The organism is Streptomyces sp. AM 4-1-1, from assembly GCF_029167625.1.
In the GTDB taxonomy this organism is placed as follows: domain Bacteria; phylum Actinomycetota; class Actinomycetes; order Streptomycetales; family Streptomycetaceae; genus Streptomyces.
The window spans coordinates 4710913-4939409 of the sequence record NZ_CP119145.1 but is presented as its reverse complement, the minus strand read 5'-3'; the positions used below and the strand labels follow the sequence as shown (position 1 = coordinate 4939409).

The following is a 228497-nucleotide window of genomic DNA, read 5'->3' as shown; positions in this document are numbered from 1 at the left end:
GTGTCGGCCTCGGCGTCGCGCTGCTGCTCGGCGCCGCCAGCGCGCCCACGCTGATGGCGGGACGTCACGAGCGCGCCACCGACCGGCTCGCCGACGGCAAGTACTTCGGCGGGAACGCCGAGCGCTCCGACTCCACCCTGCTCTGGCAGTACACCGGCACCGAGTTCCGCGACCGGAGCATGGAGGGCCGGCTGGTGAAGCCGGACGGCGCGCACCCCGTGCTCCCGCCCGGTGTCTCCGCCATTCCCGCCCCCGGCGAACTGGTCGTCTCCCCCGCTCTGCGCGATCTGCTCGGCTCCTCCGAGGGCGCCCTGCTCAGGGAGCGGCTGAACGGCCGCATCATCGGCACCATCGGGAAGGCCGGGCTGGTCAGCCCGGGTGAGTTCTACTACTACGCGGGCTCCGACACCCTCAGCGTGGAGAAGGACGCCCAGCGCACCGCCGTCTTCGGTTCACCCGGCCCGGCGGAGGACGACCCGATGGACCCGGCGCTGATCGCGCTGATCGCCCTGATCTGCGTGGTCCTGCTCACCCCCATCGCCATCTTCATCAGTACGGCCGTACGGTTCGGCGGCGACCAGCGCGACCGCCGGCTCGCCGCGCTGCGCCTGATCGGCGCGGACGCCCGGTCGGTACGGCGGATCGCCGCCGGGGAGTCGATGTGCGGCTCGGTCCTCGGCGTGGTCATCGGCGCCGGGATCTTCCTCGGACTGCGCCGGCTCTCGGGCTCGGTCGAGCTGCTGGGCCTGAGCGCGTTCCCCGGTGACCTCACACCGGTCCCGGCGCTCGCCGCGCTGATCCTCTGCGCGGTGCCGGTCTGCGCGGTGGCGGTCACCCTGCTGTCCCTGCGCTCGGTGGCCATCGAACCACTCGGGGTCGTCCGCAACGCCGTTGCCCGTAGGCGCAAGCTGTGGTGGCGGGTGCTGTTGCCCGTGGCCGGGGCCGTGGTCCTGCTGACGCAGGGGCGGATGAACGGTCCGGAGGCGTCGGTCCGTCCGGTCGCCATCGTCACGGGCGCCACCCTGCTCCTGTTCGGCCTCGTGACGCTGCTGCCCTGGCTGGTCGAGGCGGTCGTCAGCCGGTTGCGCGGCGGCCCGGTGCCCTGGCAGCTGGCCGTCCGCAGACTCCAGTTGACGAGCAGTGGCGCGGCCCGCGCGATCAGCGGCATCACGGTGGCGGTGGCCGGTGCCATCGCTCTCCAGCTGCTCTTCGGGGCGATGAACGGCGACTTCACCACGATGACGAACCAGGACCCGCACCGGGCCCAGATGAACGCGTCGATCAGGGTCGCCAACGGCACCCTCGCCCAGGAGATGATCGACAAGTTCCGCGCCACCAAGGGCGTCACCGGCGTCATCGGCACGATCGAGAACTCGGTGAGCGCCCCCGGCCCGAAGCCCGTCGAGGAGCGCCCGAACAGCAGGCTGGTCATGGGAACCTGCACCACGCTGCGCGAACTGGCGACACTGGACCGCTGCGAGGACGGAGACACCTTCCTGGTCCGCAGCGGCGACGAGGAGGTCGACCAGGGGATCACCGAGACCGTCCGTCCGGGCCGGCCGCTGGACCTGACCTCGTGGGAGGCGTACGAGAAGCCCGACATGAAGCAGGACCTGTGGACCGTACCGAAGGACATCCGGACGGCGACGGCGCGCACCGATCCCGGTGGTGACCGGCACGAAGGCATCTTCGTCACCCCGTCCGCGCTCGACGTGACGAGGCTCCCCGGCGCGGAGACCACCGCGATGCTCCAGGTGGACCCGTCGGTGCCGGACGCCGAGGAGTACGTGCGCAACACCGCCGCCGCGATCGACCCCGGCATGAACGTGATGACCTTCCGCAACACGGTCCGGGACCGGGACTACGCGAGCATCCAGACCGGTCTCCAGCTCGGCGCGACCCTGACGATGGTCCTGATCGCGGTGTCCATGCTGGTGACGATGCTGGAGCAGCTGCGTGAGCGCCGGAAGCTGCTGGCCGCGCTCGCCGCGTTCGGCACCCGCCGTTCGGCGATCGCCTGGTCGGTGCTGTGGCAGACCACGATCCCGGTGGTGCTGGGTCTCGCCCTGGCGGTCGTCGGCGGTCTCGGGCTGGGCGCGGTGATGGCCCGTCTGGTCGGCGACACGGTCCAGGACTGGTTCGTCTTCCTGCCGCTGACGGCGGTCGGCGGCGGTCTGGTCCTGGCGGTGACGCTCCTCAGCCTGCCGCCGCTGTGGCGCATGATGCGCCCGGACGGTCTGCGTACGGAGTGACGCGGCGTCGCGACGACGCGACGGACGGGAGACGGTGCGTGCGGTTCCGCCGGAGGGGCGCAGCCGCACGCACACCTCTGCCGGGCGGGCTGTCCGGGGCCGTCGGCGCCCGGCCGGGGCGGGACCGGGTCATCCGCCCGTCGGCACCCGTACCGGCAGGGCCGTCATCGCCTCCCGGAGCGCGGCGGCGAACTCCTCGAACTCGCTCTGCCGGGCCGCCGCCGCCCGCATCGCCAGCGCCACCCGCCGCGACGGCGCCGGGTCGGCGAAGTACCCGGTCTCCAGGGCCTCGTTGCGTGCGGTCTCGACCGTCACGGCGGTACGCGGCAGGAGGGTCACCCCGAGGCCGCCGGCGACCAGTTGCACCAGTGTGGAGAGCCCGGCCGCAGTCGTGGTGACCGGCGCGCCCTCCCTACGCCCGGCCTCCCGGCAGATGTCCAGGGCCTGGTCACGCAGGCAGTGCCCCTCGTCGAGCAGCAGCAGCGGCAGATCGCGGAGCGTCGACCGGGGGATGTCGCGGCATCCGCCGAGCCGGTGGCCGCGCTCCATGACCAGGACGAAGTCCTCGTCGAAGAGGGGGAGTTCGGTCACCCCCTGGACCCCGAGCGGCACGGCGAGCAGCAGCAGGTCCAGCCGTCCGGCCGCCAGTCCCTCCAGCAGCGACGAGGTCTGTTCCTCGTGCACCTGGAGGTCGAGCGCCGGGTACCGCTCGTGGACCAGCCGCAGCACGGTGGGCAGCAGATACGGGGCGACCGTCGGGATCACGCCAAGTCTCAGCACCCCGGTGAAGGGCGCCCTGACCGCCTCCGCCTCCTCCATCAGCTCGCCCACGGCGTCCAGCACGGCCCGGGCGCGCACCGCGAGGCGTTCCCCCTCGGGAGACAGCAGTACCTTGCGCGTCGTACGCTCGACGAGCTGAACCCCCAGCGCCTCCTCCAGCGCCGACACGGCCCCGGAGAGCGCGGGCTGGCTCATCCCGATGGCCGAAGCCGCGTCCCTGAAGTGAAGGTATTCGGCCACCGCCGCGAAGGCGCGCAGTTGCGACAGACTCGGCTGCTTGCCCCGGCTGACCTGGTTCATCCGTACCCGCACCCGATTCTCTCCGCCACTGATAGGCACCTCCGATCATCACAACTGATTGTAGCTATTTCCGCGATCAATGCACTCTGTGCCAAGGTGGACAACGTCCAACCCTCAGGAAGTCCCCCCAAAAGGGATTTCCTTGCTTCAAGGAGAGTGCGCGTGCTCACTGTCGGTGACAAGTTCCCCGAGTTCGACCTGACCGCCTGTGTCTCGCTGGAGACGGGCAAGGAGTTCGAGCAGATCAACCACAAGACCTACGAAGGCAAGTGGAAGATCGTCTTCGCGTGGCCCAAGGACTTCACCTTCGTGTGCCCCACCGAGATCGCCGCCTTCGGCAAGCTGAACGACGAGTTCGCCGACCGCGACGCCCAGATCCTCGGCTTCTCCGGTGACTCCGAGTTCGTGCACCACGCCTGGCGCAAGGACCACCCGGACCTGACCGACCTGCCGTTCCCGATGATGGCCGACTCGAAGCACGAGCTCATGCGGGAGCTCGGCATCGAGGGCGCCGACGGCTTCGCCCAGCGCGCCGTCTTCATCGTCGACCAGAACAACGAGATCCAGTTCACCATGGTGACCGCCGGTTCCGTGGGCCGTAACCCCAAGGAGGTCCTGCGGGTCCTCGACGCCCTGCAGACCGACGAGCTGTGCCCCTGCAACTGGACCAAGGGCGAGAACACGCTCGACCCGGTCGCGCTCCTCTCGGGCGAGTGAGCTGACGACGACATGGCACTCGACGAACTGAAGGCCGCCGTACCGGACTTCGCCAAGGACCTGAAGCTGAACCTCGGTTCGGTCATAGGCAACAGCGAACTGCCGCAGCAGCAGCTGTGGGGCACCGTCCTCGCCTGCGCGATCGCCTCGCGCTCGCCGAGGGTGCTCCGCGAGCTGGAGCCGGAGGCCAAGGCCAACCTCTCCGCGGAGGCGTACACCGCCGCGAAGTCGGCCGCCGCCATCATGGCGATGAACAACGTCTTCTACCGCACCCGGCACCTGCTGTCGGACCCGGAGTACGGCACGCTCCGCGCGGGCCTGCGGATGAACGTCATCGGCAAGCCCGGCGTGGAGAAGGTCGACTTCGAGCTGTGGTCACTCGCCGTCTCCGCCATCAACGGCTGCGGCCAGTGCCTCGACTCCCACGAGCAGGTGCTGCGCAAGGCCGGCGTGGACCGTGAGACCATTCAGGAAGCCGTCAAGATCGCCGCGGTGATCCAGGCGGTCGGCGTGACCCTCGACTCCGAGGCCGTCCTCGCCGACTAGTGCCGTGACCGGCAATGTTCGCCCGTCACGGGTCGAGCGAAGCCGAGAGCTCGGGGAAGTGCTGGGCGGCGCGACAGGGCAAAGCCTGCCGGGAGGGGCACTGGTACGCCGCTCCCGGCACCAGCGCCGTCATGCCGCATCCGCGCCGTGTCCGGCGCCAGGACCCGGCAGCGCCCATGAACGAGAAGGACCCCCGGACGACCGACCGTCCGGGGGTCCTTCTTCCTTTCCGTCCACGTGCGCCGCGTCGGCTTCCCTCACGTCTCGGACCGGTCCGGCTTCGTCCGCTCCGTCGGTACGCGCCGCCCGTCACCGGCGCCGACGCCCCCGGAGTCCGTCCCTCCCGTCCGGTCCTCCTCGTCGTCGGCCGTCCCCGGGGTCCCGGGGGCCGTGGTGGGAGCGACCTCGACGGCCGTCGCCCCGTGCGGACCCGGTGCCTGACGCAACGCGTTCTCCTGGCTGTACGCCCGTAGATAGCCGACCACCGTATTGGTCACCGCGACCAGCGGCACCGCGACGACCGCACCCCCGATGCCCGCGATCATGCCGCCCGCCGCCACCGACAGGACGACCGCCAGCGGATGGACCCGCACCGCGCGCCCGAGGATGAACGGCTGCAGCACATGCCCTTCGATCTGCTGCACCGCCAGCACCACCAGAACCACCATCAGCGCGGTGAACGGCCCCTGGGTGACGAGCGCGACGATCACGGCCAGCGCTCCCGAGACCACCGCCCCGACCAGCGGGATGAAGGCGAACAGGAAGATGAACACGGCCAGCGGTACGGCCATCGGCACATCGAGGAAGAAGATCCCGAGCCCGATGAAGATCGCGTCGATCAGCGCCACTATCACCGTCCCCCGCACATAGGCGGTGAGCGTGCGCCAGGCACGCGGTCCGGCCCCCGCGACTCCCGGCCGGGCCTGCGCGGGCACGAGCTTCAGCACCCAGTGCCAGATGCGCTTCCCGTCGTACAGCAGGAAGAGCGTCGAGAACATCGCCAGCAGCATCCCGGTCAGGACCTCGACCATCACGGTGACGCCCTGGAGCCCGGCGGAGGTGATCTCCTCGGTGTTGGTGCCGATGGTGTCGCTGAGGTTCTTGGCGACGTCGTTGATCTGCTGCTCGGTCACATGGAAGGGGCTGTCCAGCAACCAGCGCTTCAACTCGTCGATACCCGCCCGGACCTTGTCCGACAGGGTGTCGAGGTTGTCCATGACCTGCCAGACCACGAACCAGCCGACCAGCCCCATCACGATGAAGCCCAGGATCGCGGTGACGGCGGTGGCGAGCCCGCGCGGCAGCCCGTGCCGTCTCAGTCTGGCGACGGTCGGCTGGAGCAGCGCGGTGACGAGCAGCGCGGCGACGAACGCCAGCACCACCAGCTGTACGGCGCTGATGACCCGCATCAGCACCCAGAGCATTCCCGCCAGGACGAGCAGCCGCCAGGACGCCTCGGCCGCGACCCGCATTCCCCAGGGGATGGCCGCGACCGGATCGGGCCGGGCCGCGACCGCCGGGGCGTACGAGGGCGGCGCCGGCACATGGTCCGCCTCGTCCGGACCGTGATCAGGAGCGGACGTGGAATCCGGACGGGTTCCGGATTCCGGTCCCGGCGCGGGCCTCCCGGAGGAGGAGCCCGCGCCGGGACCGGAACCAGGGCCGGCGGCGGCCGCGGCAGCGGCGGCCGGCGACATGCCCGGGTCGGCGCCCTCGCCCTCGGCCTCCGCTCTGCGCTTCTCCAGGCGCGCACCGATCTCGGTCAGTTCCGCGCCCATCCGGCCGAGCCAGCCCGGCAGTTTCGACATGTTCGTTCCCTCTCCGCCATGCTGTCCCGCGCCACCGTCTACCCCGGATTCCTCGAAGTGACCGTACACGCGCGTGGAGCCCCCCACCGTCCTGGGACGGTGGGGGGCTCCACGGGGTTGAGAACGGGCCGGGTCCGATCCGGTGCGCGCCGGCGGACGGAAGGCCAAGTGCCGTGACCGGCAGGGCTTGCCGGGAGCGGCATCAGTACCAGTGGTTCGCCTGCCAGAAGGACCAGGCTCCACAGGGGCTGTGGTAGCGGTCGTTCATGTAGTTCAGCCCCCACTTGATCTGGGTGGCCGGGTTGGACTGCCAGTCGGCGCCCGCGGACGCCATCTTGGAACCGGGCAGCGCCTGGACGAGACCGTAAGCGCCGGTCGAGGGGTTGCTCGCCAGGTAGTTCCAGCTCGACTCGTTGTTCACGATGTTGCTGAAGCACTGGTACTGGTCGCCGGGGACCATCTGGCGGGCCATCGCCTGGATTTCGGCGACACTGTACGAGCCCTTCGTGGCGAAGCTGACCGCGTCACGCGTCTCGGACCGGCTGGCGCGCTCGGCGTCTTCCTTGGCCTTCTTGGCCTCGCGCTCCTTCTTCAGCTTGTCCTCGGCCGCCTGCTTCTTCGCCTTGGCATCCTTGGCGGCCTGGATACGGGCCGATTCCTCGGCCGACTTCTTCGCCGCCGCGTCCGCGGCGGAAGCCTGGGCATCGGCCTGCTGCGCCAACGAGACCGTCTGCACCTGGGCCTGCTGGCCCGCGGGGATGTCTGCGAGAAGCGTCGTGTCGGCTGCGGTCGCTTCGAAGTTGTTGTTGTCGTCGACAGCGGGAGTGCTGCCCGAGGCAACGCCAACGACGGCGCCAACGGTGGTGACCGCGGTGGCAGATGCCACGGCGAACCCCCGGACCGAGATCCGGCTCACACGGTGTCCTTCCAGCATGCCCGCACAGGTGACCTCGCGGGCTCAATCGTGCCCCTGACGCTGGCCTCCCCACTGCTTGGGTCACGGGAGGCACGGGCCCGGCGGGCGACTCCTTCACGGAGGGCCGCGTGGAACTCGCGGGCGGCATACGGACGGCGATTGTTCAGTTGTCTGATGCGTGGCACCTCTGGAGGTGCGCGTGTGCCGTATGCGGGGCCTGACGGAAGCAAGACTCTGCCGGACATGGACGCCGTGAGGCAATTCTGTGTTGCGTGGGAAAGGTCACACCCCGTTTGGCCCCCCTTCTTTGTGGAAATGCGGGCGCAGCACGATGCCGCCCGGCTAAGCTCTTCGGCTCGCCGGGCGGCATCAACTGTCGTAACCCGTATCAGATCTGGCCTTCCTCCAGCATTTCGGTCACCAGCGCGGCGATCGGCGACCGCTCGGAGCGGGTGAGCGTGACGTGCGCGAAGAGCGGGTGTCCCTTCAGCTTCTCGACGACGGCGACCACTCCGTCGTGTCTGCCGACCCGGAGGTTGTCCCGCTGCGCCACGTCATGCGTGAGCACCACCCGTGAGTTCGCCCCGATCCGGGACAACACGGTCAGCAGGACGTTCCGTTCGAGCGACTGCGCCTCGTCCACAATCACGAACGCGTCGTGCAGCGACCGGCCCCGGATGTGGGTGAGCGGCAGGACCTCCAGCATCCCGCGCCCCAGCACCTCCTCGATCACCTCGCGTCCGGCGACCGCCGAGAGCGTGTCGAAGACGGCCTGCGCCCAGGGGCTCATCTTCTCGGCCTCGCTGCCGGGGAGATAGCCGAGCTCCTGTCCGCCGACCGCGTACAGCGGCCGGAAGACCATCACCTTCTCGTGCTGTCTGCGCTCCAGGACGGCGTCGAGCCCCGCGCAGAGCGCGAGCGCCGACTTGCCGGTGCCCGCCCGGCCTCCCAGCGAGACGATGCCGACGTCCTGGTCGAGGAGCAGATCGAGCGCGATGCGCTGCTCCGCGCTGCGGCCGTGGATTCCGAACGCCTCCCGGTCGCCGCGCACCAGCCGCACATTGCCCTCGGCGGTGACCCGGCCGAGCGCCTTGCCGCGCTCGGACTGGAGCACCAGCCCGGTGTGCACGGGCAGCTCGGCCGCCTCGGGGACGTACAGCGTCTCCTCGGTGAACAGCAGATCCACCTGTTCGGCGGAGAGCGGCAGCTCCGACATGCCGGTCCAGCCGGAGTCGGTGACGGCGAGCTCGGCCCGGTACTCCTCGGCGAGCAGACCGACCGATGACGCCTTGATGCGCAGCGGGAGGTCCTTGGAGACGACCGTGACGTCGTACCCCTCGGCCTGGAGATTGCGCGCGACCGCGAGAATCCGTGAGTCGTTGTCCCCCAACCGGTAACCGGCGGGCAGTACGCCGGGATCGGAGTGGTTGAGCTCGACGCGCAGCGTCCCGCCGAGGTCCCCCAGCGGAATCGGTGCGTCCAGTCGGCCGTACCGGACCCGGAAGTCGTCCAGCAGACGCAGTGCCTGCCGGGCGAAGTACCCGAGTTCCGGGTGGTGCCGTTTGGCCTCCAGTTCCGTGACCACCACGATCGGGAGCACGACCTCGTGCTCGTCGAAGCGGGACATGGCGTTGGGATCGGCCAGCAGGACGCTGGTGTCGAGAACGTAGGTGCGCCTGTCGGACATGCGGCGCTTTGTGCTGGTCACCACGGAAGGACGTACCCCCTCGGACGAGGTTGGGGTGCGACGGTGTCGCGGAGCATCCCAAAGGGAGATGAGAGACCGGGCTCCGACCGCGGTGCGCGGGCCGAGCTCCGGCCCTCCGCGTCGGCCGCACTGCGCGTGCGGTCCTTCGTGTGCAAAGGGCCTCCCGGGCGAGCGGACCCGATGCCGCTCACTTGGACACGACATCCGCCTGGTTCCTGACCGGACGTCGACCTGAGAGGGGTATTCCCTGGAACGAGTGAAGCCATGCCAGGGCATATGACACGGTACGGATTCGCCCCGGTGGACGCGGGGAGACCCCGAGGTGGCCGCCGTGGGACCGCCGTGGGACGCGCGGGCGTACGCCGGGCGTACCGGCCGGGGTGTGTCCGGTCGGCTGCCGCGACGGTCCGGCGGCTCCGGCCCCGGAGTGCGGTCAGGCGCCGTAGCGGCGGTGGCGGGCCGCGTAGTCGCGCAGCGCGCGCAGGAAGTCGACCTTGCGGAAGGCCGGCCAGAACACTTCGCAGAAGTAGTACTCGGAGTGGGCGCTCTGCCAGAGCATGAAGCCGGAGAGACGCTGTTCCCCACTGGTCCGGATCACCAGGTCCGGGTCGGGCTGTCCCCGGGTGTACAGGTGCTCGGAGATCAGGTCCGTGGAGACGATCTCCGCCAGCTCCTCGAAGGACGTCCCCTTGGAGGAGTGCTCCATCAGCAGCGAACGCACGGCGTCCGCGATCTCCTGACGTCCGCCGTAGCCGACGGCCACGTTGACGATGATCCCGTCGACGTCGAGCGTGGCCTGTTCCGCCTCCTTGAGGACGGTCTGGGTGCGGGCGGGCAGCAGGTCCATGGTGCCGACGTGGTGGACGCGCCAGCGGCCGTCCTCCGCGAGGTTGCGCACCGTGTTCTCGATGATGCCGAGGAGCGGGATCAGCTCGGCCTCGGGCCGGTCGAAGTTGTCCGTGGAGAGCAGCCAGAGGGTGACGACCTCGACCTTGCTCTCGCTGCACCAGCCGAGGAGTTCCGAGATCTTGTCCGCGCCGGCCTGGTGGCCCTGCACGGCCGAACCGCCGGACGCCTTGGCCCAGCGGCGGTTGCCGTCGAGGATGACACCGATGTGCTTGGGTACCTGGGCATGATCGAGGCGGGCTTCCACCCGGCGTGCGTAGAGCCCGTACACCAGGTCGCGCAAGTTCACTGAGTTCACCCTCTCGGTTCCGTGCGGGCCATGACCCCGCCTTCCCCGTCGCCGGGGGTACGGGGTCGTCCCGTGGGGAGTCACCGCACCGACCCGCACCGGCTCGTCGCCGCACCGTGTCGTGGCATCCCCGAAGCGGCCACATTACTGCGCACGGGTGACCACGGCCCAGCTCGGTCTGTCACAAGTCCGTGATAAGCAGAGAAACGTGACTGATTCTTCCGCTTCCTCTGCCTCCCCCGATTCCGCTGCCGCTCCGTCCGCCCCCGCCGGCCTCTACCGTGCCGCCGGATCGCGCTACGACTCCATCGAGTACCGCCGCGCCGGTCGCAGCGGTCTCAAGCTGCCCGCCGTCTCCCTCGGTCTGTGGCACAACTTCGGCGACGACCGCACGCTCGACTCCCAGCGGGCGATCCTGCGCCGCGCCTTCGACCTCGGGGTGACCCACTTCGACCTGGCGAACAACTACGGGCCGCCGCCCGGATCGGCCGAGCTGAACTTCGGGAAGATCTTCCGGCAGGACTTCGCCCCGTACCGGGACGAGCTGGTCGTCTCCACCAAGGCGGGGTACGACATGCACCCGGGCCCGTACGGCGAGTGGGGCTCCCGCAAGTATCTGCTGTCGTCGCTGGACGCGTCCCTGAAGCGGATGGGGCTCGATCACGTCGACATCTTCTACTCGCACCGCTTCGACCCCGACACCCCGCTCCAGGAGACGATGGGCGCGCTGGCCTCCGCCGTACAGCAGGGCAAGGCGTTGTACGTGGGCGTCTCCTCGTACAACGCGGAGCAGACCGCCGAGGCGGCCCGGCTGCTCAAGGAGATGGGCGTCCCCGCGCTGATCCACCAGCCGTCCTACTCGATGATCAACCGCTGGATCGAGGACGACGGCCTCCTCGACACGCTGGAGACGGCGGGGATGGGCTGCATCTCCTTCGTACCGCTGGCCCAGGGGCTGCTGACCGGCAAGTACCTGAAGGGCATCCCGGAGGGTTCACGGGCGACGCAGGGCAAGTCCCTCGACCCGGGGCTGCTCTCGGACGAGGTGGTCCGCCGGCTGAACGGGCTGAACGACATCGCCCGGCGGCGCGGCCAGTCCCTGGCCCAGCTGGCGCTGAACTGGGTGCTGAGGGACAGCCGCATGACGTCCGCCCTGATCGGCGCGTCGAGCGTGCGCCAGCTGGAGGAGAACGTCGCGGCGCTGGCGGGTCCCGCCCTCTCGGCCGACGAGCTGACGGAGATCGACACGTTCGCCGTGGACACCGCGGGCACCAACATCTGGGCCGACCGCTCCTGAGGCTCCGTAGGGCCCTGACGGGCTCTGGTGCGACCTGGCGGCCCCTGTCAGGAGCCTGACGGCATCCGGGACAAAAAACGGGCCGGTCCGTGGGGGGGATACGGACCGGCCCGAGGGGGGGCTTCCACCATAACCCTTCGTAAGTACTGCTGCGTGCCACGCCATGCCACAACTACTCTCCGGATTCGCGGGACTCCGCTGCGGACCGGGATTTCCGGGCCGTCGGAGCCCCGGAGAACGGGGCGGACGCGGCGGGGCGCGGACTTGACGCGGGAGCGGAGTGGCGGGCTCGGCGCGGGGGCGGGGCTTTACGCGGGCTTTTACGTGGAGGCGGGGCGCGGGCCTTGCGCGGGGCGCGGGGTGGGGGCCTTGCGCGGAGCCTGGACCGGAGCGGATTTCGAGTGCGGCGGTACGTGAAGCCGGGCGGGTACGCGCGGGGCGGCCGGGCGGTTCAGGCTCCGGCGGCGCCGAGCAGCATCCCGGCCAGCGCTCCCGCGATCATGAACGGGCCGAACGGGATGCCCGTCCCTCGCCCCGCCCGCCGCAGCGCCATCAGCCCGCATCCGTACAGCGCGCCGAGCAGGAACCCGGCGAACCCTCCGGCGAACAGCACCGCCCACCCGTACCAGCCGAGCGCCGCTCCCAGCGCCGGTGCCAGCTTGACGTCCCCGAAGCCCATCCCGTTCGGGTTGATCAGGAAGAGCAGGAGATAGAACGCGCCCAGCACGGCGCCGCCCAGCAGTGCGGACGTCCACGAGCCACCGTGGCCCGGCAGGAGCGCGGCGCCGCCCAGCAGGACGGCGGCCAGGGCGGCCAGCGGCAGGGTCAGCCGGTCCGGCAGCCGGTGGACCCGGTGGTCCACGGCCGCGAGGAGCACGGCGACGGGGGTGAGCAGCAGCCAGACGGCGAGTTCGGGCCGCGCCCCGGTGGCGGCGGCGAGCGCGGCGCAGACGAGGGCGGTGACGACGGGGAGGAGCGCCGAGGGGGCGTACCGCCGGGCTGTCGGCACCCGTCGCCGCGCGTCGGCGGTGGTAGCGGAGGCGGGCGGTGCTTCGGTCGCCGGAGGGGACTCCGTGGCCGGAGAGGTGGCCGCGCCGGCCTGCGTCGCGCACACGGCGCACCGGGCAGTGCCGAGCCAGCCCCACGCCGGGCCGGTGAGCGGGTGGTCCGCCGGGCAGGTGGTGCGCCAGGGCTCGTCCGGGGGGACTGCGAGGCGGTAGGCGGCGCGTGGGAGCAGCAGTCCGGTGGCGGCGCCCCAGAGCGCGGCGACCGCTGTCAGCGTGGCTAACACACGCCCGACCCTAACGGCCCGCCCACGGCAGTCGTAGGGCGGCGGGAGTCCGCCGCCCGTGCTGGGGGAGGTCGTTAGAGTCGTCGCCATGCGGCGATGGCGCGACGGCGGTGGGACGTTGACGGTGGTGCGGGGTGCGGCGGAGGGGCCGGGGGTGGAGGTGCCGGTGCGGATCGCGGCCTCGTACCGGGCACGGACGCGTGGGCTGCTCGGCCGGGACGGGGTCGACGGCGCGCTGTTGCTCACGCCGTGCGGCGGGGTCCACACCTTCCGGATGCGGTTCGCCATCGATGTGGCGTATCTGGACCGGAAGTTCCGGGTGCTGGCGGTCCGCACGATGAGGCCGGGACGGCTCGGGCTGCCCCGGCCGCGGGCCCGGCATGTGGTGGAGTCGGCGGCCGGGACGATGGACGCGTGGGGGCTGCGGCCGGGGACCCGGATACGGGTCCGGGTCGACGCGCCGGAGCCGTCGCGTCCTACTGGTCCTCCCGACGGCCCGTCGGAGCAGGTGACGTGACGGCCTGTCAGGGCGGGCCGGGGCCGAGCAGCGTCCAGGCCCCGTACCCGGCCGACGCGGCGGCGAGCACGCCGATGACCGTGACCGCACGGGCCGTGCCGCCGCGCGTCCGGGCCAGCGCGACCGCCGCCGGCAGGAGCAGCGGGAAGGCGGGCATCATCAGGCGGGGCCTCGATCCGAAGTAGCCCGAGCCGATCAGCGAGATGACGACCACGGCGACGCAGTAGACGAGTACGGGAAGCGGCTGCCGCTGCCGTACGCACAGGCACACCACCCACCCGACGAGTCCCAGCGCCGCGCACAGGCCGAGCGCGGCGGGCAGCGGAAGGCCGAGGACGAAGGCGGCGAGGGCCCGGCCGCCGTCGATGCTGTTGCCCCACTGGGCCTGCACGTCGAAGTACGCGAACGGGCGGCCCTCCCGTACGGCGACGAACACCACGTACGCCAGCCAGCCCAGCGGCGCGAGACACACCCCGACCACCATGCGGGCGTTGCGGCGCAGGACGGGGAGGAGGCCGTCGTACGAATCCGCCCGGCACTCCCGTACGAGTGCCGCGACCGCGGTGATCGCGAGGGCGGCGACGAGCGCCGCGGCGGACGGCCGGGTCAGCCCCGTCACTACGCACAGACCCCCCGCCACGATCCACCGGCCGGTCAGCACGGCGTACAGGGCCCAGGCGGCGAGCGCCGTGAACAGCGTCTCCGTGTACGCCATCGACTGTACGAACGCCGTCGGGTAGACGCCCCACAGCGCGGCCAGCACGATCCCGGTCCGCCGTCCGAAGAGGTGCGCGCCGACGGCGTGGATTCCCCAGGCGGCGACCAGGGCGGCCACCCAGGCGATCAGCAGCCCCGCGCCCGCCAGGTCGAGCGGGGTGATCTGGGCGATCCCGCGCTCCAGGGCCGGGAGGAGGGGGAAGAAGGCGAGGTCGGAGTGGACGGTTCCGTCGGGCAGGGTGACGGAGTAGCGGTAGCCGTGTTCGGCGATCCGCTGGTACCAGACGGAGTCCCAGCGCCCGGTCAGCAGACGGAAGGCGTCCTTCCCGGTGGCGGAGGCGGCGATCCAGAAGGTGAGGAGCCCGAGGGCCCGCACGGCCGCGTACGCCCCGAGCGCCGGGCCGGCCGAGGCGAGGGCGGCGGTGGCGCGGTCCCGGAGCGGGGCGCGGTGGGGGTGGTAGTGGGGGAAGCGGGTCGTGGGACCACCCGAGGGGCGTATGCGCAGGTGGGTGGGGGTGGGGGGTGACGTGGGGGTGGCTGAGGGGCCGTCTTCCTCGGGCATGCGGCGATTATGTCCGGCGGGGGCGCGCGGGCCGGGCGGAGGGGTCGGGCGCATGGGCAGGTGAGGGGTGGGCGGGGAGGCCGGGCGCATGGGCAGGACGAAGGGGCGGGCGAGGAGGCCGGGCGCGTGGGCAGGGCGGGGGGCGGGCGAGGGGGTGGGCGCATGGGCAGGACGAGGGAGCGGACTAAGGAATCGGCAGCGGCTCAGCGGTGAGGCGGAACGCTGCCGTACGCGTCGGGGCGACGGCCCGCGCCCGTCAGTTGCCCGTCAGCCGCCCGCCTGTCAGTTGCCCGCCCCTCCGCCGCGGGGGAAGGAGACCTCGACCCGGCGGTTCTTCTTGCGGCCCTCTTCGGTGCTGTTGTCGGAGATCGGGTACTGCTCGCCGTAGCCCCGGATCTCGAAGGTGACGTTCGGCACCTGTGTCGAGAGGACGGCCTGGACGGCGTCGGCGCGCTGTTTGGAGAGTACGTCGCCGTGGGCGGCCGAACCGAGGTTGTCGGTGAAGCCGAAGACGCGGATGCGGGTGGCGTCCTGCTTCTTGATCTCTTCCGCGATGGCGGCGATACGGGAGTTGGCCTCGCCGCTCAGCTTCGCGCTGTCCTTGCCGAAGAGGACCTCGGCCTGGAGCGCGAACTTGACGCTTGCGTTGGTGTCCTCGCGCCGCTCGTCGCCGCCCATGTCCTCGACCACGGACTTGATGTCCAGCACCCGGATGTCCCCGAGGGTGGCGCCGTCACCGAGCATCAGGCCGGGGGCGTTCTGATCGACCTTGACCGGAGGGGACGCTTCGGGGACGGCGGTGGGGTTGTCGTCGGCGGCGGCGGGGGCGATGCCCGTACCCCAGAAGGCGGTCGCGCCGAGCACCACGGCGGCGGCCAGGACGTGGACGCGGAAACGATGGGACCGGGCCTGTGGCTGGGTCTGTGGCTGGGTCTGTGGCTGGGTCTGTGGCTGGGTCCTGGTCCGGGATCGGGGGAGCTCGCGTGGGGGGCGTGTGGGTTTCATGGTGGCCGTCACCCGCTGATCTGAATGGTCGCGGTGGGCATGGTGGGGATCTGGAAGTCGACTTCGGTGGTGGTCTGGGGCGGGGCCGGGAACTGGGCGAAGAACGTCGCTGTCGTATCGGCCGCGATCCCGGCCACGAACTTGGTGCAGAGGCACCGGCCGTCCGTGTCGCGCAGGATCAGGTACCGCTTCTTTCCCGCCTGATCCACCAAGGAAGAACCGGCCAGAGAGGCACCGTTGCTCAGGAGTTCCCGTTCACTTCCCTGCCAGCCGGGGGCAGTGAAGTTCCGCTTCGATCCGTTCTTCACACTGCCCTTCACCGTGACGAACCCGCCCGCGTCACGTTTGGCCGAGTTGACGACGAGTTCGATACCGTCGCCGTTCTTGATCGTGGCCAGGACCTCGGAATCGTCGCTCTCCGTTGCCGGTGCCTTGTTCTTCTTGTCGGCGACCGTCGGGGACTGCTCTGCCTTGCTGTCGGCCTTGTCCTTTCCGTCATCGCCTCCACAAGCTGTCAGCACGACAGCCATGGCTACGGCGGTGGCGACCGCAGCAGTCGCCTTGAGGCGAGTCCGGGTCGTGGCTGCACGCATGGGCGCGTTCCTCTCGATGTCGTTCACTTACTCGTCGGCCAGATGGACGGAGAACAGATCTGCCAGGACCGGTAGGTCGGCAAGGTGCTTCGGATCGACGTCGAAGCTGCCGCGATCACACGTGATCTTGTACATGTGGTCGTCCTCTCCGTCCTTTCCGTCCTCGTCGTCACCGTCGTCCGGTCCGCCCCCGCCGCCGTCTCCGGCCGTCGGTGTCGGGGTGGGGGTCGGCGCCGGGCCTTCTTCAATGCGGCAAAGAGGTTCGATCACCGCTCTGGCCGTTGCCTTCGCTCGCTTCGTGTTCGTGCCTTCGATCACCGAGTCACCGACTGTGGTATCGGTCTCCACGGTGACGGTGTAGGACACGTACGGCTGGTAACCCCGTTCGCAACTGATACCTGTGGCACCGTTCCTCGCGGCGAGGGCGTCGGCCTGGCCGCAGGAATCCGCCTCCTCCACACCCTGGCCGTCCAACAGATCCGTCCACGCGTCGAGGTCAAAGGTTCCGGGCCAGCGGAGTCCGTCGCGCGTGTCCAGCGCTGCGGCGAGAGCGGCGGCGTCCGCGGCGGTCTGGGCCTCGTTCTTCTTCATCGATGCCTGACCGACGGCGAAATACGCGAAGGCGAGAAAAAGCAGACCTGCCACCACGACGATGTAGATGGGGTAAGCCTGCCCCGCCTCACGCGCATGGCAGCGGACTGCTATCAGCCACCCGTGATGCTGTTGATCTGGTTCTGGATCGCACCGGCGATGGCGCTTCCGAAGTTCGTCTGCATCAACACCAGGATGATCGCCACCACGACCACGATGATCCCCATGTACTCGACCGCGCCCTGCCCCCGGTCGGCCCGGTGCCTCATCGCTTCGGCCGTGGTGTTCGCCCAGGTCCTGGCGTTGATCGAAGCCTTCAGCATCCGGTCCCTCATGGTGTGCCCCTCCCGGTCCGGCCGGCCGCGGGCCGGCCGACGCGTGCGTCTCTGTGGCGGTGCCGCTCGCGGCGCGAGCAACGTATGTCCGTCGGTCGCACCGCCCGGAGGGTCCCTGGGCCCAATTCCGGGCCCAAAGACCGCGCCGGACCCGCCGTCCGCCCTGTCTACCCACGGCCCCTCGCCCCCACTCCACCCGGTCCGGTGATCGGGGTGGTGCCGAGCCAGCGGGCGATCGCCTCGCTACGGCTGGCGCTGTGCAGCTTGCCGAAGATCCGGTTGATGTGGTTCTTGACGGTCTTCTCGCTGATGAAACAGGTGGCGGCGATTTGCTGGTTGCTCATCCCCGACGCGATCAGATCCATGACCTCCACCTCCCTCGAACTCAGCCCGGAAGAGCGCCCATTGGCGACACGAGCCGATGCCCCGTCAGTCGCTGACTGTGCCACAGCGGGTTGCAGATGCGAAAGACCTCGCGAGGCGTCGTGGCCTCCGCGCGGCAGGTCGTCCGCCGGCTGTGCCGCGCCCAGGCCCTCCGGGAGCCGTTGGCCCGGCGGGGGCGGGGTACGGCGGACCTCGGCGAGGAGTGCGTTCGTCGCGGTGGCGGTGAGGTGGGGGCGGCCGCGTTTCGTGTCGTGCACGGCCTCCACCAGCTGGTCGGCCGTGAACTCCCCGTGCACCAGATAGCCGCACGCGCCCCGGCGCAGCGCCTCGTGGACGATGTCGCTCTCCCGGCTGTACGTCAGCATCATCACGGGGGCGATCCGCGTGAGGTGCGGCAGCGCGGACAGGCCGTCCACACCCGGCATCCGTACGTCGAGCAGGACCACGTCGGGGCGGAGCCGTACCGTCGCGTCGTACGCCTCACGGCCGTCGGCCACCGCCGCGACCACGTCGAGATCGTCCCGGTCCGAGAGCAGGGCGGTGAGCCCGGCCCTGACCACCGGGTTGTCGTCGGCGACGACCACCCGCAGCGGGGCGTGGTCCGGGAGAGAGTCAGGGGCGGACGCGGACGCGTCGGGAGGCGGGGGCGCGGGTAAGGGTGGGGGTCGCAGCGGGGCGGGCGCCTCGGGGGTCGACGGTGTTCCGGGCGTCGGCAGTCTCCCGGGTGTCGGCGGGGTTCCGGGTGTCGGCAGTCTCCCGGGTGTCGGCGGGGTTCCGGGGGTCGGCAGGGTATTGGGCCGTTCGGGTCGCCGCGTGGGCCGCGCGGCCGCGTGGAAGGTCTCGTTCGGCATTCGGCGGCCTCCTCTCAAGGGTGGTCGGGGCGTCACGGGGATATGGGGGGGAGGGATCGGGGAGCGCCGGGTCGTTGTCATGGGGGCCGTCCGCCCTGCGGTGGCATGGTGATGGCCGCCATGGGCAGTTCCACCAGGATCTCGGTTCCGGTGGCCCCGCCCTTGCCGATCCGGATGCGGGCGCCGATCGACGCGGCGCGTTCCGCCATGCCGACCAGGCCGAAGTGGCCCGTACGCCGAAGGCCGTCGAGCGTCAGGCCCTCGGGCAGGCCGGTCCCGTCGTCGCGTACGCCGACCCGCAGTACACCACCCGGGCCACCCGTACCCCCTGCGCCCCCCGCGATCTCCGCGTCGTCCGCCACCCCCGCCAGGACCACCACCCGGTCGGCGCCCGCGTGCCGGTGGACGTTCTCCATCGCCTCGGCGACGACCGCCAGCAGTTGGCGGGCGACGGCCTGCGGGACCGGTGGCAGCGGCGCCCCGCCCAGCGGGCGGAGTTCGGCGGTCAGACCGTGGACGCGGGTGAAGTCACCCGTACGGCAGCGCAGTTCGGCCAGCAGGTCCACCCCGCCGTCCAGTCCCGACTCGCGGCGCAGGTCGGAGAGGAGTTCGCGGGACTCGGCAGCCGCGCGGCGGGCGGATCTGGCGACCAGTTCGGCCCGGTCCCGGACCGCGAGCGGGTCCATCCGGTACGCCGTCCCGGCCAGGCCGTCGGCCGCCAGGGCCAGGCCGTGCAGGGTCTTCGCCACGGAGTCGTGCATCTCCCGGGCCAGCCGGGCGCGTTCCTCCTCGACCGCCTCGCTGACGGCGAGCCGGGCGCGGGTCTCGTTGAGCGCCTGGCTCGCCGCGCCGACCCGGAGCAGCAGATCACGCAGGGCGACGCCGACCGCGCCGGCCAGCACGCAGAAACCGGGCAGCAGCAGGGAGTTGGCGAGGGTGGCGTGGGTACGGTCGTGGGCGGCGCCGTACGCGGCGGCCAGGATCAGGCACTCCACCGCCGCGAACACGCCCGCCCCGCGCCAGCCGTAGAGCAGCCCCGCGAGCAGCGGGGTGCAGACGACGGCGTATCCGACGCTCGAATCCGGGGTGGCGGTGAACAGGAGCAGCGCGCCGAAGAGGGTGTCCACGGCCAGCAGCACGGGGTGGCGGAGCAGCAGCGGGCCGAAGCGTTCCCAGTCGCGGTAGAGGGCGTACGAGCCGACGATCGTGACCAGTACCGCCGAGGCCACCAGCCAGGCCGCAGCTCCCCTGGCCGTGTTGTCCAGCGCCATCGGGGTGCCGATCGCGATCATCGCCAGCCGGAACAGGAACACCTGACGGGCCAGTGCCTGGAGGGCGTTGACCTGGATGGAGACCGTGGGCGCCGGGCCCTCGGGGGTGCTCGGCGCGTTGGGCGGGGGCGGTGAGGAGGGCGGGGCCGACGGCGAGGGCGGCGGGGAGGCCGGTGGGCCCGCCCGGCGGGGGATGGGCATCGGCGGGTCACTCCCCCGTCAGGGAACCGAGGTCCGTGCCCGATCCGAGGAGCATCGCCGCGCCCATCAGGATCACGGTTGCCGGGACCATGAAGGTGGTGACCATGAGGGTGGCCTTGGGGATGGCCTTGGCGGCCTTGCGCCGGGCGTTCTGGGCGTCCGTACGGCGCATGTCCGCGGCGATCGCGATCAGTGTGTCGACGATCGGCGCGCCCAGTTCCTCGCCCTGCTGGAGGGCGGTGACGAACATGGCGACCTGCTCCGAGTCGTTGCGTCTGCGCAGTTCGTCGAAGGCCCGGCGGCGGCTGACTCCCATGTCCATCTGGCGCAGGGTGATGCGCAGTTCGTCGGCCCAGGGGCCCTGGTACTTCTCCGCGACCCGGTCGAGTGCCTGCCGGAAGCCGAGTCCGGCGGAGACGACGACGGCGAGCACGTCCAGGAAGTCCGGGAGGGTGCGTTCGATGTCGTCCTTGCGTTTGCGGACGGCCGCCCAGATGCCGACCTCGCCCCAGAAGAGGCCGAACGCCACCATCAGCAGGGCGAGCAGGATCTGTCCCTTGGTGAGCATGGCGAAGGCGGCGAGCGCGCCGAGCGCGCCGTAGACGGCGCGGCGGGCGGCGTAACGGTCGATGGTCAGGCCGCCGGGGTTGCCCGCCAGGTCGATCCTGCGGCGTTTCTCGGCGACCCGTTTCGGGCCCATCAGGCGCAGCACCAGGGGCGCCCAGCGCATCCCGAGCCGGTCGATGCCGGAGCCGACCGCGGTGGTGCGGGTGGAGCCGACCTCCAGGGCGAGGGCCAGGTCGCCGGGGAGTTCGGTCTCCGCGCGGTACATCCGGACGCCCTTGAAGACGCCGAACACGGCGAGGCCGGCGAGCAGGGAGAGCAGCAGAGTCATGCCGGGCCTCCTCCTCAGATGTCGATCTTGGAAATGCGGCGGATGGCGATGAAGCCGAGGGCGTACAGGGTCAGGGCGACGACGACGGCGGCCTGACCCGCGAACGTTCCGGTCATCCGGTCGAGGGCGCCCGGGACGATCGAGTTGACCAGCAGCATCGCGCCGACGCCGATGGCAGGTACGGCGTACGCGGTCGTGTTGACCTGGGAGAGCTGGGTGCGGACCTCGCGGCGGGTCTCCTTGCGCTCCTCCAGTGTCCTGGTGAGGTTGCGCAGCGAGGAGACGACCTGGCCGCCCGCCCGGTTGGAGAGGATCAGGGTGGAGACCAGGACGACGAGTTCGCGGGAGGGCAGCCGGTCGGCCAGCTCGCCGAGGGCGTCGTCGAGGGTGCGTCCGACGGCGAGCTGGTCGGCGACGATCCGCAGCTCGTCCCCGGCCGGGGCGTCCAGTTCGTCGGCGGCCATCGCGATGGAGGTGCGCAGCGCGAGCCCGGCGTGGGTGGCGTTGGCCAGGACCCGGGAAATCTCCGGGAGCTGGTTGATGAACGCCTCGGTGCGTTTGGCGCGGTGCCAGTTGAGGAAGGTGTTGGCCGCCCAGATCGCGGCGAGGCCGGCGAGCGGACCGAAGAAGGCGGCCAGCGCGGACGAGGCGACCAGCCACAGCACCACGACCGCGGACAGCACGTAGACGACGTACTCACCGGTGCTGATCCGGAGGCCGGTCGCGGACAGCCGCCGGTCGATCCGTCGGCCGAACGCGGTACGGCGCAGCCGTCCGTCGAGGGCGTGGAAGCGCCGGCGGGGTCCTCCCGGCGGCAGTTCGCCGGCCGCCGAGAGCCGGTCGACGAGCGCGTCCCGCTGGGCCTTGCCGGAGGCGTACGTCTGGAGCCCGACGACGGCGAGCACACAGCACAGCAGGGTGACGCCGATGGTCAGGAGCACGAGCTTTTCCATGGCTGGACTACCTACCTGGCCTCTCGGGTGGCGAGATGTTCGTCGGTCGGGGCGACTCCGAACGCCTGCGGTACGGCCTGGCCGGACATGAACAGCCGGTCCGCGACGCGGCGCGGGAGCGGGAAGTACCGGAACGCGCCGTGGATCACGCCGTCGGCGGTCATCGGCCGGGCGTCGTAGCGGGCCACGGTGGTCAGCCGGTACGGGTCGCGGCCGTGCGAGTCGAGCGTGGCGATCTCGGTGACCTTGCGGGCGCCGTCGGCGTGCCGGGTCAGCTGGACGATGACGTCCACCGCGCTGTTGATCTGGTCGTGCAGCGCCTCGAACGGGATCTTGACCTCGGACATCGAGGCGAGCGTCTGGAGCCGCATCAGCGCGTCCTCGGCACTGTTGGCGTGGACGGTGGCGAGCGAGCCGTCGTGCCCGGTCGACATCGCCTGGAGCATGTCGAGCGATTCGCCGCCGCGGACCTCACCGACGACGATCCGGTCGGGGCGCATGCGCAGCGAGTTGCGGACCAGGTCGCGGATGGTGACCTGGCCCTTGCCCTCGACGTTCGCCGGGCGGGACTCCAGCCGGATCACATGGTTCTGCTGGAGCTGGAGTTCGGCCGAGTCCTCGATGGTCACGATGCGTTCGCCCTCCGGGATCAGTCCGGAGAGCGCGTTGAGGAGGGTGGTCTTGCCGGTGCCGGTGGCCCCGGACACGATCACGTTGTGCTTGGACCGGACGAGCCCGGCGAGCAGGACCAGCATCTGTTCGTCGAGCGATCCGAAGCCGATCATCTCCCGGAGCGTGTACGCCTGCGGGAAGCGGCGGATCGTGAGCGTGGCGCCGGTGAGCGAGAGCGGCGGGATGATCACGTTGACGCGCTCGCCGCTGGGCAGCCGGGCGTCGACCATCGGATTGGCCTCGTCGACCCGGCGGTTGACGGTGGAGACGATGCGCTCGATGGTCTGCATCAGCTGTTCGTGGCTGGCGAACCGGAGCGGCAACTGCTCGACCCGGCCGCCGCGTTCGACGAAGATCTGGTCCGGTCCGTTGACCATGATCTCGGTGACGGACGCGTCTTCGAGGAGCGGTTCGAGCACGCCGAGGCCGAGGGCCTCGTCGACGACCCGGCGGATCAGCTGGGCGCGTTCGGCGGTCGAGAGGACCGGGCCCTCCCGGCTGATGATGTGGCCGAGGACACGCTCCAGACGGGTCCTGCGGTCGGCCGCGGCGAGCGAGGACATCTCGGCGAGGTCGATCTCCTCAAGGAGCTTGGAGCGGTACGTGGCGACCAGGTGGCCGTCCTCTCGTCCGCCTCCGTTCTCCTCGGGGGCGGTGATGCGTGCCCGCAGACTCATGGGCGTACTCCTCGCTTCGGGCGGTACCCGGCCGGGTGGTCGGTCGTGGCGGCGGCCGGCCGGGTGGTGGTCGGTCGTGGCGGCCGGCCGGGCCGGGTGCTGTTCAGTCGTGGCGGACGGATCGGTCGCTCGGCATGGTGGCGGACTTCGTGACGGAGGGGTGCAGCCCCGGGAACAGCGAGGGGACGTCGACCGTCACGGTCACGGTGACCGCGTCGCCGCCGCCCACGCTGAACGTCGCCCCGTCCGCCAGCCACCCGCTCATGGACGACGTGCCGACGCGCGCGTACTGCCCCGCGGTCTCCTGCTGCGACGCCGTACGGGCCGCCGCGCGGGCCGCCGTCCCCGCCTGCTGCGCCGTGTAGGCGACCAGGCCGAGCTGGATTCCGGCGAGGCCGATGAGGAGGAGTACGGGGAGGAAGCCGAGGTACTCGATGGCGGTCGAGCCCCGGTCGCACCCGGTGCCCCGGCCCCACCCGGTGCCCCGGCCGCATCCCGCGCCCCGGCCGTGCCCCGCGCCCCGGCCCCACCCGGTGCCCCGGCCGCGCTCCGGGGCACGGCCCGGTGCCCCTGCCCGTACGCGTCCTCGGAGCCGGGCCCGCGCCCGTGGTTCCCGTGCCGACATGAGTACCCGGGCCCGCTCCGGAAGCCGTACCCGTACCCGTGCCCGTACCCCTGCTGCCCGTACCCGTGGTGTCATCGCCCGTCACCTGTCTTCCCGGGCCGCCCCGGCGACACCGCGCACCGGAATGGGGAGGTCCGCGAAGCCGGGGAAGAGGATGGGCGCCTTCAGCGTGACCGTCACCCTGACCATGTCGGAGTCGCCTCCGCCGCAGTCGACGGCGCCGCCCTCCCAGGCACCGGGCAGCCGGTCGGCGACGGCCTCCGCGCACGCCCCCGCCCCCTTCACCGCCGCCGCGTGCACGCCCGCGTCGGCCGCGCTGCCGGCCAGCGTGTAGGTGTAGCCGAGCAGCACCATCTGCCAGAGCAGGGCGAGCGTCAGCAGGATGATCGGCACCATGCCGGTGAACTCGACGATCACCTGCCCCCGGTCGCCGCGGGCCCGCCCGCCACGCGCGCCGTCCGTGTCCGGACGGCGTAACGCGGCTCTCCTCCGGGTGCGCATCGGGTATCAGCCCTCCCCGCTGTTTCCGCCGCCGCGCCGCCGACGTCCGCCGGCGGAGCCCCTGTCGCCGCGCGACCTGCCGCGCTGCTGCGGACCCTGCGGAGTCTTCACCAGCCCGAGCTCCCCCGCCAGACCCCAGAGCGCCTGCTTGACCGCCGAGCGGGCGTCGAGTTCGTGCATCCGGCCCGCGTCGACGGCGGCCTGCAGCTCCTTGAAGTTCGCCGGGACGGTGGTGGCCGCCATCCGGGCGCCGGTGATCCGCTGGATCAGCTGCGGCTGGATCTCGGTGTTCCGGTTGTGCCGGTTGACCACCGTGAGGGTGTCCTCCGCCTTCCGTATCTGGAGCCGGTCCCACATCCGTACGACCCGCTTGGCGCCCCGCACCGCGATCACGTCCGGGGTGGTCACCAGCACGGCGACGTCGGCCATCTCCACGGCGGTCGCGTTCGCCCCGTGCATCTGGCTGCCGCAGTCGATCACCACCACCTCGTACCGTGTGCGCAGCGCGCCCACGATCTGGCGGGCCGCCCGGTCCGTGACCTCCTCGCCGCGCTCGCCGTCGGCGGGGGCGAGGAGGAGGGCGAGCCCGCTCTCGTGGCTGAAGACGGCGTCGGACAGCACCCGGGGCGAGATGTCGGTGATCGCCGCCAGGTCGGCGACCGAGCGCCGGAACTGCACGTCGAGGTACGCGGCGACGTCTCCGGTCTGGAGGTCCATGTCGACCAGGGCCGTGGACCGGCCGGACGTCTGGGCGGCCAGCGCGAGGTGGACGGCGGTGAGTGTGGTGCCCACCCCGCCCTTGGCGCCGGTGACCGTGACGACCGTGCCGCCGGGCCCGGCGAGGACGTCGCTCCCGGCGCCCAGATGGCGGCGCACCCCGACCGACCACTGGGCGGCGGCCTGGACGCGGTTGACCAGTTCCTCGTAACCCAGCGGCAGGGTCGCGATGCCCCGGGCGCCCGAGTCCATGGCGGCGGAGAAGAGCGCGGGGCTCGCGTCGGAGGTCATCAGGACCACCCCGACGGCGGGGAAGCGCAGTGACACCTCCCGGATGAGCTCCAGGGCGGGCGCGGGTCCGATCCGCTCGTGGACCAGTACGACCTCCGGCAGCTCGTCCAGCGAGTCCGCGGCCAGCCGCGCGAGCGTGTCGAGGAGGTGCGTCGAGTCCGGGACCGGGGCCGCGGGCTCCACGTCGGGCAGCTGGCTGAGGAGGGTCGTGACGGACCGGACGGCGTCGGGATCACCGACGGCCGGGAGAATCCTGGTGGCCATCCGGCCTCACTTGTCCTTGTCGAGCGTGTAGGTGCGGTCGCCCGGCCGGATCGTCCCGGCGTCGCCGGGCGCGACGAGCGCCAGCCGGACGTGCTCCGCGAAGGATTCGGCGTACGCGATGCGCTGGGTGTCCAGGGTGTTGAGCGCGAAGGTGATCGGCACCGCCTCGGTGGCCGCCCGGCCCGACCGGTTGTCGCGGTCCGGCTCCAGGGCGGTCAGCGTGCCGACGTTCAGCACTCTGGCGTTGGCGACGATGACCTTGGACTGCGGGGCGTCGCCGTCCTTCTTGCCGGCGAAGGTGGCATACACGTTCACCTTGGCGCCGGGGGTGATCTTGCCCGCCACGCCGGTCGCCGCGTCGATCATGATGGCGATCTCCTGCTCGCCCGCCTTGAGTTGCGGTCGGGCCTCCATCATGTCGCGCTGCATCAGCGAACCCTTGCGCAGCTGGGTGACGGCGATCTTCCCCCGTACGTCGGCGAGGTCGGTGACGGCGTTCGTGGAGAGCCAGCGCTTCGGCATCGTGATCTTCTCGAACTGGCCGGACGTCAGGTCGGTGTAGGGCGCCACGTCCCGCTTCAGCCGATACGCCGCGACCTCGGGGCCGACCTTGGAGTCGGCGTCGCTGATCACCGAGAGCACGCCGACGAAGGCCCCGACGGCGCACAGGACGGAGAGGAGCAGGAGTATCACGCCGCGGCGCTGGCGGGAGTTCATGGGCCGGACAACCTCGTTCGATTCGGTGGCGTGGGCGGGGGACGACGGGCGAGGGGCGGTGGACGGCGGGCGACCGGTCCCGGAAGTACCGGAGGGCCGGGGCGCGGGCGGTGTGCGGGGCACGGGACCGGCCCGTGGGGAGCGGTCCCCCGCGGACGAGGGGCGGCGCTCCGCCCGTTCAGGGCCCCGGGGACGCGGGCGCTCTTCGTGGCAGCGCCCCCCTGCCTCGGGGGGCGCGGTACTCGGCGGGGGGCAGGGGGGAGCAGCAGAAGCCGCAGCGGTCGCCGATGAGTTCGATGCCGCACCAGTGGCACCGCTCGCGCCGCACCGAGGCGACCAGTTGGTGCAGCACGGAGATGTCCGGGAGATGCGCGGCGAACTCCACGAGCCGCCCGGTCCCCCACCAGCGGGCGGACTCCGCGGGCAGCGCGGTCTCGTGGACCGCCTGGACCTGCCAGGCGGGGGCCAGGGTCGTGGTCACCCAGTCGGACTGGGCCTGTCCCCTGGCGATCAGCAGATGCGTCCCGTACTCGGGACCGGTGAGGGGGGCGGCGTCCGGCCCGACCTTGACGAGTTGCGGGTCCGGGCCCGCGAGTACGGCGAACTGGGCTCCCGGTAACCAGGACTTGGCGTGTGCCTTGAGGCCGACGGGGACCCGGTCCAGCTTGCTGACCGAGTTGAGGACGGCGCCCGCGTGGATGTAGTGCGAGAGCAGCCGGGCGGCGGTCGCCACCACGCCGGGGCCGAAGTCGCAGAGCGAGAGCTGGCGCAACTGGCGTACCAGCAGGGCCACTCCGAGCGGTGGCAGATCACTGCGGATGAGGGCGATGCGGTCGCTCTCCAGGATGGCGCGGACGGCGTGCAGTCTGTTCCGGGTGGCGGCCGGCACGGACGACGGGCAGACGACGACCACATGCCCCTGCCGCTCCAGGAGGACCGTCATCTCGGTGAGCGCCACATCCAGCCGCTGCTCGTCGGGCGACCCGAACACGGCTGCGGTCGGTGTGTGCTGGTCCGTCGGCGGGAGCACCAGGTCCGCACTCGTGACCGCGATCGCTGTCGGCACTCTGGTCACCCCGTTCACGCCGGTCTCCGGTGGCCCGGTGACCGCAGATCGCTGACTACACCGCGCGGTTGCATCAGCACTTTAGCCACGCAAAACCGACCGGAGAACACCCCTCCGCTGATCACACTATTTAGCCGACACACCATCACACATCAAATCCGGACACGGTGGACGCACGGAACACCCTTCGCGTGAACCCGTGCCCGCCCCATGATGACCACAGGACCGGTCATGCCGGAGGCACATTCCACACACCTGCCCCGATGGGATGAACCACCCGCCGAATCCGGTGAATCCGACGATCCCCGCCAATCCGCCGAATCCGGCGGAGGGCGGCGCGAAGTGACGCCCGAGCGCGCCGGAGCACGGAGCCGGGAGGCCCCCGAACACGTACGGAGCGGAGCGAATCGCCCGCAGCGCGACGCGCGTGGACCGGCACCCGGCGACGCCCCCGGCCCGGGACCCGCCCGACCGATCGTTGTCAGAGGTCTTGACAACTCGATTGGTCTGGACCAGTTTATCGGCCAGCGGTGGCCACCGTTCATCACCTCCATACCCCCACGTACTCCCCCGGACCGTCCCCCAGCCCCGCCGTTCCCCCGCCTTTCCCCAGCTCTTCCCCCCAGTCACGGCCACGGCCGCGGTCACAGCCCCGGCCGCGGCCGGAGCCACACCCCCAGCCACACCCGCAGCACCCCCCACTCCACCCCGCCCTACCCCCAACTCCCCCCGGAGGCAGCAAGTGGAACGCTCAGCAGGCAGCAGCCGCAAAAGACGTCAGAACCGGCCCCTCCTCGGTGGTGCCATGGCCGTCGTCGCGGCCGGCGCGCTGACGGTCACCGGGCTCACCGGCATCGCCCAGGCCGCCGATGTGAACAACGCCCAGAACGCGGGCTTCGAGTCCGGGCTCGCCAACTGGACCTGTTCCGCGGGCTCCGGCACCATCGTCTCCTCCCCCGTGCACGGCGGCACCTCGGCGCTCAAGGCCACTCCGGGCGGCATGGACACCGCCCAGTGCGTGCAGACCGTCGCGGTACAGCCCAACTCGACGTACAGCCTCAGCTCCTGGGTGCAGGGCGGGTACGCGTACATCGGCGCGACCGGCACCGGCACCACCGACGTGTCGACCTGGACCCCCGGCTCCAGCTCCTGGACCCAGCTCCAGACCAGCTTCAAGACCGGCGCGAGCACGAAGTCCGTGCAGATCTACACGCACGGCTGGTACGGCCAGGCGGCCTACCTCGTCGACGACGTCAGCGTGACCGGCCCCGACGGCGGTGGCGGCACCGGCCCCGGTCCCGGCACCCAGATCCCCGGCGCCCCGGCCGGCCTCGCGGTGGGCACGACCACCACCTCCTCGGTGGCGCTGTCCTGGAACGCGGTCTCCGGTGCGACCGGCTACACCGTCTACAAGGACGGCGCCAAGGCCACCACGACGACCGGTACCTCCGCGACCGTCTCGAACCTGGCCGCCGACACCGCGTACTCCTTCTCGGTGAGCGCCACCAACAGCGCCGGCGAGTCCGTCAAGTCCGCGGCCGTCAACGGCCGTACGGCCAAGGAGAACGGCCCCGGCCCCGGCATCCCGTCCACCTCCGTGCCGAAGCACGCGGTGACCGGCTACTGGCAGAACTTCAACAACGGCGCGACCGTCCAGAAGATCAGCGACGTGCCCGCGAACTACGACATCATCGCGGTCTCCTTCGCGGACGCCACGTCCACGCCGGGCGCGGTCACCTTCAACCTGGACACGGCAGGCCTGAACGGCTACACCGTCGACCAGTTCAAGGCCGACATCAAGGCGAAGCAGGCGGCCGGGAAGAACGTCATCATCTCGGTCGGCGGTGAGAAGGGGACCGTCTCGATCAACAGCGAGGCGTCCGCCAACAACTTCGCGAACTCGCTCTACTCGGTGATGCAGGAGTACGGCTTCAACGGTGTCGACATCGACCTGGAGAACGGCCTGAACTCCACCTACATGACGAAGGCGCTCCGCTCGCTGTCGCAGAAGGCGGGCTCCGGCCTCGTCATCACGATGGCGCCGCAGACCATCGACATGCAGTCGACCGGCGGCGAGTACTTCAAGACGGCGCTCAACATCAAGGACATCCTGACCGTCGTCAACATGCAGTACTACAACAGCGGCGCGATGCTCGGCTGTGACGGCAAGGTCTACTCGCAGGGTTCGGTGGACTTCCTCACCGCGCTCGCCTGCATCCAGCTCGAAGGCGGCCTCGACCCGTCGCAGGTCGGCCTCGGTCTCCCCGCCTCCCCGAGCGGCGCCGGTGGCGGCTACGTCTCCCCGTCGATCGTGAACTCGGCGCTGGACTGCCTGGCCAAGGGCACCAGCTGCGGCAACTTCAAGCCCGCGAAGACGTACCCGAACATCCGCGGCGCGATGACCTGGTCGACCAACTGGGACGCCAAGTCGGGCAACGCCTGGTCCAACGCGGTCGGCCCGCACGTCCACGGCCTGCCGTAACCACCACCGCACCACGGGGTCCAGCACCCCTCACCACCAGCAGCGCCGCCGCTCCCCCGGCGGCGCTGCCGTGTGTACGGGACCGGTCGGCGGCCCCGCGCCTCCCACAGGCGCGCGCGAGGCCGCCGGGCCCCGGTCCTGACCTCAGATCACCAGGCTGAGCAGTGCCGCGACGGCGAAGCCGGCCACCGAGAGGACCGTCTCCAGCACGGTCCAGGACTTCAGGGTGTCGCGTTCGGAGATGCCGAAGTACTTCGCGACCATCCAGAAGCCGCCGTCGTTGACGTGCGAGGCGAAGATCGAGCCCGCCGAGATCGCCATGATGATCAGCGCGAGGTGGGCCTGCGAGAGGTCCTGGCCCTCGACCAGCGGTACGACGATGCCCGCCGTGGTGACGATCGCGACGGTCGCCGAGCCCTGGGCGACCCGCAGCACCACGGAGATCAGCCAGGCGAGCAGGATGACCGGCAGTCCGACGTCGTTGAACGTGTCGGCGAGCGCGTCCGCGATGCCACTGCCCTTGAGCACGGCGCCGAAGATGCCGCCCGCGCCCACCACCAGCAGGATGTTGCCGACGGGCTTCAGGGACGACGTGGAGACCGATTCCAGCGACTTGCGGGACCAGCCCCGGCGGATGCCGAGCAGGTAGTACGCGAGGAGCAGCGCGATGGTCAGGGCGACGAACGGGTTGCCGAAGAACTCGACGACGCTGCGGAGCGTGGACGGGTCCAGGGCGATGGAGGAGAACGTCGCGGCGAGGATCAGGACCAGCGGGGTACCGATGATGGCGAGCACCGTGGAGAGCGCGACGGGCTCCTCGCGGGGCGTGACGCCCGCCGCGCGCTGTTCCGCGACGACGGCGGCCTTGGCCTCGGCGGCGGCCTCGACCATGTCCTGCGGGACCTCGACGAAAATCCGCTTGCCGATCCAGGCGGCGTACGCCCAGGCGGCGAGGACGGACGGCAGACCGACGACGGCGCCCATCAGGATGACCCAGCCGAGCGAGACGTGGAAGAGCCCCGCGGCGGCGACCGGTCCGGGGTGCGGCGGCAGGAACGCGTGGGTCATGGAGAGCCCGGCCAGCAGCGGCATGGCGTACAGCAGAATCGATTTCCCGGAGCGCTTGGCCGCCGCGTAGACGATCGGCGCGAGGACGAAGATGCCGACGTCGAAGAAGACCGGGATGCCGAAGATCAGACCGGTCAGGCCCATGGCGAGCGGGGCGCGCTTCTCCCCGAAGAGGTTGAGCAGCCGGGCGCTCAGCACCTCGGCGCCGCCGGAGACCTCCAGGATCGCGCCGAGCATGGTGCCGAGGCCGATGATGATCGCCACATGGCCGAGGATGCCGCCCATGCCGGACTCGATGACGGAGACGGCGGCGGACTTCTGGACCGTGCCGAAGAGTTCGGTGACGGAGAGACCGGCGCCGAGGCCGACGGCTATGGAGACGGCGAGCAGCGCGACGAACGGCTGGAGCCGGACCTTGATGATCAGGTGGAGGAGGAGTGCGATACCGAGGGCGGCGACGGTCAGCAGACCGGCGGTGCCGTCGATCAGGAGCAGCAGTCCACCGGTGTGCGGTGGCGCCCCGGGTGCGGGTGCGGCGAGCGGCATGGCGGGTAACTCCCTTGTTACCGGGGGTTTTCGGGCAGGGCGGAGCCCGGCACGGCGCCCCGGTGCGGGGCGCCGTGCCGGGCCGCGTGGTGACGCGGTGGAGCGGGTGGGGTGGGTACCGCGGGTGGGGCAAGGGATCAGCCGAGGACGGCCAGCGCGTCGATCTCGATGAGCAGGCCCTTGGGCAGGCCGACATAGACCGTCGTACGGGCGGCGGGGGCCTCCTTGAGGCCCTGCTCGCCGAAGTACGCGTTGTAGATCTCGTTCATCTCGGCGAAGTGGTCGACGTCGGTGAGGTAGACGCGCATCATCATCACGTCGTCCCAGCTCGCGCCGCCCTCCTCCAGGATCGCCTTGACGTTGGCGAAGGTCTGGAGGGTCTGCTCGCGCAGGGTCGGGCCCGCCGGGGTGGGGGCCTGGCCCTCGACGGCGGGCAGGAAGCCGACCTGTCCGGCGACCTGGAGGATGTTCCCCTTGCGGACGCCGTGCGAGAACCTGGCGGGCGGGGTGGTGTGGGTGCTGGGGGTGAGCGCGGTCTTCTCGGTCATGGGGATTCCTTCTGGCGTTTCGGGTTCTTCGGGTTCTTCGGGTCCGGGAGCGCGGTCTTCGCTTCGGGCACGACCGCGCCCGAGTACTCCCGGCTGATGGCGTCGGCGGTGCGGCGCACCAGCGGGAGGAGGGTGAGGAGTTCCTCGGCGGTGACGACGACGTTCGGCGCGGACACCGACATGGCGGCGACGACCCGGCCGTCGGCCCCGTAAATGGGGGCGCCGACACAGTTGATGGACTCCTCGTGACCACCGAGGTCGGTGGCCCAGCCCTGTTCGCGCACGCCTGCCAGCTCCTTGAGGAAGGCACCGGCGTGCGGGGTCGAACGGGACGTGAACATGGGGTAGTCGAGCTTTTCGGCGATGGCCCGCCGTTCCGGCTCGGGAAGGTCGGCCAGCAGCAGTTTCGCGACGGCGGCGACGGTGATCGCGACGGGCTTGCCGATCCGCGAGTACATCCGGACCGGGTAGCGGCTCTCGACCTTGTCGATGTACAGGACCTCCTGCTCCTCGTACACGGCGAGGTGGACGGTGTGTCCGCACCGCGCGTTCAGCTCGACGAGGTGCGGGTGGGCGATCTCGCGCACATCGAGGTTCTCGACGGCCTCCTGGGCGAGCGAGAAGAGGCGGGCGCCGAGGCGGTAGCGGTTGTCCTGCTGGCGGTAGACGAGACCGTGCTCGTGGAGCGTGCGCAGCAGGCGCAGCGCCGTGGACTTGTGCACGCCGAGCCGGTCGGCGACCTGGCCGAGGTCGGCGGGGCCCTGGGCGAGCAGCGGCAGGATGCTGAGTGCCCGGTCGACGGTCTGGCTCATGTCTGGGGTACCTCCTCGTCAGCCTGGTCGGCTGCCGTCCAGCCGGGGCCGAGACGAAGTCTCCCCCAGGCGGTGTCGTCGAGTGCGGCCAGGCGGTCGGCGTGCGCGCGCAGCGGCGGCCGGGCGAGGTCGCCGGGGACGGTGAGAACGGCGGCGGCCATGAGGTGACCGTGCCGGGCGCGGTCGCGGACGGGCAGTCCGCGCAGGGTGGCGGAGAGGAATCCGGCGGCGAAGGCGTCGCCCGCGCCGACGGGGGCGACGACGTCGACGTGGAGTGCGGGGACGGTGGTGACGATGTCGGGGGCGGGGCCGGGCGGGACCTCCCCGTACCGGACGTCCTCGGACGGGACCTCACCGTGCCCGGCCTCCCCGTGCCCGGCCTGGGGCGGGACCTCCCCGGACCAGGCGTCCTCGTGCCGGGCGTCCTCGTGCCGGGCATCCCCGGCGGCCGACGCGGACCGGACCTCCCCGTGCCCGGCCTCCCCGGACCGGACCACCCCGGGTCGGGCCTTCTCGGCGCCCACCGCGTCCCCGGCCTCTCCGGCCGGCGCGAGCCGGGAGAACACCGTCGCCCCCTCCGCCCCCCGCTTGACCACCAGGACCTCGGGCTCCGGCAGTGCCGCCCGGACCGCGTCCGGACCGTGCACGTCCCACACCTGCGCCGCCTCGTCCTCGCCGACGAAGACGAGGTCGCAGCGGCGGGCGAGGTCGAGCAGTACCCCGGGGCCGGTGTCGCGGCCCCGCCAGAGCCCCGGCCGGTGGTTGACGTCGAAGGAGAGCAGCGGGCGGCCGGGCCGGGGCGCGGTGAGGTCGCGCAGCAGTTCCAGGCAGTTGGCGGACAGCGCTGCCGTGATCCCGGACAGGTGCAGCACCCGGCCGCCCAGCAGGTCCGGGTACGGGACGTTGGCCGGGCCCATCGCGGAGGCGGCCGAGCCCGCCCGGTAGTAGGCGACCTCATGGGTCTCGGTGGCCCGGTCGGTGGCCGTACGGAAGTAGATGCCGGTGGGCCGGGCCGCGTCGCGCCGCACGGCGGAGACGTCGACCCCGTATCCGGCGATGGCGTCCACGAGGTGGTCGCCGAAGCCGTCGGAGCCGACCCGGCCGACCCACTTCACCCGGTGTCCGGCGGCGGCGAGTGCGCAGGCGACGTTGGACTCGGCGCCGCCGATCCCCCGGTGGAAGGCGGGCACGTCGGCGAGGCGTCCGGGCCGCGAGGGCAGGAACGTCACCATGGACTCACCGAGGCAGACGACGTCCACCGGCCCGGCGTCCCCGTCGGGGCCGTCGGCCCGGGAGGCGGTCTCCGGGCCGAAGGGGCTCTCGACACCGGCCGTCCCGTCGATATCGGCGGTCCTGGCTGCGGGTCCGGACACTCTGGGCTCCTCGCTGGTCAGTGTCAGCGCCGGCTCTCACCATTGACCCGGCGTCGGCTCGGATGTTAGACAGCGTAAAGCGATATGCGCAATGAGTGTTGCATATGATGCAACGACTATCTTCGAGGAGGCTCCCTTGGCTGCCGACGACGCCATCTCGACCGCCGTCCGGAAGCTCGCGGACGAGCGGGTCGACCACCGCTTCAAGGCGCTGCCGCCCGACGCGGAGGGCCTGACCGTGGGCGCGCTCGCCGCCGAGCGCCGCTCCCTCTTCACGGGCGGCTTCACCACCCCGGTGCTCGCCCTCTCCGCCGAGTCGATCGAGCACAACCTCGCCCTCCTGGAGACGTACACGCGCAGCCATGGCCTCACCTTCGCCCCGCACGGCAAGACCTCCATGGCCCCGCAGCTCTTCGCCCGTCAGCTGGAGCACGGTGCCTGGGGCATCACCGCCGCCGTCCCCCACCAGGTGCGGGTCTACCGGGCGTACGGCATCCGGCGGATCTTCCTCGCCAACGAACTGGTCGACCCGGCCGCGCTGCACTGGCTCGCCCGTGAGCTGGACGCCGACCCGGACTTCCACTTTCTCTGTTACGTCGACTCGGTGGACGGCGTGGCGCTGATGGACGTGGCGCTGCGCGCGGCGGGCGCCTCCCGCCCGGTGGACGTCGTCGTGGAGCTGGGCGCCGGCGAAGGGGCGCGCACCGGAGCCCGTACCGAGGCCGACTGCGCGGCGGTCGCCGACGCGGTGGCCGCGACCGGGACCCTGCGGCTGGTCGGTGTCGCCGGTTACGAGGGCGAGGTCCCGGACGCCACCGCGGACCGGGTGCGGACCTGGCTGCGCCGGCTCGTGGCGCTGGCCGCCGACTTCGACGCGGCGGGCCGGTTCGACGCCCTTCCGCCGGAGGAGACGATCGTGATCAGCGCGGGCGGCAGCGCCTGGTTCGACGCGGTCGCCGAGGTCTTCCCGGAGATCCCCGACCTCTCTCACCCGGTACTGAAGCTGCTGCGCTCCGGCGCGTACATCTCGCACGACGACGGCCACTACCGCCACCTCACCCCGTTCAACCGGGTCCCCGAGGAGGGCGCCCTCCAGCCGTCCTTCCGGCTCTGGGCCCAGGTCGTCTCGCGCCCCTCGTCCGAGCAGGCGTTCGTCAACGCGGGCAAGCGCGACGCGGCGTACGACCTCGATCTGCCGGTGGCTCAGGTGGTGCGGTCCGGGCGGGACGGTACGGAGCGCCCCGCGACCGGCATCACCGTCACGGGCCTCTCCGACCAGCACGGCTGGCTGAGCACCACGGCGGAAGCGGAGCTGGAGGTGGGCGACTGGGTCGGCATGGGCCTGTCCCATCCGTGCACCTCCTTCGACAAGTGGCAGCTGATCCCCCTCGTGCGGGCGGACGGCACGGTCACGGACTACATCCGCACCTTCTTCTGAGCGACCCGGCACCCGCCGGCACCCGCCCCTTCACCCGGGACGCGACGCCCCGGACACCCCCTCACCGAGAGGCCCGGTCACCCGCCATGGATCTCGTCATTCGCGACGCCCGCGTCATCGACGGCACCGGCAGCCCGTCGTACCGCGCCGATGTCGGCGTCACCGACGGCCGGATCACCGAGATCCACGGTGAGGGGACCGGCCACGGCCCCCGCCCTACCGCCCGCCGCGTCCTGGACGCCGACGGTCTCGCGCTCTCCCCCGGCTTCGTCGACATGCACGCCCACAGCGACCTGGCCCTCCTGCGCGACCCGGACCACAGCGCGAAGGCCGCCCAGGGCGTCACCCTCGAAGTCCTCGGCCAGGACGGTCTGTCGTACGCCCCCGTCGACGACCGCACCCTCGACGAGGTCCGCCGCTCCATCGCCGGGTGGAACGGCGGCGCCCCCGGCGACACCGGCGTCGACTTCGACTGGCGCACGGTCGGCGGCTACCTCGACCGGCTCGACCGCAACTTCGGCGGCGAGGGCATCGCCGTCAACGCCGCCTACCTCGTCCCGCAGGGCACGGTCCGGATGTACGCGGTCGGCTGGGAGGACCGCCCGGCGACCGAGGCCGAGCTGACCCGGATGAGGGAACTGGTCGCGCGGGGCATGGCCGAGGGCGCGGTCGGCATGTCCTCCGGCCTGACGTACACCCCGGGCATGTACGCGAACGACTCCGAACTCACCGAACTGTGCCGCGTGGTGGCCGGGTACGGCGGCTACTACTGCCCGCACCACCGGTCGTACGGGGCCGGGGCGCTCGGCGCGTACGAGGAGATGGTGGAGCTGACCCGTAACGCCGGCTGCGCGCTCCATCTCGCCCACGCCACCATGAACTTCGGCGTGAACGAGGGAAGGGCGCCCGAGCTGCTGTCCCTGCTCGACGCGGCGCTGGACGCGGGCGCCGACATCTCCCTCGACACGTACCCGTACACCCCCGGCTGCACGACGCTCGTGGCGATGCTGCCCAGCTGGGCGAGCGAGGGCGGCCCCTCGGCGGTGCTGGCCCGGCTGGCGGACGACGTGACGGCGGAGAGGGTCCGGCACCATCTGGAGGTCGTCGGCTCGGACGGCTGCCACGGGGTGCCGATCGAGTGGGACACCATCGAGATCTCCGGCGTCGGCGCCCCGGCCCTGGCCGGACACGTCGGCCGTACGGTGGCGGAGACGGCCCGGCTGCGCGGCGAGGAGCCCTGGGCGACGGCCAGGCGGCTGCTGATCGAGGACCGGCTCGGCTCGACCATCCTCCAGCACGTGGGCCACGAGGAGAACGTCCGGCAGATCATGCGGCACCGGGTGCACACGGGCGGCAGCGACGGCATCCTCCAGGGCGACAAACCGCATCCGCGCGCGTACGGCACCTTCCCGCAGTACCTCGGCCGGTACGTGCGGGAGCTGGGCGTCCTGACGCTGGAGGAGTGCGTCGCCCACCTCACCTCCCGCCCGGCCGCCCGGCTGCGCCTGCCCGACCGGGGCCAGGTCCGCGAGGGCTACCGCGCCGACCTGGTCCTCTTCGACCCGGCGACGGTGGCGGCGGGCTCGACGTTCGACGCCCCGCGCACCCTGCCGGTGGGCATCCCGCACGTCCTGATCGACGGCCGTTTCGTCATCGAGGACGGCCGCCGGACCTCGGTCCTGGCGGGCCGGGCGGTCCGCAGGACCGACGTCTGAGGACCAACGCCTGAGGACCGAGATCTGAGGGCGCCGCCGCCCTGTGGCGCCCCCTCTGCTGCCGCTGCGGCGCTCCCGCTCCGGTCTGCCGGGAGAGGACGCACGGCAGCGCCGTGCTACCCATGAACGGGTCTCACGGCGCTGCGGTTGTGGAACGTGTGCTGGTGGAACTCGACTACCAGCGGTACCAGCGGCCCCGGCCGGAGCCTGTGCCCGGTCGGATGATGAAGCCGAGCACCCACACGATCAACACGATGATGGCGATCCACCAAAGTGCCTTGAGAGCGAATCCGGCGCCGAAAAGGATCAGCGCGAGCAGAAGAACGAGTAGCAGTGGACCCATTGTTATCAACCTCCAGGCCATCACGTGCCCCCACCCGGCGCTCCCACACCTACGAGTTTTTACATGTCCGGTTCATCATCCCCCTTCCGCATCGTCGCGCCCGCTTCCCGTATCGCGGTTTCTTCCCCTCCCGCTCGTTCCGCGCCCGCGGGCGCCCGAGGGCCGGCGGGCGGGACGGAGGTTTGGAGCTGCGGGAAACGGCCAGACGGTTGGACACGGACCTCATGCTTTTCCGGCCTAGTCGATGGGAAGTGATCGGGATGACCGACAAGAACGAGAAGACCGAGGCCAAGGTCGAGCAGGCCAAGGGCAAGCTGAAGGAGACCACGGGACGCGCGGTGGGCAACGAGCGGATGACCGCCGAGGGCCGCGCCGAAGGCGCCAAGGGCGACATTCGCGAGGCCAAGGAAAAGGCGAAGGACGCTTTCAAGCACTGATCGCGATCGTTCCCAGGGCCGGGCGACGGACTTCTGTCCGTCGCCCGGCCCTTTCGCGCGCCCGCCCGGCCCGCCACGATGATCCGCGTACGCCTGGAATCGGGTGTACGGAATCGGACGCGCGGAAAGACGTACATGAAAACGCGCGCACACGGAATATCGGACAGAACACGCCGGTTTCCGGTCCCCGGTTCCTTTTCCGTTTCCGCACGCGGTCGCGGGGCAACCGGCAGCAATGAATACATCTTCGATGGCGCAGAGGGGCCAGGGGCAGGCCCGTCGGGCAGCCAACAGCTCCGTGGTCGAAGCCGGTGCGCGGGCGGGCTTCGTGGCTCGTGGAATCATCTATGTACTGGTCGGGCTGCTCGCCCTGCGCATCGCCTTCCAGGACGGCGGCGGGGGTGGAGGGGGCCAACAGGCCGACCGCGGCGGCGCGTTGTCGGAGATCTCGCAGAAGCCCTTCGGCGGGGCGGTGCTGTGGGCCCTCGGTGTCGCGCTGGTGGGCATGGCCCTGTGGCGTCTTTCCGAGGCCGCGTTCGGAGTGACCGGTCCCGACGGGAAGAAGGCGACCAAGCGACTGGCTTCGGCCGGACGCGCCGTCTTCTACGGTTTCGTCTCGTACTCCGTCCTGTCCTTCGCGGCCGGCGACAAGGACAGCGGCAGCGGTTCGAGCGACAAGCGGTCGCAGGACGTCACCGCGCGGGTCCTCGATCTGACCGGCGGAAAGTGGATCGTGGGCGTGGCGGGCGCGTTCGTCGTCGGAGCGGGTCTGTGGATCGCCGGGCGGGCGATCATGCGCACCTTCCACAAGAAGCTCCGGATGGGCGAGATGTCGCACCGGATGCGGCAGGCGGTCGACGTCGTCGGCATCTTCGGCGGCGCCTCGCGCGGAATCGTCTTCGCGGCGGCGGGCGGCTTCGCGATAGCCGCGGCCGCGAAGTACAAGTCGGGTCAGGCCAAGGGCATGGACGACACCCTGCGCTCCTTCACCGAGACACCCGCCGGGCCGTGGCTGCTGGTCGTGATCGCCATCGGGCTGAGCGCGTTCGGTCTCTTCTCCTTCGCCAACGCCCGCTGGCGCCGTACCTGACCCACCCGGCGGTTCGCGCCGCCCGGACGCACGACCGCCGCCGATGGCCCGGTGCCATCGGCGGCGGTCGTGCGCTCAGGACGCGGCAGCATCCTCATGGATCATGCGCTCAGGACGCGGCAGCGTCCTCATGGATCATGGGCTCAGGACGCGGCAGCGTCCTCATGGATCATGGGCTCAGGACGCGGCAGCGTCCTCATGGCCGTGCGCTCGGGACGCGGCAGCGTCCCCGTGGATCATGCGCTCGGCGCGGCGGTGCGCTCGACACCCACACGCCCGGGTCGCCTGCCCACCTACTACGGCTTGGGCAGGGCGCATCCGCTCCGGTTCAGGTCGATCCGGTTGCCGGGCCCGACGCACGGGACGATGCCGTACGTCTCCTGGGCGTAGTTGATGCCCTTGCGCACCGTCACCTGACCGGCCTCGTCCACCTCGCACGGGTTGTTCTCGGTGCACCGCTGACCGTCCTCGTTACCGGTGTTGTTGACGGCGACCACCTTTCCGGTCGCGTTGTCGATCACCGGGGAGCCCGACGTGCCGCCGATGGTCTGGCAGGCGGCGGTGTAGCGGACCGAGTCCTTCCAGGTCCAGGCGCCCTCCTTGAGCAGGTGGACGAACCCGTCGACGTTGCAGCCGTACGTGCGCTTCCAGTAGCCGGACACGACGGTGATCGCGGTGCCCCGCACGGGGTGCGCGGTGTTCAGCTCCAGCGCCTTGATGCCGTAGCGGCTCTCGATCTGGCTGTAGGTGCTGGTGAGCTGGTAGAGGGATATGTCGGTGTCGGTCATCGTCCCGTACGCGATCCGGTTCGCGCGCAGGGTGCCGACGCCGCTGCCCGCCGAGTTCAGCAGGGTGAAGCTGCGGCTGGACGGCTGGTTGAGGACCACTTCGCCGGGCCCGGGGAACCCGGCCTCCAGACAGTGCCCGTTGGACAGCACGAGGGCGGGGTCGCCCGGCTGTGAGCTGGGGGTGCGGACGACGGAGCCGGAACAGTTGCTGAGCGCGACGGTCCCGGCGAAGTTCACCGCCTTCGCCTTGACGGGGGCCGTGACCGGGGCCTGGGCCACGCCCGTGGACCGCTGGGCGGTCGTGGTGGCGGATGCGGGCGCTGTCGCGTCGTGGCTTGTGGCCGCGGTCGCGGGAGCCGCGCCTCCTCCGATGAGCAGGACGGCGAAGAGCGCGCCGACGAGAGGCTTCTTCATGGGGGGTCCCCTCCAGTGATGTCGTGACCGGAGTTCCTCCGGTTTTTGACATGCGCATGTTTTCGTATGGGCAGGGACCCAGCAAGGGGCGATTTCAAGCCGCCCCGCACGACCCGCACGACCCAGCGGCGCGTACGAGCGCGTGGCGCATCTCACCCGTCCGATCGCTCACGCCCGCATTCCAAGCCCCGGACCCGCCGCGACCGGCCGTTCCGACGGTGGTGAACGGTGGGCGCATTCCGATGGAAGCCGGGGCGTACCGGCCCGCCCACCCGGAGGGAGCAACCGGCGGAGCACGCCCGCGCCGCCCGCGGGACCCGGTCGTAAGCTCACTGACATGCAGGTGATCCAGTCCACGAAGCTCGCCAACGTCTGTTACGAAATCCGGGGTCCCGTCCTTGAGGAGGCGATGCGGCTGGAGGCGGCGGGCCACCGCATCCTCAAGCTCAACACCGGGAACCCGGCCGCCTTCGGCTTCGAGTGCCCGCCGGAGATCCTGGAGGACATCCTCCGCAATCTGGCCGGGGCACACGGCTACGGCGACGCGAAGGGCCTGCTGTCGGCGCGGCGCGCGGTCGTGCAGCACTACCAGACCAAGGGCGTCGAGCTGGACGTCGAGGACGTCTACCTGGGCAACGGCGTCTCCGAGCTGATCCAGATGTCCATGCAGGCGCTGCTCGACGACGGCGACGAGGTGCTGGTCCCGGCCCCGGACTATCCGCTGTGGACCGCTTCCGTGTCACTGGCCGGGGGCACGGCCGTGCACTACCGGTGCGACGAGCAGGCCGACTGGATGCCGGACCTCGACGACATCGAACGGAAGATCACCGACCGCACCAAGGCGATCGTCGTCATCAACCCCAACAACCCGACGGGCGCGGTGTACGACGACGAGATGCTGCGCGCGCTGACGGAGATCGCCCGGCGGCACAGCCTGATCGTCTGCTCCGACGAGATCTACGACCGCATCCTGTACGACGGCGCGACCCACACCCCGACCGCCGCCGTCGCGCCCGATCTGATGGTGCTGACGTTCAACGGGCTCTCGAAGAACTACCGGGTGGCCGGATACCGCTCGGGCTGGATGGCGGTCTGCGGTCCGAAAACGCACGCCACCTCGTACATCGAGGGGCTGACGATCCTGGCCAACATGCGGCTGTGCGCCAACATGCCCTCGCAGCACGCCGTCGCCACCGCGCTCGGCGGACGCCAGTCGATCGACGAGCTCGTGCTGCCGGGCGGCCGCATCCTGGAGCAGCGGGACGTGGCGTACGACCTGCTGACGCAGATCCCGGGGGTGACGTGCGTGAAGCCGAAGGGCGCGCTGTACCTCTTCCCCCGGCTGGACCCGAAGGTCTACAGGATCAAGGACGACCGGCAGATGGTCCTCGACCTGCTGCGGGCCGAGAAGATCATGGTCGTGCACGGTACGGGCTTCAACTGGCCGGAACCGGACCACTTCCGGGTCGTGACCCTGCCCTCGGCGAAGGACCTGACGGACGCCGTGGGCCGGATCGGCACCTTCCTGGACGGCTACGGCCAGCACTGACCGGACCGCCCGAGCACGTCCCACCGCCCCCGTACCCCTCTCCGTACCGCTCCTCGTACCACCTCTCGCGCTGACCGAGATCAGTTCCGGACCTCTGACAACTTTAGACTGAATCCAATGTAGAGTGGTCGAACAGCGATACGCAGGAGGCCACCCATGTACGAGCCGATCCGTACCAAATCGGTCCATTCCACGACCGGGTACGACGCCGACTTCCCGCACCGCTCGCGCGAGGAGGAGCTGGACATCCAGCTCGCCGGACACCTCGGCGCCCTGCTCGCCGTCACCGACGAGCTGGGGCTCGGCGAGGCGGGAGATCTCATCGCCGCCCAGGTCGCACGGCTGCGCGGCGCACCGCCGGCCCGTCACGCGGGATCGGCCGACGCACCCGTGGCCGCACTCCACCGCCGCGCCCACGCCCTGGCGGGCCGGGCGCTGGTGGTGGCGGCGTCCCGCGCCGACACGTCCGCCGCGATCCTGGCGGCCGAGCGGATGGACGCCCACGCCGCGGCCACCGCCTCGCCGCAACTGGTCGGCGCCCCCTGACGGCCCCGGTCCACGGGCCGCCGAGGCGCGTGGACCGGGTGCCCACCACCCACGCACGGCCCCCGCGCGAGGACGGCGGCGGCAAGGGACGCCGGAAAGAGGGCGGCCCCGGAACCTGAGGGGGTTCCGGGGCCGTACCGCGGCGGGCCGTTGACCCCACAGGTCAGGGCGGATGTCGGACGAGACCCGGCCGCGGGGTCCGTACGGGGGCGCGCCCGGCAGGCGCACCCCGCCCACCGGCTCAGCCCAGGCGCCGCACCAGCGCGTGGTACTCGTCCCACAGCTCCTTCGGCGCGTGGTCGCCGAAGGTCTTCAGGTGGTCGGGGATCAGCGCAGCCTCCTCGCGCCAGGCGTCCTGGTCGACCGAGAGCAGGAAGTCGAGGTCGCTCTCGGAGAGGTCGAGACCGTCCGTGTCGAGGGAGCCCTTGGCGGGCACCACACCGATCGGGGTCTCGACGCCCTCGGCCCTGCCGTCGATGCGCTCGACGATCCACTTCAGGACGCGGCTGTTCTCGCCGAAACCGGGCCAGACGAACGCGCCCTCGTCGTTCTTGCGGAACCAGTTCACGTAGTAGATCTTCGGCAGGTGCGCGGTGTTCCCGCCGCGCGCCTTGTCGCTGCCGACCTCGACCCAGTGACCCATGTAGTCGCCCATGTTGTAGCCGCAGAACGGCAGCATGGCGAACGGGTCGCGGCGCAGTTCGCCGACCTTGCCCTCGGCGGCGGCGGTCTTCTCGGAGGCGACGTTGGCTCCGAGGAAGACGCCGTGCTGCCAGCTCAGGGACTCGGTGACCAGCGGTACGGCGGTGGCGCGACGGCCACCGAAAAGGATGGCCGAGATCGGCACGCCCTTGGGGTCCTCCCACTCGGGCGCGATGATCGGGCACTGGCCGGCGGGCACGGTGAAGCGGGCGTTGGGGTGGGCGGCGGGGACGCCGGACGCGGGGGTCCAGTCGTTGCCCTTCCAGTCCGTGAGGTGGGCCGGGGGCTCCTCGGTCATGCCCTCCCACCACACGTCGCCGTCGTCGGTGAGCGCGACGTTCGTGAAGACGGAGTTGCCCCACATGGTCTTCATGGCGTTGGCGTTGGTGTGCTCACCGGTGCCGGGGGCGACGCCGAAGAAGCCCGCCTCGGGGTTGATCGCGTAGAGACGGCCGTCGTCCCCGAACCGCATCCAGGCGATGTCGTCGCCGATGGTCTCGACGGTCCAGCCGGGGATCGTCGGCTCCAGCATGGCGAGGTTGGTCTTGCCGCAGGCGCTGGGGAAGGCGGCGGCGATGTACTTGGGCTCCACACCCTCGCCCTGCGGCGGGGTCAGCTTGAGGATCAGCATGTGCTCGGCGAGCCAGCCCTCGTCGCGGGCCATGACGGAGGCGATGCGGAGCGCGTAGCACTTCTTGCCGAGCAGGGCGTTGCCGCCGTAGCCGGAGCCGTACGACCAGATCTCGCGGTCCTCGGGGAAGTGCGAGATGTACTTCGTGGAGTTGCACGGCCACGGGACGTCGGCCTCGCCCTCGGCGAGCGGGGCGCCGAGCGTGTGGACGGCCTTCACGAAGAAGCCGTCGGTGCCCAGCTCGTCCAGGACCGCCTTGCCCATCCGGGTCATGGTGCGCATGGAGACCGCGACGTAGGCGGAGTCGGTGATCTCGACGCCGATCGCGGAGAGCGGCGACCCGACCGGACCCATGCAGAACGGCACGACGTACATCGTGCGGCCGCGCATCGAACCGCGGAAGACGCCCCGCTCACCCGTGAAGATCTCCCGCATCTCGGCGGGGTCCTTCCAGTGGTTGGTCGGGCCGGCGTCCTCCTCCTTCGCGGAGCAGATGAACGTACGGTCCTCGACCCGGGCGACGTCGCTCGGGTCCGACGCCGCGTAGTACGAGTTCGGGCGCTTGGCCGGGTCGAGCCGGGTGAAGGTCCCCTTGGCCATGAGCTCCCCGCACAGGCGCTCGTACTCGGCCTCGGAACCGTCGCACCAGACCACCTGGTCCGGCTGGGTGAGGGCCGCGATCTCGTCGACCCAGGCGATGAGCTCCTGGTGGTTGGTGGGAACAGTGGGGGGAGTCGCGATGTCGCGCGCCACGATCGCTCCTTGGTGAGGGTTGTTGGTTTGTCGCCCCGTGGGGGCCGCGACCCGGACGCTTCTACCTTTCGATCCACCATGGCGCTCATCCGGTGCCGACCGCACTCATTTGATCATCCGACCCTCGCGCCCATATGTCCAGAGGGCCGCACACGTGAGCATTGCCACTCATATCCACAACCTACGGTGGCGTAGGTAACATGCCGACATGACTGCTGCCGCTGCCGCCGCGCCCGAGGCGACCGACCCCGACCCCGTACCGGTGAAGCCGCGGCTGCGCGGCTGGCTGCACGCCGGAATGTTCCCCGCCGTACTGATCGCGGGCCTCGTGCTCACCGCGCTCGCCGACAGTCCCCGGGGCCGTATCGCCTGCGGGATCTACGTCCTGACCGCGTGCCTGCTGTTCGGTGTGAGCGCGCTCTACCACCGAGGCGACTGGGGGCCCCGGGGCGAGGCCGTGCTCCGCAGGCTCGACCACGCCAACATCTTCCTGATCATCGCGGGCACCTACACCCCGCTGACGCTGCTCCTGCTGCCCGACGCGACCGGCCGGACACTCCTGTGGGCGGTGTGGGCCGCGGCCCTGGCCGGCATAGCGTTCCGGGTCCTCTGGGTGGGTGCCCCGCGCTGGCTCTACACGCCCTGTTACATCGCGATGGGCTGGGCCGCCGTGTTCTTCCTGCCCGACTTCATGCACGCGGGCGGAATCGCCGTGCTCGTCTGCGTCGTCGTCGGCGGGGTGCTCTACAGCGTCGGCGGCGTCGTCTACGGCATCAAGCGGCCCAACCCGTCACCGCGGTGGTTCGGTTTCCATGAGGTCTTCCACTCCCTGACGCTGGCCGCCTTCGCCGTGCACTACGTCGGCATCTCGCTGGTGGCCTACCAGCACGCCTGAGCCGCCCCACCGCACCCTGATCCGTCCGCCCCGGCGCGCGTCCTCGCGTCTGCCCCTGCGTCTGACCCGCAGCTTCCCGCGCGGCGGCCGTGGCCTCGAAGCCGCGGCCACCCGCCAGGCCAGGACCGCGACGGCGGCGGCCACCACCCCCAGCACCGCGGCCTCGCCACCCATCAGATATCCCGCCACACAGAGCGCCGCCACGACGGCCGCGCCCCCCTGAACGATGCCCCGCATATGGGCCTCCCTCCGCACGCCCGTGCTTGATCACGGATTGTGCGCCTACCCACAGCACATCGTTACACACTCCCCACAACTCCGGGCAGGGCGCCGCCGCCGTCCCGCCACCCGCGCGGATCGCCCGTCCCGCCGTCCGCGAGGACCGGCCTCGGACGTGCCGTCACACGGCCGGCACGCCCCGGCCGCCGCCACCGAGCTTGCGGGCCAGCTCCGCCGGGTCGGTCGTCGGCGCCTCGCAGACGAAGTGACGGCAGACGTACGCGGTCGGCTCCCCGCCCATCAGCGGCCGGTCCACCAGCAGCGGGAACTCCGTCCCGCCGTCCGGAGCCCCCACCGCGACCACCGCGCCGGGCGCCGGACCCAGCAGAGCCGTACGGTGCAGCTCGCCGCCCACCGGCCCGGCGACGGCCACCTCGCGCGGCCCGTCCAGCAGCGCCTCGGCCGTGGCGAGACCCCAGCCGATGAACCGGGGGGCGCGCGGCCCCAGCGCCTTCACCACCCCCAGGGCCCCCTCGGCCGCCGTGCGGTGGGCCTCCGAGCCGGTGTGCGCGGCGTACGAGAGCAGCGCACCGGCCGCGGCCGTCCAGCCCGCCGGGGTCGCGGAGTCGGTCGGGTCCTGGGGCCGGCGGATCAGCCGCTCGGCGTCGTCGGCGGTGTCGTACAGCTGGCCGCCCTCACCGGTGAAGCGCTCCAGCACGATGTCCAGCAGGAAGCCCGCGAAGTCCAGCCAGGCACCCTCCCCGGTGACCGAGGCGAGCGCGAGGAAGCCCTCGGCCACATCGCCGTAGTCCTCCAGCACCCCGGCGTTGGCCCCCGCGCGGCCGTCCTTCGAGGTACGGCAGAGCCGGGCGGTGTCGCCCATGTGGAGCCGTACCAGCAGATCGGCCGCCTCGGTCGCCCGCTCGACCAGGTCCGGGCGGTCGAAGTAGGCACCGGTCTCCGCGAGGGCGGCGATCGCCAGACCGTTCCAGGCCGACACCACCTTGTCGTCCCGCCCCGGGCGCGCGCGCCGGTCCCGCGCCGCCAGCAGCCGGGCCCGGACGTCCGCGACCCGCGCCGCGTCCGCCGGCCCCGCCGACCGGGGCAGCCGGAGCACGGACGCCCCCTCCTCGAAGGTGCCCTCCTCGGTCACCCCGAAGTACCCGGCGGCGAACTCCGCGTCCTCCTCGCCCAGGACCTCGCGCAGCTGTCCGGGCGTCCAGACGTAGTACGCGCCCTCGACGTGCCTGCCCTCGCCGTCCTCGCTGTCGGCGTCCAGCGCGGACGCGAACCCGCCCTCGGCGGTACGCAGCTCCCGCACCATGAAGTCCGCGGTCTCCAGGGCGATCCGGCGCGCCGCCCCGGACCCCGTCGCCCGCCACAGCCGCGCGTAGACCCGGCACAGCAGCGCGTTGTCGTACAGCATCTTCTCGAAGTGCGGGACCACCCACTCACGGTCCACCGAGTACCGGGCGAAGCCGCCGCCCAACTGGTCGTAGATGCCGCCCCTGGCCATCGCCTCACAGGTGTCGGCGGCCATCTGGAGCGCGCCCTCGGCGCCCGTGCGGGCGTGGTGGCGCAGCAGGAACTCGACGGTCATGGACGGCGGGAACTTCGGCGCACCGCCGAAACCACCGTGCTTCTCGTCGTAGTCCCGGGTGAGCCCGAGCAACGCCTGGGCCAGCTCCGACTCCCCCGGCACCCCGTCGCCGCCGTGCGCGAGCGTGCGCCCGGCGAGATCACCGACGATCCGCCCGGCGACCTCGGAGACCTCACCACGCCGGTCCGTCCACGCGGCCACCACCCCTTCGAGCACCTGCCGGAAGGAGGGCATGCCGTGCCGGGGCTCGGGCGGGAAGTACGTACCGAAGTAGAACGGTTCCCCGTCGGGCGTCATGAAGACGGACATGGGCCAGCCGCCCTGCCCGGTGGCCGCCTGCACGGCCTCCATGTAGACGGCGTCGACATCCGGCCGCTCCTCGCGGTCGACCTTGACGCTGACGAAGTGCTCGTTCATGAACGCGGCGGTCCCGGCGTCCTCGAAGCTCTCGTGGGCCATGACGTGACACCAGTGGCAGGAGGAGTAACCGACCGACAGCAGAACGGGCACCTCCCGTCGCCGCGCCTCCTCGAACGCCTCGGGCGACCAGGGCCACCAGTCGACCGGATTGTCAGCATGCTGAAGCAGATACGGCGAGGTCACACCAGCCAACCGGTTCATGCGAGCCAGCCTCTCACAACGCCCCGCGTCGGCATGGGGACCTCACAGGGGCGGACCTTTCGGGACCACAGGACACGCCGGGATCGAGATCGTGGAGCTGACCAGCCGGTGGACGCCTAGCCGGTGACGACGTTGTCGGCCAACCGTTCCCGTTATCGCGCACGGCGGGGGACACCGCCTGCCGCAGGACCGGACAGGTACTGCGCACGCCACGTGGGGGCTTCATCGCAGCGTCCAGGGTGCGAGGGCGCTACGGCGGCGATGCTCCGGCTCTGAGCGTGAACCCGAAGTCCACCCGCCCACGCGGCAGTTCGCTGTGTCCAACCTCTTGACCGGATTCAGCCAATCGCTAAGGTCTAGACCTAGATTGAGGTCTAGACCTTAGCTGAGTTGGCGCTTGAACGGCCGGTTCCGTGCGCGTGACGGCGTGGTGGGTGGACGACCACGCCCAGGGCGCCACGGCGCCTCCGCACGTCCTCACCCCGACCGGCGTGGCGGCACGACGGCACAGCGCGTGCACCCCACCTGATCAGTACTGCCGCGCGACCGCCTCGACAACACTGAAGAAAGCGACATGACATGAACACGAAGAGACAGACCGCGTTCGCGATCGGAGCGCTGATCGCTCCCCTGCTCGCCGTCACCATCCCGGCGGGCACGGCCAGCGCCCACGGCTGGGTGACCTCGCCCGGCAGTCGGCAGGACCAGTGCGCTGCGGGCACCGTCGCCTGCGGCCAGATCAAGTACGAGCCGCAGAGCGTCGAGGGACCGAAGGGCCTGCGCAGTTGCAGCGGCGGAAACGCGCAGTTCGCCGAGCTCGACGACGACAGCAAGGGCTGGAAGGTCACGCCGGTCGCCTCGACGCAGACGTTCACCTGGCACCACACGGCACGGCACTCCACCGCCAACTGGCAGTACTTCATCGGCAACACGAAGATCGCCGAGTTCGACGGCAATCGCGCGCAGCCTCCCGCCGACGTCAGCCACCAGGTCAACTTCAACGGCTTCACCGGCCGTCAGAAGCTGCTCGCCGTCTGGAACGTGGCGGACACCGGCAACGCCTTCTACTCCTGCATCGACGTCAACATCGGTGGTGGCGGAAACGGTGGCGGGGGCAACGGCGGCGGTGACGGTCAGCCGGACGACTGCGCCGCGCCGCTCTGGTCCGCCGGCAACACCTACACCGGCGGTGACACCGTGTCCCACGACGGACACACCTGGCGCGCCAAGTGGTGGGTGTCGGGCGACAAGCCCGGGACCACCGGCGAGTGGGGCGTCTGGGAAGACCTCGGAGCCTGCTGATCACGACCGGGCCGGCGCCCGCCCACTCGGGGCGGGCCCCGGCCTCCCCCGGCACACCGGTTTTCCGACTCCGCACCGGGAGATCACCGCGAGAACCCGACACCGCGTTCTCGCCTGCGTGAGCGCCGCCGCACCCGACAGCATCAGCGCATTGACCACACCGCGCAGACGGTCTCCGTCGGGCCGGACACCGCCTTACCCCGTCCGCATGGATGCGCGGGAACTACGTGCATCTCGGCGTGAACGGTGGCACGTTCGCCTGGACGCCCTCAGCCTCCGGTTGGAAACAGCTGACTCTCTCCTTCATCACCGGCGCGTCCCGGAGCACCGCCGAGATCCATCTGCACGGCCGGTACAGCCAGGGCACGTACAACGCCGTTGACGTCAGCCTGGACGGCCCCGCGAGGACCTGAAGAACAAGCTCACCTCCCTCTTCGGCTGGACCGACGCGGAGGCCTACGCTCACGTCGGCATCTCCGGCATGAACAACAGCAGCGACGCCGACGAGGTCACCACTCCCCAGATCTGGACCCAGATCCGCGGCTGGGCCGACTCCCACCACATCCGCCGGCTCTCCTTCCGGCCCGTCAACCGGGACGGACCACCCGGGAGTTCACCTCCGTCACCACCGGACTCACCGGCTGATCCGTCAGCAGTCCTCAAGGAACTGGCGGGCGAGTTCGGTGAGGGGGTGGTCGGGGCCGTAGAGGCGTTCCCGGTCGGCCAGCACCCTCGCGAAGAGGGTGCCGGCCGCATCCATGTCACCGGCCAGCTTGTGGGCGTAGGCGAGGTTGCTGCGGGCGGTGGCGGTCTCGGAGTGGTCCGGCCCGTGGACCCGTTCGTAGTCGGTGACGGCCTGACGGTGGAGGTCGATGGCCGTGTCCAGGTCGCCCATGTCGCGGTAGGCGCTCGCCAGGTTGGCGCGGGCGTTGAGGGTGTGCGGGTGGTCGGGGCCGTGGAGGCGCCGCATGTCCGTCAGGTTCTGCTGGTGCAGATCCCGCGCTCGCGCCGGCTCGCCCCGCAGGGCGTAGAGGTGGGCGAGGTTGGCGCGGGAGACGAGGGTGTCGGGGTGGTCCGGGCCGTGGACACGCTCGTGGTCGGCCAGGTTCCGCTGGTGCAGAGGGGTGGCGGTGTCCAGGTCCCCGGCGGCCCGGTGGGCGCTGGCGAGGAAGCTGCGCGCGGCGAGTGTGGCCGGGTGGTCGGAGCCCTGAAGCCGGGTGCGGATCTCCACCGCGCGCCGGGCGCAGGTGATGGCGGTGCCGGTGTGGCCGTCGCCCTGGAGGTATCCGGAGGCGGCCACGAGCAGACCGGCGGTGTGCGGGTCCGCCTCCTCCGCCGGGGTCCGGTCGGTCAGGGCCAGCAGGTGCGGCAGGAGCAGGCGCCATCGGGGCCAGCCGGGGACGTTGAACAGCGGGTTCTCCGGCAGTACCTGTTCCAGCAGCAGGGCGGCTCGTTCGCGGGCGGTGGTGATGGCCTGGACGGTGCGGTGGGGGTCGGCGGGGTCGGGGACGCGGGCGACGGCTTGGACCAGGCGGTGGACGGTCACGGTCCGCCGGGTCAGGGTGATCATGCTGTAGCCGTGGAGGAGGGCCAGGGCCTCGTCGACGGCGTACGAGTCCTCCCCCAGGTTTTCGGACAGGTCTTCGAGGACGTCGCGCGGCAGCGGGGCGGGAGCGAACCAGGCGAACAGTCGTAGCAGGTCTCCGGCCAGGGGCTGCTGGGCGGTGATCGCCCGGAGGGACAGGTGCCAGACCCGGGCGACGGTGCGCTGGTCGTCGGCCTCCTGACCGCCCGCCGTGGCGGCGAACATGCGGCCCGGGTGACGACGGAGGCGGTCGAGGTAGGCGGCCGGGCTGATGGCGGTGGCCTCGATGTAGGCGGCGGCCTGCTCCAGGGCGAGGGGCAGGTGCCCCAGCTCGTCGGCGAGGTCGGCCAGGACCTGCTCGTCGTCCGGTCCGTCCGGCTCGACGAGGCGCATGAGCAGCTCCACCGCGGCATCGGAGGGCAGGGGGTCCAGCGGGAGGGGCTGGGCCAGGCGGCGCCATCCGGTGGCCCGCCGGCTGGTGATGACGCACCGTCCCGTGGTCAGACCCAGTACGGGGGCCAGGTCGTGCGGGGACGCGGCGTCGTCCAGCACCAGGAGCCAGTCCCGGTGGGCCCGCAGCCAACTCAGGGCCCACTCGGCGCGCTCGGTGCTGGTCGCGGCGGCCAGGTGCTGGTAGGGGGCGAGCCGGGCGGCGAGGTCGGCGAGCCCGTGGGCGAGACCCGAGGCGGAATCCGCGCTGAGCCACCACACCGGGTTGAGCCGGTGGCGATGCCGATGGGCGAGTTGCAGGGCCAAGGCGCTCTTGCCCGTTCCGCCCAAGCCGTACACGATCGGCGGCACCGCCGGACCGGCTTCGTCCAGTGCCGCCTCCAGGCGGGCCAGCGGTTCGACGCGGTCGACGAAGTCGGGGTTGGGCGGGGCGGGCAGGTTGGTGGTCCCCCGGGGGGCCGGCACCTCGGCGGGCTGCCGTACGGCTGCGGCCGGCAGATGGACGGTGCGGGCGTCGATCGTGGCGTGGCCGCCGGTGGAGATGATGCCGCTGTTGGTGCCGACGGCCACCGCCTGCTCGCCGGATGCCTCGACACACGGCCGCTCGTTCACCGCTGGATGGTGGCGCCGTCGCCGGTGCTGATGACACCGTGGTTCGTCTCCACCGCGACGGCGCCGTCGCCGGAGGCGGTGAAGGAGCGGGCGGGCAGGAGCCGGGCCAGCTCCGCGGTCAGCTCGGCGTCCTGCCGCAGAATGCGGCGCACCTGGACGCGCAGGGCCGCCTGGGCGTCGTCGTCCTGCGGGTCCTCGGCGACCTCGTCGATGGCCTGTCGCAGCCCGCCCCGGTGCTCCTCCCGGCTCCACAACCGCTGCACGATGCGCCGGCCCAGGGACGCCGTCGCGTCCGCGGCCGCATCAGTGGTCCGGGTGACCACGGCGCTCCCGTAGGCGGTGACGGCGGCAGTGACGTACGGCACCACGTCGTTGGCGACGGTCAAGGCGTCCACAGATATCCCCCTCTGTCGGTTCACCGAGCATGGCACGACCACCGCGCCCTGGTGATCCGATCGGCACGAGAGCCGGAAAGCCTGCTTACGACTCGCGGCCTTCACGGCCGTGGCATCAGCCCCACTCCGGTAGGAAGCCACCCGCAGCCTGCCCGGCACATCGCCCACCCGCACTGCGAGCCACCCCCGCGCCCGGTGGTGACACCCACCGGCCCGCGGCCGCCCCACCGCCCGGGGTGGGGCCGTGCAGGAGCGTCCCCGCAGGGTCGGGCGTACGACCCGGTCCCCCTTGCGGACCCGGGTGCCGCGCCCGGCCCGAGGAGACGCTCCGGAGGGGCCCCACCCCACCCACAGACGGCCGCTGCGCACCCCGGCGGAAGGAACCCCGCCACCGCACGGCAGGCACCCGCCCAGAACCCCGCGTTGCACCACAGCACCCGCCCAAACCCGCACGTACACCACGCAGACCCGCACGTACACCACGGCACCACGCAGACCCGCACGTACACCACGGCACCACGCAGACCCGCACGTACACCACGGCACCACGCAGACCCGCACGTACACCACGGCACCACGCAGACCCGCACGTACACCACGGCACCACGCAGACCCGCACGTACACCACGGCACCACGCAGACCCGCACGTACACCACGGCACCACGCAGACCCGCACGTACACCACGGCACCACGCAGACCCGCACGTACACCACGGCACCACGCAGACCCGCACGTACACCACGGCACCCGCCCGGCCCCGTACCCCCCGCGCCCTGCTCCTTCGCCCTACTTACCTCCCCCTTACTTACTCCCCGCGCCCCTTCGAGTCATCCCCGGAACCAGAGGCGGCAGGAGCGGCCGAGGGCACCCCGCCCGCCCCCGCCTCCGGGGCCTCGACGAAGTCGATCTTTCCCATGTGCCGGTTCATCGACTTCATCAGCATCCACGTACCGGCGGCGAGCACCGCGAAGACGAGGAAGCCGAGGACGCCGGGAGTGACCTTGTTCTTGTCGAGCTCTTCAGCGAGAGGGACGAGGTGCGTCAGTGCCTGAGTCGCGTACATATCAGGCATTGTCGCGGATGCCCGCGAAGAGGTCGCTCTCGGGGAGGGACGTATCGACGAGGGACTTCGCCAGCTCGTACTCCTCGGTCGGCCAGACCTCCCGCTGGACGTCCATCGGAACGCGGAACCAGCCGCCGTCCGGGTCGATCTGGGTGGCGTGCGCCATCAGCGCCTTGTCCCGGATCTCGAAGAAGTCCGCGCACGGGACGTGGGTGGTCAGCGTGCGTTCGGCGCGCTCGAACTCCTTCCACCGCTTCAGCCAGTCGCCGTACGGGGATTCGAGTCCGCGGGCGAGCAGGGCCTCGTGGAGGGCGACCGTGCGGGGCCGGTTGAAGCCCTGGTTGTAGTACAGCTTCTGCGGCTGCCAGGCGGGCCCGAACTCCGCCTCGGGGAATCTCTCGGTGTCCGCCGCGGCCTCGAAGGCGATCATCGAGATGGTGTGGGTCTTGATGTGGTCGGGGTGCGGGTACCCGCCGTTCTCGTCGTACGTGGTGATGACCTGCGGCCGGAACGCGCGGATCTGCGCCACGAGCCGGCCCGCCGCCGTCTCGTCGTCCTCCAGCGCGAAGCAGCCCTCCGGCAGCGGCGGCAGCGGGTCGCCCTCGGGCAGCCCGGAGTCGACGAAGCCGAGCCATTCCTGCTTGACGCCCAGGATCTCCCGGGCCTCGTCCATCTCCTTGCGGCGTACTTCGTGGATGTTCTTCTCGATGTACGCGTCACCCAGGAGCTTCGGGTTGAGGATGGAGCCGCGCTCGCCTCCCGTGCAGGTCACGACGAGCACGTCCACCCCCTCGGACACGTACTTGGCCATGGTGGCCGCGCCCTTGCTCGACTCGTCGTCGGGGTGGGCGTGAACGGCCATCAGTCGAAGCTGCTCAGTCAAGACTCGATCCTCAGTGAATTCGTTGCGGGGTGGTGGACGGGCAGTAGGAGGGAGACTTCTATAGTGACCGAACCGGGGGGCGGAAAATTCCTCGATCCCCGGTCCGGGAGGGACGAACATGACGGCGGTACGCGAAGCGCTCCCCGATGGCCGTTACGGCCGCTCCGCGGATCAGCGCGCGGACCGCAGGCTGAAGATCGTCGGTTCGGTGCTCGGAGTGGTCCTGCTCGGGGTCGTCGGCTGGATCGGTTACGACTACGTGGCCGGTCAGGGCCTCAGTGGCGAGATCATCAAGTTCAAGGTGGTCTCCGACGAGCGGGCCGATGTGCACCTGGAGGTGCGCAAGGACGAGGACGCCGGCGGCTACTGCACGCTCCGGTCCCTGGGCGAGGACGGCACCGAGGTCGCCCGTAAGGACTTCCGCTTCGACGACCGTTCGGACCGCATCGACCGGGTGCTCCGGTTGCGGACGACGTCGCGGGCGACGAGCGTGGAGCTGGTGGGCTGTACGGCTGACGACGGTGCGTCGCGTTGACGGGGGCGCACGGGGCGCGACCTGCGTTTATCCTCCTCTGAGCTGGGCTTCTGCGGTCCCGGCGGTTTACCTTCTCCCCCTTTTCCTGCGGAATTGTTAGGCTCGTGGTTTCGCCCACCCGTGGCAGCACATGCTTCTGGGTAGGGCGATGCTTTGTATTCCCAGTACCGACGAGGAGCACCTGTGACCCAGACAAGCGAAAACGTTACCTGGCTCACGCAGGAGGCGTACAACCAGCTCAAGGCTGAGTTGGAGTACCTGTCTGGTCCCGCGCGCACGGAGATCGCCAAGAAGATCGAGGCGGCCCGTGAGGAGGGCGACCTGCGTGAGAACGGCGGGTACCACGCCGCCAAGGAGGAGCAGGGCAAGCAGGAGCTCCGTGTGCGCCAGCTGACCCAGCTCCTGGACACCGCGAAGGTGGGCGAGGCGCCCGCCGACGACGGTGTGGTCGAGCCCGGCATGGTCGTGACGATCGCCTTCGACGGCGATGACGACGACACCATGACGTTCCTGATGGCCTCGCGCGAATACGCCAGCGCGGATGTGGAGACGTACTCCCCGCAGTCGCCGCTCGGCATCGGCGTGCACGGCAAGAAGGTCGGTGAAGTCGCCGCGTACGAACTGCCGAACGGCAAGACGGCCTCGGTGAAGATCCTCGCGGCGAAGCCCTACAAGGGCTGAGCCGCCGACACCCCCGGACACCGGAAGCCCGGCCGCGTTCCCACGCGGCCGGGCTCCGCAGGTCTGCGGGTCAGACGGTCGCCGAGCGGTACTTCCGCACGGCGAGGGTCCGGAAGACCACGATGATCACGGCGGACCAGAGCAGCGACGCCCAGACCGGGTGCTGCATCGGCCAGGCGTCGGACTGCGAGACGCCCGGGTTGCCGAAGAGTTCGCGGCAGGCCTGCACGGTGGCGCTGAACGGGTTCCAGTCGGCGATGGGCCGGAGCCAGGACGCCATCTGGCTGGAGTCGACGAAGGCGTTCGAGATGAACGTCACCGGGAACAGCCAGATCAGCCCGCCGGAGGTGGCCGCCTCCGGGGTGCGCACGGTGAGCCCGATGAGCGCGCCGATCCAGGAGAACGCGTACCCGAGGAACAGCAGCAGCCCGAACGCGCCGAGCGCCTTGGGCAGGCCCTCGTGGATGCGCCAGCCGACGAGCAGGGCGACGACGGCGAGGACGATGACGGTCAGAGCGGTCTGTACGAGGTCGGCGAACGTACGACCGGTGAGCACCGCGCCCCGGGTCATCGGCAGCGACCGGAACCGGTCGATGAGGCCCTTGTGCATGTCGTCGGCGATCCCGGCGCCCGCGCCCGCCGTCGCGAAGGTGACGGTCTGGGCGAAGATCCCGGCCATCAGGAACTCGCGGTACTTGGCGGGATTGGTCGAGCCGCCGATGCTGAGTGAGCCGCCGAACACATAGCTGAACAGCACCACGAACATGATGGGCTGAATCAGTCCGAAAATGACCATTTCCGGAATCCTGGTCATCCGGATCAGATTGCGCCGGGCGATGACCAGCGAGTCGGTGAGCGACTGGATGATGCCACCACGCGGCTTGGGCGCCGCGAGCTGGGAGGTGTTCGGTGTGACCGTCACTTCGCCGCCTCCTTTCCTGAGCGACCGGACCGTCCGGAGCGACCGCCCGTCACGCCGCCTTCGCCACCTCGGCCGCCGGTCGTGTCGGCCTCCTCTTCCTCCAGCGCGGCGGCATGGCCGGTGAGCGAGATGAACACGTCGTCGAGGGTGGGGCGGCGCAGCCCGATGTCGTCGATCTCGACCCCGAGGGCGTCGAGATCGCGGATGACCTCGGCGAGAAGCCTGGCGCCGCCGCTGACCGGGACAGTCAGCCGGCGGGTGTGGGTGGCGACGGCGACCTCGCCCTTGCCGAGGCGGGCGAGCGCGTCGCGGGCCGGGCCGATCTGGGCCGACTCGTGCACGACGACCTCGACGCGCTCGCCGCCCGTGCGGGCCTTGAGCTGGTCGGAGGTGCCGCGGGCGATGACCTTGCCGTGGTCGATGACGCAGATGTCGTGGGCGAGGTGGTCGGCCTCCTCCAGGTACTGCGTGGTCAGCAGGAGGGTCGTACCGCCCGCGACGAGTTCCTGGATGACCTCCCACAGTTCCTGCCGGTTGCGCGGGTCGAGCCCGGTCGTCGGCTCGTCCATGAACATCACGGGCGGTGAGACGACGAGCGCCGCCGCCAGGTCGAGGCGGCGGCGCATCCCGCCGGAGTAGGTCTTCGCCGGGCGGTCGGCGGCGTCGGCGAGATGGAACCGCTCCAGCAGTTCACCGGCCCGTTTCTTCGCGTCGCGGGCGCTCATCTGGTAGAGCTGTCCGACCATTCGCAGGTTCTCGTGACCGGTCAGGTATTCGTCGACGGCGGCGAACTGCCCGGAGAGCCCGATCGACCGGCGTACCTCGTTGGGACTCTTCAGCACGTCGATGCCCGCGACGACCGCTGTGCCGCTGTCGGGGCGCAGCAGTGTGGTGAGCACCCGTACCGCGGTCGTCTTGCCCGCGCCGTTGGGGCCGAGCAGACCGAGGACGGTCCCTTCCGGGACGTCGATGTCGACGCCGTCCAGCGCCCGTACGTCACCGAAGGTCTTCACCAGACCTTCGGCGTGGATGGCACCTGGCATGTGGGGTTCCCCCAAGTTGCTTTTGGGTGACTTGCCTACCAGATCCTAGATTTCCGCACCGGCTGACGCCCGGTGAATCCGTTTTCTCCACCGTCCGGGGCGACAACAGCCCCCCATCGGCCCCTCCCACCGGCGTCCGCGTCCCCTCCCCGGACACTTCACGTCACTTCAGGTCACCCATGACGAGATACCCGGCCGCGCGCAGCGCCGAGGCGACCTCCTCGCAGTGCGCCGGACCCTTGGTCTCCAGGTGCAGTTCGACCTCGGCCTCGGTGAGTCCCAGCCGGGGGTCGGTACGGGCGTGGCTGACGTCGAGGACGTTGGCGTCGACGACGGTCAGGGTGGCGAGGAGGGCGGCCAGCGCGCCGGGGCGGTCGGTGAGGCGCAGCCGGAGGCTGAGGTAGCGGCCGGCGGCGGCCATGCCGTGGGTCAGTATGCGCTGCATCAGCAGGGGGTCGACGTTGCCGCCCGAAAGCACCGCGACGACCGGGCCGCGGAACGACCCGGGGTCGCTGAGGAGGGCGGCGACGGGGCTGGCTCCGGCCGGTTCGACGACCATCTTGGCGCGTTCGAGGCAGAGCAGCAGGGCGCTGGAGAGTTCGTCCTCGGAGACCGTACGGATCTCGTCGACGAGTTCCTGGACGAGCGCGAAGGGTACGTCGCCGGGGCGGCCCACCTTGATGCCGTCCGCCATGGTGTTCTGCACGTCGATCGCGACGGGGTGCCCGGCGGCCAGTGAGGGCGGGTAGGCCGCCGCGCCGGCCGCCTGGACGCCGACGATCCGGATGTCGGGGCGCACTGCCTTCACCGCGACCGCTATGCCGGCGGCGAGCCCGCCACCGCCTATGCCGACGACGACGGTGCGGACCTCGGGGCACTGTTCGAGGATCTCCAGCCCGACGGTTCCCTGTCCGGCGATGATGTCCGGGTGGTCGAAGGGGTGGATGAAGACGGCCCCGGTGCGGTACGCGTGGTCCTGGGCGGCGGCCAGGGTCTCGTCGACGACGGCGCCGTGCAGCCGCACCTCGGCCCCGTACTCGCGGGTGGCGGCGACCTTCGGCAGGGGCGCCCCGACCGGCATGAAGACCGTGGACCGTACGCCCAGCAGGGCGGAGGCGAGGGCGACGCCCTGGGCGTGGTTCCCGGCGCTGGCGGCGACCACCCCGGCCGCCCGTTCCTCCGGGGAGAGCCCCGCGATCCGCACGTACGCGCCGCGCAGCTTGAACGATCCGGTGCGCTGGAGGTTCTCGCACTTGAGGAGGACCGGTGCGCCGACCTGTTCGGTGAGGTGCCGGCTGCCTTCCATGGCGGTGACCCTGGAGACCCCGGACAGCATCTTCTGCGCGCCGCGGATGTCGTCGAGGATCAGTGGGCGGAGGCGTCCTGCGGCGGCGAGGTTCATACCGTCAAGTCTGGCAGCTCCCGGGAGGTGCGGCGCTCGCGATTCCCGGTGCGCGACGCGGGCGCCGGGGTCCCTGGAGCGTCGCCGTGCACGGGTTCGCGCAGCGCCGGTACGTGTTGCCCCGGGGCCGCGTACTCTGTCCCCCACCCATCCGAACAACGCACGAAGAGAGCCCCCGGCCATGCCCCCACAGGACATGACGACAGCTGCGTCTCCTTCCGAGGGCGACGGTGCCGCCCCCGACCTTCCGGGTCCCGACCCGTTGCTCGACACCCTTCAGCACCAGGTGGCGGTTTTCGCCCGCCGCGCCGAGCAGAATCGTCTCGGCGGTGTCGGTCACGTACGGAACTCGATGGACCGGGCCGCGTATCTGCTGCTCAACCGGCTCGACCGGGAAGGCCCGATGGGCGTCAAGGCGCTCGCCGCGGGCATGGGCATCGACTCGTCGACGGTGACCCGGCAGGTCGCACCGCTGGTCGACACGGGTCTGGTCAAGCGGACCTCGCACCCGGACGACGGGCGGGCCGTGGTGCTCGACCTCTCGCCGCGCGGCAGGAGCAGGCTGGAGGAGGTACGGGCGTCGCGCCGCGAGCTGATGGCCCAGGTGACGCAGGAGTGGACCCCGCAGGAGCGGGACGTGTTCACCGCGCTGCTCACCCGTTTCAACGGCACCCTGGCCGACCGGCAGGCGGCACGCCAGGCGGCCGAGCGCGAGGCCGACGCCGCCACCTGACGGCGGGCGCCTGTCCGGAGCCCGGTTCCGGACAGGCCCCGGACGGGCGGGCCACCGCACGCGCCGGAATTCCCTGAGGACGCCGGCGCCGGGCACGTGCGGTGGTACGGGTGTCAGCGGCGGTACGGGGGTCAGCCGAGCGCCTGCGTCAGGTCGGCCAGCAGGTCGTCGCCGTTCTCGATGCCGACGGACAGCCGGACGAGGTCGGCGGGCACCTCCAGCGGGGAGCCGGCGGCGGAGGCGTGCGTCATCCGGCCGGGGTGCTCCAGCAGCGACTCGACGCCGCCGAGGGATTCCCCGAGCGTGAAGAGCTTCGCCCGGTCGCAGACCGCGACCGCCGCCTCCTCGCCGCCCGCGACCCGGAAGGACACCATCCCGCCGAACGCCTTCATCTGCTTGGCGGCGATCTCGTGGCCCGGGTGTCCGGGCAGCCCCGGGTAGAGGACCTGGGTGACCTTCGGGTGCCGGGTCAGCAGCTCGGCGACCCGGGTGGCGTTCTCGCTGTGCCGGTCCATGCGGACCGCGAGGGTCTTGATGCCACGCAGCACCAGCCACGCGTCGAACGGCCCGGCGACCGCGCCCATGGCGTTCTGGTGGTACGCCAGCTCCTCGGCCAGGTCCGTGTCCTCGACGATCAGCGCGCCACCGACGACGTCGGAGTGGCCGCCCATGTACTTGGTGGTGGAGTGCACGACGACGTCGGCGCCCAGGGCGAGCGGCTGCTGGAGGTACGGACTGGCGAAGGTGTTGTCGACGACCAGCCGCGCACCCGCCTGACGGGCCACCCCGGCCACCGCCGCGATGTCGGTGATGCCGAGCAGCGGGTTGGACGGGGTCTCCACCCAGACCACCTTGGTGCGCGGGGTGATCGCGGCCCGCACCGCCGCCACGTCCGAGGTGTCCGCGACGGAGAACTCCACGCCCCAGCGCGAGACGACCTTCGCGAACAGCCGGAACGTGCCGCCGTACGCGTCGTTCGGAATGACCACGTGGTCGCCGGGTGACAGGAGCGTGCGGAGCAGGCAGTCCTCGGCGGCCAGCCCGGACGCGAAGGCGAGACCGCGGCGCCCGCCCTCAAGCGCCGCGAGGTTCTCCTCCAGGGCGGTGCGCGTCGGGTTGGCGCTGCGGCTGTACTCGTAACCGCCGCGGAGCCCGCCCACACCGTCCTGCTTGTACGTGGACACCTGGTAGATGGGCGGGACGACGGCGCCGGTGAGGGGGTCGGCGGTGTTGCCCGCGTGGATCGCAAGTGTTTCGAAGCTGTGCTGGTCGCTCATGGGGCGAGCGTAGTTCGTCCGGGACGGTGGGCGGACCCGTGGCGCGGGGGCACCCGCCCTGTGGCTCGGGGTCACCGCCTCCATGGCTCGGGGCCACCGCGTCCATGGCTCGGAGTCACCGCCTCCGTGACTCGCGGCCACCATCTCCACGACCGGGGTCACCGCCTCCGTGACTCGTGGCCACCATCTCCACGACCGGGGTCACCGCGTCCGTGACTCCGGGGCGCCGGACCCGCGGCTCCGGGTCACCGGGCCGTCCGGGGACAATGGGTGTATGGAGATTCTCTGGTTCCTGATCGCGCTGTGCATGCTGGCAGCGGTCGTCGGCCCGTTCGCGCTGCGCCGCCGCGGCGGTATCCGTCAGGTCGCGCCCGGCTCCCCGGACGCGGCCGACCCGGACGCGTACGGCTTCGTACGCCAGGAGGAACTGGACATCCGGCTGCCGGGCCCGGACCAGGACCTGCTCGATGTGCTGGAGGTCGTACAGCGTTCGCAGGACTGGCGGGCGGCGTCGCAACTGCTCGCGGGCACGCCGAAGGAGGGCGAGGTGCGCTGGCAGCGCGTCCAGGCGTTCGCCGGGGCGGCCTCGCTGGAGCTGGCCGGGCGGCCGGGGGCCGGCGGTTCCTGGCTGCGGAGCTGGCGGGCCGAGGCCCCGAAGGACGCGGGAGGTGCCGCGGTGCACGCGGAGTTCCTGGTGCAGCAGGCGTGGCGGTCGTCCACGGCGGCGGCGGACGACTTCCGGATCATCCTGGAGGAGGCCCGCACGGTCTGCGGCGAGGCGGCCCTGCTGGCGCCGGGCGACCCCGTCCCGTACATCGTGGAGCTGGCTGCCGCCCGTGGGCTCGGTTATTCGCACGAGGAGTTCGACCTGCTCTGGGCGAAGATCATCGACCGGGCTCCGGCGCATCTGGGCGCGCATCTCGCGGCCCTGCACTTCTGGTGCGAGAAGTGGCACGGTTCCCTCAAGGAGGCGGAGCGCTTCGCCACCACGGCCGCGGCGCGCGCCCCGCGGGGCTCACTGCTGGCGGCGCTGCCGCTGTTCGCGGTGTACGAGCACCTGCCCGAGGTCAATCTGGTGCGGGGCTTCTACGAGAGTCTGACGGTGCGCAACGCCGTGGAGGGCGCGCTGTTCGCGGTGCACGCGGCCCGCGCGGACGATCCGATGCTCGCGCACGTCCGGCATCTGCTGGTGATGTTCCTGGTCCGGATGGAACGCTGGTCCGAGGCGGTGCACCAGCTCGTCCACATCGACGGGCACGTGGGCGCGCTGCCGTGGACGCAGAGCTCGGACCCGGCGGCGGAGTACGCCGTGTACCGGGCGCTCGCGGTCGCCGGCTACGAGGCCAACGGCGGCAACCCGGCCACGCTCCCCCACTGACCCTCGCCCTTCCCCTCGCCCTCACCCGTTTCATCGATGGATTGGACCGGTGTTCCCATGGCCCGACTGATTCCGCTGGTCCTGATCGCGCTGGCCGTCTACTTCCTGCTGAGGGCGCGACGCCGCACGAACGCGTACGTGCGGTCGATCGAGCGGAGGAACGCGACGACCCCGCCACCCGCGCCCGACGACAAGCCGTGAGAGGCACCCCACCACCGGCCCGAAACCCCCGGAATCCCCGGCGCCCCGGCCGTGTTGTACATACCGGACCCCGATCCCGCGAGGAGCCCCGCCCATGATGTTCCTGAACCGCCGCACGCCGCAGCTCCCCACCCCCGAGGAGGCCCTGCGCGGCCGTCCCACCCCCGCCTTCACGGTCCCGGAGCGCCACACGGTCCTGGGCAACTCCCTGCTCGGCCCGTACCCGGAGGGCCTGGAGACCGCCGACTTCGCGATGGGCTGCTTCTGGGGCGCCGAGCGCGTCTTCTGGCAGACGGACGGCGTCTGGACGACGCTGGTCGGCTACCAGGGCGGGACCACCGAGAACCCGCTGTACGAGGAGGTCTGCTCGGGCCTGACGGGTCACACGGAAGCGGTACGCGTGGTCTACGACCCGAAGATCATCTCGTACGACGACCTCCTGAAGGTGTTCTGGGAGTCGCACGACCCGACCCAGGGCTTCCGCCAGGGCAACGACGTGGGCACGCAGTACCGCTCGGCGGTCTACACCCACTCCCCCGAACAGGCAGCGGCGGCGACCGCCTCCCGGGACGCGTACCAGCGCGTCCTGACGGACTCCGGCCTCGGCGAGATCACCACGGAGATCGCCCCCGCCGCCCCCCGCCACTTCTGGCCGGCCGAGGCCCCGCACCAGCAGTACCTGGACAAGAACCCGGCGGGCTACTGCGGGATCGGCGGCACGGGCGTGAGCTGCCCGATCGGCATCGCCAGGACGAACGGCTGACCAGGACCGACGGCTGCCAGGCACCGAGTGCTGACCGGCCTTCGCGACGGACGTGCGTGCCTCGGTAGCGCTGCCCCCCACATGCTCGGCCTGAGCAAGGACGGCAGCGCAACCGCTCTTCACCGACCCGCTGGACAGGCTTCAGAAACGTGGGTCGCCCACTGACACACCGGAGGTTTCCACATGGCCGTCGAGTGGGTTCGGCTCACACTCGACCTGGACGCGTTCGAGGATGCCCGGTTCGAGCCCTACCTGCGAAGGTGCCGACAGGCTGGTATCGAGTTCACGACCATGGCAGCCGTCGGTGACACGGACCGACATCGCCGTGCGCTGTACGAGCTGAACAGGACGTGTTCCGCCGACATCCCGGAGCGGGGCGAGTTCTACACGTTCGACGAATACCTCGCTCAGCGCATCGAGACTCCCACCTACGCCCCCGAGGGTGTCGTTCTGACCTTGGACGGCGGCTCATGGGTCGGTATGGCGGCGACATCACTCGGCGCCGAAGGACACGCGCTCAGCGAGATGACGGGGTTGCTGCCCAGTCACCGCGGAAAGGGAATCTCGTTGGCCATGAAGCTTCTGGCCATCCGTTTCGCGCGTGCGAACCACATGCACTGGCTGCGGGCCTTTCACCACCCTGCCAACGCATCCGCCATCGCCATGAACCGACGGCTCGGCTTCGTCGATGACGAGCCACATGTCACGGAGGTGTGACGCCCAGGCTCTCCGGTCCCAAGCTGCTCCGCCCCGGGCGGTGGTCGGACGGGGCAGAGCAGATCGAGAACGCGAAACACCGCCATCAAGCGGAAGTCACAGCTTGAACTCCCGGGCTCCGCGAGTCCGCGCAAATCCGACCGCCGCGCCCCACGCGTCAGGGCCTACCCGCAGTATCGGGCTGTCGGAATCCTTGGAGTCGCGCACGTGAACGTGACCTCCATCAGGGCTCTGCCGCCACTCGACACAGTTGCCCTGCTGACCGCTGTAGCTGCTCCGCGTCCACTGCCGTGGCGCGGTGAAGACAGATGATGTGTCGCGAGTCATGTTGCTCCTCTACTCACAGTCTTGAAGATCTCGGCCGAGCTCGACGAGACGCCGACGCGTCTCCTCCTCTCCGAGAGCGCTCTCACGGATCTGCTGGAAAGCGTGGGAATACGCTTGAACCGACTCGTCGTCCTCCAGGTAGAAGCTGTTCACGAGCGATTCCAGGCTCGCGAGTCGGCCCCCGTCCGGGAACTCGAAGAGGGCGAACGTCCCATCAAGCCCCAGGTGAGCACCACAGTCCAGGGGGAGGATCTGGATATGAGCGTTCTCCAGTCGGGACACGTGCAGTATGTGCTCAAGTTGTCGTCGCATGACGCCTGTGTCACCGATGGGGTTACGCAGAGCCGCTTCGCCGATGACTGTGCACAGCTGGAGTGGATTCGCCTTTTCCAGCACTTGCTGCCGCTCAAGACGTACGGACACGAGCTTGTCGATCCGCTCGGACGAGCTGTGAACCACGCCTACACCCGCGGCCAGGAGCCCACGGGTGTACTCCTCCGTCTGGAGCAGACCGGGAACCAGGAGCGATTCCCAGAGGCAGAGCTCCGAGGCATCGCTTTCCAGGCCCAGGAAGTCCTGGAACGCAAGATGCAGGAATGATGCGTAGCTGTGCCACCAGCCCCGCTGCGAGACATTTCGAGCCATGTCCTCCATGGCTGCTCGCAGCGCGAGGTCATCGACGCCGTACACGTCAAGCATCGCTCTCAGAGCGGGCACATCCACCTTCGTGCGCCCGGTCTCGATGCGGCTGACGCGATCGATCCGGTAGCCGATCCGGTCGGCCACCTCCTGCTGCGTCAGCCCGTGTTCCTCACGCATACGCCGCAGCGCGCCACCGAGGCGACGCCTGCGGAAGGTTGGCGGACTAGTCGGCGCCATGGCGAGTGATCTCCCTTCGACTCCCTGGGGCACACAGTCTGCCTGGTCCCCTCCACCATTTAGGTTGAGTTCTGCGAATTCGCAGATTCACCAACTCGTTTTCTGCAACTCTGTCGCCACGGTGGGTGACGGAACTCGGTGCCCACCGTTGGATCGGGGCTGCGCTTGGCTGCCAGGCGCAGTGCCCACTCGTGCCACCACGACGACGGGAGCTGAACCTCATGCCGCAAAGCCGCGCATCCCGCAACCACCAGGCCGGAACCGCCCTGCACCTCGATGAACAGGACACCCGGCGCCTCGTCCCACCTGGTTGGGGCGACAGCGCGCGTACCAACTTCCGTATCCGCGCTGAAGAACAGTCGGTCTCCGCAGCGCGGCGCTATGCCCGGATCTGGCTGGACAACTTTGATGTCGGCGACGCCGGCGAGAGCCTGGTACTGATCATTTCCGAGCTGGTCACCAATGCGGTGGTCCACACCGAAAGTACGTGGATCACCTGCCACCTCTGGGTGGTTGCCGACGTTCTCCACGTCGAGGTCCGTGACCAGGGCGCTCGGCTCGTCGGCCCTCGGGTCCGGACCGCCGGGGCGGACGACGAGCACGGCCGGGGCCTGCTGCTTGTCGAATCACTCGCTCAGGAATGGGGCATCGTTCCGGACCCCTTCGAAGGCCGGTCGGTGTGGGCCGCCGTCCCCTTCGTCCTCGATGGAACGGCCGCTTCCGATCCCGTGTCGGCGGATCGCGGATCTTCCACCGAATAGCCGTCGGCCCCCACAACGAGAACGTCGGCAACGACATCGCCGTCGTGCCGCACGCCCGACAGGGGACGCGGCCCCCGTCCTCACGGACGGACGGCCGCTCCTCCGGTGTACGGGAGGGGCGGCCGTCCGGTGTGCGTGACGCGGCTCGTTCAGGGCCGGGTCAGATGAGGCCCTGCGCCAGCATGGCGTCCGCGACCAGTTCGAAGCCGGCGATGTTCGCGCCGACCACGTAGTTGCCGGGGCTGCCGTAGCGCTCCGCCGTCGTGTAGCAGGATTCGTGGATGTGCCGCATGATCTCGGCCAGCCGCTCCTCCGTGTGCGAGAACGTCCAGGAGTCGCGCGACGCGTTCTGCTGCATCTCCAGGGCGCTGGTCGCCACACCGCCGGCGTTGGCGGCCTTGCCGGGGGCGAACGCGACCCCGGCCTCCTGGAGGACGCGCACGGCCTCCGGGGTGGTGGGCATGTTCGCGCCCTCGGCGACCGCCTTGACGCCGTTGCGGACGAGGACCACGGCGTCCGCCTCGTGCAGCTCGTTCTGCGTCGCGCAGGGCAGGGCCACGTCGCACGGTACGTTCCAGACGCCCGCGCCCGTGACGTACTTCACGTGCGCGCCGCGCCGCTCCGCGTACTCGGAGATCCGGCCTCGGCCGGTCTCCTTGATCTCCTTGAGCAGGGCGACGTCGATGCCCTTCTCGTCCACGACGTAACCGTTCGAGTCGGAACACGTCACGACGGTCGCGCCGAGCTGCTGCGCCTTCTCGATCGCGTAGATCGCGACGTTGCCGGAGCCCGACACGACGACCCGCTGTCCGTCCAGGCTCTCGCCCCGGCTGCGGAACATCTCGTCGGTGAAGAGCACACAGCCGTAGCCGGTCGCCTCGGTCCGCGCCTGGGCGCCGCCCCAGCCGAGGCCCTTTCCGGTGAGGACACCGGACTCGTAACGGTTGGTGATGCGCTTGTACTGGCCGAACAGGTAGCCGATCTCCCGGCCGCCGACACCGATGTCCCCGGCGGGTACGTCCGTGTACTCGCCCAGGTGCCGGTGCAGCTCGGTCATGAAGGACTGGCAGAACCGCATTATCTCGGCGTCGGAGCGGCCCTTCGGGTCGAAGTCGCTGCCGCCCTTGCCACCGCCGATGGGCATGCCGGTGAGCGCGTTCTTGAAGATCTGCTCGAAGCCCAGGAACTTCACGATTCCGAGGTTGACCGACGGGTGGAACCGCAGGCCGCCCTTGTACGGGCCGAGCGAGCTGCTGAACTCCACGCGGAAGCCACGGTTGACGTGGATGTCACCGGAGTCGTCGGACCACGGCACGCGGAAGATGAGCTGACGCTCCGGCTCGCATATGCGCTCGATGATGCGGGCGTCCACGAACTCCGGACGCTGGGCGAGCACCGGGCCGAGAGTTTCCAGAACCTCTCGTACGGCCTGGTGGAACTCGGTCTCGCCCTGGTTGCGCCGCAGAATCTCCGCGTACAGCGGCTCGATGATCCTGTGGTCGGCGCCGTTCAGCTCTGTTGAAGCAGGGGTGGCCGTCATCTGATCAAGCCCTTCCATGGGTCGGCAGTCACGCGCGTCGGCACCCTCGTCCCGAGGGGCGCCGCCCGGTCCTCCCTCGCCGTTGAGGACATCGCGGCGGCGAGAAGGACTCGCGCGGAAGCGACGTACAGGACCGTTGTACGAAGCAATTGTCCCAGTGCCGTCCAGAGATCTTCGACAGCATCCACATACTGATCCCCGACCACGCTGGTGGGCGACGCTCAAGAGCCCCCGAAACGGCCTTTCTGCCACGGAAGTCGAGCGGTCCCGACAGCCGAAAGAGTCAGACGTGCGGCGTGTCGCAGATCACACCACAATGTTTCGGCGGGTCGGCGCCCGTGTCAATGCCTCAGGACTCACGCGGTTCGCGCAGCGTCCACAGGGCGATCCCCGAGGCCAGCACCACCAGTCCGCTGATCGCGCTGAGCGCGACGCACAGGCCGCCGTCGGCGACGCCGAAGCTGAGCGAGACGTTCGCGACGACCGCCATGAGGAGAACGAGCCAAAGCAGAGCCTTCACGGGGTTTCCTCCTTCGTCCGGGACGGATCGGTTCGGATCGGTTCGTCCCGGGAGCGGATGTTCGTGGTGGGGCCCGCCGGGACGGCCGGGGGATGGGCCGGTGGCCTCGGCGGGCCCGTGGTTCCACTCTCGCGGGCGCCGGGGGCGGGCGGGAGGGAGCGGTCACCCCGAAGTGGGGTGTAGCCCATTACACCCCGGTGGTGCCGTGGTACGGGACGGGCAGGGAGGCGGGGCAGGACCCCGGAAGATCTCGGAGTCCTGCCCCCGCCCGCCCCGGTCAGGCCGGGGTGTTCTCCTTCACCGTCACGCGGCCCTTGCGGATGGTGGCCACGCGCGGCGCCTTGCGGGCGAGCGCGGTGTCGTGGGTGACCATGATGAAGGTCAGTCCGTGCTCCTTCCACATCGCGTCCAGCACCTCCATCACCTCGTCGCGCATGGACTCGTCGAGGTTGCCGGTGGGTTCGTCGGCCAGGAGCACCTTCGGCTGCTTGACCAGGGCGCGGGCGATCGCCACCCGCTGCTGCTGGCCGCCGGACATCTCGCCGGGGAGATGACCGAGCCGTTCGCCGAGGCCCACCGAGTCCAGTGCCTCGGCGGCCCTGGCCCGCCGCTGCGCGGCCTTGCCGCCGAGCGGTACGAGGGCCGTTTCGACGTTCTCCTGGGCGGTGAGGGTGGGGATGAGGTTGAAGCTCTGGAAGACGAAGCCGATGTTCTGCGCGCGCACCTGGGTGAGCTTGCCCTCGCCGAGCTTCGCGAGGTCGACGCCGTCGAGTTCGACGCTTCCGGACGTCGGCCGGTCGAGCCCGCCGAGCATCTGGAGCAGGGTGGACTTGCCGCCTCCGGTGGGGCCCTGGATGACCAGTCGGCCGCCGTCCTCGATGGTCAGGTCGACGCCCGCGAGCGCGTCGACGGCGGTCTTGCCTCGGGTGTAGCGCTTGGTGACGCCTCTGAGTTCGTACATGGTCGTGGTCAACTCCTGCTGGTACGGGGATGGTTCGGGCCCCGGGCGGGGGCGGTGCGCCGGTGCGGGCCGGGACCCGGGACCTGTGGCCGGTACGGGCCGGGGGGCGCCTGGGGCCGGTGCGGGCCGGGAGCCGGTACGGGCCAGGGGCGCCTGGGCGGGGGCTGGGGGCTATTCGACGCGGCGCAGTGCGTCGGCGGGGCGCAGCCGGGAGGCGCGCCAGCCACCGAAGGCGCCCGCGACGAGCCCGCCCGCGACCGCCAGTCCGACGGCCAGCAGGATCGTGGACAGGGCCACGGGCGCGGTCAGCGCGATGTCGAGGGCCTTCGACGCGGTCTGCCGGCCGGGACCGCCCATGCCGCCACCCGGGCCTCCGCCCATGCCGCCGTTCCGTCCGCCGCCCGAGGAGCCGAGCTGTGCGGTGAGTGTGGGGCTGATGGCGGTGACGATGTACGCGCCCGCGAGTCCCACCGCGATGCCGAGCACACCGCCCATGAGCCCGTTGACGAGGGCTTCGCCGATGACCTGGCGGGTGACACGGCCGCTCTTCCAGCCGAGGGCCTTGAGGGTGCCGAACTCCCGTACGCGACGGCTGACCGCCGACGAGGTGAGGAGGCCCGCGACGAGGAACGCGGCGACGAGGACCGCGATCGACAGCCACTTGCCCACGCTGGAGGCGAGGTCGGACGCGGTGGAGAGGGAGCCGGACACGGTGTCCGCGAGGTCGGCCGACGTGGTGACCGTGGTGCCCGGGATGTTCTTCTGGATGGCGGACTTGACGCCGTCGATCTGCTGCGAACCGGTCGCCTTGACGTAGACCGTGGTGATCTTGTCCTTCGCGTCGGCGAGGGTCTGCGCCCGGGTCAGCGGAAGGTAGACGTCGGCCGCGGCGTCGCCGCTGTCGGCGGTCGAGACGCCGATGACCGTGAAGGCGGTGCCGGAGATCGTCACGGTCCTGCCCGTGGTGAGCTTCTTCTCCTTGGCGTACGCGGCGTCGACGACCGCGACCGCTCCGTCGGTCTCGGTGGTCTTGAACGTACGGCCCGAGGTGATCTTCGAGGAGGTCAGCGGCCCGAGGTCCTGCTTGGTGACGTCGGTGCCGTACACGGTGAAGGAGTTGACGTCGAACGAGGCGCCGCCGCCCCGGACCTCGCCCTGCGGCCCGCCGCCGTCACCGGAGCCACCGCCGGGGCCGCCCTGTCCTCCCCCGCTCGTCCCCTCGCGCTGCCGGAACTCGCCGCGCTTGAACTGCCCGTCCACCTTCATGACGGTCAGGCTCAGTCCGCCGACGGCGTCGGCGACGCCCTCCTGCTTGCCGACCTGGCCGACGGTGGTGGCGGCGAGGGTCTGGAAGCCCTGCACCATGACCCGGTCCGTGCTCTGGGTCGTGTCGTCGTCGCTGTCCTTGGCGTCGAACTTGAACTTGGGGCGTTCGCTGCCGGAGCCCGGCGCCGCGGCGGCCTTGGTGACCGTCATGTCCGTACCGAGTCCGTACAGCGATTCCAGGACCTTGTCCTGGGCCTTGCTCATTCCGGCGGAGACCGAGCTGACGATGATGACGAGCGCGATGCCGAGCGCGAGCCCGGAGGCGACGACCAGCGCCGCCTTTCTGCGACGGCGCAGCTCGCGCCGGAGATAGGTGAAGAACATGCCGTGAAGGTAGGCAGCGGGCGTGATGGTGGGATAAGGCCCCGGTGAGAGCGGCATGAGAACCGTGCGAGGGCACGGAAACCGGTGCGAACGCCGAAGGCGGCGGCACATCGGATCGGTGCGATCCGGGTGCCGCCGCCTTCGTACGTACGGGCAGGGGGTGGTTCGGGGTCCTGCGGTGATGTGGTCCGGGTCAGGCGGCGGGGCTCGCCTGCCACTCGGCCCAGCTCATGTTCCAGCCGTTGAGGCCGTTGTCCGGCTTGATGGTCTTGTCGGGGGAGTTCTTGACGATGACCACGTCGCCGACCAGGGAGTTGTTGTAGAACCACGCGCCCGGGGTGCCGGGGTCGTTCGCACCCTTGGCGTCGGCGAGGCCCACACAGCCGTGGCTGGTGTTGACGTTGCCGAAGGCCGAGCCGCCCCAGTAGTTGCCGTGGATGAAGGTGCCCGACTGGGAGAGCCGCATGGCGTGCGGCACGTCCTTGATGTCGTACTCGCCCTTGCCGTCGTCGTCGGTGAAGCCGACCGTCGCACCGTCCATCCGGGTCTCCTTGAACTTCTCGGAGATCACCATCTGGCCGTTGTACGTCGGGTTGCTGGACGAGCCGGCCGAGATCGGGATGGTCTTGATCGTCTTCCCGTCCCGGGTGACGGTCATCGTGTGGGTCTTCGCGTCGACGGTGGAGACCTGGTTGCGGCCCACCTTGAAGGTGACCGTCTTCTGCTGCACACCGAGGACACCGTCCGCGCCTTCGACGCCGTCCAGGGAGAGCTTCAGCGTGACGGTGGAGCCGCCCTGCCAGTACTGCTCGGGGCGCAGGTCGAGGCGCTGCGAGTTGAACCAGTGGCCGGCGACCTGCTGACCGCTGCTGGACGTCACGGTGATGGCGTCCTGGACGGCCTTCTTGTTCGTGATCGCCTTGTTGAAGTTGATCGACACGGGCATGCCGACGCCGACCGTGGAGCCGTCCTCGGGGGTGAAGTTCCCGATGAAGCTGTTGGCGGGCGAGACGGTGGTGAAGGAACTGTTCTCGTGGGCCTGGCGGCCCTCGGAGTCCTTCGCCGTGGCGGTGATCTTGTACGTCGTCGAACGCTCCAGCGCCCCGTCCGGCTTCCAGCTCGTGCCGTCGGCGGCCAGGGTGCCCTTGACGGACTTGCCGTCCGAGGTCGTCATGACGACCTCCGTCAGCTTGCCTTTACTGACGGTCACCTTGGCGTCGTTGTTGATGCTCGCGTTGGTGGCGCCCTTCTTCGGCGCGATGGTTATCTGAGCCTCAGAGGTGTCCTTGGCCGCCGCCTTGTCCACCTGCGCCTGCGACTTCTTCGAGCTGTCACCGGCACCGCCCGAGCCGCCGTCGTCGCTACAGGCCGAAAGCACCAGCACGCCGCCGAGCAGTGCGGACGCGGCCATCAGGCCCCGGCGCCGCTTGCTGTCCGTCATCACACGCTTCTCCATCATTGCCGAATCCCCGAAAATCCCCGAGGGAGACTTCACCTCGACGGTGAAGAACCTCTCAATGTTCCAAGAACACCCGTAGGGGGTGCGCCGTTCCACTTCCGTCCAAGATGTGGGGAACACCACTCATCGACGCGACGGAAGCGGCTGCGGTTCCGGCCGCTGGACACGTATATGACATACCTGCCCCGACCTGCCCGAAGACCGGGCCCGGCCGCCGCTCCACGTTCCGCTCACGCCGTCCTTCCCCCATTGTCCTCGATCCCGGCCGGTGCCCTCCGGGGGTGGTGGTGCGCGAGGGCCGCGAGGGACCGGCGAACCTCGGTTTCATATCGCCCGAAAGGTGGACAAACGATTACGTCTCCGAAGTGCCCGTGCGTGAATGGGCAAGCTCCTCGTCCCCGCGACTTTCCACCAGCCCACCGCGTTGCCTAGCATCGCCCCAACACGGCTAACTCACGGTTGTCACAAGGGGATCGAATCTGTGTCTGTCGCCCGTCGCCCGCTGCTGACCGCGACTGCCGCGGCCATCCTGCTCTGTGCCCTCTGGTTCGTCCCCTCGGCGAACGCGACGGACGAGCAGAGCGGCGTTTCGGAGCCAGTGATCGCTCAGGTGGACGCCACCTGAGCGCAGGCGGAACAAGGAGGGGCGCCCGACGCGGACCACGCGCCGAACGCCCCTCCTGACCCGCCGAGCCGCCCGACCGGACCACGGTCCACCGTCAGCGGAACGAGCCGTCCACCACACCGTCCAGGAACGCCCGGAACCCGGCGGAACCGAACCTCAGCACGGGGCCTTCGGGGCGCTTGCTGTCGCGTACGGCACGGTCACCGTCGGGCAGCGCGGCCACTTCGGTGCAGTTGCCGTTGTTTCCTGAGTACGAGGACTTGACCCATTCCAGCCCAGCGGCCGATGCGGACTCGATGTACGGCTTCATCGCCTATTCCACTTCCTTTATGGCGTCCATGATGAGCGCCCGCGATTTACTGACGTTTGCTGCGGCCATGTTGAGGCGTCGGAACAACGTCGTGTACGTCTCCACGTCGGCCGCCTCCTCGTAATACACGGTGCTGGTGGGCGATTCCGTGTAGATGATGTCGGTCTCCACCGAGGTCGGGAAGCTCATGATGACGAAGGGGCCGAACAGGCACGCGTTCATGGGGTCTTCCCGAGGCAGCACCTGGAGCTGGACGTTCGGCTGCCGACTGTCCTCGATCAACGCCTCCAGCTGCGCCTTCATCACTTTGGAACTACCGACCCGATGGTGGAGTGCACTTTCCGCCAGGATGACCCACAGCTGAAGCGGATTCTCACGCGTCAGAATCTTCCGGCGCTCGGACCGCACATTGATCTGCGTCTCGACGTGCTCCGTGGTGGAATCGGGTGCTTGCAACTCGATCAACGCCCTGGTGTATGCAGGCGTCTGCAACAGCCCCGGCACCAAGCTGGTCTCCACGTCGTAGAGTTCGGCCGCGTCCCATTCGACGGCGACATACGCGGCATATGCCGAGTCGACCGCGTTGGTGTAGTGCGACCACCAGCCCTTCTGCTTCGCCTCGCGCGAGAGCTGTTCGATCTCCTTCCGCGTGGCGGGGATGGTCACGCCGTAGGCGTCCATGAGCGCGCGGAGGTCGGGCAGCCTGATGCCCGACTGCCCGTTCTCGATACGTCCGACCTTCGATTCGGCCGAGCCGAGCACCTGCGCGGCGTCGGCGTGCGTCAGTCCGGCAGCTGTCCGCAGCTCGCGAAGCCGCCGCGCCAGCCGTCGCTGACGGATCGTCGGATTGCTGTTGATGGGCACGCTCGCGCCGCCTTCCTACCTGCTTCTCGCAGGTCAAGTGTGCCGGTCCCCACCTACGAGAGCAACAAGCCTTTCATCACACTCATAGTGGGGACTTGACACTGTGGGTTATCTACGGTGGATAGTACCTACCGTGACAACGTGTGACTCAGACCTCAGTAAGCATGGTGCACGGCATGGCCACACCCACCCGAACTAAGGGGGCACGCATGGCTGTTCGCAGAATGGAACAGGTGCACTACCGCCGCTACCGCCCCGCCGTAAAAGCCGCCCGCGCCAGAGCTCGGGAGTTGTCCAACGAGTGGGGACTGCCCGAGGTAACGGACTCCGTGGAGTCGGCGGTGTCCGAGTTGGTGAGCAATGCCGTGATCCACGGCCGGGCCGGCCGAGGGAGCCGCGTCCGGGTGACCTACCGCCTGTACGACGGGCGCTTGCGGGTGGAGGTGCGTGACTCGGCCACCGGAATACCGCGCCTGCCCGCCGCCGCCCCGTTCGACGAGCTGTCCGAAGGCGGCCGCGGCCTCGCCCTGGTCGCCGCGCTGTCGCACCGCTGGGGCGTGGTCCGGCGGGTCATCGGCAAGGACGTGTGGTTCGAGATGCGGCTCGGTTCCGTCCCCGTGGACGCCCCCCTTACCGGAGACAGGCCATGAACGACGGTACGGACCCCCGCCGACAGCCGCTGGCCTTCGGATACCTCCGCGTCCTCTCCGAGGCGGAGGACCGCCGGGCGTACGCGCTGGAGCAGGACATGAAGCGCTTCGCCGAGGCGCGCGGACTTCAACTCACCGCGATCTACCACGAGTTCGTGACCGGCTCACTGGACGCGTTCGAGGAGCTGACGGAGGCGGTCCGGCGTACGGGGACGCGCGTCGTGCTCGTACCGTCCCTGCGCCACCTCGCCGAGAACCGGGTCGTACGGGAAATACTGCTCGAACGGCTCGAAACCTCCTTCGGTACGGAGGTGCACGCCGTCGACGAGGATCAGGACCGTCCCGATGCGGCCTGCCCGGCGTGCGCCACCGCGCGGCCTCCGGCCGGGTGACGCCCGCCCCCCGGGCGTCCTCTCAGGTCACCCGGGGCCCGGTCCAGCGGTCAGCCCAGTGGCCCGGTCACCGGCTCGACGGCCGCGACCAGCTTCCCTTCCCGTACGAAGGCGTCGGCGGCGGCCAGGTCCGGCGAGAGGAAGCGGTCGGGGCCCGGTCCCTCCACACCGGCCGCGCGCAACGCCTCGATGGCGGCCAGCGAGGCGGGCGCCGGGGTGAGGCCCTGGGCGGCGCGGAGTTCGATGGCGCGGGTCGACGCGTACAGCTCGACGGCGATGATCCGGGCGAGGCCGGTGACGGCGGTGCGCAGCTTGCGCGCGGCCGACCAGCCCATGGACACGTGGTCCTCCTGCATCGCGGAGGACGGGATGGAGTCGGCCGACGCCGGGACCGCGAGCCGCTTCATCTCGCTGACCAGCGCGGCCTGCGTGTACTGGGCGATCATCAGACCGGAGTCGACCCCGGCGTCGTCGGCGAGGAACGGCGGCAGCCCGTGCGAGCGGTTCTTGTCGAGGAGCCGGTCGGTGCGGCGTTCGGTGATCGAGCCGAGGTCGGCGGCGACGATCGCCAGGAAGTCGAGCACGTACGCGACGGGCGCGCCGTGGAAGTTGCCGTTCGACTCGACCCGGCCGTCCGGGAGGACCACCGGGTTGTCGACGGCGGCGGCCAGCTCGCGGTCCGCGACGAGCCGGGCGTGCGCGAGGGTGTCCCGTCCGGCGCCCGCGACCTGCGGGGCGCAGCGCACCGAGTACGCGTCCTGGACGCGGGGTTCGTCGTCCTGGAGGTGACCGGTGAGGCCCGATCCGGCGAGCACCCGCAGCATGTTGTCGGCGCTGACGCCCTGGCCGGGGTGGGGGCGGATGGCGTGCAGCTCGGGGGCGAGGACCTTCTCGGTGCCGAGCAGCGCCTCCAGCGAGAGGGCGGCGGTGATGTCGGCGGAGGTGTAGAGGTTGCGCAGGTCGGCGAGGGCCATGACGAGCATCCCGAGCATCCCGTCGGTGCCGTTGAGGAGGGCCAGGCCCTCCTTCTCGCGCAGTTCGACGGGGGTGATGCCGTGGGCGGCGAGCAGTTCGCCGGCCGGGCGGACCGTGCCGTCGGGGCCCTCGGCGTCGCCCTCGCCCATCAGGGTCAGGGCGCAGTGGCTGAGCGGGGCGAGGTCGCCGGAGCAGCCGAGCGAACCGTACTCGTGCACGACGGGGGTGATGCCCGCGTTGAGCACGTCGGCCATGGTCTGCGCGACCTCGGGGCGTACGCCGGTGTGGCCGGACGCGACGGTCTTCAGGCGCAGGAACATCAGGGCGCGGACGACCTCGCGCTCGACGTGCGGGCCCATGCCCGCGGCGTGCGAGCGCACGATGTTGCGCTGGAGCTGGGCCCGCAGGTCGGGGCTGATGTGGCGGCTGGCGAGGGCACCGAAGCCGGTGGAGACGCCGTAGACCGGTTCGGGCTTGGCGGCGAGCGCGTCCACGATCTCCCGGGCGGCGGCGAGCGCCCGCACGGCGGCTTCTGAGAGCTCGACGCGGGCGTTGCCCCGGGCCACGGCGATGACGTCCTCGGCGGTGGTACCGGACGTCCCCACCACGACTGTATGCATATCCATATTCAGAAGCGTACGGACTGAATCTCCACATGTCACCACTGACTTCGGTCCGGACCCCTTACCGGCCCGGACGTGCGGAAGCGGGCCGGGTCTCAGCGGCGCCGCTGTCCCAGGCGTGCGGTCAGGAGTGTCAGGCCCAGGAGCATGGCCACCGCCCAGGCCGCCAACAGGAGCAGTTCGGCGGCGGGCGGACGCGGCGGGGCGTCGCTGAGCACACGGACGGTCTCGTTGACGGGAGTGACCCATCGGCCGACCAGGGCGATCAGGCTGAGAAGCGCGGCCGCGGCGAAGGCGTATCCCTGCCGTTCGACGAGCGGGCGGACACAGCAGGTGCCGAGGGCGATGCCCGTCAGCCCACAGATCAGATGGGCGCAGACGCCGACGGCCAGGTCGGCGGGTGCGGGCAGGTGGGCGGCGGAGAGGGCGGGCCAGAGGAGGGCGACGGCGGTCAGGACGAGCACACAGACGAGGGCGGCGTACGTCTTGCCGAACAGCGCGCGCCGGTGACCGCCCGCGTTCACCGCGGTGACCAGGGCCTGGAGGCGGTCCTCGGTGTTGTGCAGGCCGAGGGTCAGCCACACGGCGACCGGGAGCAGGGTCGCCGCCCCCGCGCCGTAACCGGGCAGGACCGGGCCCTCGAACGCGTAGAAGATCGCGAGGAAGGCGAGGTAGGTCACCAGTGGGGGCAGGAACCGCTGGGAGCGCAGATAGTCCGCGAGCGCGTAGCGGGCGACGGCGGTCACCGGGACTCCCCCGGCGGGTCGGCCACCGCGTCCGCGTCCCCCGCCTGTGCTTCGCCGGGCGGGGCGGCATGGACGGTGAGCACGGTGTACCCCTGTCGCAGGACCGTGAGGAGAACCGCGTCACGGTGGGTCTCGGTGGTACGCAGGCGGACGCGCCCCCGGTCGGCGTGTACGCGGCTGACGCCGGGCAGGCGGCCGAGCGCGTCCTCGGTCGCCCGTGAATCCTCGGCGGTCGGGGGCGTACCGAGGGTGAGGTCGAAACCGTCCGGGTCGGCCGGTACGGGGCGCTGCTCGATGAGCCGGCCTCGGTGCAGGCGGTGGACGGCGTCCGCACTCGCGGCGACCGTGCCCGGCCGGTGTTCGGTGAGCAGGACGGTCACGCCCGCCGCCCGCTGTTCGGACAGGCACTCCATGAGAATCCGGTGGGTCGGAGTGTCCAGGCCCGACCACGGTTCGTCGAGGACCAGGAGGCGCGGATCGGCGAGCATCGCCTGCGCGAGGGCCACCTTCTGGGCATTGCCCTTGGACAGGGTGCTGATCGGTGCGTCGATGTCGCCTTCGACGCGCAGCCGGTCCAGGAGTTCGCCGCCGCGGCGGTCCGCCGCCCGGGTCCCCAGCCCTTGGACGCGCCCCATGTGGAGGAGGTAGGCGCGGGCGGAGAGCCGCATGGTCGACGGCAGGCGTTCGGGTACGTAACCGATCCTGGGCGGCCGGTGCCGGACGCTGCCCGCCGTCGGCCGGACCAGGCCGGCGGCCACCTTCAGAAGGGACGACTTGCCGCAGCCGTTGCCGCCCACCACCGCGGTGATCGTGCCGGGCGCCAGGTCGAGCCCGATGCCGTCGAGCACGTACGGGCCCCGACGCGTGTACCGCAGGCTGACCGACTCGAACCGCATATGACCCCCTCGAACCCGGCCGACGGGCCAGTGACCCGCCGATCACAGTAGGACAACCGGACTCACCGGCATCGGCGGGAGCGTGAAACCGGCGGCCGGAACCTGAGGCTCACGGCTGAATCCGGAGGCTCCGGCCGGAGGCTGGGACCCACGGCCGGAGGCTGGGGCCCACGGCCGATGACCGGGCGGTCCGGCCCCCGTCGCCGCACCGGGCCGGACGGCCGCTCAGCGCTTCGGACGGTTGCCCCGCAGCCGGCGGCGGTCGTGGGCGGACTTCGGCGGGGAATCCGCCAGGCGGACGACCTCGCCGTCCCGCCCCGCGATCACCGGGCGGGTGGAGCGCGACGCCTTCGCCCGGTACTGGGCGGCGTCCGCGAGCCGGAACAGCCGGCGCGCGGAGTGCACGGGGCCGATCGGGTCACCGGTCGACGCGACCCCGCAGGCGACCCCGTCGCCGAACTCAAGACCGGCCGCGCGGGCGCAGACCTCCGTGGCCACCCGGACCACCGCGTCCGCCTCCGGGCCGACCGCGAGCAGACAGAACTCGTCGCCGCCCAGTCGTGCCACGAGGGTGTCGGGCAGTATCGCCCCGCACAGCGAGAGCACCGAGCCGAAACGTTCCAGCAGACGGTCGCCCACCTCATGGCCGTGGGTGTCGTTGACCCGCTTCAGGCCGTTGAGGTCGCAGACCATCAGGCTGACCACCGTGCCGTCGGCCCGGTGGGCCTCCACCGCCTCGTCGAGCCGGGCGTCGACGGCCCGGCGGTTCGCGAGGCCGGTCAGCGGGTCGGTGAAGGCGAGCTTGCGGACCTCCTCCAGGCGCCGCGTCTGGATGACCCCGGCCGCGACGACGGCGGCCAGCACCGTCGCGAAGTCGGCGTCCGCCCTCCCGAACACGGGCGCGCCCACCGGCCGGGCCACGTACAGCTCGCCCCAGGCCCGCCCGTGCAGCACGACCGGCGCGACCACACAGCAGCCGCGCCCACGCCGACGCAGGGCGGTGACCCGCTGGTGGCAGTACGGGCGCGAGCCGTGCGCGGGACGGGTGCCCGCCGCGTCCCGCTCGGCCCCGTCCGCGGTCTCCACCCAGGCGTCCGGTTCACCGCCCCCCGCCCAGCGCTCGTGCAGGAACTGGGCGATCTCGGGGAACTCATGGACCGGATACGTCTCCGACTCGGGGAACTCCTCCTCCCCCTCGGCCCGCTCCCCCGCGTTGACCAGGACCCGCAGCCTGCCCCGCTCCCGTTCCCACACGGAGAGCGCGGCGAAGCTGCCACCCAGGGCATCACGGGCTCCCAGCGCGGCGGCCCGCCAACAGTCGCGCGGCGTCTGGGCCGCGGCCATCGCCTGTGCCAGCGACACCACGGCCTGGAGCCGAGCCTCTTCACCACCCATCGGCACAGCTTAAGTAGGTTTGTCGTATTTGATCAATTAATGGACCTGCTCGGTGATCTGGCTCGGTGGTTTCACCACACATGGACCCGCCCCGTTGTCACTCGCCGGGCCACTGCGGCTTCCGCTTCTCGTTGAACGCGGCGACGCCCTCGGCCCGGTCCCGGGAGAAGGCGACCGAGCGCCAGGCCGCGTCCTCCACTTCGAGTCCTGCCCGCAGATCCGTCCCGTACGCCGACCGCATGGCGCGCTTGGCGGCCCGCAGACCGACCGGTGAGTTGGCGGCGATACCGCGCGCCAGGGCCAGCGCCTCGGCCCGGTCCTGGCCCTTCTCCGCCAGCGTGTCCACCATCCCCAGCCGCCATGCCTCGGGTCCCTCCACCCGGCGCGCGGAGAACACCAGCTCGGCGGCGCGTGCCGCGCCGACCCGGCGCGGCAGCAGTTGCGTACCGCCGCCGCCCGGGATGACACCGACCGACACCTCGGGCAGCCCGACGACGGCCGTGTGGTCGGCGACGATCAGATCGCAGGCGAGCGCCAGCTCGTAACCGCCGCCGAGCGCGAAGCCGTGCACGGCGGCGATCGTGGGCATCGGCAGTTCGAGCACGCCGGCGTAGGCGGCACGGGCGACCGGCCGCTGACGCTCCAGATCGGCGTCGCTGAAGGAGTTGCGCTCCTTCAGGTCGGCGCCCACGCAGAAGGCCCGCTCATGCGTGGAGGTCAGGACGGTGACCCGTACACCGGAGTCCGCGGCGAGCGCGTCGCAGGCGGCGGCGATGGAACGGGCCATCTCGGTGGACACGGCGTTCATCGCCCCGGGCCGGTCGAGCACCAGTTCGGCGACGTGCTCCAGTCCGGCGTCGTCGTGCCGCCGTACGACGACGAATTCCCCGAACCTCTGCTCCGACGTGACCGTCATGGTGGGACCCCTCCGGTTGACGAGTTAACGAGCGTTACTGGAGGGATCGTAGGGGGTGGCCCCACCGGGGGCGGAAGGGACGGTCTCGCCGACTCACGCCGGAGCGGAAGGCGCGGACACGTCCGAGGGGACCGGACACGCGGAACGCCGAGGCCAAACGCGCGGACGGCGGACACGCGGACGCCGGGGCCGGGCACGGTGCTTCCGCTCCGTGCCGGTCCCGGCGTCCGCGCTGTTCAGAGGGTCGTTCAGAGGGTTCCGGGGTGACCGAAGCGCCGGTGCAGGAGCCGGGCGTCGGTACGCGCCCTACCGGTGAGGTCTTCCAACTGCCACCGCTGCGCCTTCCGGTCGCTCGGGAAAGGCGGTGCGGGCGGCGCCCAGAACGACTGGAGATGCGGAAGGGGACGAGAGGTACTGGAGCGCATATCGGCGAGTCCCGCGGTGGTGAGCGCCGCACGGAGTTCGCTGTGCCGGAAGGCGGCGGCTTCGCTGGCGATGCCGTCCGCGCGAAGCCGGGGCGGATAGACGGGTTCCAGGGTGTCGAGGAGCGCGGGCATGGTGGCGGGATTTCTCAGCCGCTGAAAATCGAGAATCCACAGCGCGGCCCCGCAGTGCCGACGCACCCTCTCCATCTGCCTCAGTGCGGAGACGAGCATGTCGGTACCGGGCAGTTGGTGAAGAGTCCATAAGCACGACACGGCGTCCCACGGCCGGTCGACGATGTCGGGCGGAAGGCTGGTGATGTCGGCCTCGACGAATTCGACCGAACCGAAGGAGGAGAAGGAGGAATCCCCCGCACCGGTGGCCCGCGCCGCCGCCAGCATGACCGGGGAGAGATCGATTCCGGTGACCTTGATGTCCGGTCTGCCCCGCAGGAGGTGTTGCAGGGCCCGCCCCGATCCTGTCCCGAAATCGAGCAGGCTCCCTCCCGGCGGGAGCAGCGCGCTGAGCGCACGGGCATTGAGGTCGTAGACCGCGCGGAAGTAGTGCCCCGTGGCGCCGCCCTGGTCATACTGGCTGACCGACTCGGGGTCGTCCATGACCATGGGTTCCGGCAAACGGGCGCGTTTCCCCGCAGGAGTGAGCCTTTCACGCAGGATGATGCCCGGCAGCCGCCATAACGCGCGCACGGTTACGCGTTCTTCTCGCGCTCCAGGTCACGCTTCGCCAATTGCAGACATTCGGAGATGAACGGGTAGTAGGAGCGCAGGGCCCAGCGTCCGGTCTCGACGAGCGGGACGAGGTTCGCGTCGGCGAGCGTGAGGAGATTGGTGAGCTGCCGTTCATTGAACGCGGTGTGCCCCTGGTCGATCTCCACGTGCTCGGCGATGAAGGTGAAGCCGTTCTCCCCCAGGGCCTTCCGGCAGCGTTCGAGGATTCCGGGGAGGACCACGACCGAGAACCTTTCGATCTCGTACTCTATGCCGATCTGGAGGTAGGGCCTGACACCGCCGATGACCTCTTCGTGCATGGCGATGTATTTCCGGGTGGAATACAGGGGTCCACTGGCGATCAGCCGCTCGACGTCGATCGGGACCTTGGCACGCTCGTTCCACTTCTCGGCCAGGGCGCGGGCGTCCTCCATCATCAGCTTTTCGTGCCCAGCCTCGGCCCTGGCGTGTGCGGCCAGCGCCCGGCCGAGTTCGGGGAGTCCGACGTCGGTGGAGCGCCGCCCGGCCAGGGCGATCCAGGACTCGACCTGTTCCGTCATCCGGACGCCGTGCGCGGTCCAGCGCAGGTTCCACAGGTGGAACAGGTCGTCCGGGGTCGAGGGGTCGAGGAGGAACTTGATGTCCGGGCTGTTCTCGAACTCCGTGCGGGTCGCGGCCAGGGCGATCTCGTAGCGTTCGAACAGTTCCCCCTTGGTCACGAGTTCTTCCTTGGTCACGGCTGATTCCTCTGCTGTGGTCACGACTGTTTCCCTTCCTTGTTCCTTGGTTTCGGTCGGTGTTCGATCAGATCTGGTGCCGGGGCCGGGTGGAAGTGGCGACCAGATGCACTTCGTCGTCGTACCGGGGTATCGTGGTCGGCTTTTCCGTGACGCGTTCCCAGCCGCAGCGCCGAAAGACCCTTTCCTGCCCGTCCCGGGTTCCGGCGATTGCCCATATGAGTCGGCGTTCGGTCTCGTGCCCCAGGGCTGCCGCAGCCCGGAGGAGGACTCCTCCCAGACCTTTCCGCTGCCAGGCGGGGTCCATGACGAAACGGCCCAACTCGTACACCTGCCCAGGGGAACAGCCGTAGCGTTCCATGGTCAGTTCACCTGTACAAGGATCGATGTAGAGGCTCTGGCTGGTGGCGAGAATTCTTTCCAGCAGTGCGAGGCGCAGACACCCAACCATTCGGTCCGACTGATCGCGCATGATGAAGTGGTACGCGGTCAGGTCGTGCGGATCGGCGTCCACGAATCGATCGCCGGCATCCCGGAATTCCGGTCTCCGACCGTCCTCCCAGAGGACCCGCGCACGGAACTGCCGTAGTTCTTCCAGCCAGGACGGTGGCACGCTCGCATCGAGAAAGCGAATATGGAGATCTGGCATGATGCGCATGAGAGATCCAAGCTGCACGGTGAGGGCAGACGCTTCCGCCCATAACGTTGCGAAGAATCCGTGGGGGAAATTCTCCGCCGTTCGGTGATGTGCAACAACCCTGCGGCAAGGGACGTCAGACCGGTTTCACGGCTGAAGTCTGGCAGCCGCCCCTTACCGCATGCAAGGGGCGAAATGGCTCCCGGCTCAGAATGTCCAAAAGGGGTGCGTGCCTGTTGATCCAGATTTCCGGCGACAGCTCATGGCGTCGATCTTCGGAGAGATACCGGCCGCCGGAATCCGTGCGGGTGAGCCACCCTTTTCGATACAGGCCCTACGGCGTGACCCGGCGGGCCAGGAGCCAGGGCTCCACGACGCCCAGCCCGCGCACCGGCCGCTGCCACATCGGCTGCAAGCCGTACCGGTACCGGGGCTCGGGCGCCGGTACGTCACCCTCCTGGCCGTCGGTGAGCCCGGCCTCTCTCGCCTCCCGGGCCTTCCTGGCCGCCGCGGCGGCCTCCGCCGCCTGCGCCTCGGAGGCCGGGGCGTCTCCGGTCCGGGTCAGCTCCTCGGCGAACGCGCCGTCCACCAGCACCGCGTCCTTCGGCGCTATGGAGGTGAGCCGGCTGGCGAGGTTCACCGTCGTACCGAAGACATCGCCCATCCGGGTCGTGACCGTGCCGAACGCGATGCCGACGCGCAGCTCGGGCATCATGTCGTCCTGGGCCATCGCCTCGATCAGCCGCAGCGCGATCTCGGCGGCGGTGCCCGCGTCGTCGGCGGCGAACAGGACCTCGTCGCCGAGCGTCTTGATCAGCCGGCCGCCGTGCGCGGCGACCAGATCGGCGCAGGTCGTCTCGAACGACTCGACCAGCTCGCCCAGCTCCTCCTCCTCAAGCCGCCTGGTCAGCCGGGTGAAGCCGACCAGATCGGCGAAGCCGACGGCGAGCCTGCGGTCGACCATCTCCTCGTCGTCCGCCGCCTGCACGACCCGGCCGGTCGCGGCGGCGAGCTGCCGCCGCCACACATACACCAGGAACTCCTGGAGCTCCGGCAGCAACAGCTCGACCAGCGGGTACGTGACCTCGGTGCGTGTCATGCCCGGCTCGGGCGGCTCGGTCAGCCCCGCCAGGAAGGAATCGATCTGCCACTCCGCCAGCCGGGCGGTGGTCTGCCCGGTGGACCGGGCGACCTGGATCGCCATCGGCTCGCTGAGCAGCCCGGCCTCGACCAGCCCGGCCAGGCGCCGCAGCGCCAGGACGTCCGCCTCGGTGAGCGCCTTGGCCTGGCCGATGTCGGCGAAGCCCATGGCCCGCCAGAACCGCGACGCCAGGTCCATCGAGACCCCGGCCGTGCGGGCGGCCTGGAACGGCGTGTAGCGGCGGTCGGCCCCCAGGATCAGCTGTTCCAGCCGGATGGCGAGGGGGTCGTCGGTGGGCTCCGCCGTGTGATCGACTTCGTGATGCGGCGTGGAGTGGACCGAGGGGTCGGACGGGGGCTGTTCGCCCGCGCCGGACGTCGTGTCGTCGACGGTCACCAGCCGCCTCCTGCCCGTTCCCTGCGCACTGCCCTGCCGATCTGTCGCTGGATCGCCTCAACGATACGGCAGGTGTGCCCTGGCTCACGTCCTCGGTCAACCGGCGCCTTCGCGCACCACCCGGTCGCGCGGCGTACGGGAGCGTCGCCGGGCGCGGTGCGGTACCGGGAGGACGGCGTACGGCAATACCCGCAGGCTCGATGCGGTTCCCGCGCGAGCACGGCGTACGGGAACGCGGCCGGGACCGGTGCGGCTCCCCCGCCGGGCGCCGGCCCGCCGCCCCGGACCGCCCGACACACGTGCCCCGGACCTCCGCGACGCACGCGGACCCATGCCGCCCCTGGCCCGCCCGACGCACCGCCGGCGCACTCCGCCCGGACCGCCCGACACACGTGCCCCGGACCTCATGCGACGCACACGGACGCATGCCACCCCTGGCCCGCCCGACGCACCGCCGGCACACTCCGCCCGGACCGCCCGACACACGTGCCCCGGACCTCCGCGACGCACGCGGACGCATGCCACCCCTGGCCCGCCCGACGCACCGCCGGCACACTCCGCCCGGACCGCCCGACACACGTGCCCCGGACCTCCGCGACGCACGCGGACGCGCCCCACCCCCGGGCCCGCCCGTCACACCCGCGGACACGCCCGGTCCGGGCCCCGCGTCACACCCCGGGAACTCTCCGCCCAGACCGCCCGTCACCCTGCGGAACGCTCAGCTCGGACCGCCCGTCCCAGCCGCCGGAACGCTCAGCTCAGGCCGCCCGCCGCGCCCCGCAGATGCACGATGTCGCCCGCCGAGATCGGTGCCCTGAGTCCGTCGTCCGTCGAGAGGACGAGCCGTCCGTCGCCGTCGATCGCGACCGCCTCGCCGACGAGCGCGCGGTCACCGGGCAGCTCCGCCCGTACCCGCCGCCCCAGCGTCGCGCAGCCCGCCGTGTACGCCTCCTGGAGTCCGGAGGCCGTGGCGTCCCCCGCCGCGTCGCGCCACTTCCCGTACCAGTGCTCCAGGGACCGCAGCACGCCCCGCAGCAGCGTCAGGCGGTCGGTGGAGACCGCCCCGGCGAGTGCCAGTGAGGCGGCGGTCGGCACGGGCAGCTCGTCCTCGCGGAGGGACACGTTGATGCCGATGCCGACGACCACCCCGTCCCCGGCCCGTTCGGCGAGCATCCCGCCCGCCTTGCGCTCCACCCCGTCCACCGTGACCAGCAGGTCGTTGGGCCACTTCAGGGCGGTGTCCACGCCCGCCGCCCTGGCCAGCCCGGTCGCGGTGGCGACCCCGGCGAGCAGCGGCAGCCAGCCCCAGCGCTCGGCCGGGACGCCGTCCGGGACCAGATGGACGGAGAAGAACAGGCCCGAGCGCGGCGGCGCCGACCAGGCCCGGTCCAGTCGGCCCCGGCCGGCGGTCTGCTCCTCCGCGACCAGCACGGCCCCCTCGCCGAGCGCGTCGGCCCGCGCCACGAGGTCGGAGTTGGTGGAGCCGGTCGTTCCGACCACGTCGAGCGAGGTCCACAGAGAGCCGGGCCGCAGCAGGCCGCGCCGCAGCGCGGGCACGTCGAGGGGCGGCCGGTCCAGGTCCGACCAGCGGTTGTGGGATGCGTCCGGAGGCGTCATGCGAACCACCCTAGGTCTCCGCCCGGAGCGGCCCGGACCAGGGAATCGGAGCGACCCGGATCAGGAGCGGTGCCCGGCCCCGCGAGCCCGGTGTGATCCGGATGAGGGGTCCTGGGTGTGGCCAACGACGCACTGCCGAACGGTATCGGCGCCGATACCCTACGGATCAGTAGCCGTTTCCGCGGCCGCTCGGACGTCAGGGCCGCGCGACCGCCGTCTCGGCAGCCCTCCGAGCACAGAGTGCTCAGTCGTCCCCGTGACCAGGCAGGGAGCCGCCACCCGATGTCCGAGCCGGAAGAGATCGACACCCGCACCACCGCCGGAAAGCTCGCGGACCTGCGACGCCGGATCGACGAGGCGACCCACGCGGGTTCCGCACGCGCCATCGAAAAGCAGCACGCCAAGGGCAAGTTGACCGCCCGGGAACGGATCGGTCTGCTGCTCGACGAGGATTCCTTCGTGGAGCTGGACGAATTCGCCCGGCACCGCTCCACCAACTTCGGCATCGAGAAGAACCGCCCGTACGGGGACGGTGTCGTGACCGGCTACGGCACGGTCGACGGCCGTCCCGTCTGCGTGTACTCGCAGGACTTCACCATCTTCGGCGGCTCGCTCGGCGAGGTCTACGGCGAGAAGATCGTCAAGGTGATGGACTTCGCGCTGAAGACCGGCTGCCCGATCATCGGCATCAACGACGGCGGCGGCGCCCGCATCCAGGAGGGTGTGGTCGCGCTCGGCCTGTTCGCGGAGATCTTCCGCCGCAATGTGCACGCCTCGGGTGTCGTGCCGCAGATCTCGCTGATCGTCGGACCGTGCGCGGGCGGCGCGGTCTACTCCCCCGCGATCACCGACTTCACGGTGATGGTCGACCAGACCTCGCACATGTTCATCACGGGTCCCGACGTCATCAAGACGGTGACCGGCGAGGACGTCGGCTTCGAGGAGCTGGGCGGAGCCCGTACGCACAACACCACGTCCGGCGTCGCGCACCACATGGCGGGGGACGAGAAGGACGCCATCGAGTACGTCAAGTCGCTGCTGTCGTACCTCCCTTCGAACAACCTCTCCGAGGCACCCGCGTTCCCGGAGGAGTCGGACCTGACGGCGACCGACGAGGACCGCGCGCTCGACAGCCTCATCCCGGACTCGGCGAACCAGCCGTACGACATGCACACAGCCATCGAACACGTGCTGGACGACGGCGAATTCCTGGAGACCCAGGCCCTGTTCGCGCCGAACATCCTCACCGGCTTCGGCCGGGTCGAGGGCTACCCGGTCGGCATCGTCGCCAACCAGCCCCTCCAGTTCGCCGGTTGTCTGGACATCAACGCGTCGGAGAAGGCGGCGCGTTTCGTCCGCACCTGCGACGCGTTCAACATCCCGGTGCTGACCTTCGTCGACGTGCCGGGCTTCCTGCCGGGCGTGGACCAGGAGTACGGCGGCATCATCCGGCGAGGCGCCAAGCTGATCTTCGCGTACGCGGAGGCGACCGTCCCGCTGATCACGGTGATCACCCGCAAGGCGTTCGGCGGCGCGTACGACGTCATGGGCTCCAAGCACCTCGGCGCGGACATCAACCTGGCGTGGCCGACCGCGCAGATCGCGGTGATGGGGGCGCAGGGAGCGGTGAACATCCTGCACCGCCGCACGATCGCCGCGGTCGCCGACCCGGACGAGGCCGAGGCCACCCGCGCCGAGCTGATCGACGACTACGAGAAGACGCTGCTCAATCCGTACGTGGCGGCCGAGCGCGGATACGTCGACGCGGTGATCATGCCGTCCGACACCCGGGCCCACCTGGTCAAGGGCCTGCGCCAGCTGCGTACGAAGCGCGAGTCGCTGCCCCCGAAGAAGCACGGCAACATCCCCCTCTAGAAAGGGCGTTGGCCATGATCAAGGTCGTACGGGGCAACCCGACCCCGGAGGAGCTGGCCGCCGCGCTGGCGGTGGTCCGGGCGCGCGCCGCGGCGACGGCCGCCGTGTCGTCCGGCGCACCGGCCCCCGCCGAGCAGTGGTCCGACCCGGCCCGGATCGCCCGCGCGGGCCGCCCGCGTCCGGGCCCACGGGCGTGGGCCCGGACGTACTGGCCCGGATGACCGGCGCCCCTTCCGAGGGACGTTCCGGGACCGTTCATCGCACTGATGTCGCATGACGATCGTCGGCTCGAACAGGGGAACGCGAAGGGCCCCGTACTCCTGAGTACCCGTACTCAGGCGTACGGCGGTCCGTCGCCGCACCATCGGAAACATGCTGTGGTCCGATCCCGAGAACAAGCCGCCGAAGGAACTGCGCGACGCCGAGGACATGCTGCGGCGCGCGGGGTCGCTGCTCGCGCTCGCCATGGTGATCGCGATGTTCGTCCTGGGGCTCCGCTGAGCACCCCCTGGGGCCCGGCCGAACGCTCCCGCTGGGCCCGGCCGAGCGGACTCCCCTGAGGCCCCACCGGGCAGCCCGGCCCCGGGACTCCGCTGAGCGGACCGCTCCTCGGCCTCCGGTCCGTCGGCCGCCCGGCCCGACCGTCTGTCCGGCCCGACCGTCTGTCCGGCCCGAGCCATCCGTCCGGCTGCCCGTGCCACCGCGCGCCCACCGGTCCCCCGGATGCCTTCTACGATGGCCCGCATGACTGATCAGCGGCGTCTCGTGCTCGCCTCCGCCTCCCCCGCCCGTCTCGGTCTGCTGCGCCAGGCCGGCCTCGCCCCCGAGGTGATCGTCAGCGGAGTGGACGAGGACGCGCTGTCCGCCGCCAACCCCACCGAACTGGCCCTCGTGCTGGCCCGTGCCAAGGCCGCCGCGGTCGCCGCGCGCCCCGAGGCCGCGGGCGCGCTCGTCATCGGCTGCGACTCGGTCCTGGAGCTCGACGGGGAAGCGCTCGGCAAGCCCGCCGACGCCCAGGAGGCCACCGCCCGCTGGACGTCCATGCGCGGCCGGGCCGGAGTGCTGCGCACCGGCCACAGCCTGATCGACACCGCCGACGGGCGCACCGCCTCCGCGACCGCGTCCACCACGGTCCACTTCGGCGAGCCGACGGACGCCGAGATCGCCGCCTACGTCGCCTCGGGCGAACCTCTGCACGTCGCGGGCGCGTTCACGCTGGACGGCCGCTCGGCCCCGTTCGTCGACTCCATCGAGGGCGACCACGGAAACGTCATCGGGCTCTCGTTGCCGCTGCTGCGCCGCCTGCTGGGCGAGCTGGAGATCTCCGTGACGGACCTGTGGGTCTGAGGGGCTGAGAGTTCCGCCGGGCTGCCGGGCCGAGAGCCCCTCGGCCGGTCCTCTCCCGCACGCGGCGGACCTGGCGTGGGACCCCCGCGCGCGAACGTCGGGACCCGCACCCGAACCCCGCGTGCGGCCTCCGGACGCCCGTCGGAGGCGCGGCGGACCCGTGCTCCGGGCGCGCCCCTTCCCGGCCGGGCGCCCGGCGGGCAAAGAATCGCTCGCCGGTTCATAGGAACCCCACAAAGAATCGGCGGAAGCGACTGCCCGTATTCACAGAGATCTGAGCCACACCTTGTGGCTACTGTGCGGTCAGAGATCCCGACGTACCGTGGTGCGACAAGGATTTTGCGACTTGAGCGGGCCTCGAATCACGCTCCGTGTGGGCAAGCTCACCTCTGGGGACGGGTCGTAGGGCCGTGTCGACAGTCCCTAAACTCAGCTTGTTCCAAGGAGGGAGCCATCGTGCGCAAGGTGCTCATCGCCAACCGTGGCGAAATCGCTGTCCGCGTTGCCCGGGCCTGCCGGGACGCCGGGATCGCGAGCGTAGCCGTCTACGCCGACCCGGACCGGGACGCCCTGCACGTCCGCGCGGCAGACGAGGCGTTCGCCCTGGGCGGTGACACCCCGGCCGCCAGCTATCTGGACATGGCCAAGGTGCTCCAGGCGGCCAAGGACTCGGGGGCCGACGCCATCCACCCCGGCTACGGCTTTCTCTCCGAGAACGCCGAGTTCGCCCAGGCCGTCATCGACGCCGGACTCACCTGGATCGGTCCGCCGCCCCAGGCCATCCGCGACCTGGGTGACAAGGTCGCGGCCCGCCACATCGCCCAGCGCGCCGGCGCCCCGCTCGTCGCGGGGACGCCCGACCCGGTCTCCGGGTCGGGGGAGGTCGTGGCGTTCGCCGAGCAGAACGGCCTCCCGATCGCGATCAAGGCGGCCTTCGGCGGCGGCGGACGCGGCCTGAAGGTCGCCCGTACCCTCGAAGAGATCCCCGAGCTGTACGACTCCGCGGTCCGCGAGGCCGTCGCCGCCTTCGGCCGCGGCGAGTGCTTCGTGGAGCGCTACCTCGACAAGCCGCGCCACGTCGAGACGCAGTGCCTGGCCGACACCCACGGCAACGTCGTCGTCGTCTCCACCCGCGACTGCTCGCTCCAGCGCCGCCACCAGAAGCTCGTCGAGGAAGCCCCCGCCCCGTTCCTGACCCAGGAACAGAACGCCGAGCTGTACGCGGCGTCCAAGGCCATCCTCAAGGAGGCCGGATACGTCGGCGCGGGCACGGTCGAATTCCTCGTCGGCCTGGACGGCACCATCTCCTTCCTTGAGGTCAACACCCGCCTCCAGGTCGAACACCCGGTCACCGAAGAGGTCACCGGCATCGACCTGGTCCGCGAGATGTTCCGCATCGCCGACGGCGAGGAACTCGGCTACGACGACCCCGCCGTGCGCGGCCACTCCTTCGAGTTCCGCATCAACGGCGAGGACCCCGGGCGCGGCTTCCTGCCCGCCCCCGGCACCGTCACCGCCTTCCGTACCCCCAGCGGCCCCGGCGTCCGTCTCGACGCGGGTGTCGAGTCGGGCAGCGTCATCGGCCCCGCCTGGGACTCCCTCCTCGCCAAGCTCGTCGTCACCGGGGCCACCCGCCGACAGGCCCTGGAGCGCGCCGCCCGCGCACTGGCGGAGTTCCAGGTCGAGGGCATGGCCACCGCCATCCCCTTCCACCGGGCCGTCGTCGTCGACCCCGCGTTCACCGCCGACCCGTTCCGAATCCACACCCGGTGGATCGAGACCGAGTTCGTCAACACCATCAAGCCCTTCGCCGCCCCCGCGGACGCGGACGGCGACGAGGAGACCGGCCGCGAGACCGTCATCGTCGAGGTCGGCGGCAAGCGTCTTGAGGTCTCCCTGCCCTCCTCGCTGGGGATGTCCCTGGCCCGCACCGGTCTCGCGGCCGGTGCCAGGCCCAAGCGCCGCGCGGCGAAGAAGGCGGGCTCGGCGGTCTCCGGCGACACCCTGGCCTCCCCCATGCAGGGCACCATCGTCAAGATCGCCGTCGAGGAGGGCCAGCAGGTCCAGGAGGGCGACCTCGTCGTCGTCCTGGAAGCCATGAAGATGGAGCAGCCCCTCAACGCCCACCGCGCGGGCACCGTCAAGGGCCTCACCGCCGAAGTGGGCGGCTCCGTCTCGTCGGGCGCGGTCATCTGCGAGATCAAGGACTGACCTCCTTCCCCGTAGTTCGTACTGCCGAGGGCCCGCCGCCGGAAGTGTCACCACCTCCGGCGGCGGGCCCCCGTCCGTGTTCCGCCCCTCCCTCAGCAGCGTGGTCCGCCCCCGCTCCCGTCCGGTGGCATCCTGGAGCCCGGGGACGGAGACAGGGAGGACTGCGCGATGGCGACCAGCACGGCACCGACGCCGGCCCGGCCGATGCGCGCCGACGCGCGTCGCAACTACGACCGACTGCTCGCCGAGGCCCGTACCGCCTTCGCGGAACACGGCACCGACGCCTCGCTGGAGGACATCGCGCGCCGCGCGGGCGTGGGCATCGGCACGCTGTACCGGCACTTCCCGAACCGGCACACGTTGATGAACGCGGTCTTCCAGGACGCCCTGGCGGCCCTGCTGGTCCGCTCCCACGACCTGGCGGAAGCACCCAGACCGTGCCGGGCGCTGGTGGAGTGGCTGGGCGCGATCGTCACCCACGCGGGCGCCTACCGTGGACTCGCCCAGGCGCTCATGTCGGCCTGCGGGGACACCGATTCGGCACTGGTCAACTGCAACGTCCCGCTGCGCGAAGCGGGCGCGAGACTCCTGGCACGAGCCCAGGCCGGCGGCTCGGTGCGCCAGGACGTCTCCATCGACGACCTGCTGCAACTCACGAACGCCATCGCCCTGGCCGCCGAACAGTCCCCCTCCGACCCGGCCCTGGCGACCCGGTTGCTCTCCCTGACCCTCCACGGCCTCCGCACCGGCTCGGCGGCGCCGACGGCGGGGTAGTGCTTCCGGGATCGACGGTCCTTGCGGCACTGCGCGGGCAGGCGGAAGGGGCCATGAATGGTGTTCATGGCCCCTCCGGGGTGTGGCGACTGCTCCGTTCCATGGACCGGCACGGCCTGCCAGGAGCGTTACCGGTGCCGCTCCGGGCAGGCATCGCCGGTCATGACGCCAGGGCCGCTTCCGGCGCTAGTGCCGTGACCGGCGCTGTTTGTCCGTCAAGGAGCGTCGTCCGGTGTGTGCGATCGCAAGGCGACCGGCAGTCCTGAAGGGGGTCCCCCCTGATCCTCAGGACCTTGGGGGAGGAGCTACCAGAGCTTTTGACCAACGCGGTGAGGATGGGGCCTCCCCTGGTCGAGCGGAGCCGAGAGCTCGGGGAAGTGCTGGGCGGCGCGACAGGGCAAAGCCCGCCGGGAGCGGCACTAGCAGTACGGAACCGGCGAGAGGTTCTCGACGTACCGGGCCGTGACCCAGCCGGTCCGGCTGCCGCCGAGCTTGTACCAGATGTCGTTGCCGTCGACGCGCTCGCTACGGACCTTGCAGACCAGGGTGATGATCGTGCCCGGAGGGATCGTGCCGATGACCGGGGAGCTGGTGGTCGGCCGCGAGTGGACATTGAGCGGGATCTTCGAGATGACCTTGCCCTTGGCGTACGCCGCGGACGGGTCCGCTTGCGGGGCCTGGGGCGACTGGGGCCGCGGGGCCGTCTGCGGCGCTTGGTGCAGCGGGGCCAGGTGCGGTGCCTGGTGGACCGCGGCCGGGTGCGGGGCCTGGTGGAGCGGGAGCTGGTGGAGCGGGGCCGGCTGCACGGGCTGCGGCAGCGGGGCCGTGCGCGTGCCCGACATGGTGTCAGGGGCGGTGGAGGCGACGGCCGGTGTGGCGGCCAGGGCCCCCGCACCGGCGATCACGAGTGCGGCGAGCGTCGTGGCGACCTGACGCTGGATGCGCGACCTGTTCACGATTGCCTCTTTCGTTCTTGGGTGTTTTCTCCCTTATGGCACGGCCGGCACCGGACCCGCCAGAGCGTCGAGGAATCCTCACCCGGACGAGGCAACGAACGAGGTGACACCAGCTATTTGTCCGACCGGAGCGGCGGACCTGACCGCTCCCGTGTCCGTCGGACGTGGCTTCGAGGACGAGGTCAGCGGCGGCGCAGGTCGGCCACCCGAGCGCGGTCCGCCGGGATCTGGTCCGCCAGGGAGGCGGTCGCACTGCGCAGCTGCGGGCCCGGACCACCACCCCCATGGGTGCGGCGCTGCCCCGGCAGCGGCATCTCGCGCCGGGGCGGCCTCCCCGGCGGGACGGTGTCCCCGCCCGGGGCCCCCGCCCCCGAGCCCGCCACCGTGATCTGAATCCCCTGGTCCGCCAGGGCCTGGAGTTCGGTGGCGGCGCGTTCGTCGTGACCGGGCGGCTCGTCCGTCACGAGCCGGGTGATCAGATCCGTGGGCACGGTCTGGAACATCGTGTCGGAGCCGAGCTTGGTGTGGTCCGCCAGGACCACCACCTCCGCGGCGGCCTGCACCAGCGCCCGGTCGACGCTCGCCGAGAGCATGTTGGAGGTGGACAGTCCGCGTTCCGCGGTGAGCCCGCTCCCGGAGAGGAACGCCCGGGAGACCCGCAGCCCCTGAAGGGACTGTTCGGCGCCGCTGCCCACCAGGGCGTAGTTGGAGCCGCGCAGCGTGCCGCCGGTCATCACCACCTCCACCCGGTTGGCGTGGGCCAGCGCCTGGGCGACCAGCAGCGAGTTGGTCACGACGGTCAGACCGGGGACCCGCGCGAGCCGGCGGGCCAGCTCCTGCGTGGTCGTACCGGCGCCGACCACGATGGCCTCGCCCTCTTCGACGAGACCGGCGGCGAGATCGGCGATGGCCGTCTTCTCCGCGGTGGCGAGATGGGATTTCTGCGGGAAGCCGGACTCCCGCGTGAAACCGCCCGGCAAGACCGCACCGCCGTGCCGGCGGTCGAGGAGTCCTTCTGCCTCCAGTGCCCGCACGTCCCGCCGTACGGTCACTTCGGAGGTCTGGACGACGCGGGCGAGCTCACGGAGCGATACCGCCCCGTTGGCGCGCACCATTTCAAGGATCAACTGACGACGTTCTGCAGCGAACACGGAACTGACAGTAACCTGACCGCTCGACAGTTTTCAGCAGTTTGCGCCGAATAACAGAAGTTGTGCACACAAGGGGCCGCCAAGTGATATAGGCGGCCCCGTTGTTGGCGAGAGGTGTTCCGTACGGACCGAACACCCACCGGAGTTGACGGTGAGCGATGCCCTTGTCCCGGTTCGCGGCTTTTTAGGCCTCGTCGGCGCTCTTGCGGGTGTGCAACTGCCGTGCCACTTCGGCGATCGAACCCGACAGGGACGGGTACACCGTGAAGGCGTTCGCGATCTGTTCCACCGTCAGGCTGTTGTCGACCGCGATCGAGATCGGATGGATGAGTTCGCTCGCCCGCGGCGCCACGACACAGCCGCCGACCACGGTGCCGGTGCCGGGCCGGCAGAAGATCTTGACGAAACCGTCCCGGATGCCCTGCATCTTGGCGCGCGGGTTGCGCAGCAGCGGCAGCTTCACCACCCGGGCGTCGATCCGGCCCGCGTCGACGTCCGCCTGGCTGTAGCCGACGGTGGCGATCTCCGGGTCGGTGAAGACGTTCGAGGAGACCGTCTTGAGGTTCAGCGGGGCCACCGCGTCACCGAGGAAGTGGTACATCGCGATCCGGCCCTGCATCGCGGCGACCGAGGCCAGCGCGAAGATGCCGGTGACGTCACCCGCCGCGTAGATGCCGGGGGCGCTGGTCCTGGAGACCTTGTCGGTACGGATGTGGCCCGACTCCTTGAGCCGTACCCCTGCCTCCTCCAACCCCATGTCCGCGGTGTTCGGGATGGCGCCGACCGCCATCAGGCAGTGGCTGCCGGAGATGACACGGCCGTCGGAGAGGGTGACCTCGACCCGGTCGCCGACCCGCTTCGCGGACTGGGCGCGGGAGCGGGCCATGACGTTCATGCCGCGACGCCGGAAGACGTCCTCCAGCACGGCCGCCGCGTCCGGGTCCTCGCCCGGCAGCACCCGGTCCCGGGAGGAGACGAGGGTGACGTGGGACCCGAGCGCCTGGTACGCGCCGGCGAACTCGGCGCCGGTCACACCGGAACCGACCACGATCAGCTCTTCGGGCAGCTCGTCCAGGTCGTAGACCTGGGTCCAGTTCAGGATGCGCTCGCCGTCGGGGAGCGCGTCGGGGATCTCCCTGGGGTGCCCGCCGGTCGCGACGAGCACCGCGTCGGCGGTCAGCGACTCCTCCGTACCGTCGGCCGTGGTCACCACGACCTGGCGGGAGCCGTCCGCCGCCTGGAGCCCGGACAGTCTGCCGCGACCGCGCATCACGCGGGCACCGGCCCGGGTGACGGACGCGGTGATGTCGTGCGACTGGGCGAGCGCCAGGCGCTTCACCCGCCGGTTGACCTTGCCCAGGTCGACGCCGACCACCCGGGCCGCCTGCTCGATCGAGGGTGTGTCGTCCGCGACGATGATGCCCAGCTCCTCGTACGAGGAGTCGAAGGTGGTCATCACCTCCGCCGTCGCGATCAGGGTCTTCGAGGGTACGCAGTCGGTGAGTACGGACGCGCCGCCGAGGCCGTCGCAGTCGACGACGGTCACCTCCGCGCCGAGCTGGGCGCCCACCAATGCCGCCTCGTACCCGCCTGGTCCGCCGCCGATGATCACGATCCGGGTCACGAAAAGTCCGCCTCGGTTTGTCATCCCGCGGCCGTCTGCCGCCCCGGCCGGGGGTCCGGGGGGTCGCCCCGGGGGGAATGCAGTACGTACTCCATTGTCCCGCACCCGCCGACGGGCTTCGCCCCGGGGCCCTCCATACGGGGCCGGACCCTCCCGCGCGGCGGACCCCCGCCCTCCGCATACCCTCACCGGGGCGTGCGCCCGCGCGCACCTGACTTCCGCCGATTCACTCCCGTCCCAGGGCTTCGGTAAAGGAATCGGCACTCCCGGGGCCGCCTCCCGTACTCTCGACCTCATGTCGCTCTACGCCGCGTACGCCGGCAACCTCGACGCGCGGCTGATGACCCGCCGCGCCCCTCATTCCCCGCTGCGCGGCACCGGCTGGCTCAACGGCTGGCGGCTGACCTTCGGGGGCGAGCAGATGGGCTGGGAAGGCGCGCTGGCCACCGTGGTGGAGGCGCCCCGCTCACAGGTCTTCGTGGCGCTGTACGACCTCGCGCCGATGGACGAGGACTCCATGGACCGCTGGGAGGGCGTCGGCCTCGACATCTACCGGCGGATGCGGGTACGCGTGCACACCCTGGACGGTGAGGAACCGGCCTGGATGTACGTGCTCAACGGGTACGAGGGAGGGCTGCCGTCCGCCCGCTACCTGGGCGAGATCGCGGACGCGGCGGAGTCGGCGGGCGCGCCCCACGACTACGCGATGGAGCTGCGCAAGCGCCCCTGCTGAGCGTCGGCGCCCTGCTCCCACCCGTCCCGTAGGGCCGGTGCGCGGCCACGCCGGTCCTCGACGTGTGCGAACGGTGTGCGCGAACGATGTGTGCGAAAGCACGAACATGTTCGGCCAGGCTCTGCTCCTGAACATCTACGCGCGTAGGGCTTCAGCGGTTACCCTCATCGGCGTGAACGCATCTGTTATTCCGGACAACATCCAGGGCGACCCGCTTGCCGCCGCCACCGACGCCGCCGCCCGCCTGCGCGAGCTGACCGGTGTCGAGACCCACGACGTCGCTCTCGTGATGGGCTCCGGCTGGGCGCCCGCGGGCGACGCGCTCGGCACCCCGGAGGCCGAGTTCCCGGTGACCGCGCTCCCGGGCTTCCCCCCGCCCGCCGTCGAAGGGCACGTCGGGCTGATCCGCTCGTACCGGATCGGCTCCAAGCGCGTCCTGGTCTTCCTCGGCCGCACGCACTACTACGAGGGCCGGGGGGTGGCCGCCGTCGCGCACGGCGTGCGCACCGCCGTGGCCGCGGGCTGCGGGACCGTCGTGCTGACCAACGGCTGCGGCGGGCTGCGCGAGGGAATGCGTCCCGGGCAGCCGGTGCTGATCAGCGACCACATCAACCTCACGGCGACCTCGCCGATCGTCGGCGCCAACTTCGTCGACCTGACCGACCTGTACTCGCCGCGGCTGCGCGCGCTGTGCAGGGAGGTCGACGACAGCCTCGAAGAGGGCGTGTACGTGCAGTTCACCGGCCCGCACTACGAGACCCCGGCCGAGATCGGCATGGTCAGGGCGATGGGCGGCGACCTGGTCGGCATGTCCACCGTGCTGGAGGCCATCGCGGCCCGCGAGGCCGGCGCCGAGGTGCTGGGCATCTCGCTGGTGACGAATCTGGCCGCCGGATTGTCCGGCGAACCCCTCAACCACGAGGAGGTCCTCCAGGCGGGGCGCGACTCGGCGGCCCGGATGGGGTCGCTGCTGGCCCGCGTGCTGGACCGCATCTGACCACGCCCGACCGCGCGTGACCGTGCCCGACCGCGCGTGACCACGCCGTGTCCGACCGCGTCCTGGGGCTTCCCGGCCATGTCCGTCCGCAGCGTCCGGAAGCGACTGTCCACGTCCGGATGCTTCCGGATGCTGCGGATGCTTCCGGCCGTACCTGACCGTGTCCGGAAGCGATCGTCCGCGTCCGACGGCGTCCGGCCGCGTCCGACGGAGCGGTCCCTGGCGGGTCGGGGCCGGGCCCGGGGCGCCGAGGGACCCGGGCCCGTACCCCCGACTCCACCCGTACCCCATCCCCCGAGAGGCGGACACCGTGCAGCACGATCACGACGACCTCGTCGCGCAGGCCAGGGCCTGGCAGGCCGAGGACCCCGATCCCGAGACCCGCGACGAGCTGGGCGCGCTGATCGCGTCCGGCGACCGGGACGCGCTCGGCGAGCGTTTCGCCGGGACGCTCCAGTTCGGTACGGCCGGGCTCCGCGGTGAGCTGGGGGCCGGGCCGATGCGGATGAACCGGGCCGTCGTCATCCGGGCCGCCGCCGGACTCGCCGCCTACCTCAAGGCCACCGGACAGGGCGACGGGCTCGTGGTCATCGGCTACGACGCCCGTCACAAGTCCGCGGACTTCGCGTCCGACACCGCCGCCGTGATGACCGGCGCCGGGCTGCGGGCGGCCGTGCTGCCGCGCCCCCTGCCCACCCCGGTGCTGGCGTACGCCATCCGGCACCTGGGCGCGGTCGCGGGCGTCGAGGTCACCGCGAGCCACAATCCGCCGCGCGACAACGGTTACAAGGTCTATCTCGGTGACGGCTCGCAGATCGTGCCCCCCGCCGACGCCGGGATCGCCGACGCCATCGCCTCGGTCGGCCGGCTCGACGAGGTGCCCCGGCCGGAGAGCGGCTGGCAGGTCCTCGGGGACGAGGTCCTGGCCGCGTACCTCGCCCGGACGGACGCCGTGCTCGCCGAGGGTTCGCCGCGTACCGCCCGTACCGTCCACACCGCGCTGCACGGCGTCGGCACGGCCGTCCTGACCGCCGCCTTCGCCCGGGCCGGCTTCCCCGCACCGGTGCTCGTCGCCGAGCAGGCGGAACCCGATCCCGAGTTCCCCACCGTCGCCTTCCCGAACCCGGAGGAGCCCGGCGCGATGGACCTCGCGTTCGCCACCGCCCGCCGCGCCGATCCGGCGCCCGATCTGATCATCGCCAACGACCCGGACGCCGACCGCTGCGCCGTCGCCGTGCCTGACGGCGACGAGGACTGGCGGATGCTCAGCGGCGACGAGGTGGGCGCGCTGCTCGCCACCCATCTGGTCGACCGGGGCGCCACCGGTGTGCTCGCCGAGTCGATCGTGTCGTCGTCGCTGCTCGGCCGGATCGCCGAGAAGGCCGGTCTGGGGTACGAGGAGACGCTGACCGGGTTCAAGTGGATCGCCAGGGCCGACGGGCTGCGGTACGGGTACGAAGAGGCGCTCGGCTACTGCGTCGACCCGGACGGGGTGCGCGACAAGGACGGCATCACGGCGGCGCTCGTGATGGCCGAGCTGGCGTCCACGCTGAAGGAGCGGGGCCGCACGGTCCTGGAACTCCTCGACGACATCGCCGTCGAGCACGGCGTGCACGCCACCGGGCAGCTGGCGGTGCGGGTGGCGGATCTGTCGCTGATCGCGGACGCCATGCGGAAGCTGCGCGCACACCCGCCGACCACGCTCGCGGGTCTGGCCGTCACGTCCGCCGAGGACCTGGCCGAGGGCACGGAGTCCCTGCCGCCCACGGACGGCCTGCGCTACCGGCTGACGGGCGCCCGGGTGATCGTCCGCCCGAGCGGCACCGAACCCAAGCTGAAGTGCTACCTGGAAGTGGTGGTCCCGGTCACCTCGGCGGCCGGACTGCCCGCGGCCCGCGCGAAGGCCGACGAACTGCTCACCGCGCTCAAGCGGGACCTGGCGGCCGCTGCCGGAATCTGAGGGAGCCGCGGCTCGCGGAAGCAGGGGGAGGTCGCGGCTTCAGGAAACCGGGGGAAGCGGCTGCCGGAAACCGGACGAGCCGGGGCCGCCGGAAGCCGGAGGAGTCGGGGCCGCCGGAAACCGGAGGAGTCGGGGCCACCGTAAGCCGAGGAGCCGGGGCCGCCGGAAGCCGGGGGACGCGACGCGCGTGCTCCTGTCCTCTTACGGCTGCCGCTGCCCCACCACGCACGGCGCCCCGGGGCGCGCCCGTCGGCCGGGGCCCCGGGCGACGGGCGCGGGCCGAAAGCCGTGCCAGGGGACCCGGGCCGTGGGGCGCGGGCCGGGAAGCCGGGCCTGACCCGGCCGGAGACCCGGGCCTGGAAGCGCGGGACCGGGGGCGCGGGCAGAAAGCCGTGCCGGGGGCGCGGACCTGCGGCGCCAGGTGCGAGGGCAAGGAGCGCGGGCCTGAAGCGCCAGGTGCGCGGGTCTGAGGCACGAGCCGGGGAGCCGGACCGGGAACCCCGGGCCTAGAGGCGGGCCGGGAAGCCGAGCCGGGGACCCGGGACCGAGGACCCGGACCCGGACCTAACGGCGGGCCTGGGCGCGGGCGAGGAGCGCGGGCCGGAGACACGAGCCGGAAGGCGGGCCGGGAAGCGCGAGCCGGGGACGCCGACCGGGAAGCCGGGCCCGGAGGCGCGGGTCCGGGGCGCGGGTGAGGAGCGCGAGCCGGGGCGCGAGACGGAAAACCGGACACGGAACCCGGGCCTGGAAGCGCGAGCCTGGAAGCGCGGGCCTGGAAGCGCGGGCCTGGCGCGCGAGCCGAACCCGGCTCCGCTCCCGCGCCCGCCAGGGCCCGGATCAGCCGATCGCGAGCAGCACCACGAGCAGCACCGCGCCCGCGACGGCCGGTGCGATGACCTCGTAGGCCCAGCGGACCGACGCCTCCGTGCGGGGCGCGTCGGGTGTGTGGCCCGCACGCTCCGCGAGTTCGCGCAGATCGAGCACGGCCTGGTCGGCGACCGCGGTGCGCGCGGCCTTGTCGCGGATGTCCGCGTGCACCGACGTCCTGCCGTACGGATCGTCCTGGGACTGCCGGGACGCCCGCCGCGCGGCCCGCTTGCGCTGCCGCAGCGAGACCGGGACGGCCCACAGCTGGTACTTGGCGCCGTCGTTCGTGAACAGCTCGCTGGAGTAGCCGGCCCGCACATCGGCGACGTCCGTCCACGGCAGCGTGATCGTGCGGAACGGGTTGCGGATGCGGATGCGCTCGGCCCCCGCGGAGACCACGGGGCGCAGGGTGAAGGCGACGATCAGCGGTACGGCGAACAGCAGTCCCGCCAGTGCCACCCACGGAACCCGTCCGTCGCCCCTGATCAGCGCGTCGCCGCCGACCAGGACGACGAGGAGAAGTGTCAGCCCACCGCCGACCAGCCCGGCGGGCGACCGGAAGGTCCGGTCGGCGTAGGTCGGCTCGGTGGGCGGAGTGGGGCTCGTCATGGGGCCGATTCTGCCTGACGCGGACGGCGAACGGCGGTGCGGCCGGTCACAGCACGGCCACGACGTCGGAAGCGGCCTCGGTCACGGCACGGCCACCGCCATGGCGCCGACCGGCCACCGCCGTGGCGCCGACCGCCGGCACAGCACGAACGACCGCGGTGGCGCCGGCTGCGGTCGCAGCGCGGCCACGGTGGTGGCATCGGCCCCCTGTACAGGTCGCTACGCGCGTAGATATGCTCCTCTGGTGACCATGCCCACCACCCACGCACACGCATTCGCCGACGCGACCGCGTCCGACAGTGCGCTGCGCAGCTTCCTGCACGGGCTGCCCGGCGTCGACCCCGTCGGCCTCGAAGCGCGCGCCGCGTCCCTCGGTACCCGTTCGATCAAGACGACGGCCAAGGCGTACGCGATCGACCTGGCCATCTCGATGATCGACCTGACGACGCTGGAAGGCGCGGACACCCCGGGCAAGGTCCGGGCGCTCGCGGCCAAGGCCGTCCATCCCGATCCGACCGACCGCACGACGCCGCGCACCGCCGCGGTCTGCGTCTATCCCGACATGGCGGCGACGGCCGTCGCCGCGCTGGCCGGGTCCGGCGTGAAGGTCGCGTCCGTCGCGACCGCCTTCCCGGCCGGGCGCGCGGCGCTCGACGTCAAGCTCGCGGACGTCCGCGACGCGGTGGCGGCCGGGGCCGACGAGATCGACATGGTGATCGACCGCGGCGCCTTCCTCTCGGGCCGCTACCTCAAGGTGTACGAGGAGATCGTCGCCGTCCGGGCCGAGTGCGGCACGGCCCGGCTGAAGGTCATCTTCGAGACCGGCGAGCTGTCCACGTACGACAACATCCGGCGTGCCTCCTGGCTCGGGATGCTGGCGGGCGCGGACTTCATCAAGACGTCGACCGGCAAGGTCGGGGTCAACGCCACTCCCGCGAACACCCTGTTGATGCTGGAGGCCGTGCGCGACTTCCGGGACCGTACGGGGGTGCGGGTCGGGGTGAAGCCCGCGGGCGGCATCCGGACCGCGAAGGACGCGATCAAGTTCCTCGTGCTGGTCAACGAGACGGCGGGCGAGGACTGGCTGGACAACCACTGGTTCCGCTTCGGCGCGTCGAGTCTGTTGAACGACCTGCTGATGCAGCGTCAGAAGCTCAGCACCGGCCGGTACTCCGGCCCCGATTACGTGACGGTGGACTGATCCCCATGACATCAGCGTTCGAGTACGCGCCCGCTCCGGAGTCGCGTTCGGTCGTCGACATCGCCCCGTCGTACGGCCTGTTCATCGACGGCGAGTTCACCGAGGCGGCCGACGGCCAGGTGTTCAAGTCGGTCAGCCCCTCGACCGAGGAGGTGCTGTCCGAGGTCGCCCGGGCGGGCGCCGCCGACGTCGACCGGGCCGTGAAGGCGGCCCGCAGGGCGTTCGAGAAGTGGTCGGCGCTGCCCGGTTCCGAGCGCGCCAAGTACCTGTTCCGGATCGCCCGGATCATCCAGGAGCGCTCCCGCGAGCTGGCCGTCCTCGAAACCCTGGACAACGGCAAGCCGATCAGGGAGACCCGTGACGCGGACCTCCCGCTGGTCGCGGCGCACTTCTTCTACCACGCGGGCTGGGCCGACAAGCTCGACCACGCGGGCTACGGCGCGAACCCGCGTCCGCTGGGTGTCGCCGGGCAGATCATCCCGTGGAACTTCCCGCTCCTGATGCTGGCGTGGAAGATCGCCCCGGCCCTCGCCACCGGCAACACCGTGGTGCTGAAGCCGGCCGAGACCACCCCGCTCTCCGCGCTGTTCTTCGCGGACGTCTGCCGCCAGGCGGGGCTGCCGAAGGGCGTCGTCAACATCCTGACGGGGTACGGCGACGCGGGCGCCGCGCTCGTGGAGCACCCGGACGTGAACAAGATCGCGTTCACCGGTTCGACCGCCGTCGGCAAGGCCATCGCCCGCCAGGTCGCGGGCACCGACAAGCGCGTCACGCTCGAACTCGGCGGCAAGGGCGCCAACATCGTCTTCGACGACGCGCCGATCGACCAGGCCGTCGAGGGCGTCGTCACGGGCATCTTCTTCAACCAGGGCCAGGTCTGCTGCGCGGGCTCACGTCTCCTCGTACAGGAATCCGTGCAGGACGAGCTGCTGGACGCGCTCAAGCGCCGGCTCACCACGCTCCGGCTCGGCGACCCGCTGGACAAGAACACGGACATCGGCGCCATCAACTCGGCGGAGCAGCTGTCCCGGATCACCGCGCTCGCCGAGACCGGTGAGGCGGAGGGCGCGGAGCGCTGGTCGGCTCCGTGCGAACTGCCGTCGGCGGGCTACTGGTTCGCGCCGACCCTGTTCACCGGTGTCACACAGGCGCACACCATCGCCCGCGACGAGATCTTCGGCCCGGTGCTGTCGGTGCTGTCGTTCCGTACCCCGGACGAGGCGGTCGCCAAGGCCAACAACAGCCAGTACGGCCTGTCGGCCGGCATCTGGACGGAGAAGGGCTCCCGCATCCTCGCGGTGGCGAACAAGCTCCGGGCGGGCGTCGTCTGGGCCAATACGTTCAACAAGTTCGACCCGACCTCGCCCTTCGGCGGCTACAAGGAGTCGGGTCACGGCCGCGAGGGGGGCCGCCACGGCCTGGAGGCGTACCTCGCGCCGTCGAGTCCGAAGGGCGAGCACTGATGAGCACGGTCGACCGACTGAGCGTCTTCAAGACCTACAAGCTGTACGTCGGGGGGAAGTTCCCCCGCTCCGAGAGCGGCCGGGTGTACGAGGTGACGGACTCCAAGGGCACATGGCTGGCGAACGCGCCGCGGTCCTCCCGCAAGGACGCCCGGGACGCGGTCGTCGCGGCCCGTAAGGCGTTCGGCGGCTGGTCGGGCGCGACCGCGTACAACCGGGGCCAGGTCCTCTACCGGGTCGCGGAGATGCTGGAGGGCCGCCGGGACCAGTTCGTACGGGAGGTCGCGGACGCCGAGGGCCTTTCGAGGTCCAAGGCGGGGGCGGTCGTCGACGCGGCGATCGACCGCTGGGTCTGGTACGCGGGCTGGACCGACAAGGTCGCCCAGCTGGTGGGCGGGGCGAACCCGGTCGCGGGCCCGTTCCTCAACCTCTCCACCCCCGAGCCGACCGGGGTCGTCGCGGTCCTGGCCCCGCGCGACTCGTCGTTCCTGGGCCTGGTCTCGGTGATCGCCCCGGTCATCGCGACGGGCAACACGGCGGTGGTCGTGGCCTCCGAGAGGTCCCCGCTCCCCGCGCTCTCGCTGGGCGAGGTGCTGGCCACCTCGGACCTGCCGGGCGGTGTGGTGAACGTCCTGTCCGGCAAGGCCGCGGAGATCGCGGCCCCGCTCGCCTCCCACCAGGACGTGAACGCGATCGACCTCACGGGCGCCGACGCCGGGCTGGCGAAGGAGCTGGAGATCGCGGCGGCGGACAACCTCAAGCGGGTCCTGCGTCCGCGGCGGGCGGACGGCGAGGACGGCAAGGACGGGGGGCGCGGCGACGGCGACTGGTTGACCGATCCGGGCACGGCGCGGCTGACGGCCTTCCTGGAGACCAAGACGGTCTGGCACCCCACCGGGGCCCTCGGCGTCTCCGGCTCGTCGTACTGACCCACGGCCTGCCCCACGGCCTGCCCCCGGCGCCCGGTCGGCGTGGGACGGCCCTCGGCCCCTTCGGACATCCCCAGGGTCTCCGAAGGGGCCGCGCCGGCCTCCGCGGATCAGCTCGCCGGGGACCCGGTCAGCAGCGTGGTGACCGTGCCCACCAGCGGCAGGTCCTTCAACGCGCCCCCGCTGGTGATCGGGTCGGTGAGGGACGCCGTGCTGAGCGGCTTGAAGTCGGCGACCTGGGTGCCCACCGTGTTGTTCAGCGGGTCCGTGCCGGTCCCGGCCAGCGGGTCGAGGCGCAGATGCGTGACCGGGGTGAGGCTCCCGGCGAGCGATGTCCCGAGCGCGCTGGTCAGCGCGGAACCGGCCGTGTCACCGACCTCGCCCAACGGGCCGCCGGTCCCGAGCGACGAGAGGGCGGGGAGCGGCGCCGCCTGGGCCGCCGCACCCCCCGCCCCGAGCGCCGCGCCCACGGCGGTGAGGGTCAGTCCGGCGCGCAGCAGAGCGCGGCGCCTGGGCTTGGACAGTGCGTGACGTGCCATGTTTTTCCCACCTGTTCGAGTGTGGTCGGTAATCGACTGAATGCGCAGAGTAGTTGAGATGGGCTGCCGGGTACCAACAGGACGACCCGGGGGTCCCCTGCCCGGGTCAATGCCTCACACTGCTGTTCTGTGAGTCCCCAACCGATCCCGACCCGTGTCGTGCTGCTCGCGGGCCCCTCCGGCTCCGGAAAGTCCTCCCTGGCCGCCCGCACCGGGCTGCCGGTGCTGCGCCTGGACGACTTCTACAAGGAGGGCGACGACCCGTCGTTGCCCCTGGTCCCGGGGAGTACGGACATCGACTGGGACTCCGTGCGGTCCTGGGACGCGGAGGCCGCGGTGGCCGCCATCGGGGAGCTGTGCCGCACGGGGCGTACGGACGTCCCGGTGTACGACATCGCCACCAGCGCCCGGGTCGACCGCGAAACCCTGCACATCGACCGGACGCCGCTGTTCGTGGCCGAGGGCATCTTCGCGGCGGACATCGTCGACCGCTGCCAGGAACTGGGACTGCTCGCGGACGCCCTGTGTCTGCGCGGTCGCCCGACGACGACGTTCCGCCGCCGGCTGGTGCGGGATCTGCGGGAGGGCCGGAAGTCGGTGCCGTTCCTGCTGCGCCGGGGCTGGCGGTTGATGCGCGCCGAACGCCGGATCGTGGCCCGCCAGACCGCGCTGGGCGCCTATCCGTGCGGCGCGGATGAGGCCCTGGGACGGCTGGCGGCGGCCGCGGCGGGCCGCTGCCGGCGCACGGCCCCGGCCCGCGGGGCGGCGTAGGCGGCGCGAGCGCCTTGACGGGCGGGGCGGCCCACGGCGCGTGTGCGTGCCGTGCGTCGTGAGGCCGGCGCCGTGCGTCGTGACGCGGACGCGAGTGCGTCGTGGCGGGCGCCCGTGCCTCGTTCGTCGTGAAGTGGACGTCCTGTGCCGAGGCCGGCGCCTTGTGCCGGAGCCGTGTGCCGTACGGGCTGACGCCGTGTGTTGTGGGGGCGGACGCCGCCGCGTGCCGTACGGGCTGACGCCGTGTGCGGGCCGGGTCGGCCGAGGACGGCGCCGTGCGTGTCCGGACAGGCGTCGTGTGCGGGGCCGGGCCGACCGAGGCCGTGTGCGGGTCGGGCCGGGCTGGTCAGGCCCGCGGGCGGTCCCGGTAGGAACCGTTGGGCGGGGTGCGCGACGCGCACGTTCGGGGACGCGACGCGACGCGCTGTGGGGCCGGACAGGACCCCCCGGCCCGTCCGGCCCCACAGCGCTTCCCCCGTACCCCCACCCCCGTATCCCCCCGCTTTCCCCCGTCCCCCGTTCCCCCCGCTTCCCCCGCTCCCCCGTTGCCTTCAGGCCACCAGCTCGCCGAAGGACTCCTCCTCGTCACGGCCGAAGCTGAGGACCTCGTCCTCGCGCAGCCGACGGAGCGACCGCCAGATGCTCGACTTCACCGTGCCGACACTTATGCCGAGGATCGACGCGATCTCCGGGTCCGTGCGGCCCTCGTAGTAACGGAGGACCAGCATCGTCCGCTGGAGTTCGGGCAGCCGGGCGAGCGCCTGCCAGAGCACGGTGCGCAGTTCGGTGCCGCGCATCGCGTCCGTGTCGCCCGCCGTCTCCGGCAGTTCCTCGGTCGGGTACTCGTTGAGCTTGCGCCGGCGCCAGGCGCTGATGTGCAGATTCGTCATGGTGCGGCGCAGATATCCGCCGACCGCCGCCTTGTCGGTGATCCTGTCCCACGCCCGGTACGTCGAGAAGAGGGCGCTCTGGAGCAGATCCTCGGCCTCGAACCGGTCGCCGGTCAGGTGGTAGGCGGTCGCGTACAGGGAGGCGCGGCGCTCCTGGACGTAGGCCGTGAACGCCACTTCGGCGCTCTCGGTCTCCGCCGGGGCCTTCCGCTCCCCCGTGCCCTCCCCGTGCGCGTTCCCCCCGCGTACCGCCTTCTGCGCGTCGCGCATCGCCATGAGGGACGTGCGCCCCTGCTCCGCCGTGGCGGTGGACGGGTGCTGACGCCCGATGCCTCGGACGCATCCCCGTCCGCCCCCGAGCTCCCGGCCCCGCTCCAGCAGCGAGGTCCCCGCTCCGGCGCCGGCCTTCTCGGTGCTCCGACCGACGTCGTGGAGCCGTGTGACAACTGCGCTTGAGGTGGTGCTGTGCAGTGCGTTCATCTGGCGCCCCCCATCGGTGGAGTCCGTTCGTTCCGTGTGGCACCGAGCTTGCCGGGGCAGTTTCATCGCGCTGTCCCCCATCTGTCACAGACCTGTCACAGGGGTTCCGGGGGCGTCCGCCGGACGGAAGGGGACCCCAGCGGTCGAACTGAAGCTCCACCATGGGCCAGAATGGCGCTCGTGCCTTTCCTGCTGCTGATCGAGGACGACGACGCCATCCGCACGGCCCTCGAACTCTCGTTGTCACGCCAGGGCCACCGAGTGGCCACCGCGGCGACGGGAGAGGACGGCCTGAATCTGCTGCGCGAGCAACGGCCGGATCTGATCGTGCTGGATGTGATGCTGCCCGGGATCGACGGTTTCGAGGTGTGCCGACGCATCCGGCGCACCGATCAGCTGCCGATCATTCTGCTGACCGCGCGCAGCGACGACATCGACGTCGTGGTCGGACTGGAGTCCGGCGCGGACGACTACGTGGTGAAGCCCGTCCAGGGCCGGGTGCTCGACGCCCGTATCCGGGCCGTGCTGCGCCGTGGCGAACGCGAGTCGACCGACTCGGCGACGTTCGGCAGCGTGGTCATCGACCGGTCCGCGATGACCGTCACCAAGGACGGCGAGGACCTTCAGCTCACGCCGACCGAACTGCGGTTGCTCCTCGAACTGAGCCGCAGGCCGGGACAGGCTCTGTCCCGGCAGCAGTTGCTGCGGCTGGTGTGGGAGCACGACTACCTCGGTGACTCGCGGCTGGTGGACGCCTGTGTGCAGCGGCTGCGCGCGAAGGTGGAGGACGTGCCGTCCTCGCCGACGCTGATCCGTACCGTGCGCGGGGTGGGCTACCGGCTGGACTCGCCTCAGTGAGCGGTGTCGCGAGACGGGGGCTCCTCGCGGGGCTCCGGTGGACCAGTCTCCGGCTGCGGCTCGTCGTGGTGTTCGGGCTGGTGGCGCTGACCGCGGCGGTGTCCGCGTCGGGGATCGCGTACTGGCTGAACCGGGAGGCGGTCCTCACCCGCACCCAGGACTCGGCGCTCGGGGACTTCCGGCAGGAGATGCAGAACCGGGCTGCGTCCCTGCCCGCGTCCCCCACCAAGGACGACCTCCAGAACGCCGCCGCGCAGATGGCGAGCAGCAGCCCCGGCTACAGCGTGCTGCTGGTCGACGAGCGGGACGGCGGCAAGCCGATCGTCGGCAACTCCGATCTGGACACCTTCACGCTCGACGACGTGCCCGCCTCGCTCCAGAAGCAGGTGAACAAGAAGCACGACGTGGAGACGGGGAACAAGTACGAGTACCACCTGTTCTGGCAGCGCATCGTGATCGGCGACACGCCGTACCTGGTAGGCGGTACGAGGATCATCGGCGGCGGCCCGACCGGTTACATGCTGAAGTCGCTGGACCAGGAGCGGCAGGATCTGAACTCGCTGGCGTGGTCGCTGGGGATCGCCACCGGTCTGGCGCTGGTCGGTGCGGCGCTGCTCGCGCAGGCCGCCGCCTCGACGGTGCTGCGGCCGGTGCAGCGGCTCGGTGACGCGGCGCGCAAGCTCGGCGAGGGCAAGCTCGACACCCGGCTCGTGGTCTCCGGTACGGACGAACTCGCCGATCTCTCGCGGACGTTCAACCGGACCGCGGACTCGTTGGAGAAGAAGGTCGCGGACATGACCGCGCGGGAGGAGTCGAGCCGCCGGTTCGTCGCCGACATGTCGCACGAGCTGCGGACCCCGCTCACCGCGATCACCGCGGTCGCCGAGGTGCTGGAGGACGAGGCCGACAACCTGGACCCGATGATCGCGCCCGCCGTGCATCTGGTGGTCAGCGAGACCCGGCGGCTCAACGACCTGGTGGAGAACCTGATGGAGGTCACCCGTTTCGACGCCGGTACGGCCCGTCTGGTCCTCGACACGGTCGATGTGGCCGACCAGGTCACCGCGTGCGTCGACGCGCGGGCCTGGCTGGACGCGGTCGACCTGGACGCGGAGCGCGGCATGATGGTGCGGCTCGACCCGCGCCGGCTCGACGTCATCCTGGCGAACCTGATCGGCAACGCGCTCAAGCACGGCGGTTCGCCGGTACGGGTCGCGGTGCGGACCGAGGGGGACGAGCTGGTCATCGAGGTGCGCGACCACGGCCCCGGCATCCCCGAGGACGTCCTGCCGCACGTCTTCGACCGGTTCTACAAGGCCAGCGCCTCCCGGCCGCGTTCCGAGGGCAGCGGTCTCGGGCTGTCGATCGCCATGGAGAACGCCCACATCCACGGCGGTGACATCACGGCCGCGAACTCCCCTGACGGCGACGGCGCGGTGTTCGTCCTGCGGCTGCCGCGCGACGCCGAGGCCCTGCTGGACGGCCGGGCGTCCGACGAGGACGACGGCCCCGATGGTCCCGACGGCGACGGAACCGGTGGCGCGGGGGGCCGGGGCGACGCGACGGACCGGAATTCCCGAGGCACGGAGGGTGGCGTGTCATGAGGTGCGACGACCTAGGCGCGTCCGACGCGCACCGCATAGGCAGGGTGCGCCGGGGAGCCGTCGCGCTCGCGGGCGCGCTGGTGTGCGCGGCGCTGGCCGCCGGGTGCGGGATCAGGACGACGTCCGTGCCGGTGGACGCGGGGGCCGCGCCGTCCCGGGTGCCGTGCTCGTTGCCCGCGGACGACGTCCCGGCCCTGGGGCGGCACGGACTGCCGGTCGAGATCCAGCTGGTGTGCGCGTCGCGGCTGGTGGGCGTGGACCGTACGGTCCAGATCGACGAATCGAGGTCCGGCCGGCTGCGGATCGCACGGGCGCTGCTGGACCAGTTGCGGGCCGCGCCCTCGTCCGAGGAGCGACGGGCGGGGTTCTCCACCGACGTCCCGGCGACGCTGCGGATCGGCGAGGGCCACGAGGGCGATCCGGCGGGCACGCTGCGGCTGAGCGTCCAGCCCGAGGACCTGCCGGCCGAGGCGCTGGCGCAGATCGTGTGCACGTACGCGGACAACCAGGCGCTCGTCTCGAAGGAGACGGTGGTGCTCGGCGGTCCGGGCGACTACCCGGCGCGCGGCTATCTGTGCACGTCGGAGACGAAGACCCGGCCGGAGGCCGCGCCGACGCCCAGCACGCTGGGGCTGCCGTGAGCCCCTTGCCGGACGCACACATGGCGGTCCGGGTGCTGTCCGGCTGTTGACCCGCGCGCCGGTCCGCACAGCGTTCTGCCCGGCGTTCCGCGTGACGGTCCCCGTGCGGGCCCGCTCGCCGGGCCACACGGTGTACCGCGTCCCGGTCCCCCCACGCGGGCCCGCTCGCCGGACCGCGTGCCGGGCCCGTGGCGGTCCGCTCGCGGCCCCTCGGAACCGGCAGGCTCCCGTGCGGGTCCACACGGCATTCCGTCCGACGGTCCGCGCGCCGGTCCGCACAGCGTTCTGCCCGGCGTTCCGCGTGACGATCCCCGTGCGGGCCCGCTCGCCGGACCACACGGTGTACCGCGTCCCGGTCCCCCCACGCGGGCCCGCTCGCCGGACCGCGTGCCGGGCCCGTGGCGGTCCGCTCGCAGCCCCTCGGAATCGGCCGGACGGTGCCGGAACCGGCCGGACGCTTCCAGGACCGGCCAGGAGCCTCCGGGAGTTTCGGCCGTCCTCGCCCGTCCTCCGGGCCCGGAGTCGCGTACGTCTCCATCCGGGGCGGAGCGGAACCGTTCCCGCCGGTCGAGTCGTCTAGGGGGGCGTGCGTCAAGGTTCGGGCGGTCAGACCGTCATCCGCTTCCGCGCGGTGGGAGGATTCCTCCTCCTCGCGCATCTGCTGCTCGTCGGGTGGCTGACGCTGCGCCCGCTGGACGTGCCCTGGGTGACGGCCGCCAATCTCCGACCGTTCGCCGGGATCAGGGCGGATCTCGCCCTCGGTCCGGCCGAGGCGGTCCGCCGGATCGGTGAGGCGCTGGTGCTGCTGGCCCCCCTGGGCGTCCTGCTGCCGATGGCCGGGGGCCGCCTCTTCGTGTCCCCGTGGGCCTCGCTGGCGCGGACCGTCGCCGCGGGTGCGCTGATCTCGCTGGCCATCGAACTGGCGCAGACCGGGGTGCCGGGGCAGGTCGTCGATGTCGACTCACTGTTGCTGAACACCGTCGGGGTGACCGTCGCCCACCTGCTGTTCGTCCCGCTGGGCCGGGCATGGCTGCGCCGACGCGGACCGCGGGTCTGGCATCAGTCGGCGGAGGTGGTGGGCCACCGGCTCAGGGACGGGGTCCCTCAGGGTGCGACCCCGACGATTTCCAGGGTCGGCATCGCCCCGTAGAGCGACGCTTTGCCCCTGTTCGCGGAGTCATCATGGAGGTACGGGGAAAGCCCGTACGGGAGCACACGGAACCGCTCCCCCACCAACGGCTCGCGAAGGAGCTCACCATGGCCGCACTTGCCCGCCCCCAGCAAGGACGCATGATCGGTGGCGTGTGCGCGGCGCTGGCCCGGCGCTTCGGCACCACCCCGACGACCATGCGGATCATCTTCCTGGCCTCCTGTCTGCTGCCCGGTCCGCAGTTCCTGCTCTATCTCGGGCTGTGGATACTGCTGCCGTCCGAGAAGCGGGCGACGACCGGCGCGTGGTGACCGGGGCATGGCGACCGGCGAGTGGTGACCACTACCCGGTAACGACTGTCCGGTGACCACTACCCGGTAAAACCACTGTCCGGTGGCCACCGGACACGTCTGTGGGGCGCGCCCCCGGGCCGGGTGCGCGCCCCACAGACGTGTACCGGGCGGTGAGGGGTCAGCGACCGAGCGGGATGCCGTTGGCCGTGAGACCGCTGGTCGTCAGACCGTTGGTGGAGATACCGCCGAGCAGGCCCTTGACGGGGTCGGTGGCGTCGTTGCTCGTCTTCCGCTTTCCGGCGGTGGTGGTGCCCTTGTCGGCCTTGTTCTTCTGCTTGCCCTGGAGGAGCTTGTCGGCGGTCGCCTGGAGCGGCAGGGTCTGCGTGACCGTCTTCAGCGTGGAACCGGCCGAGCCGACGTCGATGGGCAGCGGAGCGGCGGAGGCGGTGCCTCCGGCGGCGGCGGCGAACGCGGCGCCGAGAGCGGCGGCGCCGAGAGTCCTGACAACAGACTGCTTCATGGGGAATTCATCCTTGGGGAAGGGGATGGGGGAGGCCACGCAACGTAAGCAGCCCCCGGGGCCTCCCGCAAACACACCGCACGCGGGAAAAGGCCGGAACCCGCCGTTCCGGCCTTTTCCCGCGAAGGCGCCGACTCAGTCCGTCGTGACGGAAGAACCCCTGGTCGTGGCCGTCTGCCGGAAAAGCCACTCGGACTTCAACTCGGCGTACCCGGGCTTGATGACGTCACTGATCATCGCCAGACGTTCGTCAAAAGGAATGAACGCCGACTTCATCGCATTGACGGTGAACCATTGCATGTCGTCAAGCGTGTAGTCGAAAGTCTCGACCAGGTGCTCGAACTCCCGGCTCATGCTCGTGCCACTCATCAGCCGGTTGTCCGTATTGACCGTGGCGCGGAAATGCAGTGTGCGCAGCAGTCCGATCGGGTGCTCGGCGTACGAGGCGGCTGCGCCGGTCTGGAGGTTGGACGTCGGGCAGAGCTCCAGCGGGATGCGCTTGTCGCGCACGTACGAGGCGAGCCGGCCCAGCTTCACACCGCCGTCATCGGCCACCTCGATGTCGTCGATGATGCGGACGCCGTGGCCGAGCCGGTCCGCGCCGCACCACTGGAGCGCCTGCCAGATCGACGGCAGGCCGAACGCCTCGCCCGCGTGGATGGTGAAGTGGTTGTTCTCGCGCTTCAGATACTCGAACGCGTCCAGGTGCCGGGTGGGCGGGAAGCCCGCCTCGGCGCCCGCGATGTCGAAACCGACGACGCCGAGGTCCCGGTACCGGTTGGCGAGTTCCGCGATCTCCAGGGCACGGGCGGCGTGCCGCATCGCGGTGAGGAGCGCGCCGACGCGGATGCGGTGACCGGCCGCGCGGGCCCTGCGCTCGCCCTCGCGGAAGCCCTCGTTGACCGCCTCGACGACCTCTTCGAGCGTGAGGCCCTCGGTCAGGTGCTGCTCGGGGGCGTAGCGCACCTCGGCGTACACGACACCGTCCTCGGCGAGGTCCTCGGCGCACTCGGCGGCCACCCTGACCAGCGACTCGCGGGTCTGCATGACGGCGCAGGTGTGGGCGAAGGTCTCCAGATAGCGCTCCAGCGACCCGGAGTCGGCGGCTTCCCTGAACCAGGCGCCGAGCTTGTCGGGTTCCGTCTCCGGCAGCGCGTCGTAACCGATCGCGCGGGCCAGTTCGGCGACGGTGCCCGGCCGTAGGCCGCCGTCGAGATGGTCGTGGAGAAGCACCTTGGGGGCGCGCCGGATCTGCTCCGGCCCTGGCACGTGAAGGGTCTGGCTCGTCATCTGGGCACTCTAACTCCTACGCGCGTAGAGCGCTCCTTGCCGCTGCGTAACAGTGACGGTGAAAACGGGTCGGGGACGCCCCATCTTCTGACAATGTTCTGTCATGGCACAGAGCGCACTCCCCCTGCCTGCCGCGAGGCTGGGACGGGCCGTGGGAACGGCCGGAGCACAATCCGCGGTGGGTGGCGTCGTGCTGCTGCTGCCCGACGGCTCGGCGGACTCGCACCGCCGCCCCTCCCCTCTGTCGTACGTGGCCCAGCTGCCCATGGCCCGGACCCTGGCCCGCGCGGCCCAGGACGACGGTCTCGCCGTGCACGTGGTGCGCTACCGCTGGCGCGGCTGGCACGCCGACGCCACGGACGCGGCTCCCGCGGCGGACGCCGAGTGGGCGGCGGACGAGGTGGTACGGCGCTACGGCGACGTGCCCGTCTGCCTGGCCGGTCACGGCATGGGCGGCCGGGCGGCGCTGCGGGCCGCGGGGCATCCGGCGGTCACCTCCGTGCTGGCGGTGGCCCCCTGGCTGCCCGACGACGGGGCGGCGGGCGGCGACGCGGAGCCGGTGAGACAGCTCGTCGGGCGGCGGGTGCTGATGGTGCACGGCACCACCGACACCCGGGTCGACCCGGAGCTGTCGTTCCGGCTGGCCGCGCGGGCCAAGAAGGCCAACCGGGACATCTGCCGGTTCGAGGTGCACTCGGACGGGCACGCGCTGCGCCAGCACCGCTCCGAGGTGGTGGCGCTGGCCGGTGACTTCGTACGGGGGTCGCTGTTCGGGCGGGGGTACGCGCGGCCGGTGGCGGACGCGTTCGCCGCGCCGCCGCCGCTGGGGCTGCGGATGCCGCTGGCGGCGGGGTTCGGGCGCTCACTGCGGCCATGACGGCGCCGCCCGTACGGGAGGGCAGGGCAGGGCAGGGATCTGGCGAGGACGGGCCGGGGAGGCCGGGGCCCGGCCTCCCCGCGTCAAGTGACCCGATGAGCCCGATGGCCGTCGTGACGGCTCAGGGCTCGTCATGACGGTCCGGGGCCCGCCGTGGCAGCTCAAGCTCGTCATGACCGTATGACTGCTCTCAGGTCCCGTCAGGTCCCGTCATGGCGGTTCCAGCTCGTCGCTGCCGCTCAGCGTTCGTCGTGGCGGGTCGGCGGGTAGGGGTCGCGGTCCTTCCGGGCCTGCAACTGGTCCGGGGTCATCTCACCGTTGCGCACCTCCCGGTCGATCTCCGCCTTCTCCTCCCGGTAGACGTCGGAGTCCGTGACCCCGGCCCGGGTCGGGGTGTCGGTCGCGGCCGGGACGTCGTCCGGGTCGTAGGCGTCGAGCCCGGCGTCGACCCGCTCCTGTTCCGTACGGCGGGTCAGCGCCTCGTCGTCCGGGCGCCGGGGCATCCCGCCGGGGCGGCCGTGCTGCGGGGAGCCCTGCGGTCGGTTCTCCTTGGACATCGCTTCTCCTGACGCGGTCCGGTGGACCGGCCCCGTCACGGGACCCGCCCACGTGTGTCGACGGATGGGCAACCTGCCCCTTCATCGTGGCACCGGCGGTGCCGCTCCGCCTCCGGGTGCCCGTGCGCCCCGGGCGGTATGCGTCAGTCGGGCAGCAGATGTCCCCGCCGCGACAGCAGGAACCGTTTGAACGCGGCCACCGGAGCCGTGTCCGGGTGTCCGTCGAGCCACGCCACCCCTATCTCGCGGACCGCGCGCGGAGCCGTCACCGTCAGCTCGACGACTCCCGGGCGGGCCACCGCGGGCGGTGGCAGCAGCGCCACCCCGAGGCCGGCCGCGACCAGGCCGCGCAGGGTCTCCGCCTCCTCCCCCTCGAACGCGACACGCGGCCGGAAGCCGGCCTGCGCGCACAGGTCGTCGGTGATCCGCCGGAGGCCGTACCCCGGCTCCAGCGTCACGAACGCCTCCTCGGCGGCCTCCGCCAGCCTGACCCTCTTGCGGCCCGCCAGCCGGTGGTCGTCCGGGACGACCAGTCGCAGCCGCTGCTCGTCGAGGCGGCGGGCGACCAGATCGGGGGCGTCCGGCACGGGCGAGGTCAGACAGAGGTCGAGGCCACCCGCCCGGAGGCGTTCGATCATCGCCTCGCCGTAGTTCTGCACGAGCTGGAAGCGGACCCGGGGGTGGTCGGCGCGGAAGGCGCGGATCAGAGCGGGCACGGTCTCCGAACCCATGGTGTGCAGAAAGCCGAAGGAGACCCGGCCCGTGGCGGGGTCGGCGTCGGCGCGTACCGAGTCGGCGGCCTTCTCCACCTCGGTCAGGGCCCGTTCGGCGGAGCCCAGGAAGGTGCGTCCCGCCGGGGTGAGGGAGACGGTACGGCCCTTGCGGGCGAACAGCGCGACGCCCAGGTCCTGTTCGAGCCTGACCATGGCCCGCGACAGCGTCGACTGCGGTACGCCCAGCTCGTGCGCGGCCCGGGTGACGTGCTCGTGCCGGGCCACCGCCTCGAAGTACGCCAGCCGGGGCGCGAGTACCGCGCGAATGTCTTCTTCGTAACTACTCGGTGACAGCCGAGGCTGTGAGCTGCGTTCATGCGCCATGGGAACGATTATGACGAGTCCGTGCATTGGACGCATGAAACCGATCAGCCTACTTTCGACCCATGTCTCCTGCCAGTACCGAGGCGTCCATCCGCACGGTGGACGCCGCAGCCCCGCCGTCGTACCCGCACTCCCCGACCGGTCTGCCGGACCGTCTCGAACCCGGCCGCCCCGGCTACCGCCGGATGAGCTTCGCGCTCTTCGCCTCCGGTGTCGCGACCTTCGCGCTGCTCTACTCCACCCAGGCCCTACTGCCCGCCGTCTCCGCCGAGTTCGGCGCCACGGCCGGACAGGCGTCCTGGACGGTGTCCGCCGCGACCGGTGCGCTGGCCCTCTGTGTGCTGCCGCTGAGCGCGCTCTCGGAGCGCTTCGGGCGGCGGCAGCTGATGACCGCCTCACTGACGGTGGCCGTGCTGGTCGGACTGCTCGTCCCGTTCGCACCCTCGCTCGGCTGGCTGATCGCGCTGCGCGCCGTGCAGGGCGCCGCCCTCGCCGGACTTCCCGCGTCCGCGATGGCGTACCTGGCCGAGGAGGTGCGCCCCAAGTCGCTGGTCGCCGCGATCGGCCTGTTCGTGGCGGGCAACAGCATCGGCGGCATGAGCGGACGCGTCCTCACCGGCTGGGTCGCCCAGCTGTGGGGCTGGCGGATGGCGCTCGGCGCGGTCGGCGCGCTGGCCGCGGTGTGCGCGGTCGTCTTCCACCTGATGATCCCGAGGGCCCGGCACTTCACCCCCGGCTCGCTGAACCCGAAGGCACTGGCGAGGACCGTCGGCGGGCACCTCGCCGATCCGCTGCTGCGCAGGCTGTACGGGATCGGCGCGCTGTTCATGACGGTGTTCGGCGCGGTCTACACCGTGATCGGCTACCGCCTCGTCGAGGAACCGTTCAGTCTGCCGCAGGGAGTCGTCGGCTCGATCTTCCTGGTCTATCTGGTCGGTACGGTCTCCTCGGCCGCCGCGGGCCGGCTGGTCGCCCGGCTCGGCCGCCGGGGCGCGCTCTACCTCGCCGTCTCCACCACCGCCGCCGGTCTGCTCCTCTCGCTCGCCGACCGATTGGCCGCGGTGCTGCTCGGACTGGTCCTGATCACGGCGGGATTCTTTGCCGGGCACGCGGTCGCCTCGTCGTCCGTGAGCCGCACGGCCACCACCGGACGCGCCCAGGCATCGGCGCTCTACCAGTCCGCGTACTACCTCGGCAGCAGCGCGGGCGGCACGCTCGGCGCGGTCGCCTTCCACGCCGGAGGGTGGGCGGCGACGGTGGCCCTCGGACTGCTGGCGGTCCTCGGCGTCGTCTCGATCACGGTGTACGGGTCGAAGTGCGCCCGCGCGCAGCGGCGGGTGGCGTCCGCCATGGCCGCCCATCCCGCGCGGGCCGTGCGCCCCTGAGAACCCGGTCCGCGCGGAGCCGTACGGGCCCGCGCGGACCGGTGCGCGGCGCGGAGCCGTACAGCCGCGCCGCCGTACGGCCGTACCGAACCGAGACGTACACCCGCACAACCGCCGCTCCCCGGCACGTGTCTAGTGACATGACCGGCAATGTTTGCCCGAAGGAGCGTCGTCCGGTGCGTGCGATCGCAAGGCGGCCGGAAGTCCTGGAGGGGGCCCTCCCTGGTCCTCAAGACCTTGGGGGAGCTACCAGGGCTTTCGGCCAACGCGGCGAGGATGGAGCCACCCCTGGTCGAGCGAAGCCGAGAGCTCGGGGAAGTGCTGGGCGGCGCGACGGGGCAAAGCCTGCCGGGAGCGGCACGAGCACGCGTAATCAACAACGCAGCGTACGCGAAGGGGAGTTGGCATATGCGCATAGGTAGGAAGCTCAGGGCCTCGCGGGGCGGGCGGGGCCTCGCCCTGGCCGCCGCGGGGCTGCTGATCCCGCCGGCCGTCGTGCTGGGCAGCGGCACGTCCGCGCAGGCGGCGACGGGCTGCACGACATCGACCGGCCCGTACCAGGCCAGGGTGGAGAAGTTCCTGAACCGTCCGGCCGACGGCAGGCAGTCGGCCGCCGACTGCAAGGCGATCCAGGCGTTCCAGCGGGCCCACGGGATCACCCCCACCATCGGTTACGCGGGGGAGATCACCTGGCGCACCATGAACACGATGCTCGCCCAGAAGGCGGCCGGGAAGAACCCGAACAAGGCGAAGAAGTGCCCCACGAACAAGGGCCGGATCGCCTGCGTGGACCTGACCCGCCAGCTGAGCTGGGTCCAGGACGGCGCCAAGCTGAAGTTCGGTCCGGTGCCGGTGCGGACCGGGCGGGACGGGGCGGAGACGCGTACCGGCGCGAAGAAGGTCTATCTGCGGCACATCAACCACTGGTCGACGCTCTACAAGGTGTGGATGCCGTACGCGCAGTTCTTCGACGGCGGCCAGGCGTTCCACTCCGTCACGAAGAGCATGTACAACCCGCCGGGGTCCGGTGGCTGCGTCAACATGCGCGCCGCGGACGCGAAGACGTACTGGAACCTGCTGCGCAACGGCGACGACGTGTACGTGTACGGGCGCAAGCCGGGGACGTGAGCGGATGACGGAAGCCTGACCGCCTGAACCGCGCCCGTCCGGCGGAAACGGTCCGTCCGGACGGGCGAACCGTTTCCGGGCGGGCCGTTCCCGGGCGGGCCGTTCCCGCCGGGCGTCCGCTACGCGATGCGTTCGCGCACCACCGGGGCGGCCCGGAACTCCGTGCCCGCCGGCGCGATGTCGTACGAGCCCTCCACGGCCTTCAGCGCGTACGCGAACTTCTCCGGGGTGTCCGTGTGCAGGGTCAGCAGCGGCGCGCCCTCGGTCACCTGGTCACCCGGCTTGGCGTGCAGTTCCACGCCCGCGCCGGCCTGGACCGGGTCCTCCTTGCGGGCCCGGCCCGCGCCCAGGCGCCAGGCGGCGGCGCCGATGTCGTACGCGTCGAGGCGGGTCAGCACGCCCGAGGCGGACGCGGTCACCACGTGCTGCTCGCGGGCGACCGGCAGCGGGGCGTCCGGGGCGCCGCCCTGCGCCGAGATCATCCGGCGCCAGACGTCCATCGCCGAACCGTCCGCAAGGGCCTTCTCCGGGTCGGCGTCCTTCAGCCCGGCCGCGTCGAGCATTTCGCGGGCGAGGGCCAGGGTCAGCTCGACGACGTCCTTCGGGCCGCCGCCCGCCAGCACCTCGACGGATTCGCGGACCTCCAGGGCGTTGCCCGCGGTGAGTCCGAGCGGGGTGGCCATGTCGGTGAGCAGCGCCACCGTGCGCACTCCGCTGTCGGTGCCCAGCGCGACCATGGTGGAGGCGAGTTCGCGGGCGTCGTCCAGGGTCTTCATGAAGGCGCCGGAGCCGACCTTGACGTCCAGGACGAGTGCCCCGGTGCCCTCGGCGATCTTCTTCGACATGATCGAGCTGGCGATGAGCGGGATGGCCTCGACGGTGCCGGTGACGTCGCGGAGCGCGTACAGCTTCTTGTCGGCGGGGGCCAGCCCGTCGCCCGCCGCGCAGATCACCGCGCCCGTGCTGTCCAGGACGTCCAGCATCTCGGCGTTCGACAGATGGGCGCGCCAGCCGGGGATGGACTCCAGCTTGTCGAGGGTGCCCCCGGTGTGGCCGAGGCCGCGCCCGCTGAGCTGCGGCACGGCGGCCCCGCAGGCCGCGACCAGCGGGGCGAGCGGCAGGGTGATCTTGTCGCCGACACCGCCCGTGGAGTGCTTGTCGGTGGTGGGCCGGGAGAGCGCGGCGAAGTCCATCCGCTCACCGGAGGCGATCATCGCGGCGGTCCAGCGGGCGATCTCGGTACGGTTCATGCCGTTCAGCAGGATCGCCATGGCCAGCGCGGACATCTGCTCGTCGGCGACCTCGCCGCGGGTGTACGCGTCGATGACCCAGTCGATCTGCTCGGGGGTCAGCTCGCCTCGGTCCCGCTTGGTGCGGATGACGGAGATGGCGTCCATGGGAGTCCTTCCGGCCGGTGTGTGCGGCAGAGTCCTCGATGACTCTACGCGCATAGAGGGTACGGACCGCCGTGGCCCTCCCGGGATGGGGAGGGCCACGGCGGTCCGGTGGTGACCACGGGGTTCCGTTACGCGAGGTGCCGGGGTCCGAACGCCTGCGGCAGCATCTCGTCGAGCGTGCGGAAGCCGTCCGGGGTGTCCAGGACGAGCTCGGGCCCGCCGAACTCGTACAGCAGTTGTCTGCACCGCCCGCACGGGACCAGGATCTCGCCCGCCCCGTCCACACAGGTGAAGTGCGTCAGCCGGCCGCCGCCGGTCGCGTGCAGCTGGGAGACGAGGCCGCACTCGGCGCACAGCCCGATGCCGTACGAGGCGTTCTCGACGTTGCATCCGGCCACCGTACGGCCGTCGTCGGCGCGGGCGGCGGCGCCGACCGGGTAGCGGGAGTACGGCACGTACGCCCGCTTCATGATGTCCCGCGCGGCGGCGCGCAGGGCGCCCCAGTCGACGCCGGGGACGGCGGACACGACGGGTGGCGGCGTCATTTGCCCTGGCCCTTGCGGTAGGTGAGGCCGTCCGCCTTCGGCATCCGCAGCCGTTGCGCGGAGAGCGAGAGGACGAGCAGCGTCGTGACGTACGGGGCCGCGTCGACGAACTGGCTGGGCACCTGGTCCGTCAGCGCGTACCAGGTGAAGAGGAGCGCGGAGACCGCGGCCGACACGACCGCCGCCACGTACTTCTTCCGGTACAGCTGCCAGAACACGACCAGGACCAGCAGGATCGCGAGGAGCAGCAGCATGGCGTGGACGTTCTCGGCGCCGCCGCGCAGCTTCAGGCTGTCGGTGAAGCCGAAGAGTCCGGCGCCGAGGGCCATTCCGCCGGGCATCCAGTTGCCGAAGATCATCGCGGCGAGGCCGATGTAGCCGCGCCCGCCGGTCTGGCCCTCCTGGTAGATGCCGGTCGCGACGATCGCGAGGAAGGCGCCGGCGAGTCCGGCGAGTCCGCCGGAGACGGTGACGGCGATGTACTTGTACCGGTAGACGTTGACGCCGAGCGATTCGGCGGCCACCGGGTTCTCGCCGCAGGAGCGCAGCCGCAGTCCGAAGGCCGTGCGCCACAGCAGCCACCAGGTGCCCGGGATCAGCAGCAGGGCCACGACGGTCAGCAGCGAGATGCCGGTGACCAGGCCGCCGACGATCCCGGCGATGTCGGAGACCAGGAACCAGTGCCGTTGCTGGAGGTCCTGCATCCAGTCGGAGAGTCCCGGAACGGTGATCTTGGTGATCTGGTCGATGTGCGGGGACTGCTTGGAGGAGCCCCCCTCGACGCCGTCGAAGGCGAAGTTGGAGAGGTAGCGGGTGACGCCGACCGCGAGGATGTTGATGGCCACACCGGAGACGATGTGGTTGACGCCGAACGTGATGGTGACGACGGCGTGCAGCAGCCCGCCGAGCGCGCCGCCGATGATGCCGAACAGCACCCCCATCCACGGGCCCCACTGGAAGCCCGCCCAGGCACCGAACCAGGTGCCCAGGACCATCATGCCCTCAAGGCCGATGTTGACGACGCCCGCCCGCTCGGCCCACAGGCCGCCGAGCCCGGCCAGTCCGATCGGGACGGCCAGTTCCAGCGCGCCCGCGACCTGCCCGACGGAGGTCACGTCGTCGGCGCCGCTGACCAGCCGGACCAGGGAGACCAGCGCGAGGGCGCCCGCGATGACCAGCAGGACGACCGGCAGGGTGAGCTTGCGGCGTCCGCCGCTCTTCTTGGGGGCGACGCCCGTCGCGGAGACTTTGCTCGTGCTCACAGTGCGGCCTCCTTCTCGGTCGTGAGGGCGCGCCCGGCGGCGAGTTCCTCGCCGACCTTCTGCTGCTGGCGGCGGAGTCCGTAACGGCGGACGAGTTCGTAGCTGACGACGACCGAGATCACGATCAGCCCCTGCATGATCGTGGCGATCTCCTTCTCGTAACCGAACTGGTCGAGAGAGGCCGACGACTTGTCCAGGAAGGCGACCAGCAGCGCGCTGAAGGCGATGCCGAGCGGGTTGTTCCGGCCGAGCAGGGCGATGGTGATGCCGGTGAAGCCGATACCGGTGGGGAAGTCGAGGCTGTAGGTGTGGGTGTCACCGAGGAGCGTCGGCATTCCGGCGAGCCCGGCGACCGCCCCGGAGATGAGCATCGAGGTGAGGACCATCTTCTTGGCGTCCACACCGGACGACTGGGCGGCGCTCTCGCTCGCGCCCGTGGCCCGCAGGTCGAAGCCGAACCGGGTGCGGTTCAGCACGAACCAGTAGATGACGCCGCAGGCCGCGGCGACGAACGTGAAACCGTAGATCTCACCGGCCTCGGCGCCCATGGACAGGCCGGGGAACCAGCCGGACTCCGGGATGTCACCGGTCGTCAGGTTGTTGGACCCGGCGGGCTGCACACCGAAGTTCTTGGGCAGGATGAGCCACGCGACCAGCGCGGTGGCGATGGAGTTGAGCATGATCGTCGAGACGACCTCGCTCACTCCCCTGGTCGTCTTGAGGAAGCCCGCGATGCCCGACCAGAAGGCCCCGACCAGCATCGCCACGATCACGATCACCGCGATCTGGAGCGGCCCGGGGAGATCGACGGCCGCGCCGACCAGCGCGGCCATCATGGCGGCGAGCCGGTACTGGCCGTCGACCCCGATGTTGAAGAGGTTCATCCGGAACCCGATGGCGACCGCGAGGGCGGCGAGGTAGTACGTACCGGCCTGATTGACGATCAGCACCTGTACATCGGTGTACGACGCCGACTCGAACATCAGCCGGTATGGCTCGAAGGGGCTCTTGCCCGAGGCGAGCAGCACCACCGAGGTGAGCGCGACGGCGACGACCAGGGCGAGGACCGGGCCCGCGAGGGCCAGGATCAGCCGGTCCTTGTCGAACTTCTTCATCGGGCCTCGTCCTCCGGAGCCGCTTCGAGGTGACCGGTGGCGGCGCCGGTCATGGCCGAGCCCAGTTCCTCCGGGGTGATGGTGGCGGGGTCGGCGTCCGCCACGAGCCGTCCCCGGTACATGACGCGCAGGGTGTCGGAGAGGCCGATCAGCTCGTCGAGGTCGGCGGAGATCAGCAGCACCGCCAGTCCCTCGCGGCGCGCCTCGCGGATCTGGTCCCAGATCTGCGCCTGGGCGCCGACGTCCACGCCCCGGGTGGGGTGGGCGGCGATCAGCAGTTTCGGGGTGTGGCTCATCTCGCGGCCGACGATCAGCTTCTGCTGGTTCCCGCCGGAGAGCGAGGCGGCGGTGACGTCGATGCCGGGGGTACGGACGTCGTACTCGCGCACGATCCGCTCGGTGTCGGCGCGGGCCGCCTTGATGTCGAGCAGGCCACCCCGGCTGTTGGGCCGTTCGGTGACATGGCCGAGGATGCGGTTCTCCCAGAGCGGGGCCTCCAGCAGCACACCGTGCCGGTGCCGGTCCTCGGGGATGTAACCGATGCCGCTCTCGCGGCGCTTGCGGGTGGGGGTCTGCGAAAGGTCGTCCGCGTCCAGCCGGATCGTCCCGCCGTCGACCCGGCGCATGCCCATCAGCACCTCGATCAGCTCGGTCTGGCCGTTGCCCTCGACCCCGGCGATGCCCAGCACCTCGCCCTTGTGGATGGTGAGGTCGATGCCCGCCAGGACGTCACGCACGGAGCCGTCGGGGTCGGCCGCGGTGAGCGTCAGGCCCTCGACCCGGAGCATCGGGACGTCCGTCACGGTGGACTCCCGGGTCTCCGGGGAGGGCAGTTCGCTGCCGACCATCAGCTCGGCGAGCTGCCGGGTGGTGGTGTCGGCCGGGTCGGCGGTGCCGACGGTCGTGCCGCGCCGGATCACCGTGATGTCGTCGGCGACCGACAGCACCTCGCCCAGTTTGTGCGAGATGAAGATGACGGTGAGGCCCTCGGCCTTCAGCTCACGCAGGTTGTCGAAGAGCGCGTCGACCTCCTGCGGGACGAGCACGGCGGTCGGCTCGTCCAGGATGAGGATGCGGGCGCCACGGTAGAGGACCTTCAGGATCTCCACCCGCTGGCGGTCGGCGACGCCCAGTTCCTCGACGAGGGCGTCGGGCCGCACCCCCAGCCCGTACGCGTCGGAGATCTCCTCGATCTTCCGGCGCGCGCCGGCGCCGATGCCGTGCGCCTTCTCACCGCCGAGGACGACGTTCTCCAGGACGGTGAAGTTGTCGGCGAGCATGAAGTGCTGGTGCACCATGCCGATGCCGCGGGCGATGGCGTCGGCGGGGCTGCCGAACACCGCCTCGGCGCCGTCGACCGTGATGGTGCCCTCGTCCGGCTTCTGCATGCCGTAGAGGATCTTCATCAAGGTGGACTTGCCCGCACCGTTCTCACCGACGAGGGCGTGGACCGTGCCCTTCCGGATGGTGATGTCGATGCCGTGGTTGGCGACGACCCCGGGGAAGCGCTTGGTGATGCCGCGCAGTTCTACTGCGGGGGGACTGCTGGACGCGTTGATGACGCACTCTCCTTGACCGGAAAGGAGCGGAGGGGGGCGGGCGGGGGTGAAGCTATCGCGCCGATGGGCGGTCTACACGCGTAGTGCCGAGAAGTCTTGAAGTACGCGCACATCAGGGCCCCGAACACTCGCTCCTGGACCATGGACCCGTGCGCCGCTCGCTCGTGGATCTGCGCGGGAAGGGCGCCGCGCGGGGCGGGTCCTGTTCGCGGGACACCCGGTGGCCCGGAGCGGCGGCAGCGCGCTCCGGGCCGGTGGGAAACCAGTCGTACGACCGGACCGTTACGGAGTGGTCCGAACGGTGATCTTGCCGTCGATGATGCTCTTCTTGGCCTTGTCGACCGCGGCGGTGACGTCGGTCAGCTTGCCGTACGCCGGGTTGGAGGCGGCCAGGCCGACCCCGTCCTTGTCCAGGCCGTACCGGATCTCACCGGACTGCGGCTTGCCGTCCTTGACCGACTTGATCAGCTCGAAGACGGAGTCCGCCACGTCCTTGGTGACCGAGGTCAGGATCTGGCCCTTGTACGCCGCGAGGCCCTTCTGGTTGTACTGGTCCGAGTCGACGCCGATGGCCCACTTGCCCGCCTTCGCGGTGGCCTCGATCGAACCCATGCCCGCGAGACCGGCCGCCGAGTAGACGACGTCGGCCTTCTTGTCGAGCTGACCCTGCGCGGCGGCCTTGCCGAGGTCGGGCTTGGAGAAGCCGTCGAAGTTCGGCGGCTGGGTGAGGTACTGGGAGAGCACCTTCACCGACGGGTCGGTTTCCTTGGCGCCCTGCTCGAAGCCCGCCTGGAACTTCTTGATCAGGGGGGTCTCGACACCACCGATGAAGCCGACGGTCTTGGTCTTGGTGACCTTGGCGGCGGCGACGCCGGCGAGGTAGGAACCCTGCTCCTCGTTGAAGACGAGGTTGGCGATGTTCTTACCGGTCACCGAGGAGTCGTCGATGATGCCGAAGGTCGTCTTCGGGAACTTCGGCGCGACCTTCTTGATGGCGGTCGCGTAGACGAAGCCGACGCCGATCACCGGGTTGTTGCCGGCCCGCGCCAGCTCGGTGAGCCGCTGGACCTTGTCGGCGTCCGCCTCGCCGTCGGAGGGCTCCGCCTCGGTGCCCTTGACGCCGAGGTCCTTGTTGGCCTTGGCCAGTCCCGCGTAGGCGGCGTCGTTGAACGACTGGTCGCCGCGCCCGCCGATGTCGTACGCGAGGGCGACCTTGCCGTCCTTGGAGTCGGAACCGGCTTCCGACGATGATTTTCCGCCACATGCGGTGGCACTGAGGGCCAGCGCCGCTGACGCGATGCCCACAGTGGCAATCCTGGTGATCCGGCGCAAGGGAAGGCTCCTTCAAACCTGACCGAAGCGCCTCTTCCGGCGCTGGTTTCGCGGCGATCGTAACGCGCGTAGATGTCAGATAAAGCCCTGTACGGAAGCCGTTATCGGATCGTCGTGAACGGCGGGCGACCTGTCCGGCTACGCCCGGTTGCCGTCGCCCGTCGCCCCAGGGCCCCGGGCCCCGACCGGGGCCGGTCCGACGGCGCGGACACGGGGCACGCGGGCCGGCACGATCCGGACGAAAGGCCATCCGGTACGCGGTTGGCCGGACGCGGTTGGTGCCCGGGGAATGCCCCGTACCCGGATACCGCCCGGACGAAGGGCTCGTACCCGCGGAGGGCGTCCGGACGAAGGGCCCTGTCCGCGGTCACCTCCGGACAGGCCCTGTCGGCGATTGCCGTCCGGCACGGAGGCGCTATACGCGATCGCCGTCGGGACGAAGGCTCTGCACGCGATCGCCGTCCGGAAGAAGGCCCTGTACGCGATCGCCGTCCAGCAGCGCCGCGGCCGTGAACAGCTCCACACCCACCGTGATCGCCTCCTCGTCCGCGTCGAAGTCCCCCCGGTGCAGATCCAGCCGGGCGGTGTCGCCCGGGGTCCGCACACCGAGCCGGGCCATCGCGCCGGGCACCCGCTCCAGGTACCAGGAGAAGTCCTCGCCGCCGAGGCTCTGCTCGGTGTCCTCGATCGACTCCGCGCCCCGCCGCGCCGACATCGCGGCGCCGAGCAGATCGATCACCGCGGCGTCGTTCACGACCGGCGGGACCCCGCGGACGTAGTCGATCACCGTCTTGGCCCGGTACATCCCGGCGACCTCGTCGACGGCCGCGTGCACCAGGTCGGGCGCCTCGCGCCAGGTGGTGAGGTCCAGGCAGCGGACCGTGCCGGACAGTTCGGCGTGCTGCGGGATGACATTGGGGGCGTGGCCGGTCTGGAGCCGCCCCCAGGTGACGGCGAGCCCGGAGCGGGCGTCGACCCGGCGCGCGAGCAGCGCGGGCACCTCGGTGGCCACCTTGGCGACGGCGGTGACGAGGTCGGTGGTCAGATGGGGGCGCGCGGTGTGGCCGCCCGCCCCGTCGAGGGTGATGTCCACCCGGTCGCAGGCGGAGGTGATCGCGCCGACCCGCAGCCCGATCCGGCCGACGTCGACCTTCGGGTCGCAGTGCACTCCGATGATCCGACCGACCCCGTCGAGCACCCCGGCCCCGATGGCGTCGGCCGCGCCGCCGGGCAGCACCTCCTCGGCCGGCTGGAACAGCAGCCGTACGGGGCCCGGAAGCAGCCCCTGCCGGTCGAGCTCGGCGAGGACGAGCCCGGCGCCGAGCACGGCGGTGGTGTGGACGTCGTGTCCGCAGGCGTGCGCCCGGTCGGGGACGGTGGAGCGGTACGGGACGCCCGACTTGGTGTCCGGAATCGGCAGGGCGTCGATGTCCGCGCGCAGGGCGAGCATCGGACGGCGGTCGCCGTCGCGCCGGCCGACGTCACAGATCAGTCCGGTGCCGGTGGGCAGGACGCGTGGTTCGAGTCCCGCCTTCTCCAGCCTGGCCTTGAGCGCGGCGGTGGTACGGAATTCCTGATTCCCCAGCTCGGGGTGCATGTGCAGGTCGCGCCGGAAGGCGACCAGCTCCACGCGCAGGGGCTCGGGCAGGGTGCCGGGCAGCGCCGTATCGTCGGGCAGGTCGGCATCGGGATCTCGGGACATCAACTGGTTCACCCGTTCAAGGGTAGGGCGCTACCCCCTTCAACTGGCCATGAAACAGGAAAACTTCAGCCACACAGGGGAACAGCGCCGATTCCGGGGTCCGCGCGGGCCGGACAGCGGCCTCAACACCCTTCGCCGGAGGCGGTTCCGGTGTGTGTGGCGGGACCGGTGATGGGACGCCCACGGTCCGGGCCGGTCCCGGTTCATGCGGTCGGGACCGTTCCTGGTGCGCGTGGTCCGGGCCGATCCGGGCTCACTTGATCGGGGCCGGCACGGGGTCGTGCGTGGTCGGGACCGGTCCGGGTTCGCGTGGTCCGAGCCGATCCGGGCTCACTTGATCGGGGCCGGCACGGGGTCGTGCGTGGTCGGGACCGGTCCGGGTTCGTCTGATCGGGACCGGTCCGGGTTCGCGCGGTCCTGGTCGATCCGGGTTCGTGCGTGGTCGGGACCGGTCCGGTCGGAGGCCCCCGGCGTGCCCCGTACCGCGCCCGGAGCATCCACGGCCGCGTACCCCGTACCCCGTACAGCCCGTGCCGCGTCCCGGTCATCCCGAGCCCCGCACCCCGCACCCCGCACCCCAGCCCGGTCATTCCGAGCCCCGCGCCCCGTACCGCGCCTCGATGCCCGCCACGATCATCCGTAGCCCCTCGTCGAACCGCTCGTCGTATCCGGCGAAGATCTCCGCGCCCGCCGCGGCGGCGAGCGGGAAGCGCGTCATCCGCTCCGCCCGTTCCCCGATGTCGAAACCCTCGCGCCGCTCGTCCGGCATCGGGAGCACGCCCTGTTCCTCGGTGACGAAGCCCATCGTGTACGCGTAGGCGGTGGTGCCCGCGCGGACCGCCTGCCGCAGCTCGAATCCCGCGTCGATCATCGTCCGCAGATGGGTTTCGAGTCCGGCCGCGTGGTCCGTGCCGGTGAACCGGGCGCCGCTGTAGACCTTCGCCCCGTCGCGGTAGCGCAGCAGCCCGGCGCGCAGCCCACTGTTGTACCCGACCATCTGGTCCTGCCAGCGCCCCGTGGTGGGGCCGAGCAGTCCGTCCGTGAGCATCCGGCGGTACATCACCGTGGCCATCTCGTCGAGCAGCGCCTGCTTGTCCTTGAAGTGCCAGTACAGGGCGGGTGCCTTGACGTCCAGCTCCTTGGCGATGGCGCGCAGGGTGAGGCCGTCGAGGCCCACCTCGTTCAGCACGCTCAGCGCGGTGTCCGCGACCCGCGCACGGTCGATCTTCGGCGTTCCCACCTTGACAACCTAACAGCGTTAAGCGCAGACTCCGGCACCATGGAATTTAACAACGTTAAGGAAACTGGGGTTCTGATCGTCGGAGCCGGGCCCAGCGGGCTCGCCCTCGCCTGTGACCTGGCCCGGCGTGGCGTGCCCGCGCTCCTCGTCGAACAGGCCGCTGCGCTCTTTCCCGGCTCGCGCGGCAAGGGCGTCCAGCCGCGCACCCGGGAGGTCCTGGACGATCTCGGGGTGGGCGACGCGGTGCGCGCCCACGGGGGCCCGGCGCCGGTCGGACTGGCCTGGCGGGACGGGAAGCGGCAGGGCGAGCACGACATGTTCCGCAGGTCGGCGCCGACCGACGCGGAGCCGTACGGGGAGCCCTGGCTGCTGCCGCAGTGGCGCACCCAGGAGATCCTGCACGCGCGGCTGCGGGAACTGGGCGGCGAGATCACCTTCTCGACCGCGCTGACCGGGCTCGACCAGGACGCCGACGGGGTCACCGCGCGGCTGTCGACCGGGGCGGTCCGAGCCGCGTACCTGGTCGCGACGGACGGGGGCCGCAGTACGGTCCGCCGGGCGCTGGGCATCCCGATGACCGGCGAGACGGTCGACCCGTCACCGATGCTGGTGGCCGATGTGCGGATCGCCGAGCCGGCGCTCGACCGGCTCAACTGGCACCTGATGGGGGGCGAGGCGGGCTACACCGCGATCTGCCCGCTGCCCGGCACCGCGGACTTCCAGCTGGTCTCCCAGTTCAAGGACGGCGAGCCGGACACCTCCCCGGAGGGCGTACGGGCGCTGGTCGCGGCGCGTACCCATCTCGCCGCCGAGGACGTCACCGAGGTGCGCTGGGCGTCGGACTTCCGTCCGCGCGCCGCCCTGGCCGACCGGTTCCGCGAGGGCCGGGTGTTCCTGGCGGGTGACGCCGCGCATGTCCACTCACCTGCGGGCGGTCAGGGCCTGAACACCAGCGTGCAGGACGCGTACAACCTCGGCTGGAAGCTCGGCCAGGTGCTGCGGCACGGGGCGGGGGCCGGGCTGCTGGACAGTTACGAGGAGGAGCGCAGACCGGTGGCGGCGGGCGTCCTCGGCATGTCCACCCGCATTCACCGGGGCCAGCAGGAACGGGGCGCGGAGGCGCAGCAGTTGGGGCTCGGCTACCGGGGCGGTCCGCTGTCGGTGGGCCGGGCGGGCGCGCTGGAGGCGGGCGACCGCGCCCCGGACGGCCCCTCGGGCGACGGCCGACGGCTGTTCGACGTCTTCCGGGGCCCGCACTTCACCCTGCTGACCGTCGACACCGACACGGAACTCCCGGTGGCCGAGAGTGAGTTGGTGCACATCCATCGGACAGGGCGGTACGAGGCGTACGGACGGGGAATCTTCCTGGTCCGCCCGGACGGCTACATCGGCTGGGCGGGCGAGGACGTGACGGGGCTGACCGGCTATCTGGCACGGTTCACGCGGTAGCCACGACGCCGGGACTGCCGGGGCACGGACCGGCGGAACCTGCCATGACAGGGGTGCGGCGGGGCGCCCGAGCGCTGCGGGCGCCAGCGCGCGGCGAAGATGCCGCCACCGCGCTCACACGCTGCTGAGCGAAAGCTTCGCCGCGAACCCGAGGAAGAGCACCCCGGCCGCCGAAGTGGCCCCCGCCGAAAGCCGCTTGCGACGGCGGAAGGCGTCGGCCAGCCGGGTGCCGCCGAATATCAGCGTGGAGAGGTAGAGGAAGCTCGCCACTTGCAACAGGGTGCCGAGCACCAGGAAGGACAGCGCCGGGTAGGCGTATCCGGGGTCGACGAACTGCACGAAGAACGAGATCAGGAAGAGGATCGCCTTCGGGTTGACGAGGCTGACCACCAGCGCCCGCCGGTACGGACGTTCCAGTCCCTCCGTCACCGGTTCGGCGCTCTCGTCCGTCAGATCGGCCATCCGCCGGTGCCGCTCGCGCCACATCGACAGCGCGGCCCGCAGCATGCCGATCGCCAGCCAGGTCAGATAGCCCGCGCCCGCGAACTTCACGACGGAGAAGAGGAACGGGGTCGTCCGCAACAGGGAGGCCGCGCCCAGCGCGGAGAGCGTCATCAGGACCGTGTCCCCGGTCCACACACCGGCCGCCGCCACATAGCCGGTGCGCGTGCCGCGCCGGGCGGCGACCGAGAGCACGTACAGCGAGTTCGGCCCCGGCAGCAGGATGATCAGCACCAGGCCGGCGAGGTAGGTCGGAAGATCTGTGACACCCAGCATGGACGGAGTGTCGCATGCGCGTACGACACCCGGCGCGGGGATTTCGGAAGTTCCGGGAGGCAGGGGTTCCGGGGGCCGGGACCGTCCGAGGCGCGGAGTTCGGGGCGCGGGGCGCGGGGCACAGGACTCGGGTGCTCCTGAGGTCCGGGACTGTTTCTGGGACCTCGGGCGGACCCTGCTTCCCGGGCCGAGTCCGGGGACCACGACCCAGAGACCACTGACCGCGGATCACGGCCCGGGAAGCAGGGTCCGCCCGGAGCACTTCCCGGGAATCAGGGCCCTCCGGATCAGTGCACGGGGATCAGGGTCCTCCGCACACCACTCCCTGGGATCACGGCCCGCACATCACTGCCCGGGATCAATGCCCGGGATCACTGGGAGTTTCCTCACAGCGGAGGGCCGTGACCTGCGCTCCCGCCCTGCCTCCTCCGTGGACTTCGGTGAGAGGGCGGACCAGGAGCGCGTTCACCGGGACACTGGGGAGGAGACCGCGACAGCGGACGAGGGAACCGGGGCACGGAGAGGACTGGGGGACCGATGATGACCGGCAGCAGAAGGGGAACCGGCGGCAGGGCGGGCACGGTGACGGCGGCCGTCGGGGTGGTGCTCGCGATGACCGCGCTCACGGCCGGGTGCAAGTCCGAGGCGACCGTCGGTGCGTCGGCGCCGTCCGTACCGCCCGGCGGCGCCGCGTCGTCGGCCGCACCGTCCGACGACGCCAAGCCGGGTGACACCCCGTCCGCCGTCCCGTCGGCGCCCGCTTCTCCGGCGACTGCCACTCCGAGCGCCGAGAGCGCGGAGCCGACGGCCGGGAGCAGCGAGGAGCCGAGGCCCGAGCCCGAGCGGTCCACACCGTCCGCGCCGCCCAAGGCGCTGATGGCGAACGGCTCCCGGAGCGACCAGGTGCGGGAGCTCCAGGCCCGGCTCCGGCAGATCGGTCACTTCGACCGCAGTCCCACGGGCTACTACGGTTCGGTCACCGTCACCGCGGTCAAGTCCTTCCAGGGCAAGCGTGACCTTCCGCGTACCGGGGCGACGGACCCCGTCACCTGGCAGAGGCTGCTCGCGATGACGAGGACGCCGACGGCGGACGAGCTGCGGCCACCGACCGAACGTCCCGTGGCCAAGCCGGACAAGCGCTGTCTGACGGGCCGGGTGATGTGCATCAGCAAGAACAGCCGCACCCTGTCGTGGATGATCGACGGGCGGGTCGTCTCGTCGATGGACGTGCGGTTCGGATCGGAGTACACACCGACCCGCGAGGGCGCCTTCTCCGTCTTCTGGAAGTCCCGCGACCATGTGTCCACGCTCTACGACTCCCCCATGCCGTACGCGATGTTCTTCAGCGGGGGTCAGGCGGTGCACTACTCCTCGGACTTCGCCGCCCGGGGCTACAGCGGCGCCTCGCACGGCTGTGTGAACGTCCGCGACGAGAAGAAGATCGCCTCGCTCTTCGACCAGGTCCGTACCGGCGACAAGGTCGTCGTCTACGGGTGAGTGGCCGTCGTCCACGGCTGAGGAGGGCGAAGCGAAAGGGGCGCGGACGGGACCGGGGAAACAAGCCCCGTCCGCGCCGGATGCGCCGAGCCGAAGGTACGGGGGGAACCCCGGCTCACTGCGCGGCCGATGACCAGTCGGCTCACTCACTACTGCGCCCGTACCCCGAAAAGTGTCACACCCGCCGCTCGGCGGGGCTCCGGGCCTGGTGGGCTCCGGGGGGAAATCGGTACGGCGCCGAAGGGCGCGCTACGAGACGTCGGAAGGGATCGTCGGGACGGGGCCCGAGGTGGTCCCCGGCGAAGGCGGCGCCGCCGAATCACCACTTCCCGTACCGCCACCGCCCCTGGCACCCGCACCGCTGCCGCCCGTACCACTGCGGCCACCGCCACTGTCACTCTGTGAGCCGTTCGAACCGCTGGTCCTGTTCGCCCCCTCCGACTCCTGCGACCTCTCCGACTCCTTCGATCCCTCCGGCCCCTTCGAGCCCTCCGACCCCCTCGAACCGCCGTGTCCGGCCGGGGGCCCGTGGGAACCGCCCTGTCCGCCGTGACCATGCCCACCGCCCGAACCGCCAGGTCCGTCCCGGTCGCCACGGCCGTCCAGCGCACGGTCGCAGAACCGGCCCACCTTCCCGGCCCCTCTCGCCAGCGCTTCGAGGCGGTGCCGGTCCCGTTCGTCGAGGCTGCCCTCGCGGTAGGCGCGACAGGCCCGGCGCGTCCCGGTGAACCGTTCGCCGTCGGACCGGCCCTTCGCCAAGTCGTCAGGCTCAGGCCGGTCGGTGCCGTCCCGCTCGATGCCCTCCGTCCCGGCGCTGTCGGGTGAGCCGTCCTTGCCCCGGTCACCGGCCCGGTCCTGGCCCTCCCGCCCCTGGTCCGGTTCCGCCGTGACGCCGCCGGGCACGGGGTGATCCCCGGCCCCCCGGCCGACCGTCGGGGCGCCGGACGACCGTGAGGCGTCGGGGAACGCACCGGTCCCGGGCACGGTGAAGGGCGGCGGGTCGGACGGTCCGCCGCCGTCCGGCAGGGTCGGGCCCAGCGCCTCCGGGGAGGCGGAGACGGAGGTCGCGGGCGCGGGGCCCCAGTGACCACCGAACGGGACGGGCAGCAGGCCCGCGCCCGCAACGACCACCACCCCGCCGAGCGCGCATCCGGCCAGCGACGCGACCAGGCCGAAGCTGACGGGACGACCCCGACGCGGTGCACGGGGGCGGAGTGGAGTGGACGCGGAAGGGCCGGCGGAGAAGCCGGAGCGGGGTGCGCCACCGATGCGTACCGGACCGAAGCCGTCCGAAAGATCCGGGACCCGGCCCCCGGACCGCGCCTCACGGAACGCGGCCAGCGCGGCGGCCTCACCGGGCAGTTCACCGACCGAGCCGACCGAACCGACCGAACCGCCCGAACCGCCCGAACCGGCTGAACCGCCCGACCCGGTCGGACCACTCGATCGACCGACGACCGCCGCCCCACCCACACCACCGGGCGCACCCGAGCCGCCCCGAACACCCACACCACCCGAGCCCTTCGCACCACGCCCGGTGGGCGCCACGGCGGAGAGTGCCGCGGCCAACCGTTCGGCTTCCTCGCGGGCCTGATCGCCGACCGGGTCGACCGGTTCACCGCGGAGCAGTCTGTCCGCCGCGTCCTGGTCGAGCCACGCGTACCGCTCGTCGGCCATCACACGTCCTTCTGCGTCCACGGGAGCGCGTGCGCCACTCCCGCGGGCGCCGCCAGACCATGCTGACGGACGGCTCGCTGCGTGGGTACGGCGCCCAGTTCGGGCGCCTGGCCCGCCCTGTTCCCCCGCGCACCGGAACCCCGCTCCGCACTCCCCTGGGCACGCCCCGCCCCGGCCGGGCCGTGCACGGCGTCGGTCCGGTCCTCGTCCTCCGGACCGAGGAGGTCCGCCAGCCGCTTCAACCCCCGATGCGCTGCCGTCCGTACCGCACCCGGCCGCTTGCCCAACGTCCGCGCCGCGCTCTTCGCGTCCAGGCCGACCACCACCCGCAGCACGACGGCCTCGGCCTGGTCCAGCGGCAGCCGGGCGATCAGCGACATCGTGCGGTCGGTGGCCAGGGCCTCGATGGCCTCGTCGGCGGTGTCGGACTCGGCGGGCCTGCCCGAGAGCGCGGTCTCGTCACCGCCGATCGCGGGACGCCTGCCCCGCATCCGCAGATGGTCGAGGGCGCGGTTACGGGCGATCCGGGCCGCCCAGCCCCGGAACCGGTCCGCGTCCCCACGGAACGTCCCGAGGTCGCGTGCTATCTGGAGCCATGCCTCGGACGCCACGTCCTCGGCGTCCGGCTCCCCCACCAGTGTCCGGACATAACCCAACAACCGTGGATGCGTAGCGCGGTACACAGTACGGAAGGCATCCTCGTCCCCGTCCTGCGCCGCGAGCACCGCGGTGGTCAGCTCCGCGTCGTCCCCCAGCACTTCCCCAACCCGCCCCGCTGTCAAGAACCGCAGCCGGCCACACTCTTGCGCCGCCCTGCGCGACTCAGCACGCTACGTGCTCGGCGGGCGCCGCGTCCATGACTTGTACAACCCGCAACATTGTGTCGACCCCGCGCGGTGTGAGTGCGGTGCGCTCGCGGGTGTGACAGAAAACGCGGTCGTGACGCTGAGATGAGTACGGGCCGTTCCACGGCCCTGTGGAAGACGATCGGGGCCTCTCCTGTGGGGGGTGGCGGCCCCGGTCGTCGCTCCAGCTACCGCGCTCCCGGCCCGGAACGCTCCTGGACGCAGGCAGTGCCCGCCGACTCCCGGCCCCGGGGTGAACCGTGTGAAGCCGAAGGGCTTGGTCGCGGCGGCGTCGATCGCCTCCCAGATGTTCACGTCGAGGCGCTCGGTCAGCGTCGCCAACTCGTTGACCATCGAGATGTTGACGAGCCGAAAGGTGTTCTCCAGCAGTTTTGCCAGCTCTGCGACCTTGGGCCCGGACACCGGGACCGTGGTCCGGAAGACGCCGTCATAGAACGCCTTGATCACATCGAGTGACTTGGCGTCGATCCCGGACACCACCTTCGGCGTCTCCTCGAACGAGAACCGCTTGTTCCCCGGGGCGATGCGCTCGGGACTGAACCCGGCCTGGAAGTCCTCCCCGGCCTTGAGGCCGGATGCCTCCTCCAGGATCGGCAGCAGCAGTTCCTCTGTGGTGCCGGGATAGGTCGTGGACTCCAGAACCACGGTCGCACCGGGGCGCAGGTGCCCGCCCAGGGTCCGGGCGCAGGTCTTGATGTAGGTCAGGTCCGGCACGCCGTCTCGCAACGGGGTCGGCACGGTGATCACCGCGATGTCGAAGCCGGCCAGTGCGGCAGCGTCGGCGGCCGCGGAGTGGACCCCGGAGTCCAGCACCGCGCGCAGCCGGTCGGATGCCACATCCTCCACGTAGGACTGACCGGCGGCGAGCTGCCGGACACGGTGCGCGTTCACGTCGTAGCCGACAACGCGGTGACCCCCCTCTGCGGCACGTACGGCCAGCGGAAGACCTGCGTAGCCCTGACCCGCGACAACGATCTGCATGGCAGCTCCTACTCGGTGGCGGTGCTTGAATGGACCGGTCGTTCCTGGTCTGCAAGGAGAAGCGCTGTGCCCTTGGTGTCTGTCGTCATGCCCGTGTACAACTCGGCGGCCACCCTCGGCGCAGCCGTCCGATCGGTGCTCACTCAGACCCACAGCGACCTGGAGCTGCTCGTTACGGACGACCAGTCCTCCGACGGCTCCATGGACCTGCTGCGCGAGTTCGCCGCGCAGGACAAGCGCGTCCTGCCTCGGTCGGCACCCGAGCGGGGAGGCGCGGGTCGGGCCCGCAACCTCGCGATCGAGCGAGCCCGCGGGGGCTACATCGCCTTCCTCGACAGCGACGACATGTGGCTTCCGGAGAAGACCGAGAAGCAACTCGCCTTCGCTGCGGAAGGAACTGCACCGTTGACGTTCACCTCGTACTACAAGATGGACGCCGCCTATCCTGGCGAGAGCACCGACTGGGTCCCGAACGGCCGGGTGATTCGCGCGCGTGAGCACGTGGACTACCGCGCGATGCTGGCCCAGGACCACATCGGTGCCCTCACCGCCATGTACGACCGCAACGTCCTGGGCACGAGGCTGATGCCGGAGATGCGCAAACGCCAGGACTACGCACTGTGGCTGAGCATCATGCGGGACGGCGCTGACGCCCGGGGCCTGGCCGAACCGTTGGCGGTCTACCGGGCCCACCAGGCGGGATCGCTGTCCTCCAACAAACTTTCCCTCGTGCAGTACAACTGGTCGCTTTACCGCGAGCACGAGCATCTGTCGGTCCCGCGGGCAACGCGAGCACTGGCGGGAGCCGTCTGGCAGTCGCTGCGCAACTCGCGCATCTAGCTCCCCGCACGGGCCCGGGGGGCCCGGTGCGCGAACGTTTTCGCAGGCGCCCGGCCGGGCCCCGCCCCCGTGGCCGCGCCGCGTACTCGGGAGTTGAACCGGAGGGCCGGACTCGGCGGGTCACCGGTGCCGTCTCCTGGCTACGCGGCCAGGCCGTCGTCGGCCTGAGCGTCGCGCAGGAACAACTGGAGGAGCAGCCGCCTGTCGGCGTCAGGGGCAGTCTCCTGACCGCTGTGGAGCGCCGCCCGTCCGTGCAGGAAGCGGCGCTGGTTCACGATGAGGTAGTCCCCGGGCTGAAGCATGAAGGAGACCTGCCCCCGGACGAGCTCCTCGGCAAGCTCCCGGGCGGCCTCGGCGTGCGGGCGGTCGAGCGGAGACCGCTCCAGCATTTTGGCGGTGAACCGGACGAACCCCTCGCCCGGGTCGGAGCCGTCAAGGATCGGGAACGGCTTGTACTCCTCGCCCACGCCGTACAGGTCGAAGAAGGTCCCGTAGTTGTAGGCCGTCTCGGCCAGGAGGGCGCGGCTGTTCTCCGACAGCCGCGACGCCGCCGCGTGGGCGTCGGAGAGGATGCTGGGGCCGCCGCCGAGCGGGTCGGGGCGGACGCACAGGAGTGTGGTGTACTCCGGGGGCCGGGTCGCGTTCACCAGGTCCATGTGGAACGCATTGTACCCGATGCCGCTGGACTTGCCGGGATCTTTGTCGACCTTGACCCCGATGTCCTTCCACAGGGGCCACCGCGGAAAGGGCGAGAAAGGGGCGGCCACCTCGGCCGCGAAGGCCGCCGCCAGCCGCCGGAACCGGTCGCCGCTCCCCAGAGCCTTGGCGAGGTTCCCCAGGCGTAGCACGGCGTATCCGTCGCCCTCCCGGGTCAGCGCGTGGCGCAGCGTAGCGGCGGTCTCCTCGAACCACGGGGTGGCCGTCAGCTCGGCCCGGTACTCCTCCATGGTGGACTTCGCCAGGAACGAACCGTCCATTTCCCAGGGCGGGAGAGAACGGTCGATCAGAGCGGCTTCGAGTTGGCGCGGGATGTCGATGAACACGCGGAAGTCCTTCTCTCTTGGGGCTCTCGGAGTTGTCGTTCGGGCGCTGTTGCTGTCGTCCGGACGCCGAAGACGGATCAGGCCGCAACGGGAGCCAAGGGAAGACGGATGGAGATTCGCTTGCCGCCCGTGGCGGTCTCCGGGAGGACCTCGGCTCTTCCGTGGCCTTCCCTCAACAGGGCGTCGACCAGGGACAGGCCGCGGCCACCGAGGTCGTGGGCGGCGGGCAGTGGCTTCGGCTTGAGCGGGTGGGCATCCGCGACGGCCGGCACCAGCGCGGGCTGCTCGTCGACAGCGAGGCTGACCGCGGCGGTGCGCGAAGGCACAGCCGCGTGTTGCACCACGTTCGTCACCAGCTCGCTGATGATCAGACAGGCGGTGCTTACGACCTCCTCGGACATGTCCCAGTCAGCAAGGACCTTGGCCGTCTCATGGCGCGCCAGTGGGACGTACTCGGCCTCGGAGATCACCTGGAAGTCGTGGCGCATCACAGTTCAGGACATCGCGGGACTCACCCTTCCTCCGAGCGGCAGCCGCCCGGACCGTGACCGAAGGTAAGGGACCCAGCGGGCAGAGGTGTTCACGACGGTGAACCCGCGATCCCCGAGCCCGAATGAGGGTCGGTCGCGCCGGCTCTGGCGCGGGAGTTGCGTACAGACCAACGTGCTCAACCGCGCATGGCGTCCGCGTAGAAGTCACGTACCGACAGTCTCGGCCGCGTACGGACTTATGCGCTCAGCGGGATCAGGGAGGCGCCGCTGGTCAGAGAGGCAAGCCGATGCGGTGGGCCAAGCCCCGCAGGTCCCGCGCTGCGTGGGCCGGCAGCTGCCGGTCGGTGAGGAACTCGACGGTGTTCCTCACCGGTCCGCAGTCCGGCCCGCTCGGCCAGGTCCCGTACCGCCGCGGTGTGAACGGTGGTGCGGTCGGTGAGCGCGGCGACCAGGTCCCGGGCGAAGGGGTCCAGCCGCAGCCGCAGCGGTGCCGCCGCGTCGGCCTCGACGAGTCGGACGGCGGCCTGGTCGGCGCGGTCCTGGCGGGCCTCGGCGGCCGCGGCGACCACCAGCAGACTGGAGCGGTGGGCGCCGTCGAGCGCGGCATGATCCGCCGCGCGCACGTGGTCGGCGGCCCCGGCCGCGTCGCCTACTTCGGCAGCGACGGCAGCGCGGGCTGCGATCACCAGGGCCGCCTCCCGTGCGTCAGCGGCCCGTTCGGCGGCCGTGGCAAGGAGGCGTTCGGCCTCCGAGCGGCGTCCGGCCATGGCCTGGGCGACGGCGGCCAGTGTCGGCAGCTCCAAGTCGGCGCCGGCGCGTTCGGCGCGAGCCAGCGCGTACTCCGGCAGGCCGAAGTCGATCAGCAGGCGCACCTCCTCGACCAGCACCGGCAGCGGCTCGCGCGTGCCGGGACGTGCCCGGTGCAGCAGCATCCACGCCAGGTCCTTGTAACCCAGGCGCCGAAGCAGCCCTGCGGCCAGCACATGCGCGTCCACGCGCAGCCGCACCGCCTCTTCCCGGCCGGGTCCCGCAGCGGCGGCCAGCGCGTGGTCAGCCGCCTCGATCAATTCCGGCAGCGCGAGCGCGAGATGGTGCTCGTCGCCTGCGGAGTCGGCCTGTGCGGCAGCCCGGGTCCGCTCCTCCAGCTCCCCCAGCAGCATGCCGGGGGCCGTATCCGGTTGTCGGCGGACCAGGCTGCGCCGCAGGTGGAAGGCGACCGCCCGCACCGCCGCGTGCTCCTGGCCGCGCGGTGGGTAGGGCTGCCCGGTCAGGTCCGCGACATCCAGCCGCAAGGCGGCGGCCAGCGCAGCCAGCCGACCGCGGCGGTCCACCCACTCCCGGCCCGTCTCCAGCCCGGCGAGGTAATCGAGCGCCAGGCCGGTGCGGAAGGCAAGGTCGTCCCGGGTCAAATCCCGGTGCCGGCGCCAGGCGGCCAGGCGGGCCCCAATCGGGCCGCCGCCGGCCGTCTCGTCCAGCTCGCGCATCACCAGATTGCTCGCATACCCACTCGGCCAGACCGTGTGCTCTGCCAGGACAAAGGTTCATGCACCCCGTTCCGGGGAGGGTCGTGTTCCCCGTGGCAGGAGGCATATGCCCGGTGGGCGATACATTAGTCACACCGCTGAAGGCCGCGCGAACTGGCAGGTGACGTGTCCGGTCAGGGCGAAGGAAGGCTTGGGGCCGACCGGACCGCGACGTTTTCCCCGGACTGCCGCAGCCGTTCGAGGAGGGGGGCGTTTGGGGTTTCCAGCTCGGCGTTGCGCAAGGCCAGAACCTGGATCTGGTTGGCGTAGGTGGCCACGGTGTCCTTCAGCTCGCGGACCTCGGCGGCATGCTCGCTGCGAAGCTCACGCTCCGCCTTCTTCAGCCGGGATACCTCCGCCCGCAGTTCCTCCGGTTCCGAGCGGCGGGTCCGCGGCGCTTCCAGAATCTCCTTCACCGCCTCCGCCACCGGCGAGCGGTAGTAGGAGGCGCGGGAGACTCCAGCCTCGGTGCACAGATTGACGATCGTGATCTTGCCGTCGGTGACCTCGGGCAGCCCGTGCATCAGCCGCTCGAACGCCTCCATCAGCGAACGATCGATCTCGGTGGGCTCTCGGCCGCCTGCCGAGAGATGGTCGAAGGTGTGCCGGGTACGTAGCCGTGCCTCGTCGTTCACGCCGACTTCGCCTCCCCTCGGTGGCGTCCGTAACGGCGGCTCGACCTCATAGGTGGGGTCGCAGCAGCTGCGAAAGCCTGCTCCAGCGGTGAACCGAACTGGAAGGGGGCGGGCCGGTAGTCAAATCCGTCGAGCAGATCGACGTCGATGGTGCCGTTCGCCAAGTAGAAGGCGAAGAGCCGAAGCGAAGCACGCACGTCGACGGAGAGATGTCCCATCAGCACATCATGTCTGGTGTAAACGTCACCGTGGCAAGGTGATTTGACGACAGTGCCAAGCACGATTGCCCGAGCCGATGACAGCGCCAGAGCACGATCGGCCGACAGGACGCGCCCGGTCCTGGCCTACGGCCGTAACAGCTCTTCCGCGATCGAGCAGCGGCCTGTACGGGTCGGCGATGCCGAGCCGTACAGGCGGACTGCCGTACAGGCCGACTGCCGTACAGGCGGACTGCCGTACAGGCGGACTGCCGTCTTCCCGGGGCAACGGCCGCCGGATCAGCTCTTGCGGCGAATCCGGGGCCGCCGCTCCGTCAGAGGGCGTTGTGATGATCCCTCGGTGGAGGGGGCCGCAGGGCCACGTCAGGGCCTGGGCCGTGCGGGCGGGAGGGCGGGGAGTGCTGTCTCGCACCGGCCCTCTCTCCCGCACGTGTGAACGTCACTTCGGGCAGACGTCCTGGGTCACCTTGCCGCCTGCGGTGGAGGCGGTGGCCGGGTCCACCGTCAGGCACAGGCCCGTCCAGTTGTTGATGAACACGTAGCCCGACTGGGACTTGCCCCCGGCTTCGACCTTGGTCGGGATGACGTTCCACAGCTGGTTGCCCGAGAACCACCGGGTCTCACACCCCCACCAGTACAACTGGGTCCCGGCCTTCGGCGGGGTGCCTTCGTTGTAGGGGACCGTCAGGCACTTGCCGTTGCTCGCCTTGATCCAGTAGTAGCCCTTGCCGTCATAGGACGAGGGGCGCTCGGCCCCCCACTGGTGGCTGCTGGGCGCCGTCGCCTGGCACTGGCGCTGGGTGACCAGGCCGCCGGTCTTGGAGCTGTCGAACTCGGGCCCCCGCACCATGCACCGGTTGTACTTGGTGTTGACGTACGTCTTGTCGGCGTTCACCAGCCAGATCCCCTGGTGGCCGCCCTTGACGATGCTGTCGTGGTTGCGGTCGATGATGTTCTGGACCGGGGCCCAGCCGGGGAAGTCCATCATGACGATGCCGACGCGGCCGCCGTTGGCGCCGCCCTGGTTGAGGTACCTCATCAACTGGTAGTTGACGCCGAGGATGTCGGTGGTGACACCGCCCTGGACCTGTCGGTATCCGGCTGCGTACTCGAACGGAAGCCGTTCGAGGCCCTTGGACGCGGACGTGTACGTCACATACAGCTCGCCCTTGTTGCCGCTGACCGCCCGATCGACGTTCTCCTTGACGTAGCCCCACTTCTTCTGGACGGTGGGCGCCGCCCAGTGGTCCTCCTGGTTGCTGTTGAAGCTGCTGATCCCGTACGCGTTGCCGACACTGTCGAAGCTGCCCAGCACGAGCTTGCCGCGGATCTGCGAGAGACGGGGAACCGCCGCTTGGCTGCCCTTCTTCACCGAAGCCTCGTAGAAGAGGTTGGGATACTTCTTCACGTACTCGCCGAAGATCGATTCGATCTTCGCCTGGTCCACCGTCTTCGGATCGTTCTCGCAGTCGACGATGCCGGCGCCCTTGATGGGGCACTCGGCCTTCAGGCGCATGACGATCGTTTCGCCCTTGTGCTGACCGAGGAATGCCTGTGCCTTGCTGAGGACGTCGTCGAAGTTGGCCTCCTGGTAGATCGCTCCGTGGTGGACCGTGAAGTACTTGTTCTCGGTGACGCGGACCCGGATGTCGATGGCGCGGATTCCCCGCTCCAGTTGCGCCGTCAGGGTCTTCGCGCTGTCGCCGGAGTTCTCCTGCGTCTGCACGGCGGCGCCCCCGTGGAGGGCGAGCGTGTCGTGGGTGCCGGGCAGGGACAGCGCCGCCAGCGAGGTGTCGTTCGCGAGGTCCTTCATCCAGTCCGGATGGGACGCCTTCCCGAGGCTCCGGTAGGCGTCGTCGTTGTCCGTCCCGGCCGCCCCGGCAGAACCGGGCGCGAGCAGCGCCGCGCTCATGGCGACGCAGACCATCGTCAGACGGGCCAGTGGGCGAAACCGCCGCCGTGGTCCGACACGGACATCATGAGAGGTGGATCGGGGCATGGGATTCCTGTCCGAGAGCGATGAAGGTGGCCGGCTCCCCACGGATCGCACGGGTACGACACGCGCGCACGGCCCCGCCGTCCGCTCCTGTCCCCCTGACCCGGGAGCGCACGGCGGCAGCGCCGTCGGAGGCCGGAGCCGGCACGGGCGGCACTCGGGCCGTCGGGTACGAGGGGACTACGGCGAGTCGGCCAGGGCAGTGCCGCGGGCCCTGTGCCGGATGCGCATGGTCGTGATTCCCCCGTGGAACGAAGTGGCCGGTGCGGTACCCAGTTTCGGCCCCGGCCCTGACGTACCACTGCCGTCCCGCTTGTGTCCCGCTTGCGTTCTGCTGACGCCCCCGGTACCAGCCGCGAAAGCAGCTCAGGAGGCACCCCTCCCCGGCTCGGTCTCCGGCGGTGGTCGTGCCGAGGAAGCGGGTGCGGGGGCGGCCGCGGCCGATGGTGAGACCCGCTCACGAGTCCGTCGGGCGCCGCGCGTACGAGCGGCCTCCGACCTGCCGGTCCCTGGGCGACGACGCGCCGGGTGCGTCCACGAGGCCCCCTCCCCCGAGACGCTCGTCTCCGGCCGCATGTGGGCCCCACCACCCAGGCCCCGTGCCGCGGGAGCCCGCAGCCTGCCGGATCACCTCACCGACGGCGAGGGCCGGGACAGCGACCGTGGGCGGACCGACCCCGGTGCCGTACTCGCCCGCCAGGAGACGAACGCCCGGCAGCGTCTCCGGTGCGCCCCGGCAAGGCTCTCAGCCACGGCCGCGCGCCCGGCGCGACATCACCGCGCGCAGCACCCGTCGGCCCTCCGTCGACAGATCGAGCACCTGCCGCAGCCCGCCACCACCCGCCGCCGTGCCCGAGGTCGCGGTCAGCGCCTCAAGGATCTGGATCTGCCGCAGCAGCTCGCCGGCCAGGAGCGGCCCACTGCCGTCCGTGGCGCCCGCGCGGCAGCGCTCCAGCAGCGCCGTCCCCGCCTCACCCACGCCGGAACCCGCCGCGTCATCGGGGCCGTCGGAGACAGCACCGCCGTCGGGGCCGGTCGCCCGGACCGGTGTGTCGAGCTCCAGGTGGATCTCCAGGGCCAGCAGTGAGCAGGCGTCGGCCCACTCCCTCAGCGGCCCGGCCGTCCACGTCGAAGGCGCGTCGGCGAGCGCCTTCCGTATCCGGACGGCCGTACCGTCGATGGCCGGTTCGCGCTCCCCCGCCTCCTCGTGATCCAGCGCCTCCCGGACGGCGGCAAGCCGCTCGGCCCACCGGAGGCCGGTCCCGCTGCCCGCCCAGAGCGGTCGCAGCGGCTCCGGGTCGCCGTCCTCGTCGGGCAGGGGCAGACAGCGGTCGAGGCAGGCCACCCCGCTCGCGGCCAGCGCACGCTCGTCGGCGCGGGCGATCAGTTCCAGCAGGCTCATCGACGTCTCCCCCGGGTGCGGCACGTGTCGTTACCGCATACTGCGCCATGTGGCCGAAAATCGTCACCAGGTCTGCTGCGTACTTCTGGGCGGAGCAGCGCACGGGGCGTCAGACACGAGACATCGCGGGGCGGAGACACATCCGCATGACGGATGTACGAGGTGCACGAGGTGCACGAGGTGCACGAGGTACACGAGGTGCACGAGGTACACGAGGTGCAGGCGGGCGTTCCGGCGACACTACGAGGTGCCGGTGCCGTAGCCGTAGCCACGCCCCGCCGGGGAGCACCGGACAGCCCCTACCGCGGCGGGAACTCCGCGTGCGGCAGCGGCCCCAGCGCGGCCCGCTCCGTCTGCATCCGCGTCAGTTTGCGTACGAACACGATGGCGAGCACGGCGGCCACGATGTCGAGGGCGTCGGAGATCATGAGCTGTCCCGCGGCCCGGACGAGTTCATCCGCGCCCTCCGCCCTGTCGTACCGCCTGGACGCGTACTGGGAGAAGAGCAGCGCGCAGATCCAGGCTCCCCACCAGAGGTTCATCGGCGCCGTGGAGGCCGCGCGCCCGCTGCCGTCGACGTTCGCGCGGTCGCTGACCGTCCAGATTCCGCCCGCGATCCTGCGCGGCAGCCAGAGACCGGCGACCGGGACGAACCAGCCGCCGACCGCCCAGCCGGGACGCATCGGCTGGACGCTCGGGTCGAAGACCTCCGCGTTCAGCCGCGTCCGGCGGAACCAGATGAGGAAGAGGACGGCGGTGGCGAACAGCGCGAGGAGCTGGAACACACCGGTCGCGGCGTAGAAGTCGTCGGCGCGGGCCGCCCGGGACTCGTCGCCGGTGGTGTAGCCGTGGTCCAGCACGTCGTTCAGCACCTGGCGGATGTTGAACCCGGCGGCCACCGACAGCAGGTCCGCCACGATGACGGCCCCGAGCAGGGCGACGACGGCCTTCCCGATACCGACCGGCGAACTGAGCACCGCCCCGGCCGGGCCCGTCGGCGCGTACCCGAAGGACTGCGGGTAGGGCTGCGGATGGGACTGCGCGTGCGGCGGAGGCACCGGCGGCAGGGGCGCGGCAGACAAGGACGCGCCCGGCGGCGCGGCCCACTGTCCGGGCGTCGACGCGGCGCAGCCGCCGCACCGCCCGTCCGGCGTGGCCGCGGGTCTCGTACGGCAAGTGGCGCACAGCATGATGGAGCCCCCCAGGGACGGTGCACGGGATCGAGGTGCCGCGCTCCCCTTCCCGGAGCCCCGGATCGGACCCTCATGGCCCCGGAGCCCAAGGCCCGCGCGGCGGACCGAACGGGGAACATAACCTCCATCGCTCCGCCGTGTCCACGTCGTTCGCGGCGGTCAGCCGGCCCGGTCGGTCCTGTCGGCCAGTGCCTTGAACTGCTCCCAGGTCAGCGCGGGCCTTCCCGGGTCCCACAGCTTCTGGGCCACCGCCCGCAGCGGCATCCGGATGCCGTCCGCGACCTGCTGGGCGGTCTGCGCCTTCGGCAGGTCGCCCCAGACCGCGAACCGGCCGCCCAGGATCTGACCCGAGTAGCGAGCCGGTACGGGCTTGGTGCCGCGCAGGACGAGCGGCGTCCACTGTTCGTAGATCCGCTTCCCGGTCGGGTAGCGGAAGGTGTTGGGCTCGCCGAGCACGTAGTAGAGGAATTCGTCGTTGAGGTTCACCACCTTGCGGCCCTCGGCCAGGTACTCCTGCGGCGTCCGGGCGCCGTACTCCTTGCCCGTCCAGTACTCGACCTCGATGTCCTGGTCGGCCTTGACGGTGCCGCCCCGGAAGAAGCCGTCGTTCCACGCCTTCGGCTTCTTGCCGTGCGACCGGACCACCGCCGCGCGGTCGTTGAGCCAGCCGGTCGCCAGGTCCTTGATCGAGGCGTCGCGGCCGTACTCCCGGTGGGCGGCGGAGAGCAGCTGCGGGTACGAGGCCGACGGGTTCGGCACCGTCAGCGCGAGGTATTCGTCGGCGCCCAGATGCCAGTACGCGCCCCCGAACAGCTCCGCGTACTCGCCGAGCAGTTCGTCGACGAGCTTCGCCGCCGCCGGTTTCGAGATGTCGAGGGACCCGGCCGACGGCACACCGCGGACGTTGCGCAGCTGGAGGCCGGGGTGGGCCTTGAGGACGGCGCCGAGGTGGCCGGGCGAGTCGATCTCCGGGACGACCTCGATGTGCAGGCTCTCGGCGAGCGCGACGATCCGGCGGACCTCCGCCTTGCTGAGGTGGTCGGGCGCGACCACCTCCGGATGGGTGTCGGACTGGATACGGAACGCCTGGTCGTCGGAGAAGTGCAGGCCGAACTGGTTGAGCTTGAGATCGGCCATCTCACGCAGCCGGGCCTCGATCCACTTGGCGCTGTAGGGCTTGCGGGCGATGTCGAGGTTGAATCCGCGCTGCGGCCGGTCGGGACGGTCGCTCACCACGCCCTCGGGCATGACGCCGTCGGCGAGCACCGACTGCTTCAGGGTGCGGGTCCCGTAGAAGACTCCGGCCTGGTCGGGTCCGCTGATGGTGACCCGCCGGTCGTGGGTGTCCAGGGTGTACGACTCCGGGGTGCCCTCGTCCGCCGCGGAGAGGGCCAGTTCGATGTCGCCCGCTCCGGCCGGGACGTCCACGCCCCGGTACCGGATCTTCAGCTCCGTGGCCAGCAGCCGGGCCTCGTCGGCCAGCTCCTCGCTGCCGCCCGCGACGACGACCGCGCTGGTGCGCTCGGGCCGCCAGCCGGGGCCGCGGGCGGGGCTGTGTCCGCGTACGGCGGGGATGGTGCGCGGCGTGGTGGAGAGCGGGTGGCTGCGGGTGGGCGAGGGGGCGGCCGAGGACGAGGAGGACGGGCTGCGGGCCGCGTCCCCCGGGCGGTCGCCGCCGGAGCCGTCCGGCCACACGACGACGGCGACCGTGACGGCGGCGACCGCCGTGACGGCCGCACCGGCCAGCAGAGCACCACGAGTGGGCGGCATCGGTCAGGAACCTCTCCATTCATCGCACGTGTCACTGCACATGCATGACTACGGCGAACGAGTGACGAACAACCAGTCTGCCCGCGGGCAACCAAGTGCGGAGCCGGGTGGTCTTCCCTGGTGAACCGTCCAGCAGGCGTTCCGAAACTCCCCCTTACGGGTGGAAAATCGTGCAGCTGTCGGACGTTCGTCGCCCTGTCTCGCTAGCGTTGCGGCTCATTCGCCCCTCCGCCCTCCGTCGTCTCTCTTCCGTCCCACTCTCACAGACTGCCGCCGATGCGCAGACTGCGACCGACCCCCAGACCGCCGCTGATTCGAGGAGCCCACGCTGTCCAGGTCCAGCGAGTCCCACGCCGGCCTCCCGGAGCGATCGTGGCGCCCGGCCGGCCGGGCGGCCATACCGGCCCGGAGGGCCGAGCAGGCCCAGGTCCCGGCCGGACCGCACCGCGGTGATCCCGGTCTCACCCGTTTCAACACCGCGCCGCCCGCCGAGGCCGAGGCCGCCCTGCTCGACTGCTTCGGCAGCCACCGGTGGGCCCGCAGACTCGCCGCCCACCGCCCGTACCCCGATCTCCACGCCCTGCTCGCCGCGGCCGACGAGGCGGGCTACGACCTGGCCCCCACGGACCTCACCGAGGCGCTGGCCAGGGAGACCTCGCCGGGTCTGCACCACTCCGCCCCGCACGCCGCCCACCTGGCACTTCGCGCCGCGCACGCCGCGTACGAACGCCGCTTCGGCCATGTCTTCGTGATCTGTCTCGACGCCTTCCGGCCCGCCGAACACCCGGACCAGGTGCTGGCGGACATCCGCGCCCGGCTGGCGCACGAGCCGGACGAGGAGCGGGTCGTCACGGCCGACGAGATGCGGCGACTCGCCCGGGGACGCATCATCGAGCTGGTGACGGGGCCGGGCCGGGCGGACGGCCCGGTATAGCCCGTCCGTGCCTGTTTGACTGCCGCTTTGATCACACCGACGGACCCCGCGCGTACGAACCGACAAGTCGTCGCTACGATGGCCAGGGCCGGTGGACCGTACCCGGCCGGGTCAGACCGACAGTCAAGCCGGCCGACCCCAATCCCCGCTCCCGGAGGGTTCTTCCGTGCCGGCTGGAACGCTGTACCGCGGCCGGGAAGGCATGTGGTCCTGGGTGGCTCATCGAGTCACCGGTGTCCTCATTTTCTTCTTCCTGTTCGTACACGTCCTGGACACCGCTCTCGTCCGCGTTTCTCCCGAGGCCTACGACGACGTCGTGGCCACGTACAAGACGCCGATCGTCGCGCTCCTCGAATACGGCCTGGTGGCCGCCATTCTCTTCCACGCGCTCAACGGTCTCCGCATCGTCGCCGTGGACTTCTGGGCCAAGGGCCCGCGCTTCCAGAAGCAGATGCTCTGGACCGTCGTGGGCATCTGGGTCGTGCTGATGGTCGGGGCTCTCTACCCGGTCCTCGGCCACGCCGTACGCGAAGTCTTCGGGAGCTGAGGCCAATGTCCAGTGAGACCTCTTCCGCGATCGGGGACGTCGAGGCCGTGAACCTCTACGACGCCGACAACCCCGCCCCGGTGATCGAGCCCCCGCGCAAGCGGACCAGCAAGACGCCCAAGGGCTCGCGCACCAACTTCGAGATGTACGCCTGGCTCTTCATGCGCCTGTCGGGCATCGTGCTGGTCGTCCTGGTCCTCGGCCACCTGCTGCTCCAGCTGGTGCTGGACGGCGGGGTGTCCAAGATCGGCTTCGCGTTCGTCGCGGGCCGCTGGGCCTCGCCGTTCTGGCAGATGTGGGACCTGGCGATGCTGTGGCTGGCCATGCTGCACGGCGCCAACGGCCTCCGTACGGTCATCAACGACTACGCCGAGCGGGACAACACCCGCTTCTGGCTGAAGATGCTGCTGTACACCGCCACGGTGTTCACCGTCCTGCTGGGCACGCTGGTGATCTTCACCTTCGACCCGAACATCCGCTAGACGCCGGGGCCAGAAGGACCAGAGGTAATTCACTCATGCAGATCCACAAGTACGACACCGTCATCGTCGGTGCGGGCGGCGCCGGTATGCGCGCGGCCATCGAGTCGACCAAGCGCAGCCGCACCGCCGTGCTCACGAAGCTCTACCCGACCCGCTCCCACACGGGCGCGGCGCAGGGCGGCATGGCCGCCGCGCTCGCCAACGTGGAGGAGGACAACTGGGAGTGGCACACCTTCGACACGATCAAGGGCGGCGACTACCTGGTCGACCAGGACGCCGCCGAGATCCTGGCGAAGGAGGCCATCGACTCCGTCCTCGACCTGGAGAAGATGGGCCTGCCGTTCAACCGCACGCCCGAGGGCCGGATCGACCAGCGCCGCTTCGGCGGTCACAGCCGCAACCACGGTGAGGCACCGGTCCGCAGGTCCTGCTACGCGTCGGACCGCACCGGCCACATGATCCTCCAGACGCTGTACCAGAACTGCGTCAAGGAGGGCGTGGAGTTCTTCAACGAGTTCTACGTCCTGGACCTGCTGCTCCAGGAGGTGGACGGTGTCAGGAAGTCGGCGGGCGTCGTCGCCTACGAGCTGGCGACCGGCGAGATCCACGTCTTCCAGGCGAAGGCGGTCATCTTCGCCTCCGGCGGCACCGGCAAGTTCTTCAAGGTGACGTCGAACGCGCACACCCTGACCGGTGACGGCCAGGCCGCCGCGTACCGTCGCGGGCTGCCGCTGGAGGACATGGAGTTCTTCCAGTTCCACCCGACGGGCATCTGGCGCATGGGCATCCTGCTGACGGAGGGCGCCCGTGGTGAGGGCGGCATCCTCCGCAACAAGGACGGCGAGCGCTTCATGGAGAAGTACGCGCCCGTCATGAAGGACCTCGCCTCGCGTGACGTCGTCTCGCGCTCCATCTACACGGAGATCCGCGAGGGCCGGGGCTGCGGTCCGGCCGGCGACCACGTCTACCTGGACCTCACCCACCTGCCGCCGGAGCAGCTGGACGCGAAGCTCCCGGACATCACCGAGTTCGCCCGTACGTACCTCGGCATCGAGCCGTACACGGACCCGATCCCGATCCAGCCGACCGCGCACTACGCCATGGGCGGCATCCCGACGAACGTCCAGGGCGAGGTGCTGGCCGACAACACCACGGTCGTGCCCGGTCTGTACGCCGCCGGCGAGGTCGCCTGCGTGTCCGTGCACGGCGCGAACCGCCTGGGCACCAACTCGCTGCTCGACATCAACGTCTTCGGACGCCGGTCGGGCATCGCCGCCGCCGAGTACTCCGCGGAGAACGACTTCGTCGAGCTCCCCGAGAACCCGGCACAGCTCGTCGTCGACCAGGTCGAGCGGCTGCGCAACTCCACGGGCGACGAGCGGGTCGCGACGATCCGTCTGGAGCTCCAGGAGTGCATGGACGCCAATGTGATGGTGTTCCGCACCGAGCAGACGATCAAGACGGCCGTCGACAAGATCGCCGAGCTGCGGGCCCGCTACCTGAACGTGTCCATCCAGGACAAGGGCAAGCGGTTCAACACGGACCTCCTGGAGGCCGTCGAGCTGGGCAACCTGCTCGACCTGGCCGAGGTCATGGCCACGTCGGCCCTGGCCCGCAAGGAGTCGCGCGGCGGTCACTACCGCGAGGACTACCCGACCCGCGACGACGTCAACTTCATGCGCCACACCATGGCGTACCGCGAGGTCGCGGAGGACGGCACCGAGTCGATCCGGCTCGACTACAAGCCGGTCGTCCAGACCCGCTACCAGCCGATGGAGCGTAAGTACTGATGGCTACCCCGACACTGGACAAGGCCGACACGGCGGAGGCCGGCTTCGCCGACTCCCCGTTCATCACGGCCACGTTCCGGATTCGCCGCTTCAACCCCGAGGTCTCCGACGAGGCCATGTGGCAGGACTTCCAGATCGAGATCGACCCGAAGGAGCGTGTCCTCGACGCCCTTCACAAGATCAAGTGGGATGTCGACGGTTCGCTGACCTTCCGGCGCTCCTGCGCACACGGCATCTGCGGCTCGGACGCGATGCGGATCAACGGCAAGAACAGGCTCGCCTGCAAGACGCTGATCAAGGACATCAACCCCGAGAAGCCGATCCTGATCGAGGCCATAAAGGGCCTGACGGTCCTCAAGGACCTCGTGGTCGACATGGACCCGTTCTTCCAGGCGTACCGCGATGTCATGCCGTTCCTCATCACCAAGGGCAACGAGCCGACGCGCGAGCGTCTGCAGTCCGCCGAGGACCGCGAGCGCTTCGACGACACCACCAAGTGCATCCTGTGCGCCGCGTGCACGTCGTCCTGCCCGGTGTTCTGGAACGACGGGCAGTACTTCGGCCCGGCGGCCATCGTCAACGCGCACCGCTTCATCTTCGACTCGCGCGACGAGGGCGGCGAGCAGCGTCTGGAGATCCTCAACGACCGTGACGGTGTGTGGCGTTGCCGCACGACGTTCAACTGCACGGACGCCTGCCCGCGTGGCATCGAGGTCACCAAGGCGATCCAGGAGGTCAAGCGCGCGCTGATCACGCGGCGCTTCTGACCGCACGCGTCACAGCGACAGGCCCCGCCTCCCCGGTGTCGGACACCGTGGGAGGCGGGGCCTGTTGCTGCGCGGGGCCACGGCGGACGGTACGGTCGTCGGGAGCGGTCGCCCGGGGTACGGGGACCTGCTCACCGCCCCCGACGCAGCACCGCACGGGGCGCACGGGCCTCAAGGAAAGCGGGGGAATGTTGAGCGACCCGAATCCGTACGCGGACGACTCGTCGTACAAGTGGGGGCCGCAGCCGCCGGCCGGTCCTCCGACCATGCCGGACGGGCAGGGGTACGGTGTCGCGGGCCCCGGGGCCCCGGCCTACGGCTATCCGCAGCCGCTGCCGGACTCCGCGGCGCAGCCGGGGCCGGGCTACGGCTATCCCGCGCAGTCGCCCCCGACGCAGGCCGGTCACGGCTTCCCGCAGCAGGGGATGCCGGCCCTGCCGCCCGGCGCCGGAGGCATGCCGATGCTGTCGCTCGGCGACATCACCGTGATGAACGATTCGATCGTGACCCCGTCCGGCACGCTGCCGCTGAAGGGCGCGGTGTGGACGGCCACGGACATGTCGCGCACCGAGGAGCGCATCCCTCCGGTGGCGATCGTCCTCGCGATCGTGTTCGCGCTGCTCTGTCTGGTCGGTCTGCTCTTCCTGCTGATGAAGGAGAAGAAGACGACCGGCTTCATCCAGATCTCGGTGTCGAGCGGTGGCAGGCACCACTCGACGATGATCCCGGCGACGGGCCCCGAGACCTTCCCGTGGGTCATGGGACAGCTCAACATGGCGCGTTCGCTGAGCGTCTGAGCCGATGGGGGCGTGGCTGCCCGCCCGTTCCCCGCCGCCGGTGCGGCAGGACCTGGGGCAGCGCCGGGGCCCGTCGAGGACGGGCCCCGGGTCGCCGTCAGATCCGGTTGAGCTCCCACAGCCGCCAGATGCCGGTGCCGTTGGAGAGGTACTGCGAGCCGGTGATGTCGTTCCTGCTGACGACGTAGTCCTTCTTCTGCCACAACGGGATGATCGGCACGTCCTGGCTGACGAGTTCCTGGAGCTTCTTGAAGTCCCCCGCGGTACGGCCGCGTTCGCTGTACCTGAGGGTGGCGTCGATCAGCTCGTCCATCTGCTTGCTGCTGTAGCCGTTGTGGTAGCTGTTGTCGGTGCCGACGAGGGGCTGGCTGAAGGTGTCGGGGTCCGGGTAGTCGGGGACCCAGCCGACGGTGTACATGTCGAACGCGCCGGCCGCGTACTGCTTCTGGAAGGCCGTCCACTCGACGGCCTTGACCGACACCTTGAACAGCCCGTCCGCCTCCAACTGCCGGCGCAGCTCGGCGGTCTCCTTGGTGAACGCCCCGTCGCCGCGGTAGCCGAAGGTGATGTGCACGGGCGTCTCGACGCCGGCCTCCGCCATCAGCTTCTTCGCCCGCTTCACGTCGGGTGCGGGGTAGGCGTCGAAGAACGGCGTGCTGTGCCCGATGTAGCCCTGGGGAATCAGCGAGTAGAGCGGTTCGACGGTGCCCTTGAAAACCTCACCGACCAGCGGTGCGCGGTCGACGAGCGAGGCGATGGCCTGACGGACCTTCTTGTCGGCCAGCGGCCTTCCGGGGCGGACGTTGAGGACGAGGTTGCGGATCTCGGCACTGTCGGCCTCGGTGACACGGAGGCCGGGGTCGCCGGGGTTCAGCGCGGCGAGTTCGGCGGGCGGCAGTTGGCGGTGCGCGATGTCGACCTGCCCGGCCTTCCACGCGGTCTGGAGGGCGTCCGACTCCTTGTAGTAGCGGACGTCGACCGGTACTCCGGTCTTCTTGAGCGCGCCCTTGTACTTGGGGTTGGGCACCAACTCCGCGCGGACGCCCCGGTCGTACGACTTGAGGACGTACGGCCCCGAGCCGTCGACGGAGCCCCCGGTGCGCAGTTTGTCGGCCGGGTAGTGCTCGCGGTCGACGATGGAGCCCGCGCCGGTGCCGAGTTTCTGCGGGAACGTGGCGTCGCGTGCGCTGAGGTTGAAGGTGATGGTGCGTCCCTCGGACACGATGTTCTTGAGGTTCGGGAAGAGGACCCACGGGCCGACGTCCGTCTTGATCTTGAGCATCCGCTCGAAGGAGTACTTCACGTCCTCGGCGGTGATCTTCCGGCCGTTGGAGAACGTGAGGTCGTCACGGAGCTTGCAGCGGTACGTCTGGAGCTTCTGCCCGATGAACCCGCAGCTCTCCGCCGCGTCGAGTTCGGGGACGGACGCCCCGGCCTTGAACGTCAGCAGGGACTGGTAGAGGTTGCTGTAGATCGCCCAGGAACCGGCGTCGTACGCACCCGCGGGATCGAGGGACGTCACCTGGTCCGTCGTGCCGACGACGATCGGATCGGTCTTCGCCTCGCTCGATGGGAGCAGTTGCCAGGCGCCGACGCCTGCGATGATCAAAACCGCGAGAATCGCGAGAATCCGTAGCCGGATCGACCGCATTGCCGTGCTCTCCCTTTACCAGCCCCACCTCGGTCAATGTGCTCAGATGTGCACATCACCGCATGTTCGCGCTCACCCAATCACACGATTTTCGCATCGGGAAGAGGAAATCTTCCTCTCACAGGCTTTTGTTCGGTACTTGCAACCTTGGCAGGTCCAATACCTCAGCCCACGGGGGCAGTCAAGATCGTCTTGAGCCGACCTGGCCGACGGGCCGGGGCCCGAAGGCCGGTTCCCGCACCTGTCATGCCCGGCGCGAGGCCAGTTCCACGACGGTGATGTCGGAGGGCGCGCCGACCCGCACGGGCGGTCCCCAGGCGCCGGCTCCGCGCGAGACGTAGAGCTGGGTGTCGCCGTAGCGTTCGAGCCCGGCGACGGTGGGATTGGCGAGTTCGGCGATGAGGTTCCCGGGCCAGAGCTGTCCGCCGTGGGTGTGGCCGGAGAGCTGGAGGTCGACGCCGTGCGCGACGGCGTCGTGGATGAGTACGGGCTGGTGGGCGAGGAGGACGGCCGTCCGTGAGCGGTCCCGGTCGCCGAGCGCGCGTCCGAAGTCGGGGCCGTGGCCCTCGCTCTCGCCGCCGATGTCGTTGACCCCGGCGAGGTCGAAGCCGGGCAGCTCGACCCGGGCGTTCTCCAGCGGGTGCAGCCCCAACTCACGTACCCGGTCGATCCACTGGGCGGCGCCGGAGAAGTACTCGTGGTTTCCGGTGACGAAGAACTGCCCGTGGCGGGCCCGGAGCCCTGCCAGCGGCTCGGCGGCGGGGCCGAGGTCGTCGACGCTGCCGTCGACGAGGTCACCGACGACGGCGATCAGATCGGGGCCGGTGGAGTTGATCGTGTCGACGACGCGCCGGGTGTGGGCGCGGCCGAGGATGGGGCCGAGGTGGATGTCGCTCACGACGGCGATCCGGAAACCGTGGGCGGCGCGGGGCAGTTTGGCGAGCGGGACGGTGACGCGCTTGACGCGTGGACCGCGCAGGACTCCGTAGGTGCCGTATCCGACGGTGCCGAGCCCGGCGAGGGCGGCGGCGCCACCGACCGACCGCGCGACGAAGACCCGGCGCGAGGTCGCGGAAACGGTCGGCGCGGGAGGACCGGGGGTGGGTGACGCGGCGGACCGTACGGGCGGCCCGTCAGCGGGTGCCGCGGACGGCCCGTCGGCGGACGGTGCGGACGGCTCGTCGGCGGACGGTGCGGACGGCTCGTCGGCGGGAGGTACGGGTACGGGGGACGGGACGGCGGGGGCCGGGGCCGGATGCGCGCCGGGCCGCCCGGCGCGACGGTCCAGGAACCGGCTCAGGAGCGGCCGTACCACCTCGCCCACCAGCAGCGCGAGCGTCAGGTACAGCAGCGCCGCCAGCCACAGGAACCCCGGCCAGGCCAGCGCCTGTTGGAGCGGGAAGGGGAACCCGGCACGGCCGGAGACCAGCGCACCGACGCTGAGCAGCGGCAGGACGTACGCGGCGACGGTACCCGCCCGGCGCGCGGCGCCACCCCTCTCCGTGGTGTCACGGACGAACCTGACCCACAGATAGCGGTGCACGGCGACGAGCAGCGCGAGGACCGCGACCGCCACCACCACGAAGACCACGACCACTTGCGCTCCCCCGCCCGTTCATCCGCCGTCCCGCCGCAGCGGTCGGGCCGTTCGTGCCGCCGGTCCCGCCGTGCCGAGGGGTTCAGGCCCGTTCGGCACGCGAAGCGCGTACGCCACGCAACCCGATGACTCCGACCACCGTCCCCAGAAGAAAGGACGTGATGGCGAGCAGCAGGTGCACCCAGAAGTACGCTGTCGGGTCGCCCGCGTCGTCGAAGGCGAGCCCGCTGCCGTCCTTCCAGAGATTCTTGGCGAAAGTGATCCAGATGAACCAGCTCCACACCCCGAAGGCGAGCAGGAACCAGGAGACGGGGCGGCTGAGCTTCATGAACTCAGTATCTCCGTCGTCCTCCGGCCCGGTCCTGCGGGGTGGGCTGTCCCGGCGGCACGCACGGCGGGTCAGTCCCCGCTCGGCCGCGTCCACATCTTCGCCCTGTACGTTTCCGACCGTGCCTGCTCTGAAAAAGACCGTACTGACGGTCCTCTCCGCCGCTGTGTTGTCCGTTTCCGCCGTCGGTCCCGTGTCGGCGGCCGACAAGGACACGACGCCCGGTGATACGGAGAAGCCACCGGCGGTGATGTCGACGGTGGGCGGGGCCCTGCTCGGCAGGAGCGGCACGCAGGTCCGGCTGGGCGCCGGGGCTCCGGTGCTCCCCAAGGATCTGAGCGGCCGGTCGTGGATCGTCGCGGACGCCGAGGACGGCCAGGTGCTCGCCTCGCACAACGCGCACTGGCGGCTTCCCCCGGCCTCCACCCTGAAGATGCTCTTCGCGGACACGCTGCTGCCCCGGCTCCAGCCGAAGACCAGGACGTACAAGGTCGCCGACGCGGATCTGGCGGGCCTCGGTGCCGGCAGCAGCCTGGTCGGCGTCAAGGAAGACCTCACGTACACCGTGCACGACCTGTGGCTGGGGGTCTTCCTGGTCTCCGGGAACGACGCGGTGCATGTGCTGTCCGCGATGTTCGGCGGGGTCCCGGCGACGGTGAAGGCGATGCAGGCGCACGCCGTGGAGCTCCAGGCGCTCGACACGACCGTGGTGTCACCGGACGGTTACGACGCCCCGGCGCAGGTCTCCAGCGCGTACGACCTGACGCTGTTCGCCCGCAGCGGGCTCCAGAAGGCGGACTTCCGGGAGTATTGCTCGACGGCGTCCGCCCAGTTCCCCGGCAAGGTGGGCAAGGGGGGCAAGCGCGAGAGCTTCGGCATCCAGAACACCAACCGGCTGATCACCGGCGCTGACGGCGTCACCCCGTACAAGGGCATCGCGGGCGTCAAGAACGGCAACACGTCGCAAGCGGGCTCCACCTTCACCGGGGTCGCCGAGCGCAACGGCAAGGTGCTGCTGGTCACCGTCATGAACCCGTCGTCGGACGAGAGCCAGGCGGTGTACAAGGAGGCGGCGCGGCTGCTCGACTGGGGCTTCGCCGCGACCGGCAAGGTGACCCCGGTCGGCGAGCTGGTGCCGCCGAGGTCCGCGCGGCTCGGCGACGCCGGGGCGGGTGACGCCAAGGGCAGGAGCGGTCACGGCCCGAACGCGACCCACGCCTCGGCGACCGGGGCGGGAGCCGGTGGGGCCGGGGTCGCGCTGTCGATCGTCGCCGGGCTGCTGGTGGTGCTGGCCGCCGGGGTGTATCTGGTCAACCGGCGCTGGCCGCTCCCCGACCTGGTCCGCCGCCGTCCCCGCGGCTGATCACGTCGGCGGCCGTCGCGCCTCCCGCGCGCCCGGTGCCGTCCGCCCTCTCCGTACCCTCCGCGCTCCCGTCGGGGGAGCGGGCGGCACTGTCGTCGGCCGGCATCTCCTTCTTGCTGCGGGTCGCCGTCCAGGCCGCGCAGAACAGCAGCAGCTTCGCGGTGAAGTTGATCCACAGCAGCAGGGCGACCGGCACCCCGAACGCCCCGTACATGCTCTTCGACGCGACGCCCTTCATATAGCTGCCGAGCAGCAGCTTGAGCATTTCGAAGCCGATCGCGCCGAGCAGCGCGGCCACGAACAGCCGGTGCCTGGGCGGTTCCATGCCCGGCAGCAGCGTCAGCAGATAGAGCAGCAGCAGGAAGTCGGCGACGACCGCGACCGCCAGGGCCGCGATCTGGAGCAGCACACCGCCCGCGCCGCTCTCCGGGATGCCCAGCAGATCGGCGGTCCAGCCGACCGCGACCGAGCCCGCCGTGGACGCGGCGAGGGTGGCCAGCGCCGCCCCGCCGAGGCCGAGCAGCACCCCGGCGTCCTTGAGCTTGCGGACGACGGGGTTGCCCTGGTCCGCGTCGTCGGCCTCCCACACGGCGCGCAGACAGTCCCGCATCGAGCCGACCCAGCCGATACCGGTGAAGAGCAGCAGGGCGCCCGCGACCACCCCGACCGTGCCCGCGTGCGCGACCAGGTTGTCGATGTCGAGCTGATCGGAGATGCCGGGCACCTGCTCGGCGATCTTGCCCTCGATCTTGTCCAGCTGCCGGGTGGAGAGCAGCGCCGCCCCGATCGCGGCTCCCACCGTGATCAGGGGGAAGAGCGCCAGGAAGCTGATGAAGGTGATGGCGGCGGCGAGCCTGGCCCAGTGGACGCGGTCCAGCGTCTCGTACGAGTGCCAGATGTGCGTCGTCATCAGCCGGGAGACGAGTGGGCCGACGACGGGGAGTTTCTTCAGCCAGTCCATGTCGTACGCGTACCCTCCTGGGCGCGGAAAACCGTTGTCCTGATCCGTTCACCGTGGGTGACCGCGGCGGCGCCTTCGCGGGCGTTCCGCACGGTCAGAGATCGCCGACCGCCAGTGCGTACATCGCCAGCCACACCAGGCCGATCACGCCGAGCGCCCGGTCCCGCAGCACCACGTCCTCGGGGGCACCGGACGTGCCCCGGTCGGCGAAGACCGCGTACCGCAGCACCGCCAGGGTGAACGGGATCACCGACAGCTGGCGCCAGGGCAGCAGCCCATCGCCGCCGGCGCCGCCCTCCAGGGCCCACAGGCAGTAGGCGAGTACGGCGACCCCGGCCGCCAGTTGCCAGACGAACCGCAGGTATCCGACGGTGTACTCGGTCAGCAGGGTCCTGGTGGCGCCCCCGGCGCCGGCCAGCTCCACCGCCTCGGAGTACCGCTTGGCCGCCACCATGAACAACGCGCCGAATCCGGTGGTGATGAGGAACCAGCGGGACAACGGGATGCCGAGAGCCACCCCGCCGATCATGGCCCGCGTCAGGAAGCCGCTGGTGACGACCGCCAGATCGGCCACCAGCACCCGTTTGAGCCACAGGCAGTAGGCGAGCTGGGCGAGGACGTACGAGGTGAGCAGGACGGCCGTGGCGGTGGAGCAGAGCAGCGCGGCCCCGCCGGTCGCCGCGACGGCGAGGAGCGCGCCGACCGTGTGGGCGACGGGCACCGGCACCACCCCGGCGGCCACCGGGCGGTGCCGTTTGCGCGGATGGGCGCGGTCCGCCTCGGCGTCCCGGGCGTCGTTGACCAGGTAGACGGCCGCGGCGGCCACCGTGAACAGCGCGAAGACGACGGCCAGCCGGGCCGCCGCGTGGTACGACAGCAGCTTCCCGGCGGCGGCCGGGGCGGCCACGACCAGGAGGTTCTTGATCCACTGGCGGGGGCGCGCGGTGCGCACGAGCCCCCGCACCACTCCCAGCAGCGGCATCGGCATCGCCGGCCACTTGGACAGCAGCGCCGATGCCTCGGCGCACCGCTTCGTCAGTGGCCTGGCGCGCAGCCACCCGCGCACCCCCCGCCCGGCCGTCGCGGACGGCCGGGGGGACGCGGGGGCCTCCGGCTCGTCGAGCAGCGTGGCGCCGCGCTCGGTCATGGCCGCCCCCGCCCGCTCGCCCAGGACGCGACGACCGCCACGCGTGGACCCGTACAGCGGCCCCGCGACGCGGCCATGCCCCTTGGTCCCGTGCCGTGGTCCCGCGACGCGGCCATCAGCGGCCGGTCCGTACCGCGGTCCCGCGACGCGGCCATCAGCCGTCGGTCCGTACCGCAGTCCCGTGGCACGCCCACCACCCGTAAACCCGTGCCGTGGTCCCGCGACGCCACCGCCAACCATCGGGCCGTACCGCAAGCCCGCGACGCGGCCACGGCCCCTGGACCCGTGCCGTGGTCCCGCGACGCCACCGCCCACCATCGGGCCGTACCCCGGCCCCGCGACGCGGCCACCCGCCGTCGGTCCGTGTCCGCGCGGCCCATCCGCCACCCCTTCCTCGGTACGAGTCCACCGGGCGCGCCCCGTCCGCCGGGCCCGCTCGGGACATCGGTGGCGGGTCGGCGCGAGCCGGCCGAGTCGGCCGGTCCGCCGGACGCGCCCCGGTCCGGTGCGGTGCGGACCGGCGTGCTGGCCTCGGCGGGGCACCGCTCGCCGGGTGCCGGTGCCCGGCCCGTAAGGGACTCTTCTGGTCGGGAGGGGGAGTTCGTCGGCAGCGGGGTGACGACACTCGCTCAACCACCCATTTCGGTGAGTCCTGTAACAAATCCCTCAAAGGGGTTTTCCTGGGCGCTACGGTCACCGTCATGTCTGCCGACACCGTGTCCATGACCGGCTGGGGCCGTACCGCCCCGACGACCGCCCTGTTGTTCCGGCCCCGCACCTACGAGGAGGCGGTCACCGTGGTGCGCGGCTGCGGGCCGCGTGGATCGATCGCCCGCGGTCTCGGCCGCGCCTACGGGGACGCCGCGCAGAACGCGGGCGGCTCCGTGCTGGACATGACCGCCCTGAACCGGATTCATGCCATCGACCGGGCCACCGGCACCGTGGTGTGCGACGCCGGGGTGAGTCTGCACCGGCTGATGGAGGTGCTGCTGCCGCTCGGCTGGTTCGTACCGGTCACCCCCGGCACCCGGCAGGTGACGGTGGGCGGTGCGATCGGCGCCGACATCCACGGCAAGAACCACCATGTCTCCGGCTCCTTCTCCCGGCACGTCACCGAACTGCGGCTGCTGACCGCCGACGGCGAGCTGCGCACGGTCCGGCCGGGCAGCGACCTCTTCGACGCGACCACCGGCGGCATGGGGCTGACCGGGGTGATCCTCTCGGCCACGCTCCGCTTCCACCGCGTCGCGACCTCCTGGATGTCGGTCGACACCGAACGGGCCACGGACCTCGACGATCTGATGGCCCGTCTGACGGCGGCGGACCACCGCTACCGCTACTCGGTCGCCTGGATCGATCTGCTGGCGCGCGGAAGGGCCACCGGGCGGTCCGTGCTGACCCGCGGGGAGCACGCCCCACCGGACGCACTCCCGGCGCACGCGAGGCGCACACCACTCGCGTTCCGTCCGGGCCGGCTGCCCGCCGCACCCCGGTTCCTGCCGGAGGGACTGCTCGGCCGCACCTCCGTCGCCCTCTTCAACGAGTTCTGGTACCGCAGGTCCCCGGCGTCCCGTACCGGCGAACTCCAGAAGATCTCGGCCTTCTTCCACCCCCTGGACGGCGTCCCGCACTGGAACCGTGTCTACGGGCGCGGCGGCTTCGTGCAGTACCAGTTCGTCGTCGGGTACGGCCAGGAGGAAGCACTGCACCGGATCGTCCGGCGGATCTCGGGGCACCGCTGTCCGTCGTTCCTCGCCGTGCTCAAGCGGTTCGGCGCGGGCGATCCGGGCTGGCTGTCCTTCCCGATGCCGGGCTGGACCCTCGCCCTCGATCTGCCCACCGGACTCCCCGGACTGGCCGCGCTCCTCGACGGCCTCGACGAGGAGGTGGCGGCGGCCGGCGGCCGGGTCTACCTGGCGAAGGACGCGCGGCTGCGCCCGGAGACGCTGGCCGCGATGTATCCGCGACTGCCCGCGTTCCGCGCGCTGCGCGCCGAGCTCGACCCGAACGGCGCGTTCCGCTCCGACCTCTCACGCCGTCTCTCGCTCTGACCTCCCACTCCACACCGCACACACCCTGCTTGGAGAGTTCCATGAAGGACGCCTTCGGTGCCCCGCAGTCCCTGCTCGTCCTCGGCGGCACCTCCGAGATCGGACTCGCCACCGCCCGCCGGCTGATCGCCCGCCGCACCCGTACGGTCTGGCTGGCCGGCCGCCCCTCCCCCACCCTGGAGTCCGCGGCGGAGGAACTGCGGGTGCTGGGCGCCGATGTCCGTACGGTCGCCTTCGACGCCCTCGACCCGGAGTCGCACGAGACCACCCTCGGCAAGGTGTTCACCGAGGGCGACATCGATCTGGTGCTGATGGCGTTCGGCATCCTCGGTGACCAGACCCATGACGAGGAGGAGCCGATGTCGGCCGTCCGCGTCGCCCGGACCAACTACACGGGGGCCGTCTCCGCCGGTCTGGTGTGCGCGGGCGCACTCCAGGCGCAGGGGCACGGCTCCCTGGTGGTGCTGTCGTCGGTGGCGGGCGAGCGAGCCCGGCGCGCGAACTTCATCTACGGGTCGAGCAAGGCGGGCCTGGACGCGTTCGCGCAGGGCCTGGGCGACGCGCTGTACGGCACCGGGGTGCATGTGATGGTCGTGCGCCCCGGCTTCGTACGGTCGAAGATGACGGCGGGGACGGCCGAGGCCCCGCTCGCGACGACCCCGGACGCGGTCGCCGCCGCGATCGTGACGGGGCTGCGGCGGCGCTCCGAGACGGTGTGGGTGCCGGGGGCGCTTCGGGTGGTGATGTCGGCGCTGCGGCATGTGCCGCGTCCGCTGTTCAGGCGGCTGCCGGTCTGAGCGTCCGAGTCTGTTCGGGCGATTGCCGGTCCGAGCCTGTTCGGACCACTGCCGGTCTGAACCTGTTCGGACCACTGCCGGTCCTGGGTGACCGGGCACGCGGGGCCCGGACCGGTACGGAGGGGGGCCGCGTCCCGGGCCGCCCGCCCATGCCGCAGAGAAGGGCCCGTGTACGCGTAGGGAGGGCCCGCGTGCGGCGGCAAGCACGTCGCCGGAACGTCCGGCGCCCACGGCGACGTGTACGACCCCGGGCTCTGTACGAGACGGCGGACCCGGAGCGGAGCCGTTCCGGGCGCGGGCCCGGTTCAGGGCCGAACCGGGTCCTGACTCAGGACTGGAGCGACGGTTCGTCGACCGAGCAGCCGCCCTGCGCGGGCACGGCGGGCGCGTCTCCCCCGGCCCCGAACGGGAACTCGTGGATCTTGCGCCAGACGGCGTCCGCGCCCTGCTCGTACAGCGCGAAGGAGCCGCAGAGCCAGGACGCCTCGTACTCGGCCAGCTCCCCGTAGGCCCGGTCCATCGCCTCCTCGGAGATGCCGTGGGCGACGGTCACGTGCGGGTGGTACGGGAACTGGAGCTCGCGCACCAGCGGCCCCGAGCTGTCCCTGACCCGCTTCTGGAGCCAGGAGCAGGCCGCGGCGCCCTCGACGACCTGGATGAAGACGACCGGCGAGAGCGGGCGGAAGGTGCCGGTGCCGGAGAGCCGCATCGGGAAGGGGCGGCCGGCCGTCGCGATCCGGGCGAGGTGCGCCTCGATCGCGGACAGGTCGGCCGCCTCGGCCTCGGTCGGCGGGAGAAGGGTGACGTGGGTGGGGATGCCGAACGCGGCCGGGTCCCCGAAGCTCGCGCGCCGCTCCTGGAGCAGGCTGCCGTAGGGCTCCGGGACCGCGATCGAAACGCCGAGCGTTACGGTCCCCACGTCGTTCTCCTCAATCCTCGATGGTCCCGTCCGCCCGGGGCGGACGGCCTCGCCAGTGTGACGCCTGCCCCCGCGCCGTCACCAGAGTCCTTGGACTCCTTCGGTCCCTTCGGCTCCCTGTACTCCTGCGACTCAGTGCTTCGCGAGGAGGAGACCCATGCGGTCGTACGCCAGTGCCAGGGTCTCCGCCGCGACCGCGCGCGCCTTCTCGGCACCCTTGGCCAGGATCGAGTCCAGCGTCTCCGGGTCCCCCAGGTATTCCTGGGTGCGGGTCCTGAAGGGGGTGACGAAGTCCACCACGACCTCGGCGAGGTCGGTCTTCAGCGCACCGTAGCCCTTGCCCTCGTACTTCTGCTCCAGCTCCGCGACACTCGCCCCGGTGAGGGTGGAGTAGATGGTCAGGAGGTTGCTGACGCCCGGCTTCTCGGCACGGTCGAAGCGGACGACCGTGTCGGTGTCGGTGATCGCGCTCCTGACCTTCTTCGCGGTGGCCTTCGGCTCGTCGAGGAGGTTGATCAGGCCCTTCGGGGTGGCCGCCGACTTGCTCATCTTCGACGTCGGGTCCTGAAGGTCGTAGATCTTCGCCGTCTCCTTGAGGATGTACGGGTCCGGCGCGGTGAAGGTGGGGCCGTACAGCCCGTTGAACCGCTCGGCGAGGTCGCGGGTCAGCTCCAGGTGCTGGCGCTGGTCCTCACCGACCGGGACCTGGTCGGCCTGGTAGAGGAGGATGTCGGCGACCATCAGCATCGGATACGTGAACAGGCCGACGGTGGTCCGCTCGGAGCCCTGCTTGGCGGACTTGTCCTTGAACTGGGTCATCCGCGCCGCCTCGCCGAATCCGGCCAGGCAGTTCATCACCCAGGCGAGCTGGGTGTGCTCGGGGATGTGGCTCTGCACGAAGAGCGTGCAGCGCTCCGGGTCCACACCCGCGGCGAGGAGCTGCGCGACCGCGAGCCGGGTGTTCGCTCGCAGCTCGCCGGGTGCCTGCGGCACGGTGATCGCGTGCAGGTCCACCACCATGTAGAAGGCGTCGTGGGACTCCTGGAGCGCCACCCACTGGCGGACCGCACCGAGGTAGTTGCCGAGGTGGAACGAGCCTGCGGTGGGCTGGATTCCGGAGAGCACGCGAGGTCGATCAGAGGCCATGGACTCATTGTCTCAGGTACGGAACCGATCTTGGGCCGCCGGTTCGGGAAAACTCCGCGGACCGTCGGAGCGGTCGCGGACGCGGTCAGGTCGGCCACCGGGCCCGGGGACGGGCCACCGCCCGCCGGAGCGCACAACGGCTCCGGCGGGCGGTGTCTCTCGGGGAAGTCGGGGAGGTCGAGGAGGTCAGGGAGCTCAGGACTGGGTGTCCGCCTGCTTCATGGAGTTCACCGCGTCCGCGACCGTGCCGCGGTACAGGCCCAGCTTCGGCTTGAGCACCTTCGCACCCGAGCCGAGGGGGAAGTTGCGCGTGTCGGCGTTCGGCATGCTGTCCGGGCTGACGAGCACGTTCATCTCGTTGATCCCGGGCGCCGTGCCGGTGGTCGCACCGCTCGGGTTGAGGTCGATCACCGCGTAGGCGGTCTGGCCCGCCAGCACCGGGTAGGCGGGAGCGCCACCGAGTCCGCTGGGGATCAGCGGCTTGACGTTGTGGCTCCGGTCCCCGGAGGCGGAGTCGCCGAGGTCGACCGCGGGGTGGTAGCTCAGACCGCAGGAGGTCGAGCCGGTGTTGCGCACCTCGATCACCCGCTGCGAGGACGCGCCCGAGCGTGTGGTCACCCGCAGCGACAGCCTTCCCGTCTCGCACGGGTGCGAGAAGGCGTAGCTCTCGGTGTTCGTGCTGCCGCCGCCCTTCGCCTTGACCGCCGAGGCGGCGGCGACCGTGGCCGCGGGGTCCGCCTTGGCGCTTCCGCCGTTGCCCGAGCCGGCGTCCTTCGCCGAACCGCCGGTGACGGCGGAGGTGGCGGAAGCGGCGGACGGGGCGGACCCGGCGGCCTGCGTCGAGGACACGGTCGGCGCGTCGGACTTCGCCGCGCCCGCGTCCTTCGTACCGCTGTCGCTTCCGCCGCAGGCGGTCAGTGCGAGAGCGAGGACGGTGGTGGCCGCGGCGCCGAGGACGGTGGAGCGGTGACGGAATGTACGCATGGGAAATCCCCCGATGTGATGTGCGGAACGGACCGGGCCTTCGGCGCGATACGCCCCGACCGGCTGTCACTCACCACTCTGCGGTCTCCCGCTCACGCGCCTCTGACGCGCGGCTGACGTCCCGCTGACGTCCACGGGCGGACCGCGGCGTCGGCGACGGCCGCGGAGCCGGGCTCGGGCCGCCCCGGCCACCCGGATGCCTGGCTGTCCTGCCACCCGGCTGCCCGGCTGATCGGCTGATCGCCCTTGCGTGCCGAGGAGGCGCGGGCATGCCGTGTGCGCGCTGTATCCCCCGTCCGGGATCGGGGCGACGATACAAAGTGGGCAGGACAGCTCTTCCCCTTCCCACACCCCGCCGCCCTCTCCCGTCCACCCGTACACCTGTCCTCCCCTCCCTCCCCTCCTTCCTCCCTCCCTTCCGCACGACGAACGGAGATCCCGTGTCGACCACGGAAACCGCCATCGCCTCCGCCGAGGCGCACAGCGCGCACAACTACCACCCGTTGCCGGTTGTCGTCGCCTCGGCGGACGGCGCCTGGATGACCGATGTCGAGGGCCGGCGCTACCTCGACATGCTCGCCGGCTACTCCGCGCTCAACTTCGGCCACGGCAACCGGCGTCTGCTCGACGCCGCCAGGGCACAGCTGGAGCGGGTGACGCTCACCTCGCGCGCCTTCCACCACGACCGGTTCGCCGACTTCTGCACGCGCCTCGCCGAGCTGTGCGGCATGGAGATGGTGCTCCCCATGAACACCGGGGCGGAGGCCGTGGAGACGGCCGTGAAGACGGCCCGTAAGTGGGGGTACCGGGTGAAGGGCGTACCGGACGGAATGGCGAAGATCATCGTTGCCGCCGACAACTTCCACGGCCGGACGACGACGATCATCAGCTTCTCCACGGACCAGGAGGCGCGGGCCGACTACGGTCCGTACACGCCGGGGTTCGAGATCGTCCCGTACGGCGATCCGACGGCGCTGCGCGAGGCGATTACCGACAACACCGTGGCGGTGCTGCTGGAGCCGATCCAGGGGGAGGCCGGGGTGCTGGTGCCGCCTCCGGGCTACCTCTCGACGGTGCGCGAGCTGACCCGTGAGCGGAACGTCCTGTTCATCGCGGACGAGATCCAGACGGGTCTCGGCCGGACCGGGAAGACGTTCGCCTGCGAGCACGAGGGGGTCGTGCCGGACATGTACGTGCTCGGCAAGGCGCTGGGCGGCGGGGTGGTGCCGGTGTCGGCCGTGGTGTCGTCGTCGGCGGTCCTCGGTGTCCACCGGCCGGGTGAGCACGGTTCGACGTTCGGCGGTAACCCGCTGGCGTGCGCGGTCGGGCTGGAGGTGATCGCGATGCTGCGGACCGGCGAGTTCCAGCAGCGGGCCGCCGAGCTGGGCGATCACCTGCACCGAGAGCTGGGGGTGCTGCTGGACGGTGGGGCGGTGGAGGCGGTACGGGGCCGGGGGCTGTGGGCCGGCGTCGACATCGCCCCGGCCCACGGAACCGGCCGGGAGATCTCCGAGAAGCTGATGGACCGGGGCGTGCTGGTCAAGGACACCCACGGCTCGACGATCAGGATCGCCCCACCGCTGGTGATCGCCAAGGAGGACCTGGACTGGGGGCTGGAGCAGTTGCGAGAGGTGCTGCGCGGCTGAGCGCGGACGGGCTCCGGGGCGCCGGGGCTGCCCCCGGGGAGCCGACCCGCATTCCCCGTTCCCCGTGGCGGGCCGGTGAGTACACGACTTCAGCCCCTGTTGAGAGTGGGCGGACAGCCGGACGCGGTGGTGGTGAAGCGATGGCCGCACAGTGCGCGGTGTGTGTCGGCCGCACGTCACGAACTGTGACGTGCGATGGAAAAGTGGGGGCTCGGCCGGCTGGTGGGCACCGCTGAGCTGGTGCTGTCCGAGCTGCTGACCAACTCACTCCGCCACGCACGAATCCCGCGCTACCGGCTGATCGAGACCCGATTCGAGCGGCTGGCCGGAGGCGTACGCATCGAGGTGCACGACGCCGACGGAACCCTGCCGACGATGCGAGCGTCCGCCGGGGACGCCGAGTCCGGGCGTGGTCCGGCCCTGGTGGACGCTGTCACCGCTGGTCGATGGGGAGCCTGCGAACGCGAGTCCGGCGGGAAGCTCGTCCGGGCAATGGTGACGGACGGTGAGGAATGAACGGTACGGACGCGTCGTCGAGCACGCTCCCCGCTCCCCCGTCCACCGAGCGACTGTGGGCCATCAGCTCGAAGAGCGGTCCCGTGGTCACCGGGTGCCTTCCCCGGTGGGCCGAGAACGATCCGAGCGAGAGCGGCGTTCCTCTGGAACAGCTCGGCACGCGGGTGGCAGACATCTGTCATCGTGCCTCGTTCGACGGTCGATGCATGGCGGTCGCCCAAGGCAGCGGCCCCGTGCGGAAGGCGGTTGTCCTCGCGGTGAGTATCGACTGCAACCCGCACGACGGCGGTCCGGGACCGCGGATACCGGTCGCCAACATTCCAGATCGTCGACGACTTCTGGTTCGGGGGTCTCGACCCTGACGCGGTGGTCGAGGCCGCCTCGACGCTCCGGACTCAGGCCGACCGGCTGGAGGACGCAGTCCTGCCCGCGCTCATCGACGCTCGTGAGGACTGGGCAGTCGACGGAATGCCCAGGAACCGCATGGCCCGACAGCCGACCGGCGTAGGCGAGTGAACCGTCCCGTCTCGCGGGAACACTGTCGACACCCCGCCCCACCGGGACTGCCGTACCGCACAGGAGCACGCTCCCGCCGCCACCGCCATCAGTCCGTGAGACCGACCATCAGATCGTCGCATCAGGAGACTGCTTTTCCACAGGGGCACACGGCCCGCGAAGTCCTCACCAGTAGAGTCGCCGTGTGCTTCTCGGGATGATCTGCGCTCTCGCCTCCGCCGTCTGTTTCGGAACGGCCTCGGTGCTCCAGGCCGTGGCCGCGCGGGCCGCTGCGGCTCCGGGTGATGGCGCGGGTGTCGATCCGGCGCTGCTGCTGCGCGCGCTGCGGCAGTGGCGGTACGTCGCCGGGCTCGCCCTGGACGGCCTCGGCTTCGTCTTCCAGATCATCGCGCTGCGGTCCCTGCCGATCTACGCCGTGGGTGCCGCGCTCGCCGCCAGCCTCGCGGTGACCGCCGTGGTCGCCGCCCGGCTCCTCCAGGTGCGGCTGAGCGGCACGGAGTGGGGCGCGGTCGGTGTCGTCTGCGCCGGTCTCGGCATGCTCGGGCTCGCCTCCGGGGCCGAGGGCGACCAGGTGGGCTCGACGGCGCTGCGCTGGGCGATGCTCGGTGCGGCCCTCTTCGTCCTCCTCGCGGGGGCGGCCGCCGGGCGGCTGCCCGAGAAGCCGCGCGCTCTCGTGCTCGGGCTCGGCGCGGGATGCGGTTTCGGGGTGGTCGAGGTCACCGTGCGGCTCGTCGACGACGTCGCGCCCTCGGCTCTGGTCGCCAATCCCGCCGTCTACGCGCTGCTGCTGGGCGGTGGCTCGGCGTTCCTGCTGCTCACTTCGGCGCTGCAACGCGGCTCGGTGACGACGGCCACGGCCGGCATGGTGCTCGGCGAGACGATCGGCCCGGCGCTGGTGGGCGTGGTGTGGCTCGGGGACCGTACCCGGGACGGCCTGGGCTGGCTGGCCGTGGCCGGGTTCGCGGTCGCGGTGGCGGGTGCGCTCGCCCTGGCGCGGTTCGGCGAGGCTCCCGCCGTGGAGATACCCGGCCCGGACCCGGAGCGGGTCGGCTGAGATCCGTACGACGGCCCGCGCCTGTGTGCCCGTACTCGTGCGAGTACGGCCGGCCGCGTCGGGTCGTGCCGCTCCGGGGTCATGGGAGCACCCGGCACAGCGCGTCCAGGGTGCCCGTCCAGGCGCTGTCGGGCGGCACTCCGTAACCGATCACCAGTGCGTCGCGTCCCGGCGGTGCCTGCGGGTGGCGGAAGCGTTCGAGGCCCTCCAGGGCGAGCCCCTGCCAGTTCGCCGCCTGGATCACCGACCGTTCGCTGCCCTCCGGGAGTTCGAGGACCGCGTGCATACCGGCGGCGATACCGCTGATCCGGATGTCCGGGGCGCGCTCGGCGAGCACGGCGACGAGCTGGTCGCGGCGGCGACGGTAACGCAGCCTCATGGCGCGTACATGACGGTCGTACGCCCCCGATCCGATGAATTCCGCGAGCGTCAGCTGGTCCGGTGTACCCGACGACCAGTCGGCGTGTCCTTTGACCCGCGTCACGTCCGCGACCAGTGACTCGGGCAGCACCATCCAGGCCAGACGCAGCCCGGGGGCCAGCGACTTGCTGGACGTACCGAGGTAGACCACCCGGTCGGGGTCCAGTCCCTGAAGGGCGCCGACCGGGTGTCTGTCGTATCGGAACTCCCCGTCGTAGTCGTCCTCCAGGATCAGCCCGCCCGTACCGCGCGCCCAGTCGACGACGGCGGTACGGCGGTCGGGGTGGAGCGGCATTCCCATCGGGAACTGGTGGGCGGCCGTCAGCAGCACCGCGCCCACGCCCCGTGCGTCGGCCAGTCCCCCGGTCCGGGAGCCGAGCGCGTCGAACGGCAGGCAAGGAGTGCGCAGTCCGGCCTCGGTGAGGACGTCCCGGTGGAAGTCCAGGCCGTACGACTCGACGGCCACCGCGCGCGCTCCCCGGAGCTGTCGCAGTACCTTCGCCAGCAGCATCAGCCCATGGACGAAGCCGGAGCAGATCACGATCCGCTCGGGTGAGGCACGCACCCCGCGCGCCCGCGCCAGATAGTCGGCGAGCGCGGTGCGCAACTCGATGCGGCCCTGTAGATCGGCGTACCCGAACGCCTCGTTGGGTGCGGCGGTCAGAGCGCGGCGGGCCGCCTTGAGCCATTCGGCGCGCGGAAACGTCGACAGGTCGGGTGAGCCGGGCACCAGGCTGTACGTGGGCCGGCGCCGCATCGGCGGGGTGCGCGGCGTGGCGGACGGGGAGGGGCGCGGTTCGGCCCGCCGCGCGACCGTGGTCCCCGAGCCCTGCCGTGCGGTGAGCCACCCCTCGGCCACCAGTTCGGCGTAGGCGTCGGCGACGGTGTTGCGGGCGACGCCCAGATCGGCGGCGAGCGTACGGGACGACGGCAGCCTGGTGCCGGGAGCCAGCCTTCCCGTGCGCACGGCCTCACGCAGGGCGTTCATCAGCCCGTTGCGCAGTCCCCTGCCCATCGGTTCGAGATGCAGGTCCGCCCCGATGGTGGCCTTGGAAATGGCCCACGAATCCATCACGGAATTGGACCATACCCAGCCGCCATCCACCCCGTAGCGTCGTACTCATGACGACGAACGAGAACCACGGCACGCCCACCGACCGCGCACCCGAGCCCGCCCCGCGTCTGCGCTGGGCCGAGCTGGCCCCCGATGTCTACAAGGCGATGGTCCGGCTGGACGTCGCCGCCCGCCGGGGCATCGACCCGACGCTGATCGAGCTGGTGAAGATCCGTGCCTCGCAGCTCAACCACTGCGCGTTCTGCCTGGACATGCACAGCAAGGACGCGCTCGCGGCGGGTGAGTCGGCCGAGCGGATCATCCAGCTGAGCGCCTGGGAGGAGTCGCCGCACTTCTACACGGAGAAGGAGATCGCGGCGATCGAACTGACCGAGGCGGTGACCGTCCTGACCGACGGTTTCGTTCCGGACGAGGTGTACGAGCGGGCCGCCAAGCACTTCGAGGAGACGGAACTGACCCAGCTGATCGCAGCCATCATCGTGATCAACTCCTGGAACCGGTTCGGGGTGGCCTGCCGCTCCGCCGCCGGTCACTACACCCCCGGCGACATCAAGTGACGTCGGACGCCCGGCAGCGGCTCGGGGACCACCGCCCATGACGGCGTCCGCGCTGCGGGCACTCCACCTCGGCCGTACCCCCGGCGACCCGCTGATCCTTCCGGGGCCGTGGGACGCCGCCAGCGCGCGGGTCCTGGCCGACGCCGGCTTCCCCGCGCTCGCCACCCCGAGCGCGGGGATCGCTGCCTCGCTCGGCCACGAGGACGGGGCGACCCCCGCCGCCGAGATGTTCGCGGCCGTGGCGAGGATCGTCCGCGCGGTCTCGGGGGCGTCCGCCGGGTCCGGGTCCGCTCAACGCCCTCGCCCGGGACGGCGGCCCGACCCCGCACCGGCCGGCCGGACTGGGAGCCACCCGGATCACCTTCGGGCCCGGCCTGCAGCGCCGGGCGATGACGGCCCTGAGCGAGATCGCCGACCGGCACCGCGGTCACTGACGGCGAGATCCCCGGACGGTGGGACGGCGGGACGAGCCGACGAGGCAACGAGGCAACGAGAAGGGGCTTCCGGCGGCAGTCGCCACCGGAAGCCCCTTCGTCACCCGGACCGACGCGCTGAATCGCCGAGGCGGTCCGAACGGGTCAGGTCTGAGTGGGCCGGGTCGGGCCGGGGCCGCTCGGATCAGATCGAGCGGCGGTCCGGACGCGATCCGCTCAGATCAGGCCGAGCTCGCGCACCGCGTCGCGCTCCTCGGTCAGCTCCTTCACCGACGCGTCGATGCGCGTGCGGGAGAACTCGTTGATGTCCAGGCCCTGGACGATCTCGTACGTGCCGTTCTCCGTGGTGACCGGGAAGGACGAGATGATGCCCTCGGGCACACCGTAGGAGCCGTCCGACGGAATGCCCATCGAGGTCCAGTCGCCCTCGGCCGTGCCGTTGACCCAGGTGTGCACGTGGTCGATGGCGGCGTTCGCGGCGGAGGCGGCCGAGGAGGCGCCACGGGCCTCGATGATCGCGGCGCCGCGCTTGGCGACGGTCGGGATGAAGGTGTCGGCCAGCCATGCCTCGTCGTTGACGACCTCGGCGGCGTTCTTGCCGGCGATCTCCGCGTGGAAGATGTCGGGGTACTGGGTCGCCGAGTGGTTGCCCCAGATCGTCAGCCGCTTGATGTCGGAGACGGCGGAGCCGGTCTTGGCGGCCAGCTGTGAGATCGCCCGGTTGTGGTCCAGACGGGTCATCGCGGTGAAGCGGTCGGCCGGTACGTCCGGGGCGGCGGCCTGCGCGATGAGCGCGTTGGTGTTGGCCGGGTTGCCCACGACGAGCACCTTGATGTCGTCAGCGGCGTTGTCGTTGATCGCCTTGCCCTGCGGCTTGAAGATGCCGCCGTTGGCGGAGAGCAGGTCGCCGCGCTCCATGCCCTTCGTACGGGGCCGGGCGCCGACCAGCAGTGCGACGTTGGCACCGGCGAAGCCGACGTTCGGGTCGTCGGTGATCTCGATGTTGCGCAGCAGCGGGAAGGCGCAGTCGTCGAGCTCCATCGCGGTGCCCTCGGCGGCCTTGAGGCCCTGCGGGATTTCGAGGAGACGGAGGCTGACCGGCACATCCGCGCCGAGCAGGTGGCCGGACGCGATGCGGAAGAGCAGCGCGTAGCCGATCTGGCCGGCTGCGCCGGTCACGGTGACATTCACGGGAGTGCGGGTCATGGCGATCTCCGTTTAGACAGCTGGCGGTGGGGGTCCCTGCCCCTGGTGCTGGACATCCCGGCACTCGACCGCGGCTCGATTTTGATCGATCCGAATCTTGACGTGAAGAGATATCCAGCCGCCAGGCTATCCGACCCGGGGCCGAGCGACCGCTCGGCCCCCTGTGGCAGCGCGCGAACCCGCCACCCGGCGCACCGCCACGGTCACGCCGGACGTCCGCCAACGCCACCGGCGTCCCGTCGTGGGCAGGTGCTCTGTCATTCCCGCCCCAGGCCCGTGCAGCCCTTCGCCCCGGAGACCAGCGTCGCGCGGGCGGTGGCGTCGGCCGCCTTCGCCTTGGTGACCAGATGCGCCTGACGGGTGCCCGTCAGATCGGCGAGCGCGATGATCGCGCGCTTGGGCGTCGGCAGCCGACCGTTCAGGAGGCTTCCCACGAAGACTTGCCGCAGCCCGTGCGGTCGGCCACCGATACCAAGCCCACTTCGATCGACCAGCGCGCGCAACCGCTCCGCGAACTCCTTGATCTCCGGGTCCAGGTCCTCCGGTAGAGCCTTCCCGCGAGGCATTCACTCCCCCTCGTTCCCCCGGCTTGTTCCCCCGCGCATGACCGGTGCGGGCCGCTCCGCGGCAACCTGTCCGACCGGCGCCGGTGCCCTCCGGGCCGGGGCGATCGGGGCAGTCTGCCACCCGTTGCGTGACGATCACACCGTGGCGGAATGGTCACTTCCGTGCCACAGGCCACAGGCATCCCTTGAACCCGCCCGCCCGGTCCACAAGGCTGAGGACGGGACAGGGCAGGAACGCTCAAGTCGCGGTATTTCATGGCTTGTTGCTCCGCGTTGTCCCGGTCCCGGTGTCCGTCCTCCTCGGGGGAGGGGACGGGCACTCGGGGATGATGTTCCGGAGGCCGCTCGCCATGGCTTGTCGACGGCGCCCACGAACAGCGGTCCCCCGGGCCGGGTGGGGCCTGGGGGACCGCGTTGTCCGGCCGTGCGGACGGTGTCCGGGTGCGCCGATGGTGTACGGACGGTGCGCGCGTACGGATCGGCTCAGCGGATCGTGAAGTGGACCACGCCGTCGAGGAACGGGATGTCCAGCCATGGATCGGGCTGCGCCATCAGCGAGAGCATCACGACGAGGAGGCCCAGCAGGCCGTACGTCACCACGTCGGTGAAGCGCGACCGCACGGCCAGCATGCCCACGGAGGGCACCGTCCAGCGCAGCACGGCTCCCCCGGCGAGGGCCGCTCCGATCAGGATGGTGCCGATCCGGAACGCCTCCGCGAACGGGTCGGTGGCGACCACCAGCAGTCCGATACCTACCGCGCTGAGCACGGCGAGCAGGGGCCACTGCCGGGCCGGGGCGGGCGCGTCGCCGGACGCCGCCCGGCCACCGCCCTCGGGGCGCGCGGTGCTCCGGGTGAGCGAGAACCGCCGCGACCGGCCGTTGTCCGGGCTCACGGCCGTCGCGCCCGTCGGTGCGGCCGGACCGGCGGAACCGGCCGCGGCGGCGGAACCAGCCGAACGGTCTTCGCGAGACACGGTCTTCGCCTGCGCCCGGGAGGTGGACCCCGACTTTTCGGGCACCTCGGCCCCGGGCACCTCGTCCTCGGTCACGTCGGCCCTGGTCGCAGTAAACCGTGGCGCAGCGGGCCCTGACGCAGTGGGCCCTGGCGCAGCGGGCCCTGGCGCAGTGGGCGCTGGCGTGTCGGCCCCGGACTCGGCGGGCTCGGACCCGGCGGAATCGGGTGCGTCGGTCCCGGGCCCCGAGGGCTCAGGCTCAGAGGGCTCAGACCCCGAGGGCTCAGGCTCGGAGGGCTCAGACCCGGAGGACTCAGACCCGGAGGGCTCAGACCCGGAGGGCTCAGACCCGGAGGGCTCAGACCCGGAGGACTCAGGCTCAGAGGGCTCAGACCCGGAGGACTCAGGCTCAGAGGGCTCAGACCCGGAGGGCTCAGACCCGGCGCTCCCGGGCTCGGGAGTCCCGGGCCCGGGGGACACAGACCCGGCAGCCCCGGGCCCAGGTGTCCGGGACGCTGTCCCAGCCGGGCCCGATGGCGTGCCCGGCCCCGACCCCGGGTCCGTGGGCGTGTCCGTCCCGGGTTCCGGGTCGGGCGTGTCCGTCCCCGGCTCCCGGTGCGTGGGTTCGTTGGTCCCGGGCTTCGCGGACGCACCCGTACCCGCGCCGGACCCGGCCTCCGACTTCGAGGCCGGCTCGGCCGGGCTCGTACCAGCTCCCATGGGGTTCCTTCCGGTTCCGGATCAGCCGGCGGAGACGGCGTCGGCGGCGCGCTCCGCCGCCTCGACCACGTTGACCAGCAGCTGCGCCCGGGTCATCGGGCCGACACCACCGGGGTTGGGGGAGATCCACGCGGCCACCTCGGCCACCCCCGGGTGCACATCGCCGACGATCTTGCCGTTCTCGTCCCGGCTGACGCCGACGTCGAGCACGGCCGCGCCCGGCTTCACGTCCTCGGGCTTGATGATGTGCGGCACCCCGGCGGCGGCGACGATGATGTCCGCCTGCTTGAGGTGCGCCGAGAGGTCACGCGTACCGGTGTGGCACTGGGTGACCGTGGCGTTCTCGGACTTACGGGTGAGCAGGAGCGGGATCGAGCGCCCGATGGTCACTCCGCGGCCGACGACCACGACGTGCGCCCCGTTGATCTCGACCCCGTGGTGGCGGAGCAGTTGGACGACACCCTGCGGGGTGCAGGGCAGCGGGCCCGGCTCGTTCAGGACGAGTCGGCCCAGGCTCATCGGGTGCAGTCCGTCGGCGTCCTTGAGCGGGTCCATCAACTCCAGGACCCGGTTGGTGTCGATGCCCTTGGGGAGGGGCAACTGCACGATGTAGCCCGTGCATTCGGGGTTGTCGTTGAGCTCCCGCACGACGTCCTCGATCTGCTCCTGGGTCGCGGTGGCGGGAAGCTCCCGCTGGATCGAGCCGATGCCGACCTCGGCGCAGTCACGGTGCTTGCCGTTCACGTACCACCGACTGCCCGGGTCGTCCCCGACGAGCAGGGTTCCCAGACCGGGGGTGATGCCCCGTGCCTTGAGGGCCGCCACACGGGCGGTCAGGTCGGACTTGATCGCGGCTGCGGTGGCCTTGCCATCGAGAATGTGGGCAGTCATGGTGCCATCTTCGCGGATGACCCCGCTCAGGTACCAATTCCCCGGACGGGAAGCGTTCCCGGAGATTGCACTTGCACAACGCATCAGTCACATGACTGGACAAACTTACGTTCCGCTTATAACGATGATGGCCGCAGTGCCGCAGAAAGTATCGGGGGGCGGACCACTGACGTCTCCTTCCCTCCGTACGGCCGCATCGTCCCCGCACGTCCGTTGGAGGAACGCCCCAGATGAGCTTCGGCGACCCGAACCCGAACAACCCCTACGGGAAGCAGCCCGGTCAGCCCGGTCAGCCCGGTCAGGCCGGCCAGCCCGGTCAGCCCGGCTACGGCTACCCGCAGCAGAGCCCCCAGGGCGTCCCGCCGCAGGGCTACGGCTACCCGCAGCAGCCCGGTCAGCCGTACGGCGGCGGCTACCCCCAGCAGCCCGGCCAGGGTGGTCTGCCCGAACTGGCCCACTGGGGCCTGCGCTTCGCCGCGACCATCGTCGACGGGCTCGTGATGTGCGTCCCGTACCTCGTGGTCATCATCGGCGGAGCCATCGGCGGCTCCTTCGGCGGCCTCCTCTCGGTCATCGGCTTCCTCGCCGTGGTCGGTGTGGCGCTGTGGCTGCTGTACCAGGAGGGCACCACCGGCCAGAGCATCGGCAAGAAGGCCCTGAACATCCGGCTGCTGCGCGAGGCCGACGGCCAGCCGCTCGGCTTCGGCATGGCGTTCGTCCGCAAGCTGGCCCACTTCCTGGACAGCCTCGTCTGCTACATCGGCTACCTGTGGCCGCTGTGGGACGCCAAGAAGCAGACGTTCGCGGACAAGGTCTGCTCGTCCGTGGTCATCAAGTCCCAGTGATCTGACCCGTACCGTCACGGAGGCCGCCCCCGCTCACCGGGGTGCGGCCTCCGGTCGTCGTACGTCCTTCCGGGATGTCCACACGCCTGCCGCACTCCCGCCGCACTCCCGTGGACGAGCCTTCACGCTCCCTTCCGGCCCGGTGCCCCCGGGGCAGTATCCGGATATGTACAGCATCATCGTCGTGCCCGCCCCGACCACGGTCGACGGCTTTCAACGCCCTTCCCCGGCACGGCGGTTCAAGCTCGCGCCGGGTGATGTCCTGCCCCTCGGCCGGTCCGCGCCGGAGCACGGCGGACCGCATCTGACGATCGAGCACGACGGGGTGGCCCACGCGGCCGGCGAGATCACCGCGGGCAGCGCCTTCTGGACACTCAGCAACCTGAGCACGAATCAGACCTACGTCGTCGAGAATCCGGAGGGCGCGGGCGAGCGGGCGAGCACATCAAGGTCGCGCCCGGACGGCTGGACGCGCCCGTGCCGTTCGAGTTCTCCCGGGTGGCGCTGCCCGCGGCCGGCGAACTGATCGGTTTCGAGGTGTGGGCGCCTCACCACGACCGGATGGCGCCTCACCACGACCGCTGGGCGCCTCACCACGACCGAGGCGCACCTCTCCACGGCCGCCGCGTCCCCCTCCACGACCGGTCGGGCGGGGATTCCGCTTCCGCTTCCACGGCCGGGCGACGCACCCGTGGTCCCGCCGACGCGATCGCCAACGGTTCCGCCGAGGGGACCGCCGACGGCACTGCCCGGGGGCCCGCCGCCGCTTCGCCGTTCGCGCTCGACACGTCCACGCGGTACTTCGCCGTGCCGGCCGCGCTCTGCGAACCCCGGCTGCGTGGCGCACCGCACGCCCCGCTGCCGACGGTCGATCAGGTCGTCGAGCGGCTGCGGCCGGTCTGGCCCGCGGCGAACCGGGCGACCGTGCGGTGGAGCGTCGACCATCTCGCGGTGAAGCTGCGGCTCCGGCCCGGCCGTTCCCCCGACGGGCGGGCGCGGCGGCTGAACGGCAAGCAGGAGTCGCTGGTCTCGCTGGCGCTGCGCTTCGATCTCGTACGGGAGGACGACCTCTCCGTACTGACCACGGAACGGGCGGAGGGGCGCTTCCCGGACCGTACGACCGGGAAGCGCCCCTCGTCGGACTCCTGACGCTCACCCGCGAAGCGCCTGCGGGCCGTGGGCCCGCGTCAGCGGAACCAGCGGAGTGAGCGGGATCAGCGGAGTGAGCGGGATCAGTGGAAGAAGTGGCGGGTGCCGGTGAAGTACATCGTCACGCCCGCCTTCTTCGCGGCCTCGACGACCAGCTCGTCACGGACCGATCCGCCCGGCTGGACCACGGCCTTGACCCCGGCCGCCGTCAGGATCTCCAGTCCGTCGGGGAACGGGAAGAACGCGTCCGAGGCGGCGTACGCCCCGCGTGCGCGCTCCTCGCCCGCCCGCTCGACCGCCAGCTTCGCGGAGTCGACGCGGTTGACCTGGCCCATGCCGACGCCGACCGAGGCGCCGCCCTTGGCGAGCAGGATCGCGTTGGACTTCACCGCGCGGCACGCCTTCCAGGCGAAGGACAGCTCGTCCAGTTCGTCCGCGGAGAGGGCGTCGCCGGTGGCGAGGGTCCAGTTGGCCGGGTCGTCGCCGCCGGCCTGGAGCCGGTCGGTGACCTGGAGCAGCGCGCCGCCGTCGATCGGCTTGACCTCGACCGGTGCGGTCGGGGCCTCCGGACAGCGCAGCACACGGATGTTCTTCTTGCGGGCCAGGATCTCGACCGCACCGTCCTCGTACGCCGGGGCGACGATGACCTCGGTGAAGATCTCCGCGACCTGCTCGGCCATGGTGACGCTCACCGGGCGGTTGACGGCGATGACGCCGCCGTACGCCGACAGCGGGTCGCAGGCGTGCGCGTTGCGGTGCGCCTCGGCGACATCCCCGGCGATCGCGATGCCGCAGGGGTTGGCGTGCTTGATGATCGCGACGCACGGCTCGGTGTGGTCGTACGCGGCACGACGGGCGGCGTCGGTGTCCGTGTAGTTGTTGTACGACATCTCCTTGCCGTGCAGCTGCTCGGCACCGGCCAGGCCGCCGGCGCCGGATGTGTAGAGCGCGGCGGGCTGGTGCGGGTTCTCGCCGTACCGGAGGACGTTGCTCCGCTCGTACGTCGTACCGAAGAAGTCGGGGAAGCCCGTGTCGTCGGCCGCCGCGTAGTCGTCGGCGAACCAGGAGGCGACGGCCACGTCGTAGGCGGCGGTGTGCTGGAACGCCTCGGCGGCCAGCCGCTTGCGGGCGGTCAGGTCGAAACCGCCCGACCGGACCGCGGCGAGGACGTCGGCGTACCGCTCAGGGCTCGTCACGACTGCCACGGACGGGTGATTCTTGGCGGCGGCGCGGACCATCGACGGACCGCCGATGTCGATCTGCTCGACGCACTCGTCGGCGCTCGCGCCGGAGGCGACCGTCTCCTTGAACGGGTAGAGGTTCACGACGACCAGGTCGAACGGTTCCACACCCAGCTCGGCGAGCTGGGCGCGGTGGGCGTCCAGGCGCAGATCGGCGAGGATACCCGCGTGCACCTTCGGGTGCAGGGTCTTGACGCGGCCGTCCAGGCACTCGGGGAAGCCGGTCAGCTCCTCGACCTTGGTGACCGGGACCCCGGCGGCGGCGATCCTCGACGCGGTGGAACCGGTGGAGACGAGCTCGACCCCCGCCTCGTGCAGACCGCGGGCGAGGTCTTCGAGCCCCGTCTTGTCGTAGACGCTGACCAGGGCGCGACGGATGGGCTTATTCACCGACATGACCGAGATGAACCTTTCGTCCCTCAATGCGATAGCCGTTACGGGCGAGCCGCCCCACGACCTCGACGAGCAGCTTTCGCTCGACTTCCTTGATGCGTTCGTGGAGAGCGGCTTCGCCCTCCGCCGTGTCCTCTTCGGTCACCTCGACCACGCCCTGCGCGATGATCGGACCGGTGTCGACGCCGTCGTCGACGAAGTGGACGGTGCACCCGGTGACCTTCACGCCGTACGCGAGCGCGTCACGCACACCGTGGGCACCGGGAAAGCTGGGCAGCAGGGCGGGGTGGGTGTTGACGAAACGGCCGCCGAACTCGGCGAGGAACCGCTTGCCCACGATCTTCATGAACCCCGCGGACACGACGAGGTCCGGGCGGTGGGCGGCGATGGCGGCGGTGAGGGCCGCGTCCCACTCCTCCCTGGTGGCGTGGTCCGAGACCTTGCGGACGAAGGTCGGCAGTCCGGCGCGTTCGGCGCGCTCCAGACCGGCGATCCCCGAGCGGTCGGCGCCGACCGCGACCACCTGGGCCCCGTAACCCGCCGGGTCGTCGTCGATCGCGTCGAGCAGCGCCTGGAGATTCGTTCCGGAACCCGAGACGAGGACGACCAGGCGGGCCGGGGCGGCGGAGGGGGGCGGGGAGGCCACGGCTGGGCCCTTTCTCGCGTGGTGGAGAGGTACGACGTGGTGGAGAGGCGGCGCCAGAGGCGACGGGCGCTTATGGGCTGATGCTTTTGTACGGTCCTACGAACGCGGCGTCCCTCCCGATACGGGGAACCCTACGAACGGCCCGACCGTCAGCAACGATACCGGCACCTGAAGACGCCCCCACGGGACGGGGGCGTGGGCGGAGGGTAGCGTCTGGGGACAGGGAACCGTCCGCCGGGCGGAAATGACGAGATGGGGAAGACGTTCACCACATGCCGGACCGACGCCACCGCACCTCCTTCGCCCACCCGCTGCCCGAGCGGGCCACCATGCTGCTGCGGGAACGCCAGTCCTCCTCGCCGGGCTCTTCTTCCTCCGACCCCCACACCGACTCGAACTCCGGTTCCCCTTCCGGTCACGGCGGCACCGGTGGTGCCGACGGCTCCGGCAGTGCGGGCGGTGCCGGGGGTTCCGGCGGCCCGCCGAAGGACGACAATCCGTTCGCCCCGCCGCCCGAGAACCGGCCCGACCAGCCGTGGCGGCCGCGCCGTCCGTCACACGGCGGGGAGGGCGACGGCGACACACCGGGCGACGGCGGCCCCTCCGACGACCGCCCGGCCTGGGGCAGCCAGTGGAGCAGCCACCAGCCGGGACGCCAGAGCGAGAACTTCGGCGGCCTGCCCGGTGGGCGCGGCGGGAAGGGCGGGAAGGGCGGCTCCGACGGCGCCCCCACCGGTCCGCGCTGGGACCCGACCGACCCCGCCCAGCGGCGCGCGCGTTACGCGCTGCTCTCCGGCATGTGGGCCTTCTTCTTCGCCATCTTCGAGTTCACGGAGATCGCGCTGCTGCTCGGCGCGCTCGGCACCTACTGGGCGATCAGCTCCCTGCGCGCCAAGCCCAAGGAGCCTTCCGCGACGGACCCCGCCGCACCTGACTCCCCGTCCACCGCGCCCACGGCGCCGCCCGAGCCCACGTCACGGCCGGCCGGAGGGCCGGGCAGGGGCACGCAGCCGGGTGGCGCCAGACCGCAGGCGACGGCGGCGATCACCGGCCTGGTGACGGCGCTGCTCGCGCTCTCGATCGTCGCCACGGCCTACACCGTCCAGATCGTCTACCGCGACTACTACACGTGCGTGAACGACGCCCTGACCAAGACCGGCCAGCTGTCCTGCAACGATCTGCTGCCGAAGCCGCTGGAACCCCTCTTCGGCGTCAAGAAGTAGCGTCCCCCGGAGGTCTCGGGCTCTCCGAGACCTCCGGGCGGGCCGCTTCCCGCGGCTCCGCCGCGTACCGGCCTCCGTTCTCATGAACGTTTCGGCGTACGTCTCCGGGGGCGTCCCCCGTCCTCGCTCCAGCCCCTTCCCAGGAACCGGACTCGGAGCGGGGCTCGCACCCGGAATGCGGCCCGGATTCGGGCCATGGCCCGGACTCGGACCCGGGCCCGGATTCGGGCCCGGGCCCGGATTCGGGCCCGGGCTTTCGTCCCGGCCAGGGATCGGTCGGCAGGAAGTCGTACGGTCCGAGGTCGGCGTCCTCCTCCTCGTCGTCAGCCGGATCGAGTGGGGGCAGCAGCTCGGACAGCGATACGCACTCCGTCTCGGACTCCCCCCGGCCGCCGCCACGGCGCCGGCGGCCCCCGCGCCGCCACCGGCCGGTCCGGGCCTCCTCCTCTTCCTCCTCCGTCCCGTCGGCCGCGACGACGTCCGGAGCACTACCCCCGGCCCCACCCCTCGTTTCCGCTTCGCCGTCCGTCCCCACGTCGGCCGGGGGCCCGCCGCCTCGCCACCGGCCCCAGCCGTTCCGCTCCCGCAGCCGCCACGCCCGCAGCAGCAGGGCCCCCGGCACCGCGAGCGCCACCGTCCAGCCCCACGCGGCCAGGCCCGTCAGCCACCACACCGGGCCGAACTCCGCCAACTTCCCCGTCCCCAGCGACCCTCCGGCCATCGCCGTCAGCATCGCCGTGCCCACCGCGCACCCCGTCGCTCCCAGCGCCGCCGTCCGCGCGGTGTCACCCGCGCTCCACGCCTCCTCCCGCACGGCGAAGACCGGCGCCGCCCGCCGGACGGTGAACCACGCGATCGTCACCGCCGCCACGACCGGCACACCCAGAACGGCCCAGTGCGCCACCGTCCCGGCCATCCCGGCGGCCACCGGCCCCCGCGTCGGCACGGCGGCGAGCAGCGGAAAGTCCGGCAGCGCCGGTTTCCCGTCGATGACGAACGGGCTCACCGTGGACTCCGTCCCCAGGGCGAAACCGGAGCCGAGTCCGTACGCCGCGCCCCACATCGCCGCGTTCGGCACGAGCACCAGGCCCAGCAGCATGACGGCGAACCGTCCCGACCACTCGCCGGAGAGCCGCAGGAACGATTCCTGAGCCGGCCCCCCGTGCGACACCAACTCAACCGCGACCAACAGCGCCCCGCCGCCGAGCAGTGTCATGACCCCCGCGACGGCTGACCGCAGGACCACGTCCGTACGGATGCGGAACGACGGACGCCGTACCGCTGCCCGCAGCGCGCGGGGCGCCCGGGACGGCAGCGGCCCCAGCGGCCGGCCCGACGCCGTCCAGACCCCGGCCGCCGTCGCCCCCGCCACCAGCAGCGGCGGGAACACCAGGGACACCGGGTCGACGGGCATCGCCCCGCCCATCGCGTACACCGTGACGGCGCCCGCGACGAGCAGGTAACCGATCGTCACCGCCCAGAGGGCGCCGCCCGCCGAGGGCGGCGCGCGCCCCTCGTCCGGCACCAGGGCGTCCCGTGCCGCGCGGTGCGCGAGCCAGACGGGCAGCAGGGTGAGCAGCAGTGGCGCGAGCCCTACCGGGGCGGAAGCTCCGCCGAGCGTGTCGGGTCTGACGAGTTCGGCGCCATGTGCGAGCAGCCAGAGTCCGGCCGCGATGCGCAGGGCGGCCTCAGGGCCGGAATCGGGGTACGGGGAGCTGATCCAGAGCACCACGACGAGGACGGCGAGCGAGCCGAACCCGAGCCCCGCCGCGACCATTCCGCGCACAAAAGCGGAGGCCAGCGCGGTGGAGCGGCCTCTCTCCGCCGACAACGTCTGGCTGCGATCGGTCACTTGTGTCACACCGACATGCTGCCAACGACACGCACTTAATTCGCGCAACAGGCGAACCACCGCCGTGTCACTCAATATATGTTTATGTACTTTTTTACTCGGCGCAAGGTTGCCGGAGGGCTCCGATGACACCGAGCACGACCGACAGAACCACTGACACCCCGCTCCCTTGCGCCGAGGAGCGGCGCACCTTGCGTGAGGCGAAATCGCTGAGCGAGGAACAGGTGGCGTCGGTACTCGGTGTCACCGCGGCCACCGTCCGGGCCTGGGAGAACGGCGCCACGAGCCCCCGGGGACGCAAACGCAGGGCGTACGCCAGGCTGATCGGCACCGCGACGGTCACGGAACCGGACACCGGGAGCGGCCCCGACGGGGGTACGCGGACGGATTCCGACGGCGGCGGCGCCGGCCGTGATCTCGCCGTCCGCATCAGCGTGGGCGACGGGGTCGTCAACGGTACGAGGATCGGGCTGGGACTCGGCCTGGGGATCGGCCTCGGCAGACCGGCTCCCGAGCACGGTCCGGACGATGCGTCAGGGACCGTGCCCGGCACCGACACGGAGGGGGATACGGGGGCGGCCACGGACGCCGACGACCCGGACGGCCCCTCCCCCGCCGAGGCGTTCGACGCGCTGTACGCGCACACGGCCCCCGCGCTGGTCCGCCAGACCTATCTGCTGACAGGGCGTCGGAAGCTCGCCGGTGCAGCTGTCGAACGCGCCTTCCAGCTCGCCTGGCAGCGCTGGCCCGAGGTGGCGGTGGACCGTGACCCGGCGGGCTGGGTACGGGCGGTCGCACACGAGTACGCCATGTCGCCCTGGCACCGGGTGCGCCGCGCCCACCGGCGCCCCGACGCACCGCCCGCCGAACCGGCGAGGCGGACGCTGCTGGACGCGCTCCTCGCGCTGCCCGCCCCGTACCGCCGCACCCTGCTGCTCTACGACGGCGTCGGGCTGGACCTGCCGGACACCGCGGCCGAGACGGAGGCAACCACTCCGGCAGCGGCCGGACGGCTGCTGACCGCGCGCGCCTCGCTCACCGAACGGCTTCCCGAGCTGGCGCTCGCCCCCACTCCGGCCGAGGAGTCCGAGCTGCTGCGGGAGCGGCTGAGCGTGCTCGCCCGCACCGAACCCGCTCCCGCCCTGGCCCACGCACCGGCCGTGCGCACGGACAGTGAGCGGAGAGCCAGGATCTGGACCAGGACGGTCGTCGCGGTCGCCGCCCTGCTCATCGGTGCGACCGGCTACGCCCTGGTCACGGCCCCACGGCAGTACGAACCGCCACAGGCACCCGGCCAACGGGTCGGTGACGTACCCCCGCGCGGCGGCCCCCAGAAGCTCACGCCGCAGGACCTGGCATTGCAGAAGCACCTTCGCAGTCGGCCGGCCCACGGGCCCGGTCGCCTGGTCCCCGACACCCGCTGACACCGGTCGGGCACAGCGCTCGCCGCACGGTTGGGCGGGACGCCTCGGGCGCTCCCGACGAACGGCTCCCGGCCGGGCTCGGCGGGTGGCGCGACGGCGCGGGCCCGCACCCCGGAAGAGACATTCCGAAAGGAATACCCCGGAAGGGATGCGGGCCCGTGCCGCGCGCGGGCGTCGCGTTGCCGCGCCCCGCGATGCCGTTCGATCAGGCGCCGAGGATCTCGCGCGCCAGCTTGGCGGTCTCGGTCGGCGTCTTGCCGACCTTGACACCGGCGGCCTCAAGGGCCTCCTTCTTCGCCTGTGCGGTACCGGAGGAACCGGAGACGATGGCGCCCGCGTGGCCCATGGTCTTGCCCTCGGGGGCGGTGAAGCCCGCGACGTAACCGACGACCGGCTTCGTGACGTTCTTGGCGATGAAGTCGGCAGCGCGCTCCTCGGCGTCGCCGCCGATCTCACCGATCATCACGATCAGGTCGGTCTCGGGGTCGGCCTCGAACGCCGCGAGGGCGTCGATGTGCGTCGTGCCGATGACCGGGTCGCCACCGATGCCGACGGCGGACGAGAAGCCGATGTCACGCAGCTCGTACATCATCTGGTAGGTCAGCGTGCCGGACTTGGACACGAGACCGATGCGGCCGGGCTTGGTGATGTCGCCCGGGATGATGCCGGCGTTGGACTGGCCGGGGGTGATCAGACCCGGGCAGTTCGGGCCGATGATCCGGGTCTTGTTGCCCTTCGCACTCGCATACGCCCAGAAGGCGGCCGAGTCGTGGACGGCGATGCCCTCGGTGATGACGACGGCGAGGCTGATCTCGGCGTCGATAGCCTCGACCACGGCGGCCTTGGCGAAGGCCGGCGGCACGAAGACGACGGAGACGTCGGCGCCGGTCTTCTCGATCGCCTCGGCGACGGAGCCGAAGACGGGCACGGAGATGCCGTCGAAGTCGACGGACGTGCCCGCCTTGCGCGGGTTCACGCCGCCGACGATGTTGGTGCCATCAGCGAGCATGAGCTTGGTGTGCTTCATGCCCGTGGCACCGGTCATCCCCTGGACGATGACCTTGCTGTCCTTGGTGAGGAAGATAGCCATGGTGTTGGAGTCCCTCGTCCTTACTTCGCAGCCGCGAGCTCGGCGGCCTTGTCGGCCGCGCCGTCCATGGTGTCCACGCGCCGCACGAGCGGGTGGTTGGCGTCGGACAGGATCTTGCGACCCAGCTCCGCGTTGTTGCCGTCGAGGCGTACGACCAGCGGCTTCGTGACGTCCTCGCCCTTGGACTTGAGGAGCTCCAGGGCCTGGACGATGCCGTTGGCGACCTCGTCGCACGCGGTGATGCCACCGAAGACGTTGACGAAGACGGACTTGACGTCCGGGTCGCCGAGGATGATCTCAAGGCCGTTCGCCATGACCTCGGCGGAGGCGCCACCGCCGATGTCAAGGAAGTTGGCGGGCTTCACGTTGCCGTGGCCCTCACCGGCGTACGCGACGACGTCCAGGGTGCTCATGACGAGACCCGCGCCGTTGCCGATGATGCCGACCTCGCCGTCGAGCTTGACGTAGTTCAGGCCCTTGGCCTTGGCGGCGGCCTCAAGCGGGTTGGCCGCGGCCTTGTCCTCAAGGGCCTCGTGGTCGGGCTGGCGGAAGTCGGCGTTCTCGTCGAGCGAGACCTTGCCGTCCAGCGCGATGATCTTGCCGTCGCCGGACTTGATCAGCGGGTTGACCTCGACGAGGAGAGCGTCCTCCTTGATGAAGACGGTCCACAGCTTCTGCAGGACGTCGGCGATCTGGTCCGCGATCTCGGCCGGGAACTTCGCCGCGGCCACGATCTCGGCGGCCTTCTCCGGGGTACAGCCCTCGTTGGCGTCGACCGGAATCTTGGCCAGCGCGTCGGGGTTCTCCTCCGCGACGACCTCGATCTCCACGCCGCCCTCGACGGAGGCCATGGCCAGGAAGGTGCGGTTGGTGCGGTCAAGCAGGAAGGAGACGTAGTACTCCTCCGCGATGTCCGCGGTCTGGGCCAGCATCACCTTGTGGACCGTGTGGCCCTTGATGTCCATGCCCAGAATTGCGTCGGCCTTGGCGACCGCGTCGGCAGGGTCGGAGGCCAGCTTGACGCCGCCGGCCTTGCCGCGACCGCCAACCTTGACCTGCGCCTTGACGACGGCCTTGCCGCCCAGACGCTCGGTCACCTCGCGCGCCGCCTCAGGCGTGTCGATGACTTCACCGGCCAGCACCGGTACACCGTGCTTGGCGAAGAGGTCCCTCGCCTGGTACTCGAACAGGTCCACGCGCGTCCGTCCCTTTTCCGTGTCTCGCGGTTCGTTTTCTGCGTGGGCGTGCCGCGAAGGGCAACGTGACTGCGCTGTCACTAGGGAGGCGTACACGGTGTCCGAGCACGCGGCATGTCCATCTCGCAGGTTATCCCCGAGCCTCGCAGGACCCTAAATCGCAGATCGCACCTGAGCGGTGATTACGGTCACAGGGTCCGCTGGTGACCGCCTCACGACGGACAAAAGGGGCTCTGCCCGGTTCAGGCTCCGTCCGGTCCCGAACCGGCCTCGAACCGACCTGGACGGTCCCGGCCCGACCGCCCCCCGGCCGATCCCGGACAGTCCCGCCCGGTCCCGGTACCGCCTGACCCGAACCGTCCCGGCCCGCCTCCTGGCCGGACCGTGCCCTACCGATCCTCGCTGTCCGGTATCGGCAGCGGGCGCTTCTCGATCGCCGCCGCCATGACGTCCGGGAACAGATCCGGGGTGCACGCGAAGGCCGGGGCGCCGAGCGCGCCGAGCGCCGCCGCATGGTCCCGGTCGTAGGCGGGGGCGCCCTCGTCGGACAGGGCGAGCAGTGTCACGAACTGCACACCGGACGCCTTCATCGCGGCGACCCGCTTCAGCATCTCGTCCCGTATGCCGCCTTCGTAGAGATCGCTGATGAGCACGACGACGGTGTCGGCGGGCCGGGTGATCTTCGACTGGCAGTAGGCGAGCGCACGGTTGATGTCCGTACCACCGCCCAGTTGGGTGCCGAAGAGGACGTCGACCGGATCGTCGAGCTGGTCGGTGAGGTCGACGACGGACGTGTCGAAGACGACCAGCCGGGTCGCCAGCGTGCGCATGGAGGCGAGGACCGCGCCGAAAACCGAGGCGTAGACGACGGAGGCGGCCATCGAACCCGACTGGTCTATGCAGAGGACGACGTCCTTCTTCACCGACTGCGCGGCCCGTCCGTGACCGATGAGGCGTTCCGGCACGATCGTGCCGTACTCGGGCAGGTAGTTCTTGAGGTTGGCCTTGATCGTCCGGTCCCAGTCGATGTCCCGGTGGCGAGGCCGGTTGATCTTCGTCGAACGGTCCAGCGCCCCGGTGAGCGTGGCCCGGGTCCGTCCGGAGAGGCGCTTCTCCAGATCGTCGACGACCTTGCGGACGACGGCTCGCGCCGTCTCCTTCGTGGTCTCGGGCATGGCCTTGTTGAGGGAGAGGAGCGTCCCGACCAGGTGGACGTCGGGCTCGACGGCTTCCAGCATCTCCGGTTCCAGCAGCAGTGCGGACAGACCGAGGCGGTCGATCGCGTCGCGCTGCATGATCTGGACGACGGTGCTGGGGAAGTACGTACGGATGTCGCCGAGCCACCGGGCGACGGACGGGGCGGACGCGCCGAGCCCGGCCGAACGCCCGCCCGCACCCCGCCCTCCGGACTTCGGCCCGCCCCCGTACAGGGCGGTGAGCGCACCGTCCATCGCTGCGTCACGCCCGGTGAGGGCGCAGCCGGTGCTCTCGGCGCTGTCCGCGCCGAGCACCATGCGCCAGCGCCTCAGCCGCTCGTCGGTCACGACCTGCTCGCCGGTCATCCGGTTCCCCTCCAGGATTCTTCGTCCCGCATGCCCCCTCCGCGGAGCACGCCGGTCACATCGATCACGCCGATCACGCCATGGGCGCGACTGGTGCGCCACGTACGAGCGGTACTGCTTCCTCTGGAAGCGGCGCCGATCAGGCCGAACGCACCGCCCCCGCTGCGCAGGGCATCACCCAGGCCGGCCCCGGCCTCTCCGCCGCCCCCGGCAGAGCCCAGGACGAACCCACTCTGCCCGTTGGTCGCGCCGCTCGGAGCACTGATCCCACTGGATGCACCAGTCCCGCTGGGCCCGCTGGGCGCACTGGCTACGCCGCCGCTCACGCCCGGCACACTGCCCCTGCCCCTGCCCCTGCCCGCCACGTCGTTCTCGCCGGACCCGCCGTCCCCACAGGACCCGCCGTTCCCACAGGACCCGGCGTTCACCCCGGAAGCGCCGTTTCCACCGGACCCGCCACCCGCCCCGGACGCGCCGTTCGCACTGCCCGAGCCACCCGCCCCGGACGCGCCGTTCGCACTGTCCGAGCCGCCCGTGCCGCCCGGGACCGGCCGCGCCCTCGGCCGTGTGCCGGCGCGTCGGCCCGGCCCGGGAGACGAACCGGCTGATGCCGCGCCGGCCGGTACCGCGTCCTCCTCCGTACCGAGGCCGAGCAGCAGTCGCAGTAACGGCACCATCGCGTCCGCCCGTTCCTCGTCCAGGCCGGGGCCGAAGCCGGGTGCGGTCGCCTCCGCACCGGTTCTGACCGCGCCCTCCGCGGCGGGTCCCCGCCGTACCAGCTCACCCAGCGTGCGGCGGACACCCGATTCGTACGCCGAGAAGGTCCGACGCAGCAGGGGCAGCACATCGGTGAACGTGTCCGCGGGCACCCCGGTCAGCCAGGCGTCGACAAGGCCGAGCAGCCGTTCGTCGTGGACGAGGAGCATGCCGCCGCCCGACGCGCCGCCGACGAATCCGTCGATCCAGGCAGCGGCGTCGGCCGGTGGTGTGCCGGGCGAGAGCGCGAGGCCCATCAGCCGTGCGGCCTCGTCCTCCTCAAGGCGCCCGTCGTCGAGAAGCAGCCGGGCGGCGCGGCCCCGGATGACGCCGACGACGGTGTCCCGGGTCGCGAGCTTGCGCAAGACCTCGCTCCAGCGCTGCCGTAGATCACGTGTCCCGCCCGAGGACGCGTTCCCTTCCGCTCGTCCCTCCTCCACCTCCGCACCCGCTTCCCGGTCCGCGTCGGCGTCCGGCGTGATTCCGGAGAGCAGTGCTATCGCGGTGTGGACCCCGTCCACCTGACGGCGCAGTGCCGTGGCGCCGTCCGTGTCGAGGCCCGTGCACGCGGGCGGCAGGCCCACACAGATCCGTTCGGCGAGTCCCGCGGCGACTTCGCCGAGCGCTGCCGTGTCGGTGGACCGCACGTCTCCGTAGCGCAGGGTGCGGGCCAGGGCGGGCAGGGCGTCGGCGAGGTGGCCGACGTCCGCGTCCAGTGCGGCCCGGTCCGCGAGGGCCCGCATCACCACGGGCAGCGCGTCCGGCAGCTCGGCGAGCAGGCAGCGTTCGGCGAGGACGGTCACCTCGGCCAACGCGGTCGCCGACAGCGCCTCGGACTCGGCCTTGGCCGTGGCGGCGGAGAGCACGGTCGTGCCCCACACCCCGGCCTCGGCGATCCGGACGTACAGCTCCGGCTCCCAGCGGAGCCGCCAGCTCTCCCGGAAGGTCCCGGTGCTGCCCCGGCCGGTGGTCGGCTCGCCCCATCCGATGCCCAGGAGCCGCAACCGGTGCAGCAGACGACTGCGGGCGGCGTCCGTCTCCTTCCGGAGGTCCAGCTCCAGGTCCCGCTCCAGCGCCTCCGGTCTGAGCCGCAGGGAGCGCTGCGAGCGGGTGAGATCGCGTTGCAGGGGGACGGCCGGGGCCGAGTCGGGTACCTGCCCCAGGGTCTCGCCGACGATGAGTCGGTCCTGGACGAGCGCGAGCGGCACATCTGAGCCCTCGCACATCACGGCCCGGACGGCGTCGATCGTCTCGGTCAGACCGGCGAGCGGCCGGCCCCTCATCGCGGCGAGCGTCCCGGCGAGCCGGACCGCCTCGATGACGTGGGCCGACGAGACGAACCGGTCCTCGTCACGCAGGAGCCCCGCGACCTTGGTCATCCAGCGTTCGACCGGCCGGTCCGGTGCGCTGAACAGATGCCCGTACCAGCCGGGTGAGTCGATCCCCGCCCCGTAACCGCTGTGCCGGGCGAGTCTGCGATGCGTCCAGGGCACCCAGGTCAGCTCGGTCTTGACCTTCGGCAGCCCCTTGAGTAGGGCCCGGTCGGCGCTGACGGTGGTTCTCGCCGCGAGGGCGGGCACGTGCCAGGCCCCGCAGACAACGGCGATGTCGTCGCCGAATTCCTTCCGCGCCGCGCGCACCTGGAGGCGCATGTACGCCTCGCGCACGGCGTCACGCGGGTGGCCACCGTCGCCGTACACCTCGCGAAGCGCCGTCATCGCCTCGGCGAGCACGTCGAAGGGGGTCAGCGCGTCGGTGACGTCACCACCGGGCGCGCGGTGTTCGACGACGTCCTCCCACCAGCGCTCGGGGTCGTCGTAACCGGCGGTCTCCGCGAGCACGCCGATCGGGTCGACAGCGGGTGAGCGGACCGGGCGGGCGGGCTCCCCCGCCTCGCTTCCGTCTTCCCCCTGCGCGTCCAGACCGTGCCCCTCCGCACGGCTCCCCCCTTCTCCTTCTTCCCGCTGGTCTCCCTGATCTCCGCCCTGGTCTCCCGCCCCTTCCCCTCGTGCCTCTTCGTCTCCTGCCGTCTCTGTCATGGCCAGGGAGTGAGCGGCCGGCAGATCGATGAAGCGGACCGGGACGTCCCTCGCCAACGCCCAGCGGAGTGCCACCCATTCGGGTGAGAATTCGGCCAGCGGCCAGAAGGACGCCCGCCCCGGGTCGTCCACCGCGTGGGCGAGCAGCGCGACCGGTGGCCGCATCGCCTCGTCGGCGGCGAGCGCCAGCAGCGCGTCCCCTTCGGGCGGTCCCTCGATGAGTACGGCTCGCGGTCCGGTGGCGTCCAGTGCGGCGAGAACGGCCCGGGCGGAGCCGGGGCCGTGGTGCCGCACCCCCATCAGCAGCGGCCCGCCGACCGCCGAGGCCCCGGTCATACGGAGACCTCACGGCAGGCGCGGTAGAAGTCCTTCCAGCCGTCCCGCTCGCGGACGACGGTCTCCAGGTACTCCTGCCAGATCACCCGGTCGGCCACCGGATCGCGGACGACCGCGCCGAGGATGCCCGCCGCGACGTCTCCGGAGCGCAGCACTCCGTCGCCGAAGTGGGCCGCCAGCGCGAGCCCGTTGGTGACGACCGAGATGGCCTCGGCCGTGGAGAGCGTGCCCGACGGCGATTTGAGCTTGGTGCGGCCGTCAGTCGTGAGGCCGTTCCTCAGCTCACGGAACACGGTCACCACGCGCCGGATCTCGGCCATGCCGTCGGGCGCGGCCGGCAGGTCGAGGGAACGTCCTGTCTGGTCGACGCGGCGGGACACGATGTCGACCTCCGCCTCAGGCGTGGCGGGCAGGGGCAGGACCACCGTGTTGAACCTGCGGCGCAGCGCGCTGGACAGCTCGTTGACCCCCCGGTCGCGGTCGTTGGCCGTGGCGATGAGGTTGAAGCCCCGGACGGCCTGGACCTCCTGGCCCAGCTCCGGGACGGGGAGCGTCTTCTCGGAGAGGATCGTGATCAGCGCGTCCTGCACATCGGCGGGGATGCGGGTGAGTTCTTCGACCCGGGCGGTCATGCCCTCGGACATGGCCCGCATGAGCGGGCTGGGCACCAGAGCCTCACGGCTGGGGCCGTGGGCGAGCAGTTGTGCGTAGTTCCAGCCGTAGCGGACGGCTTCCTCCGGTGTGCCCGCCGTGCCCTGGACGAGCAGCGTCGAATCACCGCTGACCGCTGCGGCCAGGTGCTCGGAGACCCAGGTCTTGGCGGTGCCGGGGACGCCCAGGAGCAGCAGGGCGCGGTCGGTGGCGAGGGTCGTCACGGCGACTTCGACGAGGCGGCGCGGGCCCACGTACTTCGGTGTGATCACGGTCCCGTCGGGGAGTGTGCCACCGAGCAGATAGGTGGCCACGGCCCACGGTGACAGGCGCCAACGCACCGGCCTGGGGCGGTCGTCGGCGGCGGCGAGCGCCTTGAGTTCGTCGGCGAAGGCGTCCTCGGCATGTGGCCTCAGCACCTCGGCGCCGGCGGTGGAACTGTTTTCGGGCACGGTCATGGGTCCCCCTCCAGATCGTCTGACCGGATGTGGTTCCCACCGTGCACCACGCCACTGACAATCGACCTCGACCGCAGGTCAGGGGCGGTTGTCAGTGGTGCGTCCTACCGTCGTTCCCATGCTGCTGACTCACGGGGGAGAACCCTCGCGCACCGCCGGTCCGGCGGTCCGCTGGACCATGGAGCAGGTATTGGCCCTGGCTCCGGACGACGCGTCACGAAGGGCCGGTACGAAGCTGGGTGCGGCCGGTTCCTGGTCCGACGCGGGCTGCGGTGACTCCGGAGCCGTCTGGGGACTGTGCAAGGGCAGTGGCAAGAAGCCGTACCAGACGGTCGTCGACACCGCCGGGCCCGCCTACAAGTGCAGTTGTCCGAGCCGGAAGTTCCCGTGCAAGCACGCGTTGGGGCTGCTGCTTCTCTGGGCCGGGGGCGAGTCCGCGCTGCCGTTGGCGGAGGAACCCGGCTGGGCCGGTGAATGGCTCGAAGGCCGTCGGGAGCGAGCTGTGGCCGCGAGTGGTCAGGGCCGGGACGCGAGCGGCCCGACCGCTCGTGAGCCGGCGGACCCGGTGGCGGCCCGGCGCCGGGCCGAGCGCCGGGCCGCGCGGATCACCGCGGGCGCGGAGGAGTTGGAGCAGCGGCTCGCGGACCTGCTGCACGGTGGTCTGGCCGCGGCGGAGCAGGCCGGATACGGGATGTGGGAGGAGACGGCCGCCCGCATGATCGACGCCCAGGCCCCAGGACTCGCCGCGCGGGTACGGGAACTGGGGGCGATCCCGGCATCGGGCCCCGGTTGGCCGGCCCGGCTGCTGGAGGAGTGCGCGCTGCTGCATCTGCTGGACGCCGGATGGCTGAACCGCTCTCTGCTGCCCGAGCGGTCGGCCGTGGCGGTGCGTACGCGCGTCGGACTGACCGCGGCGCCGGAGGGCCCGCCCGTCCGGGACCACTGGACGGTCCTCGCCCAGTACGACACACCGGACGGGAAGATCGTCACGCGCCGCGTCTGGCTATACGGGCGGGACTCGGGCCGGACCGCGTTGCTGCTCTCCTTCGGGGCCGCCGGGCGCTCCCCTGACCTGGCGATGCCGGTGGGTGCCGCGATCGACGCGGAGCTGACACCATATCCGGGAGCCGGGCAGTCGCGGGCGGAGCTGGGCGCGCGGTTCGGGACACCCACCACGGTCGGGGCGCCCCCGCCGGGCGGTACACCGGCCGCGGCGGTGGCGGCCTACGGGCACGCGCTGCGGGACGATCCCTGGCTGGAATCCTGGCCGGTGACGCTCCGCGAGGTCATACCCGCGCCGTCCGGGGACGGCTGGCAACTGACCGATGCGGCGGGCGGGTCCGCTCTGCCCGTCACACCCGCCGCACTGTCCCGGCCGGGTCTGTGGAAGCTCGTCGCGCTCTCCGGCGGCGCCCCCGTCACGGTCTTCGGGGAGTGCGGCCATCGCGGCTTCAACCCGCTCGCGGCCTGGTCGGAGAACGGGACGGACACCGATACCGGCACCGAGACCGTGCCTCTCATCTGACTCATGAAGCCCGAAGGGGGACCGATGCCCACTCCGACGACATCCGCACCCACGCCCACGACCGATCCCGCGCTGCCGCCCCCGTCCCCGTCCTCCTCACGGAAGAAGACGTCCTCGCCGACCGGCTCGTCCGGTCATGGCGTCGCGTGGGAGGACCTGGTTACCTCGGCGCTGCTCGGCACGGACCGGCGCCCACTGGAAACGGGGGGCGGGCCGGCCTCACTGCTGGACGCGGCGGCGCTCCACACACTGCGCCGCAGAGCCGGGTTGCTGCCCGCCCCCGCCCCCGCCCGGCCCGAGCCGGCCCCCGCCGATCCCCGCCCTCCGTTGCCGGTGTCCGCCCGGCGCAGGCTCACGCAGTTGCTGGCCGACCGGTCGGCGCACTCGGTCGCGGGAGGGCGACGAGGCACGGCTCCCGATCTCACCGAACTGATCCCGCAGTGGCTGACCACCGCCAACGCGCGCGGATTCCGGGCACCGGCCACCCTGCTGCCCGCCCTGCTGGAAGCGGCCCGCGCCAGGACCGATCTACGCCCGCAGGCACTGGTTTTCGCCGGTCCGCGCGGGCTGTGGCTGGCCCGGTTCAATCCGGACTGGAGGTTCGCCCTGCGCGGTGCGTCCGGCGCGGCCCGACCGCCCGGCCCGGCGGATTCGGACGCGGTACGGAAGATGTGGGAGGAGGGGCTGTTCGCCGAGCGGTCCGTACTTCTCGGCACCGTACGGAAACACGACCCCGCGGCGGCCCTGGCCCTCCTGTCCACCACGTGGTCCACCGAGCGGGCGGAGGACCGGCTGGTGTTCCTCGACGCGTTGCGGGCCGGACTCTCCACGGCGGACGAGGGCTTCCTCGAACAGGCGCTCACCGACCGCAGCCGTAATGTCCGCGCCACCGCGTCCGAGCTGCTGTCCGCACTGCCGGACTCCGCGTTCGCGGGCCGGATGGCCGCCCGCGCCGCGTCCTGCGTGAACCTCGACCGTACGGGTGCCGACGCGGCCATCGCCGTGGAGGCTCCGCACGAATGCGACGCGGCGATGCGGCGGGACGGGGTGGCTCCGGCGCCGCCGTCCGGCCGGGGTGAACGGTCCTGGTGGCTGGGCCAGTTGGTGGAGGCGACGCCACTGACCGCATGGCCGCCCCGGTTCGGCGGGCGGGCGGCCCGGGAGATCGTGGAGCTGCCGGTCGCCGACGGCTGGGCCGAGGAGCTGCATGCCGCGTGGTGCCGGGCCGCGGTGCGCCAGCGTGACCCCGAATGGGCCCGCGCGCTGCTCGGCACCCCGTCGGCTCCCCCGGCCACCGGCCCGGGGACGGCCTCGCTCGCCGAACGCTCGAAACTGCTCGCCGTCCTGCCGGAACCGCAACGCTCCGACTGGGTCGCCCACTTCATAGCCGCCCATGGGCTGTCGGAGGCGTTCCAACTGCTCGGTGTCTGTGCGGTCCCCTGGGCCGAGCCACTGGGCCGGGCGGTCGTGGACGCGCTCGACATCGCCCGGGACGGCGGCAGTTACCCCTGGAGCTTCAGCGGAGTGATGGGCCTCGCCGAACGCTGCCTGAACCCGGCCGCGGCAGACCGCCTGGAGGTGCTGACAACGACCCCCGACGAGCCGGAAGGCGCCTCCCCCGGCGCCAACGGCTACTGGACGGAAGCGTTCCAGCGCCTGGTCTCCACACTACGGCTGCGCTCCACCATGGAGGCGGAACTGGTCGGGGACAAGAAGGGCGAGGACGAGACGAAGTAGGAGGTCGGAGACAGGACGGGACCGGGGTGCGGCCACGGAACTTCCGGGAGAGGGAAGGGCAAACCGGCCGGGCACGGGGCGACTCGTGCCCGGCACGCCACCGGCCGGCCCCGGCACGGCCTCCGCCTCCTCCGCCCCGTCCGCGCCGGATTCACAGAAGTCGAACCGGAAGCGGGCTCCTTCGCCGGGCAGCACACGACGCACCCTGGACTCCGAGCCCTGAGTCCTCGACCTGGGGTCGCACCCGCCCCGGGGTGCGCTCGCCCCACGGCGCGCTCGACACAACCGCTCGCCCGCCGCAATGGTCACCGCCACCGCCGCTCGCCACGACGGCACCGACCCTCGACCCTGCCGAATCCAGCCTTACGGGACCCGGTCCTGCGCGACCCGGCCTGCACGACCCGGCCGGCGAGACGCTCAGGCCTCGGCGGGATGGCGGACGTTCGCGTTCACCCACTCGACGATCGATGTCGTCGTCGCACCCGGGGTGAAGATCTCCGCGACGCCCTGTTCCTTCAGCGGTGCGATGTCCGCCTCCGGGATGATGCCGCCGCCGAAGACCTTGATGTCCTCGGCGTCCCGCTCCTTCAGCAGTGCGATCACCTTCGCGAAGAGCGTGTTGTGGGCCCCGGAGAGGATCGAGAGGCCGATCGCGTCGGCGTCCTCCTGGATCGCTGTGGACACGATCTGCTCGGGCGTCTGGTGGAGGCCGGTATAGATGACCTCCATACCCGCGTCCCGCAAAGCCCGCGCGATCACCTTCGCCCCACGGTCGTGGCCGTCGAGGCCCGGCTTGGCCACCACCACACGGATCGGACCGGTCACGCCCATCACTGCCTCCAGATGTGTCTCCCGTGCCTGACGGGCCGGGGATGTGAACGAACGTTATCCACAGCATCCCGCAAGCCGCCGTTTCGCGGTGGCCGGGGAGGGGGAAATCACACGGGACATCTTCATCAGGTGCCGCTTCGCACCGCGCCCGTCCTCCGGACGGCCCCTTGGACAGGCCGTCATGAGGCCGTCACGAGGAAGCCGTACCACCGCGCCGTCAGCCGCACGGCACGGTGGTACGGCCGACCGCACACCCTCGGAGGGCGCCGCTCCGACGCGGCGGGCGCGCTTACGGCAACCGTGGTCCGTCGCGTCGTCCCGGGTTCCCTCATGGACGCCGCATGGATGATCCGTCGCGCGCCCACCAATAGAACGTGTTTCGAACATACGGGCAAGGCTGTCCCTTCGCGCCCCCGAAAGCCATCCGATTGCCCGGTTCTCCCGCACCCAAACCCCGCCGAAGATTGTCGCCATCAGGTACCGCCGGGTACAGTCGCGGCCACTACTTCCCCTGGGTCCCCCCACCGGACCCCGGATACAGGTCCTGCTGCCGAGGCGAGAGAGAAGTTGGTGAACGACCAGCACCCCCACGCCGGGTACGTCGGATACAACGGCCCCCCCACGGGCCACTTCGACAACGACCCGCTCTTCGGCGCCCTCCCCGACGAATACGACGGCGGCTACGAAGGCAGTGAGAACTACCACGTGGGCTCCGAAACCGGCCACACCACCGGATACGGCGGTGGCTACGGCCAGTACGACACCACCCAGTGGGACACCGGCGCCCAGCAGACCGTGCCGTACGACGCCTACGCCGCCCAGGTCCACCAGCAGTACGACACCGCCGCGACCTGGCTGCCCGGACGGCACGGGACCACCGACACCACTGACACGAACGGCCAGTGGGACACCACCGGCTGGAACCAAGGCAGCCAGGGCCAGGGTGACCAGGGTCCGCCCCCGGACCACACCGGCCCCATGGACCACGTCGGGCACACCGGTCAGTGGCCGACGGCCGACACCGACTCGTTCGACGCGATCACGTTCAACCCGGCCGCGTTCGACTCAGGCGCGTACGACGCCACCGCCTGGAACACCGGCGCCACGGCCGGGCATCCACGGTACGAGCACAGTCCGCTCGACCAGGAGCAGACGGCGTACCAGTCCTACGAGCCGACCGGTCCGACCGACCCGACAGGTCACTCCGGCTCGACCGGGCACTCCGGCCGGACCAGTCACTCCGACCAGGCCGCCGCCCCGTACGAGCCCTATGCGACGGCCACGTTCAGCGTGCTGGACCTGCCCGGGACCGGCCCCCACTCGGAATACACCGAGTACACCGAACACACGGCACACACCGAACACACCGAACACTTCTCCGAGGAAACGCCCGCGCTCGACGCGGAGCCGGTCCCCGTACCCGAGCCCGAGTCCGTTCTCGTCACGGCGGGACACCCCGTCGGCCCGTCCGCAGCGGTCCCCTCGGTGCCCAGGTCCCGCAGCGCCGGCCGGAGCCGGCGCCGTAGCCCGGCCAAGCGTTCCGCGCTCCTCACCGTCGCCGTGCCCTCCGCCTGTGTCATGAGCGTGGCCGGCATCGCCGCCGCGTCCGTGGGGGGTCTTGGCGGTTTCGGCGGCGGCGAGGAGAAGAAGGACGACACCACCACGACGATGGCGGCGGCCGATCCCGCCTCGGTCAAGCCGGTGGCCGCCAACAACAAGCTCGACGCCCAGTTGGAAAGCCTTCGCGCCGACGCGGAGAACTTCGCCGACCGCGCCAGCCGCACCCAGGAGCGCATCGACCTGAAGGAGCGGCAGGCCGCCGAGAAGAAGAAGCGCGAGAGGGAGGCCGCCGCCCGCGAGGCGGCACGGCCCAAGTTCGTGCTCCCCGTCCAGCAGCACGGGCTCAGCGCGTACTTCGGCCAGGCCGGCGTCAACTGGATGTCCGTCCACACCGGAATCGACTTCCCCGTCTCGTACGGGACCCCGGTGATGGCGGCGACCGACGGCACCGTGCGCACCCAGTGGAACAACGCCTACGGGAACATGGCCATCGTCACCATGGCCGACGGCACCGAGACCTGGTACTGCCATCTGAGCAGCACCAAGATCCGGTCGGGCTCGGTCAAGGCGGGCGACGTCATCGCGTACTCGGGAAGTTCCGGGAACTCCACGGGCCCGCACATGCACTTCGAGGTGCGGCCCGGCGGCGGAGCGGCGATCGACCCGCTGCCCTGGCTGCGCGGCCACGGCGTCAATCCGAACTGAGAGCCGTCCGCTCCTCACACCCGCTCGAACGCGTCCGCTTCCCACCGACCAGGTACACCGCCCCTCCGCACCGGCTCCCGAAAGGGCCGGAGGCCGGGGGCGGTCCGGTTGCGCATTCCCCCGTACCGGCGCGTTCCCCGCCCCCGTACCGCGTCGTATCCCTACAGCTTCTCGACCGGCGCGTACCTCAGCAGCAGCTTCTTCGGGCGCTCGCCGCCGAAGTCGACCGTCGCCTTCGCCTGGTCGCCGATGCCCTCGACCGCCGTCACCGTGCCCAGCCCGAACTGGTCGTGCGTGACCCGGTCCCCCACCACCAGCGTGATCGTCGGTTTGTCCGAGGTGCGGCGGGTCGCGAAGCCCGACGGGCCGGACCGCGAACGCGACGAGGACAGCGAGGTGGTGATCCCCGAGGTCGGCCCGGCCGGTGCGGCCATCGGACCCTTGCGCCGCCAGTCCAGGTGCTGATCCGGGATCTCCTCCAGGAACCGCGAGGGCGGGTTGTACGCGGGCTGCCCCCACGCACTGCGCATCGCCGCCCGCGTCAGATACAGCCGCTCACGGGCGCGGGTGATCCCGACATAGGCCAGGCGGCGCTCCTCCTCCAGCTCCTTGACCTGACCGAGGGCGCGCATGTGCGGGAAGACGCCGTCCTCCATGCCCGTCAGGAACACCACCGGGAATTCGAGGCCCTTCGCGGTGTGCAGCGTCATCAGCGTGACGACCCCGGAACCGTCCTCCTCATCGTCCGGGATCTGGTCCGAGTCGGCGACGAGCGCGACCTTCTCCAGGAACTCGGCGAGCGTGCCCGCCCCCTCTTCCTCCGCACGCTCCTGCTCGAATTCGAGTGCGACGGCGGCGAGTTCCTGAAGGTTCTCGATCCGGGTCTCGTCCTGCGGGTCGGTGGACGCCTGGAGTTCCGCGAGATAGCCGGTCCGCTCCATGACCGCCTCCAGCACGACGGCGGGGCCCGCGCCGGACTCCACGATCGTGCGCAGCTCCTCCATCAGGGTGTTGAAGCGTTTGACGGCGTTGGCGGAGCGTGCCGCCATGCCGTACGCCTCGTCGACGCGGCGCAGCGCCTGCGGGAAGGAGATCTTCTCGCGCATCGACAGGGCGTCGATCATCGCCTCGGCCCGGTCGCCGATGCCGCGCTTGGGCACGTTCAGGATGCGGCGCAGCGGGACGGTGTCCTCCGGGTTGGCGAGGACGCGCAGGTAGGCCAGGACGTCCCTGACCTCCTTGCGCTCGTAGAAGCGGACGCCGCCGACGACCTTGTAGGGCAGGCCGACCCGGATCAGGATCTCCTCGAAGACACGGGACTGGGCGTTCGTACGGTAGAAGATCGCGACGTCGCCCGCCTTGGCGTCGCCCGCGTCGGTCAGCCGGTCGATCTCGTCGGCGACGAACTGCGCCTCGTCGTGCTCGGTGTCGGCGACGTAGCCGATGATCCGGGGGCCTGCTCCGGCGTTGGTCCAGAGGTTCTTGGGGCGGCGGCTCTCGTTGCGCTCGATGACCGCGTTGGCCGCGGAGAGGATCGTCTGCGTGGAGCGGTAGTTCTGCTCCAGCAGGATCGTCCTGGCGCTCGGGTAGTCCTCCTCGAACTGGAGGATGTTGCGGATCGTCGCGCCTCGGAAGGCGTAGATCGACTGGTCGGCGTCGCCGACGACGCACAGTTCGGCGGGGGCGTCGGCCTCTCCGGCCGGGCCGACCAGTTCACGGACGAGGGTGTACTGCGCGTGGTTGGTGTCCTGGTACTCGTCGACGAGGACGTGCCGGAAGCGTCGGCGGTAGTGCTCGGCGACCTCGGGGAACGCCTGGAGCAGGTGCACCGTGGTCATGATGATGTCGTCGAAGTCCAGGGCGTTGGCCTCGCGCAGCCGTGCCTGGTACATCGCGTAGGCCTGGGCGACGGTCTTCTCGAAGCCGTCCGCCGCCTGACCCGCGAACGTCTCCTCGTCGATCAGTTCGTTCTTGAGGTTCGAGACCTTGGCCGTGAAGGACTTCGGCGGGAAGCGCTTCGGGTCCAGCTCCAGATCGCGGCAGACCAGGGCCATGAGCCGCTTGGAGTCGGCGGCGTCGTAGATCGAGAACGACGACGTGAAGCCCAGGAGCTTCGACTCGCGGCGCAGGATGCGGACGCACGCGCTGTGGAAGGTCATCACCCACATGGCGTTGGCGCGCGGTCCGACGAGCTGTTCGACACGCTCCTTCATCTCGCCCGCGGCCTTGTTGGTGAAGGTGATCGCCAGGATCTGGCCGGGGTGCACACCGCGCTCGGCGAGCAGATGCGCGATCCGGTGGGTCAGCACCCTCGTCTTGCCGGAACCGGCCCCGGCGACGATGAGCAGCGGGGAACCGGCGTGCACGACGGCCGCGCGCTGCTCGGTGTTCAGCCCTTCGAGCAGCGCGGCGGAGTCGATGACGGGACGCGGCGCACCGTCGCGGTAGTACGCGTCCCGGGGCGGCGCGGGCGTGTGGAACGCACCCTCGAAGAGGTCGTCCGGCACCGCTTCGGGTGCGGCGTCCTCGGGCGGGGGCGGGGGGCCGTCCTCGGAGTGCTGGAGGCCGGCCAGGAAGTTGTCGTCAAAGAGGCTGCTCATCGCTTGACGAGTCTAGGCGGCCCCACCGACACTCCGGGGCCGTGTTCGCCGCACGGGCGGACCGGGCGGGCTCCGTCGGGTACGTACGGGCAGGGCGCCTCCACGCTCCGTAAGGGAACCGGGGCGCCTCCCCGGGTTCTCGCTCCGGTGTCGCCGAGGTCACGAAAATGTATCGGGCATATCGAACTTCAATCTTCCCAGGACGTCACGGGTTGGTTAGCGTGCCCGTTCAAGCGGCCCGCGCCGTCGCTCGCCGCGGATGTTCCCGATCGCGCTCCGGCGGTTCCGCGGACGTTCCCGACCGGCTCCAGTCCCACGCCGGGTGGCTCGTCAGACAGCTCGACAGGCGGTTCACGGAAGGAGATGCCGGACATGGCATCACATCGAAAGCCGCGTACCCGTGTGCGCGATTCCACAACGGTCGCCGGTCTCACGACGGTCGCCCTCGCCTCCGTGACCCTGCTGTCCGCGCAGAGCGCCACCGCCGCGCCCGCCCCGCCGAAGCAGCGCATCGAGGACGTGCGGAAGCGGGTCGACGATCTCTACCGGCAGGCGGGCACCGCGACCCAGCGGTACGACCGGGCGAAGGAGGCGTCCACCGTCCAGCGCGGCAGGGTGGACGCCCTGCTGGAGGACGTGGCCAGGCGGACCGACAGACTGAACGACGCGCGAAGGACACTCGGGGCCTACGCGGCCGCCCAGTACCGCAACGGCTCGATCGGGCCCAACGCGACCTTTTTCCTGGCGAACGACCCGCAGTCGTACTTCGACCAGGACCAGTTGATGAGCCGGATGACCGGCGCCCAGCGGAAGGCCGTCACGGACTTCCGTACCGAGCGGACCCGGGCGGCCGAGAAGCGCGCCGAAGCCGTGCGAAACCTGGACACGCTCACGAAGTCCCAGGCCGAGCTGCGTACCAGCAAGCAGGACGTGCGGAAGAAGCTGACCGAGGCGCGGGCGACGCTGTCGAAGCTGACCGCTCAGGAGAAGGCACGGCTCGCGGAACTGGAGCGCGAGAAGCAGGCGGAGGCCGCGCGCAAGTCGCGGGAGCTGGCCCGCCGACAGGCCGCCGAGGCCAAGGCGGACGCGGCCGCGCGCGAGGCGGCGGGACAGCCGCGGACGGGCGACGGCGGTACCGGGTCCGGGACAGGTGGCAAGCCGGGCAGCGGTACGGGCGGGGGCGGTGGTACGGATACGGGCGGCTCGACCGGAAGCGGCCCGACCGCCAAGGCGCGGACGGTCCTGGACTTCGCACGGGCCCAGATCGGCAAGCCGTACGTCTGGGGCGCGACGGGCCCGTCCTCGTACGACTGCTCGGGGCTCACACAGGCCGCGTGGCGGGCCGCGGGCGTCAGCCTGCCCCGGACCACCTGGGATCAGGTGAAGGTGGGGACACGGGTGGCGACGTCCGATCTCCAGCCGGGTGACCTGGTGTTCTTCTACGACGACATCAGCCACGTCGGCATCTACAAGGGAGGCGGCGTGATGATCCACGCGCCGAAGCCGGGGGCGAACGTCCGCGAGGAATCCATCTACTACATGCCGATCTACGGCAGCGTGCGCCCCGCTTGAACCAGGGCGCGCGGGGGCCGTCGCGGCGCCCGGAGCGCGGGCGTCGCGGCGCCGTGCTCAGACCCAGAGCGTGGCGATGAAGATATTGGCGACCGTCAGCCCGCCGACCGCGCCGAAGACGCCCTTCCCGACCTTCTCGTCGTCCCGCTTGACGTAGACCAGCGCGAGGATCACGACCAGGATCAGCAGCTTGACCCCGATCTTGATGTTGTTCACGGCGTGATCGTCGGCCTGGTCCAGCCCGACCAGCGCGACACCGGTGACCAGCATGGTCAGCGCCCCGTGCAGCATCGCCGGGACGAAGCGCGCCGTGTCCGCCGCCATCGCCTTCATCTGGGTCAGGAAGCCGCCCAGCAGACAGGCGATGCCGATGATGTGCAGGGCGACGAAGACATGAATGAGTACGGACATGGCTCCGGAGCTTAGCCAAGGCCCCGATCGGCAACTCAGCCAGGTAAGGCTTACCTATCACTTCGCTCGCTTCTGTACCAATTGCCTGACTCTGACGCTCCTCTTCCGGTCATTCAGCGACACTTCACCTCTGGAATCGGGCAATTTCCGTCATTACGACTCTTTCCCATGTCCCGGGCTTAGCGTCCCTCCCAGGCGGCCGACTCCATCGCTGATTCCGCACCCGGGCGGCGGTCGGTCGCCCCCGCCGAGAGACCCGGTGTCCGGACGCTTCCCTGTGGCGTCCCGGCACCGGGTCCTCGCGGGCCCGCCGGTAGGCCCCGACGGGCAGTCGACAGGAAGGATGCCGCCCTCGTGGCAGCGCACCGGAAGCCCAAGCAGCGCCTCTTCACCGGCCCTGCTGCCCGCACCGCGGCCACTCTCGCGTTCGCGGGGGCGGCGACCGCCGCCGCTCTCCCCGGCACCGCGCAGGCGGAGCCGAAGCTCAGCCCCGCCCAGGTCAAGGCGGAGGTGGACCGGCTGTACCACGACGCGGAGGTCGCCACCGAGCAGTACAACGGCGCGAAGGAGAAGGCGACCGCCACCGCCAAGGCCGTCGACGCCCTGCGCGACGAGGCGGCCCGCAGGACGGAACGGCTCAACGCCTCGCGCGACGCGCTCGGTTCCATCGCCGCCGCCCAGTACCGCACGGGCGGCATCGACCCGTCCGTACAGCTCGCGCTCTCCTCGGACCCGGACCAGTACCTCGAACGCGCCTCCTACGTCGAACGGGCCGGCGCCCGCCGCGCCGGCACGGTCAGCGGCGTCCGACGCCAGATCGCGGAGGTCGACCGGCTGCGCGCCCAGGCGAAGGAAGAACTCGCCGCGCTCACCGACCGCCGGACCGACCTGGCGAAGCACCGGGCGACGGTCCGCACCAAGCTGGCAGAGGCGCAGCGGCTGCTCGCCACCCTGACCACCGCGCAGCGCGCCGCGTTCGACGGAGCCGACGACTCCCGGTACTCCGCCGCCCACGCCGCCAGGGACTTCCCGCGCGGGTCGATGGCGGCGCTCAACGGGCGGGCAGCGGCGGCCGTCTCGTTCGCCTACGGGGCACTCGGCAAGCCGTACGTCTGGGGTGCCACCGGTCCCTCCTCCTTCGACTGCTCCGGGCTCACCCAGGCGGCCTGGCGGGCGGCCGGGGTCTCCCTCCCCCGCACCACGTACACCCAGATCAACGCCGGGCAGCGCGTCCCCCGCTCCCAACTCGCTCCGGGCGACCTCGTCTTCTTCTACTCAGGCGTCAGCCATGTCGGCCTGTACATCGGTGGTGGCCGGATGATCCACGCCCCGCGCCCGGGAGCACCCGTGCGGGTGGCGTCGATCGACGAGATGCCCTTCGTGGGGGCGACCCGCGTGGCATGAGCCTCCCGGAGCGCCGGTTCAGACCAGCCGCCGGGCCGTGGCCCACCGCGTCAGCTCGTGGCGGTTGGAGAGCTGGAGCTTGCGCAGGACCGCCGAGACGTGGGACTCGACCGTCTTCACCGAGATGAAGAGCTGCTTGGCGATCTCCTTGTAGGCGTAGCCGCGGGCGATCAGCCGGAGCACTTCGCGCTCGCGCTGCGTCAGCCGGTCCAGATCCTCGTCGACCGGCGGCGCGTCCGTGGAGGCGAAGGCGTCCAGGACGAACCCGGCCAGCCGGGGCGAGAACACCGCGTCGCCGTCCTGGACCCGGAAGACGGAGTCGACGAGATCGGTGCCGGTGATCGTCTTGGTGACGTAACCACGCGCGCCGCCCCGGATGACTCCGATGACATCCTCCGCCGCGTCGGAGACGGACAGCGCCAGGAAGCGGACCGGGTTCTCCACCGCGCCCATCAGCGGGGCGCAGCGGCGCAGCACCTCGACGCCGCCGCCGCCGGGGAGGTGGACGTCGAGCAGGACGACCTCGGGGCGGGTCGCCGTGATGACGGTGACGGCCTGGTCGACGTCTGCGGCCTCGCCGACGACCTCGACGCCGGTCTCCTCGGTGCGGCCGATCTCGGCCTGCACCCCGGTGCGGAACATCCTGTGGTCGTCGACGAGCACGACCCGTACCCGGCGCTCCGGGCCCCCGGTCGCTTCGGTGTTGTCGGTCATTCGCTCGCCCTCTCCATCTCCAGTTCGACTTCCGTGCCCCCGCCGGGCACCGGACGCAGCCGTGCCGTGCCCCCGTTGCGCTGCATCCGGCCGATGATCGATTCTCGTACGCCCATTCTGTCGGCCGGTACGGAGTCCAGGTCGAATCCGGGCCCCCGGTCCCGTACGGAGACGAAGACCGTGCGGCCCTCGACCTCCGCGAAGACCTGTACGGCGCCGCCCTCGCCACCGTACTTGGCGGCGTTGACCATCGCCTCGCGCGCGGCTTGCATCTGGGCGCCGAGACGGTCGTCGAGGGGGCAGTCGCCGACCACGACGACTTCGAGCGGGACACCGTGCTTGTCCTCGACCTCGGCGGCGGCGCGCTTGACCGCTTCGGCGAGGGTCTCCGGTTCCTGATCCTCGTCCTTGCCGGTGCCCTCGGGGTTGTACAGCCAGTTCCGCAGCTCGCGTTCCTGGGCGCGGGCCAGTCGCCGCACCTCTCCCGGGTCCTCCGCGTTGCGCTGGATCAGGGTCAGGGTGTGCAGCACCGAGTCGTGGACATGGGCCGCGACTTCAGCGCGCTCCTGGGCCCGGATGCGCATCAGGCGTTCCTCGGAGAGGTCCTGCGTCATGCGTACGAGCCAGGGGCCGGCGAGCAGGGCGATGCCGGTGAGCACGGCTATCGCGGCCGTGAGGACGTTCCCCAGCTGGGCCGCGGAGCCCCGCACCACCATGAAGACGGCGAGTCCCAGGCCGACGAGGGCGACTCCGGCGAGCGCGCGGGCCAGCTGGAAGACGCGGCGACGGCGGCCGATCTCCATCCAGCGGGCACGGCGGGCGTTGTCGGCCTGCCGCCAGACCAGGACGGAACCCGCGCCGATCAGCAGGGTCGGCCAGATGTACCGGTCCGCCTTGCTGCCCATGTCGACGTTGTCGACGAAGATCAGGGCGCCGAACATCAGCGCGATCAGCGCGAAGACCTGTCCCTTGTCGGGCTTGCGGAGTCTGCGGCTGCCGTCCGCCGCGGTGTCGAAGACGGAGCGCGCGGTCTCGACCCCGCCGACACCGAGCGGGACGACGATCCAGAACACGGCGTAGAGCAGCGCGCCGAGGCCGTCCGCGAAGAACAGGCCGAGAAAGAGGAAGCGCACCCAGATGACCGGCAGCCCGAGATGGCCGGCGAGCCCACGCGCGACACCACCGAGCAGCCGGCCGTCGGCGCTGCGGTAGAGCCTCCGCGGCGGCGGCTCCGTCGGATCGGGGGTGAGGGAGCTGGCGGCTCGGGGCGTGGCGGCTGGCATGGACCGATCGTCACATGCTCGCGCGTACGCGGGCATCAGGGGCCGTCCCCCAGCGGACCCTGATACGGAGATGGGGGACGGCTGGGGTGTGCCCGATGTGGGATCGCGTACGGGGCGGGGCAGGGGAGGTCCGCGTGACCGAAGGTGGACAGCGGAGACGTGCGGGGCCGGGGCCGCTCCACGGCCGCTGCCATTGCCACTGCCACTGCCACTGCCACTGCCACTGCCACTGCCACTGCCACAAGAACGGTGGTGCGGAACGGTGCGGAACGGGTGCGGAAATCGGAATATCGGGTGCCTGATGCCGCTTACGGCGTTCTCAGGGGCCACCGGGACCGATATCAGGGACCTGCCAGGGTCGGCTCGGGTGCCGGGAGGCGGCGCGGACCGTCACCATGGACCCATGAACGCTCCCCAGGACGCCACCCACGGTGTCGCACCACCCCCCGACCGGAAACCGCAGCTGCACCGCAGTCCGCGGCAGAAAGTGGTGGCCGGGGTCTGCGGCGGGCTCGGCCGGTACTGCGACATCGACCCGGTGATCTTCCGGATCGTGCTGGGTGTGCTCGCGGTGACCGGAGGGACGGGCCTGATCTTCTACGGCTTCGCCTGGCTGCTGCTCCCCCTGGAGGGCGAGGAGGAGAACGAGGCCCGCAAGCTGCTGTCCGGGCGGGTCGAGGGCGCTTCACTGATCGCCGCGCTGTTCGCACTGGTCGGGTGCGGGCTGTTCCTGTCGATGCTCGGAAACGGCGGCATACTGGCGTTTTCCGCGATGCTGGTGCTCGCGGTCATCGGCCTCTCGGTGTGGACGCAGCACCGCAGGACGGTGACACCCGAGGACCCGGCCGACGCGGCGACCGCGCACACCGCCGCGGGCGCCGCCCATGCCGGGGGGCACGGGGCGGCGCCACCCGAGGTGAAGGCCCCGCCGACACCCGGTTCGCCTTCGTGGTGGCGGGACCCGATCGTCAAGGACGGCACGACCGGGCCGATGGACTTCGCATATCTGTGGGGCCCCACAGACGAGCCGGTAGCCAGTGGTGCGTCACGCCACGGGTGGGCGACGGCGGATGCCCCGTTCCGGGCTCCGAAACAGGCCCGGGGCACCCGGGGTCCGCGTTCCATCGGCGGTGTGGTCTTCCTGCTGGCGGTACTCGCGGGCGTGCTGGGCATCCGGTTGAGCTGGGACTCCCACCCGTTCGGGGCGAGCGTTCAGATCGGACTGACCGCCGCACTGGCGGTGTTCGGTCTCGGCATGCTGGTCAGCTCGGTGTTCGGGAGGACCGGTTTCGGGACACTCCTGCTCTCGGTGGTGACCGTGGGACTGCTGGCCGGGGCCTCTTCCATACCCGAGGACATCACCACCCACTGGGTGCGCGAGGAGTGGCGACCGGTGTCGGCCGCGACGGTCCAGCCACGGTACGCGCTGGGCTCGGGCGTCGGCCGACTGGACCTCGGCCGGGTCGCGGTCCCGGTCGGCCGGACACTGCGCACCGAGGTGCGGGTCGGCGGGGGCCGGGTCGTGGTCCTCATACCGGACTCCGTGACCGTGAAGGTACGGGCGAGGACGGGCGTCGGGGATATCCAGTTGCCGTCAGAGAAGAAGGGGGACGTGGACATCCGCTCAAGACAGAAGAGAGAGAAGACGATCCCACCGGCCGAGGGCACCAAGCCGACGGGCACGGTCGAGCTGGAACTGGAAGTGGGCATCGGACAGGTGGAGGTCTCCCGTGCCACGCCATGAGGTCAGGCCGGGCCGGGCCGTAGCCGGTGTGGTGATGCTCGCCCTCGCCGGCTGTTACGCCGCCGAGGCGGCCGGTGCCTGGAGTCTCACCTGGTACTTCTTCGTCCCGCTGCTCTGCGGCGGACTGAGCCTTGCCGCCACGGCGACCTGGCTGAGCTACGGATTGCGTCGCCGCAGCGAGGCGAGGAGGGCATCCGCGGAGAACACCGGGGCCCCGGCGAGCAGCAGCGGGAGCCAGGCCATGAGATAGACCAGGTCGTTGCCGTAGTAGTAGGGATCGGCCTGCCAGCTCACGGTCAGCCACAGGCTGAGCGAGATCAGAGCGCCGCCGAGCGCGGCGATCCGGGCCCACAGCCCGAGGAGGGTGGCGACGCCGACGAGGAGTTCCCCGATCGCCAGGGTGTAGCCGAAGCCGTCGGGGCTCTTGAGCCCGAGGTCCACCAGGCCCGGGATCGCGGCCGAGTCACGCACCGAGTGCATGAGCGCGCCGATCGAACCGGGTCCGCTCGTGGAGAGGAAGGCACTGTCCGTCAGTTTGTCGATTCCCGCGTAGAGGAAGGTGACGCCGAGGAAGACCCGCAGCGGCAGCAGCGCGTACTGCCGTGCCCGATCCTTCAGCGTCCGCCGTTCCTCCAGACCGTAGGGGTTTCCGTACATGTTGCCGTAGCCGTTCATGGTTGATCCGCCTTCCGTTGCCCGTCACCTGACCATACGTAGGGCGTGACGGCACACCGCACCCGGCGTACGGCCCGGGGTCCGGCGGTCCGGAGCCGTGGCCTGAGGCGGTCGGTGTAGCGGGCGCCAGGAGGTCGGCGACTACGGCGGCTGGCCACGGTAGGCAGCCCAAGGGCAGGCAGGCAGGCCGGGGGAAGGAAGGAAGGGCGGGCAGGCAGGCAGGCAGGGCAACGGTGGGTGGGTAGTTGGCGGCCGGGGATGTCGGCCGGGACCGAAGACCGGGGACCGGTTCGCGTGCGGCGGGGCCGCCTGTGGCGGTCAGTCAGTCGCGGCCTGTCCCGGCCGCGCCATGACCGGCCGGTGGCGGCCGGTCCGTCAGTCGGTGACGTCGATGGCCACGCGGTTGGTCTCCACCCCGGCCGCTGTAACCACCTGTACGTCGACGACCCCGGGTTCGACCTCGACCGGTACCGGGACGGTGAGCACCGTGTCCGTCGGGTTGGCGAAGCCGCCGGACAGCGGGACCAACGGGACATGGACATGGACGGTGCCGATCCGGACGACCATCCGGGCCAGCCGGTCCGGGGTGCCCGCACCGGGCGGGACGAAGCCCGCGCCACGGATCTCGATGTCGTCGCCGGTACGGATCGGAGCGTCCAGGTCACCGGCCTCACGGGCCCGGACGACCGACAGGACGACGGGGCGCCCGCCCTCGGCGTACTTCCCGGCGAAGTACGTCGCCGCCGAGACCGCCACCAGCAGCGCGAGGCCCCAGGGGAGGTCGGGCAGTTGCTCGGGGCGGCGGGCCAGCCGGACCGCCGCGAAGAGGACGGCGACCGAGCTGATCAGCACGTACTGCACATCGGCGAAGCTCCCGCGCCCGGAGTCGTCGGTGAGCAGATCGGCGGCGCGTGGCCGCTCGGCGCGGACCTTCTGCAGGCGCTGGGCCAGCACCCGTACCGCCACCACGTGGCGGACGACGACGGCGATGGCGCAGACCAGCGCGAGAACGGTGAGGACTCCCGCACCGCGCGCCAGGTCCAGACCCTCGATCAGCGCGTCGCGCCGCGCGTGGCCGGAGGCGCCCGCCAGTTGGAGCGCCAGGACGAGCACGGAGAAGGCCGCGAGCATGATCCATCCGGCGGCCACCGCGCGGGAGGTGGAGAGCCGGTTGTCCTCGCCGATCAGCGGGGCGAGGAGGCCGCCACGGGCGCGGTGGACGTAGGCCGCTCCGGTCAGCAACCCGGCGGTGACGAGTCCGGCGACCAACCCGGCCGTGCGGGCGTTGGACCAGCCCGCGCCGATCGCGGTGGCGGTCTCGGCGATGACCAGAACGGCGAGGCCACTCCAGAGAAGGAGCACGGTGCGCCGCCACACCTGGTGGAGCCAGGCGCCGCCGACCTCACGGCCCCGTTCGGCGACGGCACGCGCCGACTGGGTCAGCTCGTCCGACACCCACTGGCGTGAGGCGGAAGCAGACCGGGCGACCCCGCTCGGCAGGCCCTTTCCGGCGGCGAGTTCGTCACGCTTGGCCAGAAAGGCGGCCACCGCGCGACGGTGCCCCTCGCGTGCCCCGTGCGGGCAGTCGCCGCACGTGCAACCACCGCCGTGCGTGCTCTGTCCCGCCTCGTCCAACGCCACGGTCAACGCCGTCCTTTCGCGCCCCGATCCCGGCAACTCGCCGACGATCGCTGCGAATTGTGCCGCATGAAACGGGCGCGGACCGCATCGGGGCGACAACGACGCGATATACGACAAAATGTGCGACTGATCTACCGCCGGATGGTCAGGGAAGTGGTGCTTTGCACCATGGCATCCAGTCGCTCTCACCGTCGCCCGGGGCGCGGGGCCGGAGAGTCCGGAGTCGGGAGTTCCGGGTCTGGAGTTCGGGGTCTGGAGTTCGGGGGGCGGCCAGACGCTGCCCACACCGGACGCGGCCCCGGTCGCGATGGCCTGTGCCCTCCGTAGGCGCGGAGCCATCGCAACCGGTCGACGGTCAGCGCCGCCGGTTGACCGCGGTGAGGTCGACGTCGATCGTGAAGGGGACGTCCAGCTTCAGACGGTTGTGGTGAATACCGGTGGGCGTGTACGCCATCAGGGCCGGATCGAGCTCATACACGTACACGATGGGCAGTCCCTCGCCGTTCGCCTCCACGCGCCAGAAGTGCGGGACGCCGGCCGCGGCGTATTTGCGGGGCTTTACCTCGCGGTCGCGGACCACGGAATCGTCGGACACGACCTCCACGGCGAGAACGATGTCCTCGGGCTTGAACCAGGTCTGCCGGTGTCCCGTATTCGCATCCACGGAGAACACCAGCACGTCGGGCTCCGGCCGGTTCCGCTCATCCAGCTTGATCGCCATCTCCCGCAGGACGTCCAGATGATCCGGTGCCTGGTCCAGCAGAGCATTTTCGAACAAACGCATGGCGCGCCCGTGGAAGGCGGTCTGCGGACTCATGAAAACGAGACTCCCGTCAATCAGCTCGGTATGCGGCGGGAGGCCCGGGATTCGGTCGAGATCGTCCGCCGTCCAGCCGCCTTCGGGCGGGATGGGCCACCGGTACTTCTGCTCTCCGAGCTGGTACTCAGGTGCGGCACTCATGATTGCTCCCATGGGACGGAGTCTCGCCTGTACGGCCAGCGTACCCAGCGAATACGACGATGCCGCCGCCCAAACGAATGAGCGACGGCATCAGTGTTGACCGGTCCGGGGTGGGACTACTCCCACTCGATGGTGCCCGGCGGCTTGCTCGTCACGTCGAGGACCACCCGGTTGACGTCCGCGACCTCGTTCGTGATGCGGGTGGAGATCTTCGCCAGCGTCTCGTACGGCAGCCGCGACCAGTCCGCCGTCATGGCGTCCTCGGACGAGACCGGGCGGAGCACGATCGGGTGACCGTAAGTACGGCCGTCGCCCTGGACGCCGACCGAGCGTACGTCGGCGAGGAGGACCACCGGGCACTGCCAGATGTCGCGGTCGAGTCCGGCCGCCGTCAGCTCCTCGCGGGCGATGGAGTCGGCCTCGCGCAGCAGGTCGAGGCGGTCCTTGGTGACCTCGCCCACGATCCGGATACCGAGTCCGGGGCCGGGGAACGGCTGGCGCTGGACGATCTCCTCGGGCAGACCCAGCTCCTGGCCGACCATCCGGACCTCGTCCTTGAACAGCTGGCGCAGCGGCTCGACGAGCTTGAACTCGATGTCGTCGGGGAGACCGCCGACGTTGTGGTGCGACTTGATGTTGGCGGTGCCGGTGCCGCCGCCGGACTCGACGACGTCCGGGTAGAGCGTGCCCTGGACGAGGAACGCGACATCCTCGCCGGCCGCGCCCGCCTCGGCGACGAGTTCCGCCTGGGCCTGCTCGAAGACGCGGATGAACTCGCGACCGATGATCTTCCGCTTCTGCTCCGGGTCGGAGACTCCGGCCAGCGCGTTCAGGAAGCGCTCCTCGGCGTCGACGACCTTCAGCTGCACGCCCGTGGCGGCCACGAAGTCCTTCTCGACCTGCTCGGTCTCGCCCTTGCGCATCAGGCCGTGGTCGACGTACACACAGGTCAGCTGGGAGCCGATGGCCTTCTGTACGAGGGCGGCGGCCACCGCGGAGTCCACCCCGCCGGACAGCCCGCAGATGGCGCGCTTGGTGCCGACCTGCTCGCGGATGAGGGCGATCTGCTCCTCGACGACGTTCTGCGTGGTCCAGGTCGGCTCGATGCCCGCGCCGCGGTAGAGGAAGTGCTCCAGGACCTGCTGGCCGTGCGTGGAGTGCATGACCTCCGGGTGGTACTGGACGCCGTACAGCTTCTTCTCGTCGTTCTCGAACGCGGCGACCGACACGACGTCCGTGGACGCGGTGACGGTGAAGCCCTCGGGGGCGGCCGAGCAGGCGTCGCCGTGCGACATCCACACCGACTGCTCGGTGGGGGTGCCCTCGAAGAGGGTGGAGGCGGCCTTCGAGACGGTGAGTCCGGTACGGCCGTACTCACGGGCGCCGTTGTCGTCGACGGTGCCGCCGAGCGTGGTGGCCATCAGCTGAAAGCCGTAGCACATGCCGAAGACCGGTACGCCCGCCTCGAACAGCGCGCGGTCCAGGCTGGGCGCCCCCTCCGCGTACACCGAGGAAGGGCCGCCGGACAGGATGATCGCCCGGGGCTTCTTGGCCAGCATCTCGGCCACCGGCATCGTGGACGGGACGATCTCGCTGTAGACCCGGGCCTCACGGACGCGGCGGGCGATGAGCTGGGCGTACTGCGCGCCGAAGTCGACAACGAGGACCACGTCGGGTGTGGTGTCGGGGGCGGCGGGGGGTGCTGCTGGCACGAGGCGGCCTTCCGGCGGTGAGAGGGGGTCGGTCCGGTCAATTCTACCGGTGATGCGTATACACCCCTTGCCCGGCGGACATGGCCACCACGGCCCGGAGGATTCCGTTCCGGTGACGGTGGATTCCGTACCGGCGGCGGTGGGTTCCCTACCAGTGGCAGAAGCGATCCCGTACCGGTGACGAACGGTGGTTCCGTACCGGTGACGGACCGTGGTTCCGTACCGGCCGACCGCCCCGCACCGTGTCTCAGCATCCGGGCGTCGCGTTGGACCCCCGGGCGGGGTGGGGCCATACTGTGCCCCATGCGTCAGCACACGACCTTCGTCTTTACCTATGGCATCCGGCCCGCCGGCTGCCATGGTCGTGCTGCTTGAGCAACTGACAAGCAACGTTCCAGGCGCCCCGGGCCGACAGGCCCGGGGCGTTCTGGCGTTCCGGGCCCGAATGCTCCGGGGGCGGCAACCACGCCCCACCAGGACATCAGGAGTCACGGACATGACCAGCAACAGCACCGAGGCCGACCGGACCCACCGGACCGCGACCGCCGCCGAGCGGACCGGCGCACGCACCGAGGAGGCCGTCTCGCTGATCGGCGGCGCCCGCGAGCGCATCGACGCCCTCGACGACCGGATCATCGGCCTCGTGCAGGAACGGATGGCCGTCTCGGCGGTCATCCAGGAGGCCCGGATCACCTCCGGGGGCCGCCGGGTCAGCCTCTCGCGCGAGATGGACATCCTCGGCCGCTACCGCGACGCGCTCGGCAAGCCCGGCACGCCTCTCGCGATGACGCTGCTCGAACTCTGCCGCGGCCGCGCGTGACGGCCCGCACCCCGGCTCCGCCTGCGCACCGGCGTGCCCGGTGTACCGCCCCGCACGCCCGGCGCGTTCTTCGCGCCCCACCCCGCAACCGCGTTCGGGCCCGCTCTCACCCGTACGGTGCGTGACCGGCAACACGGCGGCTTCGTTGGTCCCGGTGTCCGTGCCAGCCAGGGGCGGCGTTGGAAGAACCACGCGTGGCTCCGCCGGAGCGTGTGGCGTACCGCGTGTACGTCGTGGGACCGCGTTCCGGCGCGCGTGACCGGTCGGCAGGGGACAGCAGCCCGGTCATCGAGAACGGTCGGCTTCGGGGACGCCCGGAGCCGACCGCATCGGACGGAATGGTTGCGCGGTCCGATGCCGGTACGGGGTGGACGGGGCGCGGAGTCGGGCGTACGAAGCGCGAAGCGCGAGACGTCCCCGCAACCGCTGCGTCCGGCGCACTGCCCGCGCCGCCGCGTCACCGCATCGGGCGGTTCCCCTCCCTCGCGGCCGACCGGTCTCCTGATGCGCACCCGCCCCCGCACCCCGGGGCACCGACCCGACAGCGATGACCGCTCTCCCGTAGCGCGCTCCAGCAGCGTCCGTCCCCGAGCCCCGGCACCCGCGTCGTTCGGGCGTGTTCGGAGGGGGCATGACAGGACGGATGGGGCATAGGGACTGCGAAGAGACCCCGGTCCCCGATCGAGGCTCCGGCGCTGACCGAATCACCACTCCACGCGTGACGCACATCACATAAAGATCTTGTGAATATGGAGACAACCATTGTCAGGGGTCACGGGTCACAGCTCATGCATACGGCACCCGCCGAGGCCCAACAGGCCCCGGAACGGCCGTGAAACGGCGTTGTGTCCCGCTCGGGCGTGACGTCGGCAGGAGCGTGAGGGGCTGCACTCGGAGGGGGGTGCAGCGCCTCTCTCTCGCCGACGCCGACCGGCCAGGCGGCCGGCCACCAGTCCGTCCCGGCACCCGCCATCCCCTCGTCTCCCCCGGTCCCCGATGGCGTGGCGTCCACCGTGAGAGGGATTCTCCCGGGATTGCCCCACACCCGCACCGGTAGCCGTCTACCGTGTCGTGCTCAGCGCGGAACGTAGTCATCCCGGGGGCTCTGCATGGACCCAGAACTGAGCATTCTGGCGGCGACAGCCGCGACGACCGTGGTCGAGGCACTGACGTCGGCGGCGTGGGAGCAGACGCAGGCGGCCATCGGGGCACTGTGGCACCGCGTGCACCCGGACAGGGCCCGGACGATCGAGGCGGAGCTGGCCGAGACCCGTACCGACGCGTTGGCCGCTCTGCTGGGCGGTGACGAGCGGGCACACGACGCCCTCGTCGGCGAATGGCAGGGACGACTGCGCCGGCTGCTGGCCGCCGATCCGGAACTCGCCGACGAACTCAGGCGTCTGGTCGACGCGTCACGGAACTCCCTGCCCCGGGAGACCGGTGCGGGGAGTCCTCGGATCGATCTGCGTGCCCGCGCATCCGGTCACGCACAGGTCAACCAGGCCGGCGGCAGCATCCACATCATCGGACGATGAACGAGGGCAACGGGTCGGACGCCCGATTCACGGCCCGCGCGCGGGAGCACGGCCGGATCAACCAGGCCGCCGGGGACCAGAACATCGTCTCCGGGGACCAGACCATCGTCTCCGGACACCAGCAGATCGTGGTCGGCGACCAGCACATCCACATCGGCCTCGCTCCCGCGCGCCGCTCACGCCGCCCGCGCCCGACACCTCCCCCACGTCCCGGGCACCCGGCCCGACCCGATCACCCCACCCGTCCCGAGCGCCTCTCACGCCTCGTGCGGCCCGGAGCCGTCACCGCCGTGCGGGTCGTGGTGTCCCTGATCCTCCTCCTGGTACCCGCGTCCGACCTGGCCGCTCCACAGCGACGGACCGGCTCCGTGGACGCGGCCATCCCGGTGCACCCCTCCGTACCGGCGCCCGGCGCGGACCGGACGTCCGTGATCGGTGATCCGCGCACCGCCGATCCGTGCGCGCTCACCGACGCCGGTGCGTTCAAGCGGTTCGGGCACACCGTGCTCGACCGCCACTACGGCAATTTCGACCGTTGCGACGTCATCGTGCAGCCCTCCGAGGGGCCGGACGTGGACATCGAGGTTCAGTTGCGCAAACCGGGCTCCTTCCCCGACGCTCCGCCCGGCCGCATCCGGCAGGCGGGAGCCGTACGCGTCATGGAGTCCCCCCTCCAGAACGGCGAGTGCGAACGCACCCTGCTGCTCCCCGACCTCCACGTCGTCTCCGTACGCGTCGGCCCCACCGACCACTCCGCGGACGGGCGCGCCGATCTCTGCGCCATGGCCGATCTGGCCACGAGGACGGCCCTCGGCGTGATCGGCGAGGGGGAACTCCGCCGCAGGACCGCTCCACCGGATTCGCTGATCGGTGTCAACGCCTGTCTTCTGCTGGACGCCTCATCGCTCAGCGCGCTGCCCGGACTGACCGCCGAGGACTACACGGCCGGATACGCGAACTGGCGGTGCGAGTGGAACAGCCCGGCGACCCGCTTCGCGGTGATCGTGGAGTTCGACCAGAGCCGGCCCCTGGCCGCGCCCTGGGACGGCCGCCCGGTACAGCTCGGCGGCAGCTCCGCTTTCGTGATGCCCGCCGAGGACGACGACGGCTGTCTGGCGCAGGTGGTGCACCGCAACCTCACCGACGAGCAGGGCGGACAGGTTCAGGAGATCCTGCGCCTTGAGGTCCACGGCCCTCGGCGAACCGCCGAACTGTGCGGCCAGGCGAAGGACTTGGCCACGAGGGCGGCCGCCGAGCTGCGTGGCTGACGAACGACCGGCGACCCGCGCATCACACCGTGTGATGTAACGCATGGGAATACTCGACGGAACTGGGGACAGATGACCTTCAGGTCACGAGAAGGGCTGATGCCATGCTGGTTCCCCACCCCCAGGTGCTTCGCACACTCCTCGCCCAGTACGCCACCGCGCGTATCGCAGTGGCGGAGAACGACACACCCGGCTCCCGGCAAACGCTGGAGAGCGTGGTCTACACCCTGTGCGTCGCCACGGGTACCCGGACCATCCGTGACGCGCTCACGGCCGCCGACGCCCTGCTGGAGAACGCCGCGGCAGCGCGCGCGAAGGCGAGTTCCGCGCCCGACACCCTCACTCGCGTCACCCTCACCGCCTGATCCGCGCTGTGCGCCCCCACCGGCCCGGCAGGACGAACGTCCGCCGGGCCGACAGGCGTGTCAGGGGTACGGCGGTCAGTCGCCGAACTCCTCGACGAGCGCCCTCAGGGTGTCGAACGCCGGCTTGGGCGTGTAGTCGTCGGTCGTGAGCCCGAACCGGTGGAACAGCCCCGGGTTCGAGCTGTCGGCGTCACGCAGCGCGAAGTGGGTGTACCCGGTGAGGCCCAGCTCCCGCGCGTGAGCGGCGATGACGCGCACCACGGTGTCGACCACCTCGGCCTGGCGGCTCGGGGCCCTGGCGGTCCCGGTGGGCCAGCCGTGTTCGGTGATGTGCAGCGGAAGCCGGCCGAGCCCGGCCGGTGTCAGGACCGAATCCCGGTGGTGGCGCAGCAGCCCTTCGACGGCGGACGCGAGGTCGGACGCCGGGACGGGCCGGAAGACATCGGGGAAGAAGTCCAGTCCCACGTAGTCGAGCGCGTCGACGAATTCCGTGCCTCCACGCCCGGTGAGTCCGGTGACGAAGGAGGCCGCGGGTCCGAAGAGCGGGGTGGTGTTGAAGCCGACCCGCAGATGGGTGTGGCCGAGTTCGCGCGCCCGCGCCTTGGCGGCGGGCACCCCGCGCACGATCGCGTCGGCCACCCCGGGGTAGTGGCCGTCCAGAGTGGGGTTCGTCGTGACGTTCGGCTCCTCCGTCACCTGGAGGGTGCTCGCCACCGCCCCGTACTGCTCGACGAGTTCACGCAGGAAGACGCTGTACCCGTCGATGTCTCCCGCCGTGGAGCGGTACTGCGCCACCAGGTCCAGTCCGCAGCCCCGGACGGCGTACCGGGCCGCGGTGGCCGGCGTCGCCGTTCCATGGGGCGCGCCGAGCCGGGTGGTGTCGTCGAAGGAGGTGTAGGCGCGCACCAGGAACGGGCGTCCCGGCCGGCCCTGGAGCCGGTCGAGCGCGGTCGCGATACGCGCCGGGTCGTCGGGCGAGCCACTGGCCAGGCCGCCGGTGACCGAGCCCGGATAGATCCCGAAGAGCAGTCCGCCGGGGGCTGTCGACATGGGTGCGTCGGTCCTCTCGGTCCGGTGGTACGGATGCGTGACGGTGCCACGGGGTGGTGGTACGGGGCTGTCAGGGCCCCACGGGCGCCGGGGACGCGGACGGGGCGTCGCCGGTCGGCCAGGTCAGCGAGCCGCCGCGGATGTCGTCGATGACCGAGTCGATCCACGCCAGTTCGCGGTGGGCGAGGGACAGGGCGTACTCGGCCTCGATGACGTGCAGCCGCGGCACACCGCCCGCCAGCGCCTCCGCGAGACGCCCCTCGTCGGCCTCCGTGCGCTGCCGCAGGCGACGGCCGCGCTCCGCCAGGGCGTCCACAGCGCCGTCCGGTCCGAGTGCGCCGAGATGGCTGACCGCCCCCAGGAACCGCGACAGCTCCCGCTCCGGGACGCGGATCTGGGAGTCCAGCCGGCGTACGAGTTCGTCCCGGCCCGCCTGGGTGAGGGCGTACACGGTCCGCTCGGGACGGTTCCCCGAACGCTGCCGGCCCTGCGCGGCGACCCAGCCCGCCTCGGCCGACGCGGCGACGACGTTGTAGAGCGTGCCGCGGTTCAACGCGGCCGCGTGGTTGTCGCTGCGGTCGCGCAGCTCGGCAAGCATCTGGTACGGGTGCGAGGGCTGTTCCAGCAACAGTCCCAGCACCGCCAGCACGATCGGATTGTCCAGCACTCGACGCGGCATGGTCGAACTCTAACAGTCCATATGGACTAAGTGAGTCGTTCGGCCCTGTCCGGCTCGGTCCCCTCGGACCCCTCGGTCTGCTTCGCCGTACCTGTTTCCGTCCTCGGCGGGACCGCGGGCATCCCCAGGAACGGCAGCCTCAGCGCTCCGAACGCCTCCTTCGGTACCGCCGGTGACCGTGGCTCGACCGCCGCCGACCGCTCGTACGCCTCGCCCTGCTCCGGGCGCTGGTCCGTCTCCCCCTTGTTGGGCCAGAACGACATCGCGCGCTCCGCCTGCGCGGTGATGGTCAGCGACGGGTTGACACCGAGGTTCGCGGAGACCGCCGAACCGTCGACGACCGAGATGCCCGGGTGCCCGTACAGCCGGTGGTACGGATCGATGACACCGTCCGCCGCCGTCGCGCCGATCGGGCAGCCGCCGAGGAAGTGCGCGGTGAGCGGGGTGCCCATCAGCTCCCCGACGTTCGAGCCCGCGAAGCCGTTGATCTCCTCGGCGAGGAGGGTCGCGCTCCGGGTGGCCGCCGCGATCTGGGTGGGGTTGGGCGCCCCGTGTCCCTGGCGGGCGGTGAGCAGCCCCTTCCCCACGCCGCCCGGTTTGCGGTACGTGGTGAGGGAGTTGTCCAGCGACTGCATGACGAGGCCGATGATGGTCCGTTCCGACCAGTGGCGGTTGGAGAGCGAGCGCGCCGCGAGCGCCGGGTGTCTGACCACGTTGCCGAGCCATCCCAGCACCCTGCGTCCGCCGTACGGGACCTGGAGGATGGACAGCGCGCCCATCGCGTTGGAGCCCCTGCCGTAGCGGACGGGCTCGATGTGGGTGTCGGCGTCCGGGTGGACGGAGGAGGTGATGGCGACGCCCCTGGTGAAGTCGGCCCGCGCCACGCCGTGCCTCTCGCGGTAGCGGCGGTCGCTGGTCTGGGAGCCGACCAGGGCCTCGGAGTTGGTACGGGTCAGTTCGCCGAGCCTCGCCGACAGCCGGGGCAGCAGCCCCTTGTCCTTCATGGTGTGCAGCAGGGTCTGCGTCCCGTACGTCCCCGCCGCCAGGACCACCTTCCGGGCGCGCAGCCGGGTGACGGCGGCCTTCCGGCGCCGGTCCGTGGGCACGGTCAGCACACGGTGGCCGCCCGCCGGGTCCTCCGTGACCGCCACGACCGTGGTCATCGGCCGGATGACGGCCCCGGCCCGCTCCGCGAGGTGGAGGTAGTTCTCGTTGAGCGTGTTCTTCGCGCCGTGACGGCAGCCCGTCATGCACTCGCCGCACTCGGTGCAGGCCCTGCGGGAGGGGCCCGCACCGCCGAAGTACGGGTCGGCGACCGTGCCGCCCGGCTCCGCCCTCGCCGTACCGTCGGCGTCCTCACCGTCCCCGAAGAAGACGCCGACCGGCGCCGGATGGAAGGTGTCCCCGACCCCCATGACCTGGGCGGCCGCCTTGAGGTGGATGTCCGAGGGGGTCATCGTCGGATTGAGCCGGACCCCCAGCATCCGCCTGGCCTGGTCGTAGTAGGGGGCCAGCTCCTCCTGCCAGTCGGTGATGCCCGACCACTGCCGGTCCTGGAAGAACGCGGCGGGCGGGACGTACAGGGTGTTGGCGTAGTTGAGCGAACCCCCGCCGACACCCGCGCCCGCCAGCACCATCACCTTGCCGAGCAGATGCACGCGCTGGATGCCGAAGAGGCCGAGCGCCGGGGCCCAGAGGTAGTTCCTGAGGTCCCAGGAGTTCTTCGGCAACGTGCCGGGGGTGAAGCGGCGGCCCGCCTCCAGGACTCCGACGCGGTACCCCTTCTCGGACAGCCGCAGCGCCGACACCGCACCGCCGAAGCCCGAACCGACGACGATGACGTCGTAGTCGTACGCACTGTCGTCACCCTCGATCCTGCCCTCGCCCTCACCCTCGCTGTCGCAGTCGACGCCGGTCGCGCGCGGGTGCTCGGTCGTGGACGCGGGCCCTTCCGCGGTGCCGGGTCCGGTCGCGCCGACGAGATCGGGGCGTCCGGGTGCCGCGTCCTGGTTCCGCTCGGGGCTGTCCTTGGACATGGCTGGCTCTCCTCGGTGCGGTACGAAAAAAGCGGTACATGCGGTGGGGGTACGGGCGGTGGCGGTACGGGCGGCACCGATGCAGGCGGTACGGGCGCGCTCGGGCGCCGCGACCGGGTCGCGAGATCCGGGCAGAGCCGACCTGGCCCGCCCACGCGGGCCCCAGGCGTCACGGGCGCCCGGGTCCGCGCGGGCGTTCGGTCAGCGCAGGCGGAGCACCTTCATCGCCTTCAGGCTGCGGCTCATGAGCGCCGCGTACTTCTCGTCGTCCATTCCGAACGCCGGCGCGAGCGGCATCAGCCGCTGCTGGGCGACGGTCTGGGCCTCGGTGTACTTGAGGATGCCCTCGGAGCCGTGCCGTCGGCCGAGGCCCGAGTCCTTCATACCGCCCATCGGGGACCGCACACTGCCGTACGCCGAGGCGAATCCCTCGTTGATGTTGACCGTGCCGGTCCGCAGCCGGGCGGCGACCCGGTGGCCGCGCCGGCCGTCCCGGGTCCAGACGCTCGCGTTGAGACCGTACGGTGTGGCGTTGGCGAGGGCGACGGCCTCGTCCTCGTCGGTGAAGCGGTAGACGGAGACGACCGGGCCGAACGTCTCCTCCGAGCACACCGCCATCGGTGCCTCGACCCCGTCGAGGATCGTCGGCTCGTAGAACAGCGGGCCGATGTCGGGCCGGGCGACACCGCCCGCGACGAGGGTGGCCCCCTTCTCGACGGCCTCCTCGACATGCCGTACGACGGTCTCCAGCTGGCGTTCACCGGCCAGCGATCCCATGTCGGCGCCGTACGCGAGCGCGCCCCCGAGCCGCATGGCCTTCGTACGGGCGGCGAACCGGGCCAGGAAGTCGTCGGCGACCGACGCGTGGACGTACAACCGCTCGACGGAGATGCAGAGCTGCCCCGCCGAGGAGAAGCAGGCCCGGACCGCGCCCGCGGCGGCCTTCTCCACGTCGGCGTCGGCCAGCACCAGCATGGCGTTCTTGCCGCCCAGTTCCAGCGAGACCCCGACCAGCCGGTCGGCCGCGCCCCGCGCGACCTCACGGCCGGTCCGGGTGGAGCCGGTGAACGAGACGTAGTCGGCGTGCCTGACGACCTCCGGACCGACGACCGGTCCCTCACCGAGCACGACCTGGAACACCTCCGCGGGCAGCCCCGCCTCGATCAGCAGGTCACGGGCCCACAGCGCGGTCAGCGCGGTCTCCGTGTCGGGCTTCATCACCACGGCGTTCCCGGCGACGAACGCGGGCAGCGCGTCCCCGACGGACAGCTCGAACGGGTAGTTCCACGGTGCGATCTGTCCGACCACCCCGCGCGGCTGGCGCAGCTCGGTGACCTTGGTGAGGACCGGCACCACTCCGGTGTGCCGCCTCGGCCGCAGATACGCGGGGGCCTTGAGGCCGTAGTGGCGGGCCGCGACGGTGACGGCCTGCACCTCCTCGTGGGCGTGCAGTCTGGCCTTGCCGGTCTCCAGCTGGATGAGGTCGAGGACTTCGGACTGGCGGTCCAGGACAAGGTCGTGGAAGCGGCGCAGCACGGCGGCCCTGGCCCGGACCGGGGTCGCCGCCCAGGCCGGCTGGGCGGCTCGGGCGCGCTCGAAGGCGGTCGCGACGTCCTCGGGGGTGGACTCGGGCAGCTCGGCCAGCTCGGCCCCGGTGAGGGGGGTGTGGCTGGTGGTGCGGCCGGTACCGACGACCCCTCGGGTCAGCCGCGCGATCAGCTCGGGTGTGACCACATCGGCGGCGGTGCGCGCGCCCACGGGCGACGCGGCCACCGGGTTGGTGCGGGAGAGGGTGGTGGGTGCCTGCGAGTCCGTCATGAGGCCGAGGGTATGTCCACCCGCACGCTTTGGGTACCCGTCGGTAACAGCTTTTCGCCACACCCGCGAACCAGCCAGCGATCACTGGCAGCGAAGCCCCTGATCAGGGCCCTTCCATCCGCGTCAGGGACCTTGCGACCGCGTCACGGACCGGTGGCGCCCCGGCGCCCGGTCCGGCTCAGCGTGAGTCGTCCGGGGCGCGCCAGCCCCTCAGCATGGTGTCGAACTGCTCCCTGGTGGTCTCCCAGTCCGACTCCGGCCCCGTCATGTACAGGGCGTACTCGGGACCGCCGTCGTCGGCGTAGTACATCTGGTCGATCGCGTGGCGGGGGCCGGAGTGGTCCTTCGACTCGGTCCAGGTGAACTCCCAGAGGGAGGCGGGCCGGTCACGGTAGATGTTGGCGTGCAGAGCGGCGCGCCGGTACTCCGGCAGCCGTGCCAGCAGGGACTTCTCCAGGTTGAGCATGTGCATGTACGGGTTCTCGAAGTCGGGCGACGGATCGACGCTTATCCGTATGTAGTGCTCGCCGTCGTCCGGGGTGTAGTCGATCTGGTTGCCGTCCGTCCGGCGCTTCCAGCCCTCGGGGACGAGCAGGCTGAAGCCCTCCGGGTCGTCCACCCGCTGCCAGCCCGCGGGGACGTCCCCACCGGACGGGGCGACCGGCGGGGACTCGGACGCGGCCTCGGACGCGGGGGCGGAGACGGGCGGCGTGGACGGGGAAGGGGTACGCGGTCCGGTCGTCCCCGTCGTCCGGGTACCGGGCCCGGAGTCGGAGCCGAACTTCATCGCGGCCAGTCCGGCGCCACCGCCGACCACGGCGGCGAGCACGACGACCAGGACCGCCGTCCGCCACCGGCCACGACGCGGTGCGGGGTGCGATGCGGGCTGCGCGCCGAAGGCCGTGGGATCGGCCGGATACGGCAGCTGGGTCGTGCCGCCCCCCTGCGCGGAGACCGGGCCGCTGTCCTGTCCGTGCGCCGGGAGGCCGCCGGTCACACGCTGCGTCGGTACGAACGCCTGCGCCGCCATCGGCTCGCGTCCCTCCAGCACTTCCCGCAGCATCTGCTCGGTCTCGGACGCCGACGGCCGGTCCGCGGGCTCCTTGCGGAGCAGTGCGGTGATCACGGGCGCGAGCGGCCCCGCCCGGGTGGGCGTCGGCGGGGCCTCACTGACGACGGCCTGCATGGTGGAGATCGGTGACGTACGACGGAACGGCGAGCGTCCCTCGACGGCCGTGTAGAGAGTGGCGCCGAGCGACCAGAGGTCGGACGCGGGGCCCGGGTCGCCGCCCCGTACCCGCTCGGGCGCCAGGTAGTCGATGCTTCCGACGAGTTCACCGGTCCTGGTGATCGTCGAGTCACCCTCGATCGCGGCGATCCCGAAGTCGGTGAGCAGCACCCGCCCGTCCCGGGCGAGGAGCACGTTGCCCGGCTTCACGTCCCGGTGCAGCACTCCGGCGCTGTGCGCGGCGCGCAGGGCGGAGAGGACCTGGATGCCGATCCTGGCCGCCTCGCGTGGCTCGATCTCGCCGTTCTCCTTGGCGGAGTCGGCGAGTGACGGTCCGTCGACGTACTGCATGACGATCCACGGACGGTTGTCGTACTCGATGACGTCGTGGACGGTGACCACGCCGGGGTGGGTGATCCGGGCCGCCGCGCGCGCCTCCTTCTGGGTGCGGGCGTGCAGCACCAGCCGATCGGCCTCGGCGACGTACAGACCGGCGGTCAGTTCCTTGACGGCGACGGTCCGGTGCAGCACTTCGTCATGGGCGCGCCACACCTTGCCCATGCCGCCGCGGCCGAGGACTTCACCGAGCCGATACCTTCCGGCCAGTACCAGTCCCGCATCCGTGCCATGTGAATGTTCCACTTGCCCCCGCCCCGTTCCTTCGGATGACGAGTTACGGAGCCCGTGTGGGGCAGGGAACCTCGCACCGCGCACGAGACCGCACTGTGATGCTTGTCGCTCCCGCCCCGGGACGCCCGCGAACGGGCCCCGACCGCCCGACCACCCGGCCCGGACACCTGCCGCCGGGGGCCCGGCCGTCCGCCGCCCGGCCCGGTCGGCCGCCTTCGGTTCGGCCGCCCCCCGGGGCCGGACCGGTGGTCAGATGCGGTCAGGAGGCGGCCCGGTAGGACGCGACGGCCTGTTCGTAGATGTCGGTGACCTTGTCGCGCTGGTCCTCCGGGCCGATGACCTGGAGGACGTGGTAGCGGCCGTCGACGATCATGGCGAGGTTGCGCACGAACACCTCACGGCCCGAACCGTCCTGCCAGGTGTACTGCCCCTCCGCCATGACCCGCCCGCCGACGTCGGTCCGGCGCAGACCGCTCGCCGAGGACCACGACGAGTCCCGGAACGGCTTCAACTCCGGTTCCCTGTCCCGCTGGTAGTCCAGGGGGTCGGAGCCGTTCGCCTTGACCGTGTCCCGCCCCGGCACGATCAGCAGGGTGAATCCGTCACTGCCGTAACGCACCTGACGGTCCGTGGTGACCGCACTGCGCTGCCAGTCCTTGAGCACACCGACCTCGAACCCCTCCGCGTCCTTGCGCAGCGCGTAGTCCGGCGGGAGGGCGACCGCCGAGCGGCTGGTCTGCGGCTTGGACGCGCCGGGGGACGACGACTTCCGGCCGGGCGCGGGAGACGCGGGTGACGCCTCGGGGGGCGCGGCGGACGCCGACGCCGACGCCGACGGACGGGTGGAGCCGGTGTTCCTGGAGCCGTCGTCCGTGCCGGGGCCGGACTTCGGCATGAACAGCATGGCGTATCCGACGGCCCCGACCAGGAGCAGCAGGATGAGCAACAGCAGAATCCGGCCCAGACTGCGGGGGGCCTTCCGCTCGCCCGGCCTCGGGCGCGACGGCTGCCGTAGCGCCTTCGGGCCCTTGGGCTCACGCGGTGGCTTCGGCGCGCGCCCGGCCCTCGGCTCGCGCGGCGGTTCCGCGAACCGCGGCTCGGCACGCTTGGAGTGGCGGTGGCGGCCCTGCGCCGCGCCACGACCACGGCGTCTGCGGACCAGTTCACCCCTGCGGCGGACGATGGGCAGCCGGGCCTCGTCGAGGGACGGCACCGGTATCACGTCGGTGCCCGCCTCGGGCTCCGGTGCCGACCGGACGAGGGAGCGGAGCCAGCCCCGCAGCTCCTCGAAGTCGGGCCGTTCGGTCGGGTCCTGACGCAGCAGCGACTCGACGACGGGGCGCAGCGCACCGCACTCCTCGGCGAAGGCGGGCGGTTCACCGCACACCATCTGGACGAGTTCGGCCGCGTTCTCCTCGGGGTAGGGGGCATGGCCCTGGACGGCCCGGTAGAGCAGTGCGCCCAGGGCCCAGAGGTCGGTGGAGGGGCCGATGGGCGGGGCCAGCTGCCAGTTCTCGTGGACCGGTCCCGCCTGTTCGGGTGCCCAGCGTTCGGTGACCGCGCCGACGACGGCGATCCGGGCCTGCCGGGCGCGCTCGGCGGCGAGCGGGGTGTCCGGGCCCCGGTAGGCGGGGGTGCTGGACCTGCCCACCGACACGACCTCGTCCCAGCGGCTGACCGGTGCCGACGGCTCGACGGCCGGCCGGAACTCACGGTCGGCACCCCCGCGCCGGGTGTCGGCGCGCAGGGCGTCCTCGCCGGAGCCGCCGGTGGCGGAGCCGCCCGCGGAGACGGTGCGTCCGTGTCCTCCGTCGTCCCAGGCACCGGCCAGATGGACCCGTCGGCCGGGGGGCGGGCCGGAGCCGCCCGCACCGCCGTACGGGCCTCCGGGGGCGGGCCGGGCGCCTCCGCCGCCGCTGTTGCCGTTGCTGTCGTCGCCGCTGCCGTTGCCGTAAGGGGGGCCGTCGTCCTGGTCGTCGTCCTCGTCGTCGTACGGTTCCTCGCCGTCGTGGCCCCAGGTACCGACGGGCTGCGGCCAGCTGCCGGGCAGCACTCCGGTGTCGTCGTCCTCGGACCAGTTGTCGCCGGGCCGGTTGCCGGTGGCCAGGTCGTCGCCGGTCCGGTCGCCCTCGGCCTGGTCGTACTCCGCCCGACTGCCCTCGACCTGACCGCCGTTGGGCCCCTCGGACGCCTCGGACGCCTCGGACGCCTCGGACCAGCTGTTGTCGGCGCGCTCGGCCGAGGAGTGACCGTCCGCGTGCGGACCATTGCCCTGACCGTCCGCATGACGGCCGTCGTCCTGCCCGCCGCCGTCGTCGTACCGACCGATGCCGTACCGGTCGTTGTGACGCTGATCGTCGTGCCGCCGGTCATCGTGGTGCTGGTCGTCGCGGTGCCGGTCATCACGGTGCTGATCGTCGCGGTGCCGGTCGTCGCTGTGTCCTCCGTATCCCCGGCCGTCGTCGGTCCCGGTGCGCCGGTCGCCGCCGGGCGGCGCGGCGCCGGAATCGGTACCGGAACTGCCACCGGGGGCGCCGCGCCGGTCCGGAGTGCCGTTCTGGATCTCGTTGACGCGGGCGGCGGCGCGGGCACCCGCACGGTAGGCGGCGATGGCCCCGGCGCGCGTGGCCCGGGGCCGGGTCGGGTCGGCCCCGGCGGGGACCGGCAGGCCAGGAGCGGGGACGATGGGGGCCGGGAAGCCGGACACCGGGCCGTGGGACCCGGGAGCCGGAATACCCGCGGCGCGGGGTCCGGTGTCACCCGCTTCCTCGTCCCCGTTCCGGTCCTCATGTCCCGGGTAGGCGGGGTCGCGCGCCGGTCCCTGGGCGGAGGCGGGTGCTGTCGGCCCGTCACCGAGGGCCGCCGCGGCCTCGTCCCGTACGAAACCGGCACCGTCCGGCAGCGCGGGCAGCGCGCGCGGACCGGGCAGTTCCGGCAGGGCCGGCCGTTCGTACGGCTCGGCCGCGGGCGATCCGGCACGGTCCCAGGGGTACGCCCCCGTCGCGGGCGATCCGGCGCCCTCCCAGGCGTACGCCCCGGCGCCGGGCAGACCGTACGGACCGGTCCCGTCCGTCTCACGCGCGTCCGGGTCGTCTCCCCCGGACTCGTCCGCGTCCCGTTCCTCCGCACCCG

General features: G+C 71.3%; 197 protein-coding genes and 5 pseudogenes (2 of these 202 only partly in view). 79 read left to right on the top strand and 123 right to left on the bottom strand.

The window, feature by feature from the left end; translation table 11 throughout:
- On the top strand, nucleotides 1-2252 hold the 3' portion of the coding sequence (locus PZB75_RS21065) for an FtsX-like permease family protein (protein ID WP_275536850.1). Its footprint begins 160 nt before the window's first position; 2252 of the gene's 2412 nt are visible here — the last part of the coding sequence; its start codon lies off the left edge, out of view; the stop codon is at nucleotides 2250-2252.
- A 129-nt stretch (nucleotides 2253-2381) separates the two neighbouring features.
- Here PZB75_RS21065 and PZB75_RS21060 read toward each other — a convergent pair whose 3' ends face one another.
- Nucleotides 2382-3332, bottom strand: coding sequence for a LysR substrate-binding domain-containing protein (locus PZB75_RS21060; protein WP_275536849.1), 951 nt, complete (start codon nucleotides 3330-3332; stop codon nucleotides 2382-2384).
- A 162-nt stretch (nucleotides 3333-3494) separates the two neighbouring features.
- On the opposite strand from PZB75_RS21060, the gene PZB75_RS21055 reads away from it, so the two are divergent.
- Both PZB75_RS21055 and PZB75_RS21050 read left to right on the top strand, forming a co-directional pair.
- Nucleotides 3495-4049 carry a peroxiredoxin gene (locus PZB75_RS21055; protein WP_275536848.1) on the top strand — a complete coding sequence of 185 codons (555 nt, stop codon included), beginning with the start codon at nucleotides 3495-3497 and terminating at the stop codon, nucleotides 4047-4049.
- Nucleotides 4050-4061: 12 nt separating this feature from the next.
- A complete protein-coding gene (locus tag PZB75_RS21050; RefSeq protein ID WP_275536847.1) occupies nucleotides 4062-4595 on the top strand; it encodes an alkyl hydroperoxide reductase in 534 nt (177 codons plus the stop codon).
- Between the two features lie 257 nt (nucleotides 4596-4852).
- On the opposite strand, the gene PZB75_RS21045 is transcribed toward PZB75_RS21050, so the two are convergent.
- The 4 genes from PZB75_RS21045 to PZB75_RS21030 form a co-directional block, all read right to left on the bottom strand.
- Nucleotides 4853-6403 (bottom strand): AI-2E family transporter, encoded by a 1551-nt coding sequence (locus tag PZB75_RS21045; RefSeq protein WP_275536846.1) that lies wholly within the window; start codon nucleotides 6401-6403, stop codon nucleotides 4853-4855.
- A 202-nt stretch (nucleotides 6404-6605) separates the two neighbouring features.
- Nucleotides 6606-7319, bottom strand: coding sequence for a transglycosylase SLT domain-containing protein (locus PZB75_RS21040; RefSeq protein ID WP_275536845.1), 714 nt, complete (start codon nucleotides 7317-7319; stop codon nucleotides 6606-6608).
- Nucleotides 7320-7707: 388 nt separating this feature from the next.
- Nucleotides 7708-9030, bottom strand: coding sequence for a PhoH family protein (locus PZB75_RS21035; protein WP_275536844.1), 1323 nt, complete (start codon nucleotides 9028-9030; stop codon nucleotides 7708-7710).
- Between the two features lie 430 nt (nucleotides 9031-9460).
- On the bottom strand, nucleotides 9461-10222 hold the full coding sequence (locus tag PZB75_RS21030) for an isoprenyl transferase (protein WP_275538799.1): 762 nt from the start codon (nucleotides 10220-10222) through the stop codon (nucleotides 9461-9463).
- Between the two features lie 208 nt (nucleotides 10223-10430).
- Here PZB75_RS21030 and mgrA point away from each other — a divergent pair, with 208 nt between their 5' ends.
- Complete coding sequence (gene mgrA, locus PZB75_RS21025; RefSeq protein ID WP_275536843.1) at nucleotides 10431-11519, top strand: L-glyceraldehyde 3-phosphate reductase; 1089 nt, start codon at nucleotides 10431-10433, stop codon at nucleotides 11517-11519.
- 451 nt (nucleotides 11520-11970) lie between these two features.
- On the opposite strand, the gene PZB75_RS21020 is transcribed toward mgrA, so the two are convergent.
- Nucleotides 11971-12810 carry an A24 family peptidase gene (locus PZB75_RS21020; protein ID WP_275536842.1) on the bottom strand — a complete coding sequence of 280 codons (840 nt, stop codon included), beginning with the start codon at nucleotides 12808-12810 and terminating at the stop codon, nucleotides 11971-11973.
- A gap of 88 nt (nucleotides 12811-12898) precedes the next feature.
- Between PZB75_RS21020 and PZB75_RS21015 the strand changes: the two genes are divergently transcribed.
- A complete protein-coding gene (locus PZB75_RS21015; protein ID WP_275536841.1) occupies nucleotides 12899-13327 on the top strand; it encodes a DUF192 domain-containing protein in 429 nt (142 codons plus the stop codon).
- 7 nt (nucleotides 13328-13334) lie between these two features.
- Here PZB75_RS21015 and PZB75_RS21010 read toward each other — a convergent pair whose 3' ends face one another.
- The 15 genes from PZB75_RS21010 to PZB75_RS20940 all read right to left on the bottom strand — a co-directional run bounded on the left by PZB75_RS21010 (nucleotide 13335) and on the right by PZB75_RS20940 (nucleotide 27215).
- On the bottom strand, nucleotides 13335-14606 hold the full coding sequence (locus PZB75_RS21010; protein WP_275536840.1) for a hypothetical protein: 1272 nt from the start codon (nucleotides 14604-14606) through the stop codon (nucleotides 13335-13337).
- A 282-nt stretch (nucleotides 14607-14888) separates the two neighbouring features.
- A complete protein-coding gene (locus PZB75_RS21005) occupies nucleotides 14889-15611 on the bottom strand; it encodes an OmpA family protein (protein WP_275536839.1) in 723 nt (240 codons plus the stop codon).
- Nucleotides 15612-15619: 8 nt separating this feature from the next.
- Nucleotides 15620-16204, bottom strand: a complete 585-nt coding sequence (locus PZB75_RS21000; RefSeq protein ID WP_275536838.1) for a hypothetical protein — start codon at nucleotides 16202-16204, stop codon at nucleotides 15620-15622.
- Nucleotides 16205-16231: 27 nt separating this feature from the next.
- Nucleotides 16232-16849 (bottom strand): pilus assembly protein TadG-related protein, encoded by a 618-nt coding sequence (locus PZB75_RS20995; RefSeq protein ID WP_343286251.1) that lies wholly within the window; start codon nucleotides 16847-16849, stop codon nucleotides 16232-16234.
- A gap of 59 nt (nucleotides 16850-16908) precedes the next feature.
- Nucleotides 16909-17118 carry a hypothetical protein gene (locus tag PZB75_RS20990; protein ID WP_275536837.1) on the bottom strand — a complete coding sequence of 70 codons (210 nt, stop codon included), beginning with the start codon at nucleotides 17116-17118 and terminating at the stop codon, nucleotides 16909-16911.
- Between the two features lie 179 nt (nucleotides 17119-17297).
- Nucleotides 17298-18401, bottom strand: a complete 1104-nt coding sequence (locus PZB75_RS20985; protein WP_275536836.1) for a response regulator transcription factor — start codon at nucleotides 18399-18401, stop codon at nucleotides 17298-17300.
- A 41-nt stretch (nucleotides 18402-18442) separates the two neighbouring features.
- Entirely contained in the window at nucleotides 18443-19837 is a 1395-nt protein-coding gene (locus PZB75_RS20980) for a histidine kinase (protein WP_275536835.1), read from the bottom strand.
- A gap of 7 nt (nucleotides 19838-19844) precedes the next feature.
- A complete protein-coding gene (locus tag PZB75_RS20975; RefSeq protein WP_275536834.1) occupies nucleotides 19845-20732 on the bottom strand; it encodes a DUF5936 domain-containing protein in 888 nt (295 codons plus the stop codon).
- 14 nt (nucleotides 20733-20746) lie between these two features.
- On the bottom strand, nucleotides 20747-21685 hold the full coding sequence (locus PZB75_RS20970) for a type II secretion system F family protein (protein WP_275536833.1): 939 nt from the start codon (nucleotides 21683-21685) through the stop codon (nucleotides 20747-20749).
- Nucleotides 21686-21696: 11 nt separating this feature from the next.
- Complete coding sequence (locus PZB75_RS20965; protein WP_275536832.1) at nucleotides 21697-23034, bottom strand: CpaF family protein; 1338 nt, start codon at nucleotides 23032-23034, stop codon at nucleotides 21697-21699.
- Nucleotides 23035-23137: 103 nt separating this feature from the next.
- The gene (locus PZB75_RS32060; protein ID WP_343286250.1) at nucleotides 23138-23734 is read right to left on the bottom strand and encodes a TadE/TadG family type IV pilus assembly protein; all 597 of its coding nucleotides are present in this window, start codon (nucleotides 23732-23734) and stop codon (nucleotides 23138-23140) included.
- 6 nt (nucleotides 23735-23740) lie between these two features.
- Nucleotides 23741-24160, bottom strand: a complete 420-nt coding sequence (locus PZB75_RS20955; RefSeq protein WP_275536831.1) for a TadE/TadG family type IV pilus assembly protein — start codon at nucleotides 24158-24160, stop codon at nucleotides 23741-23743.
- Nucleotides 24161-24166: 6 nt separating this feature from the next.
- On the bottom strand, nucleotides 24167-25432 hold the full coding sequence (locus tag PZB75_RS20950) for an AAA family ATPase (protein ID WP_275536830.1): 1266 nt from the start codon (nucleotides 25430-25432) through the stop codon (nucleotides 24167-24169).
- A 6-nt stretch (nucleotides 25433-25438) separates the two neighbouring features.
- Nucleotides 25439-26149, bottom strand: coding sequence for a Flp pilus assembly protein CpaB (cpaB, locus tag PZB75_RS20945; protein ID WP_275536829.1), 711 nt, complete (start codon nucleotides 26147-26149; stop codon nucleotides 25439-25441).
- 178 nt (nucleotides 26150-26327) lie between these two features.
- Nucleotides 26328-27215 (bottom strand): hypothetical protein, encoded by an 888-nt coding sequence (locus tag PZB75_RS20940; protein ID WP_275536828.1) that lies wholly within the window; start codon nucleotides 27213-27215, stop codon nucleotides 26328-26330.
- Nucleotides 27216-27957: 742 nt separating this feature from the next.
- Between PZB75_RS20940 and PZB75_RS20935 the strand changes: the two genes are divergently transcribed.
- Complete coding sequence (locus tag PZB75_RS20935; RefSeq protein ID WP_343286249.1) at nucleotides 27958-29697, top strand: glycoside hydrolase family 18 protein; 1740 nt, start codon at nucleotides 27958-27960, stop codon at nucleotides 29695-29697.
- Nucleotides 29698-29841: 144 nt separating this feature from the next.
- Here PZB75_RS20935 and PZB75_RS20930 read toward each other — a convergent pair whose 3' ends face one another.
- The 4 genes from PZB75_RS20930 to PZB75_RS20915 all read right to left on the bottom strand — a co-directional run bounded on the left by PZB75_RS20930 (nucleotide 29842) and on the right by PZB75_RS20915 (nucleotide 33930).
- Nucleotides 29842-31311: a gluconate:H+ symporter gene (locus PZB75_RS20930; protein WP_275536827.1), complete on the bottom strand. Its 1470-nt coding sequence runs from the start codon at nucleotides 31309-31311 to the stop codon at nucleotides 29842-29844.
- Nucleotides 31312-31448: 137 nt separating this feature from the next.
- Nucleotides 31449-31859, bottom strand: coding sequence for a RidA family protein (locus PZB75_RS20925; RefSeq protein ID WP_275536826.1), 411 nt, complete (start codon nucleotides 31857-31859; stop codon nucleotides 31449-31451).
- Nucleotides 31856-32671 carry an IclR family transcriptional regulator gene (locus PZB75_RS20920; RefSeq protein WP_275536825.1) on the bottom strand — a complete coding sequence of 272 codons (816 nt, stop codon included), beginning with the start codon at nucleotides 32669-32671 and terminating at the stop codon, nucleotides 31856-31858. The genes PZB75_RS20925 and PZB75_RS20920 overlap by 4 nt, the downstream gene beginning before the upstream one ends.
- Nucleotides 32668-33930: a sugar kinase gene (locus PZB75_RS20915; RefSeq protein WP_275538795.1), complete on the bottom strand. Its 1263-nt coding sequence runs from the start codon at nucleotides 33928-33930 to the stop codon at nucleotides 32668-32670. The genes PZB75_RS20920 and PZB75_RS20915 overlap by 4 nt, the downstream gene beginning before the upstream one ends.
- 205 nt (nucleotides 33931-34135) lie before the next feature.
- Between PZB75_RS20915 and PZB75_RS20910 the strand changes: the two genes are divergently transcribed.
- Nucleotides 34136-35482 carry an alanine racemase gene (locus tag PZB75_RS20910; RefSeq protein ID WP_275536824.1) on the top strand — a complete coding sequence of 449 codons (1347 nt, stop codon included), beginning with the start codon at nucleotides 34136-34138 and terminating at the stop codon, nucleotides 35480-35482.
- An 86-nt stretch (nucleotides 35483-35568) separates the two neighbouring features.
- Entirely contained in the window at nucleotides 35569-37197 is a 1629-nt protein-coding gene (locus PZB75_RS20905) for a D-aminoacylase (protein ID WP_275536823.1), read from the top strand.
- A gap of 175 nt (nucleotides 37198-37372) precedes the next feature.
- On the opposite strand, the gene PZB75_RS20900 is transcribed toward PZB75_RS20905, so the two are convergent.
- Nucleotides 37373-37540 carry a hydrophobic protein gene (locus PZB75_RS20900; protein ID WP_275536822.1) on the bottom strand — a complete coding sequence of 56 codons (168 nt, stop codon included), beginning with the start codon at nucleotides 37538-37540 and terminating at the stop codon, nucleotides 37373-37375.
- 260 nt (nucleotides 37541-37800) lie between these two features.
- Here PZB75_RS20900 and PZB75_RS20895 point away from each other — a divergent pair, with 260 nt between their 5' ends.
- Nucleotides 37801-37977 (top strand): CsbD family protein, encoded by a 177-nt coding sequence (locus tag PZB75_RS20895; protein WP_275536821.1) that lies wholly within the window; start codon nucleotides 37801-37803, stop codon nucleotides 37975-37977.
- A 250-nt stretch (nucleotides 37978-38227) separates the two neighbouring features.
- Nucleotides 38228-39067, top strand: coding sequence for a DUF1206 domain-containing protein (locus tag PZB75_RS20890; protein ID WP_275536820.1), 840 nt, complete (start codon nucleotides 38228-38230; stop codon nucleotides 39065-39067).
- A gap of 296 nt (nucleotides 39068-39363) precedes the next feature.
- Here PZB75_RS20890 and PZB75_RS20885 read toward each other — a convergent pair whose 3' ends face one another.
- A complete protein-coding gene (locus PZB75_RS20885; RefSeq protein ID WP_275536819.1) occupies nucleotides 39364-40269 on the bottom strand; it encodes a serine protease in 906 nt (301 codons plus the stop codon).
- A gap of 337 nt (nucleotides 40270-40606) precedes the next feature.
- Here PZB75_RS20885 and PZB75_RS20880 point away from each other — a divergent pair, with 337 nt between their 5' ends.
- Together PZB75_RS20880 and PZB75_RS20875 are read left to right on the top strand one after the other, a co-directional pair.
- The gene (locus PZB75_RS20880) at nucleotides 40607-41818 is read left to right on the top strand and encodes a pyridoxal phosphate-dependent aminotransferase (RefSeq protein WP_275536818.1); all 1212 of its coding nucleotides are present in this window, start codon (nucleotides 40607-40609) and stop codon (nucleotides 41816-41818) included.
- 156 nt (nucleotides 41819-41974) lie between these two features.
- Nucleotides 41975-42364 carry a hypothetical protein gene (locus PZB75_RS20875; RefSeq protein ID WP_275536817.1) on the top strand — a complete coding sequence of 130 codons (390 nt, stop codon included), beginning with the start codon at nucleotides 41975-41977 and terminating at the stop codon, nucleotides 42362-42364.
- Between the two features lie 241 nt (nucleotides 42365-42605).
- Here the strand turns inward: PZB75_RS20875 and PZB75_RS20870 are convergent, their stop codons facing one another.
- Nucleotides 42606-44450, bottom strand: a complete 1845-nt coding sequence (locus PZB75_RS20870) for a phosphoenolpyruvate carboxykinase (GTP) (RefSeq protein ID WP_275536816.1) — start codon at nucleotides 44448-44450, stop codon at nucleotides 42606-42608.
- 208 nt (nucleotides 44451-44658) lie between these two features.
- Here PZB75_RS20870 and PZB75_RS20865 point away from each other — a divergent pair, with 208 nt between their 5' ends.
- Entirely contained in the window at nucleotides 44659-45345 is a 687-nt protein-coding gene (locus PZB75_RS20865) for a hemolysin III family protein (RefSeq protein WP_275536815.1), read from the top strand.
- A 400-nt stretch (nucleotides 45346-45745) separates the two neighbouring features.
- Here PZB75_RS20865 and PZB75_RS20860 read toward each other — a convergent pair whose 3' ends face one another.
- Nucleotides 45746-47785 (bottom strand): thioredoxin domain-containing protein, encoded by a 2040-nt coding sequence (locus PZB75_RS20860; RefSeq protein WP_275536814.1) that lies wholly within the window; start codon nucleotides 47783-47785, stop codon nucleotides 45746-45748.
- A gap of 579 nt (nucleotides 47786-48364) precedes the next feature.
- Between PZB75_RS20860 and PZB75_RS20855 the strand changes: the two genes are divergently transcribed.
- Together PZB75_RS20855 and PZB75_RS20850 are read left to right on the top strand one after the other, a co-directional pair.
- Nucleotides 48365-49087 (top strand): lytic polysaccharide monooxygenase, encoded by a 723-nt coding sequence (locus PZB75_RS20855; protein ID WP_275536813.1) that lies wholly within the window; start codon nucleotides 48365-48367, stop codon nucleotides 49085-49087.
- A gap of 212 nt (nucleotides 49088-49299) precedes the next feature.
- The gene (locus PZB75_RS20850) at nucleotides 49300-49500 is read left to right on the top strand and encodes a hypothetical protein (protein WP_275536812.1); all 201 of its coding nucleotides are present in this window, start codon (nucleotides 49300-49302) and stop codon (nucleotides 49498-49500) included.
- Nucleotides 49501-49736: 236 nt separating this feature from the next.
- Here PZB75_RS20850 and PZB75_RS20845 read toward each other — a convergent pair whose 3' ends face one another.
- The 4 genes from PZB75_RS20845 to mca form a co-directional block, all read right to left on the bottom strand.
- Nucleotides 49737-51734: a tetratricopeptide repeat protein gene (locus PZB75_RS20845; RefSeq protein WP_275536811.1), complete on the bottom strand. Its 1998-nt coding sequence runs from the start codon at nucleotides 51732-51734 to the stop codon at nucleotides 49737-49739.
- Nucleotides 51731-52129, bottom strand: a complete 399-nt coding sequence (locus PZB75_RS20840) for a hypothetical protein (RefSeq protein WP_275536810.1) — start codon at nucleotides 52127-52129, stop codon at nucleotides 51731-51733. Before PZB75_RS20840 ends, PZB75_RS20845 begins: the two co-directional genes overlap by 4 nt.
- Before the next feature lie 807 nt (nucleotides 52130-52936).
- Nucleotides 52937-53194: a hypothetical protein gene (locus tag PZB75_RS20835; RefSeq protein ID WP_275536809.1), complete on the bottom strand. Its 258-nt coding sequence runs from the start codon at nucleotides 53192-53194 to the stop codon at nucleotides 52937-52939.
- A gap of 1 nt (nucleotide 53195) precedes the next feature.
- The gene (gene mca / locus PZB75_RS20830) at nucleotides 53196-54077 is read right to left on the bottom strand and encodes a mycothiol conjugate amidase Mca (RefSeq protein WP_275536808.1); all 882 of its coding nucleotides are present in this window, start codon (nucleotides 54075-54077) and stop codon (nucleotides 53196-53198) included.
- 118 nt (nucleotides 54078-54195) lie between these two features.
- Here mca and PZB75_RS20825 point away from each other — a divergent pair, with 118 nt between their 5' ends.
- Entirely contained in the window at nucleotides 54196-54612 is a 417-nt protein-coding gene (locus PZB75_RS20825; RefSeq protein WP_275536807.1) for a DUF4307 domain-containing protein, read from the top strand.
- 183 nt (nucleotides 54613-54795) lie between these two features.
- A complete protein-coding gene (gene greA, locus PZB75_RS20820) occupies nucleotides 54796-55293 on the top strand; it encodes a transcription elongation factor GreA (protein WP_275536806.1) in 498 nt (165 codons plus the stop codon).
- Nucleotides 55294-55363: 70 nt separating this feature from the next.
- On the opposite strand, the gene PZB75_RS20815 is transcribed toward greA, so the two are convergent.
- The 3 genes from PZB75_RS20815 to ilvA form a co-directional block, all read right to left on the bottom strand.
- Nucleotides 55364-56215 (bottom strand): ABC transporter permease, encoded by an 852-nt coding sequence (locus tag PZB75_RS20815; protein WP_275536805.1) that lies wholly within the window; start codon nucleotides 56213-56215, stop codon nucleotides 55364-55366.
- Nucleotides 56212-57258: an ATP-binding cassette domain-containing protein gene (locus PZB75_RS20810; protein ID WP_275536804.1), complete on the bottom strand. Its 1047-nt coding sequence runs from the start codon at nucleotides 57256-57258 to the stop codon at nucleotides 56212-56214. The genes PZB75_RS20815 and PZB75_RS20810 overlap by 4 nt, the downstream gene beginning before the upstream one ends.
- Nucleotides 57259-57421: 163 nt before the next feature.
- Complete coding sequence (gene ilvA / locus PZB75_RS20805) at nucleotides 57422-58660, bottom strand: threonine ammonia-lyase (RefSeq protein ID WP_275536803.1); 1239 nt, start codon at nucleotides 58658-58660, stop codon at nucleotides 57422-57424.
- A gap of 181 nt (nucleotides 58661-58841) precedes the next feature.
- Between ilvA and PZB75_RS20800 the strand changes: the two genes are divergently transcribed.
- Nucleotides 58842-59393, top strand: coding sequence for a MarR family transcriptional regulator (locus PZB75_RS20800; protein ID WP_275536802.1), 552 nt, complete (start codon nucleotides 58842-58844; stop codon nucleotides 59391-59393).
- 131 nt (nucleotides 59394-59524) lie between these two features.
- On the opposite strand, the gene PZB75_RS20795 is transcribed toward PZB75_RS20800, so the two are convergent.
- The gene (locus tag PZB75_RS20795; protein ID WP_275536801.1) at nucleotides 59525-60670 is read right to left on the bottom strand and encodes a cystathionine gamma-synthase; all 1146 of its coding nucleotides are present in this window, start codon (nucleotides 60668-60670) and stop codon (nucleotides 59525-59527) included.
- A gap of 274 nt (nucleotides 60671-60944) precedes the next feature.
- Between PZB75_RS20795 and PZB75_RS20790 the strand changes: the two genes are divergently transcribed.
- The 4 genes from PZB75_RS20790 (at nucleotide 60945) to PZB75_RS20775 (ending at nucleotide 63729) form a co-directional block, all read left to right on the top strand.
- The gene (locus PZB75_RS20790) at nucleotides 60945-62048 is read left to right on the top strand and encodes a hypothetical protein (RefSeq protein WP_275536800.1); all 1104 of its coding nucleotides are present in this window, start codon (nucleotides 60945-60947) and stop codon (nucleotides 62046-62048) included.
- A 57-nt stretch (nucleotides 62049-62105) separates the two neighbouring features.
- A complete protein-coding gene (locus PZB75_RS20785) occupies nucleotides 62106-62249 on the top strand; it encodes a hypothetical protein (protein WP_275536799.1) in 144 nt (47 codons plus the stop codon).
- A 97-nt stretch (nucleotides 62250-62346) separates the two neighbouring features.
- The gene (msrA, locus tag PZB75_RS20780; protein WP_275538794.1) at nucleotides 62347-63012 is read left to right on the top strand and encodes a peptide-methionine (S)-S-oxide reductase MsrA; all 666 of its coding nucleotides are present in this window, start codon (nucleotides 62347-62349) and stop codon (nucleotides 63010-63012) included.
- A gap of 183 nt (nucleotides 63013-63195) precedes the next feature.
- Nucleotides 63196-63729 (top strand): GNAT family N-acetyltransferase, encoded by a 534-nt coding sequence (locus PZB75_RS20775; protein ID WP_275536798.1) that lies wholly within the window; start codon nucleotides 63196-63198, stop codon nucleotides 63727-63729.
- Between the two features lie 96 nt (nucleotides 63730-63825).
- On the opposite strand, the gene PZB75_RS20770 is transcribed toward PZB75_RS20775, so the two are convergent.
- Together PZB75_RS20770 and PZB75_RS20765 are read right to left on the bottom strand one after the other, a co-directional pair.
- Nucleotides 63826-64056: a DUF397 domain-containing protein gene (locus PZB75_RS20770; protein ID WP_275536797.1), complete on the bottom strand. Its 231-nt coding sequence runs from the start codon at nucleotides 64054-64056 to the stop codon at nucleotides 63826-63828.
- 9 nt (nucleotides 64057-64065) lie between these two features.
- A complete protein-coding gene (locus PZB75_RS20765; protein ID WP_275536796.1) occupies nucleotides 64066-64935 on the bottom strand; it encodes a helix-turn-helix transcriptional regulator in 870 nt (289 codons plus the stop codon).
- A 125-nt stretch (nucleotides 64936-65060) separates the two neighbouring features.
- Here PZB75_RS20765 and PZB75_RS20760 point away from each other — a divergent pair, with 125 nt between their 5' ends.
- Nucleotides 65061-65696, top strand: coding sequence for an ATP-binding protein (locus tag PZB75_RS20760; RefSeq protein ID WP_275536795.1), 636 nt, complete (start codon nucleotides 65061-65063; stop codon nucleotides 65694-65696).
- A gap of 160 nt (nucleotides 65697-65856) precedes the next feature.
- On the opposite strand, the gene gdhA is transcribed toward PZB75_RS20760, so the two are convergent.
- The 5 genes from gdhA to PZB75_RS20735 form a co-directional block, all read right to left on the bottom strand.
- Nucleotides 65857-67236 (bottom strand): NADP-specific glutamate dehydrogenase, encoded by a 1380-nt coding sequence (gene gdhA / locus PZB75_RS20755; protein WP_275536794.1) that lies wholly within the window; start codon nucleotides 67234-67236, stop codon nucleotides 65857-65859.
- A gap of 349 nt (nucleotides 67237-67585) precedes the next feature.
- The gene (locus PZB75_RS20750; RefSeq protein WP_275536793.1) at nucleotides 67586-67756 is read right to left on the bottom strand and encodes a hypothetical protein; all 171 of its coding nucleotides are present in this window, start codon (nucleotides 67754-67756) and stop codon (nucleotides 67586-67588) included.
- Nucleotides 67757-68033: 277 nt separating this feature from the next.
- On the bottom strand, nucleotides 68034-68717 hold the full coding sequence (locus PZB75_RS20745) for an ABC transporter ATP-binding protein (RefSeq protein ID WP_275536792.1): 684 nt from the start codon (nucleotides 68715-68717) through the stop codon (nucleotides 68034-68036).
- Between the two features lie 171 nt (nucleotides 68718-68888).
- Nucleotides 68889-70367: an ABC transporter permease gene (locus tag PZB75_RS20740; RefSeq protein ID WP_275536791.1), complete on the bottom strand. Its 1479-nt coding sequence runs from the start codon at nucleotides 70365-70367 to the stop codon at nucleotides 68889-68891.
- 193 nt (nucleotides 70368-70560) lie between these two features.
- Nucleotides 70561-71823, bottom strand: a complete 1263-nt coding sequence (locus PZB75_RS20735) for an Ig-like domain-containing protein (RefSeq protein WP_275538793.1) — start codon at nucleotides 71821-71823, stop codon at nucleotides 70561-70563.
- A gap of 484 nt (nucleotides 71824-72307) precedes the next feature.
- On the opposite strand from PZB75_RS20735, the gene PZB75_RS20730 reads away from it, so the two are divergent.
- Nucleotides 72308-72451 (top strand): hypothetical protein, encoded by a 144-nt coding sequence (locus tag PZB75_RS20730; RefSeq protein WP_275538935.1) that lies wholly within the window; start codon nucleotides 72308-72310, stop codon nucleotides 72449-72451.
- A 94-nt stretch (nucleotides 72452-72545) separates the two neighbouring features.
- Here PZB75_RS20730 and PZB75_RS20725 read toward each other — a convergent pair whose 3' ends face one another.
- Both PZB75_RS20725 and PZB75_RS20720 read right to left on the bottom strand, forming a co-directional pair.
- Nucleotides 72546-72761 carry a DUF397 domain-containing protein gene (locus tag PZB75_RS20725; RefSeq protein WP_275536790.1) on the bottom strand — a complete coding sequence of 72 codons (216 nt, stop codon included), beginning with the start codon at nucleotides 72759-72761 and terminating at the stop codon, nucleotides 72546-72548.
- A 3-nt stretch (nucleotides 72762-72764) separates the two neighbouring features.
- Entirely contained in the window at nucleotides 72765-73625 is an 861-nt protein-coding gene (locus tag PZB75_RS20720; protein ID WP_275536789.1) for a helix-turn-helix transcriptional regulator, read from the bottom strand.
- 209 nt (nucleotides 73626-73834) lie between these two features.
- Here PZB75_RS20720 and PZB75_RS20715 point away from each other — a divergent pair, with 209 nt between their 5' ends.
- The gene (locus PZB75_RS20715) at nucleotides 73835-74275 is read left to right on the top strand and encodes an ATP-binding protein (RefSeq protein WP_275536788.1); all 441 of its coding nucleotides are present in this window, start codon (nucleotides 73835-73837) and stop codon (nucleotides 74273-74275) included.
- Nucleotides 74272-74667, top strand: a complete 396-nt coding sequence (locus tag PZB75_RS20710; RefSeq protein WP_275536787.1) for a recombinase family protein — start codon at nucleotides 74272-74274, stop codon at nucleotides 74665-74667. The genes PZB75_RS20715 and PZB75_RS20710 overlap by 4 nt, the downstream gene beginning before the upstream one ends.
- Nucleotides 74668-74717: 50 nt before the next feature.
- Here the strand turns inward: PZB75_RS20710 and hutH are convergent, their stop codons facing one another.
- The 10 genes from hutH to PZB75_RS20660 form a co-directional block, all read right to left on the bottom strand.
- Nucleotides 74718-76268, bottom strand: coding sequence for a histidine ammonia-lyase (hutH, locus tag PZB75_RS20705; RefSeq protein ID WP_275536786.1), 1551 nt, complete (start codon nucleotides 76266-76268; stop codon nucleotides 74718-74720).
- Nucleotides 76269-76360: 92 nt separating this feature from the next.
- Entirely contained in the window at nucleotides 76361-77011 is a 651-nt protein-coding gene (locus PZB75_RS20700; protein ID WP_275536785.1) for a hypothetical protein, read from the bottom strand.
- Nucleotides 77008-77907: an ABC transporter ATP-binding protein gene (locus tag PZB75_RS20695; RefSeq protein ID WP_275536784.1), complete on the bottom strand. Its 900-nt coding sequence runs from the start codon at nucleotides 77905-77907 to the stop codon at nucleotides 77008-77010. The genes PZB75_RS20700 and PZB75_RS20695 overlap by 4 nt, the downstream gene beginning before the upstream one ends.
- Nucleotides 77908-78132: 225 nt before the next feature.
- On the bottom strand, nucleotides 78133-79302 hold the full coding sequence (locus PZB75_RS20690) for a GGDEF domain-containing protein (protein ID WP_275536783.1): 1170 nt from the start codon (nucleotides 79300-79302) through the stop codon (nucleotides 78133-78135).
- Between the two features lie 97 nt (nucleotides 79303-79399).
- On the bottom strand, nucleotides 79400-80218 hold the full coding sequence (locus tag PZB75_RS20685; RefSeq protein ID WP_275536782.1) for an enoyl-CoA hydratase-related protein: 819 nt from the start codon (nucleotides 80216-80218) through the stop codon (nucleotides 79400-79402).
- Nucleotides 80219-80466: 248 nt separating this feature from the next.
- Nucleotides 80467-81258 (bottom strand): class I SAM-dependent methyltransferase, encoded by a 792-nt coding sequence (locus tag PZB75_RS20680; RefSeq protein WP_275536781.1) that lies wholly within the window; start codon nucleotides 81256-81258, stop codon nucleotides 80467-80469.
- 92 nt (nucleotides 81259-81350) lie between these two features.
- Nucleotides 81351-82130 (bottom strand): hypothetical protein, encoded by a 780-nt coding sequence (locus PZB75_RS20675; protein ID WP_275536780.1) that lies wholly within the window; start codon nucleotides 82128-82130, stop codon nucleotides 81351-81353.
- A 43-nt stretch (nucleotides 82131-82173) separates the two neighbouring features.
- The gene (locus tag PZB75_RS20670; RefSeq protein ID WP_275536779.1) at nucleotides 82174-82764 is read right to left on the bottom strand and encodes a GNAT family N-acetyltransferase; all 591 of its coding nucleotides are present in this window, start codon (nucleotides 82762-82764) and stop codon (nucleotides 82174-82176) included.
- A 313-nt stretch (nucleotides 82765-83077) separates the two neighbouring features.
- Nucleotides 83078-84280, bottom strand: a complete 1203-nt coding sequence (locus PZB75_RS20665; protein ID WP_275536778.1) for an adenylate/guanylate cyclase domain-containing protein — start codon at nucleotides 84278-84280, stop codon at nucleotides 83078-83080.
- A 753-nt stretch (nucleotides 84281-85033) separates the two neighbouring features.
- Nucleotides 85034-85897 (bottom strand): biotin--[acetyl-CoA-carboxylase] ligase, encoded by an 864-nt coding sequence (locus tag PZB75_RS20660; protein ID WP_275536777.1) that lies wholly within the window; start codon nucleotides 85895-85897, stop codon nucleotides 85034-85036.
- Between the two features lie 282 nt (nucleotides 85898-86179).
- Between PZB75_RS20660 and PZB75_RS20655 the strand changes: the two genes are divergently transcribed.
- The 6 genes from PZB75_RS20655 to PZB75_RS20630 all read left to right on the top strand — a co-directional run bounded on the left by PZB75_RS20655 (nucleotide 86180) and on the right by PZB75_RS20630 (nucleotide 92104).
- Nucleotides 86180-87772, top strand: a complete 1593-nt coding sequence (locus PZB75_RS20655) for an acyl-CoA carboxylase subunit beta (RefSeq protein WP_275536776.1) — start codon at nucleotides 86180-86182, stop codon at nucleotides 87770-87772.
- Nucleotides 87773-87786: 14 nt separating this feature from the next.
- Nucleotides 87787-87993: an acyl-CoA carboxylase epsilon subunit gene (locus tag PZB75_RS20650; RefSeq protein ID WP_275536775.1), complete on the top strand. Its 207-nt coding sequence runs from the start codon at nucleotides 87787-87789 to the stop codon at nucleotides 87991-87993.
- Nucleotides 87994-88144: 151 nt separating this feature from the next.
- Complete coding sequence (locus PZB75_RS20645; protein WP_275536774.1) at nucleotides 88145-88273, top strand: hypothetical protein; 129 nt, start codon at nucleotides 88145-88147, stop codon at nucleotides 88271-88273.
- Nucleotides 88274-88507: 234 nt separating this feature from the next.
- Complete coding sequence (locus tag PZB75_RS20640) at nucleotides 88508-89119, top strand: nucleoside triphosphate pyrophosphatase (protein WP_275536773.1); 612 nt, start codon at nucleotides 88508-88510, stop codon at nucleotides 89117-89119.
- A 456-nt stretch (nucleotides 89120-89575) separates the two neighbouring features.
- Nucleotides 89576-91330, top strand: coding sequence for a biotin carboxylase N-terminal domain-containing protein (locus tag PZB75_RS20635; protein WP_275536772.1), 1755 nt, complete (start codon nucleotides 89576-89578; stop codon nucleotides 91328-91330).
- A 168-nt stretch (nucleotides 91331-91498) separates the two neighbouring features.
- A complete protein-coding gene (locus tag PZB75_RS20630; protein ID WP_275536771.1) occupies nucleotides 91499-92104 on the top strand; it encodes a TetR/AcrR family transcriptional regulator in 606 nt (201 codons plus the stop codon).
- Between the two features lie 419 nt (nucleotides 92105-92523).
- Here PZB75_RS20630 and PZB75_RS20625 read toward each other — a convergent pair whose 3' ends face one another.
- The 3 genes from PZB75_RS20625 to PZB75_RS20615 all read right to left on the bottom strand — a co-directional run bounded on the left by PZB75_RS20625 (nucleotide 92524) and on the right by PZB75_RS20615 (nucleotide 95835).
- The gene (locus PZB75_RS20625) at nucleotides 92524-93060 is read right to left on the bottom strand and encodes an SH3 domain-containing protein (RefSeq protein WP_275536770.1); all 537 of its coding nucleotides are present in this window, start codon (nucleotides 93058-93060) and stop codon (nucleotides 92524-92526) included.
- 182 nt (nucleotides 93061-93242) lie between these two features.
- Entirely contained in the window at nucleotides 93243-94211 is a 969-nt protein-coding gene (locus PZB75_RS20620; RefSeq protein WP_275536769.1) for a DeoR/GlpR family DNA-binding transcription regulator, read from the bottom strand.
- A 184-nt stretch (nucleotides 94212-94395) separates the two neighbouring features.
- Nucleotides 94396-95835, bottom strand: coding sequence for an NAD(P)H-quinone dehydrogenase (locus PZB75_RS20615; RefSeq protein ID WP_275536768.1), 1440 nt, complete (start codon nucleotides 95833-95835; stop codon nucleotides 94396-94398).
- Between the two features lie 295 nt (nucleotides 95836-96130).
- Here PZB75_RS20615 and PZB75_RS20610 point away from each other — a divergent pair, with 295 nt between their 5' ends.
- From PZB75_RS20610 to PZB75_RS20600, 3 genes are all read left to right on the top strand, one after another.
- Nucleotides 96131-96568, top strand: a complete 438-nt coding sequence (locus tag PZB75_RS20610; RefSeq protein ID WP_275536767.1) for a gamma-glutamylcyclotransferase — start codon at nucleotides 96131-96133, stop codon at nucleotides 96566-96568.
- A gap of 172 nt (nucleotides 96569-96740) precedes the next feature.
- Nucleotides 96741-97565: a purine-nucleoside phosphorylase gene (locus PZB75_RS20605; RefSeq protein ID WP_275536766.1), complete on the top strand. Its 825-nt coding sequence runs from the start codon at nucleotides 96741-96743 to the stop codon at nucleotides 97563-97565.
- Between the two features lie 310 nt (nucleotides 97566-97875).
- On the top strand, nucleotides 97876-99525 hold the full coding sequence (locus PZB75_RS20600) for a phospho-sugar mutase (protein ID WP_275536765.1): 1650 nt from the start codon (nucleotides 97876-97878) through the stop codon (nucleotides 99523-99525).
- 837 nt (nucleotides 99526-100362) lie between these two features.
- Here PZB75_RS20600 and PZB75_RS20595 read toward each other — a convergent pair.
- Nucleotides 100363-101001 carry a PH domain-containing protein gene (locus tag PZB75_RS20595; protein ID WP_275536764.1) on the bottom strand — a complete coding sequence of 213 codons (639 nt, stop codon included), beginning with the start codon at nucleotides 100999-101001 and terminating at the stop codon, nucleotides 100363-100365.
- Nucleotides 101002-101251: 250 nt separating this feature from the next.
- Here PZB75_RS20595 and deoC point away from each other — a divergent pair, with 250 nt between their 5' ends.
- Genes deoC through PZB75_RS20580 form a run of 3 tightly spaced genes read left to right on the top strand, consistent with a single transcriptional unit; the run spans nucleotide 101252 to nucleotide 104594 of the window.
- A complete protein-coding gene (gene deoC / locus PZB75_RS20590) occupies nucleotides 101252-102202 on the top strand; it encodes a deoxyribose-phosphate aldolase (protein WP_275538792.1) in 951 nt (316 codons plus the stop codon).
- Between the two features lie 5 nt (nucleotides 102203-102207).
- Entirely contained in the window at nucleotides 102208-103665 is a 1458-nt protein-coding gene (locus PZB75_RS20585) for an aldehyde dehydrogenase family protein (protein ID WP_275536763.1), read from the top strand.
- Nucleotides 103665-104594 (top strand): aldehyde dehydrogenase family protein, encoded by a 930-nt coding sequence (locus tag PZB75_RS20580; protein ID WP_275536762.1) that lies wholly within the window; start codon nucleotides 103665-103667, stop codon nucleotides 104592-104594. The genes PZB75_RS20585 and PZB75_RS20580 overlap by 1 nt, the downstream gene beginning before the upstream one ends.
- 110 nt (nucleotides 104595-104704) lie before the next feature.
- Here PZB75_RS20580 and PZB75_RS20575 read toward each other — a convergent pair whose 3' ends face one another.
- Nucleotides 104705-105133 (bottom strand): hypothetical protein, encoded by a 429-nt coding sequence (locus PZB75_RS20575; protein WP_275536761.1) that lies wholly within the window; start codon nucleotides 105131-105133, stop codon nucleotides 104705-104707.
- 129 nt (nucleotides 105134-105262) lie between these two features.
- Between PZB75_RS20575 and PZB75_RS20570 the strand changes: the two genes are divergently transcribed.
- Nucleotides 105263-105904, top strand: a complete 642-nt coding sequence (locus tag PZB75_RS20570; RefSeq protein WP_275536760.1) for a uridine kinase — start codon at nucleotides 105263-105265, stop codon at nucleotides 105902-105904.
- Between the two features lie 551 nt (nucleotides 105905-106455).
- On the opposite strand, the gene PZB75_RS20565 is transcribed toward PZB75_RS20570, so the two are convergent.
- On the bottom strand, nucleotides 106456-107274 hold the full coding sequence (locus PZB75_RS20565) for a SigE family RNA polymerase sigma factor (RefSeq protein WP_275536759.1): 819 nt from the start codon (nucleotides 107272-107274) through the stop codon (nucleotides 106456-106458).
- 180 nt (nucleotides 107275-107454) lie between these two features.
- Here PZB75_RS20565 and afsQ1 point away from each other — a divergent pair, with 180 nt between their 5' ends.
- From afsQ1 to PZB75_RS20540, 5 genes are all read left to right on the top strand, one after another.
- Nucleotides 107455-108132 (top strand): two-component system response regulator AfsQ1, encoded by a 678-nt coding sequence (gene afsQ1 / locus PZB75_RS20560; RefSeq protein ID WP_275538791.1) that lies wholly within the window; start codon nucleotides 107455-107457, stop codon nucleotides 108130-108132.
- Entirely contained in the window at nucleotides 108129-109736 is a 1608-nt protein-coding gene (locus tag PZB75_RS20555) for a HAMP domain-containing sensor histidine kinase (protein ID WP_275536758.1), read from the top strand. The genes afsQ1 and PZB75_RS20555 overlap by 4 nt, the downstream gene beginning before the upstream one ends.
- A complete protein-coding gene (locus PZB75_RS20550; protein ID WP_275536757.1) occupies nucleotides 109733-110377 on the top strand; it encodes a hypothetical protein in 645 nt (214 codons plus the stop codon). The genes PZB75_RS20555 and PZB75_RS20550 overlap by 4 nt, the downstream gene beginning before the upstream one ends.
- Nucleotides 110378-110963: 586 nt before the next feature.
- Nucleotides 110964-111527: a VanZ family protein gene (locus PZB75_RS20545; protein WP_275536756.1), complete on the top strand. Its 564-nt coding sequence runs from the start codon at nucleotides 110964-110966 to the stop codon at nucleotides 111525-111527.
- A 107-nt stretch (nucleotides 111528-111634) separates the two neighbouring features.
- Complete coding sequence (locus PZB75_RS20540) at nucleotides 111635-111838, top strand: PspC domain-containing protein (protein ID WP_275538790.1); 204 nt, start codon at nucleotides 111635-111637, stop codon at nucleotides 111836-111838.
- Between the two features lie 160 nt (nucleotides 111839-111998).
- Here PZB75_RS20540 and PZB75_RS20535 read toward each other — a convergent pair whose 3' ends face one another.
- Nucleotides 111999-112340: a hypothetical protein gene (locus PZB75_RS20535; RefSeq protein ID WP_275536755.1), complete on the bottom strand. Its 342-nt coding sequence runs from the start codon at nucleotides 112338-112340 to the stop codon at nucleotides 111999-112001.
- Nucleotides 112341-112475: 135 nt separating this feature from the next.
- Complete coding sequence (locus PZB75_RS20530; protein ID WP_275536754.1) at nucleotides 112476-113630, bottom strand: adenosine deaminase; 1155 nt, start codon at nucleotides 113628-113630, stop codon at nucleotides 112476-112478.
- A gap of 103 nt (nucleotides 113631-113733) precedes the next feature.
- Here PZB75_RS20530 and PZB75_RS20525 point away from each other — a divergent pair, with 103 nt between their 5' ends.
- Nucleotides 113734-114507, top strand: a complete 774-nt coding sequence (locus PZB75_RS20525) for an alpha/beta hydrolase (protein ID WP_275536753.1) — start codon at nucleotides 113734-113736, stop codon at nucleotides 114505-114507.
- Nucleotides 114508-114746: 239 nt separating this feature from the next.
- Here the strand turns inward: PZB75_RS20525 and PZB75_RS20520 are convergent, their stop codons facing one another.
- Entirely contained in the window at nucleotides 114747-115064 is a 318-nt protein-coding gene (locus tag PZB75_RS20520) for a DEAD/DEAH box helicase (protein ID WP_275536752.1), read from the bottom strand.
- A 143-nt stretch (nucleotides 115065-115207) separates the two neighbouring features.
- A complete protein-coding gene (locus PZB75_RS20515; RefSeq protein ID WP_275536751.1) occupies nucleotides 115208-116161 on the bottom strand; it encodes a LysR family transcriptional regulator in 954 nt (317 codons plus the stop codon).
- A 62-nt stretch (nucleotides 116162-116223) separates the two neighbouring features.
- Here PZB75_RS20515 and PZB75_RS20510 point away from each other — a divergent pair, with 62 nt between their 5' ends.
- The gene (locus PZB75_RS20510) at nucleotides 116224-117546 is read left to right on the top strand and encodes an MFS transporter (protein ID WP_275536750.1); all 1323 of its coding nucleotides are present in this window, start codon (nucleotides 116224-116226) and stop codon (nucleotides 117544-117546) included.
- A gap of 408 nt (nucleotides 117547-117954) precedes the next feature.
- Nucleotides 117955-118674 (top strand): L,D-transpeptidase, encoded by a 720-nt coding sequence (locus PZB75_RS20505; RefSeq protein WP_275536749.1) that lies wholly within the window; start codon nucleotides 117955-117957, stop codon nucleotides 118672-118674.
- A gap of 119 nt (nucleotides 118675-118793) precedes the next feature.
- Here the strand turns inward: PZB75_RS20505 and PZB75_RS20500 are convergent, their stop codons facing one another.
- The 8 genes from PZB75_RS20500 to PZB75_RS20465 form a co-directional block, all read right to left on the bottom strand.
- On the bottom strand, nucleotides 118794-120071 hold the full coding sequence (locus tag PZB75_RS20500) for a thymidine phosphorylase (RefSeq protein WP_275536748.1): 1278 nt from the start codon (nucleotides 120069-120071) through the stop codon (nucleotides 118794-118796).
- A gap of 128 nt (nucleotides 120072-120199) precedes the next feature.
- The gene (locus PZB75_RS20495; RefSeq protein ID WP_275536747.1) at nucleotides 120200-120616 is read right to left on the bottom strand and encodes a cytidine deaminase; all 417 of its coding nucleotides are present in this window, start codon (nucleotides 120614-120616) and stop codon (nucleotides 120200-120202) included.
- Nucleotides 120613-121878: an ABC transporter permease gene (locus PZB75_RS20490; protein WP_275536746.1), complete on the bottom strand. Its 1266-nt coding sequence runs from the start codon at nucleotides 121876-121878 to the stop codon at nucleotides 120613-120615. The genes PZB75_RS20495 and PZB75_RS20490 overlap by 4 nt, the downstream gene beginning before the upstream one ends.
- A complete protein-coding gene (locus PZB75_RS20485; protein WP_275536745.1) occupies nucleotides 121875-122993 on the bottom strand; it encodes an ABC transporter permease in 1119 nt (372 codons plus the stop codon). The genes PZB75_RS20490 and PZB75_RS20485 overlap by 4 nt, the downstream gene beginning before the upstream one ends.
- Complete coding sequence (locus tag PZB75_RS20480) at nucleotides 122990-124552, bottom strand: ABC transporter ATP-binding protein (protein ID WP_275538789.1); 1563 nt, start codon at nucleotides 124550-124552, stop codon at nucleotides 122990-122992. The genes PZB75_RS20485 and PZB75_RS20480 overlap by 4 nt, the downstream gene beginning before the upstream one ends.
- A gap of 282 nt (nucleotides 124553-124834) precedes the next feature.
- Nucleotides 124835-125884, bottom strand: a complete 1050-nt coding sequence (locus PZB75_RS20475; protein ID WP_275536744.1) for a BMP family ABC transporter substrate-binding protein — start codon at nucleotides 125882-125884, stop codon at nucleotides 124835-124837.
- A 415-nt stretch (nucleotides 125885-126299) separates the two neighbouring features.
- The gene (locus PZB75_RS20470; protein WP_275538788.1) at nucleotides 126300-127586 is read right to left on the bottom strand and encodes an amidohydrolase; all 1287 of its coding nucleotides are present in this window, start codon (nucleotides 127584-127586) and stop codon (nucleotides 126300-126302) included.
- Between the two features lie 586 nt (nucleotides 127587-128172).
- A complete protein-coding gene (locus tag PZB75_RS20465) occupies nucleotides 128173-128826 on the bottom strand; it encodes a TetR/AcrR family transcriptional regulator C-terminal domain-containing protein (RefSeq protein ID WP_275536743.1) in 654 nt (217 codons plus the stop codon).
- A gap of 39 nt (nucleotides 128827-128865) precedes the next feature.
- Here PZB75_RS20465 and PZB75_RS20460 point away from each other — a divergent pair, with 39 nt between their 5' ends.
- A complete protein-coding gene (locus PZB75_RS20460; protein ID WP_275536742.1) occupies nucleotides 128866-130275 on the top strand; it encodes an FAD-dependent monooxygenase in 1410 nt (469 codons plus the stop codon).
- A gap of 114 nt (nucleotides 130276-130389) precedes the next feature.
- Here PZB75_RS20460 and leuE read toward each other — a convergent pair whose 3' ends face one another.
- The gene (gene leuE / locus PZB75_RS20455; protein ID WP_275536741.1) at nucleotides 130390-131052 is read right to left on the bottom strand and encodes a leucine efflux protein LeuE; all 663 of its coding nucleotides are present in this window, start codon (nucleotides 131050-131052) and stop codon (nucleotides 130390-130392) included.
- A gap of 540 nt (nucleotides 131053-131592) precedes the next feature.
- Between leuE and PZB75_RS20450 the strand changes: the two genes are divergently transcribed.
- Nucleotides 131593-132549, top strand: coding sequence for a L,D-transpeptidase family protein (locus PZB75_RS20450; protein ID WP_275536740.1), 957 nt, complete (start codon nucleotides 131593-131595; stop codon nucleotides 132547-132549).
- Between the two features lie 249 nt (nucleotides 132550-132798).
- Here the strand turns inward: PZB75_RS20450 and PZB75_RS20445 are convergent, their stop codons facing one another.
- The 3 genes from PZB75_RS20445 to PZB75_RS20435 form a co-directional block, all read right to left on the bottom strand.
- Nucleotides 132799-134226 (bottom strand): hypothetical protein, encoded by a 1428-nt coding sequence (locus tag PZB75_RS20445; protein ID WP_275536739.1) that lies wholly within the window; start codon nucleotides 134224-134226, stop codon nucleotides 132799-132801.
- The gene (locus tag PZB75_RS20440) at nucleotides 134226-134984 is read right to left on the bottom strand and encodes an RNA polymerase sigma factor (protein ID WP_275536738.1); all 759 of its coding nucleotides are present in this window, start codon (nucleotides 134982-134984) and stop codon (nucleotides 134226-134228) included. Before PZB75_RS20440 ends, PZB75_RS20445 begins: the two co-directional genes overlap by 1 nt.
- A gap of 72 nt (nucleotides 134985-135056) precedes the next feature.
- Entirely contained in the window at nucleotides 135057-136073 is a 1017-nt protein-coding gene (locus PZB75_RS20435) for a nucleotide sugar dehydrogenase (RefSeq protein WP_275536737.1), read from the bottom strand.
- Nucleotides 136074-136139: 66 nt separating this feature from the next.
- On the opposite strand from PZB75_RS20435, the gene PZB75_RS20430 reads away from it, so the two are divergent.
- Nucleotides 136140-136913 carry a glycosyltransferase family A protein gene (locus PZB75_RS20430; RefSeq protein ID WP_275536736.1) on the top strand — a complete coding sequence of 258 codons (774 nt, stop codon included), beginning with the start codon at nucleotides 136140-136142 and terminating at the stop codon, nucleotides 136911-136913.
- Between the two features lie 140 nt (nucleotides 136914-137053).
- On the opposite strand, the gene PZB75_RS20425 is transcribed toward PZB75_RS20430, so the two are convergent.
- From PZB75_RS20425 to PZB75_RS20385, 9 genes are all read right to left on the bottom strand, one after another.
- A complete protein-coding gene (locus PZB75_RS20425; RefSeq protein WP_275536735.1) occupies nucleotides 137054-137956 on the bottom strand; it encodes a TauD/TfdA family dioxygenase in 903 nt (300 codons plus the stop codon).
- Nucleotides 137957-138033: 77 nt separating this feature from the next.
- Entirely contained in the window at nucleotides 138034-138444 is a 411-nt protein-coding gene (locus PZB75_RS20420; RefSeq protein WP_275536734.1) for an ATP-binding protein, read from the bottom strand.
- Between the two features lie 239 nt (nucleotides 138445-138683).
- Complete coding sequence (locus PZB75_RS20415) at nucleotides 138684-139931, bottom strand: helix-turn-helix domain-containing protein (protein ID WP_275536733.1); 1248 nt, start codon at nucleotides 139929-139931, stop codon at nucleotides 138684-138686.
- Nucleotides 139932-140104: 173 nt separating this feature from the next.
- Entirely contained in the window at nucleotides 140105-140605 is a 501-nt protein-coding gene (locus tag PZB75_RS20410) for a hypothetical protein (protein ID WP_275536732.1), read from the bottom strand.
- Nucleotides 140602-140823, bottom strand: a complete 222-nt coding sequence (locus PZB75_RS20405) for a hypothetical protein (protein WP_275536731.1) — start codon at nucleotides 140821-140823, stop codon at nucleotides 140602-140604. Before PZB75_RS20405 ends, PZB75_RS20410 begins: the two co-directional genes overlap by 4 nt.
- A 439-nt stretch (nucleotides 140824-141262) precedes the next feature.
- Nucleotides 141263-142735, bottom strand: coding sequence for a phosphatidylinositol-specific phospholipase C domain-containing protein (locus PZB75_RS20400; RefSeq protein ID WP_275536730.1), 1473 nt, complete (start codon nucleotides 142733-142735; stop codon nucleotides 141263-141265).
- Nucleotides 142736-143564: 829 nt separating this feature from the next.
- Nucleotides 143565-144221 (bottom strand): hypothetical protein, encoded by a 657-nt coding sequence (locus tag PZB75_RS20395; protein ID WP_275536729.1) that lies wholly within the window; start codon nucleotides 144219-144221, stop codon nucleotides 143565-143567.
- Nucleotides 144222-144520: 299 nt separating this feature from the next.
- Complete coding sequence (locus PZB75_RS20390; RefSeq protein ID WP_275536728.1) at nucleotides 144521-145279, bottom strand: DUF4328 domain-containing protein; 759 nt, start codon at nucleotides 145277-145279, stop codon at nucleotides 144521-144523.
- 294 nt (nucleotides 145280-145573) lie between these two features.
- Nucleotides 145574-147184 (bottom strand): glycoside hydrolase family 20 protein, encoded by a 1611-nt coding sequence (locus PZB75_RS20385; protein ID WP_275536727.1) that lies wholly within the window; start codon nucleotides 147182-147184, stop codon nucleotides 145574-145576.
- 397 nt (nucleotides 147185-147581) lie between these two features.
- On the opposite strand from PZB75_RS20385, the gene PZB75_RS20380 reads away from it, so the two are divergent.
- The 6 genes from PZB75_RS20380 (at nucleotide 147582) to PZB75_RS20355 (ending at nucleotide 152501) form a co-directional block, all read left to right on the top strand.
- Entirely contained in the window at nucleotides 147582-148118 is a 537-nt protein-coding gene (locus PZB75_RS20380) for a 2-oxo-4-hydroxy-4-carboxy-5-ureidoimidazoline decarboxylase (RefSeq protein WP_275538787.1), read from the top strand.
- A 166-nt stretch (nucleotides 148119-148284) separates the two neighbouring features.
- Entirely contained in the window at nucleotides 148285-148665 is a 381-nt protein-coding gene (sdhC, locus tag PZB75_RS20375; protein WP_275536726.1) for a succinate dehydrogenase, cytochrome b556 subunit, read from the top strand.
- Between the two features lie 5 nt (nucleotides 148666-148670).
- Nucleotides 148671-149147 (top strand): succinate dehydrogenase hydrophobic membrane anchor subunit, encoded by a 477-nt coding sequence (locus tag PZB75_RS20370; RefSeq protein ID WP_275536725.1) that lies wholly within the window; start codon nucleotides 148671-148673, stop codon nucleotides 149145-149147.
- Between the two features lie 35 nt (nucleotides 149148-149182).
- Nucleotides 149183-150937: a succinate dehydrogenase flavoprotein subunit gene (sdhA, locus tag PZB75_RS20365; protein WP_275536724.1), complete on the top strand. Its 1755-nt coding sequence runs from the start codon at nucleotides 149183-149185 to the stop codon at nucleotides 150935-150937.
- A complete protein-coding gene (locus tag PZB75_RS20360) occupies nucleotides 150937-151704 on the top strand; it encodes a succinate dehydrogenase iron-sulfur subunit (protein ID WP_275536723.1) in 768 nt (255 codons plus the stop codon). The genes sdhA and PZB75_RS20360 overlap by 1 nt, the downstream gene beginning before the upstream one ends.
- A gap of 191 nt (nucleotides 151705-151895) precedes the next feature.
- On the top strand, nucleotides 151896-152501 hold the full coding sequence (locus PZB75_RS20355) for a hypothetical protein (RefSeq protein ID WP_275538786.1): 606 nt from the start codon (nucleotides 151896-151898) through the stop codon (nucleotides 152499-152501).
- 97 nt (nucleotides 152502-152598) lie between these two features.
- On the opposite strand, the gene PZB75_RS20350 is transcribed toward PZB75_RS20355, so the two are convergent.
- From PZB75_RS20350 to PZB75_RS20340, 3 genes are all read right to left on the bottom strand, one after another.
- Nucleotides 152599-154152: an ABC transporter substrate-binding protein gene (locus tag PZB75_RS20350; protein WP_275536722.1), complete on the bottom strand. Its 1554-nt coding sequence runs from the start codon at nucleotides 154150-154152 to the stop codon at nucleotides 152599-152601.
- Between the two features lie 244 nt (nucleotides 154153-154396).
- Nucleotides 154397-155743, bottom strand: coding sequence for a metallophosphoesterase (locus tag PZB75_RS20345; protein WP_275538785.1), 1347 nt, complete (start codon nucleotides 155741-155743; stop codon nucleotides 154397-154399).
- Between the two features lie 88 nt (nucleotides 155744-155831).
- Nucleotides 155832-156077, bottom strand: coding sequence for a hypothetical protein (locus tag PZB75_RS20340; RefSeq protein WP_275536721.1), 246 nt, complete (start codon nucleotides 156075-156077; stop codon nucleotides 155832-155834).
- Between the two features lie 121 nt (nucleotides 156078-156198).
- On the opposite strand from PZB75_RS20340, the gene PZB75_RS20335 reads away from it, so the two are divergent.
- A complete protein-coding gene (locus tag PZB75_RS20335; protein WP_343286248.1) occupies nucleotides 156199-157440 on the top strand; it encodes a D-alanyl-D-alanine carboxypeptidase in 1242 nt (413 codons plus the stop codon).
- Here PZB75_RS20335 and PZB75_RS20330 read toward each other — a convergent pair.
- The gene (locus tag PZB75_RS20330) at nucleotides 157388-158401 is read right to left on the bottom strand and encodes a YihY/virulence factor BrkB family protein (protein ID WP_275536719.1); all 1014 of its coding nucleotides are present in this window, start codon (nucleotides 158399-158401) and stop codon (nucleotides 157388-157390) included. The two genes, PZB75_RS20335 and PZB75_RS20330, sit on opposite strands and share 53 nt — an antisense overlap.
- A 94-nt stretch (nucleotides 158402-158495) precedes the next feature.
- Complete coding sequence (locus PZB75_RS20325; protein WP_275538784.1) at nucleotides 158496-159389, bottom strand: decaprenyl-phosphate phosphoribosyltransferase; 894 nt, start codon at nucleotides 159387-159389, stop codon at nucleotides 158496-158498.
- 860 nt (nucleotides 159390-160249) lie between these two features.
- Here PZB75_RS20325 and PZB75_RS20320 point away from each other — a divergent pair.
- On the top strand, nucleotides 160250-161599 hold the full coding sequence (locus tag PZB75_RS20320) for an FAD-binding oxidoreductase (RefSeq protein ID WP_275536718.1): 1350 nt from the start codon (nucleotides 160250-160252) through the stop codon (nucleotides 161597-161599).
- Nucleotides 161600-161640: 41 nt separating this feature from the next.
- A complete protein-coding gene (locus PZB75_RS20315; RefSeq protein ID WP_275538783.1) occupies nucleotides 161641-162396 on the top strand; it encodes a decaprenylphospho-beta-D-erythro-pentofuranosid-2-ulose 2-reductase in 756 nt (251 codons plus the stop codon).
- A gap of 328 nt (nucleotides 162397-162724) precedes the next feature.
- On the opposite strand, the gene PZB75_RS20310 is transcribed toward PZB75_RS20315, so the two are convergent.
- The 3 genes from PZB75_RS20310 to PZB75_RS20300 form a co-directional block, all read right to left on the bottom strand.
- Nucleotides 162725-163315, bottom strand: a complete 591-nt coding sequence (locus tag PZB75_RS20310) for a 2'-5' RNA ligase family protein (RefSeq protein WP_275536717.1) — start codon at nucleotides 163313-163315, stop codon at nucleotides 162725-162727.
- Nucleotides 163316-163447: 132 nt separating this feature from the next.
- Entirely contained in the window at nucleotides 163448-164461 is a 1014-nt protein-coding gene (gene trpS / locus PZB75_RS20305) for a tryptophan--tRNA ligase (protein WP_275536716.1), read from the bottom strand.
- Nucleotides 164462-164656: 195 nt separating this feature from the next.
- Nucleotides 164657-165445: a DUF4232 domain-containing protein gene (locus PZB75_RS20300; RefSeq protein ID WP_275536715.1), complete on the bottom strand. Its 789-nt coding sequence runs from the start codon at nucleotides 165443-165445 to the stop codon at nucleotides 164657-164659.
- Between the two features lie 440 nt (nucleotides 165446-165885).
- Between PZB75_RS20300 and rocD the strand changes: the two genes are divergently transcribed.
- The 3 genes from rocD to PZB75_RS20285 all read left to right on the top strand — a co-directional run bounded on the left by rocD (nucleotide 165886) and on the right by PZB75_RS20285 (nucleotide 169177).
- Nucleotides 165886-167091, top strand: coding sequence for an ornithine--oxo-acid transaminase (rocD, locus tag PZB75_RS20295; protein WP_275536714.1), 1206 nt, complete (start codon nucleotides 165886-165888; stop codon nucleotides 167089-167091).
- Between the two features lie 195 nt (nucleotides 167092-167286).
- Nucleotides 167287-167607 (top strand): ATP-binding protein, encoded by a 321-nt coding sequence (locus PZB75_RS20290; protein WP_275536713.1) that lies wholly within the window; start codon nucleotides 167287-167289, stop codon nucleotides 167605-167607.
- Between the two features lie 712 nt (nucleotides 167608-168319).
- Nucleotides 168320-169177 carry a hypothetical protein gene (locus PZB75_RS20285; RefSeq protein ID WP_275538782.1) on the top strand — a complete coding sequence of 286 codons (858 nt, stop codon included), beginning with the start codon at nucleotides 168320-168322 and terminating at the stop codon, nucleotides 169175-169177.
- 79 nt (nucleotides 169178-169256) lie between these two features.
- On the opposite strand, the gene PZB75_RS20280 is transcribed toward PZB75_RS20285, so the two are convergent.
- Nucleotides 169257-170669, bottom strand: a complete 1413-nt coding sequence (locus tag PZB75_RS20280; protein ID WP_275538781.1) for a PLP-dependent aminotransferase family protein — start codon at nucleotides 170667-170669, stop codon at nucleotides 169257-169259.
- A 50-nt stretch (nucleotides 170670-170719) separates the two neighbouring features.
- Between PZB75_RS20280 and PZB75_RS20275 the strand changes: the two genes are divergently transcribed.
- Together PZB75_RS20275 and PZB75_RS32055 are read left to right on the top strand one after the other, a co-directional pair.
- Nucleotides 170720-171229 carry a carboxymuconolactone decarboxylase family protein gene (locus PZB75_RS20275; RefSeq protein WP_275536712.1) on the top strand — a complete coding sequence of 170 codons (510 nt, stop codon included), beginning with the start codon at nucleotides 170720-170722 and terminating at the stop codon, nucleotides 171227-171229.
- Nucleotides 171230-171266: 37 nt separating this feature from the next.
- A pseudogene (locus PZB75_RS32055) lies at nucleotides 171267-171663 on the top strand (isocitrate lyase/phosphoenolpyruvate mutase family protein).
- 216 nt (nucleotides 171664-171879) lie between these two features.
- Here the strand turns inward: PZB75_RS32055 and PZB75_RS20265 are convergent.
- The 4 genes and pseudogenes from PZB75_RS20265 to PZB75_RS20250 form a co-directional block, all read right to left on the bottom strand.
- Nucleotides 171880-172869, bottom strand: coding sequence for a malate dehydrogenase (locus PZB75_RS20265; protein ID WP_275536711.1), 990 nt, complete (start codon nucleotides 172867-172869; stop codon nucleotides 171880-171882).
- 359 nt (nucleotides 172870-173228) lie between these two features.
- Nucleotides 173229-173435, bottom strand: a pseudogene (locus PZB75_RS20260) (helix-turn-helix transcriptional regulator); the annotation flags it as partial.
- 483 nt (nucleotides 173436-173918) lie between these two features.
- Nucleotides 173919-174308, bottom strand: a pseudogene (locus tag PZB75_RS20255) (DUF3017 domain-containing protein); the annotation flags it as partial.
- An 822-nt stretch (nucleotides 174309-175130) separates the two neighbouring features.
- The gene (locus PZB75_RS20250) at nucleotides 175131-176000 is read right to left on the bottom strand and encodes a bifunctional methylenetetrahydrofolate dehydrogenase/methenyltetrahydrofolate cyclohydrolase (RefSeq protein WP_275536710.1); all 870 of its coding nucleotides are present in this window, start codon (nucleotides 175998-176000) and stop codon (nucleotides 175131-175133) included.
- A 230-nt stretch (nucleotides 176001-176230) separates the two neighbouring features.
- Here PZB75_RS20250 and PZB75_RS20245 point away from each other — a divergent pair, with 230 nt between their 5' ends.
- From PZB75_RS20245 to PZB75_RS20235, 3 genes and pseudogenes are all read left to right on the top strand, one after another.
- On the top strand, nucleotides 176231-176845 hold the full coding sequence (locus PZB75_RS20245) for an RDD family protein (RefSeq protein ID WP_275536709.1): 615 nt from the start codon (nucleotides 176231-176233) through the stop codon (nucleotides 176843-176845).
- A gap of 166 nt (nucleotides 176846-177011) precedes the next feature.
- Nucleotides 177012-177403 (top strand): annotated as a pseudogene (locus PZB75_RS20240) (FHA domain-containing protein); the annotation flags it as partial.
- Complete coding sequence (locus PZB75_RS20235; protein WP_275538780.1) at nucleotides 177383-177994, top strand: hypothetical protein; 612 nt, start codon at nucleotides 177383-177385, stop codon at nucleotides 177992-177994. The pseudogene PZB75_RS20240 and the gene PZB75_RS20235, both read left to right, overlap by 21 nt.
- A gap of 83 nt (nucleotides 177995-178077) precedes the next feature.
- On the opposite strand, the gene purH is transcribed toward PZB75_RS20235, so the two are convergent.
- Both purH and purN read right to left on the bottom strand, forming a co-directional pair.
- Complete coding sequence (gene purH, locus PZB75_RS20230; RefSeq protein ID WP_275536708.1) at nucleotides 178078-179631, bottom strand: bifunctional phosphoribosylaminoimidazolecarboxamide formyltransferase/IMP cyclohydrolase; 1554 nt, start codon at nucleotides 179629-179631, stop codon at nucleotides 178078-178080.
- On the bottom strand, nucleotides 179618-180274 hold the full coding sequence (gene purN, locus PZB75_RS20225) for a phosphoribosylglycinamide formyltransferase (RefSeq protein ID WP_275536707.1): 657 nt from the start codon (nucleotides 180272-180274) through the stop codon (nucleotides 179618-179620). Before purN ends, purH begins: the two co-directional genes overlap by 14 nt.
- Before the next feature lie 272 nt (nucleotides 180275-180546).
- Between purN and PZB75_RS20220 the strand changes: the two genes are divergently transcribed.
- Nucleotides 180547-181497, top strand: coding sequence for a hypothetical protein (locus tag PZB75_RS20220; RefSeq protein ID WP_275536706.1), 951 nt, complete (start codon nucleotides 180547-180549; stop codon nucleotides 181495-181497).
- Here the strand turns inward: PZB75_RS20220 and PZB75_RS20215 are convergent.
- On the bottom strand, nucleotides 181487-183349 hold the full coding sequence (locus tag PZB75_RS20215; protein ID WP_275538779.1) for a DUF6350 family protein: 1863 nt from the start codon (nucleotides 183347-183349) through the stop codon (nucleotides 181487-181489). The genes PZB75_RS20220 and PZB75_RS20215 overlap by 11 nt on opposite strands.
- 125 nt (nucleotides 183350-183474) lie before the next feature.
- Between PZB75_RS20215 and PZB75_RS20210 the strand changes: the two genes are divergently transcribed.
- Nucleotides 183475-184773 (top strand): transcriptional regulator, encoded by a 1299-nt coding sequence (locus tag PZB75_RS20210; RefSeq protein WP_275536705.1) that lies wholly within the window; start codon nucleotides 183475-183477, stop codon nucleotides 184771-184773.
- Nucleotides 184774-184978: 205 nt separating this feature from the next.
- On the opposite strand, the gene sucD is transcribed toward PZB75_RS20210, so the two are convergent.
- From sucD to PZB75_RS20185, 5 genes and pseudogenes are all read right to left on the bottom strand, one after another.
- Nucleotides 184979-185863, bottom strand: coding sequence for a succinate--CoA ligase subunit alpha (sucD, locus tag PZB75_RS20205; protein ID WP_275536704.1), 885 nt, complete (start codon nucleotides 185861-185863; stop codon nucleotides 184979-184981).
- A gap of 20 nt (nucleotides 185864-185883) precedes the next feature.
- Nucleotides 185884-187059 (bottom strand): ADP-forming succinate--CoA ligase subunit beta, encoded by a 1176-nt coding sequence (sucC, locus tag PZB75_RS20200; protein ID WP_275536703.1) that lies wholly within the window; start codon nucleotides 187057-187059, stop codon nucleotides 185884-185886.
- 389 nt (nucleotides 187060-187448) lie between these two features.
- Entirely contained in the window at nucleotides 187449-188621 is a 1173-nt protein-coding gene (locus PZB75_RS20195) for a VWA domain-containing protein (protein ID WP_275536702.1), read from the bottom strand.
- A 644-nt stretch (nucleotides 188622-189265) separates the two neighbouring features.
- A pseudogene (locus PZB75_RS20190) lies at nucleotides 189266-191752 on the bottom strand (DUF5682 family protein); the annotation flags it as partial.
- Nucleotides 191749-192861, bottom strand: a complete 1113-nt coding sequence (locus tag PZB75_RS20185; RefSeq protein WP_275536701.1) for an AAA family ATPase — start codon at nucleotides 192859-192861, stop codon at nucleotides 191749-191751. The gene PZB75_RS20185 and the pseudogene PZB75_RS20190, both read right to left, overlap by 4 nt.
- A gap of 118 nt (nucleotides 192862-192979) precedes the next feature.
- On the opposite strand from PZB75_RS20185, the gene PZB75_RS20180 reads away from it, so the two are divergent.
- Complete coding sequence (locus PZB75_RS20180) at nucleotides 192980-194386, top strand: SWIM zinc finger family protein (protein WP_275536700.1); 1407 nt, start codon at nucleotides 192980-192982, stop codon at nucleotides 194384-194386.
- A 24-nt stretch (nucleotides 194387-194410) separates the two neighbouring features.
- Nucleotides 194411-196123 carry a DUF5691 domain-containing protein gene (locus PZB75_RS20175; protein WP_275536699.1) on the top strand — a complete coding sequence of 571 codons (1713 nt, stop codon included), beginning with the start codon at nucleotides 194411-194413 and terminating at the stop codon, nucleotides 196121-196123.
- Nucleotides 196124-196540: 417 nt separating this feature from the next.
- Here the strand turns inward: PZB75_RS20175 and PZB75_RS20170 are convergent, their stop codons facing one another.
- Nucleotides 196541-196954 carry a cobalamin B12-binding domain-containing protein gene (locus PZB75_RS20170; protein ID WP_275536698.1) on the bottom strand — a complete coding sequence of 138 codons (414 nt, stop codon included), beginning with the start codon at nucleotides 196952-196954 and terminating at the stop codon, nucleotides 196541-196543.
- A gap of 570 nt (nucleotides 196955-197524) precedes the next feature.
- On the opposite strand from PZB75_RS20170, the gene PZB75_RS20165 reads away from it, so the two are divergent.
- Nucleotides 197525-199219, top strand: a complete 1695-nt coding sequence (locus PZB75_RS20165; RefSeq protein ID WP_275536697.1) for a peptidoglycan DD-metalloendopeptidase family protein — start codon at nucleotides 197525-197527, stop codon at nucleotides 199217-199219.
- Nucleotides 199220-199380: 161 nt separating this feature from the next.
- Here the strand turns inward: PZB75_RS20165 and pcrA are convergent, their stop codons facing one another.
- Nucleotides 199381-201819, bottom strand: coding sequence for a DNA helicase PcrA (gene pcrA, locus PZB75_RS20160; RefSeq protein WP_275536696.1), 2439 nt, complete (start codon nucleotides 201817-201819; stop codon nucleotides 199381-199383).
- 372 nt (nucleotides 201820-202191) lie between these two features.
- On the opposite strand from pcrA, the gene PZB75_RS20155 reads away from it, so the two are divergent.
- Nucleotides 202192-203391, top strand: a complete 1200-nt coding sequence (locus PZB75_RS20155; RefSeq protein WP_275536695.1) for a C40 family peptidase — start codon at nucleotides 202192-202194, stop codon at nucleotides 203389-203391.
- A 57-nt stretch (nucleotides 203392-203448) separates the two neighbouring features.
- On the opposite strand, the gene PZB75_RS20150 is transcribed toward PZB75_RS20155, so the two are convergent.
- Nucleotides 203449-203802, bottom strand: coding sequence for a hypothetical protein (locus PZB75_RS20150; protein ID WP_275536694.1), 354 nt, complete (start codon nucleotides 203800-203802; stop codon nucleotides 203449-203451).
- A 354-nt stretch (nucleotides 203803-204156) separates the two neighbouring features.
- On the opposite strand from PZB75_RS20150, the gene PZB75_RS20145 reads away from it, so the two are divergent.
- Nucleotides 204157-205206: an NlpC/P60 family protein gene (locus PZB75_RS20145; protein ID WP_275536693.1), complete on the top strand. Its 1050-nt coding sequence runs from the start codon at nucleotides 204157-204159 to the stop codon at nucleotides 205204-205206.
- An 18-nt stretch (nucleotides 205207-205224) separates the two neighbouring features.
- Here the strand turns inward: PZB75_RS20145 and PZB75_RS20140 are convergent, their stop codons facing one another.
- Both PZB75_RS20140 and PZB75_RS20135 read right to left on the bottom strand, forming a co-directional pair.
- Nucleotides 205225-205920, bottom strand: a complete 696-nt coding sequence (locus PZB75_RS20140; protein ID WP_275536692.1) for a response regulator transcription factor — start codon at nucleotides 205918-205920, stop codon at nucleotides 205225-205227.
- Nucleotides 205917-207203: an ATP-binding protein gene (locus PZB75_RS20135; protein WP_275536691.1), complete on the bottom strand. Its 1287-nt coding sequence runs from the start codon at nucleotides 207201-207203 to the stop codon at nucleotides 205917-205919. Before PZB75_RS20135 ends, PZB75_RS20140 begins: the two co-directional genes overlap by 4 nt.
- Nucleotides 207204-207606: 403 nt before the next feature.
- Here PZB75_RS20135 and PZB75_RS20130 point away from each other — a divergent pair, with 403 nt between their 5' ends.
- On the top strand, nucleotides 207607-208947 hold the full coding sequence (locus PZB75_RS20130) for a PspC domain-containing protein (protein ID WP_275536690.1): 1341 nt from the start codon (nucleotides 207607-207609) through the stop codon (nucleotides 208945-208947).
- Nucleotides 208948-209103: 156 nt separating this feature from the next.
- Here the strand turns inward: PZB75_RS20130 and PZB75_RS20120 are convergent, their stop codons facing one another.
- From PZB75_RS20120 to guaA, 4 genes are all read right to left on the bottom strand, one after another.
- Nucleotides 209104-209622, bottom strand: coding sequence for a DoxX family protein (locus PZB75_RS20120; protein ID WP_275536688.1), 519 nt, complete (start codon nucleotides 209620-209622; stop codon nucleotides 209104-209106).
- Between the two features lie 375 nt (nucleotides 209623-209997).
- Nucleotides 209998-211263, bottom strand: coding sequence for a hypothetical protein (locus PZB75_RS20115; RefSeq protein ID WP_275536687.1), 1266 nt, complete (start codon nucleotides 211261-211263; stop codon nucleotides 209998-210000).
- A 355-nt stretch (nucleotides 211264-211618) separates the two neighbouring features.
- A complete protein-coding gene (locus PZB75_RS20110) occupies nucleotides 211619-212224 on the bottom strand; it encodes a Uma2 family endonuclease (RefSeq protein ID WP_275536686.1) in 606 nt (201 codons plus the stop codon).
- 116 nt (nucleotides 212225-212340) lie between these two features.
- Nucleotides 212341-213936: a glutamine-hydrolyzing GMP synthase gene (guaA, locus tag PZB75_RS20105; protein WP_275536685.1), complete on the bottom strand. Its 1596-nt coding sequence runs from the start codon at nucleotides 213934-213936 to the stop codon at nucleotides 212341-212343.
- A 496-nt stretch (nucleotides 213937-214432) separates the two neighbouring features.
- On the opposite strand from guaA, the gene PZB75_RS20100 reads away from it, so the two are divergent.
- The 4 genes from PZB75_RS20100 to PZB75_RS20085 all read left to right on the top strand — a co-directional run bounded on the left by PZB75_RS20100 (nucleotide 214433) and on the right by PZB75_RS20085 (nucleotide 217924).
- Complete coding sequence (locus PZB75_RS20100; protein ID WP_275536684.1) at nucleotides 214433-214756, top strand: chorismate mutase; 324 nt, start codon at nucleotides 214433-214435, stop codon at nucleotides 214754-214756.
- A 1109-nt stretch (nucleotides 214757-215865) separates the two neighbouring features.
- Entirely contained in the window at nucleotides 215866-216291 is a 426-nt protein-coding gene (locus PZB75_RS20095; protein ID WP_275536683.1) for a hypothetical protein, read from the top strand.
- On the top strand, nucleotides 216288-217559 hold the full coding sequence (locus PZB75_RS20090) for a hypothetical protein (protein WP_275536682.1): 1272 nt from the start codon (nucleotides 216288-216290) through the stop codon (nucleotides 217557-217559). Before PZB75_RS20095 ends, PZB75_RS20090 begins: the two co-directional genes overlap by 4 nt.
- A 104-nt stretch (nucleotides 217560-217663) precedes the next feature.
- Nucleotides 217664-217924: a DUF5133 domain-containing protein gene (locus PZB75_RS20085; protein WP_275536681.1), complete on the top strand. Its 261-nt coding sequence runs from the start codon at nucleotides 217664-217666 to the stop codon at nucleotides 217922-217924.
- A 75-nt stretch (nucleotides 217925-217999) separates the two neighbouring features.
- Here PZB75_RS20085 and PZB75_RS20080 read toward each other — a convergent pair whose 3' ends face one another.
- From PZB75_RS20080 to PZB75_RS20055, 6 genes are all read right to left on the bottom strand, one after another.
- Entirely contained in the window at nucleotides 218000-218974 is a 975-nt protein-coding gene (locus PZB75_RS20080) for a hypothetical protein (protein ID WP_275536680.1), read from the bottom strand.
- A 70-nt stretch (nucleotides 218975-219044) separates the two neighbouring features.
- Nucleotides 219045-219653, bottom strand: a complete 609-nt coding sequence (locus PZB75_RS20075) for a PadR family transcriptional regulator (RefSeq protein WP_275536679.1) — start codon at nucleotides 219651-219653, stop codon at nucleotides 219045-219047.
- Nucleotides 219654-219679: 26 nt separating this feature from the next.
- Nucleotides 219680-221689 (bottom strand): GMC family oxidoreductase, encoded by a 2010-nt coding sequence (locus PZB75_RS20070; RefSeq protein WP_275536678.1) that lies wholly within the window; start codon nucleotides 221687-221689, stop codon nucleotides 219680-219682.
- A 201-nt stretch (nucleotides 221690-221890) separates the two neighbouring features.
- Nucleotides 221891-223507, bottom strand: a complete 1617-nt coding sequence (locus PZB75_RS20065; RefSeq protein ID WP_275536677.1) for a succinic semialdehyde dehydrogenase — start codon at nucleotides 223505-223507, stop codon at nucleotides 221891-221893.
- 178 nt (nucleotides 223508-223685) lie between these two features.
- On the bottom strand, nucleotides 223686-225377 hold the full coding sequence (locus tag PZB75_RS20060; protein ID WP_275536676.1) for a serine/threonine-protein kinase: 1692 nt from the start codon (nucleotides 225375-225377) through the stop codon (nucleotides 223686-223688).
- 247 nt (nucleotides 225378-225624) lie between these two features.
- On the bottom strand, nucleotides 225625-228497 hold the 3' portion of the coding sequence (locus PZB75_RS20055) for a protein kinase (RefSeq protein ID WP_275536675.1). The gene runs 736 nt beyond the window's last position; 2873 of the gene's 3609 nt are visible here — the last part of the coding sequence; its start codon lies off the right edge, out of view — the gene reads right to left on this strand; the stop codon is at nucleotides 225625-225627.

Bases quoted from the DNA above. Each gene is read 5' to 3' on its own strand.
- PZB75_RS20195 (WP_275536702.1), bottom strand. From the start codon at position 188,621: ATGACCGGCGAGCAGGTCGTGACCGACGAGCGGCTGAGGCGCTGGCGC.
- leuE (WP_275536741.1), bottom strand. From the start codon at position 131,052: ATGCTGGGTGTCACAGATCTTCCGACCTACCTCGCCGGCCTGGTGCTG.
- PZB75_RS20360 (WP_275536723.1), top strand. From the start codon at position 150,937: ATGGCTACCCCGACACTGGACAAGGCCGACACGGCGGAGGCCGGCTTC.
- msrA (WP_275538794.1), top strand. From the start codon at position 62,347: ATGTTCCTGAACCGCCGCACGCCGCAGCTCCCCACCCCCGAGGAGGCC.
- PZB75_RS20565 (WP_275536759.1), bottom strand. From the start codon at position 107,274: ATGAACGCACTGCACAGCACCACCTCAAGCGCAGTTGTCACACGGCTC.
- PZB75_RS20150 (WP_275536694.1), bottom strand. From the start codon at position 203,802: ATGTCCGTACTCATTCATGTCTTCGTCGCCCTGCACATCATCGGCATC.
- deoC (WP_275538792.1), top strand. From the start codon at position 101,252: ATGCCCACCACCCACGCACACGCATTCGCCGACGCGACCGCGTCCGAC.
- PZB75_RS20220 (WP_275536706.1), top strand. From the start codon at position 180,547: ATGCCGGACCGACGCCACCGCACCTCCTTCGCCCACCCGCTGCCCGAG.
- PZB75_RS20500 (WP_275536748.1), bottom strand. From the start codon at position 120,071: ATGGACGCCATCTCCGTCATCCGCACCAAGCGGGACCGAGGCGAGCTG.
- PZB75_RS21010 (WP_275536840.1), bottom strand. From the start codon at position 14,606: ATGCCCGAGGAAGACGGCCCCTCAGCCACCCCCACGTCACCCCCCACC.
- PZB75_RS20250 (WP_275536710.1), bottom strand. From the start codon at position 176,000: ATGACTGCCCACATTCTCGATGGCAAGGCCACCGCAGCCGCGATCAAG.
- ilvA (WP_275536803.1), bottom strand. From the start codon at position 58,660: ATGAACCTCGCCGCCGCAGGACGCCTCCGCCCACTGATCCTCGACGAC.
- PZB75_RS20735 (WP_275538793.1), bottom strand. From the start codon at position 71,823: ATGGAGAAGCGTGTGATGACGGACAGCAAGCGGCGCCGGGGCCTGATG.
- PZB75_RS21045 (WP_275536846.1), bottom strand. From the start codon at position 6,403: ATGTCGAAACTGCCGGGCTGGCTCGGCCGGATGGGCGCGGAACTGACC.
- PZB75_RS20275 (WP_275536712.1), top strand. From the start codon at position 170,720: ATGACGACGAACGAGAACCACGGCACGCCCACCGACCGCGCACCCGAG.
- PZB75_RS20070 (WP_275536678.1), bottom strand. From the start codon at position 221,689: ATGTCCAAGGACAGCCCCGAGCGGAACCAGGACGCGGCACCCGGACGC.
- PZB75_RS20970 (WP_275536833.1), bottom strand. From the start codon at position 21,685: ATGGAAAAGCTCGTGCTCCTGACCATCGGCGTCACCCTGCTGTGCTGT.
- trpS (WP_275536716.1), bottom strand. From the start codon at position 164,461: ATGGCCTCTGATCGACCTCGCGTGCTCTCCGGAATCCAGCCCACCGCA.
- PZB75_RS20510 (WP_275536750.1), top strand. From the start codon at position 116,224: ATGTCTCCTGCCAGTACCGAGGCGTCCATCCGCACGGTGGACGCCGCA.
- PZB75_RS20495 (WP_275536747.1), bottom strand. From the start codon at position 120,616: ATGACGCCGCCACCCGTCGTGTCCGCCGTCCCCGGCGTCGACTGGGGC.
- PZB75_RS20850 (WP_275536812.1), top strand. From the start codon at position 49,300: ATGCGCGGGAACTACGTGCATCTCGGCGTGAACGGTGGCACGTTCGCC.
- PZB75_RS20485 (WP_275536745.1), bottom strand. From the start codon at position 122,993: ATGAAGAAGTTCGACAAGGACCGGCTGATCCTGGCCCTCGCGGGCCCG.
- PZB75_RS20910 (WP_275536824.1), top strand. From the start codon at position 34,136: ATGAGTGTTGCATATGATGCAACGACTATCTTCGAGGAGGCTCCCTTG.
- PZB75_RS20515 (WP_275536751.1), bottom strand. From the start codon at position 116,161: ATGGCGCATGAACGCAGCTCACAGCCTCGGCTGTCACCGAGTAGTTAC.
- PZB75_RS20650 (WP_275536775.1), top strand. From the start codon at position 87,787: ATGATCAAGGTCGTACGGGGCAACCCGACCCCGGAGGAGCTGGCCGCC.
- PZB75_RS20140 (WP_275536692.1), bottom strand. From the start codon at position 205,920: ATGACCGACAACACCGAAGCGACCGGGGGCCCGGAGCGCCGGGTACGG.
- pcrA (WP_275536696.1), bottom strand. From the start codon at position 201,819: ATGAGCAGCCTCTTTGACGACAACTTCCTGGCCGGCCTCCAGCACTCC.
- PZB75_RS20785 (WP_275536799.1), top strand. From the start codon at position 62,106: ATGGCCCGACTGATTCCGCTGGTCCTGATCGCGCTGGCCGTCTACTTC.
- PZB75_RS20290 (WP_275536713.1), top strand. From the start codon at position 167,287: ATGGAAAAGTGGGGGCTCGGCCGGCTGGTGGGCACCGCTGAGCTGGTG.
- PZB75_RS20420 (WP_275536734.1), bottom strand. From the start codon at position 138,444: ATGCGCCACGACTTCCAGGTGATCTCCGAGGCCGAGTACGTCCCACTG.
- PZB75_RS20585 (WP_275536763.1), top strand. From the start codon at position 102,208: ATGACATCAGCGTTCGAGTACGCGCCCGCTCCGGAGTCGCGTTCGGTC.
- purH (WP_275536708.1), bottom strand. From the start codon at position 179,631: ATGTCGGTGAATAAGCCCATCCGTCGCGCCCTGGTCAGCGTCTACGAC.
- PZB75_RS20725 (WP_275536790.1), bottom strand. From the start codon at position 72,761: ATGAAGCCGTACATCGAGTCCGCATCGGCCGCTGGGCTGGAATGGGTC.
- PZB75_RS20835 (WP_275536809.1), bottom strand. From the start codon at position 53,194: ATGTACGCGACTCAGGCACTGACGCACCTCGTCCCTCTCGCTGAAGAG.
- PZB75_RS20280 (WP_275538781.1), bottom strand. From the start codon at position 170,669: ATGGATTCGTGGGCCATTTCCAAGGCCACCATCGGGGCGGACCTGCAT.
- PZB75_RS20395 (WP_275536729.1), bottom strand. From the start codon at position 144,221: ATGAGCCTGCTGGAACTGATCGCCCGCGCCGACGAGCGTGCGCTGGCC.
- PZB75_RS20860 (WP_275536814.1), bottom strand. From the start codon at position 47,785: ATGAACCGGTTGGCTGGTGTGACCTCGCCGTATCTGCTTCAGCATGCT.
- PZB75_RS20100 (WP_275536684.1), top strand. From the start codon at position 214,433: ATGACCAGCAACAGCACCGAGGCCGACCGGACCCACCGGACCGCGACC.
- PZB75_RS21050 (WP_275536847.1), top strand. From the start codon at position 4,062: ATGGCACTCGACGAACTGAAGGCCGCCGTACCGGACTTCGCCAAGGAC.
- PZB75_RS20415 (WP_275536733.1), bottom strand. From the start codon at position 139,931: ATGCGCGAGCTGGACGAGACGGCCGGCGGCGGCCCGATTGGGGCCCGC.
- PZB75_RS20175 (WP_275536699.1), top strand. From the start codon at position 194,411: ATGCCCACTCCGACGACATCCGCACCCACGCCCACGACCGATCCCGCG.
- PZB75_RS20925 (WP_275536826.1), bottom strand. From the start codon at position 31,859: ATGACCGAGAAGACCGCGCTCACCCCCAGCACCCACACCACCCCGCCC.
- PZB75_RS20930 (WP_275536827.1), bottom strand. From the start codon at position 31,311: ATGCCGCTCGCCGCACCCGCACCCGGGGCGCCACCGCACACCGGTGGA.
- PZB75_RS20505 (WP_275536749.1), top strand. From the start codon at position 117,955: ATGCGCATAGGTAGGAAGCTCAGGGCCTCGCGGGGCGGGCGGGGCCTC.
- PZB75_RS20790 (WP_275536800.1), top strand. From the start codon at position 60,945: ATGGAGATTCTCTGGTTCCTGATCGCGCTGTGCATGCTGGCAGCGGTC.
- PZB75_RS20130 (WP_275536690.1), top strand. From the start codon at position 207,607: ATGAACGCTCCCCAGGACGCCACCCACGGTGTCGCACCACCCCCCGAC.
- PZB75_RS20710 (WP_275536787.1), top strand. From the start codon at position 74,272: ATGAACGACGGTACGGACCCCCGCCGACAGCCGCTGGCCTTCGGATAC.
- PZB75_RS32060 (WP_343286250.1), bottom strand. From the start codon at position 23,734: ATGACACCACGGGTACGGGCAGCAGGGGTACGGGCACGGGTACGGGTA.
- PZB75_RS20340 (WP_275536721.1), bottom strand. From the start codon at position 156,077: ATGAAGCTCAGCCGCCCCGTCTCCTGGTTCCTGCTCGCCTTCGGGGTG.
- gdhA (WP_275536794.1), bottom strand. From the start codon at position 67,236: ATGACGGCCACCCCTGCTTCAACAGAGCTGAACGGCGCCGACCACAGG.
- PZB75_RS20775 (WP_275536798.1), top strand. From the start codon at position 63,196: ATGGCCGTCGAGTGGGTTCGGCTCACACTCGACCTGGACGCGTTCGAG.
- sucD (WP_275536704.1), bottom strand. From the start codon at position 185,863: ATGGCTATCTTCCTCACCAAGGACAGCAAGGTCATCGTCCAGGGGATG.
- PZB75_RS20950 (WP_275536830.1), bottom strand. From the start codon at position 25,432: ATGGCCACCAGGATTCTCCCGGCCGTCGGTGATCCCGACGCCGTCCGG.
- cpaB (WP_275536829.1), bottom strand. From the start codon at position 26,149: ATGAACTCCCGCCAGCGCCGCGGCGTGATACTCCTGCTCCTCTCCGTC.
- PZB75_RS21015 (WP_275536841.1), top strand. From the start codon at position 12,899: ATGCGGCGATGGCGCGACGGCGGTGGGACGTTGACGGTGGTGCGGGGT.
- PZB75_RS20450 (WP_275536740.1), top strand. From the start codon at position 131,593: ATGACCGGCAGCAGAAGGGGAACCGGCGGCAGGGCGGGCACGGTGACG.
- PZB75_RS20185 (WP_275536701.1), bottom strand. From the start codon at position 192,861: ATGACCGTGCCCGAAAACAGTTCCACCGCCGGCGCCGAGGTGCTGAGG.
- PZB75_RS20120 (WP_275536688.1), bottom strand. From the start codon at position 209,622: ATGAACGGCTACGGCAACATGTACGGAAACCCCTACGGTCTGGAGGAA.
- PZB75_RS20575 (WP_275536761.1), bottom strand. From the start codon at position 105,133: ATGGCACGTCACGCACTGTCCAAGCCCAGGCGCCGCGCTCTGCTGCGC.
- PZB75_RS20170 (WP_275536698.1), bottom strand. From the start codon at position 196,954: ATGGGCGTGACCGGTCCGATCCGTGTGGTGGTGGCCAAGCCGGGCCTC.
- PZB75_RS20065 (WP_275536677.1), bottom strand. From the start codon at position 223,507: ATGACGGACTCGCAGGCACCCACCACCCTCTCCCGCACCAACCCGGTG.
- PZB75_RS20715 (WP_275536788.1), top strand. From the start codon at position 73,835: ATGGCTGTTCGCAGAATGGAACAGGTGCACTACCGCCGCTACCGCCCC.
- PZB75_RS20300 (WP_275536715.1), bottom strand. From the start codon at position 165,445: ATGCGTACATTCCGTCACCGCTCCACCGTCCTCGGCGCCGCGGCCACC.
- PZB75_RS20980 (WP_275536835.1), bottom strand. From the start codon at position 19,837: ATGCCCATCCCCCGCCGGGCGGGCCCACCGGCCTCCCCGCCGCCCTCG.
- PZB75_RS20350 (WP_275536722.1), bottom strand. From the start codon at position 154,152: ATGCGGTCGATCCGGCTACGGATTCTCGCGATTCTCGCGGTTTTGATC.
- PZB75_RS20385 (WP_275536727.1), bottom strand. From the start codon at position 147,184: ATGCCGCCCACTCGTGGTGCTCTGCTGGCCGGTGCGGCCGTCACGGCG.
- PZB75_RS20895 (WP_275536821.1), top strand. From the start codon at position 37,801: ATGACCGACAAGAACGAGAAGACCGAGGCCAAGGTCGAGCAGGCCAAG.
- PZB75_RS20085 (WP_275536681.1), top strand. From the start codon at position 217,664: ATGCTGGTTCCCCACCCCCAGGTGCTTCGCACACTCCTCGCCCAGTAC.
- PZB75_RS20795 (WP_275536801.1), bottom strand. From the start codon at position 60,670: ATGAGCGACCAGCACAGCTTCGAAACACTTGCGATCCACGCGGGCAAC.
- PZB75_RS20990 (WP_275536837.1), bottom strand. From the start codon at position 17,118: ATGCTGAAGGCTTCGATCAACGCCAGGACCTGGGCGAACACCACGGCC.
- PZB75_RS20155 (WP_275536695.1), top strand. From the start codon at position 202,192: ATGGCATCACATCGAAAGCCGCGTACCCGTGTGCGCGATTCCACAACG.
- PZB75_RS20885 (WP_275536819.1), bottom strand. From the start codon at position 40,269: ATGAAGAAGCCTCTCGTCGGCGCGCTCTTCGCCGTCCTGCTCATCGGA.
- PZB75_RS20535 (WP_275536755.1), bottom strand. From the start codon at position 112,340: ATGAAGCAGTCTGTTGTCAGGACTCTCGGCGCCGCCGCTCTCGGCGCC.
- PZB75_RS20640 (WP_275536773.1), top strand. From the start codon at position 88,508: ATGGCCCGCATGACTGATCAGCGGCGTCTCGTGCTCGCCTCCGCCTCC.
- PZB75_RS20550 (WP_275536757.1), top strand. From the start codon at position 109,733: ATGAGGTGCGACGACCTAGGCGCGTCCGACGCGCACCGCATAGGCAGG.
- PZB75_RS20745 (WP_275536792.1), bottom strand. From the start codon at position 68,717: ATGTACGAACTCAGAGGCGTCACCAAGCGCTACACCCGAGGCAAGACC.
- PZB75_RS21060 (WP_275536849.1), bottom strand. From the start codon at position 3,332: ATGAACCAGGTCAGCCGGGGCAAGCAGCCGAGTCTGTCGCAACTGCGC.
- PZB75_RS20135 (WP_275536691.1), bottom strand. From the start codon at position 207,203: ATGCCAGCCGCCACGCCCCGAGCCGCCAGCTCCCTCACCCCCGATCCG.
- PZB75_RS20670 (WP_275536779.1), bottom strand. From the start codon at position 82,764: ATGCGCATCATGCCAGATCTCCATATTCGCTTTCTCGATGCGAGCGTG.
- PZB75_RS20855 (WP_275536813.1), top strand. From the start codon at position 48,365: ATGAACACGAAGAGACAGACCGCGTTCGCGATCGGAGCGCTGATCGCT.
- PZB75_RS20610 (WP_275536767.1), top strand. From the start codon at position 96,131: ATGTCGCTCTACGCCGCGTACGCCGGCAACCTCGACGCGCGGCTGATG.
- hutH (WP_275536786.1), bottom strand. From the start codon at position 76,268: ATGGATATGCATACAGTCGTGGTGGGGACGTCCGGTACCACCGCCGAG.
- PZB75_RS20530 (WP_275536754.1), bottom strand. From the start codon at position 113,630: ATGACGAGCCAGACCCTTCACGTGCCAGGGCCGGAGCAGATCCGGCGC.
- PZB75_RS20680 (WP_275536781.1), bottom strand. From the start codon at position 81,258: ATGGACGACCCCGAGTCGGTCAGCCAGTATGACCAGGGCGGCGCCACG.
- PZB75_RS20900 (WP_275536822.1), bottom strand. From the start codon at position 37,540: ATGGGTCCACTGCTACTCGTTCTTCTGCTCGCGCTGATCCTTTTCGGC.
- PZB75_RS20400 (WP_275536730.1), bottom strand. From the start codon at position 142,735: ATGAGCGCGGCGCTGCTCGCGCCCGGTTCTGCCGGGGCGGCCGGGACG.
- PZB75_RS20875 (WP_275536817.1), top strand. From the start codon at position 41,975: ATGTACGAGCCGATCCGTACCAAATCGGTCCATTCCACGACCGGGTAC.
- PZB75_RS20095 (WP_275536683.1), top strand. From the start codon at position 215,866: ATGGACCCAGAACTGAGCATTCTGGCGGCGACAGCCGCGACGACCGTG.
- PZB75_RS20245 (WP_275536709.1), top strand. From the start codon at position 176,231: ATGAGCTTCGGCGACCCGAACCCGAACAACCCCTACGGGAAGCAGCCC.
- PZB75_RS20660 (WP_275536777.1), bottom strand. From the start codon at position 85,897: ATGACGCCTCCGGACGCATCCCACAACCGCTGGTCGGACCTGGACCGG.
- PZB75_RS20405 (WP_275536731.1), bottom strand. From the start codon at position 140,823: ATGGGACATCTCTCCGTCGACGTGCGTGCTTCGCTTCGGCTCTTCGCC.
- PZB75_RS20595 (WP_275536764.1), bottom strand. From the start codon at position 101,001: ATGACGAGCCCCACTCCGCCCACCGAGCCGACCTACGCCGACCGGACC.
- PZB75_RS20180 (WP_275536700.1), top strand. From the start codon at position 192,980: ATGCTGCTGACTCACGGGGGAGAACCCTCGCGCACCGCCGGTCCGGCG.
- PZB75_RS20325 (WP_275538784.1), bottom strand. From the start codon at position 159,389: ATGCCGATGCCGCTGCTGGGAGTGGTGCGGGGGCTCGTGCGCACCGCG.
- PZB75_RS20800 (WP_275536802.1), top strand. From the start codon at position 58,842: ATGCCCCCACAGGACATGACGACAGCTGCGTCTCCTTCCGAGGGCGAC.
- PZB75_RS20320 (WP_275536718.1), top strand. From the start codon at position 160,250: ATGTCTGCCGACACCGTGTCCATGACCGGCTGGGGCCGTACCGCCCCG.
- PZB75_RS20975 (WP_275536834.1), bottom strand. From the start codon at position 20,732: ATGACTCTGCTGCTCTCCCTGCTCGCCGGCCTCGCCGTGTTCGGCGTC.
- PZB75_RS20435 (WP_275536737.1), bottom strand. From the start codon at position 136,073: ATGCAGATCGTTGTCGCGGGTCAGGGCTACGCAGGTCTTCCGCTGGCC.
- PZB75_RS20315 (WP_275538783.1), top strand. From the start codon at position 161,641: ATGAAGGACGCCTTCGGTGCCCCGCAGTCCCTGCTCGTCCTCGGCGGC.
- PZB75_RS20090 (WP_275536682.1), top strand. From the start codon at position 216,288: ATGAACGAGGGCAACGGGTCGGACGCCCGATTCACGGCCCGCGCGCGG.
- PZB75_RS20890 (WP_275536820.1), top strand. From the start codon at position 38,228: ATGGCGCAGAGGGGCCAGGGGCAGGCCCGTCGGGCAGCCAACAGCTCC.
- PZB75_RS20630 (WP_275536771.1), top strand. From the start codon at position 91,499: ATGGCGACCAGCACGGCACCGACGCCGGCCCGGCCGATGCGCGCCGAC.
- PZB75_RS20285 (WP_275538782.1), top strand. From the start codon at position 168,320: ATGATCTGCGCTCTCGCCTCCGCCGTCTGTTTCGGAACGGCCTCGGTG.
- PZB75_RS20445 (WP_275536739.1), bottom strand. From the start codon at position 134,226: ATGGCCGACGAGCGGTACGCGTGGCTCGACCAGGACGCGGCGGACAGA.
- PZB75_RS20905 (WP_275536823.1), top strand. From the start codon at position 35,569: ATGGATCTCGTCATTCGCGACGCCCGCGTCATCGACGGCACCGGCAGC.
- PZB75_RS20330 (WP_275536719.1), bottom strand. From the start codon at position 158,401: ATGGACTGGCTGAAGAAACTCCCCGTCGTCGGCCCACTCGTCTCCCGG.
- PZB75_RS20370 (WP_275536725.1), top strand. From the start codon at position 148,671: ATGTCCAGTGAGACCTCTTCCGCGATCGGGGACGTCGAGGCCGTGAAC.
- PZB75_RS20540 (WP_275538790.1), top strand. From the start codon at position 111,635: ATGGCCGCACTTGCCCGCCCCCAGCAAGGACGCATGATCGGTGGCGTG.
- PZB75_RS20265 (WP_275536711.1), bottom strand. From the start codon at position 172,869: ATGACCCGCACTCCCGTGAATGTCACCGTGACCGGCGCAGCCGGCCAG.
- PZB75_RS21000 (WP_275536838.1), bottom strand. From the start codon at position 16,204: ATGCGTGCAGCCACGACCCGGACTCGCCTCAAGGCGACTGCTGCGGTC.
- PZB75_RS20865 (WP_275536815.1), top strand. From the start codon at position 44,659: ATGACTGCTGCCGCTGCCGCCGCGCCCGAGGCGACCGACCCCGACCCC.
- PZB75_RS20695 (WP_275536784.1), bottom strand. From the start codon at position 77,907: ATGCGGTTCGAGTCGGTCAGCCTGCGGTACACGCGTCGGGGCCCGTAC.
- PZB75_RS20965 (WP_275536832.1), bottom strand. From the start codon at position 23,034: ATGAGTCTGCGGGCACGCATCACCGCCCCCGAGGAGAACGGAGGCGGA.
- PZB75_RS20460 (WP_275536742.1), top strand. From the start codon at position 128,866: ATGGAATTTAACAACGTTAAGGAAACTGGGGTTCTGATCGTCGGAGCC.
- PZB75_RS20525 (WP_275536753.1), top strand. From the start codon at position 113,734: ATGGCACAGAGCGCACTCCCCCTGCCTGCCGCGAGGCTGGGACGGGCC.
- PZB75_RS20685 (WP_275536782.1), bottom strand. From the start codon at position 80,218: ATGACGGTCACGTCGGAGCAGAGGTTCGGGGAATTCGTCGTCGTACGG.
- PZB75_RS21005 (WP_275536839.1), bottom strand. From the start codon at position 15,611: ATGAAACCCACACGCCCCCCACGCGAGCTCCCCCGATCCCGGACCAGG.
- PZB75_RS20580 (WP_275536762.1), top strand. From the start codon at position 103,665: ATGAGCACGGTCGACCGACTGAGCGTCTTCAAGACCTACAAGCTGTAC.
- PZB75_RS20955 (WP_275536831.1), bottom strand. From the start codon at position 24,160: ATGCGCACCCGGAGGAGAGCCGCGTTACGCCGTCCGGACACGGACGGC.
- PZB75_RS20690 (WP_275536783.1), bottom strand. From the start codon at position 79,302: ATGGGTGGTGAAGAGGCTCGGCTCCAGGCCGTGGTGTCGCTGGCACAG.
- PZB75_RS20080 (WP_275536680.1), bottom strand. From the start codon at position 218,974: ATGTCGACAGCCCCCGGCGGACTGCTCTTCGGGATCTATCCGGGCTCG.
- PZB75_RS20825 (WP_275536807.1), top strand. From the start codon at position 54,196: ATGACGGCGGTACGCGAAGCGCTCCCCGATGGCCGTTACGGCCGCTCC.
- PZB75_RS20655 (WP_275536776.1), top strand. From the start codon at position 86,180: ATGTCCGAGCCGGAAGAGATCGACACCCGCACCACCGCCGGAAAGCTC.
- sdhA (WP_275536724.1), top strand. From the start codon at position 149,183: ATGCAGATCCACAAGTACGACACCGTCATCGTCGGTGCGGGCGGCGCC.
- PZB75_RS20740 (WP_275536791.1), bottom strand. From the start codon at position 70,367: ATGTTCTTCACCTATCTCCGGCGCGAGCTGCGCCGTCGCAGAAAGGCG.
- PZB75_RS20920 (WP_275536825.1), bottom strand. From the start codon at position 32,671: ATGAGCCAGACCGTCGACCGGGCACTCAGCATCCTGCCGCTGCTCGCC.
- PZB75_RS20810 (WP_275536804.1), bottom strand. From the start codon at position 57,258: ATGCCAGGTGCCATCCACGCCGAAGGTCTGGTGAAGACCTTCGGTGAC.
- PZB75_RS20645 (WP_275536774.1), top strand. From the start codon at position 88,145: ATGCTGTGGTCCGATCCCGAGAACAAGCCGCCGAAGGAACTGCGCGAC.
- PZB75_RS20520 (WP_275536752.1), bottom strand. From the start codon at position 115,064: ATGTCCAAGGAGAACCGACCGCAGGGCTCCCCGCAGCACGGCCGCCCC.
- PZB75_RS20470 (WP_275538788.1), bottom strand. From the start codon at position 127,586: ATGTCCCGAGATCCCGATGCCGACCTGCCCGACGATACGGCGCTGCCC.
- PZB75_RS20210 (WP_275536705.1), top strand. From the start codon at position 183,475: ATGACACCGAGCACGACCGACAGAACCACTGACACCCCGCTCCCTTGC.
- PZB75_RS20765 (WP_275536796.1), bottom strand. From the start codon at position 64,935: ATGGCGCCGACTAGTCCGCCAACCTTCCGCAGGCGTCGCCTCGGTGGC.
- PZB75_RS20110 (WP_275536686.1), bottom strand. From the start codon at position 212,224: ATGAGTGCCGCACCTGAGTACCAGCTCGGAGAGCAGAAGTACCGGTGG.
- PZB75_RS20770 (WP_275536797.1), bottom strand. From the start codon at position 64,056: ATGACTCGCGACACATCATCTGTCTTCACCGCGCCACGGCAGTGGACG.
- PZB75_RS20075 (WP_275536679.1), bottom strand. From the start codon at position 219,653: ATGCCGCGTCGAGTGCTGGACAATCCGATCGTGCTGGCGGTGCTGGGA.
- PZB75_RS20880 (WP_275536818.1), top strand. From the start codon at position 40,607: ATGCAGGTGATCCAGTCCACGAAGCTCGCCAACGTCTGTTACGAAATC.